125 protein-coding genes and 1 rRNA gene (1 of these 126 running past the window's edge) are annotated in these 188210 nt (G+C 52.7%); 62 read left to right on the forward strand and 64 right to left on the reverse strand.

Features of this window, described 5'->3' with window-relative positions:
• The 16 genes from BLQ88_RS13090 to BLQ88_RS13165 form a co-directional block, all read right to left on the reverse strand.
• A protein-coding gene (locus BLQ88_RS13090; RefSeq protein WP_090150691.1) for a ferritin-like domain-containing protein crosses the window boundary here: on the reverse strand, window positions 1-1052 show its 5' portion. The gene continues 460 nt to the left of window position 1, outside the view; 1052 of the gene's 1512 nt are visible here — the first part of the coding sequence; its start codon is at window positions 1050-1052; its stop codon lies beyond the left edge, outside the window.
• A 224-nt stretch (window positions 1053-1276) separates the two neighbouring features.
• Window positions 1277-3550 (reverse strand): tetratricopeptide repeat-containing sensor histidine kinase, encoded by a 2274-nt coding sequence (locus BLQ88_RS13095; protein ID WP_090150327.1) that lies wholly within the window; start codon window positions 3548-3550, stop codon window positions 1277-1279.
• Window positions 3551-3577: 27 nt separating this feature from the next.
• Entirely contained in the window at window positions 3578-5533 is a 1956-nt protein-coding gene (locus BLQ88_RS13100) for a sigma 54-interacting transcriptional regulator (protein ID WP_090150694.1), read from the reverse strand.
• Window positions 5534-5751: 218 nt separating this feature from the next.
• Entirely contained in the window at window positions 5752-7764 is a 2013-nt protein-coding gene (locus BLQ88_RS13105; RefSeq protein WP_229212685.1) for a tetratricopeptide repeat-containing sensor histidine kinase, read from the reverse strand.
• Between the two features lie 358 nt (window positions 7765-8122).
• Window positions 8123-10393, reverse strand: coding sequence for a TonB-dependent receptor (locus BLQ88_RS13110; protein WP_090150333.1), 2271 nt, complete (start codon window positions 10391-10393; stop codon window positions 8123-8125).
• A gap of 130 nt (window positions 10394-10523) precedes the next feature.
• Window positions 10524-11297 (reverse strand): NIPSNAP family protein, encoded by a 774-nt coding sequence (locus BLQ88_RS13115; RefSeq protein WP_090150335.1) that lies wholly within the window; start codon window positions 11295-11297, stop codon window positions 10524-10526.
• A 215-nt stretch (window positions 11298-11512) separates the two neighbouring features.
• The gene (locus BLQ88_RS13120) at window positions 11513-12649 is read right to left on the reverse strand and encodes a serine hydrolase domain-containing protein (protein WP_090150338.1); all 1137 of its coding nucleotides are present in this window, start codon (window positions 12647-12649) and stop codon (window positions 11513-11515) included.
• A gap of 101 nt (window positions 12650-12750) precedes the next feature.
• Window positions 12751-13935 carry a helix-turn-helix domain-containing protein gene (locus BLQ88_RS13125; RefSeq protein WP_090150341.1) on the reverse strand — a complete coding sequence of 395 codons (1185 nt, stop codon included), beginning with the start codon at window positions 13933-13935 and terminating at the stop codon, window positions 12751-12753.
• Window positions 13936-14031: 96 nt separating this feature from the next.
• Complete coding sequence (locus tag BLQ88_RS13130; RefSeq protein ID WP_090150344.1) at window positions 14032-15489, reverse strand: glycoside hydrolase family 30 protein; 1458 nt, start codon at window positions 15487-15489, stop codon at window positions 14032-14034.
• Window positions 15490-15569: 80 nt separating this feature from the next.
• Window positions 15570-17036 (reverse strand): RagB/SusD family nutrient uptake outer membrane protein, encoded by a 1467-nt coding sequence (locus tag BLQ88_RS13135; protein ID WP_090150347.1) that lies wholly within the window; start codon window positions 17034-17036, stop codon window positions 15570-15572.
• A 12-nt stretch (window positions 17037-17048) separates the two neighbouring features.
• The gene (locus tag BLQ88_RS13140; RefSeq protein WP_229212686.1) at window positions 17049-20015 is read right to left on the reverse strand and encodes a SusC/RagA family TonB-linked outer membrane protein; all 2967 of its coding nucleotides are present in this window, start codon (window positions 20013-20015) and stop codon (window positions 17049-17051) included.
• 320 nt (window positions 20016-20335) lie between these two features.
• Window positions 20336-22294 (reverse strand): 7TMR-DISM family protein, encoded by a 1959-nt coding sequence (locus BLQ88_RS13145; protein WP_090150350.1) that lies wholly within the window; start codon window positions 22292-22294, stop codon window positions 20336-20338.
• A gap of 39 nt (window positions 22295-22333) precedes the next feature.
• The gene (locus tag BLQ88_RS13150; RefSeq protein ID WP_090150353.1) at window positions 22334-22846 is read right to left on the reverse strand and encodes a thioredoxin-like domain-containing protein; all 513 of its coding nucleotides are present in this window, start codon (window positions 22844-22846) and stop codon (window positions 22334-22336) included.
• A gap of 122 nt (window positions 22847-22968) precedes the next feature.
• A complete protein-coding gene (locus BLQ88_RS13155) occupies window positions 22969-26124 on the reverse strand; it encodes a glycoside hydrolase family 92 protein (RefSeq protein ID WP_090150356.1) in 3156 nt (1051 codons plus the stop codon).
• Window positions 26125-26312: 188 nt separating this feature from the next.
• Window positions 26313-27248 (reverse strand): twin-arginine translocase subunit TatC, encoded by a 936-nt coding sequence (gene tatC, locus BLQ88_RS13160; RefSeq protein ID WP_090150359.1) that lies wholly within the window; start codon window positions 27246-27248, stop codon window positions 26313-26315.
• A 258-nt stretch (window positions 27249-27506) separates the two neighbouring features.
• The gene (locus BLQ88_RS13165) at window positions 27507-28187 is read right to left on the reverse strand and encodes a flavin reductase family protein (protein WP_090150362.1); all 681 of its coding nucleotides are present in this window, start codon (window positions 28185-28187) and stop codon (window positions 27507-27509) included.
• Window positions 28188-28578: 391 nt separating this feature from the next.
• On the opposite strand from BLQ88_RS13165, the gene BLQ88_RS13170 reads away from it, so the two are divergent.
• Window positions 28579-28971 carry a T9SS type A sorting domain-containing protein gene (locus BLQ88_RS13170; protein ID WP_090150365.1) on the forward strand — a complete coding sequence of 131 codons (393 nt, stop codon included), beginning with the start codon at window positions 28579-28581 and terminating at the stop codon, window positions 28969-28971.
• A gap of 97 nt (window positions 28972-29068) precedes the next feature.
• Here BLQ88_RS13170 and BLQ88_RS13175 read toward each other — a convergent pair whose 3' ends face one another.
• From BLQ88_RS13175 to BLQ88_RS13195, 5 genes are all read right to left on the reverse strand, one after another.
• Window positions 29069-29515 carry a nuclear transport factor 2 family protein gene (locus tag BLQ88_RS13175; RefSeq protein ID WP_090150368.1) on the reverse strand — a complete coding sequence of 149 codons (447 nt, stop codon included), beginning with the start codon at window positions 29513-29515 and terminating at the stop codon, window positions 29069-29071.
• Window positions 29516-29527: 12 nt separating this feature from the next.
• Entirely contained in the window at window positions 29528-30805 is a 1278-nt protein-coding gene (locus tag BLQ88_RS13180) for an epoxide hydrolase family protein (protein ID WP_090150371.1), read from the reverse strand.
• Between the two features lie 110 nt (window positions 30806-30915).
• Complete coding sequence (locus BLQ88_RS13185) at window positions 30916-32121, reverse strand: multidrug effflux MFS transporter (RefSeq protein WP_090150373.1); 1206 nt, start codon at window positions 32119-32121, stop codon at window positions 30916-30918.
• Between the two features lie 156 nt (window positions 32122-32277).
• Window positions 32278-32886: an isochorismatase family protein gene (locus tag BLQ88_RS13190; RefSeq protein WP_090150376.1), complete on the reverse strand. Its 609-nt coding sequence runs from the start codon at window positions 32884-32886 to the stop codon at window positions 32278-32280.
• A gap of 19 nt (window positions 32887-32905) precedes the next feature.
• On the reverse strand, window positions 32906-33733 hold the full coding sequence (locus tag BLQ88_RS13195) for an alpha/beta hydrolase (RefSeq protein WP_090150379.1): 828 nt from the start codon (window positions 33731-33733) through the stop codon (window positions 32906-32908).
• Window positions 33734-33858: 125 nt separating this feature from the next.
• Here BLQ88_RS13195 and BLQ88_RS13200 point away from each other — a divergent pair, with 125 nt between their 5' ends.
• Window positions 33859-34452 (forward strand): Crp/Fnr family transcriptional regulator, encoded by a 594-nt coding sequence (locus BLQ88_RS13200; RefSeq protein ID WP_090150381.1) that lies wholly within the window; start codon window positions 33859-33861, stop codon window positions 34450-34452.
• A 16-nt stretch (window positions 34453-34468) separates the two neighbouring features.
• Here the strand turns inward: BLQ88_RS13200 and BLQ88_RS13205 are convergent, their stop codons facing one another.
• Window positions 34469-34891, reverse strand: coding sequence for a DoxX family membrane protein (locus tag BLQ88_RS13205; RefSeq protein ID WP_090150383.1), 423 nt, complete (start codon window positions 34889-34891; stop codon window positions 34469-34471).
• A 184-nt stretch (window positions 34892-35075) separates the two neighbouring features.
• Here BLQ88_RS13205 and BLQ88_RS13210 point away from each other — a divergent pair, with 184 nt between their 5' ends.
• From BLQ88_RS13210 to BLQ88_RS13225, 4 genes are all read left to right on the forward strand, one after another.
• Complete coding sequence (locus tag BLQ88_RS13210; protein WP_090150386.1) at window positions 35076-35654, forward strand: RNA polymerase sigma factor; 579 nt, start codon at window positions 35076-35078, stop codon at window positions 35652-35654.
• Between the two features lie 166 nt (window positions 35655-35820).
• Window positions 35821-36885 (forward strand): FecR family protein, encoded by a 1065-nt coding sequence (locus BLQ88_RS13215; RefSeq protein ID WP_090150389.1) that lies wholly within the window; start codon window positions 35821-35823, stop codon window positions 36883-36885.
• A gap of 162 nt (window positions 36886-37047) precedes the next feature.
• Window positions 37048-40533, forward strand: coding sequence for a SusC/RagA family TonB-linked outer membrane protein (locus tag BLQ88_RS13220; protein WP_090150392.1), 3486 nt, complete (start codon window positions 37048-37050; stop codon window positions 40531-40533).
• Between the two features lie 30 nt (window positions 40534-40563).
• Window positions 40564-42159 (forward strand): RagB/SusD family nutrient uptake outer membrane protein, encoded by a 1596-nt coding sequence (locus BLQ88_RS13225; RefSeq protein ID WP_090150395.1) that lies wholly within the window; start codon window positions 40564-40566, stop codon window positions 42157-42159.
• Window positions 42160-42234: 75 nt separating this feature from the next.
• Here BLQ88_RS13225 and BLQ88_RS13230 read toward each other — a convergent pair whose 3' ends face one another.
• Complete coding sequence (locus BLQ88_RS13230) at window positions 42235-42741, reverse strand: DUF1569 domain-containing protein (RefSeq protein WP_090150398.1); 507 nt, start codon at window positions 42739-42741, stop codon at window positions 42235-42237.
• Between the two features lie 130 nt (window positions 42742-42871).
• Between BLQ88_RS13230 and BLQ88_RS13235 the strand changes: the two genes are divergently transcribed.
• The 5 genes from BLQ88_RS13235 (at window position 42872) to BLQ88_RS13255 (ending at window position 49551) form a co-directional block, all read left to right on the forward strand.
• Window positions 42872-43867, forward strand: coding sequence for a GlxA family transcriptional regulator (locus BLQ88_RS13235; RefSeq protein WP_090150402.1), 996 nt, complete (start codon window positions 42872-42874; stop codon window positions 43865-43867).
• A 78-nt stretch (window positions 43868-43945) separates the two neighbouring features.
• Window positions 43946-44845 (forward strand): alpha/beta fold hydrolase, encoded by a 900-nt coding sequence (locus BLQ88_RS13240; protein ID WP_090150406.1) that lies wholly within the window; start codon window positions 43946-43948, stop codon window positions 44843-44845.
• An 85-nt stretch (window positions 44846-44930) separates the two neighbouring features.
• On the forward strand, window positions 44931-45317 hold the full coding sequence (locus BLQ88_RS13245; RefSeq protein ID WP_090150409.1) for a BlaI/MecI/CopY family transcriptional regulator: 387 nt from the start codon (window positions 44931-44933) through the stop codon (window positions 45315-45317).
• Between the two features lie 12 nt (window positions 45318-45329).
• Complete coding sequence (locus BLQ88_RS13250) at window positions 45330-47009, forward strand: M56 family metallopeptidase (protein WP_090150412.1); 1680 nt, start codon at window positions 45330-45332, stop codon at window positions 47007-47009.
• 94 nt (window positions 47010-47103) lie between these two features.
• Window positions 47104-49551 (forward strand): TonB-dependent receptor, encoded by a 2448-nt coding sequence (locus tag BLQ88_RS13255; protein WP_090150414.1) that lies wholly within the window; start codon window positions 47104-47106, stop codon window positions 49549-49551.
• On the opposite strand, the gene BLQ88_RS13260 is transcribed toward BLQ88_RS13255, so the two are convergent.
• Complete coding sequence (locus tag BLQ88_RS13260; protein ID WP_229212687.1) at window positions 49548-50789, reverse strand: M14 family zinc carboxypeptidase; 1242 nt, start codon at window positions 50787-50789, stop codon at window positions 49548-49550. The two genes, BLQ88_RS13255 and BLQ88_RS13260, sit on opposite strands and share 4 nt — an antisense overlap.
• Window positions 50790-51051: 262 nt before the next feature.
• Here BLQ88_RS13260 and BLQ88_RS36435 point away from each other — a divergent pair, with 262 nt between their 5' ends.
• Window positions 51052-51258, forward strand: coding sequence for a hypothetical protein (locus BLQ88_RS36435; RefSeq protein WP_143016841.1), 207 nt, complete (start codon window positions 51052-51054; stop codon window positions 51256-51258).
• Here BLQ88_RS36435 and BLQ88_RS13265 read toward each other — a convergent pair.
• From BLQ88_RS13265 to BLQ88_RS13285, 5 genes are all read right to left on the reverse strand, one after another.
• A complete protein-coding gene (locus tag BLQ88_RS13265; RefSeq protein ID WP_090150417.1) occupies window positions 51255-52694 on the reverse strand; it encodes a RagB/SusD family nutrient uptake outer membrane protein in 1440 nt (479 codons plus the stop codon). The genes BLQ88_RS36435 and BLQ88_RS13265 overlap by 4 nt on opposite strands.
• Window positions 52695-52709: 15 nt before the next feature.
• Window positions 52710-56252 (reverse strand): TonB-dependent receptor, encoded by a 3543-nt coding sequence (locus tag BLQ88_RS13270; protein ID WP_090150420.1) that lies wholly within the window; start codon window positions 56250-56252, stop codon window positions 52710-52712.
• A 365-nt stretch (window positions 56253-56617) separates the two neighbouring features.
• The gene (locus BLQ88_RS13275; RefSeq protein ID WP_090150422.1) at window positions 56618-57787 is read right to left on the reverse strand and encodes a FecR family protein; all 1170 of its coding nucleotides are present in this window, start codon (window positions 57785-57787) and stop codon (window positions 56618-56620) included.
• 69 nt (window positions 57788-57856) lie between these two features.
• The gene (locus tag BLQ88_RS13280) at window positions 57857-58432 is read right to left on the reverse strand and encodes an RNA polymerase sigma factor (RefSeq protein WP_090150425.1); all 576 of its coding nucleotides are present in this window, start codon (window positions 58430-58432) and stop codon (window positions 57857-57859) included.
• 136 nt (window positions 58433-58568) lie between these two features.
• Window positions 58569-59162: an FMN-dependent NADH-azoreductase gene (locus BLQ88_RS13285; protein ID WP_090150700.1), complete on the reverse strand. Its 594-nt coding sequence runs from the start codon at window positions 59160-59162 to the stop codon at window positions 58569-58571.
• A gap of 261 nt (window positions 59163-59423) precedes the next feature.
• Here BLQ88_RS13285 and BLQ88_RS13295 point away from each other — a divergent pair, with 261 nt between their 5' ends.
• The 5 genes from BLQ88_RS13295 to BLQ88_RS13315 all read left to right on the forward strand — a co-directional run bounded on the left by BLQ88_RS13295 (window position 59424) and on the right by BLQ88_RS13315 (window position 66943).
• Window positions 59424-60086, forward strand: coding sequence for a sigma-70 family RNA polymerase sigma factor (locus BLQ88_RS13295; RefSeq protein WP_090150431.1), 663 nt, complete (start codon window positions 59424-59426; stop codon window positions 60084-60086).
• A 43-nt stretch (window positions 60087-60129) separates the two neighbouring features.
• Window positions 60130-61161, forward strand: coding sequence for a FecR family protein (locus BLQ88_RS13300; protein ID WP_090150434.1), 1032 nt, complete (start codon window positions 60130-60132; stop codon window positions 61159-61161).
• An 89-nt stretch (window positions 61162-61250) separates the two neighbouring features.
• Complete coding sequence (locus tag BLQ88_RS13305; protein ID WP_176884985.1) at window positions 61251-64748, forward strand: SusC/RagA family TonB-linked outer membrane protein; 3498 nt, start codon at window positions 61251-61253, stop codon at window positions 64746-64748.
• An 18-nt stretch (window positions 64749-64766) separates the two neighbouring features.
• Window positions 64767-66269, forward strand: a complete 1503-nt coding sequence (locus tag BLQ88_RS13310) for a RagB/SusD family nutrient uptake outer membrane protein (protein WP_090150440.1) — start codon at window positions 64767-64769, stop codon at window positions 66267-66269.
• Between the two features lie 254 nt (window positions 66270-66523).
• Window positions 66524-66943: a hypothetical protein gene (locus BLQ88_RS13315; protein ID WP_090150443.1), complete on the forward strand. Its 420-nt coding sequence runs from the start codon at window positions 66524-66526 to the stop codon at window positions 66941-66943.
• A gap of 20 nt (window positions 66944-66963) precedes the next feature.
• On the opposite strand, the gene BLQ88_RS13320 is transcribed toward BLQ88_RS13315, so the two are convergent.
• A complete protein-coding gene (locus BLQ88_RS13320) occupies window positions 66964-69033 on the reverse strand; it encodes a T9SS type A sorting domain-containing protein (protein ID WP_090150445.1) in 2070 nt (689 codons plus the stop codon).
• On the reverse strand, window positions 69018-69407 hold the full coding sequence (locus BLQ88_RS13325) for a hypothetical protein (protein ID WP_090150448.1): 390 nt from the start codon (window positions 69405-69407) through the stop codon (window positions 69018-69020). The genes BLQ88_RS13320 and BLQ88_RS13325 overlap by 16 nt, the downstream gene beginning before the upstream one ends.
• Window positions 69408-69629: 222 nt before the next feature.
• Here BLQ88_RS13325 and BLQ88_RS13330 point away from each other — a divergent pair, with 222 nt between their 5' ends.
• From BLQ88_RS13330 to BLQ88_RS13355, 6 genes are all read left to right on the forward strand, one after another.
• Window positions 69630-70193, forward strand: coding sequence for an RNA polymerase sigma-70 factor (locus tag BLQ88_RS13330; RefSeq protein WP_090150450.1), 564 nt, complete (start codon window positions 69630-69632; stop codon window positions 70191-70193).
• A gap of 108 nt (window positions 70194-70301) precedes the next feature.
• Window positions 70302-71366, forward strand: coding sequence for a FecR family protein (locus BLQ88_RS13335; protein ID WP_176884986.1), 1065 nt, complete (start codon window positions 70302-70304; stop codon window positions 71364-71366).
• Between the two features lie 303 nt (window positions 71367-71669).
• The gene (locus BLQ88_RS13340) at window positions 71670-75062 is read left to right on the forward strand and encodes a TonB-dependent receptor (RefSeq protein WP_090150456.1); all 3393 of its coding nucleotides are present in this window, start codon (window positions 71670-71672) and stop codon (window positions 75060-75062) included.
• Window positions 75063-75087: 25 nt separating this feature from the next.
• Window positions 75088-76608, forward strand: a complete 1521-nt coding sequence (locus BLQ88_RS13345) for a RagB/SusD family nutrient uptake outer membrane protein (RefSeq protein ID WP_090150459.1) — start codon at window positions 75088-75090, stop codon at window positions 76606-76608.
• The gene (locus BLQ88_RS13350; RefSeq protein WP_090150462.1) at window positions 76608-77327 is read left to right on the forward strand and encodes a 3-keto-disaccharide hydrolase; all 720 of its coding nucleotides are present in this window, start codon (window positions 76608-76610) and stop codon (window positions 77325-77327) included. Before BLQ88_RS13345 ends, BLQ88_RS13350 begins: the two co-directional genes overlap by 1 nt.
• Before the next feature lie 3 nt (window positions 77328-77330).
• Window positions 77331-78677, forward strand: a complete 1347-nt coding sequence (locus BLQ88_RS13355) for a Gfo/Idh/MocA family oxidoreductase (protein ID WP_090150466.1) — start codon at window positions 77331-77333, stop codon at window positions 78675-78677.
• Window positions 78678-78750: 73 nt separating this feature from the next.
• Here the strand turns inward: BLQ88_RS13355 and BLQ88_RS13360 are convergent, their stop codons facing one another.
• A complete protein-coding gene (locus BLQ88_RS13360; protein WP_090150469.1) occupies window positions 78751-80301 on the reverse strand; it encodes a RagB/SusD family nutrient uptake outer membrane protein in 1551 nt (516 codons plus the stop codon).
• Window positions 80302-80322: 21 nt separating this feature from the next.
• Entirely contained in the window at window positions 80323-83361 is a 3039-nt protein-coding gene (locus BLQ88_RS13365; RefSeq protein ID WP_090150471.1) for a SusC/RagA family TonB-linked outer membrane protein, read from the reverse strand.
• 506 nt (window positions 83362-83867) lie between these two features.
• Here BLQ88_RS13365 and BLQ88_RS13370 point away from each other — a divergent pair.
• The 11 genes from BLQ88_RS13370 to BLQ88_RS13420 all read left to right on the forward strand — a co-directional run bounded on the left by BLQ88_RS13370 (window position 83868) and on the right by BLQ88_RS13420 (window position 98041).
• Complete coding sequence (locus BLQ88_RS13370; RefSeq protein WP_143016843.1) at window positions 83868-85322, forward strand: serine hydrolase domain-containing protein; 1455 nt, start codon at window positions 83868-83870, stop codon at window positions 85320-85322.
• Between the two features lie 94 nt (window positions 85323-85416).
• Complete coding sequence (locus BLQ88_RS13375) at window positions 85417-85797, forward strand: BlaI/MecI/CopY family transcriptional regulator (protein ID WP_090150477.1); 381 nt, start codon at window positions 85417-85419, stop codon at window positions 85795-85797.
• Window positions 85787-87259, forward strand: coding sequence for a M56 family metallopeptidase (locus tag BLQ88_RS13380; protein WP_176884987.1), 1473 nt, complete (start codon window positions 85787-85789; stop codon window positions 87257-87259). The genes BLQ88_RS13375 and BLQ88_RS13380 overlap by 11 nt, the downstream gene beginning before the upstream one ends.
• Window positions 87260-87349: 90 nt before the next feature.
• Window positions 87350-90490, forward strand: a complete 3141-nt coding sequence (locus tag BLQ88_RS13385; RefSeq protein WP_090150483.1) for a DUF7133 domain-containing protein — start codon at window positions 87350-87352, stop codon at window positions 90488-90490.
• Between the two features lie 39 nt (window positions 90491-90529).
• Window positions 90530-91780 carry a Tm-1-like ATP-binding domain-containing protein gene (locus BLQ88_RS13390; protein WP_090150486.1) on the forward strand — a complete coding sequence of 417 codons (1251 nt, stop codon included), beginning with the start codon at window positions 90530-90532 and terminating at the stop codon, window positions 91778-91780.
• A gap of 68 nt (window positions 91781-91848) precedes the next feature.
• Window positions 91849-92712 (forward strand): phosphoenolpyruvate hydrolase family protein, encoded by an 864-nt coding sequence (locus BLQ88_RS13395; RefSeq protein WP_090150489.1) that lies wholly within the window; start codon window positions 91849-91851, stop codon window positions 92710-92712.
• Window positions 92713-92846: 134 nt separating this feature from the next.
• Window positions 92847-93101: a helix-turn-helix domain-containing protein gene (locus tag BLQ88_RS13400; RefSeq protein WP_229212688.1), complete on the forward strand. Its 255-nt coding sequence runs from the start codon at window positions 92847-92849 to the stop codon at window positions 93099-93101.
• 83 nt (window positions 93102-93184) lie between these two features.
• The gene (locus BLQ88_RS13405; protein ID WP_176884988.1) at window positions 93185-94069 is read left to right on the forward strand and encodes a HipA domain-containing protein; all 885 of its coding nucleotides are present in this window, start codon (window positions 93185-93187) and stop codon (window positions 94067-94069) included.
• Window positions 94070-94177: 108 nt separating this feature from the next.
• Window positions 94178-94405, forward strand: coding sequence for a hypothetical protein (locus BLQ88_RS13410; RefSeq protein WP_176884989.1), 228 nt, complete (start codon window positions 94178-94180; stop codon window positions 94403-94405).
• A 71-nt stretch (window positions 94406-94476) separates the two neighbouring features.
• Window positions 94477-95892, forward strand: coding sequence for a glycoside hydrolase family 125 protein (locus tag BLQ88_RS13415; RefSeq protein WP_090150494.1), 1416 nt, complete (start codon window positions 94477-94479; stop codon window positions 95890-95892).
• Window positions 95893-96103: 211 nt separating this feature from the next.
• The gene (locus BLQ88_RS13420; RefSeq protein WP_090150498.1) at window positions 96104-98041 is read left to right on the forward strand and encodes a TlpA family protein disulfide reductase; all 1938 of its coding nucleotides are present in this window, start codon (window positions 96104-96106) and stop codon (window positions 98039-98041) included.
• 30 nt (window positions 98042-98071) lie between these two features.
• On the opposite strand, the gene BLQ88_RS13425 is transcribed toward BLQ88_RS13420, so the two are convergent.
• The 3 genes from BLQ88_RS13425 to BLQ88_RS13435 all read right to left on the reverse strand — a co-directional run bounded on the left by BLQ88_RS13425 (window position 98072) and on the right by BLQ88_RS13435 (window position 100794).
• Window positions 98072-99253 carry an epoxide hydrolase family protein gene (locus BLQ88_RS13425; RefSeq protein WP_090150501.1) on the reverse strand — a complete coding sequence of 394 codons (1182 nt, stop codon included), beginning with the start codon at window positions 99251-99253 and terminating at the stop codon, window positions 98072-98074.
• Between the two features lie 86 nt (window positions 99254-99339).
• Window positions 99340-99876 carry a Crp/Fnr family transcriptional regulator gene (locus tag BLQ88_RS13430; RefSeq protein ID WP_090150504.1) on the reverse strand — a complete coding sequence of 179 codons (537 nt, stop codon included), beginning with the start codon at window positions 99874-99876 and terminating at the stop codon, window positions 99340-99342.
• Between the two features lie 87 nt (window positions 99877-99963).
• Window positions 99964-100794 (reverse strand): glycerophosphodiester phosphodiesterase, encoded by an 831-nt coding sequence (locus tag BLQ88_RS13435; protein ID WP_090150507.1) that lies wholly within the window; start codon window positions 100792-100794, stop codon window positions 99964-99966.
• Window positions 100795-101039: 245 nt separating this feature from the next.
• Here BLQ88_RS13435 and BLQ88_RS13440 point away from each other — a divergent pair, with 245 nt between their 5' ends.
• Together BLQ88_RS13440 and BLQ88_RS13445 are read left to right on the forward strand one after the other, a co-directional pair.
• A complete protein-coding gene (locus BLQ88_RS13440; protein ID WP_090150510.1) occupies window positions 101040-102017 on the forward strand; it encodes a phytanoyl-CoA dioxygenase family protein in 978 nt (325 codons plus the stop codon).
• A 10-nt stretch (window positions 102018-102027) separates the two neighbouring features.
• On the forward strand, window positions 102028-102771 hold the full coding sequence (locus BLQ88_RS13445) for a hypothetical protein (RefSeq protein ID WP_090150512.1): 744 nt from the start codon (window positions 102028-102030) through the stop codon (window positions 102769-102771).
• A 101-nt stretch (window positions 102772-102872) separates the two neighbouring features.
• Here BLQ88_RS13445 and BLQ88_RS13450 read toward each other — a convergent pair whose 3' ends face one another.
• Window positions 102873-103685 carry a class I SAM-dependent methyltransferase gene (locus tag BLQ88_RS13450; protein ID WP_229212689.1) on the reverse strand — a complete coding sequence of 271 codons (813 nt, stop codon included), beginning with the start codon at window positions 103683-103685 and terminating at the stop codon, window positions 102873-102875.
• Between the two features lie 164 nt (window positions 103686-103849).
• Window positions 103850-105148, reverse strand: a complete 1299-nt coding sequence (locus tag BLQ88_RS13455; RefSeq protein WP_090150518.1) for a vanadium-dependent haloperoxidase — start codon at window positions 105146-105148, stop codon at window positions 103850-103852.
• 232 nt (window positions 105149-105380) lie between these two features.
• On the opposite strand from BLQ88_RS13455, the gene BLQ88_RS13460 reads away from it, so the two are divergent.
• The gene (locus BLQ88_RS13460; RefSeq protein ID WP_090150521.1) at window positions 105381-105998 is read left to right on the forward strand and encodes a DUF3455 domain-containing protein; all 618 of its coding nucleotides are present in this window, start codon (window positions 105381-105383) and stop codon (window positions 105996-105998) included.
• Window position 105999: 1 nt separating this feature from the next.
• On the opposite strand, the gene BLQ88_RS13465 is transcribed toward BLQ88_RS13460, so the two are convergent.
• Window positions 106000-110019 (reverse strand): hybrid sensor histidine kinase/response regulator transcription factor, encoded by a 4020-nt coding sequence (locus BLQ88_RS13465; RefSeq protein WP_090150706.1) that lies wholly within the window; start codon window positions 110017-110019, stop codon window positions 106000-106002.
• Between the two features lie 303 nt (window positions 110020-110322).
• On the opposite strand from BLQ88_RS13465, the gene BLQ88_RS13470 reads away from it, so the two are divergent.
• Together BLQ88_RS13470 and BLQ88_RS13475 are read left to right on the forward strand one after the other, a co-directional pair.
• Complete coding sequence (locus BLQ88_RS13470; protein WP_090150523.1) at window positions 110323-110661, forward strand: PadR family transcriptional regulator; 339 nt, start codon at window positions 110323-110325, stop codon at window positions 110659-110661.
• Window positions 110658-113270, forward strand: a complete 2613-nt coding sequence (locus BLQ88_RS13475; protein WP_090150526.1) for an ABC transporter permease — start codon at window positions 110658-110660, stop codon at window positions 113268-113270. Before BLQ88_RS13470 ends, BLQ88_RS13475 begins: the two co-directional genes overlap by 4 nt.
• Window positions 113271-113309: 39 nt before the next feature.
• Here BLQ88_RS13475 and BLQ88_RS13480 read toward each other — a convergent pair whose 3' ends face one another.
• Window positions 113310-113873 carry a glycosyl-4,4'-diaponeurosporenoate acyltransferase CrtO family protein gene (locus tag BLQ88_RS13480; RefSeq protein WP_090150530.1) on the reverse strand — a complete coding sequence of 188 codons (564 nt, stop codon included), beginning with the start codon at window positions 113871-113873 and terminating at the stop codon, window positions 113310-113312.
• Window positions 113874-114088: 215 nt separating this feature from the next.
• Here BLQ88_RS13480 and BLQ88_RS13485 point away from each other — a divergent pair, with 215 nt between their 5' ends.
• Together BLQ88_RS13485 and BLQ88_RS13490 are read left to right on the forward strand one after the other, a co-directional pair.
• A complete protein-coding gene (locus BLQ88_RS13485; protein WP_090150532.1) occupies window positions 114089-114640 on the forward strand; it encodes a DUF2975 domain-containing protein in 552 nt (183 codons plus the stop codon).
• A 3-nt stretch (window positions 114641-114643) separates the two neighbouring features.
• Entirely contained in the window at window positions 114644-114856 is a 213-nt protein-coding gene (locus tag BLQ88_RS13490) for a helix-turn-helix domain-containing protein (RefSeq protein ID WP_090150534.1), read from the forward strand.
• A 26-nt stretch (window positions 114857-114882) separates the two neighbouring features.
• Here the strand turns inward: BLQ88_RS13490 and BLQ88_RS13495 are convergent, their stop codons facing one another.
• The 5 genes from BLQ88_RS13495 to BLQ88_RS13520 all read right to left on the reverse strand — a co-directional run bounded on the left by BLQ88_RS13495 (window position 114883) and on the right by BLQ88_RS13520 (window position 124050).
• Window positions 114883-115200, reverse strand: coding sequence for a hypothetical protein (locus tag BLQ88_RS13495; RefSeq protein ID WP_090150538.1), 318 nt, complete (start codon window positions 115198-115200; stop codon window positions 114883-114885).
• Window positions 115197-116156: a zeta toxin family protein gene (locus tag BLQ88_RS13500; protein ID WP_143016844.1), complete on the reverse strand. Its 960-nt coding sequence runs from the start codon at window positions 116154-116156 to the stop codon at window positions 115197-115199. The genes BLQ88_RS13495 and BLQ88_RS13500 overlap by 4 nt, the downstream gene beginning before the upstream one ends.
• Window positions 116157-116444: 288 nt before the next feature.
• Window positions 116445-118127: a RagB/SusD family nutrient uptake outer membrane protein gene (locus tag BLQ88_RS13505; RefSeq protein WP_090150543.1), complete on the reverse strand. Its 1683-nt coding sequence runs from the start codon at window positions 118125-118127 to the stop codon at window positions 116445-116447.
• 24 nt (window positions 118128-118151) lie between these two features.
• On the reverse strand, window positions 118152-121193 hold the full coding sequence (locus tag BLQ88_RS13510; RefSeq protein ID WP_218132910.1) for a SusC/RagA family TonB-linked outer membrane protein: 3042 nt from the start codon (window positions 121191-121193) through the stop codon (window positions 118152-118154).
• 454 nt (window positions 121194-121647) lie between these two features.
• Window positions 121648-124050 carry an ABC transporter permease gene (locus tag BLQ88_RS13520; RefSeq protein WP_090150549.1) on the reverse strand — a complete coding sequence of 801 codons (2403 nt, stop codon included), beginning with the start codon at window positions 124048-124050 and terminating at the stop codon, window positions 121648-121650.
• A 256-nt stretch (window positions 124051-124306) separates the two neighbouring features.
• Here BLQ88_RS13520 and BLQ88_RS13525 point away from each other — a divergent pair, with 256 nt between their 5' ends.
• From BLQ88_RS13525 to BLQ88_RS13535, 3 genes are all read left to right on the forward strand, one after another.
• Window positions 124307-126661: an ABC transporter permease gene (locus tag BLQ88_RS13525; RefSeq protein WP_090150552.1), complete on the forward strand. Its 2355-nt coding sequence runs from the start codon at window positions 124307-124309 to the stop codon at window positions 126659-126661.
• A 97-nt stretch (window positions 126662-126758) separates the two neighbouring features.
• Window positions 126759-126998 (forward strand): PLD nuclease N-terminal domain-containing protein, encoded by a 240-nt coding sequence (locus BLQ88_RS13530; RefSeq protein ID WP_090150555.1) that lies wholly within the window; start codon window positions 126759-126761, stop codon window positions 126996-126998.
• A gap of 110 nt (window positions 126999-127108) precedes the next feature.
• Entirely contained in the window at window positions 127109-127744 is a 636-nt protein-coding gene (locus tag BLQ88_RS13535; RefSeq protein ID WP_090150558.1) for a hypothetical protein, read from the forward strand.
• Between the two features lie 9 nt (window positions 127745-127753).
• Here the strand turns inward: BLQ88_RS13535 and BLQ88_RS13540 are convergent, their stop codons facing one another.
• The 6 genes from BLQ88_RS13540 to BLQ88_RS13565 are packed head-to-tail and all read right to left on the reverse strand — an operon-like array spanning window position 127754 to window position 137200.
• Window positions 127754-129022, reverse strand: a complete 1269-nt coding sequence (locus BLQ88_RS13540; protein WP_090150561.1) for a polysaccharide pyruvyl transferase family protein — start codon at window positions 129020-129022, stop codon at window positions 127754-127756.
• Between the two features lie 32 nt (window positions 129023-129054).
• Entirely contained in the window at window positions 129055-130317 is a 1263-nt protein-coding gene (locus BLQ88_RS13545; protein WP_090150564.1) for a polysaccharide pyruvyl transferase family protein, read from the reverse strand.
• A gap of 50 nt (window positions 130318-130367) precedes the next feature.
• Entirely contained in the window at window positions 130368-132068 is a 1701-nt protein-coding gene (locus BLQ88_RS13550) for a RagB/SusD family nutrient uptake outer membrane protein (RefSeq protein ID WP_090150566.1), read from the reverse strand.
• Between the two features lie 12 nt (window positions 132069-132080).
• Window positions 132081-135401, reverse strand: coding sequence for a SusC/RagA family TonB-linked outer membrane protein (locus BLQ88_RS13555; protein WP_090150569.1), 3321 nt, complete (start codon window positions 135399-135401; stop codon window positions 132081-132083).
• A 60-nt stretch (window positions 135402-135461) separates the two neighbouring features.
• Window positions 135462-136559 (reverse strand): FecR family protein, encoded by a 1098-nt coding sequence (locus BLQ88_RS13560; RefSeq protein ID WP_090150572.1) that lies wholly within the window; start codon window positions 136557-136559, stop codon window positions 135462-135464.
• Between the two features lie 59 nt (window positions 136560-136618).
• Window positions 136619-137200, reverse strand: coding sequence for an RNA polymerase sigma factor (locus tag BLQ88_RS13565; RefSeq protein ID WP_090150577.1), 582 nt, complete (start codon window positions 137198-137200; stop codon window positions 136619-136621).
• Window positions 137201-137323: 123 nt separating this feature from the next.
• On the opposite strand from BLQ88_RS13565, the gene BLQ88_RS13570 reads away from it, so the two are divergent.
• From BLQ88_RS13570 to BLQ88_RS13595, 6 genes are all read left to right on the forward strand, one after another.
• The gene (locus BLQ88_RS13570; protein ID WP_090150580.1) at window positions 137324-137905 is read left to right on the forward strand and encodes an RNA polymerase sigma factor; all 582 of its coding nucleotides are present in this window, start codon (window positions 137324-137326) and stop codon (window positions 137903-137905) included.
• 83 nt (window positions 137906-137988) lie between these two features.
• Window positions 137989-139173, forward strand: coding sequence for a FecR family protein (locus BLQ88_RS13575; RefSeq protein WP_090150583.1), 1185 nt, complete (start codon window positions 137989-137991; stop codon window positions 139171-139173).
• 276 nt (window positions 139174-139449) lie between these two features.
• Entirely contained in the window at window positions 139450-142803 is a 3354-nt protein-coding gene (locus BLQ88_RS13580) for a TonB-dependent receptor (protein ID WP_229212690.1), read from the forward strand.
• Between the two features lie 48 nt (window positions 142804-142851).
• Complete coding sequence (locus BLQ88_RS13585; protein ID WP_090150586.1) at window positions 142852-144330, forward strand: RagB/SusD family nutrient uptake outer membrane protein; 1479 nt, start codon at window positions 142852-142854, stop codon at window positions 144328-144330.
• 21 nt (window positions 144331-144351) lie between these two features.
• Window positions 144352-145734, forward strand: a complete 1383-nt coding sequence (locus tag BLQ88_RS13590; protein ID WP_090150589.1) for an FAD-dependent oxidoreductase — start codon at window positions 144352-144354, stop codon at window positions 145732-145734.
• A 3-nt stretch (window positions 145735-145737) separates the two neighbouring features.
• The gene (locus BLQ88_RS13595) at window positions 145738-146946 is read left to right on the forward strand and encodes a hypothetical protein (RefSeq protein WP_090150592.1); all 1209 of its coding nucleotides are present in this window, start codon (window positions 145738-145740) and stop codon (window positions 146944-146946) included.
• A 57-nt stretch (window positions 146947-147003) separates the two neighbouring features.
• Here BLQ88_RS13595 and BLQ88_RS13600 read toward each other — a convergent pair whose 3' ends face one another.
• Genes BLQ88_RS13600 through BLQ88_RS13610 form a run of 3 tightly spaced genes read right to left on the reverse strand, consistent with a single transcriptional unit; the run spans window position 147004 to window position 149054 of the window.
• Window positions 147004-147414: a nuclear transport factor 2 family protein gene (locus BLQ88_RS13600; RefSeq protein WP_090150595.1), complete on the reverse strand. Its 411-nt coding sequence runs from the start codon at window positions 147412-147414 to the stop codon at window positions 147004-147006.
• A gap of 26 nt (window positions 147415-147440) precedes the next feature.
• Window positions 147441-148427 carry a type I glyceraldehyde-3-phosphate dehydrogenase gene (locus BLQ88_RS13605; RefSeq protein ID WP_090150598.1) on the reverse strand — a complete coding sequence of 329 codons (987 nt, stop codon included), beginning with the start codon at window positions 148425-148427 and terminating at the stop codon, window positions 147441-147443.
• A 54-nt stretch (window positions 148428-148481) separates the two neighbouring features.
• On the reverse strand, window positions 148482-149054 hold the full coding sequence (locus BLQ88_RS13610) for a TetR/AcrR family transcriptional regulator (protein ID WP_090150601.1): 573 nt from the start codon (window positions 149052-149054) through the stop codon (window positions 148482-148484).
• A 270-nt stretch (window positions 149055-149324) separates the two neighbouring features.
• Between BLQ88_RS13610 and BLQ88_RS13615 the strand changes: the two genes are divergently transcribed.
• Entirely contained in the window at window positions 149325-151733 is a 2409-nt protein-coding gene (locus BLQ88_RS13615; protein WP_090150604.1) for an ABC transporter permease, read from the forward strand.
• 2 nt (window positions 151734-151735) lie between these two features.
• On the opposite strand, the gene gdhA is transcribed toward BLQ88_RS13615, so the two are convergent.
• Window positions 151736-153073, reverse strand: a complete 1338-nt coding sequence (gdhA, locus tag BLQ88_RS13620; protein ID WP_218132911.1) for an NADP-specific glutamate dehydrogenase — start codon at window positions 153071-153073, stop codon at window positions 151736-151738.
• 201 nt (window positions 153074-153274) lie between these two features.
• On the opposite strand from gdhA, the gene BLQ88_RS13625 reads away from it, so the two are divergent.
• From BLQ88_RS13625 to BLQ88_RS13650, 6 genes are all read left to right on the forward strand, one after another.
• Entirely contained in the window at window positions 153275-154531 is a 1257-nt protein-coding gene (locus BLQ88_RS13625; protein WP_090150613.1) for an MFS transporter, read from the forward strand.
• 101 nt (window positions 154532-154632) lie between these two features.
• Window positions 154633-156132 carry an L-fucose/L-arabinose isomerase family protein gene (locus BLQ88_RS13630; RefSeq protein WP_090150616.1) on the forward strand — a complete coding sequence of 500 codons (1500 nt, stop codon included), beginning with the start codon at window positions 154633-154635 and terminating at the stop codon, window positions 156130-156132.
• Window positions 156133-156240: 108 nt separating this feature from the next.
• The gene (locus BLQ88_RS13635) at window positions 156241-159432 is read left to right on the forward strand and encodes a SusC/RagA family TonB-linked outer membrane protein (RefSeq protein ID WP_090150618.1); all 3192 of its coding nucleotides are present in this window, start codon (window positions 156241-156243) and stop codon (window positions 159430-159432) included.
• Window positions 159433-159443: 11 nt separating this feature from the next.
• Window positions 159444-160877: a RagB/SusD family nutrient uptake outer membrane protein gene (locus BLQ88_RS13640; RefSeq protein ID WP_090150630.1), complete on the forward strand. Its 1434-nt coding sequence runs from the start codon at window positions 159444-159446 to the stop codon at window positions 160875-160877.
• A 12-nt stretch (window positions 160878-160889) separates the two neighbouring features.
• Window positions 160890-163412: a hypothetical protein gene (locus BLQ88_RS13645; RefSeq protein ID WP_090150631.1), complete on the forward strand. Its 2523-nt coding sequence runs from the start codon at window positions 160890-160892 to the stop codon at window positions 163410-163412.
• A 118-nt stretch (window positions 163413-163530) separates the two neighbouring features.
• The gene (locus tag BLQ88_RS13650; protein WP_090150637.1) at window positions 163531-164235 is read left to right on the forward strand and encodes an SGNH/GDSL hydrolase family protein; all 705 of its coding nucleotides are present in this window, start codon (window positions 163531-163533) and stop codon (window positions 164233-164235) included.
• A gap of 6 nt (window positions 164236-164241) precedes the next feature.
• Here BLQ88_RS13650 and BLQ88_RS13655 read toward each other — a convergent pair whose 3' ends face one another.
• From BLQ88_RS13655 to BLQ88_RS13685, 6 genes are all read right to left on the reverse strand, one after another.
• Window positions 164242-164988, reverse strand: coding sequence for a GntR family transcriptional regulator (locus tag BLQ88_RS13655; RefSeq protein WP_090150638.1), 747 nt, complete (start codon window positions 164986-164988; stop codon window positions 164242-164244).
• A gap of 81 nt (window positions 164989-165069) precedes the next feature.
• Window positions 165070-167418 carry a protein kinase domain-containing protein gene (locus BLQ88_RS13660; protein WP_090150639.1) on the reverse strand — a complete coding sequence of 783 codons (2349 nt, stop codon included), beginning with the start codon at window positions 167416-167418 and terminating at the stop codon, window positions 165070-165072.
• Window positions 167419-167439: 21 nt separating this feature from the next.
• Complete coding sequence (locus BLQ88_RS13665; protein ID WP_090150642.1) at window positions 167440-168597, reverse strand: hypothetical protein; 1158 nt, start codon at window positions 168595-168597, stop codon at window positions 167440-167442.
• 12 nt (window positions 168598-168609) lie between these two features.
• Entirely contained in the window at window positions 168610-169041 is a 432-nt protein-coding gene (locus BLQ88_RS36440; protein ID WP_143016845.1) for a hypothetical protein, read from the reverse strand.
• Window positions 169042-169485: 444 nt separating this feature from the next.
• Entirely contained in the window at window positions 169486-169773 is a 288-nt protein-coding gene (locus tag BLQ88_RS13680; protein WP_090150651.1) for a hypothetical protein, read from the reverse strand.
• A gap of 160 nt (window positions 169774-169933) precedes the next feature.
• Window positions 169934-173215, reverse strand: a complete 3282-nt coding sequence (locus tag BLQ88_RS13685) for an Ig-like domain-containing protein (RefSeq protein ID WP_176884990.1) — start codon at window positions 173213-173215, stop codon at window positions 169934-169936.
• A gap of 213 nt (window positions 173216-173428) precedes the next feature.
• Here BLQ88_RS13685 and BLQ88_RS13690 point away from each other — a divergent pair, with 213 nt between their 5' ends.
• The 5 genes from BLQ88_RS13690 (at window position 173429) to BLQ88_RS13710 (ending at window position 182673) form a co-directional block, all read left to right on the forward strand.
• On the forward strand, window positions 173429-176236 hold the full coding sequence (locus BLQ88_RS13690) for a hybrid sensor histidine kinase/response regulator transcription factor (protein WP_090150715.1): 2808 nt from the start codon (window positions 173429-173431) through the stop codon (window positions 176234-176236).
• Window positions 176237-176414: 178 nt separating this feature from the next.
• The gene (locus tag BLQ88_RS13695) at window positions 176415-177701 is read left to right on the forward strand and encodes a hypothetical protein (protein ID WP_090150656.1); all 1287 of its coding nucleotides are present in this window, start codon (window positions 176415-176417) and stop codon (window positions 177699-177701) included.
• A 15-nt stretch (window positions 177702-177716) separates the two neighbouring features.
• Window positions 177717-179504: a T9SS type A sorting domain-containing protein gene (locus BLQ88_RS13700; protein ID WP_090150659.1), complete on the forward strand. Its 1788-nt coding sequence runs from the start codon at window positions 177717-177719 to the stop codon at window positions 179502-179504.
• Window positions 179505-179559: 55 nt separating this feature from the next.
• Window positions 179560-180114 (forward strand): hypothetical protein, encoded by a 555-nt coding sequence (locus tag BLQ88_RS13705; protein ID WP_090150662.1) that lies wholly within the window; start codon window positions 179560-179562, stop codon window positions 180112-180114.
• A gap of 210 nt (window positions 180115-180324) precedes the next feature.
• Window positions 180325-182673 (forward strand): GH92 family glycosyl hydrolase, encoded by a 2349-nt coding sequence (locus BLQ88_RS13710; RefSeq protein ID WP_090150665.1) that lies wholly within the window; start codon window positions 180325-180327, stop codon window positions 182671-182673.
• Window positions 182674-182755: 82 nt separating this feature from the next.
• On the opposite strand, the gene BLQ88_RS13715 is transcribed toward BLQ88_RS13710, so the two are convergent.
• From BLQ88_RS13715 to rrf, 3 genes are all read right to left on the reverse strand, one after another.
• The gene (locus BLQ88_RS13715) at window positions 182756-184294 is read right to left on the reverse strand and encodes a RagB/SusD family nutrient uptake outer membrane protein (RefSeq protein WP_090150668.1); all 1539 of its coding nucleotides are present in this window, start codon (window positions 184292-184294) and stop codon (window positions 182756-182758) included.
• 25 nt (window positions 184295-184319) lie between these two features.
• A complete protein-coding gene (locus tag BLQ88_RS13720; RefSeq protein WP_218132912.1) occupies window positions 184320-187430 on the reverse strand; it encodes a SusC/RagA family TonB-linked outer membrane protein in 3111 nt (1036 codons plus the stop codon).
• A 429-nt stretch (window positions 187431-187859) separates the two neighbouring features.
• Window positions 187860-187971, reverse strand: a 5S ribosomal RNA gene (gene rrf / locus BLQ88_RS13725).
• Window positions 187972-188210 lie beyond the last annotated feature (239 nt).

The following is a 188210-nucleotide window of genomic DNA, read 5'->3' on the forward strand; positions in this document are numbered from 1 at the left end:
ATTTCGTCCGCAGGCTCGTTCGAAGCCGTGCCCGCGTCGTCGGGCTGGCCTGTGTACGGGTTGGTAGCTACGTTATAAGCCGGGTCGAAATCGCCGCCTGTTTCTTCGAGAATGGCTTTAAAATCATTGTAAATGAACAGGAAACGCTCGAAATGCGAGGGAGTCTCGGAATCTGTTTCGTCGCCCTCGCCCTGCTCGGCGATTTGTTCGAGTGCATTATAGGCATCGTCGCGCGAGAGCAGCGGTGCTACGAGCACATCGGGGCTTTTCGTGAAGCGGCTGTCCTTCGCGCTACCCCTGTCGCCGCCGGTATAGCCGCGTCCCCATTCGTCGAATTTGGCCTGGTAGGGATAGGTGCCGGGCTGAAATGCGTCGTCAGAGATCACATCCGGGTCCTGGATCAGTTGGAGCAACACCTTGAAAAGCGCGCCCACCGTATGCGGGTCCGAAGCCTGCGCATGCACTGTTTTATTGATTTCTTCCGCAATCGGGTCGCCGCTCACAAGCCATTCCGCTGGCGCTTCGGCATATACGTATTTGGCGAGCGAACGCAGCGTAAACTTTTCCAATGTGAATGGGAACGGATAGAACGGCACATCCCACGGGTAGCTTTCACGGCCGAAGTTCAGCGGCGCGCCAATGATTTTCAACACGTTCTGAACCGAAATAAAGTGCCCCATTTCCTCCTTGGCGATCCCGAGGATGATGTTTTTCCAGTTATGCACCCGCTCGCGGTACTTTTCGTGGATCTGCGGCCCGCCGATGCTGTACGCCGAATAGAGGTATTGCAGCATCAGCCCGTGTTCGATCTCGGCGTCGACGTGCAGCAACATGGTGATGTAATCTTTTCCGGTAAATTGTTTGGGCACTACGAAGGGCATTTCCTCAGGCTCCCCGGCCGCCAGCGCTTCGGCCGACTCGGCAGTGACCCCGCCGTCGAGCGCCGCTACTTCCGCCAGGCCTTTTGCGCGCAGTTCTCTGGGTTTCTGATTCGCCCGGGCCCATTCCAGAACCGGATCGATGAAAGATTTCCTTAATTGTTTTTCGTCCATGGTGATAGTTTTTGTGAAACAGGTAGGCAATACATTTCCAAACCAATGCAAATGCATCGGCCGGTTGAAAAGCAATACGATCAGGAATTTAGTGGGGCACCAAAGAAAACTACTTCGAAGTAATTCTATACAAGAAAAGCAAATAGTATCGTAACCTACCCGTTACGAGCTGTTATTTTTTGAAGAAAGTAAATCAATTGCATTCGCGTTGCAGGCGGCAACTTTTAAACGGTAGTATATTCAATTTTCGGCGGCCGGCCGCTGATCCAGTTCACATTGGGCAAATCAAATACCAACGTGACGGTGGTACCATTACTTCCGTCGATCTGAAGCGTGCCGCTCACCTCGGTCGCGAGCCCGTGCATGAGGCTCATACCGAGCGATTGCACCTGGCTGGCGTCGAAATCGGGCGGAAGGCCAATGCCGTTGTCTTTGATCATGAGCATTACCTGCTTCCCTACCCTGTATTTGAAGGTTACATCGATTTTGCCGTTCCGGCTATCGGGAAAAGCATATTTGATACAATTGGTAATGGCTTCGTTGAGCAGCAAACCCATCGGTATCGCATGCGAAACATCGAGGCAGATCTCGTCTACGTCCGTCACAAAAGCGATGTGGTGCATCGACCCGAAACTGTCGCGCAGATACATGACCAATTCTTTAATGTACACCTGCATATTGACGGTCGTCACATTTTCAGTCAGATACAGTTTCTGGTGAATTAATGACATGGCTTCAATGCGGTGTTTGCTATCCATTACCGCATCGAATTCGCCATTATTAAGATAGGAAGCCTGCGAGTCGATCAGGCTGACGATCATTTGGAGGTTGTTTTTCACCCGGTGGTGCACTTCGCGTATCAGCCATTCTTTTTCTTTTACCAGTTGTTCCAGGTAAGAATTCTTTTGCGCAATGCTATGGCTGTATTTCTTGACGATTTTCCACCTGCTGAAAAGTGAAAATAATAACAGGAACGAAATCAGGAACGCGACGATCGTCACATTGCGCGTGGTATTGCTTCTGTTCAGCAACTCTCCCTGGGTTGCAATGTCCTTTTCAAGCAGCTTGATATTCTCTGATTTCAGCTTTATTTCCGCATCTTTCTTTTCAAGATCGTACCTCGCCGCGAGTACTTTCAATTCATCTTTTGATCTTAGCAAATTCAAAGAATCGCTGTAAGCTTTATAACTGAGGTGATTGAGAAATGCATTTTTGAATTTTCCGGAAACAGAGTCGGTGCGGTAGCTTACATAGTAATAGTTCTTTAATATCGAGAGATCCGAAGTTTTGTCTTTTAATGCGGTGTATTTGTCGAGATAACCCTGAGCCATTTTAGCATTTCCCACGAGCAGGTAATATTCCACGGCATCGCGGTAGAGGTTTGCGTTAAAGGTTATGTTTCCTTCCGGCTCGTAGGCGAGACATTTATTTAAATAGTAATAAGCTTTGGGCGCATTGCGGGACTTTAAAAAGAATACCCGCAAATCTTCCTCGATTTCTTTTTTTACAAACAAAGTCATACTCCCTGAATGCTTTTGCAGTAATTTTTCCAAATAGGATATCTGGGCATTCATTTTGCCGCCCATTTTAATACTGGTATCGATGATATTTCCCAGGATTTCCACGGTGCCATCGTCCCACTGGTTTTTAATGGCGTACGACAATCCTTTTTGCAGAAATTCCAATGCGGTTTCAAATCGTTCCAGGCGGGCGTAGGTAACACCTAGCCGGTTATACGTCGTAGCTGCAACGAGGGAAGTATCATGCCGCTCTTCCAAAACTTTCACGGCCAGGTGCCCATACGTAAGCCCGTTGTTCAAATCGCCCGACACGGTGTAAATGTGCCCGATCAGGTTGTACACCGATTGCAATGCCTCGTATTTCGATGCTCGGTACAGCGTAATCGCTTTCCTGAGGCTGGAAATGGCTTCGGCCGGCTTGCCTTTCAACTGGTAAAGGTCTCCGAGTTCGAGGTGCGCATTGGCTTCGTGGATCTTGTCGCCCGCCGCCGCAAAACGGTTTACGGCAAGCTTTACGATATCGATCCGCTGGTCCATTCCGGGACCGTCCCAATGGTAATAATGGCGCAGTTCCATCAGCGCAGCGCCTTCGCGATCAGGGCTTTTCGCCTTTCTGAATTGCCTGATCGCGGCATTTACTTTCTGAATGGCCACGGCTTTATTGCCCGATTCTTTTTCAATATGGGAGTCTAAAAGGAAAATGTCGCCGCTTACCAGATCCGAATGCAATTTGTAATTCAACTTGGCAACCGAATGACAATAGTAGCGCGCCAAAAGCAAATCTTCCTTCGTTTCGCCAGGCTTCAATAAATAGAAGTAACCTAATTCAATCAGCCATTTGGCCTCTTCAACCTGCGTTTTCGCCTCAGCCAGATTCGTTTTCAGCTCCCGCAAGCGCGCAACCTGATCGTATCCCTCGGCGCGTGCGCTTTGAGACACAATAACCAACGCTATTGCAAGAGCGTATATATATTTCATCAATACTTCAATTTATTCGTAATCAACTTACGAAACCCCGATTTCCCTTTTAATCCCCAATTTCTTCATCTTCGAACCTAATGTGGTGGCAGGAATCGCCAGCACTTTTGCGGCACCGTTTTCCCCGCTGATTCTTCCCTCGCATGCTTTCAATACGGCAATAATATGGTCCCGCTCATTTTCGAAAATGTTTTTAAATGTAGTGTCAGAGGTATTGGGTTCGTCCCGGGGCGTGTTGTTGGTCGGGAGGGATACCTGGTCGATCGTGTTGCCCCTGGCCAGCAGAACGCTCCTTTCGATCACATTTTCCAGCTCGCGGATATTGCCGGGCCAATCGTACTCCATTAGGGCTTTCAATACTTTTTCGGTTACCCCTGTGATAGCCTTGCCGATCTTACGGCTGAAATAGCCGATGAAGTGATTCACCAGCAGCGGGATATCGTCCCGTCGTTCGCGCAGCGATGGCATCAGGATCGGAAAAACATTGAGGCGGTAGTAGAGGTCGAGCCGGAACTTGCCTTCCGCAATGGCCCGTTCGAGGTCGCGGTTGGTGGCGGCGATCACCCGGATGTCGATCCGGATCGTTTCCGTCCCGCCCAGCCTTTCGATTTCGCGCTGTTGCAGCACGCGCAGTAGTTTCATTTGTATCTCGACCGGCATATCGCCGATCTCGTCAAGAAATATGGTGCCGCCGTTCGCTTGTTCAAACCGGCCGATCCGCCTCGTAGTAGCGCCGGTAAATGCCCCTTTTTCGTGACCAAACAGTTCAGATTCGATGAGGCTGATCGGCAATGCGGCGCAATTCACCTTTACAAACGGCTTGGTCCTGCGTGAAGAAAGCGAGTGCACGTTATCGGCCACACGTTCCTTGCCCGTTCCGCTTTCGCCGGTGATCAGCACGGAGGTGTCGGTAGCCGCCACCTGGTTGATCAGGTTGAACACATTCAATAGCAAATGGCTCTGGCCTATCATGCCTTTGAATGTATTTTCTGCGTCGCGGTTACCCGCCACGATCCCGACCGATTGTCCGAGCCGTACCTGCGGAAAGGGTGCGGGCGTTTCGGAGGTCATTTCTTTTACGAGGCGTTCGAGCGGCACCTGGATACGGTCGCACAGTTCGAGGTCGTTCTCGCTGAATGCGTCGGGACGCCTGCTGTATAGTGAAATGAAGAAAAATTTATTGTCTATGGTAATACCCGGATATGGCATGACCAGGTTCGACCGCATTCCGAATTTCGTCGCGATCATTTTCCGTATCGAATTGGCGGCCGCTATTTCCCGGAACCGCTCTCCGTTATAGAATTGCGTTCGAGGATCAATGGGCGTCGCTTTCATCAATGCATCGAACTCCCCTTTTGTGATATTCCAGACCGTCCGCAGCCCTTCCGAATCCATTACCTGGTAATCGTCGAAGCCGGTACGCAAAAAATGCAGGGCATTGAACGGCAAAAAATGCTCCCCGATACACCCTACCGCGGCATAGTCGAAGGAAATCAGTTTTTGTAATGCTTTCACTATCCCCAGTACCCGCCCCGACCATTCATGCTCGTTTTTCATGAGCTGCTTCACCTCCACCTGAAAATCAACCTCTCGTTTCAGCTGGGATTCACTGCTGTTTTCATGCAGGTATTCGGCTATTTCGAGGGAAACCAGCAGGTCCTTTTCGCGGAATGGCTTCACGATAAAACCGCTCGGCCGGGTCGCTTTGGCTTCTTTGAGCACTTCCTCGTTGGAATTTGCGGAAAGATAGAGAAACGGTATGTGCTGCTGGTTCAGAACGCTCGCAAGATCGATCCCGGTCTTTTTCCCGGCCAGGAAGATATCGAGCAGCACGATTCCGGGCCGGTCCTGCTGAATCAGGCTCACGGCTTCCTCATACGTCCTGGCAATGCCGGTTACCTCGTACCCGGCACGTTTCAGCATGATCCTAAGGTGGTTTGCCTCAACGAACAAGTCTTCGACGATCAGTATCTTTCGTTTCATGATGGGGTTATAAGGAAGAGAATCCGGGCTTTTGAAGAAAACAACCATGCAAAACCGTGCCCGTGATAGTAAAAATGCAAATTTTCCCGCGTCCTACTGATTCCAAGCAAATTATCGCATACCTTCATGTACAGGCGCAGGAAAGGCACGGCATTTACTCCCGAAATATCGTCAATCGTTTCGTCAATTGACGATATTTCGTCAAAAACGCAGACGGATCAATCCGGCAATTCCACGAAAAAAGTCGTCCCGGTACCGGTTATCGACTCGAACCAGATTTTCCCGCCGTGTGCCTCCACGATCTGCTTGCAAATAGAGAGCCCGATTCCGAACGATTGCTCGCCCGCGGTGCCTACCCGCCGGGCGTCGTTCGTAGAAAGAAAGATATGTCCTTTGAGGTCGTCGGGTATGCCGATGCCGTGGTCCTGGACGCTCAGCAAGGTCAGGTTTGAATTCTTTTTCAGGTTTACATTAATCGCACTTTCCGTCGGCGAGAATTTCACGGCATTGCTCAGCAAATTGGAAAATACGCGCCAGATCTTCTCCCTGTCCACCGGCACGATGGCCTGCTCGTAATCATAATATATGGTCTGCCGCTTCTCTTTTCCCTTGTAGCTGAGCATATCGATGCACGACTGCACGATTTCCGCCAGATCCTCCTCGCTTTTGCTGATCTTTTTCTTGTCCGGGCCCGACTGCAATATCTGGCCGATGAGCCCGAAAGCCAGCTGCCCCGACTGCTGGATCGCGTTGACGAGCATAGCCTGCTCTTCGTTAGGCGGCTGGTCCCAGAAGAGCACATCCGCGCCGGAGATCATCGCCGCAATGGGGTTCCGCAAATCATGTGCCACAATGCGCAGCATCTTTTCCTTTTCCACTTCCGATTCTTCCAATGCATTGACGGTGTCCTGCAATGCGACATTGCTTTGCGTGATTACCCCGTTCAGTTTTGTTACGGCCCGGAGGTTGACAATCGTTTTGCGCGTATTCCGCCAGATGAGGTACACAATTACCGCCATCGCGAAAGTAAGCAGTACGGAAAATTTCAGGATCAGGTCTTCGCGTTCGTCTTTTTCGGCCGCCAGTTCCATTTCGTGCTCACGCTGAACCTGTTGCAACAAATGCCCGACATTATTTTTGCTTTGCGCATTTCTTTCGAGGTTCGCATTACGCTCCGCTTCGAGGTTGGCCATGAACAATTTGCCAGCCTCCTGGTAATTGCCCTGCCCATAAAAAATGGACGCCTGCATGGTCTGGTACAACCCTTTGGCAACCGCATTGCCTGCCGTGCCGGGCAAGCGCCTCAACGAATCGAGCTGGGCCTGAGCTTTGTCGTACGCATGGGAATCGATGTAAATTTGCGCCAATATCTGCCGTGATTCCCGCTCCACGTCGATCGACCATTCGATGGTCGGGTCGTGTTCGAGGCATTTTTTGATGAGTTTTTCAGCCTGGCGGTTGTCCCCTTTCAATGCATAGGCTTCGGCCTGGTTTCTCAGAATGACGATCCGCGCAAACCGGATGAAGTTTTGTTCTTTGGGAAACCGGGCGGCATTCCGCGTGATAAACTGCTCGGCCTGTTTGAAATAGTCCAACGCCTTTCCCGGCTCGTTGATGAGCATGTACGCGATGCCTATATTTCGCATACTGCCCTGTTTTTCAATAAATTCCAATTGAAAATTCTCCGGTTCCCTGCAATGCGCCAGTTCTTCCAACTCGTGCTTCCAATATTCGATCGCCTGGTAGTAATTTTCTTCCTTGTAAGAAATATTGGCGATCCGGCTGCTGTACCGCGCACATTCGCATATTTCGCCCACCGACGTCAGAAAGGATTTGCCTTTGTAATAGTTACGATAAGCCTGGTAATATTCTTTTTGCTTCAATAAATCATCTCCTTTTAAAAGCAATGCTTTCGAATAATCGATCGGGTTTTCCCTGCGAATGTGCTCCGGGCCGAATAATCCGAGCAGACTGTCGGTATAGGCGAGCGCGGCCCTGGTCATCGTGGAATCGCGGTGACTCAGCACTTTCATGAATTTGAAATAGAGAATGCTGTCGTGAATGTTCTTGCGGCGAAGCGTGCCCATGAACGAGTCCAGTTTGGCGATCGCTTTCCGGCTCCCGGTGGTGCGCGAGCTGCGGTCGAGGCTATCGATCCACGGTTTCAGCCCCACGTTATGGCCGGTTTTTTCGGACTTCCGGCAACTCGTGAAACCGATCGTCAGAAACAAACAAACCAGAATAATCCTACATTGATATGAAGAGACCGGCAGGGCAATTTGGCTATTCATCGCGTTCAAATTGTTTTTCTCTTTTACAATGATACCGGGAGACACAAAATACATATGCTTTTTGTACAATTCGGCCCTATTTCCAGCGAGTTATCAGCCGGATCAGGATCGAAAAGTCTGCAAAAATCTACACAAATAGTCTGGATATATTGTAGAAAAAATTCATTCGCCGAAGCAAATTAGCGAGAGGACTTGCAATGAAAGGGCCGGCAGCTATCCCTTGTCTGGAAAGCCGCCGGCCGCTTTGATTATAAATGCAGTTATGAATTATTTCCCTAAAACCGGAAAGAAAAACTGGCTACGAAGTTCCTGGTAAACTGCGGGTTTCCAACGAATCCCAGTACTTTACATTGGAGATGTTATTCAGTTTCAGCCCCAGCTTCCATTTGTCCTTTTGGTAAAATGCCGTGGCATTGATCACGTGGTAGGCCGGGATCGTGTAAGTATTGCTGGAATTGAGATACGAATCGCCCACATAGTTGCCGCCGAAGCCCAGCCCGATCCCTTTCAAATGCCGGAACGGAAGCCGGTAGCTCACCCAATAGTTCACAATATGCTGCGGCGCCTGCGTTTCGAATTTACCTTCGTACACATCGGCCTTTACGAACCTGTTTTCATTGAAACCATATCCGGTCACGATATTCAGCCCTTCAACTGGATTGGCCGTGAGCTCTACCTCTACGCCTTTGCTCACCTGCTGTCCGTCCTGGAAGCTGTATTGCGCGTCGTCGGTCCGCAAAGCATTGTCGATATTGATATAGTAGTAGCTGATGCTCCCGCCGAGTTTGTTGCCGGGCAATTCCGCTTTCAAACCACCTTCCAATTGATTTGCAAATACCGGTTTCGGTTTAAACAGGCTGCCATTCGGCTGTTCCACCGGCCCCTGGTTGCGGAAACCGTTCATGAAATTCCCGAACAGCGATACCTGGTCTTTCACGACCTGGTACACGATCCCCAGCTTCGGCGAAAGCGATGGCTGTACGAAACCACCCTCATAAGTTTGCTCGAAACGGTCATAGCGCAGGCTCAGCATGGTCGACAGGCGGTCGGTCCAACTGATGGCGTCGGAAACATACACCCCTAATGCATTTCCCCCGTACGCGTCATGCGAAACAGGTGCACCCGGGGTAGCGAGGGCGCTGTTCACCCTGCTCAGGCCCGCTTTTTCAAACGGCTCGTTGATATTTATTTTATCGAGCGGGATGGCCTGGTAAGTCAGCGTTTCGTCATTGTACTCGTAGCTGGCGCCAATGACGATGTTATGATGGAAGCGGCCGGTGTTGAAACTGCCATTGAAATTCTGCTGGATATTGGCATAGGTTCTTTCCCTCGGGCCAAAATGCCGGATACTCGTTACCGCCGTATCGGCGCTGATCCATTCGATATAGGGCTGGTAACTATGGTTCAAAAACTCGTTCACGTGCGATACGCCGGTTGTCGAAGTCCAGTTTTTACTGATCTGGTATTTGGCCTGGCCGAAATATTTGGTAGCCTGCGCATCGCTCATCAAATCGTTTTGAAAGAAGGATTTTTTAAAACCCAGCGGAATATCCTTGGCCGACTTGAACGGTACCTCGTCCGCGAAAAGCAGCGTGTAGGCAAGGCGGGTTGCATTGCTTTTGAAGTACTCGAAATCAAACAGGAAAGAAAGGCGGTCGCTGGCCTGGTAAGAAAGGCTCGGGGCAATCACGAACCGTTTGTTCTTGCCGTATTCGTTGGAGCTGTTTTGCTGATGCTGCACGGCATTGAACCGCAGCAACACCGTTTTTTCCTTGTTCAACGGCGTGTTGATATCGATCGTCGCGCGGCTCAGATCGTAACTGCCCATACTGTATCCCACTTCGCCCCCGAAACCGGCATAGGGCTTCTTGGTAACGAGGTTCATGGCCCCCCCGAAAGTGGATACCTGCGAACCGAAAAGCGTTCCCGACGGGCCTTTGATCATCTCGATGCGTTCCAGGTTGGCGATTTCCGTGCCCGTCCGGTATACCGAAGTAGCCATACCGTTCCGGGCGTAGTCGAAATTGGTAAAACCCCTGAATACCACCGCGAAGCTTCCCGTCACGTACTCTGTCGGGGCCACGCCGGCCGCGGCACGAAATACGTCCTTCACGTCGGTCATCATCTGTTCTTTCATGAGGTCCTTCCCTACCACGTTGTAAACCTGCGGATTTTCGAGGTTTTTCAACGGCATACGGGCCACATAGTCGGTTTCCCGGTTCATGAGGCGGTTATCACCGCGCACGACTACTTCCTGCAACTGGCGGTTATCCTCGGCCAGCGTAAAATCCACCGAAATGGTCTCGCCCGCTGTTACGGTTACAGTATTCTTCTGAGCGACAAGACCGGTAAAAATTGCTGTCAATGTGTAAGTTCCAGCCGGAACTTTATGGATCGTGTATTGCCCCGCTTCATTCACGACGGCACCACGCGCAGTTTTTTCAAGGACAATATTTACAAACTCGGCAGGCTTGCCGTCGGACGTGACCACAGTCCCGCTGATACTACCGGTTTGGGCAAACGCCCGCACTGCAAGAAAGATGAAAAAAAGAATTAAAAGTCTCCGCATTTTCTATTATTTTATTTGGACTTATTATAAATAATAGCAAAGATAGGAAAACTTCGTTCCGAAAACCGCCAGGAACAGCAAAGGGGCACCAAATTCTGCTTGATGCCCCTTTTTCCTGCTTCGATATCCCCTACACTTGCGAGTAGGCTGTCGGCACCAGAAAGGTGTTTACGATTTTGGAAATGGTGTTGGCATACTGGGAGTCGCCTACCAGTTTCTTCCATGCGGGATCGGCTATGAAAGCGCCCCACCCTTTGTCGCGCTCTTCCATGTTGTTGCACGTGAGCAGATAGGTAAGCCGTGGCATTCTGTCGCCGGCTATTACTTCGCCGAAGAACACGGGATTCAGTTTGGCGCGCTGGAAAATGGGGAACTCGCCGTCGTGGAACATTTTGATCTTCCGCCTCAATGCATCCTCGTTGGCGGCTTCATAGGTCCGTAACTCAAATACGCGCGTCGCGCCCGATGGCACGGTCAGTAGCGGCCAGCCTTCGAATGCATTCATCAGCGAAGACGTGAAGCGGTCGAAAAGCGGTTTGTCGGCGGGCAGGCCGTTGTAGGCTGCGCTGTTTTTGAGGTAATCCGCATCCGATTTTAGTTTGGTATTGATTGAAACGTAGCTTTCAAAGGAAGCATAGGGCGTCAGCACGTATATCTTGGCCGGGTCGGAAGCGCGGTATTCCTTGAAAACGCCGACCGTTTTAACGCCGAGCTTATTCAATGCAGGAATAAGCGCCGTTTTGAAATAATCTTCGAGCTGGCCTACGTTGGCTCCGAAACGCATTTCGTATTCGCGCCATTCGTAAACCTCCCGTTGTGCCTGGTATTTTTCATGGCCTAATGCGGTTTCGACGGTGATCGCCGTTGCGGCGAGTGAGGATTGGATAAATTTCCTTCTTTGCATTGGAGTTTATGAGTTTGGAGTTTATGAGTTTAGCGTTTTTTGAGTTTAGAGTTTATGAGTTTAACGTTTTTGAGTTTAGCGTTTTTGAGTTTGGAGTTTAGGGTGATTGGGCGATGCGGTTTGGGATGTCACTAAATATTTGTTTAAGATAACTAATACTCATCTAGGTGCAAAATGGGGATCATTTTGCACTTACGCTTTTGAGATATAATTGCTTAAAACAGCAGGTTAAATGTGCTCTTTGCATTGAGCACGGCCACACTTTCGGGTGACCAGCCGTTCAGCAATATCGAAATGGTGGTTTTGTGCTCGGGTAGGTAAAAAGCTTTGCACACGAAGCCGTAGACGTGCCCGTCGTGGCCGATAGCGGTGCCATGGTCGGTTTCGATCTTCATTAAACCCAGGCCGTATTGTTTGTAGTATTGAAGCTCCTCGGGCAGCGTGGTGGAGTCGATATCCACGTAGGTATGCATACGTGCGAGCGAGGCGGGCGAGAGCACTTTGCCCGTGAGTAATGCTTCCAGAAAAACGGCAATGTCGTGCGAAGTCGCGATCATCCCGCCGTCGAGCGCGCCTTCGCCGCCCACGGCATTGTTGTCGATCCAGGTTACATTCTCCATCGGGCCGCCTGCACCAAAGTAGGCTTGCGTGAGGGAAGCGGGCAAAACCATGCTGGCAGAGGTATTCCGCAAACCGAGCGGCTCGATGGCTTTTTCACGAACCACCTGGTAGGCGCTTTTGCCGGTAACAATGCGGATCAGTTCCGAGAGCAGCAGGTAGTTGGTATTGCAGTAATTGCCCTTTCCGAGCGGGTAATCGGCCGGTTTGTCGTAAACCAATGCGAGGTTTTGCGCAGCGGAATACTTCACAATCTGCTGGCTGAGAATGCCGTCCCTCACCGTTTCGTCGAGGTACTCGCGGATGCCCGAGGTGTGGTTCAGGCATTGTTCGATGGTCGCCTCGCCTGCATTGGCAATGCGGCTGGTGACTTCCGCGGGCAGGTATTTGCTGATCTTGTCGGTAATGTTCAGCTTGCCTTCCTCCTGCAATTTAAGAATGGTTACGGAGGTAAATATCTTCGAAATACTGCCAATGCGCAACGTGTTCTCCGGGCTCATCGCAATGCCTTTTTCGACATCGGAATGCCCGCCGGTACCATGCCAGGCACCTTTGGGCGAAAGCACCGTAATGCTGACGCCCGTGGCGCCGGCTTCCATAAACCGGGCGACGATCCGCTGGTATTTCTCGGCGTCAGGGTGATTTCCCGGAGGCACATGGTCTTCGGTACAGGACAGGCCGGCCATTGCGAGGCCGGCGATCATCATGGCTTGTTTTAGAATGCTGAGTTTCATCTCTGCTGGTTTAAAGTTTCAGCAAAGATGAAATGCCGGGTGCCGCGCATCGCCCCAGCGTGTAGGATGGAACCAGGTTTCAATGTACCGGCGGCGCCATTTCATTCCAGGTTAATGTGCCGCTGCGTCAAAAACTCGCTGGGCGACAGGCCGGTATGCTTTTTAAAGTTACGATTAAAAGAAGTCTTGGAATTGAACCCGCATTCGAGCGCTAAATGGAGCAACGTGTACTTCTGATTTTCCGGAAGTGCGGCAATGCGGATGAATTCGGCGATCCGCAGCGCATTGATGTAGTCGTAAAAACTCTTTTCTTCGATGGTATTGATCACCTGCGACAAATGGTTCGCATTGGTACCGAGCTTTTCCGACAGTTCCGCCAGCGTCAGCTCCGGGTCGGTAAAAAGCCGCTCGCGTTCCATGAGGTTTTCCAGATTTTGATGAATCGCACGGCCAAGTTCCTCGCTCAATCCGGACTTCGCATATTTGCCTGCCGTGGTTGCATTTTGCTCAATCACCTCGTCCGCAACGATCATTTCCCCGCCAGACTCCTGCTTCGCGGGCGCAGGCGCAGGCACGTGAGCCATTGCATGGGGAGCCCTATCCCACTCAAATGCCAGCCGGGGCTGGTCCGTAAAAATCCCCGTTTGGCGGATTCCGAAATAGCCCATAAAGAATACAAACACGACCACCGCGCCGAAAATATAGGCTTCACTATCGAGGAAAATGGTAAGCCAGATCACCGAGATGCCCGCGATCAGGTACCTCAGCCAGGCCAGGTTAATTTTTTCGGTGTTGGAAAATTGATAATCGATGCGTTTGCGGTGCCGCCGCAGCTCGATCCAGGAGGCCAGCGCATAAGTCGTGCCCGAAAGAATGATGGTGATCAGCAAGATGAGCTGCTGGTCTTGAAAACCTTCGCCCTGGTGCTGGTACACCCAAATTTTCCGGTCGGTGGGCAACCGGTAAAACGGCATCACGAACAGGTAAGCCAGCGCAACAGGCAGAAAATGAATGAGGCGCCGCCAGGTCAGCCGGGCCGGACGGGTAAGTTCAATGGTATACAGGTATAGCAGCGGCCCGTAGGCGAGCGGGAGGGGAATTTCAACGCCGAGCAGGAAGGGAAACCGGAGGTACCGGCCGCTTACCACCGAATAATACAATCCGAGGTGAACACCGATCACCAGCAACCATACTGTCAGCACATAATCGGCATTCGTTTTACTGCGCTTGCCGAGCAGCACGGCGGCCAGAAAAAAGGTAATGGTCAGCCCGATCAGGTTCAACATATCAAATGGTGTTCAGACTTTCCAATCTCAGGTTTTCGAAGGTAAATTAGAAATTCCCGCTTGAAAAATCTGAACGACCATTGGAGACTTTTTGCATTACTTCCAAACGAGCGTCGCCACCGCGTTCGGGTCGATGGTGTAGTTGAACTGATTTTCGCCGATGGAAACGGTAAACTTTTTGTTATCCCCTCCCTGGTTCAACACAACCAGTACTTTCGACCCGTCGGGATTCAGAAATGCGACGTGTTCCAGCTGCGAGGAAGCACTCAGCCTGCCGGATTGTACGCGGAATGCGCCCGGCCGCACGAATTTCGACATATGCGCAATCGTGTAATATTCCACGTTTTTGGTAACGCTGCCGTCTGCGGCGATCGTCACCACGCCGCGGCAGTTATCACAGCCTTTGTTTTTCGGGCCGTCGTTCTCGTCCAGCGCAATGTTCCAAAGCAATGCATTCTTCGACCAGTTGTTAACCGTTCCGATGAAGATATTGGACATGTTCCATTTCAGGTTATCGGAGAAATTCGTCGCCCAGCGTCCGCCGGATATTTCTGTGAAATACAGGCCCTTGTCCGGAAAACGGTCGTGTACCTCGCTCATCGCCGACACATTACCGCCATACGCATGAAATGCCGATCCAGCCACGTACTGGCTCGCCTGCGGGTCGTTCAGGATCGAGATCGGGTATCCGGGACGGTCCCAGTTGTGGTCGTACAGCAGGATTTTCGCTTTAACCGCCTTCGACTTGAAAAGCGGGCCGAGGTGCTGCCCGATAAACTTGCCCTGCGCTGCCGAATCCATGCCCATCGAAGGATAAGCCGCTTCGTGCAACGGCTCATTCTGCACCGAAATCGCGTCAATCGAGATTCCTTCTTTTTGGTAAGCATCCAGGTATTTCACAAAATAATTGGCATATGCCCCGTACCATTCGGGTTTGAGGCTTCCGCCGGCCAGTTTTCCGTTCGTTTTCATCCAAGCTGGCGCCGACCAGGGCGTAGCCATGATCTTGATGCCCTGCTGCAAAGCCACCACCGATTTCAGGACCGGTATCAGGTCCGTCTGATCTTTCGCGACGGAGAATTTGCTTAATGCGGCGTCCGTTTGTCCTGCGGGCAGGTCGTTGTAGGTGAAATCTTCCAGCGAAAAGTCGGAAGCGCCCATCGTAACCCGCAGGTAGCTCATCCCGATCCCGTTTTGCGGGTCGAAAAGGTCTTTCAGCAGGTTTTGGCGCTGCGATGCATTGAGTTTTTGATTAATCAAATAAGCGGAAGAACCCGTCATTGCCGCCCCGAAACCTTCCATTTCTTGCAGTTTGGTCGAAAAATCAATGCTGATCAGGTTCGCGGACGGCGAAACAGAACCGGCTTTTACGACGGAGAGCGCATTCTCATTTTTGAACAACTTACTCTGCGAGCCATTGGTAACCCAAACCGCGACTTTGTTTGCCGTAGTGGTGTCGGTGGGCGTCGGCTCGTTTTTCGCGGGCGTTTCGGCCGAGCAGCCGGTTAGTGCAATGGTCAGGCAGGCGACCGTTGCCATCAGGATATCTTTCATGTGTTGAGTTAAAAGAGAAGCCATGCCGGAAGCGGAGCGTGTACACTCCGGGCATTCCGGCATGGCTGTGCATGATTTGCTTAATAACCTTTATTCTGGATCAGGTTGCCATTTTTATCGATTTCTCCCTGGGGAATCGGCCATACCAGCCTGTTTTCGGTCGGTTTGTAGTTCAGGCTGGCGCCGGAACCGTCCTTCACCGCTTCCATGACGGGCACTACCCGGCCTGTCCGCAGCAAATCGTACCAGCGCTGTCCTTCGAATGCGAGTTCCAACCTGCGTTCTTTTTCGATGGCCAGCCGCATCGCCGCCTGATCGGCTGCCGTGGTTGCAGGCAATTTGGCGCGTGTCCGGATCTGGTTTACGAGCGTACGGGCCCCTGCGAGGTCGCCGGTTTCGTTCAATGCTTCCGCTTTCAGCAACAGTACGTCGGCGAGGCGGTACATGATAATGTTCTGCGACGCATCGGTGTTGCGCATTTTATAGGCGAATGGGAATTTCGTCAATGCCCAGTATTTGTCCGACCATTTGCCGGTCACATTGGCCGTATAAATGGTCGAGGCTTTGCGTACAACGTCTTTTTCGTCGTCGTAAGCTTTCAGCAGGTCATTGGAAGGCGTATTGAACTTCTTCCAGTCGGTGCCGTAAAACATGGATGAGCCCCAGTTCCCGCCGGTCGACCAATCTTCGAAATTGAGTTCAAAAATGGCTTCCGCGCTGTTTTCATGCTTGCCGTCCCACAGGTCCTCGAAGTTCGGCATGAGTGTGTAACCCAATGCGATCACCTTGTCGGCGCTCTCCTTCACCTTTGCCCAGTCTTTGCGGGTCGCGTACACCTTTGCCTGCAATGTGTGCACGGCGCCCGGGGTTACGGTCATTTTGTTCGGGCCGGTTTTCGGAACAGCAGGGGCAGCTTCGTCGAGGTCTTTCAAGATCTGCGTGTAAACCTCCTCCGCAGTACTTCTGGCCGGGTAAAGCTGGCCGTATATTTCCTCCACATTCTCGGAAGTAATGGTCGGCAGCTCGTCCACAACCAATGGCACATCCCCGAAAATCCGCACGAGGTCGAAATAGGCACGCGCACGGATGAATTTCGCCTCGCCGACGATCTGCGCCTTCCGCGTAGCCGACAGCGACGCGTCGGGAACCTTCGGCACATTGGCGATGATCGAGTTGGCGCTCGCTACGTGGTTGTACAAATACTGCCAGTCCCTGGCGGAAACGGCATTCGTGGAAAGTATCCTGAACTCGTCCACCTCGAACCAGGCCGCATTATCGGCGCCCGCGTAGGAGTTATCCGCCTGTCCGTCACCGAGAATGAAGTAATCCATCACATAATATTCCGCGGAGCCGTTTTTGAAGATCGCATAGCTACCCGCCAGGGCAGCCTCGGCGCTGGCGGCATCCTTGATGGACGAGCCCGCGGTTCCGGTACCGCTTCCGCCTACGACGGTTTGCGAAACCGGTTGTAAATCCAATTGGTCCTGGCAGGCGGGCAACAATACCGACGCGCCCAGTACCAGTGCTATATAATTGCTCTTTTTCATATAATTCCTGAATTAAAACGAAACATTGATACCTGCTACGAATGCACGTGATACCGGGTAAGTACCGTAGTCGATACCCAGGGTGGCGCCGCTCGATGTAAATGCATTCACCTCAGGATCAAACCCTTTGTATTTGGTAATGGTAAACAGGTTTTGCGCTGTGAGGTAAACAGACGCCCTGCTCAGCTTGATTTTCGAGGCGAGGTCCTTGCTGAGCGCATAGGCGATCGTAGCGCTCTTCATGCGCAGGAACGAAGCATTTTCCACGAACCGAGAGGAAATCAGCGAGTTATTGACATTGCCATCGGTTGCCCGTGGGATATCGGTCACATCTCCGGCCTGTTTCCAGCGCCGCAGCACCTCGGTCGACTGGTTTTTGCTGTCATACATCCCCTCCGTTTCCAATCTCGAAGCATTGAATGCCTTGTTACCCTGCGAACCCTGGAAGAGGAACGACAGGCTGAAACTCTTGTAAGTAAGGTTATTATTCATCCCGTAGGTAAACTTAGGCTGTGCCGAACCCAGGATTGTGCGGTCGGAAGGCGAGAAAGTGCCGTCGCCATTCACATCGCGGTAGATCATATCGCCGGTTTCGGGATTCACGCCGTCGGCAATGTAACCGTAGAAAGTACCCAGCGAAGCGCCTTCCTGCAAAATGATGATCTGGTCGCTCCGGCCTTCCACATCGGCATACCGGTAGATTTTGCTCAACTGCAACTCGGTGATCTTGTTGCGGTTGAATGCGATATTGAAATCAGTCGTCCACTGGAAATCCGCCTTATCGAAATTGACGGTCGACAATACGAATTCAAGTCCCTTGTTTTCCAACTTTCCGGAGTTTCTCGGCATATAGGTGTAGCCGCTCGTATTCGGCAGCGGCACATTGAGCAGCAGGTTGTTGGTCTTTTTCAAATAGGCATCCGCCGTGAAAGTCACGCGGCCCTGCAACATGCTCAAATCGATACCGATGTTGGTTTGCGTGGTAGTCTCCCATTTCAGATCGGGGTTGGGCGCGTACGTGGGCGGCGTCACGGCCGGGCCCGAAGGCGGGGTCGTAGGCGTGCGGCGCGTGTACGAGTTCAAACCGTACGAGGCGTAATTTGCCAGCCCTTCCTGGTTACCATTTTGTCCCCAGCCCCCGCGCAGTTTCAGGTCGTTGATAAACTTCACGTCCTCCATAAACGGCTCGGCGGAAATGCGCCATCCTGCCGACACCGACGGGAAGAAGCCCCATTGGTTACCCTTTGCCAGTTTCGACGAACCATCTGCCCGGAAATTGGCCGTCAGCAGGTATTTGCTGTCAAAATTATACATCAAACGCCCCAGGTACGAGTTCAAAAACCACTCCGATTGCTCGGTATAGGCTTCCGTAATCTCGTTGGCTGCATTCATCGTTTTCACTACGCCGTCGGCAGGGAAGTCGCGGCCTGCCATGTAGGAGTTGTTCCAGTTATTTTTCTGGATAGTCGTTCCTGTCAATGCCGAAAACTCATGCTTGTCCCACTTCTTCTCGTAGTTCGCCGTGTTTTCCCATAGGTAGGTAAACGAGTTGCTGCGGGTAGCATTACCAAGCCCGTGCGTACTACCGTTCGCTCCCCAGCCTTCGGTCGTGCGGTATGGGTCGAGGTAGTAGTCGTTGGTATGGTTCATGAAATCGATCCCGAAGTTGGAACGCAGCACCAGGCCTTTTGCCACGGTCAGATCACCCGCCACATTACCGAAAATGCGGTTGTCTTTCGCCGCCTGGGTAGGCCCGAACATCGCGGCGAGCGGGTTGTCCCAGCCGGCTTTGAGCGGATTGGTGGAGAAAATTGTACCCCGGATCGAATCCTGCGAATAAATGCCCATTGTTGGCGGAGCGCCCAAAGCGCCCAGTACCACCGCGTTCCGGCCCGCATTGTTGTTGTCCTTCACATCGCGGATCTTCGCATTGGCATAACTGACATTGGTAGTCAGTTTGAACCAGCTTTTGATCTGGTTGTCGAGGTTCATCCGGAACGAATACCGCTTATAGCTGGCCGGCTGGATAATGCCCTTGTCCTGGGTAATGGCCCCGGATACGAAATACCGGTTCTTGTCGGTACCGCCTGAGAAGTTGAGTTGGTAATTCTGGTTGTGGCCGGTCGTGAAAACTTCCTTGTTCCAGTCGGTAGTCTGGCTGCCGACGGTCACATTATGCCCCATTTCGTTCATCAGGTCGGCATATTGCTGCGGATTCAGCACATTGATCTTTTTGGCCATATTCGAAATACCGTAATAGGCCGCAAAATTCACCTGCGACTGGTTGGCCTTTCCTCTTTTGGTAGTCACGATAACGACCCCGTTGGAAGCCCTCGCACCGTAAATAGCCGCCGAAGAGGCATCTTTCAACACCTGAATGCTTTCGATATCATTCACGTTCAGGTCGCGCGTGTCCATGGTAGGCACACCGTCGACCACGTACAGCGGCTCGTTACCCGCCTGCACGGAAGTAGCGCCGCGCACACGTATGGATAATGCGCTGCCGGGCTTGCCCGAGGGTTGCGTCACCTGCACACCCGCCGCTTTGCCCTGCAATGCCTGCGCGGCCTGCAAAATTGGCCGCTCTTCGATATCCTTCGTATCTACCGAGGCAATGGAGGTCGTCACGTCACCGCGCTTTTGCGTACCGTAACCGATCACAACCACCTCGTTCAGGGTTTTCAGGTCACCGCCGAGCGTGACGTCGATTTGCGTGCGGTTGCCCACGGCGATTTCCTGCGTTTCGTAACCGATAAATGAAATCACCAGCACGGCGTCACCATTGGGCACGCCGATCGAATAGTTTCCGTCTACATCTGTTACAGTACCTGATTGCGTCCCCTTCACCAGAATGCTCGCACCGGGCAAGGTCTGGTTTTGCTGATCCCTGATCACACCTTTCACGACAATATCCTGCGCATTCGCCAGGCTAGCTACCGCGAAAATCATGGCAATGAACATCGTAATTCTCTTTCCCATAGAGTGTTAATGAATTATTGGTAATTAATCGGATAAATTGTTGGATATTTCCATGGGAACAAAGGTAGGTATACTTTGAATAAATCAATAGCGAAAAATTTACGTAAATATCTGTAAAATAGATACTTACATTAATTTTGATACGGTTCAGCACCGGAGTAAAAAAGGAGTAATTACGCTGATTTACAAGCCATCGCGAGGATTTTAGGCAACGGGCCGATCGCAGGACTGATACGCCTGCAAACCGCCGTTTAGTCAGCGAAAAAAGTAAGAATTTTACTCAAAAATGAAAGAAATACCGTGAATTCGCCATGTACGCGTCAGACGGCTTCGAGCGAATGTTCCAGCACCAGCAGGCTCCACCCCTCTCCCGATTTCGAGGCGGCGATTTCCTTGCGCCGGTCGTGCATTACCTTCTTGATGCGGCTTGCGTAAGCCCAGCAGGTACTTTGCCGGATAGAAAGGATTTCCGACAGCTTGTGGGAAGAGATTTTTCCTTTGGTAGTGTAAATCAAAAAGACCATATAGAATGCCTTGTTGATCGGAATGCGCGTGTTCTGGAAAATGGTATGCGCGATCACCGACTCGTCGTAATCGCATTTGGCGCACCGGCGGCTGTATGGGGAATGCCCGTGGAAGGAATGGTCGTGGCCGCATTTGCGGCATTCGTAATGTTCGCGGGCGCTATCGTTACCCCATTTCATACCGGCCAGGAACCGGAAACAGCTGTCGTTATCCGGGTAAATTTTGCTGAACTCCTCAAAATCCACCTCCGTCGACATCACCCTTGCCTGCGTCACCTTCACGACATTCGTATGCAGGGCTTCGTTATCTTTTTCAAGCAGCAGGTTCATTTGCAGGATTTCTTCCTTTTGCTTTTGGAGAAGCTCGTTCACCTGCGTCAGTTCCTGGTTTTGGATCTCAATAATGGCCGATTTTTCCAGCACCTCCCGCGTCCGCTCTTCCACCTCCGCTTCCAGCCGCACGTTCAGCGAATCCTTCAACTTTTCGTTAAGCCGCATCTGGTGGATGATCTGCCGCTGCGCATTATCCTTTTTCTTTTTCAGAATGCGCACCTTGTCGCCGATCGCGAACGACAGGAATATCATTTCAATCACAAAACAGATACTCAGACTGTAATAGGTGATCACGCCGAAATTGAGCCCCTCGACGTGCAGCATGAGCAACAGTTTATGAATGAAACCGAGCGAAAGAAACGCATACCCCAAAACAAAGAACCGAGCCGGATGGTAACCTTGCCGGTAAATGTAAATCCCCGTGTAAAAAGCCACCGCCAGCGGCACCAGCTCTACGAATTTATAACTGAACCAGTTGGTATCCACCACAAAACAGATCCCGAAGAAGATCGTACGCAGCGCCATCACCCAGATAATGAACCGGTCGAGCACGGGCGCCTTCTTGTGCGTGTAAAGCAGCGTGCGCGTGAACTGCAATGCAAAAATACTGATGCCGTACAGCGCAATACCGTAAGCGTACTGGTTCCATTCGGGTGCATTGGGCCAGAGGTACTGGTAGGCAATGCCGTCCACGCACATTTCGAAAAGCCCCACGCAGAGGTTGTACAATACATAATACAAATACTGCACTTGCCGCACGGCGAGGTACATCATCAGGTTATAGAAGCTGAAAACCAGCACCATACCGTAAAATATCCCGAAAATAAAGTACTCGTCGAGCGCGTAGGCGATAAACCGGTTCACCGACCGCAACACGATAATGGCATCGGCAGTCTGGTGGGATTTCACACGGAAATAGTACGTCCCTTCGAACGCCGCATCGTTCGCGATATTGATTTCGAAGTTTTTGTGCGCGTATTCCCTGTTTTCGAAAGGCAGGTCGTCCCCCATCTTTCGTTCGGTATACCCGCTTTTTCCGTCGGGCAGGTAGGCGGTAATGTTGTCGATGGTCTGGTCAAAAAATTCCAGTATCCAGTTTTTGCTGCTCTCGGGATAGTGCTTAATCCTGATCCTGAACCAGTAAGTCGATTTGAGATTGTAATTCTGCGGCGTATTCGTGGTGCTTTTGATAAACCGCCCGCTCAATGCAGGCGACCGCACGTCCTCAAAAGTGTACACACCGGCGGTATCTTCCAGGAATTGAATTTCTTCTCCCGTGAAAATATGCTGGTCCTGCTCGTCCGCCACCGTCACGGCACGCTGGGCCAATGCGGGAACCAACGCGCCCATGACAAGCAAAGCCGCGACAATGGCCCGTCTGATGTAATCCGCGAAATGATGGGTATCTGGAAAATGGACCATGCGTTTATCCTGCTAAGGGTGCCGGCCATTAACCGGAAATCACCTGGGGCTTATTTTTTTCAATGCTTCCAAAACGAGTTGTTCGTCTCCCAGGTAGAACGCCGCTTTGCGGTAAGCTATTTTATTCTGCGGATTTACGACCAAAACAACCGGCAAATAGTCAATCGCTGCCGCTTTTTTAAATTCCTCGTTGGGGTCCAGGTAGTTAACGAAACCCCACTGATGTTCTTTAAGTGTACTTTGGGCGTTGCGCACGTCCTGCGTGGAGTCAAAATTAATCATTATTACCTTCGTCCGGGTACTCTGGGCGATTTTGTCCTTCATAGCCGAGATGGCATCCAGGCAAAGCAGCGAATTTTTTACGTCCGATTTCCACGTCAGGATAAGCAGGCTAGAATCCGGGTGGGTAATGGCGGTCGTGTTGATATTTTTCCCATTCATGTCGGAAATTTCAACAGAAGGAAATTCAGCCTCGGCTTCCTGTGCGAATGCCGACGGCAGCAGGCCAATGCCCATAATGAATGAAAACAGGGCGATGCGGTACGATCTCATAGTGGATGTGGTTTGGTACATTAAAAAGAAGCCGAAGTGACCTGATTGGTGCTACTTCGGCTTCCAGGAAAAATGTGCCAATGCACAAACGCAAGCTCTATTCAAGTCGGCCCCGGGGCGAATTATTCGCTGGCGGGAAGCGCCGTAGTACCCCAGTTCGTATTTGGTTCCGGCCCCATTTCCAGTACGAGCGAGCCGCCTTTCAGCAGGTCGGATGCATTGAACCAGAAATTTTGCAGCGGCTGGCCGTTGAGCGTCGCTTGCTGGATGTATACATTCTTGCGGGAGGTATTTTTTGCCTCGATCGTAAATGTCTTTCCTCTTCCAAACTGCTGTCCCAGGTCGATCACCGCCTTTTCAAACATCGGGCTACCGATTTCGTAGATCGGGTCGACGCGCGTACCGCCGTCGGTCTGGAACAATCCGAGCGACGCCATTACAAACCAGGCGCTCATTTGCCCCTGGTCTTCGTCGCCCAGGTAGGCATTCGAAACCTCGTGGCCATAGTACCGGTCGACCACCGAGCGGCTCCATTTCTGGGTCAGCCAGGGCTTTTTGACCCAGTTGAACAGGAACGCGAAATGCATCGATTGCTGATTGCCCTGCACCACCGGATAATCCCAATACTGGTCGTTGGGCCCGTTATAGCGCCATTTTACGCTTTCATTAAAACCCCAGTCCAGCCTTTTGACAAACTCCCCTTCCCCGATCTTCTTCGCGAGGCCCGGCACATCCTGCGGCACGAAAAAGGTCAGCTGCCAGGCATTTCCCTCTACATAATGGTGGTTCGCACCGGACTTGAACGGGTCGAAATCGGCGAGCCAGTTGCCGGTTCCATCTTTCATACGGGCAAATCCGGTTTTCGGGTCGATCACATTCTGCCACCAGGTAGCCCGGTCGCCGAACATCTTGTAATCGTCCTGCTTATCCAATGCTTTGGCGAATTGGGCAACGGAGTAATCATCGAAGCTGTATTCCAATGTATTCGAAAACCGGCCCTGGTCGTAAGGCACGTATTTGTGTTGCAGATAGGTAACCAAATCTTCATTACCCGCCCGACCGCCACCGACCGTGTCGGCAGGGACAGTCTGCATTTTGCGGACAGCCTCGTAAGCCTTTTTGACGTCAAAATCGCGGATGCCCATCTGGTAGGCGCCCACAATGAGGGGCACTTCATGCTCGGCCACCATCACCGGAATGTACTCCATTCCCGCCGGGCCCTTCGCCAGCCAGCCGCCGCGGTCGTACATCGCAAGCTGCGATTTCACCCAGCGGTTCGACCATTCCGGCGTGACGAGGTTCCAGAACTGGTTGAGGTTCCAGAATGTATTCCAGAATGCGTCGCAGCCCAGCGCCACATCGTCCTTGTTCTGAAATTTATTGACATGCTCATACGCGTCGCGCCAGCTGCCATCCACATCGCTGAACATATTCCTGCTCAGCGAGCGGTACATATTGGTGTAAAACCGTTCCTTTTCGCGCTTGTCGTTGCTGGAAATCGCCACGCGGCCCAGCAACTCGTTCCAGACCTGCTCCTGGTTGCCCCTCACTTTTTCGAAATCCCAGCCGAACGGGTCGGAAATCTCGGTTTTGAGGTTCAGCGAAGCATTCTCCACGCTCACATACGAGATACCCGAGCGCACCTGCACAGATTTGTTGGTTTTTGTATCGAATTCAAGGAACAGCCCCGCATTACGGGCGCTGTCGGCGGCGAGGTTGGTTTGCTGCTTCACGACGTCGTTCAGCCAGACGCCGTAATTTTTAATCGGCTGATCAAATTCAATCACGAAATGTACCGTGTACTGCTGATCGATCCCGCCGGACCAGACATTCCGTGAAAGCTGCTCGCTGAACCCCTCGATCCGCTTGTCGCTGACCTTGTCGATTTTTACTTTTTTAATCTTGTAGCCGTATTCGGTCGGAATTTGCAGGTCGACCATGACCCGGCCGGTTTCGCTCTTTTGCCAGGTGTATTTCTGGAATGAAGCACGTGTGGTCGCCGTCAGTTCGGCGGTAATGTCGTTGTCGGTCAGGTTTACTTTGTAATAACCCAATGGCGCCTGCTCGGTACTTTTGTCGAACCGTGAACGGTAACCGCTATCGGGATCGGCCTGATCGCCGATTCTGGTTTCCAGCGGTCCGGCGGTAGGGAAAATGCCGAGGCCGGTCATCGTCCATTCGTGAATGTGGCTGAACGTCCCGATCGACTCGAAAGTGGGGTCGTAACCAGCCTGCCAGCCGCCATTCTGATTGTCCGGGCTCAGCTTCACCATGCTGAAAGGCATCCAGGGCCCCGGCGCGATCATCCACCGAGAATGCCCCGCACCCAACATCGTATTCACATATCCGGCTGGCGTTTTAAGCTTTTGCTTACTCCGCCCGACTTTCCCGGATTTGTATAATTGTTTATTTACAAAAACTTCAAATTTCCCCGATTCCGGCTGCTCGACCGCTGGCATAGGCGCTTCGAGCATATAGCGGTCCTGCTCTATTTTTTGGGACAAAATCGTTTCCCCGTCGAGCTTCACTTCCACCAATGGCTCACCTTGGAGCTGGGTCACATCAACCAACAGCGGCTGGATCAATTTTCCATCGGCATTCAACTCGTAATCGGCCGGTTTCACATCCCGCAGCAACGCATCGCCCGGAGCGGCGAGTTTGGCGCGTTTGGGGCCTTCCAGTTTCACCTGGTCGAAAGCAAGCCAGCCGCCCTGCAATGTAGTCATCACGATTTCATTGACACCCGTTTTGATCAGATCGGCCGGAATGTCGATCGCCACCAGCTGTTCTTTCGGATTAGGCACAAACTTGCCGGGATCTTTAAAGCTGGAACCTTTTGCCAATTTAAACTCCCAGGATTTGCCATTCACCAACACTTTGAAAAGCGGCGCGCGCAGGGAATCCGTGTCGAGAATATCTACCACAAGCTTCCATTTGCCCGACGACGGTTTCTTTTTAATGTCAAATAAAACAGTCAGGAAATGCGACCTGATGCCGGAAGTCCCGCCCGTTCCGCCCCAGCCATTCACCGGCCCGGGCAGCACATAAGGCCAGTCTTTCCGGCTCTCCGAACGCCCCACCAGGAAGAAATTATCTTCATACCCAAAATCCTTTTCCAAAAACCGCTTGTATTCGCCCGGCGCAAGCGCCATGCCCGACGGAGCATTATCAGCCTCCCCGATCTGCCAGATCGTCCGCTCCTTCGCGCAAACCTGCCCGCCGAAAAATGTGGACAATAGCAGAACGACAAACGGAATTGTGATTGAGCGGGTTTTCATGGGTCTGATACTGAACGGGTTTTCGAAAATGAATATGTTTATACAAAGTATTGCACAGCAACGCGATTCGAAGACACTATAAATCAGCCTATTTAACAAAACTGGTGTTACAACTAATCGCATCGCAAGTATAGCGCATATACTTTGTATATACAAAGTTCAGGGACGATTCCGTATGAAGCATCATTTCACGCACGCAATGCCGCGTAGCGATAGCGTCCCGCGACGACTCTGAAAAATCCGTATTTGGCAAGCAAGAAGAGAAGGCCGAGAAGCTGATCGATGCCGGTTTCCCTCAACCTCGTGCGCTCGACGTAAGCCGAAACATAAATGCTGATTTCGTACAGCCCGACTAATGGCAATGCAACCAATAACTGGCTATAAATTTCCGGCGAAGGAGTAATGACCCCGGCAATAACCAGAATTATAATCCACGCGTGCCGTCTATACGTACGCATGAACGCGGGCGTGAGAATGCCAACTTTTGAAAGCACAAAAACAACGATCGGCAATTGGAATATCAGCGCACATCCCATGGAAAGCGTCGCCAAAACAGATAGGTAAGAATTAACATCAAATTGGTTTCTCAAACCGGGCGCTACTTCGAAATTGGCCAAAAAATTGATCGACAGCGGCGTAACGATATAATAACCGAAAAGCAAACCCGAAAAGAAAAGCGTCGATACAAAGAACACAGCGCCTCTTGCAGCCCGTCTTTCCGCCGCGCGAAGACCCGGTTTCACAAAGCGCCACAGTTCCCAGAATGAATAGGGAAATGCGAAACAAAGGCCTATGATAACCGACGAGGTCATTGCCAAAGACAATTGATCAGAAATCCCCAGCACTTGAAGTTCGAAATCGAGTTTACTGACGCATAAATCGGTATAGCCGGTAAAATCCGCTAATCTGCACATCATTCGGTACGTCCAGAAATCCGGGGATTTCGGCGCAAGCACGATCTCCTCAAAAATAAAACCCCTGTAAGTAAAAGCAACAGCGGTGAATACGCCAATGGACAGCACCGACCTGATAATATGCCATCTGAGTTCTTCCAGATGCTCTAAAAAACTCATTTCTCTACCCTCAGCGGTAGATTCTTCTTCGAAATGTTGGTCCAATGGCATAACAGTGCTGGTTTACATTATTTATTTCAATAGTAAGGCAGGCACAGCGCTATTTTAATTACCATCGTTATCAATTCATCAGCACCTAATTGAAAAAAGCGGCCCGCCATTGATCAAATATCGCTTGCAGGACTCGCATTTATAATGCATTTTGTCAAAAAATCACTAACGCATGGAAACGAAAAAGCGCTCCAAATTCTGGATCAGGCTGGCGACATTCTCGCTGGATATTATCAGTTTGATACGGCTTGCTTTTCTTTAATTCAAATCAAGGTGCGAAATGCCGGCTGATTCCGTATCACGGGTCCGGTAAAGCCTTTCCGGGACTGATGCCAGTTTTGAAGGATGCAGTTGCCCGCCAAGCCCGTAAAACTGCTGAAAACTCATAATAAGCGGCCGCCATTTCTCTGGGTCCACATGATCGGGATTTTCGCGGGAAACGATGGAATCGTCGAGATGAACGCGGAGAATTTTTAATTCCAATGTAACACTTCTGATATTTTCAATGCCCGTTTCCGCTGCGAACGGATGTATCGCGACGAATGCCGCTTCCAGTTGAACAGGGCATTCCAGAACCCTGGGCGCACTGACAATCGTTGATTCCAACGGCGTCAACCCTGCCCTACCGAATTTATCGGCTTCATAAGTGTAACCTTTCAACTTTTTCCCGGCAGGTACGGGATTACTACCGGTAAGCAGCGCCAGCCGGTCAACCGCTTCGACCTGCTCCACCGACGGCAGATTCAGTACGCACTCGCGTGTACGCAGGATGTTTTCAGTGGTTTTGGAATGCGCCGCTATCCCGATCATGCAGCGATACCCAAGCCAAAACGCCGACGAAATAGGCGCCAGATTAAAAGTATCATCAACATTAGTTGTGCCTACCAATACAACAGGCGTACCGAAATACAAAATAGAAGGATTACTGATTTGATGCATTTTCTTACGTTGTTTTTTGCATCAAAACAATCGAATGTTATTGCTCAATGAAACCCGTTTCTTGCGAAATAGACGGCCCTACGAATTGTAAACCATTGGGGCTTGAAAGACGAAAATTCCGTGCTGATTTTGTAACCAAAACGCCTCCTGCTCAATGAAACCCTCGCGCGGCTCGATGAATGGGCTGTTTTAATCTATGAGCGCCAACATTTACACACAACTGTCTCATTTAATGTGACTTATGATCAAATATACGCCATCCGTCGTTGTTTATTGCCTCTCCGTCGATTGCATTTTGCCGGGCCGGGAAAGGCGGCTAACATTGTATCGGAAGTCGGCAACAATGCGGCTCCGCAAATCATAAACAATCACATTTAAATTATAAGCAACCATGAAAACGCTCATCGCATCAGTGCTTTTAACATGTTCCCTTGCCCTTTCCACAAATGGGTTTGCCAAATCAGAAACAGGGATTTCAAATGTTGTCGGAGACGAAATCGCAACCCGGTTTTGGGTAGTATCGACAGAAAACGGGAAGATCAACGTCAATGTGCTTAAAGGAGAAAAAGCAGTTTCGCTCAATGTAGTCGATCAAACCGGGCGCACACTTGCGTCCAAAAGCATTAAAAAGTCCGACAGCGCCACCCGGACAACGTTTGACCTGAGCCAGCTTCCCGACGGCGCCTACAAAGTCGTCCTGATCGACGGTAAACATAAGGAAATCAAAACCATCGAATTGAATACCGAAACTGCCGAAGCCCACCGAATTGTGTCATTAGGATAATGCATTCTCAATTCATTTAAAGAATTAAGTGTAAAACAAACAGGGACAAGCCTCACTAGAAAGGCCTGTCCCTGTTTGCTTTTACACACCCCAAATATCACAAAACATCACTGATCATTTTATTCACCAGCAGCCATTTGCCGTCGATTTTATGAAATGAAAGGTATTCGTGATACAGGAAGTCATACATTTTTACCCTAACCTCGGCGACGGCAATGGAGTTCGTGACGCGGATGTCCAGCACTTCACCTTTGAATGGCTTGCCCGATTCTTTCGGGCTTTGGCGATGGCCTACGCCGTCGAGATATTCGGTGATCGTCTTTGCGTAGGGCTGCCCTTTTACATCACCCCAAAGCAATGTTCCCGGGTGATATATTTTGCGAAGCTGCTCCACATCGCCATTATAAATGCCATTGAAATAGTCGTTCTCTAATGTTTGTGCAATGATCAATGAATCCTGTTTTAGCGTTTCCATCGTGCTTTGCTTTTGGGCCTCGCTGCTGAAATGCAACAACAGCAAGGCGATGAATATGAAATATTTCATTTGATAAATACCCTATTTCGTACGAAGCGGCTTAAATGCGGCGCGCAGTTCGTTGGTAAAAGTTTCGGGCTGTTCCCACGCCGCGAAGTGCCCGCCTTTTTCCAACTTATTGAAATAGATCAGCCTGGGATAAGCGCGCTCTGCCCAGCTACGCGGCACAGCATAAATTTCATCGGGAAATGCACTTACAGCCACGGGGATTTTTAAACCTCTGGGGTCGAAGAAGCCCCCTGTGGCGCCCTGAGAGGCTTCCCAATACAGCCGGGCCGATGAAATGCCGGTGCGGGTAAGCCAGTAAAGGGTGATATTGTCCAGAATATCGTCGCGCGTGAGGCCTTCCGCTTTCCCGTCGAACACCCGCGCTATGAGCTTGTAGCTGCGGTCGTCGTGGTCGAGCATCCATGCGGCGAGGCCTACGGGCGAGTCGTCGATGGCGTACAACGTCTGCGGCCGCAGGCTCATTTCACTGGCATAGCCGAGTCCCTTTTTGTAGAAGAAATCCAGTTGTTCGTAGGCGTTCCGCTCATCGGCCGGGAGCCCGGCGGGCATGGTGCCGGCTGCCAATGCTTTGGAGATTTCGGCTGGTACCGTGGCGGCCATATTTGTGTGGATACCGAGCAACCCCGGAGGCGCGATCAGCGCCATGTTTTCCGAAATCGCATTCCCCCAGTCGCCGCCCTGCGCCACGTATTCCTTGTAGCCCAGCCTGCTCATGAGCGTGATCCACGCCTTCGCCACGCGTACGGGGTTCCAGCCCAGCTCGTCGGGCTTACCGGAGAAGCCGTGGCCCGGAATGGAGGGGATTACCACGTCGAAAGCATCCTCTGCCTTGCCGCCGTATTTCACAGGGTCGGTCAGTGGGCCGATGATTTTGAGCTGCTCTATCACGGAACCCGGCCAGCCGTGCGTGATGATCACCGGTAATGCATTGGGATATTTCGAGCGGACGTAGATGAAGTGAATATCCACGCCGTCGATGGTGGTAATGAACTGCGGTAAGGCATTCAGCCTCGATTCAACGCCCCGCCAATTGTATTCAGTGGCCCAGTACCCGGCGAGGGCTTTCATGGTAGCGAGTTGCACGCCCTGGGTTTCGTCGTGCACGAGCTCCTTGTCGGGCCAGCGGTGTGCGGTTATCCGGCGTTTGAGGTCGGTCAGTTCTGCGTTGGGGATATGGATATGGTATGGACGGATAGATGTATCCTGATTCACAGCGGTTTGGGCGGTTACCGGCGCTGCTGTCGCCAGCCCGGTGGCCAGCAAACTTGCGGCAATTATGTGCTTTTTCATGTTCTTTCGTGTCTAAATTCTGACACAAAGGAATAGCTAAACAACCGCTTCATTACGTGACTTACATCACAATTACAGGCCTGTCAAAAACATCTGAAATCCACTGACTGTCAGTCTTGTAATTGCAAAATCCTGCGCCCGGACGCAAAGATCGCGAAAGACAAAACCGCGCAGCCGGCCATAATGCAGGCGACCGTCGTGACGGACTTATCGGGTAGCATACTAAAAAATGCCGACGCCCCCGCCCCGATCAGCATTTGAATGGCGCCCATCAGCGCCGAAGCGTTACCGGCATTTTTGCCCATCGGCTCCATGGCCAGGCTGGTGGTATTGGGGAAAATGAAGCCCAGGCAGGCCAGTAATGCAAAAATAAACACAATCGTGACCGCCAGCGAGCTGAGGCCCAGCAGCGCCACCCCCACGAAGACAATGCCGATCACCGATTGCGCACCCGCCGCCCATACAGCGAGACAATCCACTTCAAACTTCTTCAAAAGCAGGTTGTTCACCTGGCTCGCCGCGACGATCGCCATCGACAAGCTGCCGACGATCCAGCCCAGTTGCTGCTGCGCAATGTGAAATTGATCGAGAAATATCGTGGTAGCGCTCGTAATGTACCCGAACAGCCCCACCGAGCAAAGTGAACCGGCAAGGGTGAAAAACAGAAACTGCCTGTTTTTGAGAATATTCAAAAAACTCATTAAAACAGATTTCGGATTGAGGGAAACCTGCCGATTGGGCTGATGGCTCTCGGGCAGGAGCCAGTATACCCCGGCCAATACCGCGACGGCCATCCCGATCATGACGATAAAAGTAGCCCGCCAGCCCCAATAGCCGGTGATCATACCGCCGGCCGTGGGCGCTATCAGGGGCGAAACGGAGGTTACGAGCATGAGCATCGACAGCACACGGGCATTCTCTTCCGTAGGGAAAAGGTCGCGGATGATGGCGCGGGAGGCAACCATACCCACGCACCCTCCTATCGCCTGGAACAGCCTGGCGGCGATCAGCGACGACACGGACGTGGCAAATGCACAGGCCGCAGCCGCCAAAATGTAGATGATAACACCGGCAATGAGCGGCTTCTTCCTCCCAAACCGTTCCAGCAACGGCCCATAAGCAAGCTGCCCCACCGACACACCGACGAAATAAAACGAAAGCGACAATGCCACATCCGACACGTGGGTGTGCAGGTCCCGCGCGATGTCGGGGAATGCAGGCAAATACATATCGATCGAAAGCGGCGCAAGTGCCGTAAGCATTCCGAGCACGAGGATGACGACGGCGGTGTTGACCGGTCGGGCAGGTTGCATCATGGGAAGTATTTTACCTGGATTTATATAGCCGGTGCTGCGGGAAAATCGAACGGAATTTTGGTCAGCGCATACACATAGTTGGTGAACGTACGCAAGGTCACGAGCTTACCTGCTCGCGGGCAGGTACTGAAACTGTTTTCATTATATATCGAATATTTATTGGTGGTACTCCGAAAGGAAAGTCGGCATTCCCCAGCTGGGGCTCAATGCGCCATACACCGGACCGGCCTCGGGAAGTGAATTATCTCCCAGCATTTCCATCAGCACGGCGGTGAAACTCACGGGGATCGCACCTGCCTGTACGAGCCGCGCCAATGCCCAACGCTCGATATCGACGCTCTGGCTACCCGAAATGTCCATTACGGCATACACCTGATATCCCTCCTCGCGCAGCGAAAGCGCCGGGAACATCGCGCACACTTCGAGCGTGATGCCGCCGAGGATAATGTGCGTCTTGCCGGAGTCCTCGATCATTTTCCGGATCCGGGCGTCCAGCCAAACGTCGATAATCGTCCGGTCTATGTGCTCCACATCCGGCAGGGCTTCGGCGAGATCTTTGGTAATAGGGCCGAAACCGCCAAGGCTTTGCATGGTAAGGATCGTGGGCACGTTCAGTACTTTCAATGCATTGGCAAACGCGACCACATTGTTTTTGATCGTCAGCGGGTCGATGGTCTTGCAGTTCATCAGCAAGCCCGGCTGGTGGTCGATCAGGATGACGAGTGAATTTTCGGCGGTCAGCCTCGATGGTTTAGTGTTCATCATTAATTGGTTGGTAAATGGATTACAATGTGTGCTTATGCGCAAACGCCGCGAAATCGGCCAGCGCTTTTTGCGAAGACTTGGAGTGAATGTCCATAAAAGGCCAGACGTGCTGCTCGTCCTCGAACAGGATCAGCTCCGCCTCCACTCCTGCCGCCAGTAACCGCCGGTGCAGGTGAATGCTGTCGTCTTCCAATACTTCGGCGGTGCCACATAGGATCAGCGTCGGCGGCAGGCCACGCAGGTCCGCATTCACGGGCGACACCAGGCCGTCCGCCCGACCCGCATTCCCGGCATATAAACCAGCCGCCCATTGCAGGTACTCGCGGGTCAGGAGGGTATCGGCCAATTTGTTTCTGGTGTAGCTGTCGTTCTTGCATTCAAGGTCTGCCCAGGGCGAAATCACCATGCTGTAATGCGGCATCGGGCCGCCGGCTGCTTTCAGGCCCAGCTGCGTAGCGATGGTCAGGTTACCGCCCGCGCTGTCGCCCACCATGCCGAACGTGATACCGGGGTTGTCCGTAAAAAAGTGGGTAATCACGGCAATGCAATCATTTAACCCCGCCGGAAAAGGATGCTCCGGCGCCAGCCGGTAATCGATCATCAGTATACTGCGGTTCAGTGCCGATGCAATATGGCTCACCAGCGCGGTGTGCGATTTGAAAGAACCATAAATGAATGCCCCGCCGTGAATGTATGCCACCACCTCGTACACGGGTGCGCCCTCGGGCCTTACCCACATGCAAGGGACATCGGCGATTGAAATGCTTTCGTACCGGACATTTTCAGCGGGCGGATATTGGTTTCCGAGCATTTCAAAGCCAGCCCGACCTGCAAGTATCGTTTCCATAGTTTCGTTGATTGCAGGCAAAATTGAGCGGCGGGCATCTGAAAAAAAATTAAGTTATCTTAGTTTTTTAAACCGTCACGTCGGCTGAACTTTGTCCATTTGCACCCTAACAAAGCCTGAATGCTATGACAGCGCCATTTGCCGGAATACTGGCGAACCTGAGAAGATATACGTCGCTTACGCCGAAAGAAGAAGAGGATTTTTGTACGCTACTGACAGTGAGGAAAATCCGGCGGAGAGAATTCCTGCTCCGGGAAGGCCATATTTGCGATTGTGAGTATTATGTCAATTCGGGCTGTTTGAGGACCTATCATCTCGATCCGAAAGGCATCGAACATAACCTGTACTTCGCCATCGAAGACTGGTGGACGTCCGATCTGTACAGCCGCACCACCCGCGAGCCGACGCGTTGCAATATCGTCGCGCTGGAAGATTCGGAAGTGGTGCAAATCACCCAGGACGACCTGGAAGCATTTACATTGCGCGCGCCGGCCATTGAGCGTTTTTTCAGGATATCTTACCAGCAATCGCTCATTAACCAGCATATGCGGAACCTGCGGATGCTGTACATGAACGGCCAGGAGCGCTACATTCATTTCCGCACCAACTTCCCCGAGCTCGCCAACCGCATTCCGCAGAAGCATGTCGCTACGTTCCTGGGCCTAACACCGGAGTTTTTCAATACGATCCACGCGAAGGTTTTGCGCATGCCGGAGTGATGCGAGCAACTTCCGGCTAACCCTGCCGGGCGGGAAAGCCATTCAATCCCGCCAGCATGAACGCGCCTGCGCTGCCTACCCACACGGAATAGTCGAAGGGAGCTTTGATGCCCAGCGCAAAAGTCATCGACAATGCGAATGTCGCCAGCAGTAATGCCGTGAACAGGCCCGTCCACCTCAATTGGAATCCTGCCAAAAGTAATAATCCGAGCACAATCTCCGCCGCGGTAGCCACATATCCACTTGCTTTACTCAATATCTCAGGCAGGAAAAACGTCAGTTTCCGGGTATACGCTTCGAAATTCTCCCAGTTGCCCCAGGCCGAAACCTGATCGGGCCACATTCCGAACCGGTCGGCGACGGCTGATAGCAATGCGACAGCCAAAGCAATGCGAAGAAACAGTTGATGAAAATAAAGCGGTGTGGTGTTGTTAGCCATTGTAATGAAGTTTTTTGGCGTAAAGGAAATGCCTGGCGGTGTCAATTTTCTTAAACTGGTTTAAGAAATGCACGATTTTCTTCTGGCTATTTTATCACACATGATAGGATTAACATAAAATGTAAATATCAAACTAAAAAATATAACTTTGACAAAAACGTAAACTTGACACCTCTACACTGAAATGCCCGATCGCCAACAGGTTTCCGACCAGCAGCTGCTGGAAGCTTTATGCGCCGGGCATGAATGGGCTTTCACGGCCGTTTACGACCAGTATTGGTACCCGATGTATAAGGCCGCATTCCACAAATTAGGGCAAAGGCACATTGCGGAGGAGATCGTGCAGGACATTTTTACACGCCTCTGGAACGAGCGCGCAAACCTGCGTACGACGACGCTGAATTATTACCTTTTTTCGGCGGTACGTTTCGAAGTCATCGACCACATCCGCAAAGCTGGGCCGCGAAGCCGCTACCTGGCCTGGTACCAGGCATTTGCAAGCCAGCACGAGCATTACACCGAAGACGAAATTGCATATAACGAGCTGCTGCGCAACATCGACGAAAGCCTGAAACCATTTCCCGAAAAAACCCGTGAGATATTTAAACTCAGCCGGGTAGAGAGCTGGACGGTGGCGCAGATCGCCGAATTCATGCATTTGTCTGACAAGACGGTCGAGTACCATCTCGGTAAAGCTTCCAAGGCCGTCCGCGAGTATTTGAATGAAACCTTACTGCTCCTGCTCCTCAGTATTTTCTCCTGATCTCCATTTAAATTCTGTTGCATTTTTAGAAGAAGTTTAGGGCTAAACTTTCTGTTTTATATAAACTTTCCACTTTATTTTAAAAACATTCAGGGACAATCCGCCGATCATACGGTTTAGTGATTGAACCAGACATCCGGTAGTCTGGACAGCCACCCCTGAACTTATGAGTTACGACGAAATCGAGAACCTGCTTTTGAAATACCACGAGGGCAAATGCACGCCCGCGGAAAGAGAGCGCATTCATGAATGGTACGACCAGGTCGAAAGCGGCGTGCCGCAAACGGAACTTTCGGAGGCCGAAAAATCGGTACTGAAAGCCCGGATGTGGAACGCTATTCAACAGGAAAGAAAAGGCCCTGAAAATGCGAGGGTGTTTTTTCCGCGCCTGTCTCCGGTTGTCTGGCGGATGTTCGCCTCGGTGGCGGCGGTACTCGTCGTGTCGCTGGCGCTGTTCTATTTCTTTTCCCAAAAAACGGTCTCGGGCAAATCGGCGAGCAGACCATTGCTACTCGAAGCCGGTCGCGAAAGCCTCGTTTCCAGGACGAACAACACTGCGCAGCCCATGCGCGTCCAACTGAGCGACAGCAGCGAAGTCACCCTCGCACCCGGCGCCGGACTCACCTACCCCAGCCGGTTTTCAGCCGGAAAAAGAGAAGTTCAGCTCCAAGGCGATGCGTTTTTTAACATTACCAAGGACAGCCACCGACCGTTTTTCGTGTACAGCGGCAAACTCGTGACGCGCGTGCTGGGGACGAGCTTCTGGGTAAAGGAAGGCGGTGAAGATCGTCAGATGCAGGTGGAAGTAGTTTGCGGGAAGGTTTCGGTATTCGAAAACGAAAACATCGACACCCCCGAAAATACCGCCGAAACGCGCCACCAGTTCAACAAAGGGGTGATCCTGACGCCCAACCAGCGCGTGACCTATTTCGAGGAAAGCGGGCATTTGATGACCAGCCTCGTCGACAAGCCGGTATTGCTCACCGCCCACACCGAAATACCGGCCGCGGTCTACAAGAATATGGTTTTGCCCGACATTTTTCAGCGCCTGGAAGATGCGTACGGGGTTGATATCGTGGTTTCGGGCGAAGCGGTGAACGAATGCACATTCACCGGCGACCTCACCAATATGTCGCTTTTCGAACAGTTGGACCTGATTTGCCAGTCGAACGATGGTTTTTACCAGGTTCAGGGGACGCGTATACTCGTCTCGACGGCCGGTTGCAAGTAATTTTTGTTTAACCTAAATACCAATCTATGCCATAAACCTGTCCAGCGTAAAAGAAGAAACCGGCAGAGCGCTACCCTGCCGGCCAAGTACATTCCCACTGCCGGAAATCCGCCAAGATGCGGCAGCAGGGTATTCATTAGTTATAAAAAACCTTTCTAAACTATGAAAAAAAACCGATACCGAAAAAACCGGGCATCGCTTTGCTTGCTCATGAGACTTTCTTTGGCCCAGCTTATCTTTTCAATCGTTTTTTCCAGCCTCACCTATGCGGCGCACGTCAGCAAGGCGCAGGAGGTGCTGGAACGGAACGTGACGCTCCACGCCGACAAGGTGGAACTGGCGACAGTGCTCGACCAGTTGGAGCAGAAAGCGAACGTAAAATTTGTGTACAGCAACAAAGCGATCCGCGCCGAGCGCCAGGTGGCGATCCATGTTGTGAACCAGAAACTCGCGGCTGCATTGCAGGCATTGCTGGCGCCGCTGCAAATATCCTACCAGGTAACACCATCGGGCCGTATCCTACTGAAAGCCAACAAGGAACTGCAAACGAAAAGCGCCGGGCAGCTATCCATTCAAATGCACGATATGCTCGCGCAGGTGCTGAAAGGCAAGGTAAACGACGAGAACGGCGACGGCCTCCCGGGTGTGAGTGTACGCCTGAAAGGCACCCAGCTGGGCACGCTTACGGACGCTTCGGGCAACTATGAACTCGAAGTGAACAATGTGGAAGCCGTGCTGGTATTCAGCTTTGTGGGTTATAAATCGCAGGAAATCGCCGTGGGCGACCGCGCGGTGATCAACGTAGCAATGGCCCCTGATTTTAAATCGTTGAACGAGGTAGTCGTGATCGGCTATGGCAGCTCGCGGAAGCAGGATGTGGTGGGCTCGGTGGACATTGTTTCCTCGAAAGACGCCGGTGCTACCACCGCTACCAACCCGTCGCAGCTGCTGATCGGTAAATCGGCGGGTGTGCAGGTGCTGCAATCGAACGGCACGCCGGGCTCCGACGCCCAGATCCTCATCCGCGGTACCGGCTCATTCACCGGCGTAGATCCGCTTTACGTGATCGACGGTATCCAGGGCAGCAAAACGATGTTCAATACGCTCGCGACGCAGGATATCGAGAACATTACCATTCTGAAAGACGCCTCTTCCACAGCCATTTACGGCTCGGCGGCGGCTAACGGCGTGGTCATTATCACTACCAAAAGAGGGAAATCGGGCGCGCCGCGCATTAATTTCAATACCCAATGGGGCGTTGCCAAAGCCTGGAAAACGCTGGACCTGCTCAATGCATCGCAGTACATCGACCTGCTGAAAGATTTCGCGGCCACCACCAATTCCGCATTGCCCGCGAAGTTCAACACGCCGGAAGTGACCACGGACCGCACCGACTGGCAGAACGAGATTTTCAGGTCCGGACTCGTTTCGCAGAACGACCTGAACATCAGCGGCGGAGGCGAGAAAGTAGCTTATAACTTTTCATTAGGTTATATCAAACAGCAGGCCATTGTGAAGAACTTCTCCAACAGCAGGCTGAATGCGCGGTTTGCATTGGACGAAACCCTCGGCCGCTTTCATTTGGGACAAAGCCTGAACATCCGCTATACCAAGGACGACGGCCAGGCCGCGAGCATTTCCGACGCGGTGTATTATGCGCCTTACAAGCCCATTTATGACGCGACCATCCCGGGCGGTTATTCCAATACCACCAACGTCGACGATTTCAGCAATGGTAACAACCCGCTGGCGGCCATTAACCTTAACCATCCTGTAAATACCGGCTTTGTGTTCTTCCCGCAGGTTTTCGCGGAGGTGGATATCATTTCGGGGTTGCGGTTCCGTACCCAGCTTTCGGCCGAGATCGGCGGCGGCAAAAACCGGAGCTACCAGTACGGCTACACGGCGGGTAACAACCTCACCAACCCGCAGCAGGCGACGCTGGGTTTCAGCAACTACTCGTTTTACACGATCGAAAACTACTTTTCCTATAATAAGGTATTTGGAAAACACAGCGTTTCGGCAACGCTCGGCAACAGCTACCTCGATCCCGGAAATTCGTCGGGCCTGAATGCGACCGGTACCAAAATCCCGAACGACGCCATTCAGAACATCAGCGTGGCGCAGTCGCAGGCCGTTACCGGCTCGAATTATGGTTATGCGCGCTCATCGGTGATTTCCTATTTCGCACGTTTGGGCTATACTTTTGATAATAAATACATTCTTACTGGAAGTTTCCGCCGCGACGGCGCTTCGAACTTCGGTGCCAACAACCGTTTCGGGAACTTCTACGGACTCGGTGTAGCCTGGCGCTTTGTGGATGAGGATTTTATCAAAAACAACCTGAATTTCCTCAGCGACGGAAAGGTACGTTTCGGACTGGGCAGAACGGGTAATAACACCATCCCGACCACGGGCGTGACGTCGGTGCTCACGTACAGCGGCAACCCGAACGGTAACCTCGTGTATTCGCTGGGTACCAATGAAGGATTCAGCCCCGGCACGACCATTAATACATTGTCTAACCCGAATATCCGCTGGGAATCGACCGACCAGACCGATATCGGCCTCGACCTTGGCTTCCTGAGCAACCGGCTGACCCTTACCGTGGACTGGTATAACCGCAAAAGCTCCGGCTTGCTCGTGCGCGTGCCGGTTTCCGGAAGTACAGGTGCGTCGGACAGCGGCGGGCAGCCTAGCAAATATGCCAATGCGGCCAGTGCGCAAAACAAGGGCGTGGAGTTCTCGGTAGGCTACCGCGACCAGGCCCGGGGAGGTTTTCAATACAATGTAAGCGCCAACCTGGCTTACAACAAGAACACCGTCAATTCCCTCGGAAGCGAGTTTGCGGCTCCTATTCAGGCCGGGACATTCAGTAACCTGCCTACATTCACTTACACGGCTGCGGGTTCGGCCATTGGGTCGTTCTTCGGTTATGAGGTATCCCATGTAGCGAAAGACCAGGCGGAAATCGATGCATTGAATGCGAAAGCGGCCGAGCAGGCGGGCGATGCCACTACCAAGTACCAGGCAGGATTGCTCCCGGGTGATTTTATTTTCAAAGACCTCGACGGCGATGGCAAGGTTACTTCCACCGACCAGAAGATCCTCGGCAACCCGATCCCGAAAATCGTGTACGGTTTCAATGCAGGGGCCAGCTACAAAGGATTCGACCTGAACGTGGTGGTTTCGGGTGTTACGGGTTTGAAAATCTTGAATGCATTTAAATTCGTGACCGAGAATGAATCGACGGGGCACAATGCTTCTACCGAGATCCTCAAAAGATGGCGCAAACCCGGCGATGTGGCCGAGCTCCCGCGTGCGGGCCAGAGCGCAACCGGCGACGGTAACCTGCGCCCTTCCGACTGGTGGCTGGAAAACGGCGCCTACCTGCGCGTGCGCAACCTCACATTGGGCTACACCATTCCGCAGGGCGTGATCGAAGGTATTGGCAGCGGCAAGGTATTCAAAAGCATCCGCCTGTACGCGGCTGCGCAAAACCTTCTGACATTCACCAAATACAAAGGCTACGACCCCGAAGTAAGCACCCAGAACGGCGGAAGCTACATTTTCTCGCGCGGTATCGACGACCGCCTGCAGTTGCCGCAGCCTAGAACATTGCTTTGCGGCTTGCAGCTTGGGTTTTAATGGTTAGCAAAAAACTTACTTGAAGTGAACATGAAAAAGATCATATATTTTCTCTCAGGACTCATTGCGGTTTTCCAGCTGGCCGGGTGTGACGAATCCAAACTGGAACTGGAAAGCCAGAGCGCGTACGATTACCAAACCTACTTCACCTCATCCGAAGGGCTGAACCAGGCGGTGATCGCTACGTATGCCACACTGCTGCACAACGGCCTGTGGTCGCGCGAGTACTATTTCATTTTCGACCTGCTCGGTTATGAGGCCAAGAAGACGACCAACCTGCAAGGCGATATGGCCCAGCTCGCCGACTACTCTTTCGGTACCAGCCAGGCGCAGATCGGCCAGCTTTGGAACAGCCTTTACCGGTTGATCCTCCGGTCGAATGTGGTGATCGACCGGGCGAGTGTATGGAAACCGGCATCGGCCGCCGACCAGCAGGCCGCGAAGCAGTACATTGCGGAAGCGCGGTTTTTGCGGTCGTACGCCTATTTCAACATCGTGAACCTGTGGGGCAAGGCACCGCTCATCACCGCTTACGACAGCACCGTAGCCAACAACTACCCTTCCCGCGCTTCGGCGGAGGCGATCTGGTCGACGATCGAGAGCGATTTGACAATGGCTGCCGCCGATCTGCCGCTAACCTACGACGCGGCTACCGGGCTCGGCAGGGCCACCCGGGGCGCGGCGGTAGCATTGCTGGGCAAGTCCTATTTGTACCAAAAGAAATGGGCACAGGCTGAAACGACACTCAAACAGCTGACGGCAGCACCTTTTACCTACACGCTCGACCCGTCGTATGAGAACCTGTTCAGCTCTACCAACCAGAGCAGCCCGGAGAACATTTTCCAGGTCATGAATGCCAAATGGACCGACTGGGGAATCGGTAACCAGTACTATGTTTTCGGCGGGCAGGAAACCTGGGGCGGCAAGGCCACCCACTCCGACCGCGCGCAGGAATACGGTTTCAAGGACTGGTTTAACGTTTACATTTCTACCACGACCGTCAAATCATTCCAGTATCCAAACCCGGCCAACGGCGCCAACTACACCGATCCGCGTGCGAAGTTTACATTCTACGGCAGCAAGGAGAGCGGCGGCGATACCCAGTATTGCCAGAAATGCGCCGGCGGCCCGATCGACTTCCCATTCAAAGCCGACGATCCGCAGGGTTATTATGTCTGGAAAAAATACCAGTACTACAATGAAGTCGCTTCCTACGGCGGCCCGGCGAGCTCTATCAACGGGCAGGTGATCCGCTTTGCCGACGTGCTCCTGATGCTCGCCGAAGCGCATATCCAGCAAGGCAAAACCGGTGCCGACCCGCTGGCGCTGATCAACCAGGTGCGTAAACGCTCGGGCGCTGTCGCGTACACGACGCTGGGCGCGCAAGCCGACGCCATGAAAATCATCATGCGCGAACGCCAGGTTGAACTTTGCGGCGAGCAAAGCCGGTATTTCGACCTGATCCGCTGGGGTACTGCCAAGCAGACGATCAATGCGCAGCGCGCGGCCGAGCCGGGTGATGGCAAGCAGCCTTTCGAGGACAAAAACGTCCTTTTCCCGATCCCGGATGTTGAGAAAAACTATAATCCGAATGTGGCGAAAGACATTGCGAACGCCTGGAATTAAGCTGGTATAAAAACGAAAAGCCACAGTGTCGCTCGCCGGCACTGTGGCTTTTCGTTTTTAGCAAAATAGCATTCATCACCGGGACACCAGCCGGGAATCCTGCTGCTTATCTGCGTCGGCAAGCGGATCGATGGCCCCGAACTGCCGCAAATGGTGGTCGGAATGCTTGTAGGCGAATATCCCGATTTCTTCCCGCGTCATTTTGCCGAAAAAGTCGTGAATGAAATCCGGGTTGTAGAAATCCTTATAAGCCCGGATGCGGCTGATCCAGATTTGCTTTTGCAATTCCAGGTCGCCCTCCTGCTCTTTTACAATGAATGCCGTGCCGGAGGGAATGTTCTTTTTAATGGGACGGTCGTCTTTTACAAAGCTTTTCAGGGCCATTTTGCCAAAAATCCAGCCAATCAATTCCTGTTTGTACTTCGGCTTGTGTTCGCCCAGCACCCATTCGTCCCAGATCGTGCAATGCTTTGTCATTTGGTACACATTCATTTTGCCCCATTGCGCCGCATTGCTTTTTTCGAGTGACTGTATCCTTCTGATCAACTCTTCTCTTGTGGCTGCTTCAAAGATCGTTTTCATAGTTTGTTTTTGCTTTTGGTTGATAATGTAAAATTACCGGGGCCCCAAAAGTTGATCGGCGTGGTAAAATGCCATTCAAAGGTGTATTTTGTGCCATCTTTATCATAGCTTTGAATAAACCCATCGAACCATGCGTACCCGACATATTTCCGTAATCGTATATGAGGATGTGCTGCTGACGGCCCTGTCGAGCACCGTAGCATTATTGACCGGCGCCCGGGAAGCGGTGATCAGAAGCGGCCGACCGGCCCCATTCGAGATCGACCTCGTGAGCGTAAACCGCAACGATGTACAGCTGCGGTTTCCCGTTCAATTCCACTGCGCCAAGACGCTGGGTGAAGATTTCGAGACGGATATCGTGGTGGTACCGCCCGTAAACACGGATGATACGGAGATCGATAACCTGTTATTGAAATACAACAAGGTGATCAGCTGGATAGCCGAAAAGTACCAGCGCAAGGCACAGATTATCAGCCTTTGCACAGGCGCCTATTTCGTAGCCGAATGCGGTTTGCTCAACGGGATGCCGGCTACCTCGCATTGGGGCGCCATCGACGACATGCGGAAAAGATATCCGCTCGTCAATTTCCGGCCGGAGCAGGTCGTCACCCAGTCGGAGGCGATCATTACCGGCGGCGGAGGATTTTCCGCATTGAGCGCGGTATTGTATTTTATCGAAAAAACCTGCGGGAAAGAAGTGGCCATTACGCTGAGCAAATACTATGCGCTCGACTACGGAAGGAAATCGCAGAGCATTTTTACGATCTTTTCGGGCCATCGCGGCCATAACGACGACGACATTCACCAGGCGCAGACCTTCATAGAAAACGAGTTCAAAGCCGACATTTCGGTAGACCAGATCGCCGGGCGCGTCAATATGAGCAAGCGCAATTTCATCCGCCGTTTCAAAAGCGCCACCTCCCTGAACCCGATCGAGTACATACAGCGGATCAAGATCGAAGCCGCCAAGAAATCCCTCGAAGCAGGCGAATCGAACATCGCCTATGTTACCTATGATGTGGGATACAATGATTTGAAAACCTTCCGCACGATATTCAAGCGCATTACCGGCCTGACGCCCATCGAATACCGCAACCGGTACAATACGGAGACGCTGGCGCGGTGAGACTCGCATTCAGGCTGGTACCGTCAGGCTGGATATGAAATTTATTTATATATTTGAGTCTGAACGTCCTAAACCGCTATGAAAGCTGCATTTGCCGTATTCCTGCTCATACTCGTCGGCGAAGTCCATGCTCAGGAAAGTTTCGTGACCGTGGATGGTCATCGGTTTCATTATTACAGCAAAGGGTTGAAAAAAAGGAAACCCGGCGAGCCGGTACTCGTCTTCGAGAACGGCATGGGAATGGGCCTCGGCAACTGGAATTCGGTGATCGGCGAGCTGGCGCAAACGGCGCCGGTGTTCAGCTACGACCGGGCCGGCGTGGAGAAATCGGAGAAAATTTACCGCATGCCGACCGTACGCGAGGTGGCCGACAACCTCAAATCCATTCTGAAAACACTGAATATCGCTCCTCCGTATGTCCTGGTGGGACATTCCATGGGCGGACTCTACATCCGGGGATATGCGGGCCATTATCCCGACGACGTCTCGGGGCTGGTGTTCCTCGACCCTGCGGATTTTACAGAAACCAAAGAAAACTGGAACGATATCTTCCGGCAACTCCAAGTGCCCGAAAAGCGGATCGACGAAATGTTGTACGAACGGCTTTACACGCCCGCGAATGCCGACTCGGCCAATTACGGCCCGTGGAGTGAACTGCAAGTTCTTCGCGCATTGCGAAAAACCGATTTTGCCGAAGTGGCGAGCCTGCCGGTACCGAATGTGCCCATTTGCTTTATCGTCGGAGGGAAATTCGAAGTACCGCCCGACCGCCGGAGCAAAGATTACGACCACGCCCGTTTCTTTGAAATCAAGACGAACTTCAACATCGAACGCTGGAAAAAATTCATCGATTCGTCAAGCAAGGGAGGTACGCTGCTATTCTTGTCCAAAAGCGGCCATTACGTGCACCACGATGACCCGAAAGCGGTAATTGCCGCTATCAAAATGATGATGGAAAGTTTAGGAAAGACGCGCTAGCATTTGTATTTGAAAATTAACAAGCCTACTACTTGCATCGTACGATTTAAATCGTACCTTTGCTATGTACTTAATTTTCATAGCCATGAGTTCCGAAAAGACCGAACCCACCAAGGCCGAGCTCGATATCCTTGCGATCCTTTGGAAACACGGACCGTCGACCGTCCGTGCCGTCCACGACCAGCTGAATAACTTCAAGGAGGTGAACTACACCACTACCCTCAAACAAATGCAGCTGATGGCCGAAAAGGGCATGCTCACGCGTGACGAAACCAGTATGAAGCACATTTACGCGGCCGTCGAAGAAGAGCAGAAAACGAAAGGCCTCCTGCTCGACCGTTTTGTAGACCATTTGTACGGCGGTTCGGCCAGTAACCTGGTTATGCAATTGCTGGATAACAAAAAAGCTTCCAAAGCCGAGCTTGACGAGATCAGGGCGGTGTTGGACCAATTGGAAAAAGGAAATTCCTAAATCACATCAGCCATGAAAAATCTTCTCATTTCCGAAAACACCTACGCGCTCATCCGGCAGACCGGCCTGGCGCTCGCCCATTCGCTCTGGATCGGTGCCGTTGCGGCGCTGCTGGCAGCCGCTGTGATCATGCTTACCCGCCGCAGCCGCCCGGAACTCCGCTATAACCTGCTTACCGGCCTGCTTTTACTGTTCATTGTTGCGACCGGCATTGCCTTTGTCCAATCGGGACCGGAAGTTCGTGCGGGAGCGCCGGTGGGCGTGATTTTAGCAGAAAACATTGTAAATCAGCCCAATGCATTACTAACTAGCAGCCAGCTAGCGGCACATCAACAAAGCGCTATTGCCATCGCTACCGACTTTTTGACCCAAAACATATACTGGATCACCCTGGCGTGGCTGGTAATTGTGATGGTGAAAATCAGCGGCCTTGCGCTCGGGCTTTATCATTTGTACCAGCTCAAAACACAGCAACTTTACAGCATCGGCAGCCATTGGGAGCAGCGCGTGGCCGAATTTGCCAAAACAATGGGCATATCGCAGCCGGTGAAGGTGTTCCAGTCCGGTCTCGTAAAAGTACCGACGGTGCTCGGGCATTTCAAACCAGTCATACTCGTCCCGCTGGGCGTGATCACGTCCATTCCGGCGGATCAGATCGAAATGGTGCTGCTGCATGAACTCGCGCACATCCGCCGCTTCGACTTTGTCGTCAATTTCCTGCAACGGCTTACCGAACTGCTCTTCTTTTTCAACCCCGGCATTCTCTGGATTTCCAAACTCATCCGCGAAGAGCGTGAAAACTGCTGCGACGACATGGCCCTGAGGCATTCCGGCAACCAGACCGTCTACATCCGCGCCCTGCTCTCGTTCCGGGAATACCAGCTCAATGAAAACGTATATCAACTAGCGTTCTCCGGCAAAGGCGGCCTCGTTCAACGTGCCAAACGCATTGCCTCCCGCACCAACCCCACCCTCGGCGCTGCCGAAAAGACGGTACTACTCATAACAATGCTTGCATTCTTCACATTCTCCATCGTATTCGCACAGTCTGGCGGGCGGCAGACCGACGGGCCGCACACTGCCAGCCCTCAAAGGAAGAATGCGAAGCAAAGTAGCAACGCAAAAACGTCTGCCTCCACGCCGGCCAAGCGTAGCAACGCACAGTCTCTTCCAAACAAAGCGAACGAAAATGATACTAAATATTTTGACAATCAACACATTAACAATCTAAATACAGACAACAAACGACGCGCTGAATATTCGCCGCAAAGGGTTAATTACTATAATCCGGCTTCGTCAGACACTTTACAGCCCTTGCACAAACCGCTGACGCCACGCTACCAATCGCTGGCGCCGATATACGTCGATTCTTCCCGTCGGGCACGGCTGGAACCGGTGGCGCACCGGGCATATGCGTCAACCTACCAATTGCAGCCGCTGCAAACCTACCAGCAGGAATACCGGCCGAGCGATATCCGCATAGAACGCCAGGCGATCAACGAGAAGATCATGGACGCGATCGAGAAGCAGGGCGTGGCGATTTCGAGGAACGAAATTGATTTCAGGATTACCAATAAAGAGCTGATCCTCAATGGCAAGAAACAGCCGGAGGGAGTTCACAAGGCCGTGCTCGACGCCGTACTCACAAGCCCCGACGACGTTATCGATTTTACGTACGGCAGCCACCAGTAATTTCCATTCAATACATTCATTTTCAAAACTTACTTCCGGTAAGGCGGGCGAACTATGCCCGTTGGCCTTGAAAAACTAATCTTATCACGACATCATGAAAAACATCGACCGGGTGAGAGCCACCCTGTGGCTTGCCGTTGCCCTGCTGGCGGCATTGGGGAATGCTTTTGCCCAAATCAAAGGAAAAGTGACAGCGCAAGACCACAAGCCGCTGGAAGGGGCGGCGGTTTCGGTACTCGCCGCCGCGGATTCGAGTGTGGTTAATACTGTGCTGACGGGGCGGGATGGAACATTTACGGTTTTGGGCCTGCAAAATGGGAGCTATTTAGCGTCCGTAGCAATGCTGGGCTTTCAAAATTTCACCGGCAGCAAGTTCGAACTGACCGACAGCAAACCGATTATCGACCTCGGAACCATTACCTTAAAGACTGGCGACATCAAGCTCAACGAAGTGAAAGTGACCGGGCAGAAGAATTTCGTGGAATACCAGATCGACCGGACGGTGATAAATGTGGACGCGCTCATTTCGAATGCAGGCGCCAATGTGCTGGAAGTACTGGAAAAGTCGCCCGGCGTGATGGTCGATCAGAGCGGGAGCATCAGCCTCAAAGGCCAGCCGGGCGTGCTGGTACTGATCGACAACCGCCCTACTTACCTTTCCGCCGCCGCATTGGCAGCATATCTGCGCTCATTACCAGCCAATTCGGTGGAAAAGATCGAGCTCATCACAAATCCTCCCGCGCGTTACGACGCGGCCGGGAGCGCGGGGGTTATCAATATCAAAATCCGTAAAAACAAGGTCCACGGCCTCAATGGCAGCATTACGCTCAGTCCGGCGCGGTCGCGGTACTGGCGGCACAATGAGAACGCCAACCTCAATTTCCGCCGCGACCGCTTCAATTTCTTCACCAATGCCAGCTTCAACAGCACCGACCAGTGGCGGCGGCTCGACATCCAGCGAAGGTACTACGGCGAAAGCGGTGCATTACTGTCGTCATTTGACCAAACCACCTTTTTTTACCCAAAAAGCAGGACGACCAACCTGAAAACCGGATTCGATTTTTACGCCAATGAAAAGACTACCTGGGGCTTCGTATATACAGGCGCGTTCACACACACACGTGAGCACAGGCCCGTGAGCAGCGCCGTGCGGAATGCCGCCGGTGCGATCGATTCGCTCATCCGGGCAGACAACAGCGAGCAAAACCGCTTCCGGCAGCATGGTATCAACCTGAATTTCAGCCATCAATACGACAGCACCGGCCGCTTACTCACATTCGACCTGGATTACATTACCTACCGCATCCGCGCCCGACAGACATTCATCAACGATTTCCTTGACGGCGGCGAGCATTTCAAAAGGCAGGAAAAAATCACGACCGATCTCCCCTCTTCCATCGATATTTATTCGGCCAAAACCGATTACGAGCATCCGCTGCGGAAGGGCAAATTTGGCGCCGGGTTCAAAACAAGCCTCGTCCGCACCGATAATGCGGCCAACTATTTCCTCCACCAGGGCGAAACCGTTTCCGTCGATTACGATAAAACGAATCGGTTCCGCTATTCCGAGAACATCAATGCGGTGTATGTGAATTTCAACCGCGAGTTTCAGAAATTCTCGCTGCAAACCGGCCTCCGTGCCGAAAACACGAACAGTTACGGCCATCAGCTCGGCAATGCCGTGAAGCCCGATTCATCGTTCTCCCGGCATTACACCAGCCTTGTCCCGACCGTGTTCCTCAGCTACAAGCTCGATACAAACCAAACGCGCCTGAATTTCTCCTATGGTCGCCGGATCGGCCGCCCCTATTACCAGGACCTGAACCCGTTCGTTTTTCTGCTGGATAAATTCTCCTATTTCGCCGGTAACCCTTACCTGAAACCGGAACTCGGCAACCGGTTTCAGCTTTCGCTCAACTACAAAAGCCGGTTCAATTTGTCGCTCCTCTATAACTACACCCGCAATATGCAGGGCGAGGTCATCGAGCAGGCCGGAAACATTTTCATCAGCCGGACGGGCAATATCAGCAGGCTCGTCTGGGGCGGCATTACCCTCACCGCCCAGCTCAAAGCCGGCAACTGGTGGACCTGCAACTTTTACGCCGAACTCATCCGCAACAACTTCCGCGGCATGCCCGGCAACCCCGACGGCACCACCGGCTCCACTTACGGCTACATCAGCCCGAACAACCAGTTCCTGTTCAAAAACGGGTGGAGCGCCGAGCTGAGCGGCTTTTACATTACACGAAGCCAGGGCGCGCAGTTCGACAAGGACGGTCTGTTCCTCGTGAATACGGCCGTCCAGAAAAAGGTCCTGAAAGACAAGGGTATCATAAAACTCTCGCTGCGGGACGTTTTCAGCTCGCTGGAACCGAATGGCCGCATTCTCAATATTCCCAATGCCAAAGCGAGCTACTACAACGACGCCGACACGCGCGTGCTCGTGGCGTCGTTTACTTACAGCTTTTCGAAAGGCACGTCCGGCAAGCGAAAACGCAATGTAGGCGGCTCGGGCAGCGAAGAGCAGCGGGTCAAGAATTAATTTCCTTTGAAATAATTGTAAAACACCTCGCCCAGGTTTTGACCCAATGAAACCCAGTCTTCGGCCAGCGGCGCTTTGTTCAGCCCGGCGATCCATTCATAATTCAGCTCGTACACGGCGGCGTGGATGCCGAAGCGTTCCATAAAGCCCTCTCCCAGCGTGCCGGGATTGCGGAAACTGGGTTTGGTGGAGCCGGCGGTGAACCAGGTATGCTTGCGCAGCAGCATTTCGAGCTTCTCCATATTCGAGAGGTAGGCGCTGATATCGCCGTCGGGGCGGCTGATGTGCAGGTAGCCGCCGGCGTCGTTGTGGATGTCCAGGGCCAGGTCGGGCCGTTTGTTGGCCTTCACCATGCGGTGCAGCCATTGTTCGAGGTAATAGTTTTCCGGGGCGATGAGCGAGTCGGCGGGGACGTCCCATTTGCGGTTGAGGTCATAGCCGTTGGCATTGAAGCGCGTCTTGCCGCGTGCCACACCGTCCTTGTTGGCCATGGGCAGGATGTACACGCAATAGGTTTTGAGATAGCGTTTCGCGTCGTCGTCGTTGCTGAGCAGTTTTTGCACAAGCCCTTCGACCGTCCAGTTCCCGCCCGCCTCGAATGCATGCGCGCGGGCACGCAGGAAGAGCCGTTTCGGGGCATTCTCGTTGCCGATCCGCACGATTTCGAGCGAGCGGCCTTCCGACGTTTTGCCAATGGTAGTCACGCTGGCGAGCTTGTGCTGTTTGATCCGCGCCAGCATTTTGTTGAGGTCGCTGATGCGGTACGGCTCCACGCTGGCAATGTAGGCCTGCGGCGCTTCCATTTTGAATTTGATAAAAACCCGCCGGCCAGGCAACGGTACCACCGAACGGCTTTCCCACTTTTTGTTATCAAAAGAAACCACATACCGCGACTTCTCCGACAAATCACTCGCCAGCCGGCCATTCCAGATGTTGTCAAAATTTTCCAGGATCACCGTCACCTCGGTACCCACCGCCGCCTCCACCCTGAAATGGTAATGGTTCACCGCCCGGTTCGGCGAAAACCGCTCATGGTCATACACCATCTGACCAATCACCCGCCCCGCCGAATCAATGTGCCAGTTCATCGGCGACGCATTTTCGAAAGCGGTGTTGATGAAGATTTTCGAGGCCGCCAGCGTATCGGCCTTCACGTGTATATGCGAGCCCCCGAATGCGCCCAACACCTGGTTGGCCAAATGTGACAGCACGAAAATGAAAAATGCAACTTGCTTCATGGTAATGATTGAATGATTGAATGATTGAATGATTGAATGATTGAATGACCCGCGGTGGAACGGGGAATGAGTCGTCGTGGAACGGGGAATGTTGAATGTGTGACCGGGTCGCCGGAGCGATGATGGAATTTTGGCGTCCGCAACTAAGTAGCCAATCGCGTAGCGATGTAATATTGGTAGCAACCAGTCGATTACGCGCATCGAAAATCCCGTCAGGGATGTAACAGCGAACTATCAGCGATACCGAACGCCCGGTTGTTGCATGCCCAGGGGCATTTTCGATGCCGCCTTTGATATAATCTGCTACCAATATTACATGCCTGACGGCATTTTAGTCTTAAAATGGATTTTTTCCCAGCAATTCATCATTCTCGTTATTGATCGACTTGCTGATCGCTCCGGCGGCCCGATCAATCATCGCTCCGGCGACCCGGTCACTCATCGCTCCGGCGACCCGGTCACCCATTAAAAACTATACCCCGGATTCTGCTTGATCCCGCTCGGATTGATATCGATCTGCGTTTGCGGGATGGGGAAAACGGCATTGAAATCCTGCACGACCGGCGCTTTGAAATGCGCATTCATCACCGCCACCTCGCGGCCCGTGCGCACGAGGTCGAACCAACGGTGCCCTTCGAAGGCGAGTTCGACCTGCCGCTCGTGCTCGATGGCCAATGCGAATGCCGCTTTGGACAGGCCTGCGGGCAGTACCGCCAGCTTTGCACGCTTTCTTACAGCGTTGATCGCCTCGTAGGCCGCAGCCGTGGGGCCGTCCGTCGCATTCACAGCCTCCGCATACATGAGCAGCACATCGGCGAAGCGCATTACCGGCCAGTTGTTGTCGGCGTCGCCATCGGTGAAAGGCGTATCCTGAAATTTGAGCGTGTAGGGATCGGCCACGTATTTCCCCGTCACATTGTCGGTATAACCCAATGATAGTGAAACATTTTTACGATAATCACCTGTTTCGTAGGCAGCAATAAGGTCAGTGGTAGGTAAATGCCGCCCGCCTGCAAAGCCGATTTTAATCACCGAGCTACCCGAGTTGCGCGGCGCGAAGTTATTGTAAAAACTGCTGCCGGTACCCGTTCCGCCTTTTTTGAATTGTACTTCAAAAAGCGATTCTTCATTGTTCGCATTGGCAACGGGCCAGAGCGCGGCGTAGTCGTCGAGCAGCTTGTAGGTGCCGGCGTCGATCACTTCCTTCAATTTGTCTTTGGCTTTGGCAAAATTACCGGTGGTAAGGTACACCTTGCCGAGCAATGCCTTGGCCGCGCCGCGGGTAGCCCTTCCGATGTCGTTGCCGGCATACGAAACGGGCAGCTTCTGCTCGGCGTCCGTCAGGTCGGCGATGATCTGCGCGTACACTTCCGATTCCGGTATGCGGGGCTGGCTGTACCCTTCGTCCACGGTTTTGGTTTCAGAGAGTACTACCGGCACGTCGCCGAATGTCCGCACGAGGTTGAAATACTGCAATGCACGCAGGAAACGGGCCTCGCCGATAAACCGCTGCCGCAATGCATCGTCCATTTGCGCACCGCCGATATGGTCGAGCACGGTGTTGGCGGCGAGGATGCCGCGGTAAGTATCGACCCACATCAGGCGGATGATCTCGTTCGTGGAAGCCATTTTGAACTGGTCCAGCTCGGCGTCGGGCAGGTTGCCGCCGCCCTCCCAGTTCATGGTGTTGTCCGAGCGTACTTCGGCCACATTATAGTAGGCGTACCCGTATTCGCCCGGATTGGCCAGCATTCCGTAGGCCGCTGTGACGGCCGCCTGCATATCGGATGCGTTTTTGTAAAAATTATTCACGTTGGTGGCGTCGATCGGTGCGAGTTCCAGGAAACCCGAGCAGCCCGACGCGAGCACGCAAAGGGAGCCGAAAATGATGGTTTTGAGTTTCATAAGTTCAGGTCGGGTTTAGAATGTCAGGTTCAATGCGAGGGTGAATGTGCGGGCCAGCGGGTAGCCGTTGAAATCGACGCCCGGCGTGAGCGAGCTGCTGCCGTTCAGGCTTTGCTCGGGGTTATAGCCGCGGTAGGGCGTAAATGTGAGCGCATTCTGCACCGAAAGTGTCACCGCCGCATTTTGCAAATACACCGATTTCGAAACGCTTTCAGGCAGGTTGTACCGCAGATTGATATTCCTGATCCTGAAAAACGATGCATTCTCGACCAGCAGGCTCGATACATAACTCACGTTCCCACCGGTAGGCGCTACGTTCGCACGCGGCGTGCGCCCATCACCCGGCTGCGAGGGCGATCGCCAGCGACCGAGCACGTCTTTCCGGCTGTAACTGCCGTTCACGAGCCCGATATTGCGGCGGGAGCCGTTCAGAAGCTGAATGCCTTGCACGCCGTCGCCCAAAATGCTGAGGCTGAAACGCCCGTATGAGAAATTATTGGTAATGCCGTAAAAGAAATCGGGGCTGTTGTCGCCGATGATGGTGACGTCGCTCGGGGTAATGGCGCCGTCGCCGTCGATATCCCGGAATTTGAGATCACCCGGACGCGAGCCGGTGGCCCCACCTACCCGCGGGCTGTTGTCGACCTCCTCCTGCGACTGGTACACGCCGACGGCATCATACCCCCAGAAACTGCCGATCGGCGAGCCTATTTTAGTAATATGCGTATTCGGACTGAATGAAGGGCTTTTCGAGATGATCGGATTACCGGAAGGGCCGAGTTTGACTACCTTATTTTTGTTAAAGGAAATATTAAAAGCCGTCGACCATTTGAATGCGCCCGTCAGGTTTTTGGAATTAATACTAAACTCCCAGCCGCGGTTATTGAGCTTCCCGATGTTTTGAAGGGCTGTTTCATAGCCGGTAGAAGCCGGTACAGGCACATTGAGCAGCAGGTCGGTGGTGTTTTTGTTATAAAAATCAATGGTGAAACTGAGTCGGTTGCGGAGCAATGCAAAATCGACGCCGATGTCGAACTGGTGCATCATTTCCCAACCCAGCTGCTCGTTGCTGATCGAGCTCGGGTAAAGCCCGTACGCGAGCGCGCCGGTGCCCGCGCCAAAACTGTAACGGCGGTTGGATAGCAGCCCAATGTGGTTGTAGTTACCGATCGTGTTGTTACCGGCCAGGCCATAACTCGCCCGCAGTTTCAGGTCCGTCACCACATTTTGCGACTTCATGAAATTCTCTTCCGAAAGGTACCAGCCCACGGAAGCCGACGGGAACGTGCCCCATTTGTTACGCGCCCCGAAACGTGACGAGCCATCGCGCCGCATCGTCGCCGAAAACAGGTACTTACCTGAATACGTGTAATTTACCCGGGCCAGCAGTGACAGCAGCGACCATTCCGAAGCATAGGTACCGCCGCCCGTCACCTGGCCGGCGTTCAATGTCGGCACGAGGTCTGTCGGGAAGTTGGTCGCATTCAATGCAGTGGATTCACCGTGTGCTTTTTGGGCGGTAAAGCCGGCCAACAGGTCCAGTTCATGTTTGGTATTGAATGTTTTTTTGTAGCTCAAAATATTCTCGTTCAGCCAGTTGAGCTCACGGCCGGTGGTAGCTATGGCCCTCGCTTGCACGGGCGCAGGAACGCCGTTCCAGCCGAGGTCGGAAGGATAGTAGGCGTTCTCGCGGGCATCGGAATAGTCTAGTCCGAATGAGGTGCGGAATTTCAGACCGTCGAGCAGTTTTATTTCGGCATACACATTACCCAATGTCCTGAAAGTGGTGCGCTTATCCTTGATTTTGTTCGCAATGGCCACCGGGTTGTCGATCACGCCGATGTTGTACGGCGAAGGCCCGAGCAAGGTCGTATAAGAGCCGTCGGCATTGTAAACGGGCACGGTGGGCGGCAGCGACAATGCAGAACCGAGGATACCGCCGGTAAAAACCTGGTCCTCCACAGGCAGAATACGGCTCGTCGCAAACGACGGCGACAGGTTCATGCCCACACTTACGTTTTTCGAAATATGATGGTCGAGGTTCACCCGCGCCGAATAGCGGTCGAAACCGGTTTTCATCACAATACCGTCCTGTTTGAAATAGGCCCCCGACAAGAAAAAAGTCGTCTTGTCATTACCCCCCGAAACCGATAGCTGATGATTCTGAATGGCTGCCGTGCGGAAAACCTCGTCCTGCCAGTCGGTACCTTTGCCGAGCGACTGCGGGTTCATGAACATCTCGGGGATTTGCAACGCCGCGGGCCGCACATCGTTCGGGTCACCCGCATTACCGCCCTTATCCACCCACGCATTGTTGCGGGCCTCGGTGTTATATTCAGCATACTCCCGTGCATTCAGCATATCTATTTTATTGGCCACCTGCTGAAAACCATAGTAAGTATCCAGCTGCACGACCGATTTGCCCGACTTCCCGTGCTTAGTCGTCACGAGCACTACCCCATTGCTACCCCGCGAACCATAAATGGCGGCCGCCGACGCGTCTTTGAGTATTTCAATGGATTCGATATCGTTGGGGTTAATGGACGAAAGCGGGTTGAAATTGCTGTTAAAATCGCTTGAAACCGGGAAGCCGTCGATCACATACAAGGGTTCGTTGCCCGCGCCTATGGAGCCCGTCCCGCGTACGCGCACGGAAACGCCCCCGCCCGGCGCGCCTTTCGTCTGCGCCACGTTCACGCCTGCGATCTGTCCGCCCAAGGCCTGGTCGAGGCTCGTGAGCGGCTGGCTTGACACGTTTTTCATCGGTAACGACGCCACCGAGCCGGTAATGCTGCTCTGCTTCTGCGTGCCGTAGCCCACTACCACCACGTCGTTCAGCGCCTTCGTATCGACGGCCATTGCAAAGTTCAGTTCCGCATTGTTACCTACAACGATCTCCTGATTTTTATACCCCACAAAACTCGCCACGATCACCAGCCCGCCCGGCCCGGCCAGCGATTCGGGAATGCTCAACCGGAATTCGCCGTTGGCGTCGGTAGCGGTGCCGGTCTGCGAATTTTTCACGATAATGCTCACGCCGGGGAACGGGTTGCCATTTTCGTCGGTCACGCGGCCCCGTACAATGCGGTCGGCGCTGACAGGCAGCGGCTCGATGCTCCGTTGGTTGAGCCGGATCACCGGCTGCGTTTCGGGAATGCGACCGGGTACCACTACCTCGGGCGAGGGCGCTTTCACGATCTTTTTCAGGACAATGTTTTGTTGGAAAATTTTGTAAGAAAGCGGCATATCCTTGAAAACAGCCTGTAAAAGCGCATCGATCGAGCCATTTTTCACCTTTACCGACACTTTTTTCGACGCCGGCAGATCGAGCTCATCGTACAGGAACAGATAGCCCGTCTGCCGCTCGATGTTCCGCAACGCGGTTTGCAGCGGCACGTTTTTGGCCTGAAAGGAAATCTTTTGACTAAACCCGTCCGCGGTGACGTGGGAAAGGGTTACGATGAGCAAAAGCATGATCCTGGTCATAATCATCAGAGTTTGGGCGACAATATGCGCCCTGCCGCCCGCCGGAAAGCGGGGCAGAAGGTTAATTTTCATAACTTTGTTAAAGTTTAGGAATGCAGAAAAGTTTTTTCAGAGAAGCTCGGTTGCGCCTGAACTACGGGGAAAATGTTAGCGCATTTTCCCTTTTGTTTTTTAGGCGGAATGGTGTCAGGGCGGAATGGAAGAGTTCATGAGTTTAGGGTTTATGAGTCGAGAGTTTATGAGTTTAGAGTTTATGAGTTTAGGGTTTATGAGTTTACGAGTTGAGGGTTTATGAGTCGAGTGTTGAGAGTTTATGAGTTGAAAAAGACTTTGGACTTTAAATTCTGAACTTTAAACTCATGAACTCCCAAACTCTAAACTTTGAACTCTAAACTCATGAACTTCCAAACTCCTAAACTCTAATCACTATACGCAAACTACGGTTCGACCACGATAGTACCGCTGCCCAGGCTGCAATTAACCCCGGCGTAGCGCAGCATTCCCACGATCTGCGAAAGGTTCACATTGCGCGACACCATGCCTGTAAACCGCCGCACCGGCACTTCGCCGCGGTAACTCACCTCCACGTCGTACCAGCGAGAAAGCTGCCGCATGACATCTTTCACGCCTGCATTTTTAAAGTAAAACATGCCCTCCTTCCACGCCACCGCCTCGTCGACCGGCTTGAAGGCCGTCTCGATCTGTCCGCCGGGCAGTAATGCGGCCTGCTGCCCGGGACGTAACAGGGCACGCTCTCCCTTGTTACTGATCGATACCGACCCTTCCACCAGTGTCGTTTTCGAAACGCGCTCATCGGCGTAGGCCATTACATTGAAACTCGTGCCCAGTACCTGTACCTCGGAGCCATTGAAACGGACGGTGAATGGCCTTGTTTTGTCTTTGGTCACTTCAAAATACGCTTCACCCGTAATCTCGACCCGGCGTTCCGAGGCTGGAAACACAGACGGGAAACGGATGGATGAGGATGCATTGAGCCACACCTTGCTGCCATCGGGCAGCTGCACCCTGTACTGGCCGCCCCTCGGCGTAGAAACCTTGTTGAAACCGGCAGTTGCCGCCTTGGTCGAACGGCTGTTGTAAACCACCAGGCCATCTTCCTGTTTGGAGATCTCGGTATTCCCCTGCCGCGCCACGAGGCCGCTTCCTACGCGGTCCAGCTCGATGCCCTTTCCGTCGGCCAGCGTAAGCAATGCTTTGTTCCCGCCGGGCGGAACATCCTGGTTTTTAATGGTTTCCGAAACAACCTGTTTTTCAAATGTGCCCTTCCTTATCACCCATAATCCGGCCACGACGGCGAGCACGGCCGCCACCGCCGCGTACCTTACCCAAATACCCGCGTGCCAATGCCTGCGCTGCCTGCCCGACGCGAGAATGGAGCCCAGCATATCCCCGCTGCGCGACGCGTCGAATAACGGCTTCGGATCGGTCGGTTGAAGCCAATTACGCTTCATCGCGCTTTCGACCGCCTCGTCATGCTGCCCCGAGCGGATATGGCGCATCAGTTCCTCCTCCTCGGCGGGCGTGGCCTGGCCTTGATAGTAGCGGTCGAAAAGCTGTTGCAGCCTTTGTGAGTCCTCCTGGTTCATGGATTAAATACTGTTTCAACCCAAGGACAATCGCGCCATTCGAAAAGGGGCTATCGGGCGGGAAAAATTTTAAAAGAAAATTTTCAGGACGAGAATCGGGCTCATTTTCACACTTTTCCCGATGTAGGAAATAATCGACGCCGTGGCGATTTGCAGGTATTTTTTCACCGTTTCCTTCGATAAACCCATTTGCAATGCGATTTCATTGTACGACAGTCGCTGGTGCCGGCTGAGCAGGTACACCTGCCGCTGCTGGAAAGGAAGCTGGTCGATGGCCTCGTCGATCAATGCGTAACGGTAGTCGTCCGGCTGCTCGGGCTCGCCTTCCGAGGCGGCATCCAGATCGGTGAATTTCAGTTTTTCGGCGGCGATCTTTTTCAATGCATTCAATGCCGCATTTTTGGATATTACGAAAAGATAAACGGGGAAATTTTCAACTTCCCGAAGCAGCTCGCGGTTACGCCATATTTTCAGGAAAACGTCGTGAACCAGCTCCTCCGCAACCGTTTCCGAGCGCGTAATGCGATAAATATGCTGTCCCAGCCGCTGGTGGTAATGGTCGAACACCCTGGTAAATGCCCGCTCGTCACCCGCGGCCACCAGCCTCAGGAGCTCTCTTTCATCGTTCAATGCGGACCGGTACATGGGTAAATATGCTCGGGATATATTGGTGTACCACTTAAAGCGATTGGGCTGGTGAATCTACCAACCCAACGACACCGTGCGGCACCGATCTCAATGGTTACCGACTGTTTTTCGGGCGGCCTAGTAGGGAATCCGTTTAAAGATCCCGCAGAATCTCTTGATAATCGACATCGGCAATGCCCATGGCCGTACCTTCAATGCGGTAAGTCGTCACATCCGTAATGCCGGTATACGCACCGAAAACCGCTTTGATGTAAGACTCGATAAACTCATATCCCTCCGGCCAGAATGCCATTTTCCCACCCGAAGCGATGGCCAGGTATACTTTTTTGTTTTTGAAACAGCCCGATTTCGTGCCATCCTCATTGAATTTGTAAGTCAGCCCAACCCGCACCAGCTGGTCGAGCCAGGCTTTCAAATGGGCCGAAACACCCAGGTTATGCATGGGCGTGCTAATGACGATGACATCCGCCTGATCAATTTCACTGAAAATCGCATCGGCATAAGCAAGCAAATGCCTCGCCTCCTCCCCTACGCTATCCGGCTGTTTGTAGAACTCCCCGATAAGCACCTCGTCCAGCAACGGCGGAGGCGATTGAACCAAATCCCGCTCCACCACGACGCCAACCTCCTTCCGGTCCGTTAATTTCTGAATGATCGCCATGCTGAGCCCCCGGCTGAACGACAGCCCGCCCCGCGCACTTGATGTGATGTGTAATGCCTTTTTCATGTTTGTGGTTATTGTTTCGGGCATGACGATTGGCGTTTTGAAATGGGGACAGGCGGGCCTGACGACTCGCCGGCAACTGAGATTATCAAATTATTACCAAACCCCTCTCAATCCACGCCAGAACGCTGCCAGCCGCGTAAAAGGCCCGGCGGGGCCTTGCTTCTCCAAAAAATTCGACCCGAATCAGCGTAGTTTGCCGGGGTGTAAACGTCTTATGGCAAATTGTGCAATGGTGATGGCTTGTTTTTTCCCTATTTGGTAATGATACCCGATCAAAGTTTTCAACCGGGCGACAAGATTTTTTTGAAGGAGCGAACGCGGGAACATGCGGAACAGCCGCCGGCGGATTCGGAACTGTTTATCCGGAAAGCGTTCGAAGAAGACCCCGATGCGGGCGTGATCCTGTTGTTCAGGAATTATTATCTCAAACTGTGCAGCCACGCCGCCCGGTTCGTGTCGTCCAGGGAAATTGCCGAGGATATTGTTTCAGATATCTTCCTGGAATTTCAGGTGAAAAACCTGCACAAGACCGTCAATACCTCATTCAGAGCATATTTATACACATCGGTTCGTAACCGGGCGTTCGATTACCTGCGCAGCGAGCTGTTGCGGGGCGACCCGCTGGATGAGCAATCCGGCGAGATTCCCGCTTCGGTTGCATTCGATCCCGAATCGATCACGCAGTATGAAGAACTATACCATGATGTCGAGCATGCGGTGCAATCGTTGCCCTTGAAACGCCGGCAGGTTTATCTCAAACATCGTTTTGAAGGCAAAAAGTACGTGGAGATCGCCGAGGAACTGGGTATACCGGTCCGGTCGGTGGAGACGCTGAGCTACCAGGCGACGCAGGAAGTGAGGCGGCTGTTGCGGAACAAATGGCTTTTCCTGTGGCTGCTTTTATGTTTCCAACGACTTTTTTAAACTAATACATGGCAAGGCTGACACCGTTTAATGACCGGGCTTGATGAAACTGCAAGTAACAAGCGACTTACTCTTTAACTATTTTGCCGGGCAAACCACCCCGCTGCAAAATGAGCTGATCGAAGATTGGGCAAAAACGTCTGAAAACCGGGAGCTTTTCTTTGTGTACCTCGATGAATGGGAAGCCAGATGCCCCCAATATATCGCCGACCTGGATACCGCGCTGGAACGGCACCGTGCGGGTTTGGAGCAACGGCTTCACGCGGGCACGTGCGACGACCAAACGCTGACAGCCGAAACTGAAATATTCGAAAACGAGCACAAAAACCTTATTTTTCACAAACGCTGGCTGGCGGCGGCCGTCGCGCTGATCGTCCTCGGGACCAGCGTGATCTTTGCCAAAGACTGGCTATTTTACCAAAAACACAGTACTGCATTCGGTGAAATCAGGACGGTGGCGCTTGCCGACGGCAGCCAGGTAACGCTCAATGCGCATTCGTCGCTGCTGGTACCGCGGTTCGGTTTCGACCGGTTCAGCCGTGAGGTGGTACTGAAAGGCGAGGCCGAATTTTCCGTCACGCACGCGCCCGACGACCGGGATTTCACTGTGAAAACAGCCAGCGGTTTCGATGTAGTGGTGCTTGGCACCGAGTTTGTGGTCAGCACGCGCGAGTCTGCCTCGAAAGTGGTGTTGACGAAGGGTAAGGTCCGGCTTTTGTACGGTGAGCTGCAACACCGCAAAGCGCTTACGCTCAAACCGGGCGAATTGGTCACGTTCGATGAGCAAGGCAATGCAAATCTCCGCCAAACGCAACAGCCTGAGGATTATTCGGCGTGGAAAAAGCACCGGTTTATTTTTGACCAGACACCCCTGGCCGACCTTGCACCGCTTTTCAGGGACCATTTCGGCGTCGAGCTCCGCATTGCCGATTCTACCGTTGCGCGGATGACTATCACGGGCACATTCACGGCCCGCACGGACGATATGCTGCTGGAATTTCTCAAAGAAGCCGCCCGCCTTCGGGTACACCGGGAGGGTAAAACGGTCACGCTTTTGCGCCCGGCTGCATTGTAATATTAAGTTTAGTTAACATTCGCGTAGTGAAGGGGATGCCAACCGTCTCCCGGAAAAGCAAAGAACTCTTGTCACTTTATTTTCCAACTATGCGATTACTGCGATTTCTACCAGTTCCACTCCTGTTAAACGTTTGGCTGGGACTGCTCAATCCCGGCGTTGCCCAGGTACTGGCCTCGGCCCAGCTCCGGATCGAGCGGACTCCCCTGAAAAAACAACCTGCCACCAGGGCATTGAAAGATGTGCTGCGCGAATTGCAGGCCCACTACAATGTCGACATCGTCTTTTTTGACCACAGTGTCAACGGCCTCACGGTCCGTACCGACAAAGTCGATTTCAAAGCACCTCTTGAAAAAAACATCGCCAATGTATTGAAGCCGCTGGGCCTGATCTACAAACGGACCGATGGCGGCGGGTACATGGTCCTCGAAAAGGCTCCCGAGGAAAAGACAAAGATCAACACGTCGGCAGACCAGGCATTTTTTGGCGCTTTTAATCAGAAAAACCTTCTCTACGCATCCACGATGGCATTACCGCCTGTGAGAAAGGTGGTAATCGACCGGACTATCAGCGGGCAGGTCACCGGTGACGACGGTGGGGCATTGCCGGGCGTGAGCATTGTGGTAAAGGGTACGACGCATGGTACCACCGCGGACGAGAACGGGCATTACCAACTGGCGATTGCCGAAGATGCTCCGACGCTGGTTTTCAGCTTCGTAGGTTATGCCAGCCGCGAGGTAGCGGTGGGCGCCCAATCGGTCATCGATATCCGCCTTTCCGTCGATAATAAAGCGCTCGATGAGGTGGTGGTAATCGGATACGGCGACAGCAAACGCGAAGACCTTACGGGCTCGGTATCTTCGATCAATGTCGAAAAGGACCTTAAAAATACCCCGGCGACGCGTGTAGACCAGATGTTGCAGGGGCGTATGGCCGGTGTTTACATTAAATCCACCAGTGGCGCGCCCGGCAGCCCTACTACGATCCGCGTCAGAGGCTCCCGGTCGATCAGCGCTACCAACGAGCCTATCTACGTGATCGACGGCATTGTAGACCCCAGCGGCACGAACCTGAACTCCATCAATCCGGCCGACATCGAAAGTATCGACGTACTCAAAGATGCTTCCACAACGGCTATTTACGGCTCCCGCGCCGCTAACGGTGTGGTACTCGTAACCACCAAAAAAGGAAAAGCCGGCCGGAACGATTTCCGCTTTTCGACCAGCCACGGCGTTTCGCAGTTGCCCCGCAAGCTGGATCTCATGCATTCACGCGAGTTTGCCGAGTTTATCAACGAAGCGCGTATCGACGCGAAAATGCCGATCGTGTACCCTAATGTCGATTCGATCGTAAACCTGCGCGGCGAAAGGGGCACCGACTGGATGGACGCCGTTACCAGGACTGCGCCCTTCTCGACTTACGATTTATCTGCATCCGGCGGCGCCAGCGGCGATCACGGTTATACCTATTTTTTATCGGGTAATGTGCTGGATCAGAAAGGTATTATCAAGAACACGGGCTTCCAGCGTTACCAGGGCCGGTTGAATTTTACCAAAAACCTTTCGTCCAAAGTCGATCTGGGCATTAACCTCAATATCAGTCGTGAAAAACGGGAGATTACGAGCACGGCGCTCGGGATGAACAGCAGCTGGTCGTCGTCGTACCTCTACCTGCCGCCCACCATGGCGATCTACAAACCCGACGGTTCCTACGAAACATTCAACCCGATATGGTACTCCGGCGGGCAGATCGATAACCCGGTAGCGGTAATAGACAAAGTGACGAACAACCAGGTCGCCAACAATGTGATCGGGAATTTCTACCTCCAATATGAACCGATTCAGGGCCTGAAACTGAAATCCACGCTGGGCATTAACTTCATCAACCAGCGCGGTGATACTTACAGCCCGTCGGATATGCCTACGAAAATTCTGAACAATGCCATGTACGGATCGGCCTCGTCGGATATTTACAACACCACCAGCGTCATCAACGAAAACACGGCGAGCTATGCGAAGAGCATCGGCAAGCACCACATGGATTTCCTGATCGGGAGCAGCTACCAGACCCGGAAGGTCGACCGCCTTTTTGCTTCCGGCAAGCAACTCACCAACGACATTACCCAATACAACAACCTCGGCCTGACCGAACAGGCTTACCGGGACATTGCGTCCAACCTGGATGAGAATACGATCGTTTCTTTCCTCGGCCGTATCAATTACGATTACCAGAAACGGTATTACTTCACGCTCACGGGCCGTCGCGACGGTGCTTCCAACTTTGCGGCAGGTAAAAAATGGGGCTTTTTTCCGTCGGGTGCCGTTAAGTGGAGAGTTTCCGAAGAGTCATTTTACCAGTCCTCGCCCATCAAACATTTGATTTCGGACCTGTCACTCCGCGTCAGCTATGGTATTTCAGGGAACCAGGGCATTTCCAACTATCAATCGCTCGCTTCGCTGAGCGCTAACAGCAACTCCTACATTTTCGGCGGTACGCAGGCGCTGGGCTACACGCAGGGTAACCTCATGAACGATAAACTGACCTGGGAAACTACCGGGCAGCTCGATGCCGGTCTGGATTTCGAATTTCTTGGCGGCAGGTTCAATCTCTCGGCCGACTATTACCGCATGCTGAGCAAAAACCTGTTGCTTACCGTGCAGATCCCCTCGCAAACGGGCTATTCTTCGAGGTTGGTCAATTTAGGCGAGTCGTTGAATGAAGGCTTCGACCTGTCGATCAGTGGGGATGTGATCCGCCGCAATGATTTCACCTGGAACGCGGTCGTGAATGTTTCGACCAACCGCCAGGAAGTGACCGATATTGGTCCGCTTACGAAAGTAGCATTGGATGCGGGCTTCGGCTATGGCGTGATCACAAGCTATCTCGAAAAAGGCATTCCAATCGGGGCCAATTACGGCGTAGAATATGCCGGTACCTGGAAAAGCCAGGCTGAAATCGATGCGGAACTGAAAAAAGCCGTCGGCGACCGGACGTACGTGTCTGCCGCAAGCTTCTACAAACCCGGCGGGCCGCGCTACTTCGACTATAACCACGATGGGGTACTCAACACGGTCGACTACCATTACCTCGCACCTGCCAACCCGAAGGTATATGGCGGTTTCGGAAGCACATTGAGCTACAAGCGGTTATCGCTCGATTTCTTTTTCCAGTTCAGTGCGGGGCATAAGATGTACAACGGGCAGGAGTTTTTCATGGGTACCGGCACGAACCTCACCAACCAGTTCCGGTACATGGTCAACCGCTGGTCGGAAAGTAACCCTACTTCGGATATCCCGGCTGTGAACTCGCGCGACAATATCGCTACCAGCCGCTTTCTGCACGACGCTTCCATGCTCCGCCTGAAATCGGCGCAGGTAAGCTATAACCTCGGCGGCTTGTTCTTCAAAAAAGCTATCAAGGACATGCGGGTTTACGTAAGCGGCTCCAACCTGTTTTTGCTGACCAAATACAACGGTTTTGACCCCGAAGTAAACACCGGCGGCGGCAGCTCGACGATCATCGCGGCCGACAACGGCAGTTACCCCAATGCCCGCGTCATGACAGTCGGTTTAAATGTTTCTTTTTAAAATATTCCAATCACTCCAATGAAAATCAAGATATCAGCCGGAAAAACAGCTGCATTACTGCTCGTGCTGACCGGCAGCATTTTTTTGCAGGGATGCGATGACACTTTGAATGAAGATCCCAAGACGTTTATCGCCCCGGATAATTTCTTTGCCAATGCCGACCAATGTACGCAGGCTGTCAATGGCGTCTACACGTCGCTGTACAGTGTTTACGGCGCCACGGCATTTTGGTCCATGACCGAGCTCGGCACCGATCTTTCGTTCAGCATGGACGCCAACAACCTCGTAACCAATGACTTTACATTCAACTCGGGCAACACCGGCACGGGCAGCATGTGGAGCACATTGTACGGCGCCATCAAGAATGGCAATATGGTCATCGCCCGCGTATCCAAAGCGCCGATCGACGAAAAAGTAAAAGCCCGGCTCGTAAGCGAAACCAAATTCCTGCGGGCACTGTGGTATTTTGTATTGACCAATACCTACGGCGATGTACCGCTCTGGACCGACGAACTGGACGTGGATGCCGTGGGTCAGCTTCCCCGCACGCCCCTCGCAGAGGTACGCGCGCAAATCATCAAGGACCTCAGCGAAGCCGCCGAAGCATTACCCGCGACCGTCAGCGCCAGCGACGCAGGCCGCGTGACCCAGGGAGCGGCATTAACGCTCCTGGCGAAAGTGTATTTGTACAACCAGGACTGGGCCAATGCGCAGAAAACCGCCATGCGCGTCGTGGAAAGCGGCAAATATTCCCTGCTCCCGAGCTACGCCGACGTTTTCGACATCTGGAACCGCTACAAAAACAATGCGGAATCGATTTTCGCCGTACAGTACCTTCGCAATGCGGCCACTTCCAACAACGTGCGGGTACACCAGATGGTCAACTACTACATGCCTACGCGTGACGCGGGGCTGAGCACGTACGCGGGTGTGGATTTTGGCAAATATGTCATCGACGGCTGGCACGTGTATGTGCCTACCTCCAAATTCGTGGAAATGTTCGAGCCAAACGACCTGCGCAAGGACGTCGTGCTAGGCTATGGCTACAACGGGCAGAAATTCACCACCTGGCCGAAGGAAAACCACCCCTGGTACGGCCCAAAATTCTGGGACCTCGAAGCCAATGCACAAGCCAGCGGCAAAAACCTGTACGTACTCCGCTACTCCGACGTGCTGCTAATGCTCGCCGAGGCCCACAATGAGCAGGGCAATGCCGCCGAAAGCGCAAAATGGCTGAACCAGGTCAGAAAGCGCGCCGGATTAAAAGACTTAGCCACCGGACTTTCCAAAGAAAACCTCCGCGAAGCCCTCATGAAAGAACGCGCCATCGAGTTCGTAGGAGAATACCAGCGCCGGCCCGACCTGGTAAGATGGGGAAAACTGGTAGAAGCCGTCAAATCCGTCGCCAGTGACAACCCTACCGGTGCCGCAAACGTGAAGCCATTTCACAACTACTACCCTATTTCGGTGGATGAGATCATCAAGAATCCAAACCTGGTGCAGACGGAGGGGTATCAGTAGGCAAGAAGTATTCCAATTCTTGTACGAAGGTGAATTGTTTTGAAATCTTAAAGCTCCTGTGAGATACTCGCAGGAGCTTTTTGTGTCAATGCGGCGGATTAGTACGCCTCAGGAACATTGAAATTGTACCGAACAATAAAGGAGTGCGGTTGTAATAGAAAAAAATACATATCTACCGGGCAAATAGCCTTCGTCCATAACCCGGACGCTCACATGCTGGTTTGCACATTTCCTCTTATTTTTGCGTTTGGTTTATGAACAACAGCTACCTCAAACGACATGAGCAAAATATCGATTCGGCCGACCTGTTGATTAATAAGCACGGGCACTATGCGAGTAGCGAAATAACAATGGTTCAGCCCCAATCGAGTAGCCTGGTAATGAAGCTCGTTCGTGAGATATCATCGAGACACAAAGAGATGTCCTTTGCCTATGAGTTTAATAAGATTTCAAATCAGCATGTGGTAGATGTAATGCCGAAGGACAAGTTTACTTCGGACGAATATCTGTTAGACGAGGCAATGGTTACCAAGGCATTCATTGAAGCGTTTCCAGACGAAACAATCCTTTTTGTATGCGACGATCAGCACATTACAGTTGCAAAGCCAACATTTGTGGCAGGTCCGGCAATGGAGTCCTTGTCCTATGAATATCACAAAAAGCTGTCGGCATAACACCGACAGCTTTCTTATCCCTATTCCTTCACGATTTTTAAAACCTGCCCGCGCTTCGGATCGCCGATTTTCAGAAGGTAGGTGCCGGCAGGATATTCATGCATATCCACCTCTGTTTCAGTCCCCGAAATGACTTTTGTGCGAAGGAGTGTTCCGTTGGCATGATACAATGTCAGCTCTCGTCTTGAAGCGGTTTTAAACCGTAGGACTATACGGCCGCCGGTTGGGTTCGGGCCGAATGCCAGGAGTTCTTTGTTATGGCCTCGCTCTTCGGTTCCGAGGATGACTTCCACCTGGATTGTTGAGGGTTCGCTGATGGTGCCGGCACCGCAGCCGTTGGTGACGGACAACAATTTGAAGTAGGCCGACGGCTCCTTGCTGGTAATGAGCAGCGTGTCGGGGCTTGTGGCGGCGTACCGGTTGACGGCCCCGAGGTCGTTGCCATAGCTGTATCGCCAGGGGCCTGTTCCCGTAAGCAGTACGACCGCTTTTGCATTGCCCTGGTCGTCGGATGTCGCGCTGGTGCTGGCGAAAGCGGCTCCCGACCGCGTGCCGAATGTCGCTACCGAAGAAATGCCCGGCTTGGTTATCTGCCGGATCGGATAGGTGGTGCTTTGTGCATTGCGGAGGTACGAAAGTGTAAACACATTCCCCGCTTCAAACTTCCCGCTGAAACCTATTTCCACCTCTACGCTGTCGCTCATACAATAGGTTTTTTTAGTGATCAGCCGCGCAAACACGTTGGGCGTAGTACCCGAGGGGTTCGTTACCTTAATGGGAAACGAGGGCGGATTGGAATTGGAAAAACAGGCATTCGACAGCTTTGCCACCTTGAATACCGTGTCGCGTTTTACAAACTGCTCAAACCACACGTTACGTTGGTCATATACCTCCTTCGAACCATTGGCCAGTTCGACCGTGTAGGGCGTGCCGCCGCGAAGATCGAAGTCGAGCCGGGCCGCCGAAGGGAACGGTACGCCTGGCTGAGGGCCGGTGAGCACCATCGTCGGCGGGCTCTGTATTTTAAAAGGTATCATCGGCGAGGAAAGCGCCGGATTGGCAGACACCAGGCGAAGGGCCGAGATTTGATCGTAGTTGAGGTCGGGATCCTGGCTCGTATTTTTCGGTATAAAAAACTCCACCGAATCACCAACGACCTTGGCCGGGAACAATGCGATTTCTTTTGGCGAATAGTTGCTAGCCTGCACCGAATAGGTAGTTTGACTGGTGACTCCGGCGGCCTTAAAACCCAAACGAACCGTTTTCCCTTCGCACACGATTTGCGGATCGCCTGTGCGGGAAGGGTCTGCGAGCAACAGGCTGGGTCTCACGGTAATGGTCAATGTCGAATTCGGCGGGTCCTGTGTCACCCCGCAGCCCGATTCGTAGGTTTTTACCTGGTAAGTCGTCGTCTTTTCGGGCCGCACCTGCAACCACGACTCCGTTACCTCGCCGGAAGTGAATGTAATTTTAAACGGCCACCATCCCGTCGGGTTGGCAGAAACGTCCGTGGTCTCTCCCAGATCGATAACCGGTTTCTGGGTGGTCAGCTTGAATGTTGATTTTTCATTAATATAAAATCTCAGCGCCTTATTGATCGAAACCGCAGCAGGGTTTTCGGCTACAATGCCAAGATAGATGCTCCCTCCGTAGAAATTATCGGGAACCCGGGCAGTGAGTTGATTCTTACCGGTCAGCGTTGCAGGTACATCCCGGTAAAAAAACGTCCCAAAATTTACATTGTCGCCGACAAACCGGATTCTGAATTTAGTGTTTGCATTGAACTCGCCACCGGCTGTACGGAAAAGTACTTTGACTTCACCTCCGGCGCAGGGAAACGACGGACTGATCGACACCGGCATGAAATCGACCGGGTTTACTTTGATATTTACCTGCCCCTCCACGGCCATTGGCCCGCACGCATTATTCGCCGATTTGATGGAATAGGTACCTGCCTTCGTTTTCGGAAGGCTGAACATTGTCGCGTAGGGTGCCGTCCAGTCGGTGGCGTATTGCAGATTGACAGTGTCGCCGCTGCTCAATACCACTTTTCCCGATGTGGACGGCGTGGCAATCAGCGAGAATGCCATGGGATCGGTCGAATTGATCGTATCGGCAGCATATCCCCACCTTCAACTTCCGACTGCGGGCTTGATTTAAGGACCTTAATGCCAAAGCTCTCCGAATTGGCAAGCGAAGGTTCTTTCAAAACCGTCACCAGCTTGTCGCCCCTGAATTCGGCGGGATATTCCCATCGCTGGCCGGGGGGATACGAGGTGCGGTAAGCCACCACGGTGAATTTGTTGCCCGCGGGAAACGTGCCGTTCACATTCACATCGATGCTGAGTTCGGTGCCCAGGCAATAATTGTCCGCATTGACCCTGATAATGCTCAGGCCGGGACTTTGGGCAAATGCGGCAAATGAGAAAAAACTGAAAAACAGGAATGGTAAAAATCGTAACATAGAGTCGGGGTTATTAGTCACAACCGTAGTCCCCAAAACGGGAACGGACTGCTCATGCAATTTTCTCATTTATCCCAACTAGTACAACGAAAGGTACCAACGGTTACTTTTAATTACCGGTTTGCCCGTTTAAGTATGAACTTTCACAAACATGCTTATTAATCGCAGGCGTCCGGAGAGCCGCCCGCTCAGAAACCGAAAACACTTTTGCCAGATTACCCCATGCAACCGCCATTTCCGGACGATCCGCAACTCCTAGACCGCCTCGGAAGTGACGATCCGCAAGCATTTGAAGGTATTTACCGCCGTTACTGGAAGCGGCTATACGATTTTGCCAATGTCAAAACGCGCGATGCGGACACGGCCGAAGAGATAGTTCAGGAGCTTTTCGTAACGATCTGGGAGAAAAGGCATTCGCTGCAAGTCAGCAACTTGCAGAGCTACCTGTTCACATCGGTGCGCAACCGCATTATCGATCACTACAAGGACAAGGCATTCGCTGCACTCGACTCCGTGGACCCGCTCAGCGAGCCCGATTACCCGCTTTTCCTCGACGAGCTGGAACAGGCCATGCAACAGGCCGTGGGACAGCTACCCGAAAAAACCCGCAAGATATTCGTTCTCAGCCGGTTCGAAGGCAATACCGTCCGGCAGATCGCTTCACTGCTCGGAATGCCGGAGCGGACGGTCGAGTACCACATCACCCAGGCATTGCGAACGCTCAAAACTTTGCTCAAAGAGTTTATCGTGCTCGTGCTGATGCTTCTGACCGCTGGTAAATTTTAAAGAATTTACAGCCAAATCCATTCATTTAATATAAATATTCAAATAAATTCTTTTCCATTTTGCGGTATGCACCGCTTTTTCAGTCTTCTTTCCAAATCATTCACTCCTATGAACAAACGTCATTTTCATCAGTTACTAACCCGCTACCGATCGGGCGAATGCACCGAGCGGGAGGAGCGGCTGGTAGATCAGTGGTTTGCATTGATTGACGGTGACGCAGCCGAAATGGCCGACCTCCAATCCGAAGAAACGGAAGCAAGATTATGGCAGGCTATACAGTCCCGGACTGGACAGCCCCGGACCGTGCATTCGCGGACAGAACAGGAAACAATCACGACGACGCATTCAAAGCAAAAACCATTGCATTTCCTGCTCCAATGGCGGTCCGCCGCCGCTGCGGCAGTACTGGTGCTCGCGCTCTGGGGTGGATACCAGTGGAGCCGGCGCAATGCAGGCGACGCGGATGACCAGCTCTCCGAAGCGGCGTCGGACAACCTCATTTCCAAAACCAACACGACCAATGCGCCGATGTGGGTATTGCTGCCCGACGGCTCGCGTGTGAGCCTGCAACCGCAGGGAGGGGTTAAATATGCAGCTGATTTTCAGAACAATAAGCGCGAAATTTACCTGAAAGGAAAAGCATTTTTCGAGGTGGTGCGGGACGAGCGGAAGCCGTTTCTCGTGTACACGGGCGAGATCACCACCAAGGTGCTGGGAACCAGTTTCTGGGTGAACAGGCCCGCGGCCGGCAAAGGTGTGGAAGTGTCGGTGGTGACAGGTAAAGTATCTGTTTTTCAAAAAGATAAAGAAAAAGAGGCAGCTTCCGGCGACCTGGCCATGGGCGTGATCCTGAGCCGTAACCAAAGCGTGAAATACCTGCCCGACAGCAAAAATTTCGCCGCAATGCTCGTGAAGCGCCCGATCGTGGATGATCATTATAAAAATGCATTCGTTTTCGATGATACCCGGCTAAGCAACGTCGCGCAAACGCTCGAAAAGGCTTATGGCATCGACATCGTGCTGACGAACGACCGGTTGAAAAACTGCCTGTTTACGGCCGATATCAACAAGCAACCGATGTTTACACAGCTGGCGCTGATCGCTGCTTCGGTGAATGCGACGTATACCATTAAAGGCACTAAAATATACCTGAACGGCAAAGGTTGCCCTTGAAAACTGCTATTACTGAAACCGAACCTGTATTCCTGAACCCCTTACAAACGCTTGATTCCTAAACCCTTAATGCTTTCAAAACCAAACTACCCCGCCTATGCATTGAACCGTACCCTTTAAAAAATAAAAAGAGCCGAACGTGTTGAGACCACCTTCGACTCCGATGCCCTCTCTGAACCAGGCCGGTCCTCATCTGCGAAGATGAACGGGAGGGGTTTTGCCAAAACTTTTACGAAAACCTTAACAAAACAGCCAAAATTAATGAAAAAACCGATACTTCTTCATCCTCTGCTGCGACATATTATGAGGATAACCCTACTTCAATCCCTGCTGATCGGCCTGGCCATCACGGTCGGTTTTGCGCGCGAGGTACGCACGCAGGACCTGCTCGACCATTCCATTTCGATCAAGGCCGACAACCAGGAACTCCGCAAGGTACTCGACCGTATCGAGGACCTCGCGAGCGTCAAGTTCGTTTACAGTTCCAACACGATCCAGGCCGAAAGGAAGGTGAGCATTGCGGCCACCGACCGCAAACTTTCCGAGGTGCTGAACCTGGTACTGCGCCCGCACAACATTTCTTACCGGCTCGTAGGCGGGCAAATCCTGCTGCAATCGGGAAACGCGCCGGGGCTGGACGCGGCCCGAAAAGCGGAAGTGTCGGTAACGGGGCGGGTTACCGATGAGAAAGGCGCCGGCCTGCCGGGCGTAAGCGTAATCGAGAAAGGCACGCAGCGCGGTACTGTGACCGACATCGAGGGTAAGTTTTCCATCGAGGCAGCCGGGGCGGAATCGGTGCTGGTTTTGTCGTTCGTCGGGTACGTATCCCAGGAAATCACCGTCGGTAACCAGAGTGTGATCGACGTGTCGATGAAGGTGGACAGCAAGGCATTGAACGAAGTGGTCGTGATTGGTTATGGTGCATTGAAAAAGGGCGACTTGACCGGTGCCGTGGCCACCATTTCCGCTGATAAACTGAAAAGCAAAGCCTCTGTTTCCTACGGCGAGGCATTGGTAGGGCAAATGGCCGGTGTGCAGGTGCAGCAAACCAACGGCGCACCGGGCGGAGAAGGTCTGAGCATCCGCATCCGGGGTACCGGCTCCATTTCGGCCAGCAGCTCACCGCTTTACGTGGTCGACGGCTACCCGATCGACAGCAGCGCATTCTCGCTCGTGAACAGCTCCGACATCGAGAGCATCCAGGTGCTTAAAGATGCCTCATCCACGGCCATTTATGGTTCAAGAGGTGCCAATGGCGTGGTAATTATCACGACTAAAAAAGGTACTGCCGGTGCGCCTACCGTTTCGTTCAATACTTTCTTCGGCATGCAGCAGGTATCGCGGAAGATCGATATGATGAATACCCGCGAGTACATCGAGTTTTTCAAAGACGGCCATAACCAGGCCTGGCTCGACCGCACGCCCATGCCCGGCGACCCCGCGCATACGATCCACGATAGCAATGAAATGCGATCCAAATACACCAATTCTAACTTTTACATTATCCCCGAAGCATTCAACGACCCTTCCAAATTCCCGGATATCAACTGGCAGGACGAGATTTTCCGTAATGCATCCACCCAAAAGCACGAGCTTTCAGTGAATGGCGGTTCCGAAAAGGTACGCTATGCCGTTTCAGGAAGTTATACCAACCAGCAGGGGATATTGATCAATACCGATTTCAAACGCTACAACATCCGCGCCAATATCACGACGAATGTGACCAAAAAACTGGAACTCGGCGTGGCGATCAGCTCTTATTATTCCGAAAACAACGACCTCGCCAATGGCAAGGACAGTCCCCTCGCCTACGCATTGTACCTTCCGCCTATTTACCCGCTGCGCAATGCGGACGGCACCTACGGCTCGCAGGTGCGTAACCCGGAAATCTGGGCGGGTGACGTGGCCAACCCGGTGAGCATTGCCGAAAATGTGACGAATTTCACCAAAAAGAATGCCGTAATAGGCTCGGTTTATGCAGAGTATGAAATCATTCCGGGACTGAAATACCGCGTCAGCCTGAATGCCAACCTGGAAAACCGACGTTTGAAATACTATCAACCTTCGTTTGTAGATACCGACGGCTCCCGCGCGCCGCGCATTGCGAATGCCCGCAGCGAAACCTGGCTGGGTGGCAACTGGCTCAACGAGCACACATTGACCTGGTCCAAAACGCTGGCCGAAAAACATAATTTCAACCTCCTGGCAGGTTACACCGCCCAGAAATCGTTTGGCGAGTACAACCAGCTCCGCGCGCAGAACTTCCCGAACGACGCCGTGCGCACACTCAGCGCCGGGCAGATCGTAGGCGGTACCAGCACCGAATACCGCAACTCGCTCATCTCCTACCTGAGCCGCCTTACCTATTCGTATGACGACAAATACCTGTTCTCGGCCAGTATCCGTCGCGATGGTTCGTCGCGTTTCGGCTCGGAAAACAAATGGGGTACATTCCCTTCCGCGTCGGTGGGCTGGCGTGTGAGCAACGAGGCATTCATGCAGAATGTGAGCCAGATTTCGGACCTCAAAATCCGCGGAAGCTGGGGGTTGGTGGGTAACAACAAGATCGGCAACTACGACGCCATCGCGCGCACCGGGGTTAATTATTATCCACTGAACAACACACTCGTGAATGCGGTGAACCCTTTGAACTATCCTAACCCACTGTTGGGCTGGGAGAAAACCATGCAATGGAACCTCGGCCTGGAACTCGGCCTTTTCCGCGACCGTGTACGCCTGGAAGCTGATTTTTATAATAGTAAGTCGGTCGATTTGCTCCTCGACGTGCCCGTACCGACCATCAGCGGCTATGCTACCCAGCTCCAAAACATCGGAAAAGTACAGAACAAAGGGATGGAATACCTCGTCCGTACGCGCAACACGGTGGGCGCATTCAAATGGTCGACCGATGCCAACATTTCGTTTAACAGGAACAAAGTCCTCGCGCTCGGCCCGGATGCCCGCCCGATCTACGCGGGCGCAGCCAATGCGAACAACACCTTCATTACTACCGTGGGCCAGCCCATCGCGACCTATTTCGGCTACCAGTATGATGGTGTTTTCAAAAACCAGGCCGAACTCGACGCCGCACCGCACCTCGTGAACGACCGCCCCGGCGATCCGCGCTACATTGACGTGAACAAGGATGGCCAGATCACCGCCGCCGACAAGACATTCCTCGGCAGCAACCAGCCCAAGTTTATTTATGGTTTTGGAAATGATTTTTCCTACAAACGCTTCGACCTCAATGTGCAGCTGACGGGCTCGCAAGGCGCTAAACTGTTCAGCTTTTTTAACCGGATGATCGGCATTTACCACGGCGACCGCAATGGCCGCGCGAAACTGAAAGACCGCTGGCGCTCGGAAGAAGAACCCGGCTCGGGCGAGGTACTGCGCGCTAACCGCGATCCGAAAGGTTTACAGAAAGAGCCGTCGAGCTACTGGGTGGAGAATGGTTCGTTTCTCCGTATACGCAATGTGTCGCTGGGCTACAATTTCGATAGTGAAATGCTGCAACGGATTAAAGTTCGCTCGCTCCGCGTGTACGTGACGGGCCAAAACCTGTACACTTTCACGAAATATCCCGGCTTCGACCCCGAAACCAGCAGCGAAGGCAACGGCCTGTCGCGCGGGGGCGACTACCTGGGCTACCCGGCCGCGCGGACCGTCATTGCGGGGCTTAACATTACATTCTGATCATTTTCCGGTAAAATTCATTTTTATGAAAAGATATATTTTAGCAGCCTTTCTGATCGCTTCGTCGTTGTCGTGCAAGGAAAGTTTTATCGACCTGCAACCTATTTCCGATATGAATGCGGGTAACTTTTACAAAACCGAGCAGGATATGAACCAGGCCGTGATGTCGCCCTACTCCTCCCTGCGCGATTTGTACAACCAGCTTTACATTTACACCGGCGAAATCCGCTCCGACAATACCACCTTCTCGTGGGTACCGGGCAGCTCGAAGGATATGACGTCCATCGACAACTTCGGCGACGTGCTCCTTTCCGACAACCAGAACATCCTCAACCTGTGGAACCGCAGCTACGTCACCATCCTGCGCAGCAATATTGTGCTGGACAAGATCGACGCCGTCACTTTCCGCGACGAGAAGCTTAAAAACCAGTACAAAGCCGAAGCGCGTTTCCTGCGTGCATTGGTCTATTTCTGGCTGGCGCGCATTTACGGCGATGTGCCCAAAGTGGATAAGCAGATTTCCGTCCAGGAAGCTTACACCATGGGCCGCACGCCTGTCGAGGAGATTTACAATTTGATTGTAGAAGACCTAAAATTCGCGGAAGCTAACCTGCCTGCTACTTATGCCGCCGCCGACCGCGGCCGCGTTACCATGGGTGGTGCGAAGGGCATACTGGCCAAAGTGTACATGTTTATGGCTGGTTACCCGCTCAAAAAAGGTGCTTCACATTACGCATTGGCCGAAGCCAAAGCGCTCGAAGTGATCAATGACCCGCAGTATACGCTTTTGAGCGATTACAAAGCGGTGTTTGACGTTAAAAATGAAAACAATGCCGAATCGCTTTTTGAAGTACAATACAAAAAGGGCGGCCCCGCACCTATTGTGACAGGCAGCCCGTGGAGCAACGATTTTGCGCCGCGGTTTTCGAACAAGGAGGTGATTCCGGTGGGTGACAAATCGGGTTTCAATGCGCCTACACCGTCTATTTCGGCGGCTTATGAGAAAGGCGATCCGCGTAAAGCGATTTCGATGGCCGACGGCTACGTATCCGACCCGGGCGGGCAGCAGATCAATGAGAAGTATGTGAGAAAGTATTACGACGTTTCATTCTCCGTCGCGCCCGACAACGATAATAACTGGCCGGAATTACGCCTGGCCGACATTTACCTGCTCTATTCCGAAGCGCTCGTGCGCCAGGGCAAGCAGCAATCCACGGCTCTCCTCTATCTGAACAAAATCCGTCAGCGCGCCCGCAACAGCGCAGGTGCCGCCGCAGGTGCATTGCCCGATTACCCGGCATTCACCTCCGACACCGATTTCCTGCTGGCAATTGAAAAGGAACGCCGCATCGAGCTCGCATTCGAAAATCACCGCTGGTTCGACCTCGTGCGTACCGAGCGCGCGAAAGCCGTGATGAGCCAGGAGCAGAAAGAGCAGAATGGTTTCAATCCGGCTACGTGGAGCGACAATATGCTGCTCTTCCCGATCCCTTTGCAGGTGATCCAGTCCAATCCCGAAAAAATTAAACAAAACCCTGGTTACTAATGTCAATGCACTCCAAAATGCTACGCGTGCTGGCGGGCGGAATGCTGGCCTGGATGCTCGTCCCGGCCGCATTTGCCCAAAAGGACAACACGCTCACTCCGAAAGAAAAGAAAGAAGGCTGGGTACTACTCTTCGACGGCACTTCCACCAAAGGCTGGGCAACCGCCGCAGGCAAACCCGTACCTGCCGGTTGGGAAGTTAAAAATGGCACATTGTCCACCAAGAAGAACGGCAAAGGCGGTGATATCGTGAGCGACGGCGAGTTCGCCGACTTCGACCTCAAAGCCGATTTCAACATTGCGCCGGAAGGAAACAGCGGCCTCAAATATTTTTTTACCAAATACCAGCAAGGCGGTAACCTGGGCTTCGAATATCAGATCCTGGACGACAAACTGGCTGAGGACAACAAGAAGGCCAACCACCTTACCGGCTCTTTCTATGACGTCATGCAGCCCGACGAGTCCAAAAAGAAAGTGAATGCACCCGGCCAGTGGAACACGCTTCGCGTTGTGGCCAAAGGCAAAAACGTGCAGCATTACCTCAACGGCGTGATAATCCTTGAATTTACCCGCAGCGGAAAGGTATATACCGACGCCGTGGCACTTAGTAAATTCAATAAGGCCGTGCCCGCATTCGGATCAGTGGAAAAGGGTCATATCCTTTTGCAGGAGCACGGGGCCGAGGTTTCATTCAAAAACATTAAAATCAAAGCATTATAAGTCATGGCTAACAGACGTGAATTTCTAAAAACAACCGCCGCGGGCTCGCTGGGCCTTGCCATTGGCGGTACGGCTATGGGTTTCAGTGCGAAAAGCTATAACCGCATTATCGGCGCCAACGACCTCATCCGCGTAGCAACCATCGGCGTCAACAGCCGGGGCAGAAGCATGAGCGGCACATTCGCCGGACAGAAGAACACCGAGGTAGGCATCGTGTGCGACGTGGACGAGCGTGCGATCCCGAAAGCGATCCAGGCGGTAATGGATGCCAAACAAAAATTGACCCCCAAATCGGAAAAAGACCTCCGTAAGGTGCTCGAAGATAAATCCATAGACGCTATATATACCGCAACACCCGACCACTGGCACGCCCCGCTGACGATCATGGGCTGCCAGGCGGGCAAGCACGTGTACGTGGAAAAACCGTTGAGCCACAATCCGCGCGAGGGCGAGCTCGCGATCGAGGCTGCACGCAAGTACAAGCGCGTGGTGCAGATGGGCGCCCAGCGCAGGTCCGCGCCCGTGCTCACGGAAGGCATCAAGCAGCTGCACCAGGGCATTATCGGCCGCGTGTATCTGGCTAAAACCTGGTATACCAATAAAAGAAAGGCCACTTACCTGAAACCCGGCACGGTGCCTTCATGGCTTGACTACGAGCTGTGGCAGGGCCCGGCGCCGCGTATGCCGTACAAAGAAGGGCTGATCCATTACGATTGGCACTGGTTCTGGCACTGGGGGACCGGGGAAGCACTCAACAACGGCACGCATGAGGTGGATGTGGCGCGCTGGGGGTTGGGAGTAGACTTCCCCACCCGTGTCAGCTCGATAGGCGGACGCTACGAGTTCAAAGACGACTGGGAAACACCGGACACGCAGGTGATCGCGATGGATTACCCGGGCCGCGTTTCACTGATCTGGGAATCGAGAAGCTCCAATGGCCGCAAAATTGAAGGCCAGGACCGCGGGATTATTTTTTACGGCGAAAACGGCAGCCTCGACACCGGCGGCGACAGCTACAAAGTGTACGACCTCGACGGCAAGCTCATCAAAGAAGTGAATTCCCCAACCGAAGAAGGCGGAATGCAGGGCCGCAACCTCGCCAGCCCGAGCCTCGGCATGGATAACCTCCACGTAGCCGACTTCCTCGACGCGATCCGCAACAACCGCAAACCGAACTGCGACGTGGAGCTGGGCTTCAAGAGCGTGGTAGCGATGCAGCTCGGCAATATCGCCTGGCGCGTAGGCCGCGACCTGAAAATCGACCCCAAAAACGGGCACATTATCGGGGATAAGGAAGCGGAAAAACTCTGGTCGCGCGAGTACGCCAAAGGTTGGGACCCTGTGGTGTAGTTCATTAATTAAAAAACAAAGTCCCGTAAATGCTTGATTTACGGGACTTTATTTATTTACACCAAACTAACTGTTAGTAACCTATATTCTGTTTCAGGTTGTTGTTAACCGCAATTTGCTGGCTTGGGATCGCGTACACGAGTGTTTTCGGGTCCGGATCAGCCGGTTTGATCTGGCCGGCAAGCAGGAACTTGCCGAAGCGGATCAGGTCCTGTCTTCTCCAACCTTCCCAATACAGCTCCCTTCCGCGTTCATCCAGCAGAACGTCCAGCGTAAGGGCCGTCAGGTCGGCAGCGCCGCGGTTCTTGCGGATCGAGTTAACGGTGGCCAATGCCTCAGCCGCTGTACCTGGTGTGCCGCCGCGCAGAATGGCCTCCGCTTTCATGAGCAGCACATCCGAATACCGGTACACAACCCAGTCGTTGTTACGCTGGCCTTTGGAAGCATAGTCGAACGGATATTTGATCACACGAATTCCCGCAGTTTCCAAAGTAGCACCGCTCGTGCGAATGGTTATTTCCCTTGAAAATACGAGCGGCTGGGTTGCCGGGTTACGCGCATTCAGCGGTTTGTTGGTCACCCAGCTGGTTTGCTGTCCTTCCAGGAAACCTACGTTCTGGATCTTGTAGTTTTTGGTACGGTTGGAAGTCGTATCGGCCGGATAGTTGTAATAAATACCCTTTCTTTCATCCCCTGCCGCGAACTTGTCGTAGAAGTTAGAAAGCGTCGCCCATCCGTTCCATCCGCCGGGGGTCATGTTGTAATGCGAAACAGTCCAGTAGGCCCTGTCCACTCCTCCGCCACGTACACCCTCTTCATTATAAAGCGTGAAGATGTTTTCGGTCGATTTCACATTGTTGTCCGGGGCAAAATTATCGAAGTACTTACCCGGCGCGGAGACGGTATAACCCTTGATCTCATTGGCCAGCGCCACCACTTTGGCCATATCCGCCGCATCGAACTTGGGATTTTCGCGGCTCGTGAAAGTACCCTTGTTCAGGTAAACTTTCATCAGCAATACCCTTGCCGCATTCTGGTTAGCCACGTACGCCTGCGGTGATGTTGCAGGAAGATCCTTCATGATCGTGTTCATTTCCGAGATGATGAAATCCATCGCTTCCTGTGCGCTGAGCGTTTTGGGAAGCTCGCGGAAATCTTCGAGGCTCTCGCGGTAAGGTACCACGCCCCACAAATCCACCACATCGAACATCGCCAATGCGCGGATAAAACGTGCCTCGGCCGCCTGCTGGGCAGAAGGCGCATAACGCAATACGTTGGATGCCTGGTAAATGGCCGTCAGCAACCCGCCGAATGTGTTACTCATATAGGAGTTATCCGCATTCCAGGTGTGCAGGTGAATGGCCCGGTGGGTACCATTATCATCCCAGTCACCACCACGCGTAGGCGCTACGGCCGCATCCGTGGAAAGCTCCTGCAAGCACCAGCGGTTATCCTGTTGGTAAGGGCCGTTCAACGAAGAATAAGCGCTGATCAACAGCTCGGCCGGGTTGATATTTCCCGTGGTGCCTTTTTCCAACGCGCTACCCAGCTTTTCGTCCAGGTCGGTGCAGGAAAACAGCATGGCGCAGCTCAGTATGGCCGCATAATATGATTTGATTTTCATAGTTTCTTTGTTTTTGATGAATTACAACGAGAAGTTTACGCCCAGCAGGAATGTACGCGCCGATGGATACGGGATGTACTCGATACCCAGGGACGGAATACCGCCATTGGAACCGTCGGTGTTCACTTCCGGGTCGAAGCCTTTGTAGCCGGTGAGCACGAAAAGGTTCTGGCCTGTCAATGAAATGTTCAGGTTCTTGAAGGCCTTACCGATGTTACCCACGCGGTAGCTCAGCGTCACGTTAGACATTTTCATGTAATCCCCTTTTTCAAGGTAACGGGTAGAAGGTGCCGCCGAGTTGGATGTAGCCTCCTTGATATCCTTGTTGAAGAAATCCTTCGCGATGTTTTTGGTAGACAAGTTATTGATACCCAATACAGTGGCAAAAGTATTGTTGAACAGGTAATGGCCGAATGCACCATTCATGTTCACCACCGCCGAGAACTTCTTGTAGGTCACGTCGGTCGAGAAGCCCAACAAGTATTTGGGGTTCGGGCTGTGTACGTAAAACTTGTTTTGTGCAGGGTCCACCGAAGTGCTCGCCTGGCCGTCCGCGCCTTCGTACATGCTCGTGCCGGTAGTCGGGTCGAGGCCGGCCCATTTGGCAAGGTACCAAACGTTGAGCGGCTGACCGCTGACCATTCTTTGTCCCAAAACGCCTGAGAAGCCTTGTCCTCTCAATGCAGCCGTTTCATAGAAGCCTGGCAGGCCGGAAACGCTGTTTTTCAGATAAGTAGCATTGGCCGAGATGTTCCAGGTCCAGTCTTTGGTTTCCAGCACGGTACCGGTCAAAGCCAATTCCACCCCTTTGTTTATCACTTCGCCGTCCAGGTTCACCCAGATTTTTCCGCTCGGTGCAGGTTGCGCGAGTGTTCTTTCGAACAGACCATCCGTAGTTTTTTTACTGAACACGTCGATCGAACCGACGATGCGCGACTGGAACAAGCCGAAATCGATACCTCCGTTGAATGTTTCGGAAGTCTCCCATTTCAAGTCGGGGTTACCGAAGTTGGCCTGGCTGATACTCTGTGTACCAAACACATATCTGTCGCGCGACGCACCCGAATCGAACTCCCGGTTACCGGTTTTACCCCAGCCCAGACGTACTTTAAGGTTGTTCACCGTGCCGTTGCCTTTCAGGAACGGTTCGTTTGAAACGTTCCATGCCAATGCTACCGCAGGGAAGTTGGCATACTTGTTGTTTTCACCGAATTTGGTAGAACCATCGCGGCGTACTGTACCGGTAAACAGGTACTTATCCATGTAGTTCAAACCCACACGCACGAATACGGATTGCAACTGGTTCGTAGGCGATTTGAACGAGTTGATGCCCCGGTTGCTGGCTACCGAATAGCTCAGGTAATCGTAGAAATCAAGGCCTACATCGGTAAATCCGCTACCGCTCAGGGAGTTCCAGCTGTTGGCATAATCCAGGAACTCGTAACCCGCTACTGCATTCAGGTTCAGGTCTTTGCTGATATCCTTGTTATAGCTCAGCGTCTGGGTCAGCTGCTGGTTCGTCTCAGAGTTGTTGCCGATGAATGCGAAACCGTTTTTGATCTGCGCCGGGTCGATCATGCCCCGGATATACCGCCCTTTCCGCGTACCTGTCTGGCGGGTAATGCTATACACCAGCTTGTATTCCAGGTCGTCGGTGATTTTGTACGACGGCGCAATACTCGCCACGGTCGTGTTCACCACGGCAACGTCCTTGTAAGCTTTCAACGACGCCAGCGGGTTGATCGTCGACGGGCTTACGTAGGTAAGCGAATCCCCATTCACACGCAGCGGACGGGTCGGGTTCCACGTCAATGCCTGCGAAATCACGTTTCCTTCGAAACCTACACCCACATCGATCGGCGCCAGGTTTTCGTTGGTTTGCGTGAACAATACATTGAAATCCAGCCCCAGTCTTTTGCTTTCCAGGAATTTGAAGCTGCTGTTGATGCTGGCCGTATACTTTTTGAGGCGCGAAGTTTCGATGATCCCTTTCTGGTCCATATAACCTGCCGAAACGCGGTATTTGCCATTGTCGGTACCGCCTGTGATGGCCATCGAGTAGTTCTGCACCGGCGCAACGCGGGTGATTTCATCGAATGCATTCACATTGCTGCCGAAATCAGCTCCTTTTACATCGTTTGGCGCGTAATACTGAACCGCCTCACGGAATTCGTCGGCGCTGAGCACTTCCGGCTTTCTCAAAAGGCTCGATACGCCCGTTGATGCATTGATGCTAACCGATGGCGCACCGGAAGCACCTCTTTTGGTGGTAATGATAACCACCCCGTTGGCACCGCGCGAACCGTAAATGGCCGTTGCCGAAGCGTCTTTGAGGATATCCATGCTGGCAATGTCGTTCGGGTTCAGGTACGCGAGCGGGTTACCGCCATCCGATCCGAAACCGCCGCTACCACCCGGACGTGCCGAGCTACCCGAAAGCGGGATACCGTCCAACACGAAAAGCGGGTTGTTACCGGCACGGATCGAGGAATTACCCCGGATACGCACTGTGGTAGCACCACCCGGCTGGCCGGTGTTGTTGATCACCATCACCCCCGGCGTACGGCCCTGGATGAGCTGGTCCGGCGCGGTGATCACCCCTTTGTTGAAATCTTTGGGTTGCAGCGAAACGACCGAGCCTGTCACGTCTTTTTTCTTGACAGAGCCATAACCGATCACCACGACCTCTTCCAAAGCCTTCACGTCATCGTCCATCACCACGTTGATAGTCGATTCGCTGCCTACCACCACTTCCTTGGGAGCAAAACCGATGAAGCTGAAAGCCAGTGTAGATGCCGGCGGTGCCGACAGCGTGTAGCCGCCTTCCATGTCGGTGGAAGTGCCTTTGCTGGTTCCTTTGACAGTAATGGAAACACCAGGCAGTGCATTGCCTTTGTTGTCCGTAACTTTTCCTTTAATGGATATATCCTGTGCGTAGACGTTGCTCAGGAGTAAAGTACAAATCATGATTAACGCGCTCAGCCCTCTCTTGCCGAGAGACACGGGGCGATGCGCGTTCTTTTCGCCGGGGCGAAAAAGTCGCAGAGATAGGTTCATCATAAAATTAGTTAGCGTTTGAATTAAATAAAGAGTCGAGCCATTCGAATGGCAGTCAGGGAGAAGCATACATAGGTTTCTAGTTTTGGTTTTAGTTAGGCATTGGGCAATAAATACCGTGTCACGCTACGGCCAGCGCGTGGTTTTTTACACGATAAGGAGGTCAGATATGCAAAATGGGATTGTATGATTTAAGCACACCGCCACTTTGTCTGTTTCGGGGGAGAAAGTAAAGTTATGTCGATATATATAGCATTATTTAAATAACCAATAAAATTTAAGCGCTTAACAGATGGTAAATTAATATAAATGGCTCCGATAATGCAATAACAAGTGTTCAAAAACGGACGTTTTCCCCCACATTTTTATACCGACTCGATTTTATCAGAATATTGTACAAAATTGACATTGGAGAAGTGCAAAAAGCGGTGACAAATTTCGGCTCGCAACAGGTTTTATTTCTTCCCTTAATTCGTTACATTTCGCATTGTCACCGATCGTATCAGCCTTTGAAAACACTTTACAAATACGGCAAGCTCATTTGGATATTGCTATTTACCGCCGCCTGCTCCGGCACCGACGAGGACCTGACCGGCATTTGGCACACCGAATTCGAAATGGTGCCCGGGTTTAAAAGTGCCCTGGACATGCAACTGAAACAGGATATCCTATCCCGGAAATGGAGTGGCCGCTTCGAAATGCCGGAGATGATGGGCGCAGGTGAATTTCCGGCCGTGCAGGTGAAAGGCCCGAAAATCGATCTGAACCTCGGCGCAGGCGCATCGTTCAAAGGGGAGATTTCCAAGGACAATAATGCGATTAAAGGCATTCTGACCGTTCCTGGCGAAATGCCTGAAAATCTCACCCTAAAAAGGGTTGCGCGCTGGTCGGCGCAGGTACCGGCCCGGCGCGACAAAGACGGGCTGCCGGTAACAACCTGGAAGTACCAGCCCCCGCAAGCAACCGGCGATGGCTGGCAAGTGGGGCCGATGCCCCGGTCGGTGATCGGTTCGAAACCATTGAATGAGTTGTTTGGAAGAATTTTGGAAGGGAAATACCATGGTCTCGACGCATTCCTGGTGGCGCAGCATGGCAAGCTGATACTCGAAGAATATTTTTACCTGGGCGGCCGCGACCGGCTGCATAGCATTCAATCGGTTACGAAAAGTGTCAACTCGCTGCTGATAGGCACCGCACGCGACCAGGGATTGATCGGAAATCTCGACGAGCCATTGAGAAACTATTTCCCGAAGTATGCCGATTCCATCCGCACGAACGCCACACTACGCCATGCGCTGACCATGTCGGCCGCCCTCGACTGGAAAGAGGATATCCCCTACTCCAACCCGGAAAACGACGCCGTACGCATGAACCAGAGCAGCGACCTTTATAAATATGTATTGACTAAAAATCCTGACCCGGTGGACAAACCCGGCGGCAGGTTTGAATATAACAGCGGCCTGTCCATGCTTTTGGGCGGCGTGGTACTGCAAGCCACCGGAAAACCGGCCAACGACTACGCCCGGGAAACCCTTTTCAAAAACCTCGGCATAAACGATTTTGCCTGGACGACCATGGGCGGCAAGGTCCATACCGGCGGCGGATTATTTCTCAGGCCACGCGATTTACTGAAAATCGGCCAAATGGTGCTCGACAGTGGAAAATGGAACGGCCGGCAGGTGGTTTCGGAAAGCTGGATCAGTGAGAGCACAGCGTTTATACTGCCTACGACCCAGGGTAGCAAAGACTTTGGCTATGGCTACCAATGGTGGCGTGCCGTTTCCCGCAGGGGCGCCAACGCGCTGCCGCTAATATTTGCGTCCGGCTACGGCGGCCAGATGCTCTACATCGTTCCCGACCTCGACCTGGTGATACTGACATTCCATCACAACCCTACCGATAACGACGGCTCGCACAGCATTACTTGGAGAGAAGTCAGCAACATCATCTTGCCCGAATTTTAGTATAACTCATTGAAATACCTATATTAACTGAAAAATAAGTTTTAAAACTGAAAAATTAGTTGCAAAACTGATAAACCCGTTATATGTTTACGTCATGGAAACTTTGACGAAAACAGAAGAGAAAATCATGCAGGTCATGTGGGACCTGAAAAGCGGGTTTGTGAAGGATGTCATCGACAGGCTGGGTGAACCGGCCGTGCCTTACAATACGGTATCGTCGCTGATCCGCATTCTCGAAAAGAAAGGCTTCATCGGGCACAAGGCCTACGGCAAAACGCACGAATATTTTCCGCTGATTTCGAAGCTCTCCTACCGCAGCTTCACATTCAGGAACTTCGTCGCCAATTATTTTGATGGGGCGTCGGGAAACGTGCTTTCCTATATGCTGGAAGAACAGGACCTTTCGCAGGAAGAAATCGAAAAGGCTGTTGCTGAGATTAATAAGACTAAACCGGGAGGTGAAGATGCTCAGTAACCCCGCCTTTTTCTCGTGGCTGCTCGCGGCTTCGTTGTCGCTCGCGATCTTGTGGGCTGCATTTGTCTGCTTTTTCCGCAACTGGACGTTTTTCGCGCTGAACCGCTGGATCCTCGTCGCGGGTACCTGCGTCTGCATGGCGCTCCCGCTGGTATCCCCGCACGTAACGCAGGGACTCGTGGCTCCGGATAATCTGGCTACAAACCTTCGGTTTAGTATTTCTTCGCTTCCGATATCGTCGGCTCCGGCAGGTGGTTCCGTCGCAAATGAGGCGCATGCAACGCAATCCTACGAATGGTTGTGGACATTTTTGGCGGTCATGTACTGGGCTGGCTTTGCCGCAGTACTCGCCCGGTCATTCAAAGCATTGTGGCAGTTGAAAACGATCCGATCGCAATCGCGCTTGCTAAGTAGTAATTCCATTGCGGATGTCTGGGTACAATCTCTTCTCCCGACGTTTTCATTCGGCAAAAATATCTTTCTGAACGTACATACATTATCGTTAGCACCAGAGCAATTCGCGAGTGTGCAGCGGCATGAGGAAGGGCATGCGTTGCAAAAACATAGCGTCGATAATGTGTTTTTCGAAGTTGTTTCCGCCATTTTCTGGTTCAACCCGCTGGTGAGGAAGCTCTCGCGGCACCTGCGCGATGTGCACGAGTTTCTGGCGGACCGGTGGGCTACCGGTCCTCACGCACAAACCGCAGATTATCAGGAGCTTTTAGTAGCATTGGCAAGTAAAACGCCGTGCAATCGTGTGAGTCACCCGTTTTCGGATTCTCAATTTTTTCGTCGGATAGTCATGTTAAACAAACCAAAAACCAAACCTATGGAACGCTTAAAGCTGTTTTTGCTTGCCCCGGCCTGTGCTGCCGCCCTGTTTGTTTCGGCCTGCGTCGATACGGACAAAAAGGCCCCCGCAAATCCCCAGAGCATCGGGCCCGCGTCCGGCCCGGTCATTTCTAAAATCTCCTGGACTGGCAACAAGGTACATTCCGATGAGGAACTGAGTGCGTTGCTAACGTTGAAGCCGGGCGACAAATACGATCGCCGCGCATTTGAAAGCAGCCTGTACCGGGAACCGCTGGAAAAGTCGGTGACGAGCCTTTACATGGACAACGGCTATCTCTTCTTCCACACGGATATTCAGGAAAAAGTGGTGGATGGAAAGATTGAGCTGACCGTAAATGTTTCGGAGGACGAGCAGGTTTGGGTCAACAAGGTCACTTTAAAAGCTAAAAACGGCGAAAAGTCGCTGACCGATCAGGTGAAACCGTTCGTGGAAGTAAAAGAAGGCCAGCTTTTCAACCGGTCGCTGCTCATTTCATCCCAGGAAAAAATGGCAAAGAGCGGCCTGGTCAATCCAGATAGTGTGAATATCAACCCTTATCCCCGGCCGGTTGAATTCGCTGGCGCGAAACGGTACGTGGACATCGAATTTGTCGTCCAAAAGCCCTTGTAATAGTCTCTTTTTTTATCAAATATTTCCTATTCGGTTTTTTTGTCATATTTTAAAAGCTGGTCTGTTTAAACCTAAACCAATCAGCAGGATATGACGCGTGAAAGCCTACAATCCGGACTTCTGTTCCTTGCGCTTTTTTGCGCCGCCGGAAGTACCCTAGCCCAACGAAAGGACAAAACACAGTCTACCCGGACGGGGGTGTACACGCCCGAGCAGGAACTGGCAGGTTTCAAAGTAGCGCCGGGATTTGTGATAGAACTCGTCGCCAGCGAGCGCGACAGCATTATTAATCCCGTAGACCTGACTTTCGACGACGCGGGCCGGCTTTGGACCCAAACGGCCCGAATGTACCCCCTCGACCCGATTGCCGACATTCAATGGGAAGAATTGCTCCGGCTGATGGACGACCAGAATGCGCAGAAGAACCATCCCAATTTCAAACGCATTCTGGAACTGTACCAGGGCAAGCGGAAGGGCACCGACAAAATCATCGTGCTCTCCGACCTGTACGGCAAAACGCCGGTTAAATCATCGGTGTGGGCCGACGGCCTTACCATTCCGATGAGCATATTGCCCTACAAAAACGGCGTGTTCGTCGCGCAGGGCTCGGAAATGTTTTTCCTGGACGATGCCAATCACGACAGCAAGGCCGACAACCGCCTGCCGCTGCTGACCGGTTTCGGTTTCACGGACACGCACACGATGGCGCATACGCTCGTGCGGGCACCGGGCGGCTGGGTCCATTTCAGCCACGGCGGACTCAACAAGGGTGAGGTAACGTCGCTCACTGGCAATGGCAAAGCCAAAATCGATTTCAGCAAAATCGGGCGGTTTTCGTTCGACGGTAAAAAGGTGGAAGTGGTGAGCTCCGGGCTAAACAATATCTGGGGTTTCCAGCTTCGGCATAATGGGCAATGGTACGGTTCGGAGGCCAACGACCTCGGCTATTCGGTGGTACAGCTGGAACCCGGCGTGGGCTTCCCCGGCATCGGTAACGACCGGATACGGCCCTACCAGCCCTTTATGCCGCCATTGCACGAGTTCCGGGTGGGCGGCACGGGTATTTCCGGCACCGCATTCGCCGACGACGCTTCCGGCTCGTTTCCCGACGAGTACAAGGATGTCGCATTCCTCGCCAACCCGATTACCAGTTCGATCAATGCCGTGAAAATGGTACGGAACGAGGATGGTACCGTTACTTCCAGCCACCTGCCCGACCTGCTTACTTCGGAGGACGACTGGTTCCGCCCCGTAAACATGGAGTTCGGGCCGGACGGCTGCCTTTACATTGCGGATTGGTACAATAAAATCGTGTCGCACAACGAGTTGCCCACTACCCACCCCGACCGCGACAAAACGCACGGACGTATCTGGCGTATCCGCCACGTAAGTCAGAAACCGAGGACAGTACCTGATTTTTACGAAGTCAAAACGGACGATCTGCCCCGTTACCTCACATCGCCATCGCTTTGGGAGAAGCGTGCCGCCTGGCACCAGATATCCGACCGGCCGGCCACAGAAACTTCCCGGCTCGTGCCGCAGCTCATTGCCATTGCCTCGAAGGAATCCAACGACCCCGTCTCGCGCATTCATGCATTATGGGCGCTGGAAGGCATCCGGCACTACGACGCCGCATTGCTGTCGGAGTTGTTAAAAGCCAATTCGTCGGATGTGCGCAGGGAAGCCATTCGCTCGCTGAACAGTTTTGGATTGAGCGCTGCCGACATTGCGGCGGCCACGGAAAAGCTGATCGACGATGCTAACCCGGCGGTACGCTCGCAGGTGATCCGCACGCTGGATGAAGCGGGTGCGGGCGATCCCAGGTCCGTGGCGATCCTGGTGAAAGCGGCCCGGCCCGAGTTGCCTGGTAATCAAATGGGCGGCAGTTACGAGCGGCGGTTTGAGCGTTATCTGGTCAGAAAAGCATTGGAACGGTCGCCGGGAACATTGCTGCAATATGTGAATGCACCGGCAGCACAGGAAGCCCCCGCCGTAAATATGCTTTGGGCGGTGCAGGCATTGCCGGCAGCCGAAAGGGATAAGGCATTCCTGCAATTCTGGCCAAAAGCGAAATTGTCGGCACTGGACGAATCGACGTTCGTGAGTATGGCCGCAATGCTGCCGAACCCGGACATTTACCAGGCTATGAAGCAAATGCTGAACGATCCGGCGCAGGCCAGGACTTATCTCGGCTTTGCCGTGCAAAACCAGTCGCAGGTGCAATCGTCCGCATTGTCTGAACTCCTGGCGGTGCCGGTAAACACTTTGCTGCAAAGCACCGAAACGGCCGACCGCAACCTTGCATTGGACGTAGCAGGCCGTTACCGCATCGCGGGTGCCAGGGATGCCGCCGCCGCGCTGGTAACCGATCATACTCCGGATGCTACATTGAAATTAGCCCTCAAAGTATTGGAAACTGTCCCCTCGAAAAGCGAGCCGTTGTTTTTGAAAATGGTCACCAATGAAAATCTCAGCTTTGACATCCGCGCGGCGGCCCTGGGAAGCCTCGTGAAAGCCAATCCGGCCAAAGCCCGGCAGGCCGCTACGCAATGGCTTTCGGCATTGAACGAGCAGGAGAAGAATGATTTGGCCGATGTACTTTCAGCCTCCGTGCAAGGCTCCGGGCTTCTTTTGACAATGTATGATAAAAAACTGCTTCCACTCTCCGCATTTGATCTTTCGGCTGCCGAGCGCATTGCCGGTGCTACCAAAAACGACGCCCGCAGCACGGCAATCGTGAATGGCGTCAAAAAGCGCGAGGAGACCAAACGGAAGGAGTTCAAAGGGAAACTGACCAAATATATGACTATCGCCGAGAAGCATGGCGGAAATGCGGAAGCAGGAAAAGTACTTTTTCAAACATGCCTGGCCTGCCATCAGGTGGGCAGCCAGGGACAAAGCATCGCCCCGGCGCTGGACGGCTCGGCCAACCGGGAGAACGAGTCGTTGCTCACAGCCATTCTGAATCCCGACGCGGCGATTGAATCCGGCTATGCGGTTTACAGGGTGACCAGGAAAGACGGCTCCCAAATGGAAGGTTACCTGGTCAACAAGGACAACCAGGGTACGACGCTCGCATTCATGGGTGGCGGGAAGAGCTTTATCGAAGCGGGCGCGATCAAAAGCCAGGGGTTCCTCGGCGGGCGGTCGTTCATGGTCAAAGGGCTCATCGATAATTACAGCGATCAGCAGGTGGCGGATTTGCTGTCTTACATCCGTACATTGAAGTAATATGCCCGATATAGCCGATGTTTAACTATTATTGCATTTATGTCATTTTCCAATAAAAGTATTCTAGTACTCGGTTGTTTCGATACCAAAGGCGACGTGTTTGCATACCTCCGCACATGCATTCTCGCCCGTGGCGAAAGCGTAATCACCGTTAACACAGGCATTTTCGGCACTACCGATGCATTCCCGGTCGATTTTGAAGCCGAGCTCGTCGCGCAGGAGGCGGGTGGCGACATTGCCAACCTCCGTCGCGACCGCGACCGTGGCAGGGCTATCGACGTAATGGGCAAAGGCGCATCACGGCTGGTAGGCAGGCTGTATTCCGAGGGAAAGATCAAGGCGGTGATCGGGACCGGCGGCGGTGGCGGCACCTACATTGCGCTATCGGCTATGCAGCAAATCCCCTTCGGCGTGCCCAAGCTATGCCTTACCACATTGGCAACCAAAGACCTTTCACGACAGATCGGCGATAAGGACATTATGCTCATTCCGTCGGTAGTAGACGTGGCCGGTACCAACCATATTCTCAAACGCCTCGTGGAACAAGCCGCGGCCGCGATATGCGCTATGGCCAATGTGCAAACTGCCGCAGAAAGTACTTCGCGCAGCATTGCCATCAGCATGTTCGGGAATACTACCCGCTGCGTAGACAAATGCACCGAGCTCCTTCAAAAGGAAGGATACGAAGTCCTTTCTTTTCACGCCACCGGTGTAGGAGGCAAAACCATGGAGTCGCTCATCCGCGAAGGCTTTTTCGACGCCGTACTCGACATTACCACCACGGAGCTCGCCGACGATCTCTGCGGCGGCATTTGCAATGCAGGCCCGGAGAGGCTGACGGCGGCGGCCGATATGGGCATACCGCAGGTAGTGGTGCCGGGCTGTATGGATATGGTCAACTTTGCACACCTGGATACCGTACCCGCCCAATTTGCCCACCGTCACCTGTACAGCTGGGCGCCCGATGTGACCCTCATGCGTACAGACGCCCGCGAGAATGCGATCCTGGGCGAAACGCTCGCACGCAAGGTCAGCCGCTCGGCGGTGCCTGCGTCCATTCTACTGCCATTGAAAGGCGTATCACAAGTGGATTCGGAAGGCGGCATTTTCTACGACCCCGCTGCGGACGAAGCGCTGTTTGACGCCATACGGAAACATACCTCCGCCAATGTGGAGGTGATCGATGCAGACCTGCATATCAATGACCCGGCATTCGCGCAGCTGCTCGTAACGACGCTGCTCGGCGTGATGCAAAAAGCAGGCAATGCCGCCGCAACCGAAAAAAGCTAAGTGTATTGCATTACTTCAAAAGACTATTCAGTTTTACATTTTTTTAAAACAATACAACACCAAACATTATGCCTAATCCATGGACAGGGAAAGGAAATCCCTATACCAAACAGGAAGTGAGAGACCGTCTTAAAAGCACCCTGGACCAGGGAAAAGCCATTATCGCGGCGGGCGCCGGTACGGGTATCAGTGCCAAATTCATTGAAAAAGGCGGTGCAGACCTTATTATTATATACAATTCCGGCCGTTTCCGGATGTCGGGACATGGCTCTACCGCCGGCCTGATGGCTTATGGCGATGCCAATGCGGTGGCGATGGAGATCGGCGAGTTCGAAGTGTTGCCGGTGGTGGAAGAGATACCGGTAATATGCGGCGTGCACGGCTCGGACCCGCGCCGTCGGATGTGGCACCATTTGCTGAAAGTCAAAGAAATGGGCTTTTCGGGCGTCAATAACTTCCCTACCCACAGCATTGTGGACGGGCATTTCAGGCAAGTACTGGAAGAAACCGGAATGGGTTTTGCGAAAGAAGTGGAGATGATCCGGCTAGCAACCATGATGGACCTCTTCTCGATCGTGTACGTGGCAACGCCTGAGGAAGCTCGCCAAATGGCGGAAGTAGGCGCCGACGCCATCATCGCACACGTAGGCACAACCGTAGGCGGCTCCGTAGGCGTGGTCGACGCGACATGCTCCATGGACGAGGCCATTGCCCGGACCCAGGAAATCGGCGACGCCGCGCGAAATGTCAACAAGGACGTATTCGTACTCGCCCACGGCGGCCCCGTCAACACCCCCGACGACGTTCGCGAAGTACTATCCAAAAGCGACATCCACGGCTTCGTAGGCGCATCGTCCCTCGAACGCATGGGCGTAGAACAGTCGCTGACTGATCTGACCAGGGATTTTAAGAGTATTGTTTTGAACAGATAATTTAGTTTAAATCGGAATTATAATACCGATTTATATTTAAATACTGTTAGAATAGCTGTCCAATCTCATTTAGCCCAAAATCGGTATTATAATTCCGATTTTGGGCTATCTTTTTCAAGAAAAGCTTTATCTTAGTGGAAATCAGTAACAAAATACCGATGAACAGAGATGAGCTAGGGAGCTTTATAGCTTTGCGTCGCCAGGATTTGGGTCTCAGGCAAGAAGATGTCGCTGAAATGGCAGGGCTGACGGCCAAAACGCTTTACACAATCGAACGCGGCAAGGGCAATCCGTCATTGCATTCACTGGAAAAACTGCTGGATGTTCTCGGGCTGAGCATTAACCTCACTATAAAAATGACAGGCAATGAGAGGGCGGGTTTACAATAATGGAGTGCTACCGGAATGCGAACCAGGAATTCTGCCCGAAATGCACGAAACGGCTTTTTGATGGGACAAAAATACCTGCCACCTTGGCTTTTGCCGCCCCAAAGGCTGACAATCTTTACGATTTCCAGAAACACACTACACACCTCTCAATCTCGGGCGTTCAGCTTAAATATTCACTGCGACGCGAGGGTAGTCAATTGGTGCTAAGTGAAAATATGGGCGAATACATTATCAAACCTATTCCGCCGTCCGCGCAACTGGTTGCCATAGAGGATGCTCCGGAAAACGAGCATCTCACCATGCAGATTGCCGAACAGATCTTTAAAATCCGCACCGCAGCGAACGGACTGGTATATTTCAGCGACGGCCAGCCAGCCTACATCACAAGACGATTCGATTTAAAAGCCGACGGGACCAAGTACCAACAGGAAGATTTCGCACAGCTTTTGAACAGGACGAGCGCATCGCACGGCCAAAACTATAAATATGACGCTACCTACGAAGAAATCGGAGTACTGATTAGAAAACATGTGGCAGCGGCGACACCGGCGCTCGAAGCGCTTTTCAGATTGGTAACTTTCAATTATGTGGTCGGCAACGGTGATGCCCATCTCAAAAACTTTTCTCTCATGCAACTTGAAACGGGCGAGTACCGCCCGACCCCGGCTTACGATCTGGTATGCACCAAACTGCACACACCTTATGAAAGCGACATTGCCTTGGAACTCTACGACGGATGCCTGGATGCGGAATTCTATGGCGCATACGGCTACTACGGCAGGCTGGATTTCATGGAATTTGCGAATCGACTCGGGATCGTACCAAAAAGGGCCTCAGCGATATTCGATGGATATATCAAACAGCAAGAACAAGTTACCGACCTGATTCAGAGATCCCTCTTATCTCAGGAAAGTAAGCGCAAATACATTGCCATCGTAAACGACAGACTCAATCGCATCCGATCCTGATTATTTCCAATCCGTTTACACATCGGGCAACAAATAGTTTTCTCCCAAAAACAAGCCTGAAAAGCAATCGCAGGTTAGCTTTGCGCTTCCACAAAAAACCGAAGCATAATGGCTACCATTATCGATCTTTCCAAGACGATTTCATATAATAAAAGTGACCCGTGGTTTATGCGCATCAAGGTGAAGCATAAGCCGCACAGTAAGAGCACGTTCCTGATACGGTTCCTGCTCGGGTTGCCGGGGAAGTTGTTTCCGTCCCGGTTTGAGGGCTGGGCGGACGACAAAATTGTCGGCCAGGGCGTGAAAGTAATGGGTATCGACCAATGGGGAGGATAAATTATGAAATCCTCCCTATTTTAGCGTCCCGCATGTTTTAATACTCATTTACATCAAGACCGACCAGTTCGATGAACCGAAACTTATTTTTGAAGAATGCCGCCCTGCTGGGCACCGGAATGATGATCGGCAAAATGCCGGCCTTCGCCAAACCCGATTTCCCAACCGTGCGCGTGCCTGCCGACAAGCGGCATTTCACCAGCGCGGCGGTGGAAGGGGCCATCAAGGAATTCCAGTCGAAAGTGAAAGACCAGGAACTTGGCTGGCTTTTCGGGAATTGTTTTCCCAACACCCTCGATACCACCGTTACCCACAAAACGGAAGGCGGCCGCCCCGACACCTATGTGATCACGGGTGATATCGACGCCATGTGGCTGCGCGACAGTACGGCCCAGGTGTGGCCTTACCTGCATTTTATCAAACAGGACCAGCCGTTGCAACAGCTCGTCGCCGGGGTGATCAACCGCCAGACTGCCTGCATCCTGCGTGATCCTTATGCGAATGCATTTTACGACGACCCTGCCAAAGTGGGTGAATGGAAGGACGACGATACCGATATGAAACCCGGCCTGCACGAGCGCAAATGGGAGATCGATTCGCTCTGCTATCCGATCCGCCTCGCGCACAAATACTGGCAGCTTACCGGCGATACGTCGCCATTCGATGCCAGCTGGCAAAAAGCCATTGCACTGACACTCAAAACTTTTAAAGAACAACAGCGCAAGGAAGGCAATGGCCCTTACCGTTTCCAGCGCAAAACCGCCTGGGCCACCGACGGCGTACCGATGAACGGCTACGGCTACCCGGTGAAACCCGTGGGCCTCATTTGCTCCGCATTCCGCCCTAGCGACGATGCCACGATTTACTCATTCCTGGTCCCTTCCAATTTCTTCGCAGTAACGAGCCTGCGGCAGGCCGCCACCATGCTAGGCAAGCTGAATGGCGAAAAAACGCTCATTTCGGAGCTAACGGCGTTGGCCAGCGAAGTAGAGCAGGCATTGAAACAGCACGCGGTTGTGACGCACCCGCAATACGGGAAGGTGTACGCATACGAGGTGAATGGCTTCGGCAGCTATAACCTCATGGACGACGCCAACGTACCGAGTCTGCTGGGAATGCCCTACCTGGACGCCATGCCCATTTCCGACCCTATTTACCAGAATACCCGCAAACTGATCCTCTCGCTAAACAACCCGTTCTTCTTCAAAGGCAAAGCGGCGGAGGGCATCGGCGGCCCGCATATCGGACTGGATATGATCTGGCCCATCGGCATTACTATCCGCGGGATGACCAGCAATAATGACAAGGAGATCCGCGAATGCATTCAGATGCTGAAAAAGAACCACGGCAGCACCGGCTTCATGCACGAATCTTTCCACAAAGACGATCCGACCAAATTCACACGCTCGTGGTTTGCGTGGGCTAACACTCTGTTCGGCGAGTTCCTGTGGGAGACTTATAAATCCAAGCCGCAGCTGCTTGCTTGATAAGCCCGTTTTGTCGCCTCCGGGATCGCTATTGCCGCTCTGGTAATGCGCGATGCCGGAGGCGAAAAATGCTTCCGCATGAGACAATCGTTGGCTAATCAAAAGGACACGTAAAAATATTTCGACGACCAGAAAATTTTTGATACGAAACCATCGTAGTACAAGAGAAGTCCGGGAAGTTTATTCAGCATAATATCTTTCGTCTTCTTGTATGAAAAATTTATACAGAACACCGTTGCGGAGGTATGCCTTTGCAATGTGTGCCACGCTGCTTAGCTGTTTAAATGCATTTGGCCAAGGCGTTTCACCTTCGGTAAATTTTTCTAAAAATCCCGCGCCGGGCGATACATTGAAAGTCGCCATTCAATTTCCCGATCCAGCCCAATTACCTCTTGGGCTTTATTGCATTGCCTACATCAACGATACATCGGATTATCCCATCGCGAAGGAGATCGTTCTGAATACGACTGCCAATGGCGCCGAGGCGTCCGTTCCAACGTATAATAGCACCCGTAGCGTCTTGTGCGTGCTTCTGGACTCAACCGGCAAGCTTTATAATAACGAGGGAAAAGGCTACTGGACTCCGATGTGGAAAGCGGGCGAAGCGGTGGAAGGCGCGCTGGCCAGTATTGCCGAAATGTACGCGGGCGCATGGTCGCCTGAAAATAGCTACCACCTGGGAAGCGAGCCAAAACTCGCCCACGATCTTTACAACAGGGAATTTGCGGCATATCCCGGCTTGAAACGAAAGTTTTTCAGGCATTACCTCGGTACATTCGATCTGAACGACGCGGCGCAGCGAAAAGCATTCAGGGAAGAGCTGGATGTGTACGCCGGATTGCCCGACTTGGACGAATGGGAGCTTTCGCTGGCCGTAAACAAATACTACGCCGCGCTGGGTGAAACGGAACTGGCCGCCAGATATAAGGCAGAAGCCGCGCGCCGCTACCCGAAAGGGTCGCTGGCGTTACAAAACGGGTCTTTGCCACTTTTGAAGGCCATCTACCTGGCCAGTTCGTTTGATGAACGGATGCGCATTTTTCAGGATTACAAGGAACGGTTCACCAAAGAATACCCGGACGAATTTACGGAACGCGTGCTGACGAACAGAAAGAGCCAGATGCTCGGGAAAATTTTGCAAACGTATCCCGGTAATGATATTCCGGAATTCTGGTTGGCGGAGGTCAACACGATGAATGAGGAGTTCAGCAGGTATGCTTACAAAAATGCGGGCCGGATGCTGCTGGAAGAGGGCACGAACTTCGCGTTGGCCGAAAAATTCGCCAAAGAGGCTGCGGACAGGCAAAAGCGCTTTCTGAACGCGCCGCGCGTCCCCATCGAAAGGTCCTTCAAGACCGACAGGCGGACGCTCGAAGTCCGTAAGACCATTTACGGAGAGTACCTGGCGCTCTACGGTAGGGCATTAATGCTCCAAAAGAAGTACCGGGAGGCGCTACCCATTTTAGAAGAGGCTTCGGTACGCTGGTGCAAACGCGGCAATGCGGAGATCAATCAGCATTACATCGAATCGCTGATCCACTCCGACATGCAGCAACGGGCTATCAGTGAAATGGATACGGTGATCGCAATGGGTAAATCCACCGAAAGGATTCAAGAATGGCATAAGCAGTTATCCAAAGACAAGAAAAAGTTTGCGACCCTGAAAGCCAGTTCCCTCGCGGATATTCAAGCCAGGTATAAGGACCGTTTGATCAACGAGAAAGTCCCCGAGGCCTTTCTTACGGACCTTACCGGCAATAAGATAAACCTCGACGATTTTCAGGGAAAAACCATTGTACTCGATTGCTGGGCATCCTGGTGCGCACCGTGCATTGCGGGATTTCCGGCTGTGAAAAAGCTCATTACAGAAACCCCCGCCGATTCCAATATCGTGTACCTGTTTATCAATATGCTCGACAAAAGGGGGAAAGACCGCGTAAATGACCTTTTCGAGCAACCGTTCCGCCCCTACCTGCTGTTTGATGATTCCAACCAGGGCGCCACGGCTTTGAATGTCTCCTCCCTACCTACAAAGATCATCATCGACCGGAATTTCCGCATCCGGTTCAAGGAGGCCGGCATTACCGGCGGCACCCAGGAACAGGCCGACCAGTTGCTGGCGATCATCGGGCTGATCAACCGGGAGTAAAGTACCGGGGTGGCCTGGCTGTGCTGAACATTACTGGTTATCTCGTAACCCCGAGAAAAATTGCCTGAGATCCTCCACCAGCAAGTCCGGCACTTCCATTGCCGGAAAATGGCATCCGCTTTCATAAAAAGCCCACTTGTCGGGCTCGCCCATGAACGAGGTTAGTTTCTTCAACAGGCTCTCGTCTTCTTTTTTACCAAAACAGGCCATTGCGGACGGTACTTTTGGCGGGGTCCACTGGCTGGCCTCCTGCGAACCGTCGCCGCCCCAGTCGAATGCCATACTCATGTTTTCGGACAGGATGGCGGCACTCGACGCGCCGAGCTGATTGAACCAGTAGAGCGATACATTCGTCAGCATTTGGTCCATACCAAGTGCGTCTTCGGGTAGCGCTTTGGAAGCATCCGTCCATTCCTTGTATTTTTCAACCATCCACGCAAGCTGTGCCACAGGGCTGTCGGACAATGCGGCTCCGATGGTGGCCGGTCGCGTAGCCTGTATTTCCAGGTAGGCCGTACCGTCCTTTTTGTACTGCCTCATTCGTTCCAGCCCTGCTTTTTCTTCGTCCGTAAAAAAGGAATCGTCGGAAGGGAACATGCCCAATCCGGCCACTGCGAAAAAGTCGGAATTGATGTGCGTACCGATCAGGTTATACGCAGCCGTGCCGGACATAATGCCCGCGATACCCGCGCCCATGTCGCCCCCGTGTACGGCGTACCTTTCGTAGCCCAGCCGGCCCATGAGCGTGGCGAAGGTCGAAGCGATTTTGAACATATTATAACCTTTTTCAATCACCGGTACCGAGAAGCCGAAGCCCGGAATGGACGGAATAACCAGGTCGAATGCAAGCTGGCCGAGCTCCTGCGGGGTGGTCAGCGGCCCGATGACTTGTGTAAAATCCGCGAACGATCCCGGCCAACCGTGGATCAGCATTAACGGAACCGCATTCGGCGCCGGCGATTTGACGTGTACATAATGGATATTTTGCCCTTCAATTTCCGTGATGAAATGCGGGTATTGGTTCAATGCCGCCTCCTGTTTTTTCCAGTCGAATTCGTTCAGCCAGTAGTCGGCGGTCTTCTTTAAATAATCCACCGGAACACCCTTTTCCCAGCCATGCTGCGAAGCCGGAGCGGCCCAGCGGGCGAGCGTAAGTTTTTGTTTGAGGTAATCGATTTCGCTGTCGGGGATCTGAATTTTGAATGGTTGCATGACTTTCGAATTTTGAATGTGAGAATGATTACATGACAAAATTCGCCACCACGCATCCGGCAGGCGATAACAATTGTTAATAAACGCTACCGCCGGTTCCTGATCCGGCTCAGCGATACGGAAGTGATGCCCAGGAACGAGGCAATGTAATGCTGGGGCACTCTTTGCAGGATTTCCGGCCGCTGTTCGAGCAACTCGCGGTACCTTTCCTCGGGGCTGTTTTTGATCCTGGAAAGAAACAGTTTTTCAACGAAAAGCAGCCGTTGGAGCGTTTGCTCTTCCATCGCCTCCCGGATCAGCGGCGACGCTTCGATGATTTCGAACCAGGCTTTTTTGGTAAGCGTATGCAGCACGGCAGGTTCCAGTGTCTCGATCGAATAGAGGCTGGGCAGGTCGTAACGGAAACTTTCCGCCGAAGAAACGCCCTCGCCTTCGAGAAAAAACTGAAAGGTAATGTCCTTGCCGTCCTTGTTGAAGGATAGCCTCAGACATCCCTTTTCAATAAAATAAACCTTTTTGGCTACCTCCCCTTCCCTGAGCAGCACGGTCTTCGCCGGAATTTCCTCCCGTGTGAACAAATGGCCGAATTTCCCCCATTCGGCCTGTAACTGTTGGTTTGCCATGCCTATCCTGTTTGAGGCCAGGCGGCAAGTAATGAAAATATGCTATCGTATACAACCAAACGGAAGGTCAGGCATTTTATCGGCCCGTCATTTCACCAGCCACCGGTCGAACTCCGAGTCGATCTGGTAGTAAACGACGCCCCATTTTTTCAGGTTTTCGATATCACGTTTCGCACCGTCCATGAAAGGAATGTCGCGGTAATGGTATTTATTAATGGAAGGAACTACCATAACATGATTGGCCTGCGCCCATTTTACGTCTTCCTCTTTGATTTCATTTCCATGGGTAAATAGGAAATAGCGATCCGCAACGAATTGATTTTGAGTTTTCAATTGTTTAAGTGCATTGATCGAATACCCGGTTTTGGATTTCCCATTAAAATAATTGCGTATTTCGTTCGATCCGATTACGAATGCATTTTCCAGCAGGTTGTATTTCCTTAAAAGGTCTTCAATTTTTTTGAAATTAACCGGATCATCGCCGGCGATTTTCGTATCCAGCATTACTTGCAGGCGGCCTTTGCAATATTTAAGCGCGTCTTCCAATAGTACAGGGCTGCTTCCGTCCCGGTCGCTTTTTAAGCCGCGGATTTCCTCCCAGGTAAGTTCTCTGGCCGCCTTGTTCACATTATAATAGGCCTTTAAAGTAGGATCGTGCAGGATGATCAGCTGGCCGTCTTTGGTCAACCGGATATCTATTTCCGCCATGTAATAGCCGCGCTTGTAAGCCGCTTTCAACCCGGCCAGGCTGTTTTCGGTGTGGGTACTATCGATCACTCCGCCCCTGTGACCGATCAGCCGGGGTTTGTCCTTCGCAAATGCAGGACTATTTCCCGCGAACAAAATAATAGCCGAAAAGCACATGAGCCTGAAAATCAAGCCCGAAAGATTTACTTTATTAATTGGTAATGTTAACATCTTGTTACTTTAACTTAAATATAAATTCCAGATAAAGGTACTTGGATGAAAGGCGCAGGAAGTGCCGTGGTATATTATGATTTTGTTATAATTCCGGCACATTCCCAACCCCATTTTGCGATTTATTGGCATTCATGCCATAAACACCGGGTTCCAACCGTTTATTTGTTAATTGAGTCACCTTTTCAGCTGGCGGGAAATTCCTAATCCGGAAATAATCAATAAAATCAGTTCAAAATAAACTTATGGTCACCGCAAATCTTCCGTGGATCGAATCACCTTTTTTTGAAGAAATTCTTAAAACCAAAAAATTAACCGATCAGCAACTGGCCTATGTGCTTGATTACCAAAAAAATGGTTTCGTAGTAATTCCCGGCCTGTTGCCTCAGTCGCTCGTTGACCAAACCCGGCAGGATGCCGAGCAAAAGGCATTCAACCCCGATTACCCGATCAAAACTTTCCGGGACGACCGCCGCATTCAGGACTTCTGGACCGAATCCGAGGCGTCGAGGCAGCTCGCTTGTTACCCTGCATTGCTGGAAATCCTCGAAATATTTTACGGGCGCGAAGCTGTCCCGTTTCAAACATTGAATTTCAGGTACGGCTCGCAGCAACGGGCGCATTCCGATACGATCCATTTCAGTTCTTTACCCGCCAAATTCATGTGCGGGGTTTGGGTGGCGCTGGAAGACATTACCGAAGAAAACGGGCCCGTGTTTTACTATCCCGGCTCTCAAAAACTGCCCGAATATGACTTCTCGCACATCCGTCCTGACGCAAAAACAACGTCTTACGAAGATTATGTGCATTACGAAGATTTCATCGAAAAAATCGTAGAAGCCCAACAGTTTGAAAAGAAGAAGTTTTTTGCCAAAAAAGGCGACCTGCTAATCTGGTCTTCCAATATCATCCACGGAGGCTCGCCGGTGACCCGCGAAGGCGCAACGCGGTGGTCGCAGGTGACGCATTACTTTTTCAAAGATTGCTACTATTACACGCCCATGCTTTCCAACATGGTTACCAAGCAATTGTACCTGCGCGGCGAGCTCGTGAATATGAAAACAGGCGAGAAAGTCGATCAGACGTACAACGGCAGCCACCTCAAAGCCCTGCGGTCCGACAAGCACATTTATACGCTTTTGACCAAAAAACTCAGGCTGGGCTCCGTGGCGGTGCGCCTTTTGAAAGGAAAGGCTTATCTGCGCGAAAATTCGACCCGTTAATTCGCTGGTTATGAGATTCAAATCTACCGCATTGCTTTTGGCACAATCGAAATGGCGCTGGTATTTTACCGGGGCCATGCTTCTTTTTCTCACCGCTTGTGAGGACCCGGAAGAAAATCCCGGCAAGGTTGAATATTTCCCGGTGACGACAGGCGCTTACCGGGTTTATGCGGTAGAGGAAGCCATTTATTCCAGCGGCGTGAAGGAACCCAAGTCGGGCAAATGGTTTGAAAAAGAGGAAGTAATGAGCATCAAAAAGGATTCGAACGGCGTTTCGGAATGCATCATTGCGTACTCCGTCCGGGCGAAATCAACGGATTACTGGCAGAAAACGAAGGAATACAAGGCTTTTATTTACCCGGAAAAAGTAGTGGTGAACCGCGATAATGAGGCAATAACGTCTCTCGTGTTTCCATACAGCCCCACGGTCCAATGGGATGGCTATCAGCATTTTTCGTTAGACGACGACGATCCGCGCTGGGGATTTCAGTTTCATTATGAAGACCTCGACAAACCGTTGCAGGTCGATTCCCTGCATTTTCCCGCAACATTGAAAGTTACAGAGCGCATCGATACAACCGGCCCCGTACTCTACCGCTTCGGGTACAAAACTTATGCAAAAGGTATAGGATTGGTGCTGGACGTGCGGACCGACTACGATTATCTTCAGAACAATGGCGACCTGGTAGGCTACCGGATCATCGACAAGGGCGTCCGCCGGGTCCGCAAAATCATCGAGTACGGAGACAGGTAGCTTAATTAATCCGCTCCGGCACTCACTACCAACCGAAAAGGCCTGTACGACAGATTGCGAATGCAAAATGCGTACAGGCCTTTGGCTTTCAAGCTATTATTTTAGCGACGAACCGTTACTTTCAGGAACGTGGCGGGAATCGACGTCGCATTCTCGTCGGTGCTTTGGTTCTGGCTTTCGAACAACGCCTCCAACTCACGGTGCAGGTCGGCTTCCTTGCCATTTTTCGCGGCTGCTTCAAATGCATTCATCGTCGGTCCGTAGTATTTTCTGAACGTATCGAGGAATACCGCCGGCGAAAAAGGCGCCTGGAATGTGAAGGTCTCTCTTTCAAACGAGATGTTTTCCTTCGACGCACCTGCCGCTACGAAGCGTTCGGTCACATTACTTTCCACGCCCCAGAGCATCGGGCTTACAAAACCTTCCGGCGGTGCCGGTGTGTACGCGGAGCTCACCCGGAGGATTTGCGCAACCAGCGTCGGGTCGCCGGGAATCCAGTTACCCATCACGATCTTGCCGCCTGGACGCGTCACACGGAACATTTCCTTTGCCACATCGAAAGGCTGGGGCGCGAACATCGCACCGAAAATACTTACTACCAGGTCGAAAGACTCGTTGGCAATGTCATTCAAATCGATGGCGTCGCCTTCACGGAATGTTATGTTGGTGAGACCCTCCGCCTTCACCCGTGCATTGCCTGCCTCCACGAGGTTTCTCGCGATATCAACACCCTGCACATTTGCGCCGAGCCTTGCGGCAGGGAGCGCCGTGGTACCATCGCCGCAGCCGAGGTCGAGCACGTCCATACCTTGTTTGATACCTAATTTTGCTACTAATGCAGTGCCGCTTTCGCGCATTGTTTCTGCCAGACGGGTGAAATCCCCTTTTTCCCAAAGTGCTTTGTTTGCATTCATTTTATTTTTCATTTAAAAGTTAATAGATACGGATTTAAATTTTCGCTAAGCCACTCCCTGATAATACATTACAGAAAGAAAGAGCGCGAGAAGCAAGGTTACTAATTCAATTGTTTTCATGGCTAAATTTAAACTTATACCGGCATAGGCCGGACATTGATTTACTATTCGAATTTCAATGCGCTGATCACGTTCTGTCCCACGATTTTGCCCTGCAACAAACTCACTTCGCAGGTCTTGCGGTAATGGATCCCGGCGTATACCCTTGAAACCGCTGCCTCGGCCGCCGCTTCTTCGAATGAATTGAACTGTCGCGGCTCGAAAGCGGGGAGATTGTAGGGTCTGTCGGTGTAATGGTAGTTTTCACCGAGCATATCCGTCAACACTTCCGCAGCAGCAGCCGACATCACCGAGTGGCCCGAAGGATATTCCGGGTGGGGCGGTGTAGGAATCACCGTGTTCCAATCGGGATGGTTCATGACGGTGCGTATGTAGGTCACCGGCCGCACGCCCTGGTACACGTATTTCCCTTTGCAAAGGCTGATGGCCCCTTCGGACATCGCTATTCCCAGTTGCGTGAATGCTTTCGCCGCAACGGCCAGGCCCGGTTTCTCCATCGCCAGCACCTGGCTCAGCACATTGTGCCACGAATTATCCGGCCAATAGGTCGCGATGGTACGCTGCTCCTGCGTGAGGGATTGCGAAATGTTGTACAACTCCTCCACCTGCTTGTAATACGCCGACGCCTTATCTTCCGAGTAAGCGATCGGTGCGCCTTGTTCTGCTCCTGCATCGCTGTTCGCGACAATGGTGCGCACTTTGCCCCAGTTGGAAAGAATGGCTGCCCCGAATGCGGGCGGCGTCGGTTTCCAGTAGGCTGCTCCCACGAGCGGTGTATAAGGTGTCGCGTTGTCGTAACCGTCGGTTTTGGACCATTCAAAAACTGCGGCTGCGATTTTCTTTCCGAAATCGACGGAATTCGCGAGCACATCCGGCTGCTGGCTTTGCTGGTACTTCGCCAGGTTGGCGGCTTCCAGCGAATCGATGCGGGCCAGCGTGGCGGCTGAAATGCCGGGATGTATCACCCGGTTGATCGCAGCGAGCGCGGCATTGGCGCTGGCCGGGAAATAATAGTTCAGCGATTGCGACGGCTTGGGCAATGCCGGCAGGCCGTTGAGCTGCGGCGCAATGGACCGCGTACCCGGCAAACCGGGCTGCAAAGATTCCCACAATGCCACACCACTGTAAGCCCACCTGCGGGCATGCACCGGCGGCGATGCGGGCATTACCTGTGCGATTTTCAACTGCATGGTAAGCCACGATGTGACTACTTCCGGAGAGCTGGCCGGCTCGGCCGGAACTTGCGGGCCGTCGTGATCCGTACACGAGACCGTGAGTAAGGTACAACCAAGCAATCCGATTGCCGATTGTCTGACGCGTTTGAATAATGTTAAATTTTTCATGTGATAATAGATTATTGAGGCTGCAAAATTGGGGGCTTTCGAGGGGTCAAAACTTGTAATGACGAAACATATGCAGGTAATTATGCGCCACCTGAATGCCCCTGGGCGCACCGCCGCGCATAACTACCTGGATTTGCATCCTGATTACAATCCGGGCCGGCCGCCTCCATTTATTTTTGCAGCCGGTTAAATCGACCACACTTATCCAAATCATTTACATTATCAAAAAGCTATGAAAAACAGAAACTTTCTCCGCCAATTCGGCCGCGCGCTGATGCCCGTTATCCTGCTCGGCTTCTTCAACGCCTGCACCGATCACGACGATCCCCAACCCGTTACGACACCCGCGGACCACATACGGGCAAGCGAAAACCTGACGATGCCGGAAGCATTTGCATTGCCTCCCGACCCGAAAGGTTACGAACGCGTGGCCACCTATTTTGCCACGGGCGTGCAGAAATACAAAGCGCAAGTGAAGGCGGGCGCAACGCCGACCCAATATGAATGGGTGTTTGTGGCACCGGAAGCAGATCTTTACGATGTTACCAATGCCAAGATAGGCACCCATTTCGCCGGCCCGACGTGGAAAGTGACAGCCACCGGCCACACGATCATGGGACAGGCATTCAGCCCCGCCAAAACGTTTTCGAAAGATCCCGGCGCCATCGACTGGCTGTTACTGAGCAGCAAAGCCGGGCAGGAACCCACCGGCATATTCCAGGGTGTAGGTTACATTTTCAGGATTGCCACCACCGGCGGAAGAATGCCGGCCGTGGCCCCTAGCGATTTGTCGGCCACTGCGGATGTGCCTTATACGGCCATTTACCGTTTTGTGAAGCGCATTCCCTGATTTACACTTCCTTTGGGGAAACCCTCGCGGAATATTCCGTGGGGGTTGCCCCAAATTCTTTTTTGAAGCTTTTGCTGAAATACGATTGATCATTGAATCCCACCGCATAGCCAATCTGCGTGATCGTATCAGCCTTCTGACGGATCATTTCCGCCGCTTTTTGCAAGCGCAGGTCGCGGATAAAGTCGTTCGGGGCCAGGCCGGTGAGCGCTTTCAGCTTCCGCAGCAGTTGCGTACGGCTCAGGCTCATTTCCTCCGCCATTTTTTCTACCGAGAAAAGCACATCTTCCATATTCGCCTCGACGATCTCTTTGGCTTTCATTAAAAACTTGTCGTCCAGCGACATTTCTTCCGCCGACGTCACCTGTACGCGAATGCGCTCACGGTAGCGCCCGGCGAGCTTCTTGCGCAAGTCGATCAGGTTCGCAACCCGGACGGTGAGTTCTTCCACTGAAAAAGGTTTGGTGAGGTAATCGTCCGCGCCGGTTCTCAGCCCGTCGATCCGCGACTCCTGGCCGCTTTTCGCCGTTAGCAAAATCACCGGGATATGGCTCGTGCGTTCATCGGATTTAATGCTGGCCGTCAGCTCGATACCGTCCATTTTAGGCATCATCAAATCACTGATGATCAGGCTCGGCAACACTTTTCGTGCGCACGCGAGCGCTTCCGCACCGTCGGGTGCCTTGTATATGATGTAGTCGTGTTCGAGGAGCGACGCCATGTATTCCCGCAACTCTGCATTATCCTCCACGATCAATACAGTTTCTGTTGGCGCGGCGCCGCTGCTTTTGCGTTCGCGGGCTTTGCGCACATTTTCTTTCGGCTCTTCGGGTGACGGCAATACCGGTTGTGTCGCGGGCATTACATATGCACCCGTTTCGACAATCTGCCCCGCACTGAACGCTTCCTTACCGACCGGCACGCGCACTGAGAACACCGAACCCTTTCCTGCTTCGCTTTGGAGCGAGATATTCCCGTTATGCAGCTTCACGAGTTCCTTCGCGAATGCCAGCCCGAGGCCCGTGCCGCCATCCTGGTTCTCGACCGTCTGCCGGGCCTGGTAAAATGATTCGAACACCTGTTTCTGCTCCTCGGGGGCAATGCCTCGCCCGGTATCCGACACGGCAATGCGGAGGACCGGCTTACCCGCCTGCGCTTCCAAACCGGCCGCAAACTGTACCGAACCACCGGCCGGCGTGAATTTGAATGCATTGGAAAGCAGGTTGATGATCACTTTTTCCAGCTTGTCGGGATCGAACCAGTAAATGCCCTCGGGCACATCGACTATTTTTTCAAAGGCAATCTCCTTATGCTGCGCCAGCGAGTCGAACGAGAAGGAGAGTACGCTCAGAAACTGGCGCAATTCGCCCTTTTGTACTTGCAGTTCCATTTTCCCCGCTTCCAGCTTCGACAGGTTGAGCAGCTGATTCACCAGTTCCAAAAGCCGGTTAGCATATCGTTTCATAATCAACAGCTTATCCTGCTCGGCGGGCGGCTTTTTGCTCAGTTCTTCTTCCAGTGGTGCGAGAATGAGCGTGAGCGGCGTGCGGAATTCGTGTGATATGTTGGCAAAAAAACGCGACTTCATGCGGTCCATTTCTTTCAGTTCTTCGGTTTGCAGCATGATTTTCTCCGTGCGCTCGCGTACCGTATTTTCCAGAGCCAGGTTTTCCATTTGCAGTTTTCGCTCGCGCCGGCGCACGAGCATTACCGCCATTCCGCCCAGCAGCAATGCATATATCGCAAATGCCCACCAGGTACGGTACCAGGGCGGGAGAATGGTAAATGTCAGCCTGTCCTCGCCTCCCGCATGCCCATATACGTCCCGTCCGCGTACGCGGAACACGTAATTTCCCTCCGGCAGGTTGGTAAAGTCCACGAACGATTCACCCGACCACGCCGACCATTCGTCATGAAAGCCTTCCAGGAAGTATTGGAACTGGTTTTTGCTGGAAAGGTCGTAGCTCGGCAATGCAAACTGGAACCGCAGCCGGTGCCCGTAATCCATTTCCGGCGACCCGCCCCGGAAACCGACCAGCGAATCCTGATCGAGCGAAATCCGGCGGATAAGCGTTTTGAATGGCCTGCCTGCACCGGTTTTCAGGTTTCGGTCAAAAAGGGCGATCCATTTGTTCGACCCGAAAAGCATGAACCCGTCCCCGTTATCGTGGACTTTGGAAATAAGCGCGTCCGAGAGCCTTCCCGAAACGGGTAGCTTCCGCAAACGGTTGTTTCCATATTCAAAAACATGGCTTTGGTAATTGTGGTACAAGGTAAACCACATCGTTCCGTCCCGGCCGGCGACGATTTCGTTGATCCATCCGCCTTTATACGGCGCTACTCCGGCAGTGAGCAGCGAATCTATTTCAAACCGCCGCGTTGCAGGGTTGAACCGGTGCATTGCCTCGTCCGTAGACGCATAAACGGCACCTCCTACCCTTTCGAGCCAGCGGATCTTGTTCGACGAGAGCCCATTTTCGGGTCCGTGATGCAGCAGTTTGAATGTGTCGCGTAGCGTGTGAGCCGGTCCCGGCGTTTGCCAGGCCATTTCGTAGATACCGTTTCTGCGGCTATTGAGAAAAATAGTACCATCGGCGGCGCGTGCGAAGCTTTCCGAATAAAAACCCAGATCCTCGCGCCGACTTCCCTGCACCCATTTTCCATCCGAAAAAAGCAGCTCGGTAAGCCCGTTGCCTTCCAGACCTACCAAAAGTTGTGAAGGCATTTGCGCGGGCCGCGATTCCTCCACGCGCACCACATTCTCCTTGGCGATCTGCGCTTTGCCCCCAAGCTGATCCAGCCTGAAAACGCCGTCGTAGTTCGATACAATCAATTCATTACCATACACCTGGCAATGCATGGTAAGGTTATCTACGCCTTCGATTTTCTTAAAATACGGTTTCGGCAAACCCTCGGATGGAAGGTTATTCAGTTCAAAAAGTCCTTTGCTGTTCGTCGTAAAAAGCTTGTTGTTAAACACCTCGATATCCATCGGATTTTCATCCAGGCCATGATTTTCGTTTAGTATCCGGAGCGGGGAATTGATTTCCAGCCGACTGATCCCATTATCGGTTGCGAGCCACAAATCCTTTTCAGCATCTTCGAAAACCGAATACACCGCATCGCTCGAAAGCCCCTCGCCACGGCGGATATTGTTACGGATTGTGCCGTCGTGGCCCATGAAATAAAGCCCCGAACCGGTGGTAGCGAGGGCGTAGCTCCCATTGCTCAACCGGATGCCGTGGTATACCGCGTCGCTGATACGCACCCGCTGGCCGTTTTTCAGGAACGGTTGCAGTTTTGAACCGTCGTAAATGAAAAAGTCTTTGCTGAGGCCCACCGCCAGCAACTTTTCACCCTCATAAGGCAGCAGCCCGGTAAGGCCCATTCCCTTGAATGCCTCCCCTCCTTCGATGAGTTTCAGGCCGTCTTTCTCTTTTTTCAGCAATCCTTTCTCGCTGGCGCTCACGTACAATGTGCCGTTAATAAGCCAGGCAAACCCAAGCGCACCGATATCACTCTTCCAGACCTTAAACCGGCCATTTACCAGTTCGAGAATGTGCAGGTCGCAAACGAAGTAAACCGAGCCGTTGGCGGCGAATGTGAACCAGACATTCCCGAAGTTCCGGTCGGCGTGGCTGAGTTTATTTTTCAGGGAATGAAAAACCATCCGGTTTTTAGCATTCGCCGCCAGATAACCCACTTCGCCCGATCCGCCCACGTAAATGCGGCCTTTGGTATCTTTCGCCATCGACCGTACGGGGTTACCCTGGGTGGTAGGTATGAGTTGCCATGCTACGCCGTCGTATTCGAGTACGCCGGAATTGTTGGCGGCGTAAATAATGCCGTTTTCCCCCTGTACAAGCGCCCAGTTCTGAAAAGCAGCTTTGTATTCGTTGGTAGAATAATTGGTAATAAAAGGAAGGCTATGCTGCCAGATCCGGGCCAGCGGAGACTCAGGCTTTTGCGCTGCCGCATGCAGGCCCATCGCCAGAGCAAAAAGCAGAAGCAGTTTTTTCATGTGACTGATTACCCGGCTATTCCCCCCAACCTGCGGGTTCAGGTTCGGTGCGGTGCCCAGCGTACTGATTTTTAAATGATTAAAAAGGTTGAAACTACTGCATTTTGCAAACGGCTGCAACGGATTAGCTAACGGTCAACGGCGGAACTTAGTTAACGGGTGCATAAGCGAACGAATGCTGTTCATTATCGGACATTATAATTGATCAATTCAAAATAAGCATATTGAATATCAACGCATTAATCACTTCAAAAAAAAGCTGGCAGACTATTTGATCAGCAAATATTGGAATAATAAAAAATTATGAACCGGACTTACTTAGGAGAGTTTGAAGAAATAGTACTGCTCAGCGTCGCGGTCATGCACGGGCAGGCATATGGCGTAATGCTCATGCACGAGATCATCGAGCAAACGGGCCGTGCCGTCAAACTGAACCAGGTGCATTCGGCTTTGCAGCGGTTGGAGGAGAAAGGAATGGTCAAATCCGAGGTCGGCGGTGCTACTGCCGAACGCGGTGGTCGCCGGAAACGCCTTTACACCATTACCGCCTATGGCGAGCGTACATTGCAGCAGATACAGGAGATAAGGGAAAGTTTTTGGTCGAAACTCGCCAACGCTTTCAAGCCGGCGATTGGTTTATGAGCACTCCGAACCAGTACCCGGCAAATCCGCCCCGCCTGGCCGACCGGCTGCTCCAATGGCTCCTGGCGCCGCATTTGCTGGAAACCATCCTGGGTGACCTGCATGAGGACTACGCGTATAATGTGAAGCGTACAGGCGAACGGAGAGCCAAATGGCTGTACTGGCAGCAGGCGCTGAGTTTTGTGAAACCACGGTATATCAAACGAAGTAAGTCAATCTATCCATCCACTCCATTCATCGTCCCTGGTATGATACGCAACTATTTCAAAATCGCTTTCAGGAACCTGCTCCGCCATAAGCTGTACAGTTTTATTAATGTCGGCGGCCTCGGGCTCAGTTTGTTCTGCACTTTGCTGATCGGCTTTTGGGTCCGCGACGAGCTCAGTTATGACAAATTCCACCGCGATCCGGAAAGGATTTACCGCGTGGTGAAGGACTTTGTGACCACCGACGGCAGCCGTACGCCGGATGCGACGACGCCTTCTGCACTCGCGGCCGCATTACGGAAGGATCTCCCGGAAATCGAAGCCGTCACGAGGATTTTCCCCAACTGGAACCAGCAATTCCTGATCCGCCAGCCGGACGCGCAGTTTTACGAAGAAGGCGTATACCGTGTAGACAGCAGCTTTTTCGACGTATTTACATTTCCCTTCGTGATCGGGAACAAACAATCCGCATTCCAGTCGGCCAAGTCGGTGGTGCTGACGGAGACGATGGCGCGGAAGTATTTCGGCGCCGAAAACCCAGTCGGGAAACGGCTGAACCTGCGCATCGACGGCGGGGACTACACGATAACCGGTGTGCTGAAAGACGTTCCGGGCAACTCCCATTTCCATTTCGATTTCCTCATTCCGCTGCGCCGGATAGATATGAACCCCGATACCGACTGGGGCTCGCATACTTTTTACACTTACGCGAAGCTGAAACCCAACGCCAATGCGGCAGGGCTTTCGGATAAACTCAGCCAACTGGTGCGGAAATACCAGCCGAAAGACTTGAATATCTTCTACGTCCAGGCATTGACCGACATTCACCTCCATTCCAAACTCAAATGGGAGCTCGGCCAGAACAGCGACGTTTCTTACGTACGGATCCTTTCATTTATCGGTTTGTTTATCCTGGTTATCGCGGGGATCAATTACGTGAACCTCGCCACCGCGCGTTCCTCGCAGCGCGCACGGGAGGTGGGCGTACGCAAGGTGGCGGGGGCATTCAGGCGGTCTTTGATTGTACAATTTTTGGGCGAATCAATGGTAGTATCGGTTCTGGCGGGCATGCTGGCGATCGGACTGGCTGCCATTTTGCTACCCTATTTTAATAATCTGGTCGGAAAAGACTTCGTAGTCTGGGATGTTCCCGGAATGCAAAATTGCCTGGCGGCCCTGGCGGTCGCGACGATCATCGGGATGTTGGCGGGCGTGTATCCGGCCCTGTTTTTATCGTCTTTTGAGCCTGCGCTGGTATTAAAAAGCCTCAAAATACCGGGTGCCCGTTTCTCATGGTTGCGTCAGGGGCTGGTAACGTTCCAGTTCTGGGCGTCGGTACTTTTGATGGTAGGCGCCATTGTGGTAACGAGGCAAATCCATTTCCTGAAAACAACACCCCTGGGATTCGACAAAGAGCAGATCATCGCATTACCCAACATCGCCGGCCTGAAAAACCTGGATGCGCTCCGGGGCGAACTGCTGGGCTTGAAGCAGGTGGTGAAGGTAGGTGCGTCGTCGGGTGTGTTCGGGGAATCCAATGCAACGAACGGGATGGTCAAAAAAGGTTCCGATCGGGCGGTGATCGTCAACTATATGTTCGTCGACAACGATTTTCTGGAAACGCTGGATGTACGCGTCAAGCAAGGGCGCTTGTTTTCAGCCAGTTTCCCCTCCGATTCGAATGCTTCGATGATGATTAATGAAACCGCGGCCCGGCAGCTCGACCTGCACCAGCCATTAGGCGCCGTCATCGACACCGACCAGATGGGCGATTACCGCACGGTGGTGGGTGTGGTCAAAGATTTTCACTTCACGTCCCTTCACAATTCCATCAAACCTTTTGCATTCGTAGTCGGCCAGCGCAACCTGAGCAACCTTTTTATCAAGGTAAAAGGGAACGATATGAAGGAAGCACTCGCGCAGATCGAACAAAAATGGCAGGCACTTGTCCCGCAACGCCCGTTTACCTATTTCTTCCTGGATGAAAATTTTGCCGCCCTGCACCGTTCCGACGAGCTCTTTCAGCAGGTCGTTTCCGGGCTGACGATCATGGCGCTTTGCATTGCCGGGCTGGGATTGTTTGCATTGGCCAGTTTCACCACCGAGCGGCGGACCAAGGAAATCGGGGTACGAAAGGTGCTGGGTGCTTCCGCCAGCGGTATAGTATTGTTGCTATTGGGCGAATTCCTGAAACTGATATTGGTCGCCGTTATCATCGCTTGCCCGTTCGCCTGGTACCTGATGAACGACTGGCTTCAAAACTTTGCCTATAAAATCGACATGGAACTATGGATGTTCGCGCTTGCCGCATTGGTTACTGCGCTGATCGCCATATTGACGGTGAGTTTCCAAAGTATCAAAGCCGCCTGGACGAACCCCGTGAAGAGCCTGCGGTCTGAATAATAGGCCAACCTTGTGTCGTCAATGCGAAAAACGGCGTAACTACGAAACAGCATTGCTGCTAACCGCGGCTTTCTCAAATCTTTCGATCATCCGCCTGAACCTCGGGCGGATGTATCGTTGCAATAATACCGGGTAGATATTCAGAAAGAGATTGGTAAATATCAGCCAAAGCGCGTCCCTGATCGAGTATGCGATTAAAACGTAGGTGGTCAATACCAAAACGATGGCTCCTACCACGAGATGCCCCATTTCCGTAACGCGCGTCGCACGCTCGTACGCCCGAATATCATGAAGACTTTTCCGGACGGGCGTCTGCTTTTGCCGCAGTTTCTCCCACCCACTTTTGACCAGGACAGCCTGGTACCACTCCACCCCAAGCATCCGGTAGAATTTCCCATCCTTTTCGAAAGGCAAAGTATCGAAGTAGGACGAGTTCAGCGACGGTTTGAACTGCGCATCGACGATCGCGAACCAGAACATCAGCGCAAAGTTGAACGCAATGCTAAATGATGCGGACGTAATATCGAGGTAAAGAATCATCAGGCCCATAGTCACCGGTGCAAGGCAGACTATCAGCAATATTTTGATCCATTTCAGCAGCATAAGGGACGATCTGTTTCAGGTATTTCGGGCTGAGGCGCAGCGCAGGCCAAAGCTAGCAATAATCGCAGTATTAACCGGGGGACACAACAGCTTTTCGATCCGGATGCACAGGAATGGTTACAAAAGCAATTTTCATATTTTGTTTATCAACTCATATTTATTGTTTATCAATAAAAACAAATTAACTTTACTCGTCACTTAACCGCTCACGAGATATGCTCATTGAAATCTCTACCAAACAAATCCTTCGGATAGTGCTTTTGTTTTCATGGATCATCTTCGTCGGGCTTTCCATCCAGGCCGGTGCATTCCTAACCAATGCGGTGTTTGTCATTGTCAAGCCCGCCGTGGTGGACCTGCTCTGGCAGGAAGTTGACCTCTCGGACCTGCGCAGGCACGACCCGCAGTATTTCTTCGTGATCGTCCTCATTTCAGGCATCGTGTCGCTTTGCAAGGCAGGCATGTTTTACCTGATCATCCATTTCCTGCTCACTAAAAGCGTAAATATGGCCCAGCCGTTCAGCCGGGTAACGAGGGGTTTTGTATTGGGGCTGTGTTATCTGACATTCCTGATCGGCCTGTTTTCCTCGATGGGCGCCCGGTACGCGGCGCGGTACGTGGCCCAGGGCATCAAAATGCCCGACATCGAACAACTGAACCTCGGCGGGGCCGATGTCTGGATTTTTATGGCGATCATACTCTTTGTGATAGCCCAGATTTTCCGCAGGGGCATCGAAATCCAGGCCGAAAACGACCTAACCATTTAATCCATGGCAATTATCGTAAATCTGGATGTGATGATGGCCAAACGAAAAATATCGCTGAACGAACTCTCCGAGCGCGTCGACATTACCCTTTCCAACCTTTCGATCCTGAAAACCGGCAAAGCCAAAGCCATCCGCTTCACGACCCTCGAAGCCATCTGCAAAGCACTCGATTGTCAGCCGGGGGATATATTGGAGTATCGGGGGGATTTGGAGTGAGATAGTAGGCGGTAATGGAATCCGGCCTATTCGGCGTTGGCAAACCTGGAAAGGGACCACTCGATTAAATCGCTCTCGTCCTTTTGAGACTCGATAATATGATCGATAAAGCGGGAGTAATTGTCAACCGATTTTACGGAATCATCCATCTGTTTTCCTTTGATAGCAACTTTTCTCACAGGTAACTTGTGCGTGAGCGGAGAGCTCATTTTCAGGTCATCAACAACGTACACCCCGATTCCCGGATCAACTGACCTGCGAACAGCCAGTCGGCCTGCTGTACCGGCATCAATAGGTTTTAATGCCATTGTGGGTTTCGTCTCTGCTCCTTTATTCTTGCTCATGGCAATAAATGTGTTATATCAATAAATTTGTAGTCCGCTGCCGGGGATCTGACGTCCGGCCTTTCGATGTAATCAAGACACTGATAGCCCCCGTTCACAGCAATCAATGCACCTAAACTATCAAACGCATCAGCAAATTTGCTCCGTAAGTAATAGTAACAATAAGACGGGTCATTTCCAAATTCATCTAGAATCAAGCTGGTTGGCACGTACCTGCCAGTTTGATAGAAGCGTTTCAACGCCCTGATGGTCGCCTCGCCTTTTCCAATTGAGATCAACACCAGATGGACTCTTTGATAACCCGCTGCCCGCAACAACCGTAACGTTGCCAGTACCTGTTTAGGCGCATTTCCGATGCGGGGAGAAACTATATTGTAACGGTTCTGAAAGCAAATTGCCGACAAATCCTGAAAATCAGTGCCCGGAAAGCCCCAAATGATCCTGCTGGACTCTTTGTTAACGATACTTGCGCCACAATAGTTTGCCCTCCGAAACTCCGGCAACTTGCGCTTAGCATAGTCGGAATCAAGCACAACGGCGCCAAAATCCTCAGAAAGTTTATTGGATAATGTCGACTTTCCGGCCGCCGGTAATCCGATAATAAGAAAAGCTTCGCCGGAACTAACGACTCCGGTATGCGGCAATGCACCACCGACGCCCAGCTGCATTTCTTCGTCGTCTGCGGGCTTGGGATAGGTAACCAACTCATGCACGATTTGATTGCGTAATGCGACCCGTTGCTTTTCCGTCTTGAATTTTCGCGCCCTAAGCCTATCGCTATCAAGGGTTTGTTCGTAATCTTCATATCGGGCAATGCCCCGCTCGGCTGCAAGGATGCGGCGCACGATTTCAGGCCCGATATCAGTTTGGTAATCGGGCAAATTCAATGCGTTCGTAAGCAGGCGTTCAACCAGATAGGAAGTATTAAGCGGTCTTCTAAATAATCCCATGAGCATTGCGTGGAGGAGTTCGAAAGGACGATTTGGAGCGTAATCCAAATTGCATTGATGGCGAAAATGTAAAAGAACGGGCACAAAAGCTTAACCATTGTTTTATAGGGGATCGTGGATTATTTATCGGAACACGCCTCCTTTCATCGCGTGCCTCAGCAGTCAGAAAAATGTATGGCCGGATAGGAATGAATGTGCTCCCTTCCCGGCAAAAAACCAATGCCCAACCGCGATCCAATCCGCAGTCGGGCATTGCATTCTTCATCAAAACGAAATCCGGAAACTCAAAAAGCCTTAGTTATACCCCGGATTCTGTTTGAACTCTTCCTTATTAGTAATCGCGTCCAGCTGCACTTGCGGGATTGGGCGGAGCATGTGCGTTTCTTTGATGTTGGCTTTCGCGTCCATGTTGTGTTTCTGCACGTAGCTGACCAGTTTTCCCGTGCGTTTCAGGTCGTACCAGCGGAAGAGTTCGCCGGCGAGTTCGCGGGCGCGCTCGTCGAGGATGAAATCGATGCTCAGGTCTTTGGCGGCTATCTCCATGGCTGCTTCCTTGCCCGGGAATGCGCGTTTTTTACGCAGGTCGTTCAGGAATTGCAATGCTTCGGTCGGGTTGGTCTTCATCAGCGCTTCGGCGGCGATGAGGTACATTTCCGCGATGCGGATCACAAAGCCGTCGCGCGAGCTCCATTCCTGGTTGGCCGTGAGGCGCGTCGGGTCCATGAATTTGCTCATTTGAATGAATTGCGACCGCAGCAGCAGCGTGCCGTCTTCCTTGTACATCGTGTTACGGTCGAAAATTTTGTAGCGGCCGGCAGCCCGCGCGGTCTGCGCAGGCGTGGCCGACGTTTTCAGGAACAACATCGACGTGTCGCCGAGGGCCATTTGCGGATAGCCATTCACGGTGCCGGGTTTCAGGTTCGCCATATTGGCCTTCCATACGGTCTGGAAAGTGCCGTCGTAACGCTGGTCGACCTTTTCATTGAACAAATCCAGCAAATGCAAAGTGGGCACATAGCGCTGGTAAGGACGGCCGTAAGCTACGGAACGCTCCATGCCCGGTTGCTTGTCGTACACCATAATGTAATGCAAATGGCTGTTATTACCCTTTCCGGCGGCCGGGTCGTAATCGCCGTTCATGGTGTCGTCGTTGGTGTAATTGACATAATATACCACTTCCGAATTCGTGCCACCCTCGGCATTCTTCATGTCCCAGAGCGATTTGAAGTCCGAAAACAGTGCATACCGGCCGGACGCAATCAGTTCCTTCGCCAGCGTAGCCGCTTGTGCGTACATCTCCGCATTGTTCGTCGTGCTCGCGCGGGTGAGCGACATTCTCGCTTTGAATGCCTTCGCCACATCCTGCGTAATGCGTCCATTGGTGGATTTCCCGGATGCGAGATTGGCAATAGCAACGTCGAGATCCGAGAAAATTACTTTGTAAAAATCCTCCACGCCCGATCGCTTGGCGGTGGTTACCGCGCCGGCGGTCGGTTCGGTGGAAAGTACCACGTCGCCCCAGGTTTCGGTGATCAGCCAAAGATAATGCGCCCTCAAAAACCGCACTTCCCCTTCATACTGCTTGTTCAACGCCTCACTGATCACCGGCGAAGGAAACAGCTTCAAGGCCGTGTTGCAGGTGTTGAGCGCTTTGTACAAATGTGCCCAATAATCCTTCAAATTCGTTTGTGCACCATTCAAATCGACGGTGTAATCCGATATCTGGTTGGCCTTGTTATCGCCGCCGCGCAGGAAAAGGTCTGTCCCCGTTTCGGCAAATGCGCTGGGAAACTCTTTGCCATACCACAACCGCGTGCCCGAATACGAAGCATTTACGGCGGCGGTTATGCCGAGTTCGGTTTTAAGGAACGGGTCTTCGGCCAACCCGCTTTTATTGGTTTCGGAGAGATAGTCCTCGCAGGAGGTCAGCCCAGCCAGCGAAATAGCCATCATCAGGGCCGTTATTTTGATTTTCATTGGAATGTCTGTTTTAATATCTGATCAAAAATCAATGTTTACACCAAAAATCATCTGCTTCACGAGCGGGAACGACAAGTCGCCGCCGCGCTCCGGATCGTAATCCTTGATCTTGCTGAAAGTGAAGTAGTTTTGCAGCGTCCCGTACACCCGCACACGACCGACTCCGATCTTTTTGGTCAATGCGGTAGGAATATTATAACCCAATGAAACGTCCCTGATTTTCACAAATGAGGCTTTCACATAACCCAGCGTCGATTGGTACAGGTAATTGGTCGTCGAATAAGAGCTGTTTGGCCTTGGGAATGCATTGGTCGGGTTTTCCGGCGTCCAGTAATCTACGTTGGACGAGTTTTCCAAAGCACTCGGCTTGTAAGCCCCGGCATTGTATTCGTAATTGATAAAATGCCCGATCCGCCCGTAGACGAACACGCTCAGATCGAAGTTTTTGTATTCGAAATGGTTATTAACCCCGAAAGAGAACTTCGGTACTTCTGAGAAAGTAGTCCGATCGCCCGGATCGACGACGCCATTGCCGTTCATATCCGCCACCTTCACATCGCCGGGCTTGTTTTTGCCAAAATTCGTCGCGGCGTCTTCTTCGCCTAACTGCCAGATACCGATCTTCTTGTAATCGAAAAATACTTTCGTCGGCTCGCCTACAAACCAGCGATTGGCTTCGTTACGCGTGACGCCGTTGTTCAATGCGAGGATTTTTTCACGATTCAAAGTAAATGTCCAGTCGGTCGACCAGTTGAATGCCTTGCCGCTGATATTCTGGGAAGTGATCGCCAGCTCTACGCCCTTGTTTTCGACCTGGCCGATGTTTTCGAGGATCTCGGCATAACCGGTGTGCGTCGGCAGCAAGCTCGGCAGGAGCAAATCCTTCGTTCTGGAACGGTAAAGATCGATGGTACCCGAGATCTTGTTTCCCAAAAACCCGAAATCGATCCCCGCATTCCAGGTTCCGGTGGTTTCCCAGGTCAGCTTGGGGTTGGGGATAATGCTGGGCCAGTAACCGAATGCGGCGGTAGTACCGAAAGCGTAGGCCGACAGCCCCAAACCGCCTTTCGTAGCATAAGGATCAATGGCCGAGTTGCCCGATTTACCCCAACTGACGCGCAATTTCAGGTCGTTCAGCACCTTGCTATCCTGCAAGAAAGGCTCCTCGATCAACCGCCACGCACCGGAAACCGACGGAAAATACCCCCATTTGTTACCCGCCGCCAGCACCGAAGAACCATCCGCGCGAAGCGAAGCCTGGAACACGTATTTGTTGCTCAGCTTGTAGTTGACACGTCCGAAAAACGAGGCGATTTTCGTTTCCCGCAGCCGGCTGCCGATGGCCCTGGAAATGGTGTTGGAATTCAGGTCATGGTAGGAAGTGATGGGCGACGCCTGGTTATTCCCGGAAGCCGTATATTCTTCCAAACGCGTCCCCAGCGAACTCGTACCCAACAGCCCCTGGATCTGATGATTGCCAATGCTTTTGTTGTAATTCAAGGTATTCTCCCAGGTGTAATTGAAATAATTGTTCATCTCCACACCCGAAGTGGAATTGCGGCCGGCATTCGCGATGGTATTGTAGCCTTTGTAATACCCGCGACGGAAGTCCCTGAAATCCAAACCGATAGTCGATTTCAAAAAGAGCTCCTTGGTAAGTTTTACGTCGATATAGGCGGAAGAAAACAGGCGTTTGTCGACGATATTGTTTTCAAAAACGCCCGGTTGCTCGTCGGCCAGCGGCGTAAACTGTGCGCTGTAACCCGGAGCCGGGTTCAGGATCAGCGACCCGTCGTCGTTGAATGCCTTCGCGATCGGCAGGATCTTGTTGGCCATATTCAGCGGATTATCCCGCTTGTCCTGGTTTTTGTAGGAATAAATGGCGCTCAGCCCCACGCGGAAACGGTCGTTCAACCGGTGATCGACGCCGATCTTGCCGTTCAGCCTGCGGTAGACGTCATTTAGCAACAGGCCCTTGTCCTTCTGGTAACCAAAAGACGTTGAAAACTGCGTCTTTTCGTTCCCGCCGGTAAGGTTGATTTCGTAGTTCTGCATCAGCCCCGTGTGGAAAATGTAGCTCTGCCAGTCCTCAAATTGCTTATCCTTAATGTATTGCAACTCGGTAACCTGGAAAATATCTTCGTCTTTCCGGTAAACGTCGCCGTTGGTGGTCCGGTACGCCTCGCGTTTCTGCTGCGCATACTCCTCGCCGTTCATCATGCGGGGATACAATGCCTTTTTGTTAATCGAAACATAAGAGTTGAACGACAACGTCGACTTGCCCGCCGAGCCTTTTTTGGTGGTGATGATGATCACCCCGTTCGCGCCGCGGGTTCCGTAAATGGCCGTCGAAGCGACATCTTTCAACACTTCGATCGATGCAATGTCGGTCGGGTTAATATCGATAAAGGAGCCGTAAGGAATCCCGTCCACGAGCACAAGCGGCTTATTATCAGCCTTTAACGACCGGTTTCCGCGTAAAACAATGTTAATATCCGCACCCGGCTGCCCGGAGCTTTGGGTAATATCGATCCCCGAAACTTTTCCTTGCAAAGACCGCAGCGCATTGGTGGTAGGAATAGCCGTGATGTCCTTCGCTTTCACCGAGGTAATCGCGCCGGTAACATCGCTTTTCTTCATCGTTCCGTAACCCACTACCACCACTTCCTCCAATGCTTTGGTATCCGGCAAAAGCTTCACATCGATTACCGAACGGTTGCTCACCTCGATTTCCTGGCTCACATAACCCACATATGAAAAGACGAGCGTCGCATTACCCGCCGGGATCGACAGTTTGTACTGGCCATTGATATCCGTCGTGGCCCCGGTGGTCGTTCCTTTCAGCAAAATGCTCACACCCGGCAGGTCCTCACCATTTTCACCCGTCACTTTTCCGGAAATATCGATCACTGCATCCGGCCTGCCCTTTGCATTCAAAGAGGCAACCGCATTTCCCGGGGGAGCGATGAAGCTTCCGGCATAAACGTTCTGATTACCAATCGGTAGGGTTCCATACATGAGCAGCAGCCCGAGGGCCGATGCACTTTGTAGTTTTCTAAACATACATCATCACGGTTTATATTGTTCTATTTATTAATGCGAAAATCCAAGCCCGACTTGGGCGTTTCCATGCTGCGGAGAGATGGAGCTTTACGGGAAAAACTGAGATTATTTAAAGACGGGCGAAATAGGAAAAATCAAAGAATTAGTTTGATTGAATTATCCGCGTTCCGTTGCACTAGTAAACGGAAGGTTAGTTATGGGGAAGAGATCGGCAAGATTTTAGCGATATTTTTTTACGCAAACGATGTCGGGAACGTAGCCAGAATTGACTCGATCCATTTTTTTGTTGGATTTTTTGATTGGCTTTAATGTACTTTTAATGCAGAAGCGGTAGGATTTAAACCAGCAGAGAACTGGATTAATCTAATACGAAAGGAATGAAAAAGCCGCTCACCCTTCTCGGAAAATGGGTGAGCGGCACAGATCGTGACAGTATGAAATTGTCCGAAAGTCGCTATTCGGTGCGCAGCGATTTCACAGGGTTCATCAGCGCGGCTTTCACTCCCTGGAAACTCATGGTTAGCAGCGCGACCACTACCGTCGCCAAAAAAGCCAGTATAAAAATGACGGGACTGAGCGAAATTTTGTACTCGAAATTGGCCAGCCAACTGTCCATCGCCCACCACGCCAAGGGTGCCGAAAACACAAATGCAATGGCGATCAGCTGGGCAAATTCCTTGCTAAAAAGCCATAGTATGCTGCCCACACTGGCGCCAAGCACCTTGCGGACGCCCACTTCCTTCGTGCGCTGCACTACCATGAATAGCACGAGCCCATACAAGCCCATACAGCCGATCAGCAATGCAATCGCGGTAAAGAAATTGATCAGCCGGCCCATGGTCTGCTCCTGCTGATAGGCAGCCTGTATCTGGTCATCCACAAATTCCGGATCGAAAAAACTATCGGCATACACCTGGTTATATGCTTTCTCCAACTGTTTCAGCACACGGCCGTAGTCGGCAGTCCGCACCTGAATGTTAGCCGAGTAAAAGCCGTTCGCCCAGGTACTCATGAAGAGCGGGTTGATACTCTGCCTGAGATCCAGCTGGTTATAGTCCTTTAACACACCCACGATTTCCAGGGGCATTCCCGCCTTGTACATCACCTTACCCAGCACATCCGCGGGTTCGCGAAACCCGAGCCGGTGCATGAATGTCTCATTGATGAGCGCCTCTCGTAGCGTGTCGGAAGGTTGCAAATTCCGCCCTGCTACTATTTTCAAACCATAAAGGCCTACGTAATCGGCATCGACCCAAGCCTGTTGCGGGTCATAGGGCTCCTCCTCGGTGCGGTTATCGAAGCGGATGGTAGTTTGGCTGGTCCAGCCCGATTGCGGAGGTCCGCTCATCGAATAGCTGAACTTGTCCACGCCGGGTATGGCGGAAGCCAGGTTTCGGAATGTCCGCATTTTACCGCGGTCCTGGCTGGGCAGGTTGGGCAGGCCCACGGTCAGGATGGCATCTTTCCGGAAGCCTAAATCTTTCGTCTTGACATAGTCGAGCTGGTTCACAACCACGAGCAGCCCTATTATCAGCATTTGGGATATCGCAAACTGCGTCACGACGAGGCCGCGCCTGAGCGAAAAACCGCCTGTATCCTGCCTGGTAAGACGTCCTGCCAATGCTACAACCGGGCGGAAACCCGCCACGATCAATGCCGGGTATAAACCAGCCAGCAATATGACCAGCGCCAGCAGCAGCCCCAGCCAGCCTACTACCGATGGCGAAAAGTAAAATGTAAACCGGAACGCCCCGTGAAGATAAGTATGCACCAGCATCTGCCCATACCGGAATATGAGGATCGCCACGGCCGAAGCCGCCATCACGATGAGCGTCGTTTCGCCCATAAACTGCCAGAACAGCTGCGTACGGGTGCTGCCCAATACCTTCCTTACCCCTACCTCGCGGGCACGGGTAAGCGCCTGCGCGGTGGCGAGGTTTACGAAATTAATGCTCGCCGTTCCGATCAGCAGCAGGCCGATCAGCACCAGCGACAGTAACAAACCCTGGCTGACGCCCCCATACTCGGGTGACAAGTGCATGGTGCTGAATGGAATCGCCGGGTAAGAGGTTTCCTTGATTTTGCCGGGATTATATTTCTTCACGAACGATTGCATCTCCCGGTTCCAATCCGCCGCGGTGAAGCGGTCGTTGAACAGTACGTAACAATGCGTACCGCCGTTGGTGTTGTCGAAAGGTTCGCTTTCCGGGCGGGAATTCAGCTGCTCTTTCAGCGATCCCCAGGAAGCCATTACCGAGTAGGCGAGGTCAGTATCCTCGCGGTAGTCGGCAAACACCCCTACTACGCGGGCGGGAATGCGGGCATTGAGCCGCACCGTCCGGCCAACTACATTATCGATGGTACCGAAGCATTTGCGGGCCATTTCTTCGCTCATCACCACTGTTCCCGGCTGGCCGAGGCCGTCGGGGCCGCCGGCGAGCCAGGTATAATCAAAAATGTCGAAATAGGCCGGTTCCACGAAAGCGCCCTCGTGGCTTTTATCCTTTATCTTTTTGTCGGGCTGGTTGGGAACGAGAACCGATATCAGCGGCGAATACCATTCGTCGAGCATGGCCACGTGTTCCAGTTCCGGGTGATCGTTGCGGACGGCCTGGCCCAGCGGGTACGGGATACCCTGGATCTTGAATTCGTCCGTACCCGATGCAAACCGGGACGTGATTTGATATATCCGGTCGTAATTCCGATGATAGCGGTCGGTCTGGTAGTGAAAGCGGACGAGTGCGAAAATCAGCAATGCACAGCCGATACCGAGCGCCAGGCCGGTTATGTTGATGAATGCGTAAGCCTGGTTCTTGCGCAGGTTACGCCAGGCTATCTTGAAATAGTTTTGCAGCATAGTAGTCTGTCGTCAGTGCGTATTTCACGCGGGTAAGCTTCTGGTGCGGTAAAGATTCAATTATTATACCATTTACTTCAAAACCGCGCTCCAAGTCGCTGAGCGCCTGTTTGCGTAAGTCCGCTGTACGATTCCGAACGTTTCCTGTCCGGTATTGTCACCTGTGAGTTTCAAAATGACACCGGTATTAGCATTGAAACGCCACACAATGCTCCTGATTCAGGTAATGCAAAATAACTGCTAAACCTTTCAAGCCATGATTTTCAATTACTTCAAAATTGCATTGCGCAACCTGCGGGCGGGCGGCTGGTACTCGGCACTCAATATCGGCGGACTGGCTATTGTGCTTTCCGTCAGCATTCTGCTGTTCTGGTGGGTGAAAGACGAGCTGAGCTTCGACCGCTTCCATCCCCATGCCGACCGTACCTACCTCGTCCATTCGCATTTCGGCAAGGGCGACGACGAGAATACCTTTACCTCCACACCTACGCCCGTGGCGCTGGCCGCCAGAAGCATTCCTGAGATCGAGGCGGCAACCCGTACCGGACCGTTTCCCGGCGTGACTTTTCGGGTAGGTTCGAAGACTTTTACCGAAAAACAGCACATCGCATTTGCGGACACCAATTTCCTGGCCGTTTTCGCCGGCTTTAAGGTGATCGAGGGTGATCCCAAAAAGCCATTTCCCGCGCCGAATGCTGCATTGATCAGCGAAAAACTAGCCGAAAAGTTCTTCGGCACAACGGATGTGATCGGCAGGACGATCCGGAACATCGAGACGAAAACCGATCTCACGATCAGCGCCGTGCTGGCGAATGCACCGGACAATGCTTCGCTGCAAAATGATTTATACATTAGTATGCATGTCCGTAAAACCATCGACCAGAAGCTGGGCGGTCACCAGTTAATGGATGAAGATTGGGATGATTTCGGCATTGAAACCTACATCAGGTTAAAAGAAACCGCGAATGCGAAAACCATCGACCGGAAACTCACCGCCTCACATGCCGTAGCGGTAGCCCAGAAGATCCAGTCCGACTATCTGCTGCAACCGCTCACTCAGGCGCATCTTCACCCATTGGAAGGAGACGATTCCGCTGCCAGGCAAGTCAATATGCTCGGTATCGTAGCCGTACTGCTGCTGAGTATCGGCTGCATTAATTATGTAAACCTCACCACCGCGCGGGCCACACGTCGTTACAAGGAAATCGGTGTGCGCAAAGTCGTCGGGGCCGGGGCCGGACAGCTTGCGAGCCAATTACTGGTGGAATCGGTGCTTACCTTATCGCTTTCGCTCATTCTGGCGGTAGCTTTTTTGCAGGCATTGCTACCGCATTATGCCAGTTTCACGGGCAAATCGGGCCATTTTTCACTTCTCGACCCTTCCGCATGGCAGGTATTGGCGGGCACATTGGGCTTTTGCTTTCTGATGGCGGGCATTTACCCTGCCCTGATGGTCTCGCGCTTCAACCCTATTCAGGCATTGCGTGCGCGCTCGGGTCATGCGGGCGCGGCGCGGCTGCGCAAGTCGCTCGTGGTGGTGCAGTTTGCGCTGGCGGTGGCGCTCATAGCAGGTACTTTTGTGATCGGCAGCCAGCTCCGTTTCATCCGCGAGCGCGACGCCGGGTTCGAGCGCAAGCATACCTATACATTCGACGGCCGCCATTTGACGCAGCAATTCAAGCAGGCACTGGCAGGCCAGGCCAGCATTACCGGCATCAGTACTTCCACCGACACGCCCGTAAATGTGCAAACCGGCTCGGCTTCCTTCGATTGGGACGGCAAGCCGGCAGACCGAACGCTGGTAATGGCGCAAATGAGTGTGGACAAGGATTTCATTCCGAATTTCCGCATCAAACTCGTCGCCGGCAGGAATTTCCACGGCAATAAATCCGACCAGCGGCATTTCATCCTCAACGAAACGGCCATCCGGCAAACGGGCATCAAAGACCCGATCGGCAAGCGTTTCAAGGCCGACGGCGGTGAAGGGATCATTATCGGCGTCGTGAAGGACTTCAATATGATGTCGGTCCGGGAGGAAATGTGGCCGTTGGTAATGTACAGCAATCCCGAATCGCACAATATGGTAAACGTACACACCACAGCGGCACTTGCGCCGGCTGCATTGGCGGCCACCGAAAAGCGCTGGAAAGCATACCTTCCCGATTATCCTTTTTCCTACACGTTCATCGACACCGCTTACGACCAGCTCTACCGGACCGAGCAGCTCACCGGCCAGCTTTTCAACTTCTTTGCCGCCGTGGCCATTATCATTTCGTGCCTCGGATTATTTGGCCTCGCGTCATTCGTTACCGAGCAGCGCACCAAGGAAATAGGCATTCGCAAAGTACTTGGCGCTACGATCACGAACATTACGGTGCTGTTATCCAGGGATTTTGTAAAATTAATACTCATTGCAATCCTTATCGCCTCGCCCGTTTCCTGGTTTCTGATGGATCAATGGTTAAATGATTTCGCTTACCGCGTCGAAATCAACGGCTGGCTCTTCGCATTCGCAGGTTTGCTTGCATTGGTGACAGCGCTTTTAACGGTCAGTTTTCAAAGTATTAAAGTAGCCTCCGTTAATCCGACGAAAACCATGAAAGCGGAATAAATGGTAGCAGTATCATTTATTCATATCAGGGATTAAAATAAATATTCAGTACTAAAATATATTTATATCTTTATACGGTTACTTAAACAAATCGTATATGTCAAACCTGATCGCATCTATCTTCGGTTTGGGAAACCAGGAGCTGTTCCTGATCTCCCTGTCCATGTTATTTTTTGGTTTTGTAATATGGTCAATTCGCGATCTTTTAATCAATAAATACCTGAGTACCGAGGCCAAATTGATCTGGATTCTGGTGATTTTATTCTTCCCCGCGCTTGGCACGCTATTCTATCTCTATTATGGAAGATCGGACAAGCATTTGTCCGATAATCAGTAATTTGTGAGACAGAATCTTTACTGCCTGATATCCCTTGACGTTTCAAAAATAGATTTATATATTTAAGCGGTTACTTAAATAAATCTCAGGGACATTCAGCCAGGAAGAGCATGAAACAATATTTTATTTTCGGTGCATTGCTGCTACTCGGAATATCGGGTTGCAAAAAGGACGACGGGCCTTCCGTTGACCCGCAGATCGAGGAAGCGCGCAAACTTGCGGCGCTGCAAGACCAGTTTCACGGGAAGTACAGACTGATCAGCGCGGTGGCCGACCAGAACGTGGACATTAACATGGACGGCTTCGCTTCGAACAATTTATTGACGGAAATTCCGGAGCTGCAACTGGAAAACCATCCCAATATCGTGGAATTGCGTATTTACGGCCCTAACCATATTATCGCCAATGCAGGATTTCTGCTCAGCCAGGGCTGGCCCGAGCAGTATATCTGGAATAACAATAAAGAATGGGATGGCGGCCCCGACTTCGAATACAAGGACGGCTTGTCAGTCAGCTATGCCAATCAGGGTACTGTCCGTCAATTCACATTTACGGAAGACCTGAAAGAAATTACCGTTCAGCGCAACACCAACGAAAATCCTTTTCGCTGGGTCGCGCCGGAATCTGTGAAAATCAACAATGCCGGATTACTGCATTTCGTGAACAAGCGCTATTTGTATACCAAAGAAGGTGTTAAGCAGGTAACAATCCAGTCTGTTTACCAGCGCTTTACGAAAGAAACCTAGCCGCAGCACTCATATCTTTTCACCCATGATCCTGAATGTGGCGTCATAACGCTCCCTGACGTTTCCCATGGCCGTCTGAACCTTTTTCAATGCGGTATTATAATGGGCATTTACGTCCATCAGGCGTTCGGTGATTTGTTTCGCGTCGGTCTGTTCGATTTCAAAAGTCCATGCTGCCAGCCCGAGGTCATAGTACATTTGTCCTTTGATCGTGTCCTCGGGCTGGCGCAGGTAAAAGCACGGTGTGCCGTTGGCAGCGGCGATGATCGGCGAATGGCATTCGAAACTCAGCACGGCCTGGGCCCTTTTGTAAAGCGACGCCGCCTCGTCGGGCAACCAGTAACCGTGCTTCACGATATGGGGCTTCACATCGCCCGGTAATGGGTTGATAAGCAGCTCATCCATCACGTCCAGCTGATAGGTCATTTCCGGGCACACCACCACTTTTCCCTTCGTTTTTCTCACCCAGGTCACCATTGCTTCGCGTAGCTTGGCATGGTCGGTTTCCTTCCATTTATCGTTCAGTTCGTCCACTTCGCGTATCCGCTCTGCGCTCCACCCGGCATTATTGGGCCGGATCTTGTAGTAGGGCGTCCGGCGCAACCGGGGGATAACGCAGATAAATTGCCGGTCGGTAAGCTTGTTGTCGCTGATAAACTTTGCGGCGGCCGCGTCGTCGCGGATATCCATGGCAAACGTCGCGTCGGGCGCAAATGCAATGTGTTTCCCTTCGAGCCCTGCCTCTTTCAGCTTCCCGATCGACGCCGTTTCGCGTGTAAAAATGAAGGAAGCATTCTGTATGATCCGTTTCAGGTCGGGTGAAATATCCTGAATGGTCACTCCAAAAATCCCGAATGGCTTCTGGGTTTGCTTCTGCCAGCTATCCAGGTAATCGGCCGCCACCACCGACGGCCCCGAGCCGTGGAGAAAGAAATCGGCGTCCGAGAATGCTTTTTTCACCTCGTCCGACTGCGGCTCTCCGGCCTTATTCACCTGTCCATGAATGATTTGCAAATCGGGATAATGCTTTTTGAGCATTCCTTCGGCAAAATCGCTTTTGCTTTTTTTCCAGAGGATCAGTTTCGCATTGGGCAGGCGTCTTTTCAGCAATGCAATGAGGCCCGGCGTGTGAGCGATATCGCCGATATTGACATCCTGCCAGCCCGAAACGAACAGGATAGTCGGGTCGGCCTTGGCCTGCGCCATTGTACCAAACATCATTACACCCGCCATGGCGGCTGCATTTTTTATAAAGTCCCTTCTGTTTTTAAAATCCATAATTGACAATTCATTTAAATTATTATTTCCACTTAACTCACATATCGCCGCATCAATGCCATGGTTTCTTGCTGGCGCTTGTGCACGAATGCGAGCGCCTTGTCGACCTTTTGCGCGGTCGCTTTTTTATTATTGAGCATATCCAGCACGGTGGGCACGAGCCGGTCGATATCTTCGGGATGGTCGAGGTCGAAAAGCCACTCGCCGAGCCCGATATCCTTCCACATAATGCCTTTGCTGGTTTGCTCCTCGAAACGGCACACGATCGCCGGAATGCGGTTTCCTATGCACATAATGGGTGAATGCATTTCAATGCCGAACAGCCCGGCCGAGCGCAGGTAGGTGCTGATCGCCTCGTCGGTAAGCCAGTATTCCGTCCGAAGCACGGTTTTTTGCTTCACATCTTCCGGCAACGGGTCAAAGAGCATTTCCTTCCCGATCCGCATCTGGGTTTCGTTTTCGGGCACGATCAGGATTTTGTAGGGCGTCTGCCGGGCCACGGCGGTGATAGCCGCGCGGATGGGCGCATTGTCGTGCTCCTTCATTTCCTCGTTACGGGCGTGTTTGCCGGCATTAGGCTGCTGATTTTTGCGGGGCAGCTCCCACCAGGGCGTGAAGCGCAGCTGCGGGATCACGCACACGAACTGGCCGTGTTGCAGGTTATGCTTTTTCAAGAACGCGTCGGCTTTTGCGTCGTCCTTCAAATCCACCGCGAATGCGCCGTCCGGGCAGAACTCCATAATGGGCGATTTTACGCCTTTGTCCCGGGCAAAATCCAGCGATGCCGAATCGCGGAACAAGGCAAACTGCGCCTCGGTCATGATGGTAATGTCTTCCGGCCTGAACTTCCAGCGATCGGCGGGCAGGCCGTACACGCCGGGGAAAGTAATGCCGTAAATGCCGTAGGGCTTGCCGGTTTGCTGCTTCCATAATGCAAGGTCTTTTCCCCTCACCAAAGAAGGCCCCGAGCCGTGCAGCATCAATGCGCATTCGGCGAATGCTTTTTGGACGTCGGTTTCGGAAGTAATGATTTTGAGTTTGGGAAAACGGCAGGCCAGCATCCGGTCTACGCCCTTGCCGATGTCCACCGGCCACAGACGGACTTCCACGTCCGGATAATACTGCTCCAACAGCGTGATAACGCCCGGCGTGTGCCCGATATCGCCGATATTCTCCACCTGCCACGACGACCGGAGCAAAATACTGCGCTGTGCCGGTTGTCCCAGCGCGTCCAGCCCCGCCGCAAGGCCCGATATCAATGCGCCGTATTTAAGAAATGATCTTCTGGATTGCATATTTTGAATGGTTAATGATCGATTGCATTCCTTGCGCCTGCCATGCAACCTCACGGGTAACCGGGATTCTGCTCGAATTTGGCGCCTGTGTTGGCGTCGATCACCTTCTGCGGAATGGGCCAGTAGCGGTTGAAGTCGCGGATGGTGCCGCCCGACGACGGCCCGTTCGGTACGGAGGGTACTGAGTTGTATTTGCGCACCCTGTCCACGAGCCTGCCCATACGTATGAGCGTACGCAGGCGCGGCTCTTCCACGATGAGCTCGCGGGAACGTTCGTCGAGAATGAAATCTTCGGTTACGTCGGCAGCGGTAACAGGCTTCGCCTTGGCGCGGGCCCGCACGACGTTCAGGTCCGCCGCCGCCATGGCATTGTCCCCTTGTCTGAAATAGGCCTCGGCACGCAGCAGGTAGGTCTCGGCGACACGCATCCGGCTGAAATCCTTCACCGAATTGCCGCTCAGGTTGTTGTTACCCATGGGCGTCCCTTCGATTTTCCGGATGTAGGGGTAGTACTGGCGCAAAGTATCGAGCACGAACTTGGTCACCGTGCCGTCGGCTTTGGTAGTGTACAGCTGGCCGTCCGCTCCTTTTTTTGCGAGAATGGGTTTGCCGAAATACTCCTTGTCCGCCGCATTGTTGTAATAATAGGTCCTTCGGATATTATGGACTGAATTACGGATATCGTTCGCGTCGCGCTTCCAGATGTCGTACTTGATGTAGTTGGTAGGCGAATTGACGCCAATGCCGCGCCCGAGGCTGTCGGAAGGCAGGTTGGCAGTCCCGTTCGGCGACTGGATCTTGTCGTACTCCGGCCCCCAGTAACGAATGCTGATATTGGCCAGCGTGGGCGTGGAGTAGCCGCCGGGCGTAAAATTCTCGAACTGCCAGGCCCACATTACCTCCTTGTTACCCGACGATTTGCTGATCTGCCCGTCGGCGAAAATGTCGGAAAACACATCACCCGGCCGCGCGCTTGCCTTGCCGAACCGCTGCGTCATGAGCTGATAATCCCCGGCCTCCTTGCTGATCACCTTCGTGGCGGCCGCAATGGATTTATCGTACCAGGAATCGTCTTTCTTTTCCATACCCAATGAAATATACACCTCGCTCAGCAAGTGAAAAGCCGCCGCGCGGGGAATTCTCCCGTCGGGCACATCCATATCCAATAGTGCAGCAGCGGCTTCCAGGTCCTGTGCGACGAATTCCAGCACTTCCACCCGCGAATTGCGCACGAAATCGAACTTCGGCTCCACGATCCGCTCTTTCACGATAGGCACTCCCCCGTACACATTCGCGAGGAAATTGTAGGTGTATGCCCTGAAAAACAATGCCTGCCCTTTAATATTGGCGCGGGCGGCATCCGCTATTTTCAATGCGGGGTCGTCGATATTGTCCAGGATAAGGTTCGCCCGCACGATCATTTGCTTGAATGCCCAGTCCCAGTAAATGGCCGTAGCTTCGAGGTTGGAGTTCAGCAGGCTGTAATCCTTATTGCCGCGCGAGTCGTTGCGGCCCCATTGGCTCTGGTCGGTGCCCACGGTCATGTATTCGAAATTGTTGGAGGCGATGCTATGCTCCTGCCGGGCGCCTTCGTACAGCGATACCACCGCGGCATCGTAGCCAGCCTCGTTCACGAGCAGGTTTTCGGGACTGAACCGGTCGAGGGGCACTTCGTCCAGGTACGACTCCTCACAGGCGGTGGTCAGCCCGAGCGCGCATAATGTGAGTAAAAAAGTAATGGTTCTTTTCATGATCGGTAAGATTTAGAAGGAAATGTTGAGCCCGGCGATGAAAGTTTTCAGCAATGGGCCATTGTCGCCCGGCTGTCTGCTGCCGCCGCCGAATTCGGGGTCCCAGCCTTTCCAGCTCGTCGCGGTCGCGAGGTTTTTCCCACTCACATATACTTGCAGCGAGCTTATTTTCACAGGCTTCAACAGTTTTTCAGGAATGTTGTAGGACAATGAAACATCTTGCAGACGGGCAAAGCTGCGGCTTTCGTAGAAACCATAGCCCAGCGGATTGCGGTAGTTGATCCTCGGCCGCGTGTCGATCGGGTTCGTCGGCGTCCAATAGGGCAAGTTCAGGAAATTGGCCTGGTCGTAAAAATTCGTCCCCGGGTTCAGCATATCCATTCTGCTGTATCCTCCCTGACGGATATTGAACGCGACAGACAAGCTCAGTCCCTTGTAGCTCCACACATTGGTAATGCCCAGATTGAACTTCGGCTGCGCATTGCTGATTACCGTGCGGTCCTGCGGGGTGATCTTTCCGTCGGGCACGCCGTCCGGACCACTGATGTCCTTGAAGCGGATATCGCCCGGCTTCGCGCCCGGAATCAGGCTCAGATCGTCGCCCTCCTGGAAAATACCGTCGAAAACGTAATCGTAGTTACTCAAAAGCGGGTGTCCGATAAACCAGCCGCTGGCAATGTCGTCGTCCTCGCGGCCGTCGTTGTTCACGTCGCGGCCGGTCAGTTTCACAATTTTATTCCGGTTAAATGAAAATGCAATGCTGGTATTCCAGGCAAATCCGCCGCGCTGGATATTGGTACTTTTCAGGTCGATCTCCAAACCGCGGTTTCTGGTCTGGCCTACGTTCCGCAGAAACTCTTCAAATCCGTTGGTATTGGGAATGGCCTGTTCCAAAAGCAGGTCGTACGTCCGCGTCCAGTAGTAGTTGACCGACGCGCTGATGCGGCTGTTGAATGCCTGCACATCCGCCCCGATGTTGGTGCTTTCGGAAGTTTCCCAACCCAGATTCGGATTGGCGAGGCTGCTGGGGCTTAGCCCTACCGAGGTAGAACCGCCATCCCCGAACACATAATTCTTTTGTTCCACCTGGCTCAGTGAGGAATATTCATCCACGCCGCGGTTGCCGTTCCGGCCCCAGGATGCCCTTATTTTCAGGAAGTTAATCTCTTTCAAATCCCGCATAAATGCTTCCTCGGTCATATTCCAGCTCAAAGCAGCCGCCGGGAACACGCCGAACTTGTTGCCTGCCCCGAAGGCCGAAAACCCGTCCCGGCGCACGCTCACAGTAGCCAGGTACTTGCCTGCGATGGAATACCCCAGCCGCGCCATACTCGAAAGCTGGCGGTTTTTGACGGCCCCCGCATCGATATTGAACCCCTCCCCGATTTCCAATGCATTGTAACCCAATGCATCATTGAAAATATTCTGACTGGAAAGCGACGAAAACTCGGTTTTCTGCTCATAGGCGCCATAAAGCAAAGTCACGTCGAGGCTCTGGCGGGATGTGATCTGCTGTTTGTAGCTGATGATGTTTTCAACCGTGATATTCTGCTTTTCGCCGTGCCGCTTCGAACCCGAGCCGAGCCGGTTCAGGGGTTCGTACGACGGGTTGAATTTGAATTCTTTGGAATCGGTGCGGGTGTAGGCGGCGTTGAGCTTGTAGGAAAGGCCTTTCCAGATGTGTACATCGGCAAAACCGTTGGCGAACAATGCATTGGTGACCGATTTCCGCTCGTTCAGCACATTGCCGAGCAGCGGGTTGGCGACCAGCCCGATATCCTGCGGCAGCGGACGGGGCGATTTTCCGTCGGCCAGAAACAAGCTGGCATAGGGGCTCAGGTAGGTCGTCGCCACCAGGTCCGCACGCACGCCCGAATCGTCGCGCGAGGTGAAGCCGGAATTGACGCCCAGTTTCAGCCAGTCGGTCGCATCCACCGACAGATTGAGCCTGCTGGAAATCCGGCTGAAATTATCGCCCTTCACCGGTGATTTCGCTTTGAGGTAGCCGCCAGAAAAGAAGTAGCTCGTGCGATCGGTTTTGCCCGACACGCTCAGTTCGTAGTTCGACATCGGCGCCGATTGTTTGATTTCCTCGAATGGCTTGATCGACCGCCCCGCTGCAATATTTTCCAGCTCCACCGGCTGGAATGGTACTGCCCCGCCATCGGCGATTTCGGCGTCTTTCCGCGCGGCCAGGTATTGCTCCGCATTCAGGAGTTTAGGTAAAAAGGCGTAATCCGAAGCCCCGAGATAGGTATTGAATGAAAATACCGGCTTACCCGACTTGCCGCGCTTCGTAGTAACCTCGATCACGCCGTTCGCTGCCAGCGAGCCGTAAATGGCTGTCGAACTCGCATCTTTCAGTATGTCGATGGATTCAATATCGCTGGGATTGATGTCGGACAGGCTTCCACCGGCGTAGATAATACCATCCAGAACTATGAGCGGGTCGGTGCTTGCCGAAATGGAGTTGGTACCACGGATCTTGATCCCGCCCGCCTGGCCCGGACGGCCATTGTCGGTCACCTGCACGCCTGCCGTGGTTCCCCTCAGCATCTGCGACGCGTTGGTATTGGGTTGAAGCCTCGTTTGCTCCACATTCACGCTCGCGACGGCGCCGGTGAGGTCACGTTTTTTAACAGTACCATACCCCACCACCACCACTTCCTCCAATGCTTTGGTATCGGGTTTCAATACCACATCCAGCTGCGTCCGCGCGCCGATTTCCACCTCCTGCGGCAGGTAGCCCACGAAGGAAAACACGAGAAAACGGGCTTGCTCCGGCATTTCGAGCGCGAATTTCCCGTCCACATCCGTTACGGTACCCGATTGCGTCCCCTTCACCACCACACTCACACCCGGCAGCCCGGCACCGGCCTCGTCGGTTACCGTGCCTTCCACCCGGCGGTCCCGTGTACGTACGGGAGCGGGTATGGGGCTGAGCGCGGGTGCAATGCCGCCCGACTTCTGCTCCGGCTCTGCCCGTGAAAGGATAATCTGCCTTCCTGCCACCACGTAGCGCACATGAACGGGTTTGAGGATCAGGTCGAGCACCTCGCCAAGGCTGCGGTTGTCCGCATTTAACGTAACCTGCTGCTGCACCGGCACGACCTGCGGGCTGTACGAGAACTTGATCTCCGCCTGTTTTTCGATCAGGTGCAGCACCGATTTCAAGCTTTTTTCTTGAACGGTTATGGATATACTTCGATTGAGCAGCTCCTGCCCTGCTGCACTTCGTGCCCAGGAAAGATGGATAAATCCAAGCACGAGCAGCATCGGGGCCACGGTAGTCCTCATGCATTTGAATGCATAATGTGCGGCAAGTTTTTTCATAGGAAATAGTTTAGCTTTCCCGCCGGGTGGCGGGGGTTTGAAATAAACTGGAATCACCGGTTACCGGCAATCGCCGCCATGAATGACTACCTGGCCGTCGAGCTTCTGGTAATCCGCATTGATGGTCGTGCAAATGACCCGGAGTTTCTCTTCAAAAGTTTCGGTTTTAAGCGAAGCGCTGAGCTCACAATTTTTCAACTGCTCTTTGTTGTAAAGAACGGAAATGCCGTACGCCTCCTCCATGTCGCGGATCACCTGGCCTACCGGCACCGCATCGTATTCGAACGAGGGCTTCCGGGCGGCCGTACCCACCACTCTCGGCTCCGGGACGATCGACTTGCTGAATTCTTCGGATTGGCGCGAGAAAACCGCCTGCTGATTAGGAAGCAACAACAACCCACTGGCCGACTGCGGCTTACCACTATCCACAATACCCTGATCCTTCGAAACCGACACCTGCCCGGACGACACATTCACCAGCACCTTAGCCTCCGCGTCGAACGCCCGCACTGTAAACTGCGTGCCCAGAACGCGGGTTACCACCTCGTTGGCATACACCAGAAACGGCCGCCGAACGTCGCGGCTGACTTTAAAATCCGCCTCGCCGGAAAGGTACACTTCCCGTGAAGCAGCATCGAACGACGGTTTAAAACTGATCCTGCTCCCCGGCGCGAGCTTCACCACGGAGCTATCCGAAAGGACGATTGTCTCCACGGCATTGGTTTGATTCACGCGCTCGGTAAATGCATTACGCACGTCGGCCATGCGGGTGGTGTAGTAGCTTTGCGACCCTTGCCTGCCCAGCCACCAGTAGGCCAACAACCCGCTCAAAAGAACTACTACCGCAGCCGCGGCCCATCGCGGGTAACCAATGCGGCGCACCGGTGCCGCTTGCCGCTGGTTGGTTCCCCTGATCCTCGCCAGCAGGCCTTCGATCGCTTCTTCGGAAATGACCTTCCCGGCGTACTGGTGCAATCCCTGCCGGATGGATTCGAGCAGGTACACGGCCCTGTTCCATTCCGCCAGGTTAGGCGGGTTGCTTGCAAGCCACGCGTCCCACAGCAGCGCCGTTTCCGGAGTCGGCTCCAACTGATGGCTGACGAATTCGTCCGAGAGTAAAAAATCGGCGGCGGAACAGGTATCCAGTGAATGGTCCAAGGTACAATGCTGTTTGCTGGTTCATACATAGATGACAGAACCCTTAAATAGTACTCAGTTTAACCCAAAAAAATATTAAAAAAGTGAATAACCGGCAGAATGATCCAGCCGCGAAGCTTCTCCACAGCCCGGGAAACGAGGTTTTTGGCGGATTGGGTATTCATTTGCAAAATATCGCCGATCTGGCTGTAATTCAGGTTTTCGATAAACCGCAACTTGATCGCCTCCTGCTGGCGTTGGGGTAATTTGGAGATGAGGGTCGTCAATTTTTCTTGTCGGGAGGTCGCCATATCCAGCTCTTCGAGGATTTCGAAATCTTCCGGGTCAAAAATTTCAAGATCGATTTCCGACAACGGCGTAAATGGCCGCTCCTTCCTTTCGAGCAGGTGAACGATGCGGGTTTTCAGCGCTTTGAGCAGGTAATATTTTACGTGCACCGGCACCGAAAGGCGCTCGCGTTTGATCCACATTTCCGTGAAAACGTCGTGAATGCAGTCCATCACAAATGCGTCGGAGGCGGCTACCAGGCTCGATCCGTAACGGTACATATCCTTGATATAGAGCCGGTAAAGCTTCGTGTAGGCTTCTTCGTCGCCATCCTGAAACGCCTTCCAGAGCGCTTGTTCGGTTAATTCAGGCAATGCGGGTGGTAGGGTTAGTTGAAAAACGTCTGCATTAAGAGACGGCACGTCCGGCTATTTACTCTGACCTGTAACCGCGCCTGCCATGTAATTATTTTATTATATATTTGTCTTTTTACGATTATGGAGAATTATCACGGATATACCGACTCGGCTTTGCTGGCGCTTATCGCGGACGACGACGAGCTGGCATTTGCGGAGGTGTATCGCCGTTACAAGGGCGTTCTTTTCCTGCACGCCCGCCGCATTCTCGGGAATGACGAGGAAGCAAAGGATGTTTTGCAGGAGCTTTTTACAGCGCTCTGGACCCGGCGCAAATCCATCGATCTTAAAACCAGCCTTCCCGCCTACCTGTACGCGGCCGTCCGCAACCGGGTCTTTGACGTTATTGCCCATCGGAAGGTGGAGGAAAAATACATCGCTTCGCTGGCGACCTTCATCGAAAAGGGCGAATATGTTACCGACCAGCAGTTGCTCGAACAGGAACTGAGCGAGCTGATCGAAAAGGAAATTGCGGCGCTGCCACCTAAAATGCGGGAAGTTTTTGAGCTAAGCCGCAAAGAGGACCTTTCCTACAAAGAAATCGCCGATCAGCTTCATATTTCAGACAAAACCGTTAAAAAACAGGTCAATAACGCCCTTCACATCCTGCGCGAGAAGCTCGATATGGTCTTCACTTCGATCGCCTGTTTCCTCTTTTTATAATTTTTTTCAACTTTTTTGATATTCTTCTACTACCAACGACCGGGTTAACCGTCACTACACCATAACCAGCAAAATCTGCGGACATGGAACTGTCGAAAGCCAGGGAGTTAATTCAAAAATACAAAGACGGCACGTTGACGCCAGCCGAAAAAGCCATCCTGGAAAGCTGGTATCTCGATCTCGCGAAAGCGGAACGCACGCCCATCGACGCCGAAACCCTGGAATCGCATTTGGACGAAGTCTGGAATGCATTACCCCTGAATAACAAGGCAGAAATAGAGCGGGGAAAAGTGCTATCGCTCTTCTGGCGTTTCGTGGCTGCGGCATCCGTAATCCTCATCCTGGGCGTGGGAACCTACTTTTTCTACACCGGGAAAAATACCGCCCCGATAGCGGAAGTCGTGCACCCGACGGATGTAGCCCCCGGTGAAAGCAAAGCCGTGCTGACCCTGGCCGACGGAGCGGAAATAGTCCTGGATAGCATTGTAAATGGCCAGCTGGCCAGGGAAGGGAACACCAGCATTGTGAAAACAAACCCCGGCGAGATCGTCTACACACCTTCCGGCGAAAAAACCGGCGGGGATAATACATTGATTTACAACACCATTACCACCCCAAAAGCGGGGCAATTCCAGGTAAGGTTGCCCGACGGGACGAAGGTATGGCTCAATGCGCAGTCGTCTGTCCGCTTCCCTACCGCCTTCACCGGACCCGAACGCGTGGTGGAAATTATGGGCGAAGTATATTTCGAGGTAGCCAAAATGACGGCAGGCCAGCGCAAGGTTCCATTTAAAGTACTCGCAGGCAAGCAGTTGGTGGAAGTATTGGGTACGCGTTTCAATATTAACAGTTACCAGGACGAGGGTAAGATCAAAACCACGCTACTCGAAGGAAGCATTAAGGTGCGCGAGTCGGGTAATGCGAACGGCGGTGTTTTGCTACGGCCCGGACAGCAATCGGAACTCGCGGCCGCCGGTAAGGACCGTGCCGGCAGCAAACAGGGCTTTGACGTGAAGACCGTCAATGCAGGTGCCGTAGTAGCCTGGAAGGATGGTTTCTTCCGTTTCGATAACGTGGGATTACCCGAGCTCATGCGGCAGCTGGCGCGCTGGTACGACATGGACGTCGTGTACCGCGCCCCCGCGGGCGACCATGAGTTTGTAGGCCAGATCGAAAGAAGCGCTCCATTATCCAAAGTTTTGAAAATACTGGAAATGGGCGATGTGCATTTCCGCGTGGAAGGCAAGACTATCGTCGTCACAGAATAACATCCATTCAACCCATTAATCACTTTAAACCCTGCTCTTATGCACATTGAATGAATCCGAAACCACGGGATTTCATAAACAAAAAGCCGTTTCAGATGCGACCTGAAACGGCTGGTGGCCGGAATCCCAAACCTCCCTGCGCTCAGAGCGCCTGGCGGGTTGCAACTGTTGTCTAAAACATTCTCAATTCCAAACCTGGTCAAAAATATGCAAATTTTTGTACATGGGAAAACTGCGTGTATCCATATACGTTATTTCCGTAAAATATTATTGGTGATGAAATTGACGGCCTTGATACTTATGATGGTATGCCTTCATGTATCAGCATCCAGCTTTTCGCAGAAAATCAGCATGGCGGTCCGGAACAAACCGCTCGCGGCTGTTTTCGCCGATATCCAGCAGCAAACGGGTTACCAGTTCTTCTATGACAACAAGATCGTCAAGAAGGGCAACAAGGTGACTGTCGATATCCGTTCCGGGTCCATTGTGGACGTAATGGACGCCGTGATGAAGGGGCAGCCGCTCACTTACAGCATTATCGATAAAACGGTCGTCATCAAACGGAAAACGGAAACGGGACGGGACCCGAGGTTGGAAAGCAATGCTGAAAAGGTGGAAATGAAGGCAGGTATCAACATGAGCCAGGGCAACCTGCCGGATAACAGGCTGGAAGCCCTCATGCTCCGCGGCCCCGGCGAGTACCGGAAGGCCGACCTGAGCATAACCGGCAAGGTAACCGACGAAAAAGGCGAAGGCCTGCCGGGCGTGAGCGTGATCCTCAAAGGTACCCAGCGCGGCACCACTTCGGATGTCGACGGTTCGTTCAGGATCGACGTGCCCGACAACGGCTCCGTGCTCATTTTCAGCTTTGTAGGATATGTATCCAAAGAAGTGATCGCAGCCTCGCAATCGGTAATGGAGGTGAGCCTTCAGATCGATAACAGAAGCCTGGAAGAAATCGTGGTCGTGGGCTACGGCACTGTCAAGAAGAGCGACCTGACGGGCTCGCTGTCGCAGGTCAAAGCGAAGGAACTGACCGCATACCCGGCCACAAATGTATTGCAGGCACTTTCGGGGCGCGCCGCGGGCGTGCAGGTGTTGCAAAATAACGGCTCGCCAGGGGGCGGCATCAGCGTGCGCATCCGGGGCGCGAACTCCGTGATCGGCGGCAATGAGCCGCTGTATGTAGTGGATGGTTTTCCGATCAACGGCAGTAACCCTACGATCCTGAACAATGCGGATATCGAAAGTATGGAGATACTGAAAGACGCTTCGGCTACCGCCATTTACGGCTCCCGCGGCGCCAACGGCGTGGTGCTGATCACGACCAAACAGGGGAAGGCCGGCAAGACCCGCGTCGATTTCGAGACGAGTTACAGCATTCAGAAGCTGCGCAAAAAGCTCGATATGATGAATGCGACCGAGTATGCCACGTTCTACAACGAACAGGCGGCGAACGATAAGCTGAACCCCTATTTCACGCAGGCGGAGATCGACGCGATGGGCGAAGGCTACGACTGGCAGGACCTGATATTCAGGCAGGCGGCCATGAAGTCGACCTCGCTGAATGTGAGCGGGGGCAACGAGAAGACCAGTTTTTCGCTGTCGGGAAGCGCATTCAGCCAGGACGGGATCGTGAAGGGCAGCGATTACAACCGCTATTCCATCCGCACGAATATCAGCCATACGATCAGCAGGAAGTTCAGCGTGAACTTTTCCGGAACGCTGAGCCGGCTCATTACCGCCCGCAAGGACAGCGAAGGCGGCGGCCGCGGGACGTCGATGATCTCCTCGGCTATTGGCGCCCCTCCTTCACTGACGCCCTACAACGAGGACGGAAGCTACCGGATACTCGCCACCGCATATCCCTTCGTAGCGACGGACCTGATCAATCCGATCAACTTCATCAATGAACAGCGTAACCGTACAAAAGCCAACGTGGCCCTGCTGAATGCAGCCCTGATTTTCAAGCCCATCGAGGACATTACAATTAAAATCGCCGGTGGAATGGAGAGCCGCGACGACCGCGCGGATAGCTACACGACAACGAAATTCGTCCGGTCGAGCGGGTCGGCGTCGGTCAGTACCGGCCAGTTTACGAGTTTCCTCAGCGAAAACACCGTCAGCTACAACAAGACCATCGCCGATAAGCACAGTATCTCGGCCGTTGCCGGGTTTACCTATCAGGACTTCACATCGACATCCCTTTCCGCTGGCGGGGTGGGCTTCCTCAGCAATGCGACCGAAACCTACGACCTTGGGTCTGCTGCCACGCCCGGCATCCCCTCTTCCGGGTATTCCAAATCCGTACTCCTCTCCTACCTGGCGAGATTGAACTACGCATTCGACAGCAAGTACCTGGCTACCGTCAGTTTCCGGCGCGACGGTTCCTCCAAGTACAGCGAGGGCGATAAATGGGGCTATTTCCCATCGGCGGCGCTCGCGTGGCGTATTTCCAATGAAGCCTTTTTGAAAAACAGCACGGTTATCTCCGATCTTAAAGCCCGCGCAAGCTGGGGACTTACCGGCAGCCAGGCTATCAATGCCTATGCCACGCTCAACCAGCTCAATGCAGATAAGACCACATTCGGCGACGCACTTTACAGTACTTATACGCCCGGGACGAAACTGCCGGGCAACCTGAAATGGGAGACTACCGAGCAAAAAGATTTCGGGATAGACCTCGGTTTGTTCAAAAACAGGCTTATCCTGACAGCCGATTATTATATCAAAAACACCCGCGACCTGCTCAACACCGTGACGCTCCCTTCTTCCCTGGGATACACGACGACGACCCGCAATGTGGGTGAGGTGCAGAACAAAGGCTTCGAACTGGGACTGGACGGCCGCATTCTGACAGGCGAATTCAAGTGGGACATGAATGCGAATATCTCCCTGAACCGCAATAAGGTGGTAAAACTCAATGACGGACAGGATATTCTCACCGGGAGCGTCAACGTGGTGGTGATCAACGACGTTACCAGCATTCTGCGCGAAGGAAGGCCTATCGGGCAGTTCTGGGGCTATATGGAGGATGGTTACGACGAGAAAGGGAAGATCAAATACCAGGATACCGACGGTGACGGCAGCATTACCATCAGGGACAAAACCTATATCGGCAACCCCAATCCGAATTTTATTTACGGGATCAATTCAAACATGTCCTACAAGAATTTCGAGCTGACATTCTTCATCCAGGGCGTGAGCGGCAACGATTTGTTCAATGCAAGCGGCATGAGCAGCACCATCGACTACGGCTTTGGCCTGAATATGCCCAAAGATGTTTACAATAACCACTGGACACCTTCCAATACCCATGCAAAATACCCGCTGATCAGCAACAATGTGAATGCGAGAATGTCCAACCGCTATATCGAAGACGGCTCCTACCTGCGCCTGAAAAACATTCAGCTGGCGTACAATTTCCCGCTGCAAAAATGGGGTGCAAAGTGGATCAGCAGCGCACAGCTCTACGCAAGCGCGCAAAACATGCTGACGCTCACCCAATACTCGTGGTGGGACCCGGAAGTAAACTCGCGCGGCGGCGGCAACTCCATTCAGCAGGGCCTCGACTTTTACAGCTACCCTATCGCCAAATCAGTCACATTCGGTTTGCGGGTCGGTTTTTAATGCCCTGCCGGATTCATTTCACCCGCTTTCATCCAGACATTATCAACTATGAAAAGTTTAGCAAAAACATATCATAACCTATTGGCCCGGACCAGTTTCTGCGCCCTGGCGATCCTATCGGGCTGCCTGCTCGTTTCTTGCGAGGATGTGCTGAAAGAGGAGCCGCGTTCCGTAGCCGTTGAAACATTTTTCAACACCGCCGCAGAAGTCGAAACGGCTGTGAACGGGATTTTCAGCCCACTGCGCAACAGCAACTATGCCGTGTACGAAACCACGCTCGAATGCCAGTCGGACTTTACCAACGGCCGCGGCAGCTGGGCACCGTTGCACGGGTTCCAAGGCCTCGACGATGCGAACATTACCCGTGTGGGTGGCCTTTGGACTGCATTTTACCTCAGCATCCGCAATGCGAACCTGGTGATCGGGAATGCGCCGCTGGGTAAATCGATCAGCGCCGCCGACGTCAGCCGCTACGTGGCCGAGGCCAGGTTCATGCGGGCATTCAATTATTTCCAGCTCGTGCGGAATTGGAGCGGCGTGCCGCTGCGTACGGAGGCCAACATGAGCGAAACGGACCTGAAAAAGAGTACCGCCGAAGAAATTTACAGCCTGATCGTGGCCGACCTGCTCGCGGCGGAGGCGGATTTACCGGATAACCCGGCCGTAGCGGGCAGGCCCACGCGCTGGGCCGCGAAAACGATGCTGGCCGATGTTTACCTGACGCTCGGCAAATTCGCGGAAGCGCGGGACAAAGCCGGAGAAGTGATGCAGTCAGGCAAATTTTCGCTGGTACCGATCGCTACCAAGGCCGATTTTCAATTGAAAGTCTGGGGACCGGAGCTGGTATCTACCTCGGAAGAAATTTTTTACCTGAAATACACCCGGCAGCTCGGCCAGGGCAACTATATGCTTTGGGTGAGCAACCACCCCGACACCAAGCTGTTCAACTTCGGTGGCGCGTACGTGCTGTACCTGGACAATGCCAGCAGCTACTACACAACCTGGGACGCGGGAGATCTGCGCAAGACGCTTTGGGATAAAATCAATTTCGGGCTCGGCGCGAATACGCTCGTGAGCTCCAAATTCACCGATCAGCAGGCTGTAAGCCAGTCCGGCGCGGGCAACGACGATCCTGTGTATGGTTACCCGGATGTACTCCTGCTTTATGCAGAAGCCTCTTCACGCGCAGACAAAGGTCCCACCGCCGCAGGCATGGAGGCGCTCAACGCCGTGCGCAGGAGAGCATATGGCAAGCCGGCTGCAGAAGCCTCGTCGATCGACCTGAAACTGGCCGATTTCAATGCCGATACATTCCTGGACAGGGTGCTGACCGAACGAAGCTATGAATTTCAGCTGGGCGGAAAACGCTGGCTCGACCTGAAAAGAACCGGAAAGGCAGCCGAAGCGGTGCTCGCCGCGACCGGCAAGACAATCGCCCAGAAACATTACCTTTGGCCGATACCGGTTTCCGAAATGAACTACAACAAAGGCCTCGACCCGACAAAAGATCAAAATCCCGGTTATTGAGCATTAAAAAGATATCTGCTAATGGAAAAACTGAAAAGACGGTCCGCATTGACGGGCCTTGGAGCACTTTCTTTCGGAATGCTCACGCCTTCCCTCTCCAAGGGCGACGTGCTGGCGAAACCTTACACTGTGAAGCAGCAAACGATCACCACCGACATACTGGTGGTAGGCGGCGGTACGGCGGGCGTTGTGGCCGCCATTCAGGCCGGAAGGGCAGGTCGGAAAGTGATATTGGTTGAAAACGGAAGTCAGCTGGGCGGTACCACCACCACAGGCGGCGTGGCCTTTCCCGGCATCTTTTTTGCCTGGGGTAAACAGGTAATCAGCGGGATCGGCTGGGAAATGGTGCAGGAAGCCGTCGCGATGAACGACGACACCCTGCCCGACTTCTCCATACCTCACGGAAGGCAGCACCCCAAGCACCAGGTGCGGCTGAACGGCCAGCTTTACGCCCTGCTGATCGAGGAGAAATGCGTCGAAGCTGGCGTGAAGATCCGGTTCTATGAAACGCCGGTCAGCGCTTCGTTCGACAAAGGCAACTGGACGGTAGATACCATCGGAAAAGGCACCAGCACCCGCATTATCTGCAATCAACTCATCGATTGCACCGGTAATGCGTATGTCGCTTCCATTGCGGGTTTCAATGTCTTGCGCGAAGCCGTAATCCAGCCGGGGACGTTGCAGTTTCAGCTCGGCGGCTACGATTTCCAGTCGCTCGACCTGAAAATGATCCAGGCACGTTACCAGGAAGAGATCGCGAAAGGCAACCTGATCAAATCTGATTTTCGTAATAACATCGCTGGCCTGCTCCGGAGCGGCGGCGACAATATCCAGCACGTACTCGGGGCCGATTCGACGACCTCCGAAACGCACACCGTAGCAAACCTGAAAGGACGCAGCTCGCTTTTGCAAACATTACGGTTCCTGCGGACATTGCCCGGCTGTGAGAAGATCAGGCTCGTGGATATGCAAAATGAAACTGCGGTGCGGGAAACCTACCGCATCGATGGGCATTACCAGATCACCAAAACCGATTACGTAACCGGCAAAGTCTTCGACGACGCGGTTTCCTATTCTTACTATCCGATAGACGTCCATGATGAAAACGGCGTCGTGCCCGACCACCTCAAAGAAGGCGTAGTCCCGACGGTGCCCCTGCGTGCATTAATCCCCAAAAACAGCCGCAATTTCCTCGTGGCCGGCAGGTGCGTCAGCAGTGACCGGCTGGCCAACTCGGCCCTCCGCGTGCAGGCGTCGTGCATGGGCATGGGCCAGGCGGCCGGCGCGGCAGCGGTACTCGCCAATATGCAGAACAAATCGCCGCTGGAAGTGGGCTTGGAGGACTTGCGGAAGCTGATCGAATCGCATGGTGGCATTGTGCCCGGCACGGGTCAAAAAGGCTGATCGATGAGCATAGCCGATATGAGCATTAGTTTTCAAAAAAGCATCTGGTGCTTTCTGGCAATCTGGGCGATCGTGCATGGTTCTTTACCGTGCCTCGCCCAGATCCGCTATTTCCAACCCGCCAGCGTGCAGGGCGTCCAGGGAGCTGTTGTACCCATTCCTTCGGCTGTACAGGATTCCATCGTTACCGACACGGTCTTTCAGGTTCTGTCAAAGGAGGGTTATCCGATCCGTTACTATAAAAAAATCAGGACCAGCGTGTGTTTCGACAACAAATGCAGGCTTCTGAAATGCACGCTTTACTGGAATATTACCGGCCGGTACCTGGGCTTCGAGCTGGAAAAACGGGAATATCTGAGCAAAGCCCGGCATAAGCCATTCAAACGAAAGGAATATGTCCGCCTGCACGCAATACTTTCCGACCCGTTTTCGCGGCTCTCCGTATTGTCGTACGGAGAGTTAGCGCCCCGGGTGGAGCCCCGGGTGGAGCCCTGGGTGGAGCCCCGGGTATCGAATGGGAAGGACGAAGTCGACGCGGTAACCTCAGCCACCGCCGCAAACATTCTCGACGACGTAGTACCAGGCGCCGCGTACACGACCTACAAAATGTGGCATGTAGTGTACGGACCCTCGCAGGAAGAGGTACGCGATCTAACGATCCGGTCACTTTCCTCCGATTTGATCCTAAAAATCCTCGACAGCCCCGACCCGGGCGATAAGACCTGGGCATTAAGTCACATCCGGGGGCATGTCAGGCCGACGCCGCAACTTCGCGAGCGGGTATTTTCCTATATCAATAATAATCAATACAATCTCGCGGAACGCGCCATCAATGCATTGGACGGCCAGGATCTCGATTCCGACACCATCCAGGTGCTGCTGACCGGGAAGCTTGCGCAGGGTAGCTACGCGATCAGGAAGCTGATCCTTGGAAAACTGGCCCAGGCATCTCATTTGAACCGCCAGGCTATTGCGGATTTAAAGCCAATTTTAAGGGGCACTAATCCGGAGCTGACCAACAATGTGCTCGATTTGTTCACCTCTCACCGTATTACCGACGACGATGTGAGCCAGGAAGTGGCCGCGCTGCTGACCAATCAGAACAACTTTGTGGCAAGAAACGCCTACAAGTACCTGATGGCGTTGCCTGTAAAAAACCAATATGTTGCCGGGCAGCTGGAATCCTACCAAAAGGCCCACCAGCAAAACTAAAAGTCGCCCGGCGAATGCAATTCAACATTCACCAGGCGACTTTTTTCAAATTTCAACTTACAACCTCCGCTCGGCTTCGCTGATCGGCAGGTCGTTGATGCTCGCGTACCTGCGTTGCATCAGGCCATGTTCGTCGAACTCCCAGTTTTCGTTTCCGTAGGCACGGTACCACTGGCCGGCGGCATCATGGTATTCGTATTCGAACCGGACGGCAATGCGGTTGTCCGTGAATGCCCAAAGCTCTTTTTTGAGTTTGTAATCCAGTTCCTTCTGCCATTTGCCGGTCAGGAACCGCACCACTTCCTCGCGGCCATTGACAAATTCCGAGCGGTTGCGCCATTCGGTGTCCTTCGTATACGCGAGCGATACGCGCGCGGGGTCCTGGCTATTCCAGGCATCTTCGGCCAGCTGCACTTTTTGAAGTGCAGTTTCCAATGTGAATGGGGGAAACGGGGGTTTTTGCTCCATGGTATGCGGTGTTAATGGTGTTTGAATTAACCCAGTTCTTCTATCTGACGGATCATCTGGTTGGTGAAGCCCCACTCGTTGTCGTACCAGGCCATGACCTTCACCAGGTCGCCATCCACGACGCGCGTCATTTCCAGGTCGACTACCGCGGCATAGGGGCTCTGTTTGATATCCGTCGAAACCAGCGGCTCGTCCGTCACCGCTACCACCTTCTCATACCTTGCGGTTGCAGCCTCCTCGATGAGGATCGCGTTGATTTCCTCCGCGCTGGTGGGCCTTTCGGCGATGAATGTAATATCGGAAATAGAGCCTACCGGCACAGGTACCCGCACGGCCACGCCGTCGAATTTGCCTGCGTACTGCGGTAATGCCTTGGTGGTAGCAATGGCCGCACCGGTGGCTGCCGGTGCCAGGTTAATGCCTGCTGCCCGGCCCATCCGCGGTTCTTTTTTCGAAGGTGCGTCTACGAGTGCCTGTGAGGCAGTGTACGCGTGAGTGGTATTCAAAATGGCTTTTTTGACGCCGATCCTGCGACCGAGTATTTCGATAATCGGGCTGATATTGTTGGTGGTACAGCTTGCGCAAGAGAAAATCGACGTCTTTCCCTCTTCTGTATTGACGCCGTGTACGATGGTCGGGGTATCTTTGGTGGGGCCTGAAATGACCACAAAACGCGCACCGGCTTTGATGTGCCTTTCGGCATCGGCATAGTTGGTAAACACGCCGGTACTTTCGATCACGACGTCCACATTCAGTTCCTTCCACGGCAGGTCGTCGATGGACTTCGTGGTGGTATACCGGATGGCCTTCCCGTCGATCAGAATGTGATCGCCTTCGACACTTATATTGTGGTCGTATTTACCGTAAACGCTATCGTATTTCAGCAGGTACACCGCATTTTCGATGCTCATCATATCGTTGACCCCTACCACTTCAAGGCCTTCCGTTGCGGTGATCACTTTCAGGGCCGCGCGGCCAATCCTTCCGAATCCATTAATCGCTATCCTTTTCATTGGTTATTTACATTAAGTTAACACAGAATACTCTGTCTATTTTAAAACAAAACATTAAACTTTTTTCAACAGCATTTCGGCCATTTTCCGCGCCTTTTTCACCGGCCAGGTATCCCGGTAGATTTTCGATTCCACGATGGCGCCTTCGTACAACAGGTAAATCGAATCACCGACGAAATCGGCATCCACGTCGGCATTGCCTTCCAATGCTTTTTCCACAAAGCCCTTCATATACTGCCGGAGCTTCCCTTTATGTTCGATAATTTCCTTGAACATCAGCGGGCTGTTGTTGCCTACTTCCGAAAGGATATTAATGAACTTACAACCCAGATAATCATCCTTTTGCAATGCATACTCCAAAAAATCAAAGCAGGCACTAAGCTTTTGCGCAGGCGCTTTTTTAGCTCCCGTCCATTGCTCAATCCCCGAAAACCACTCTTCCCTACCCTCTTTCAGGTAAATAATACCGAGCTCATCCTTCGACCCGAAATGCTGGTAAAGGCTCGCTTTGGCCACATTCGCCTCCGCAAGGATCTGGTTGATCCCCGTGTTGTTATACCCCTGGCTGTGAAACAACCTCGTTGCGGTTTCCAGAATCCGCTCCCTCGGTCCGAATTTCTTTGTCATAATGCAAAGATATATCAGTTCCCAATTATAGACAAGTTTGTCTATATTTTTTTTCCTTAAATTTTACTTTCCACACACTGCTTTTGCTCCAACTTTCCGCACTGCTCTGATACAGTTACGATTATGTCAAAGTTTCATCTGGCGCTTTGGTTGCATTAAATTGCTGCCACCAGTGTCTTTGGTACCAAAAGCACCGCAGCTAATGCAATCATCCCCCACACACACGCAACAAATAGCCTTTTTCGCATTCACTTAACCGGCTGGCATCGCATGATTCGCAATTATTTCAAGATAGCCTGGCGCAACCTTGCCGGGAACAAAACTTACTCCATCGTGAACATCGGCGGACTGGCGCTCGGGATGACGGTGGCCATGCTCATCGGCCTCTGGATTTATGATGAGTTCTCCTACAACAAGTCCCACCAAAACTACCCGCGCATTGTGCGGGTGCTGCAACAGCAAACCCTGGACGGAGAAATCAATACCGGCGCCAATGTGCCTGCACCATTATTCACGGAGCTCCAAAGCAGCCTCGGCGCCGATTTTGAACGTGTAGTGATCACCTCCTGGCTCCAAAGACACACGCTCACCTACGCAGGAACCGGTTTCACCAGGCCCGGCAACTTCATGTCTGCCGGAGCCGCGGAAATGCTTTCCCTCAAAATGATCCGCGGAAGCGCTGCCGGACTGAAAGACCCGGCTACGGTCCTGCTGTCTGAATCGACCGCGAAGGCTATTTTCAAGGATGCCGATCCGGTGGACAAGATGATAAAGATCAATAAGAAGCTCGATGTCAAAGTAGCGGGAGTTTATGTAGATATCCCCTACAATTCCGAGTTTCGCGAACTGGCGTTCATCGCACCGTTCGAGCTGTTTGTTTCTTCGACGGATTGGGTAAAAGACGCCGTGACCAATGCCGAATGGCAGAACAGCTCTTTCCAAATCCTCGCCCAGCTTTCGGAAAACGCGGATTTAAATACATTATCACACAAAATCAGGGACATTAAAGCGAGAAAAGCCGATGCTGACGAGTTGAAGTTCAATCCCCGGATCCTGCTGCATCCGATGAGCCGCTGGCACCTGCATTCCGAATGGGAGAATGGCCGCAATGTTGGAGGGCGCATGGACTTTGTATGGCTTTTTGGAACGATCGGTCTGTTTGTACTCATACTGGCGTGTATCAATTTCATGAACCTGAGCACCGCGCGGTCGGCGCAGCGTGCGCGGGAGGTGGGTATCCGGAAGGCGATCGGCTCATTACAGCGGCAGCTCGTCGGCCAGTTTCTGAGCGAATCGTTCGTGGTGGTCATGTTTGCCTTCCTGCTTTCGCTGGCACTGACGCGCCTGGCCTTGCCTACCTTCAATGAGATTGCCGACAAGCAAATGCACATTCCGTGGAACGATCCGGCCTTTCTGGCGAGTATTGCCTTGTTTGCACTCCTGACGGCATTGATCGCCGGGAGCTATCCGGCATTCTACCTGTCTTCTTTCGAGCCGGTCAAAGCGCTCAAAGGGAGATTTGGCCATTCGGGGCGACGTGCGGCGCTGCCGCGAAAGGTGCTGGTAGTGGTTCAATTTACGGTGTCGGTGGTGTTGATGATCGGGACGGTTATCGTTTACAAGCAAATCCTGCACGCGAAGGACCGGCCGATCGGCTATACCAGGCAAGGGCTGCTGACCGTCCTGGTAAATAGCCCGGACATGCACACACACATCGATGCCGCTCTCGACGATCTGGTCAAAACCGGGACGGTAACGGCGCTGGCGGAGTCGCAAGCCCCTCCTACCGAGGTATTTTCAGCCAATACCGGTTTCGACTGGAAAGGCAAAGATCCCGGCCTGCATTCGGAATTTGCAACCGTCGGCATTTCGCATAGTTTTGGAAAAACGGTCGGCTGGGAGTTTCTTGCCGGGCGCGATTTTATGCGAGCTATGTCGACGGACTCTTCGGGGATTGTAATCAATGAGGCCGCAGTGAAGTTCATGGGATTGGGCAAACGCAGCCTCGACGACGCCATTGGCGAAACCGTGACCTGGGACGGACGGCGTTTCAAAATCATCGGCGTGATCAGGGATATGCTCATGGAGTCGCCCTACGACCCGGTCAAAAAGTCGATATTCTTCATTCACCCGAGAGCGGGCAGGTTTATCACGGCGAGGCTCAACCCGGAAACCAATGCAAGCGTTGCATTGAAAGCCGTGGAGGCCGTATTCAAAAAATACAGCCCGGATTCACCGTTCAACTACCAGTTTGCGGATCAGGAATTTGCATTGAAGTTTGCCGCGGAGGAGCGGGTCGGCGTGCTGGCGGCCCTATTTACGGTGCTGGCCATCATTATCTGCTGCCTCGGGCTATTCGGAATGGCGTCGTTTATGGTGCAGCAGCGTACCAAAGAAATAGGCATCCGAAAAGTACTTGGCGCGTCACTCACAAGCTTGTGGCAGCTACTGTCCGTCGACTTCGTGGTCCCCGTGGCTATCTCGTGCCTGCTGGCAACGCCTATTGCATGGTATCTCATGGACCGATGGCTGGAAAAATATGCCTATCACACCGAAGTTTCATGGCTGATTTTCCTTACCGCGGCAATGGGTATGCTAACGGTCACAATCCTGACCGTTAGCTATAAAACCATTCGCGCCGCATTGCTCGACCCTGTGAAGAGCCTGCGGGCGGACTGAAATTACACCAGCCCTTGCGCCAGCATCGCGTCTGCTACCCTGACGAAGCCGCCGATGTTGGCGCCCTGCATATAACTCATGCGTCCATCGCCCGTATGCCCGTAACGGAGGCATGTAGCATGGATATTGAACATGATTTCCTGCAATTTTTTATCCACTTCCTCGCGCGTCCACGACAACCGCAGCGAGTTCTGTGACATTTCAAGGCCTGAAACCGCCACCCCACCGGCATTCGCCGCCTTTCCGGGCGCATACAACACATCGTTGCTTTCAAATACCTCGATCGCTTCCGGCGTACACGGCATATTGGCCCCCTCGGCTACACAGAAACAACCGTTTTTGACCAGCAGACGGGCATCGTCACCATCCAGTTCGTTCTGGGTTGCATTGGGTAATGCAATGTCACAGGGAACTTCCCAAGGTTTTTTCCCGGGAATAAACTCGCATCCGAACTTATCCGCATAGGAGCTGATGCGCCCGCGTGCTTCGTTTTTCAAATGCATGATGTAGGCAAATTTTTCAGCATCGATCCCCTTCTCGTCGTAGATATAACCCGATGAGTCAGAAAGTGTTACCACCTTCGCGCCCAGCTCGATGCACTTTTCCAGCGTGTATTGCGCCACATTACCCGAGCCGGAAACTACCACGCGTTTGCCCTTGATGCTGTCGTGCCGCTGGGCGAGCATTTGCTCTACAAAATACACCACGCCGTAGCCCGTCGCCTCCGGGCGGATAAGGCTGCCGCCGTAGCTTGCGCCCTTACCTGTGAGCACGCCGGTAAATTCATTTTTGAGCCGCTTGTATTGGCCAAACAGGAAGCCGATTTCCCGCGCCCCTACCCCGATGTCGCCCGCGGGTACGTCGTTGTCGGAACTAATGTGGCGGAAAAGCTCGGTCATGAAGCTTTGGCAAAACGCCATTACTTCCCTGTCCGAACGACCTTTCGGGTCAAAATCAGCGCCGCCTTTACCGCCTCCCATGGGAAGCTGGGTGAGGCTGTTTTTAAAAATTTGCTCGAATGCAAGGAATTTCAGCGTACTGAGGTTCACAGACGGGTGAAAACGGAGGCCGCCCTTGTACGGACCGATGGCGCTGTTCATCTGAACGCGGTAACCCCGGTTGATCTCCACTTCGCCCCGGTCGTTCATCCAGGGAACCCTGAAAATGATGATGCGCTCGGGCTCCGCGATCCGTTCGAGAATCTTGGCGTTCTGATAATGCGGCTTATCCTGAACAAAGGGAATGATGGTTTCGGCAACCTCGTGGACTGCCTGGTGGAATTCGTTTTCGCCCGGATTCCGATCGATGATCCGGGCCATGAAGGATTGTACTGATGTCACTTTTAACGTGGTTATTATTCCGGAATATATAATGGTCGTTTTCGTACGACCTGCTAATATACCACCCGATCCCCATTCAAGTGTGTCTTTGCGGTGATTAGTTGCAGGAAACAACATTTGAAAATAAACCTGGGAAAATCTTGCTTTTGGTATTTTGCCGATTTATTTTTGGTAAAAATTAAGTTAGTGCGTTAAGTTATCATGAAGAAAAACTACACCCGCTGGTTCGTCGTTTTCCTGGTTTTCATTGCTACCGGGCTCAGTTTCCTGGACCGCCAGGTGCTGTCCATTGCGGTGATCAAAATCCAGCAGGAATTTGGCTTTACGGATGTGGAATATGGCTGGGTGAATACCAGTTTTCTGCTGAGCTACGCGCTGATGTTCACCGTTGGCGGCCGCCTAATCGACAAAATCGGTGCGAAAAACGGCCTCGGCATTGCGGTTGGGCTATGGTCGGTGGCCAATGCATTGCACGGCTTGATGACCAGCCTTCCCCAGCTGCTTGCATTCCGTTTCTTCCTCGGAATGGGCGAAGGCGCCTGCTTTCCCGGCGCGGCCAAGGCGGTGTATGAATGGTTTGATCAAAAGGAACGGGCACTTGCCAACGGCATAGCTATCGGCGGCGCTGCGATCGGTGCGGTCGTTGCACCTCCGCTAACGATATGGATATCAAACGCTTACGGCTGGCGTTCCGGATTTGTGGTACCTGGCCTGATCGGCATTCTATGGGTGATCGTCTGGTTCGCAACGCCCTGGCGCAAACGGGCGGCCGTATCTGATGCCCCGGCCCAAACCCCCGGCATACCGCTGGCGATCATCCTCCGGCAACGTACCACCTGGGTATTCATATTCATGCGCTTCATGCTCGATCCGGTGATGTATTTCATGATGTTCTGGATCCCGAAATACCTCAGCGAAGTGCGCCACGTACCTTTCGAAGAAATCGGGAACCTGTTTTGGGTACCATTCCTCGCACTGGGCGTTTCCAACATTCTCGGCGGCTATTTCTCTGATAATCTGATCAAAAAGAACATTAGTACCGACCGCGCGCGGAAAATCGTCATGGGCTGTGCGGCCGCATTGACGCTGGCGGTGCCGCTCACCGAATTCACCTCGTCGGTACCCATTGCGGTGGGACTGATGGCGCTTTATATGTTCGCGCACGGTTGCTGGATTACCAATTACATTACCGCCATTTCCGACGTCTTCGGCTCCCGCGCCACTTCCACGGTGGTCGGACTTTCGGGCACGGCGGGCGCATTATCGAGCCTTATCCTGAACCCGATGATCGGGAAGATCATCGGCGAATACACCTACAAACCCCTCTGGATCGCCTGCGGGCTGCTTTACCCCATCGCCTTCGTGGTTTTCATTGTATTGATACCCAGGCTAATGCCCCTATTCGGCGAGCGAGAGGAGGCCTTGGCGACAGTTGCCGCCAACGATATCGACATTTAATTTTTATCATACCAAAACAGGGAAAAACTGTTGCCAAAAAAACTTAGTGCGTTAACTATTAAACTATAAAGAAACCATAAGAATTAACATTTAACCAACTCATGGGAAATACATTACAAAGTGAAAATCATCAGGCAGAGGAAGCGATCATCCGGAAACGCGAGCCTACCAGGCCCAGGATCGGCGTTTTTGGAGTGGGTTATTTCAAATATTGGAGCCAGTTCGACGGCCTGCTTGACGATATGCTGCGCAAACAGGCAGTTTTCATTGAAAAAATCCGCGCCGGCTCGCACGTCGAACTGGTTGATTTCGGGCTGGTCGATACGGTGCAGAAGGCGTATGAACTCGTACCGAAACTCCATGCGGCCAACCTCGACCTGGTTTTCTGCGATATGCTTACCTACGCTACGTCCAACACATTCGGAACGATTATCCGGAACCTGAATGTGCCGATCGTGCTCGTAGCATTGCAGCCCGACCAGGCGATGGATTACACGCGCGCCTCGACTTACATGCAGCTCTACAACGACGATATTTGCTCCCTGCCCGAGTTTGCAGGCGTGGCGGCGCGTATGGGCAAGCAGGTTCCGGACATGGTCATCGGCACCTTGCACGGCGACGCGCAGGCCGACGCCGAGATCGAAGAATATTGCCGCATTGCTGCCGTACTGCACGATGTACGCACTTCGCGGATCGGCCACATCGGCCACCCGATCGAGGCGATGCTCGATATGCATTCCGATTCGACGATGTTCACGGCGCATTTCGGCGCGCATATTGTTCAGTGCGAGGCGCATGAGATTGTGACGCATTACCAGCAGGCCGATCGCGCCGACATCGAGCACATGAAGGAACGCATTCTCGACTTCTTCGACACACCGGACCCCGTTTCCGACCCAATTTCCGAAAAACTCCGCGACAGCGACCTCGAAACCGCTGCGCGCGTGACCGTCGCGCTCGAAAAGTTCGTGGAAGCGAAACAGCTCGACGGCCTCGCCTACTACTACGAAGGCCCCGATGGCAGCGAAACCCGCACCGTAATGTCGAACCTCATTGTCGGCAATTCGCTCCTTACCGGCGCGGGTTTCCCGATGTGCGGCGAGTCGGACCTGAAAACGTGTTTCGCGATGCTGATCATGGAACGTTTAGGCATCGGCGGTAGCTTCGCCGAATTCCACCCGGTCGATTTCAAGGAAGGTTTTGTGCTCGTGGGGCACGACGGGCCGCATAATGTGGCCATTGCGGAAGGGAAACCGGTTTTGCGCAGCCTCACCAAATACCACGGCAAGCCCGGTTTCGGTGCAGGTGTGGAGTTTAAAATTAAAGAAGGGCCGATTACCATGTTGAGTATCAACTCTACTTACGATGGAAGGTTCAAATTTGTGATCGCCGAAGGTCAGTCGGTCGAAGGGCCCATTCCGCCCACCGGCAACACCAATACCCGCGGTTTTTTCAAACCCGACGTCCGCACTTTCCTTCAACGATGGATGAAGGAAGGCCCTACGCACCACTTTGCACTGGGTGTAGGCCACCACGCGAGCGCTATTGTCAAAATAGCCCGATACCTCAACCTGGAAGCCGTCGTCATCCGCGAAGATTGACGGGGACATTTACCGATTCGTTTACGCACGCAGCCGCTTCGGCTGATTCAGAGCCTTTTTGTCTTTTTCAAACCCTTTTTCGAGTTCAATCTTAAAAAATTGAAGACTATGATTCGTATTCTATTCCCCGGACGCTGGCTGTGGATCGGCTGTCTGCTTTGCTGCCTCGCCCTCCGCGGCGCGCCTTCATTCGCCCAATCCGACGGTCGGAACACCATTACCGGCAAGATTACCGGCGACGCCGACAAGGCCCCGCTGATCGGCGCTACCATTACCGAGAAAGGCACCAACAATGGAACGGTCGCGGATGTGGATGGTAATTTCAAACTGTCGGTTGCACCCGGAGCCAGCATTGTCGTGAGCTTTATCGGCTATGTTCCGCAGGAAATACAAGTTGGCAGCCGCGCGGTAATCGACGTGGCGCTCATCGCCGACCAGCATCAATTGCAGGATGTGGTGGTGGTTGGCTACGGTACGCAACGCAAAAAAGACCTTACCGGCTCCATTGCCAAGATTTCCGGTGACCAACTCATCCAGCCTTCCGCCGGCAGTTTCGACCAGATGCTCCAAGGCAAGGCGCCGGGCGTGCAGATCACCCAAACCACCGGCGCACCGGGCGGTAATGTGAACGTGCTGATCCGCGGCGTGAGCTCCATTACCGGCGGTAATCAGCCGCTGTACGTGGTCGACGGCTTCGCGATCGGCTCGGGCGGCGGCGGTTCTGACATGCGTAATTACGGCGGAAACAACTTTTCCTCCGCAGGCATGGCGGCTAACACTACCAACCGTGTGAACCCGCTGGCGTCCATTAACCCGTCGGACATTGAATCCATCGAAATCCTGAAAGACGCTTCGGCCACGGCCATTTACGGTTCGCGCGGGGCAAACGGGGTGGTGATTATTACTACCAAAAGGGGCGCTTACGGCAAGTCGCAGATCAGTGTGGACGCTTCCTATGGGTTCCAGGAAGTGGCGCACAAGCTGGAAATGATGAATGCGAAGCAATACGCCGACTACGTGGTCGACGGCCGCGACAATGCGTGGGTGTATGCGGGCGGAAAAGCCGCGGACCCCAATGAAGTACGGTCGGTGAACACGCGGGTGCGGCCCGATTTCAGGAACCCCGAATCGCTTACGACCGATACCGACTGGCAGGATGTGCTCTTCCGCACGGCACCGGTGAGGAATTTGCAGTTATCGTCCACAGGCGGCACCGAAAAGGCCCGGTACTTCATTTCCGGTGGTTATTTTTCGCAGGAAGGTGTGATTATCAATTCCGACTACACCCGTTTCAACCTGCGCGTAAACCTCGACGCGCAGATCACCAAACGCATTAAAATCGGGACTTCTACATTCGGATCATATGGTTACGGCCGGTTTGTGAATACCGAATCGCATTACGGGGCCGGCGGATTGCTGGCGAATGCATTGGCCGCCTCTCCTACCATTCCGGTTTACGATGCGAACGGAGGTTATTATTTCAACCAGAACGATGTGAACGACGGCCTGGGCTTCCTCGCCAATGTGCTGGCCGTGGCCGACGGCTCCGGCGACCGACGTAAAGTGATGGACATTGTTACCAATAATTTTATCGAGGTAAATATCAATGATCATCTCACCTTTAAAAGCTCGATCGGGGTGAGTTTCAATACCAATAACATCCGTTTATGGCGCTCTTCCGCAGTTCCGAACTTCGGCACATTGAACTACCCCGCCACCGCCGGTACATCGCGGGCCGAAAACCTGAACTGGCTGAACGAAAACACATTGACCTATGCCAGGGTTTTTAATAACAAACATTTTGTCAACGGACTGATCGGCTTCACCGCCCAGAAAAACAGCCGCGACCTGGTGTCGACAGGCGCCTCCGATTTCCCGACCGAATATGTACCGTTCATTACGGCGGGTATCGTCAACGCCGGTTCGCAGAGCATTAACGAATGGTCGCTGCTATCGATGATGGCACGGGTAACCTACTCTTATGCAGGCAAATACATGCTTACCGCTACGGTACGGCGCGATGGCAGTTCAAGATTTGGGGCAAACAACCGCTGGGGCGCATTCCCATCGTTCTCGGTTGGCTACAACATTGCGGAGGAAGAGTTTATGAAAAACCAGAATGTGGTCAGCAACCTGAAACTGAGGGCCAGCTATGGCATTTCCGGGAACAACCAGATCGGCGATTACACCAGCATTGGTTTGCTTTCGACCACAAGGTATGTCAAAAACCGTGCGCTCAATCCGGGGCTCATTCCCAGCACATTATCCAACGATAACCTGACCTGGGAAAAATCAAAACAGACCAATATCGGCCTCGACCTGAGCTTGTTCAAAGACCGCATTACCCTCACCGCCGACGCCTACCGCGACCGTAAGACCGACCTGCTGCTTGCCGTGCAACTGCCCGCGGCATCGGGTTTCAACAGTTCCACCCAGAACATCGGCGATATCGAGAACAAAGGCTTCGAACTCGGCCTGCAAACCGTGAACATTCGCCACAAAAGCTTTGAATGGAGTACCAATCTCACATTCAGCCATAACGAAAACAAGGTCCTGAAACTCGCTACCGAAGGCGGCCGGATCGCCAATTCGGCCTACCAGATTACCCAGGTAGGCTCCCCGATTTCGAGTTTTTACCTGATCAACAAACTGGGCGTGTTCATGAACAGCCAGGAGCTGGACGGCGCCGCATTGCAGCACCCTGCCACGCAGGCCGGCGACCTGAAATTCGAGGATGTGAACAAGGACGGCGTCATCAACCAGAGCGACCGCAAGATCGTGGGCTCGCCCTGGCCGGATTACACCTGGGGTATGGACAACAATTTCTCCCTCGGTAACCTGAGCCTCAACGTCTCGCTCGTGGGCTCGCACGGCGCGTACACGTACCTGGACGCGGGAGCTTCATTGCTCGGGGATAATGGCGTGCAAAACAACCTCGTACTGACCGACCGCAGATGGCGCTCCGAAGCCGATCCCGGTGACGGCATCATGCCCCGCTCGATCCGGAGCAACCATGCGCTGGGTTTCGGCACGTCGTCGCATTACCTGTTCGACAATTCGTTTACCCGCATTAAAAACATCCGGCTGGCATATAACCTGCCGAAAAGCCTGACACGGCGCCTGGGTGTGACCCATTTGAATGTGTATGCCAATGTCGCCAACGTGTACACTTTCACGGATTACGTAGGCTACGACCCCGAGTCGAGCATTACCGGCGACAACGTGGTGAATGCGGGCATCGATTACCTCAACTACCCGCTGCCGCGCACTTATACAATCGGTGTCAAACTCACTCTCTAAAAGCATTACCCATGAAAAAGTACCTTTTATACAGCCTCATCGCGGTCGCCGCCAGTTCCTGCTCCGATTTCCTGAGTTTGCAGCCGGAGTACCAGATCAGTGAAAATTCGTTTTACAAAAGTCCCAAAGACTTTGAAACCGCATTGGTGGGAAGTTACGCCGGCCTGCAAGCCTTGCACAACACTGCGCTGATCGACCTGGGCGACCTCACGACGGACAATACCGACATTAAATCCACCTCTCCGCTGGTGGCCGAAGCTGAATGCGACGAAGTGAACCTGACCGCCTCCAACGATTTTCTCAATTCGGTATGGAGCAATAGTTTCGCGACCATCGCACGGTCCAACAACATCCTCTCGCGCCTCGACGCGGTGACCATGACCGACGCGCAGAAGAACCAGTACAAGGGCGAAGCATTGTTTTTGAGGGCCTATGCCTACTTCTACCTCGTTCGCCTGTTCGGCAATGTGCCTGTGGTGGATGTGGCATTCAGAAGTCCGGACGAGATCATGAATTTCGACATGACGCGCCGGCCGGTAGCGGAGGTTTACAATGTGATCACCCAGGATTTGATCCAGGCGGCCACGTTGCTGAACGGCATCGCCGGTTTGAGCAAATCCCAGGCTTCCGTGGGCGCCGCCAAAACGCTTTTGGGTAAAGTGTATCTCACTAACAAACAGTTTGACCTGGCGAAAACAGTTTTGAAAGAGGTGATCGACCAGAAAACCTATTCATTAAACCCCGACTACAAAAAGCTGTTCACCAATGGCAATGACGAGTTGCAGGAGTCGATTTTCGAGGTCAAATATTTGTCGGGCAATGTGGGCGAAGGCAATTCATTTTCGACGATTTTCATGCCTTCCCGGTTCGACGTGGGCATGTTCCCCGGCAATATGCAGGGCGCAGGCAGGGTGTTGCCGACCCGCAAGATGGCCGATTCCTATGAGAAAGGGGATTTGAGAAGAACCGCATCGATCGGCGATTCGGTGAAACTGATTTCCGGCAAGTATGAAAAGGACTTGTTTGGACTGAAATTCGTGGATTTCACCACCGGCATTGTGGGTGACGGAGGTATTAATTTCACCTCGTTGCGCTACGCCGATGTGCTATTAATGTACGCGGAGGCACTCAATGAAACGAGTAGCACCGCCGACGCGCATACTTACCTGAATACCGTGCGGAGCCGCGCCGGGTTGCCGGCGAAAACGGGCCTGGACAAGGCCGCATTCACACTGGCATTGGAAAACGAGCGGAAATTCGAGTTTTTCCTCGAAGGCCAGCGCTGGTTCGACCTCGTGCGGACGGGACGTTTCCAAGTCGTGATGAATCAGTATTTCAAAGACAACGGGCTGAATTTCAGTGTCGCCGACCACGAGGTACTGATGCCGATCCCCTTGCGCGAAATCGACATTAACCCGAACCTGGGGCAGAATCCGGGCTATTAAACATTGATACCGATGATTTTAACAAAGCATGTACGGGTGTGGCTAGCATTGCTCCTGGCGCCATTCGCTGTAATGGCGCAGCCGCAACCTTCGACGCTCAAAGGCGTGCCTTTCCACAACATTACCCTGGAAGTTTCGCTGAAACCTTTCCGGCAGAACGACAAGGCTTACATCCGCGAAACCGCCCGCGAAATGTTCACGCAATGGCATTCGATGCTGCGGCACGCCGACACCGTGTCGGTAATGCTATGGACCGGTGACGGCTCCGAAATCCTCGAATACAAGGGCGATCCGGGCCAGCGGCTCGAATGGGCGCGCTACATCGGCAACCCCAATACCGAGCACGCCGTGGGCTCGGGGCCGAAAGAATTGTCGATCCACGAGCGGGCTTACCTGTACCTCGAAAGCCCGCCGGAATTTACCTATGACGACCTGAAATTCATTGTGGCTACTTTGAAGGAGGAAGGCCGGAAGGTGACGGGCAAGCCTATCCGCATTGGCGAGACTTTCGATCCGGGGCCGGAATTTGCCAAATCCGACTTCAAATACAAACGTCACCGCGAGATCCTCGGCGGCAGCGCCATGGGCCATAACACGATGGTGAGCTGCTATTCGATACTCAAAGCAGACTCGGAGCCTTACGCGGGTTTCCCGAACGGTATCCCGGAAGGGACGCCGTTCGGCACGTTCCTGGGCAGGCAGGTAAGGCGGCTGACCGACGATATGGGCTTCGATTTCATCTGGCTGAGCAACGGGTTCGGGTTTGGTGTGGAAGGATGGTCTTCAACCGGCGCTATCTTCGACGGCAAAGGGTTTGACCAGGAAAAACTGGCGGCTACGCATTCCAAAATCGCCGATTTCTGGAAGTATTTCCGCGCCGAATGTCCCGATATTCAGGTGCAGACGCGCGGTACCAATCTTTCCACCGGCGCCGACCTGGCCCGCGATGGTGTTGATTTGAAATCCATTTACAAGGACAAAAACATTTTGCCCCCACCTAACTCGCCTTGGGCGGCGCTGGACGGCGATTTCGGGCTGGAAATGGTGGGTTATATGTCGAGAATGGCCGAGTTGCCCGACGAGCGCTACCTTTTCCGCTACTACACCCACGACCCGTGGTGGATCAACAGCCCGTGGCTCGACCGCTATGGCCGCGAGCCGCACGACATTTACCTGCCGCTGGCCGTATCGCGGATCAATGCCAAAGGCGAGGTAAAACTGCCGAGCCACCTCAACTTCCTCAGCATCGACGATTCCTTCGGCAACATGCCTACCCAGGTGCCCGACGAGGTGACGCCGCACATCCTCAAAGCCCGCTACGACGCGCCTACCGCGCCGGGCCCGCTCGTGTGGGTGTACCCGTTCGACGAGTATTACGACTGGGCATTCCGTTTCAAAGATCGCCTGCCGGAAATCTATTACGGCGACTGGCTCATCCGCCAGGCATTGAATAACGGCTTGCCGGTTAACACGGTCATTTCCACAGGTTCATTCCAAAAAGTAATAGGTCAAAATCCGGCCCGCTTCAAAGAATCGGTGCTGCTAACCATCGTACCGGAAGCTGGTTCTGCATTGGAAAAAGCATTGATCACATTTGTCGAGAATGGCGGAAAGCTGATGGTTTACGGACCGGCCGGGCATGCCGGAAAGGCATTTCTCGATCTCCTCAACCTGCAAAATGTAACGCCGCTCGAAGGCGAGTTCAAGATTAGCAGCGTGTATGCAGGGGATGAAATGAAGAGTTCCTATCCCAACAAAATCGTCCACAGCGCATTGTTCTCCGGCGGCGGCGTGGCTACGCGCGTGCAAAACGCGAAGGAGCCTTTTACCAAAATCCTCTCCCAAATGAACCAGGGCAGCGAAAAGCGTGATGTGGCGTGGGTGCGCGAGCAAAAAGACTGGAATGGCGGCAAAGTCGTGTACATCCGCGGTACCAATTCCAGCAAGTTCACCGGCGGCAAATTGCTCACACCGGACGATCCGTCGCAACTCTTCACCGGCCCGCTTTTGCTCCGTTATGCATTGCAGGAATTCGGTATCGACCTGGGCATTGCGAAAGAAAATCCATCCATTAAAAACCCCGTACTAACCGTGTCGCGGAGCCACAATGCCTTCATTTTCTCGGGCTACAATCCGAACACGACCATCCGTAACAAGTTCCGCTTCCCGCAAGGCGCGCCTTTGCTGAACGGCCTCGACACCCAGCTCGAAAAAGGCCGCTCGGTATACAGCCTGCCCACGGCCTGGAACCGCGAATCGCGGGTGTTTGTGGAGCAAAATGAAGGCATGGTGTCATTGAAAGAGCTGCATTCCGGCGAAATGGGCATTACCAAACGCTACCGCATCAGCGGCCTGCAAAATGCTACGGTGCGCATTTATCCGCACGAAGACATTAGCCCGGAGCAGTTTAATGCTTATCTCAATGCAAACTACCCGTGGCGCCAGGGCCGCATCGCATTTAAGGCCGGCGACGAGCGGTTTGGGAAGCATTTTGTAGTGGAGGGGGTTACGGGGGATTTGGTGGTGGCGTGGTAGGCGGTATGCGCTGCGCGCTGACCATGGACCGCCGACCGCCGACCGATGACCGCCGACCGAAATATTTGTGACAACGCCTGACAACACCTGACCATCCTTGACAAATTCTGAATTGATTATGCTGAAACATCTTCCCGTTGTCCTTTTCCTGACCTTGCTGGCCGCTACCGGTGGGGTTGCGCAGGTTGCCGACACTACCTATTTGTCGGATTTGAAGCGTGAGTTACGTACGCAGTGGCCGAAGAACCGCCGGATCAATATCGTGTTTCACGGGCATTCGGTGCCGGCGGGGTTTTGGGATAACCATGAGGTTCATACATTGGAATCTTATCCGAACCTGTTTCTGAAAACTTTGAAAGCACACTACCCGTATGCGGTTGTGAATGTGATCGTTACGGCGATCGGGGGAGAAAATTCTTTAAATGGTGCGAAACGCTTTGAAACCGAGGTACTGCCGCACCAGCCCGATGTAATTTTTATCGATTATGCATTGAACGACCGTTTTTCCCCATTGGACAAAACGCGTGAGGCACTGGAAAAAATGATCCGGACAGCGCAGGCGAAAAATATCAAGGTAATCCTCGTAACACCCTCGCCCGACCAGCGGATCGGCATCTCCGATCCATCGAACCCGCTGGACCCCTATGCCGCACAAATCCGCGAACTGGCTAAACAGTACCGCACCGGCCTGGCCGACCCTTACATTGATTTTCAGAAAGTGGTAAAAGAAGGGAAACTGAAAGAAGTTATGTCTTCGATCAACCATCCCAATGAAAAAGGGCATATGATGATCGTCGAAAGGCTGGCGTCCTATTTCTATTGATACCGGCTAGTCGTGGTAATCGGGATTGGCACTGATGGCGAATTTGTATTTGTCGCCGCGGTAGAAAGATCTTTCGATTTCCACGACTTCGCCGTCTGTCCCTATCACAGCACTATCGAGTATAAACATCGGTGTAGGTGCTGTGAGGTCAAAATTATCCAGCTCCGAGCCCGGCTGCACGATCTGCGTACTCAACGTCTGCTTCACTTCCTCGATCCGGAGGTGGTAAGTATTTTCGTAAACTTTAAAATAGGAGATTTCCGTAGGCATCCGGTTGATCTTCGGGCAGAGCGTGAGTGAAATGTACTTGATCTCGTCCTTGATGATCTCGTCGTCGGCGTATCGCAACTGGTGGATTTTCAGCACCGGGCCATCCATAATGAAATGCTTCCCCCCTATTTCCGACGAAATGCCGTCGTCGAGCACCGTTTTTTCCAGTACCACATTATGCGGCTCGAAGCCCTCGGCAATGAGGCTTTCATGGAACCCGCGCCGGGTCGCGTTGATGGACCCGAGCGTGCGGATCAGGTGATGGCCTACCGTCCGGTTCAACACAAACGTCCCCTTTCCCTTAATGCGCCGTGCCCAGCCCTGGTTCTCGATTTCGAGCAGGCTTTTCCGGGCGGTGGTGTTGCTTACCTTATAGTTTTTAATCAGATCGTTCTCGGAAGGGATCTTGTCGCCCGGCTGTAATTCGCCGGACTTGATCCTTTCAACGATTTCGTCACTAATGCTAAGAAACTTGGGTTTCATCGGGCCGCGTAATGGATAAATACAACTCCCAAAGTAACTCAAACTTGTGAATATATCCGCAATGCATCCAACACCAATCCTTTACTCAAAAAGCGGCATCCGGGCGAACTCCGGGCGGTCCAGTTCTTCGAAGAGAACCGCCGCGCCGATATTTCCCTTGTACAGGCTGTGGTTCCGCATTTGCCCGGAATAAACATGCGGCAGCATTTGTTTCGCGATGCGCTTCGCTTCGGTCAGGTAAAAGTCGTTTTTCGAGGCATTGTAAACGCTCAAAAGCGCGTAGCATTCGCCCGACCTGCCGCAACACAGGCTGCCGTTCATACCGGGTTGAGCCGCATTCAAAAAGTATGCGGCCGTTTTTTGGGCCAGTTCGAGGTAGCACTCATCGGAGGTAAAATGGAACAATGCTGTCCATAAAAACGTGTACCCGGCCGATCCGTGACACCAGCCTGTCCATGAAACCGGTTCGGTATTGGAGATTTCCCAGCGCATTACCCCATTTTCTTCAATGCCGAGCGCGACAAGCTGTTCAACCCTGTCAAAGAAACGTGCGGGTAAATGCTGTCCGGAAGCCTTACACCATTTTAATGTTGCATATAAAATTCCCGCCCAGCCGTGCGCAATTCCCCGGTAGTTGATCGGGTTCATTTCGCCAATTGCAGCGTAGGAATCCATGATCGACCAGATTTCTTCCATGATGCCTTTGCCAAATGCTGTCAAATCCTTTGGAAGAAATTTGTCATGCGACGGCATATTTTCCAAAAGCAGCGAACTCCCGATCAGCGCCGCCGACTTACCCAGCGTAAGGTCCAGGTTATCGCACGATTGCGAGGCATGCATTAAAAAATTGCGGACCGCATTGTAATAGCCGGCATAGTTCCCGCCCGCCTGGCTTACCAGCGCCTGCACGAGGTCTACGCCGCTCGGGGTGTGGTAGATCGAGGAAAGCCCGACAATGGACGGGCTCAGATCCATATCTTTGGAATAAAACCCGCTTTCAGGATCGTGCACATAACCCGCCGCGCGATCGCTCCATACGTCCGCAAGGGCGAGGGTTTCGGCATTTGCACTCACCAATGCTTTCCGCAGAAACAGATAGGCAATGCCTGCCGCCCCGAAATTAACCGAGCTTTTCGGTGCCATTTGCAGTCCGCTGTTCAGAAGCTCTCCCGTCAATCCATAGTCGTTCAGAATCGAATCCTGGAAGGTCTGTACCGACACTTTCTTGTCCTCGGCAGACCGGTTCGGGAAACTTTCCTGAACTTTCATCATGGCTGAATAGAAATCCTCAATGTGCGCGTAACGGTCTTCCTTGCGCTTCGCAAGTGCTTTGAAGATCGCTTTTTCAATGTGTGCGTCAATAATAATGTCCAGGTTTCTGAACGGAACGGGCGTTTCTTCGACAATTTGGGTAAACAGGACTTTCCGGTCATAGGAAAAATTGAGATACTGCCTGCCTGTGAAAAGCTGGTAAAGCAATGCACCCAAAGCATACTGCTCGCCGGCAAACGAGGAAGCCGGCGCAGGCGAGGCGTCGAGCACCGACTGCGCGTATTCCGGTTCAAAGAAAAAGCTCAGGCCGCCGCGCGGGGGACTCTGATCCTTTGAAATGATCCGGGAAAGCCCGAAATCGATGATCTTCAATTCTCCCGATTCCGCCACGATGATATTGGCCGGATGCACATCCGAATGGATCACACCCTGATTCTGCAAATGGCGGTAAGCGTTGAGAATGCGGCCCGAAATACCGAGCAATGCAAGCACATTGGACTGATCGTGCAGGTTATGATACTGCTCGGCTGCCTGCAAACACGATTCGCCATCGACCCACTCCATGATCAGGTAATGGTCTTCCCCGTGTTCGCCATGTTCAATCAGCGATGGGTTGACGGCGCCGTCGAGCGCATTGAGTATTTCTATTTCGTTGTAAAAATTCGCGAGCAGTTGCGGCGCCTTCTGGTTTGTTTTCAGCAATTTGAGGGCATATTGCTGCCCATTTTTCCTGATTTTGTAAATTTCCGTATCGGCCACGCCATCCAGTTTCGCCACGATTTCGTAATCTTTGAACCGCTCGCCGGGGCTAAAAAATCGTCTGCTTTTTCCATAGGCTTCATCATAGGATACCAAAAAACCTTCGCTCCGGAGCCTCACCAGAAACGTATACGAGCCTTCCAATATCGACTGTGCGTCCAGGTTATTGAGTAATGCATAAGTAAGCACGCCTTCGGGCAGGGATTTGGGTTTTCTAAATCCCTGCAAAAGCGACGCGGATGAGGCATCGATGATTTTGCTGGTATTTCTGGCGTGGGTGTAGGTGATGATGAAGTCGTCTGCCTCGTACTCGAATTTGGCGAGCGCCTGTTCGGGCAATTGTTTTACCGGCAGCACCTGCACATCTTCCGGCAATATGTATAGTTGATTGGAAGCCATAAGTTTAAGAGTTAGAGTTTGCTAAGCAGCCGTCCAGGTGGTGGTATCAACTCCTTCCAGCATCATTTTTTTCAAAACAAAATCAATACGCTCCTCCTGCCCCAGCTTTTCCGTTTTGGACAAAGCAATGGATGCGGCCAGCTTTTCGGTCACTGTGGCGCGCCAGCTTCCGCCTTCGATATTTTTCAGGATTTCGTCCGTAGCCCTGTCCATTCCCCAGGACAGCATTCCCGATTCGTCCAGCGGAGCGGTGAACGGAACGCCCTGTGCATTGTACGTTTTTAGAACCAGAGCGAGCCGCTCGGCGGTGGTCAGCAGATCATCGAACGCCGTGAAGTATGCCACAAACTTGTCGGGCCGGAGCAAACCTTCCCGGTTCATGCCGACTTTGAAACTGAAAGCGCCGGACGCGGCAAGCACGCGCACCGTTTTGTCAAATACATCCGACAATTCGTCCAAAACCGGGCTGATGTACATCTTGTAGGTTGCGCTCAACCGCGTATCGTGATGCCCGTTCTGCTTCCGGCTCCACGAAATCCAGCTGAATTTAGGATCCGGCTCGTGCTTTTTCCAGGTTTTAAGCAATTCACGGCTTAGCGGGTCATTTTTACCAATGTTCAAAAAATCTTCTACTTCCTCCACTGTTCTGAGTGCATTGGAATGCGCCAAAAGGAGCGGTACCGTATTATATGCGTAAAGCTTGTCAGCGAGCGAGAGCGTGTCGGCCTCATTCAACCGAACCGCATAACGGACAGCACTATACGACATTCCAAGTAAAGGATGCCGGCGGTCTGCGGTCCGCTCATCCGAGTCATACAGGAAAGTCTGCGCGGCGGGTCCGGAGTAAAAATGCTCCGCAACCTTGATCTCGAAAATCCCTTCCAGCACCAATCGGGCCATTGTCAGGTTCGTTTCATCATCATACTCACGCTTGAAGTAATGCGGCAGTTCCCCCTCGTTTTGCAAAACGTAGAACAGGAGCGCCACTTCCTTGTAGGCAAGCCTGGTACTGCTCCCGGCATCCTGATTCCTGCGCCGGAATATTCCGAAAAACTCAGGATCGTTGCTTAGATCAGCAAGCGCATGGAGCGCTTGCTGATCTAAATTCCCCTGCTCAACCAGTTCGAACGCCGTGTTTGACCGGAACGTTGCGTGCAAAAGAAATTTGACTTTGATCATCAGATTCCCGATTTATCTGTTTCCCCGTTGAGAACGGACCTCTTCAATGGCCTCCTGCAATTTCTTTTCGAGCATATCCAGTTCATTCGGAGCTTCCTGGATCTTCACGTCTACATACTTTTGAAGTTCGGCCAGACTGTTTCTGAATTCATTCAGTTCCGCCACTTCCAATTGATCCACGACCTGCTGATAGGGCGTGCCGGTTTTCCAGAGCGTGAAGTCCGTCTCGATGAATGAAGGCAAATGGCTGCACGCGATGATACTGCAACCGCCGCAGGTAAAGGCCGGACAAATCGTGGGCCAATGGCAGAAGATCGAATGGCCGGGACAGTTGATCAATGTCGGATACGGGCAAACGGATGGGCTGATGATCCGGCAAACGGTAAGCTTGCTGGGATCGAAATTGACTGTGACGGCAAGGTCCTTGAATTTGAAAGTTTTCATCTCTTCTATTTTTATGATGGCTAAATGGTCATGCTCCCGCCTTTTTTATCCGGAAAAGATCAGGCAAAACGGTTTTAAATTCTTTCTGACTACCCCATATCCCACCTCCTTTCGTAAAATGGTTTTGTGACAAACAGGCAGCACGGAGCACGTATATACGCCCCCGAACTGCGTGTATTATTAAATTTGTTATATATTAACCCGACGAAATTATATTAAGAGGCCGCCTTTTTTGAGCGTCAGATTACCCGATTTGAAAATCACGTAGTTTGGTGCGGTCAGGTAAAATCACCTTTCGGGAAATGGGTAGTTTACAAACACGGGAGTGCGTATAAACGGCACTCCCGTGTGGGGTTGGTATGCATAATATAAATGTGTTACATCGCGTGCTTCGTACACAATGTATGCATGCGATTTTGAAGTGTGGTAGTGATAATCGGGGTCTTATTGCTTTGTGGTAATTACGGCAAGTCCCGATTTAGCCCGGTCGCCATATTGCATTGCAATGGCGCTGTTTCCGGAATGAATAGTCATCTTATGGTCTTTTTTCCGGATAGCCATAAGTTCTTCTCGGTTATTCAACACCACTCCATCGGCTATATACAATAGCTTCAATGAATTTGTTTTCGCTGCCTTTTTGCTTACCAGGTTTTCACTTGGGGTAATAATATTGTCTTTGGCGCAGCTCATCATAACCGCCAGCGCGGCAATAGCAATTTTGGGACCTTTCATAGCGATAAAATTGATTAGGAATGTAACCTATTTTACACCAACGATTGCTTCCATTCCCTGGTATTGGAAAATGATGGTTGTTGCGGAATTTAATATTCGCATATCATAAGAAACGCCGGGTTCTTACACCCGGCGCTTCTTGTGATAGAATTCAGGATAGCTATTTTACCAGAATCCGTTTTGAATAAGACGTTCCGTCAAGGTAACTGACCACTACGAGATAAATGCCTGACTCTAATTTGCGCATATCTACCATTGCCTTTGCTGCCGGTTCGATCGAACCTCTTTTCCGGCCGCTTTGGTCCACGATGGTCAATGCGCTTACATCTTTCCAGGCAGGAAGGTCGACAGTCAATATGTCCGAAACCGGGTTCGGTGACATCGTGATCTGCTCTCCACCCTTCATCCGAACGGAACGTAACTGGCTGTACGTGTAAGATTTATCAGTGTCGACCATTTTAAGGCGAAACAGGTTTTGTCCGGCCAAAGGATATTCGTCCCGGAATGTGTAGTGCCGTACTGTCGATGACAGACCTGCTGCCGGTATTTCGTTCAATGTTTGCCAATGAGTGCCATCGCCGCTTCGCTGGATCTCAAAATAATCGCTGTTACTTTCTTCAGATGTTGCCCACGAAAGCATAACCCCCTTTTCCTCTGCTTTGGCATTGAAGCTGATCAGGGTCACAGGCAGAGGAGGCTCCCAGCTAAGCTTATAGGTGGCTGCTGGGCTCATTAATTCCTGTTGGTCAACTACTTGATAGCTAAAACTAAGCTCTGTACTGCCGATGCCGGTGAATTGAACGGCCAATAATGACGGATCATAGCTTGGAATAATAAACGGACTTGAAAGAATGGGTAGGCTATTATAAAGCAATGTGTTTCCGTTGAACCCTCCGATGTCGGTAACAATGAATGTAAAACCTGCACCCATATTGCCGTCCTGAAGGTCTGTGCCGCTCATGGGTACCGGGCGTCCGTTCTGCCCGTCCAAAGCGATAATAGCACCCACAGTCGGCGTCGGAATCGCTATATCCTGTGCCTGGGCTAGCGGTGGAGAAAAATATTGAATCGTAACAGTGGCCTGATCCGACAGTCCCGTTGCATTTTCAGTGAGTGTATAGGTTATCGGCGTAGGATCGTTGGTGACGCCGAACTCAGGTACGAAGGTCAGAATAAAAATACCATCGAAAGTCCATGTACCTTCACCGGGTACGATCAGCGCCAATTGGTTGCCGGGGGTAGCAACGTCGATATCCACCGTAGCCATGAGTGGCAAAGCAGGACCTATGGACAACTGGTCATTGTTAAGGATTAACATCGAAACGGGACTTCCCGGTAAATTCAGGTTGGAAAAATCATCAGTTGCCACCGGCTTGGTCGCATAAGTAACCGTTACCATCGCAGGCGCCGACACCGTATTGGCAATGTCCGTCAATGTGTAGCTGATGGGCGTCGGAGCAGTGGCGAATCCGGCTTCCGGGGTGAAGGTGAGTATACCCGTGGCGGGATTGTAGGACCATGCACCCTGGCCGGAAACGGTGAGGCCGGATTGGGTTCCCGGCATGACAGGATCGATATCCACTGTAACGTCTCCTGGCGTCGGAACGGCCCCGTTCGACAACATGTCATTGTTAAGGATCGAAATTAACGCAGGCGTTCCTGCAACATTTGCCGAAACATCGTTGTTTGCCGTCAGCATTTTCTGATAAGTGACTGTTACCGTAGCCTGATCCGACAGACCGGAAGGCAACTCCGTCAGCGTATAGATTAGTGGCGTGGGATCACGGGTGAAGCCAAGCTCAGGAGTGAACGTAAGGAAGGGCAAAAGAGGGTCAAACCCCCATATGCCTTCACCCAGAACGACCAACGTCGGTTGCGTGCCGGGAAAGGAAGCGTCGAGGTCGACTGAGATAAAAGGGGGCAAAGCCGGGCCTCCGCTAGCCGTGAGATCGTTGGCCAGGATTGGCACCAATACTGTGCCGCCTGGCGCATTGTTGATGGAAATATCATCGTTCGCCTTCGGCCCCACCTGCTCTTCAACCGTCACCGTGGCCGGATTCGATACGCTATTTGCACCCATAGCAAATGTGTAGGTGATCGGGCTGGGGAAAGTGCTGAAACCGGGCAATGGACTGAAAGTGAGTATACCTGTGACGGCATCGTAAGTCCAGCTACCTTCGGCCGGAACGATTAAGAGCGATTGAGCTCCCGGTGTAACGGCATCGATATCGACCGTAACAATGCCCGGAAACGGCGTGGTACCGTTCACCAACAGGTCATTGTTCAGGATCGCAATTGTGACAGAAGCGCCGGGCGTGCTACTGCCGGCAATATCATTGTTTGCAATCGGATTATTCAGGTAGTCGATCGTCACTGTCGCCTCGTCTGACTGGCTCGTAAAGAGATCGGTCAACGTGTAAACGATCGGAGTCGGATCCCCAATGAAGCCAAACTCGGGGCTGAATATGAGCTGGCCCAAAGGCGTATAATTCCAGATACCCTCGCCAGGAACCAGGAGAAGCTGCTGGGCTCCGGGCAGAACAGGATCGAAATCGACATTAACTGATAGTGGTACAACCGGAAGTCCATTGGTCCCAAGGTCATTGTCCAGGATCAGGATCGTCACCGGGATTCCCACAATATTATTATTGGAAGCATCGTCGTTTGCTACCGGCTTAGACGCAAAGTTAGCCGTCACAATGGCTGGGGCCGACACCCTGTTTTCCACGTCCGTAATGGTGTAGGTTATAGACGAGGGGGCGCCTTCAAAACCGGGCAATGGCCCAAAAGAAAGTATACCCGTGAGGGGATCATAGGTCCAGGCACCTTCACCTGCAACGGGCAGTACCATTGAAATCCCGGGCTGGACAGGATCAATATCGACTATGACATTCGCCGGTGCAGGAGCAGCCCCGCCAACCAGAATGTCATTGCTCAGAATGGCGAATGTTACCGGGCTTCCGGGTGTAAAGCTGGCAATGTCGTTGGTTGCCACCGGCGTATTGCGGTAACGCACGGTCACTGTTGCCTGGTCGGAGAGGGTTGTCAGGTTCTCCGTAAGCGTATAAGTGATCGCTGTCGGATCACCCGTAAAGCCGGGTGCGGGCACGAACGTGAGCAGTCCCGCGATGGGCTCGTAGATCCAGGTCCCTTCACCAATTACGGACAGGAAGGATTGGTTCCCCGGTAGCAAAGCATCTATATCAACCGTCACCATCGGCGGAAAAACCTGGCCGATAGAGCTGAAATCATTGGCCAGGATCTGCACGAGTACCGCATTTCCACTCGTATTATTTTCTGAAATGTCATCGTTCGCCACCGGCTCGCCCACGACGCGTGCGTTCGCTGATAAGGAGGATGTTAAGGAACGAGAGAAGGCACTGTGTGCATTCAGGGAAAGGCCCGTACAAAGGGTCAGTGTAAGCAGTAGAAATTTCTTCATAAAAGACTGTTCAGGAGTTGAATACGTGCTAAGTAACATATCAAAAGTAATCGCACAAAGGCGACGCGATTGTAACTATTTCGCACTATTTGCTGTCGAAAATTCACTACGCACCAGAATACCAGTCAGATGCCTTGAACGATATTGCTCCAAAACATCGTAATTTACACTACCAAAACCCCTACCCCTAAACAGCCGAGAACCCTCATATCGATGGACTTACGATTTGGAATATTGCTTTGCCTGTTTTTGCATGTGCAATGCGCTTTGCTATCGGCGCAGCCCGGCGGCGTTCAGGGCAAAGTACGCAAGCAGCTCGACCGCGCCGGGGAGCTTACTTCCTCTCAGCCGGAGCAGGCCCTGGCCATTGCGCTCGCGGCCTTGAAGGGGGCCCAGACAAATCACCTCACGTTTTCGGAAGGGAAGGCTTACCAGCTGCTGGCCCGCATTTACGCGGAGCGGAGCGAATACACCAAAGCGCTCGAAGCCAGTAAATCGGGCATTGCCATTTTCGATCGGCTGGGAGAAGCCAAGGAAACTTGCAGAATGTATATCGGAATGGGTATTATCAACCGCTATCTTCAACTTTACCCTGCCGCTATCGAATCCAATTTACAGGCGGAAAGTATCGCCAAAAAGCATTCGTTGACCTTTCAACTGGCGGCCATTTACGGAAACCTGGGCAACATTTACTTCGATCAGCTCGATTACAACCACGCGTTGGAGTATCATCAGAAATCCCTTCAGATTCACAAAAGCATGGGCGACGAACAGGGAATGGGCAATACGTTTCATAACCTTGGCATGATTTACCGCATGCAAAAACAATACGACAAAGCCCTGGATTACTATAACCGGTCACTAGCGATCGATAGCAAAAAGAATAACCTGGGCAATATGGCCATTTCATACAGTGACCTCGCCCGGCTTTACATTGCCAGGAATGATTTCCGGGAAGCATTGGTATATGCACAAAAATCACTGGATATTGCCCGAAAAATTGATGCAAAAGCGCTTGAACAAACGGCGCTGTCGCTGCTGCCGCTCATACATGCGGCATTGGGAAACCAGGCGGCTGCGCTCGTGCATCACCAGAAATACCTCAGCCTTTCCGACAGCCTGCATTCGGCGGACCTTTCGAAGCAAATCGCGGACATGCAGGCACGTTACCAAACCGAGCAAAAAAACCGCGAGCTTCGCATACAGCGCCTTCGCCTGCAAGCCCAGCAAGCTTCGCTTAGCCAGCAACGTACACTTATCGCCGTGCTCATTGCCTTCGTGCTATTGTGCGCGCTGATCGGCTACCTGCTTTTCAACCGCTATAAGCTTCGGCAGCGCAACTTGAAGCTTTCGCTGGAAAACGAGCAATACCAACTTTCGCAGACACTTCAACTCCGGAAAGAAGAGAATGAACTGCTGCTCACCGAAACGGCCAATATCAAGCAAATGGACCGGGTCAAGTCCCAGTTTTTTGCCAATATCTCCCACGAATTCCGTACGCCGCTGCAACTAATCCTGGCCCCGCTTCAAAAGCAGGGAAACATCAGCCGGGAGGAAGCGCACATGATGGAGCGCAATGCAAACCGGTTGCTTCGGTTGGTTAATCAGCTCCTCGACCTCGCGAAGGCAGAAATGGGCATGCTCACGCTCCATTACCAATGGGATAACCTCATCGGTTTCCTTCGCCAGACCGCCCTTTACTTCGAGCCGATGGCCAATGCCAAAAAGCTGCTTTACCAGGTTGATTTGCCGGCCAGCGAGCCGTTAGTCGCGTACGATGCGGACAAACTTGAAAAAATCGTCTACAACCTATTGTCGAATGCCATCAAGTTCACCCCGTCCGGGGGTAAAGTTACACTTCGGGCCGAGCTGGATCATTCAACCGGCCTCCGCATTATCGTAAGCGACTCGGGCGTCGGGATGCCCGAACCACTGCAAAACAGGATATTCGACCGGTTTTACCAGATCGACTCCTCCCAGACGCGGGCTTTTGAAGGCAGCGGGCTCGGCCTGGCGCTCACCAAGGAACTCGTAGACCTACACGACGGCTCGATCCGCGTAACCAGCCTGCCCGAGTCAGGCAGCACATTCGAGGTTTGGCTGCCTTTGAAAGCGGATGCAACATCGCTTCCCAATGAGTTGCACCGGATGGTATCGACCATCGGCAGCGGCGAGCCGGCCGATTCCCCTGCTACGACTACCGACCTTCTGACGAAACAGGAACAGGTCGAGCTGGCGCAGGAAGACAAGCCCACGCTTTTGCTGGTAGAAGACCACCCCGAGTTAAATCAGTACCTCCGGCACGAGCTTTCCGACCGGTTCCAGGTTTTACATGCCATGCAGGGCGACGAAGGGCTCCTCGTAGCGCGCAGCCTGATCCCAGACCTCATTATCTCCGACATTATGATGCCGGTAATGGACGGGTTTTCGCTCACCCGCCATCTTAAAGAGGACGATCTCACAAGCCATATCCCGGTTATCCTGCTCACAGCCAAAGACGATCTCGATTCACGGATGGAGGGTTTTGAATTGGGGGCCGAACAGTACCTCGGAAAGCCGTTTGTACTCGACGAACTGGTAGCACGTATCAACAGCCTCCTCACCCAGCGGAATCTTTTACGCAAAAAATACAGCCGGGAAGTGGTACTGCAACCCACGGGCACGCCCGTACGCGACCGCGAGGCCGAGTTCCTCGAAAAAACGATCCGCATCATCGATGAGCACATCGCCGAGGAATCCTTTAACGTGGAAATGCTGCAACAGGAAATGGGTATGAGCCGGATGCAGCTGCACAGAAAGTTGAAAGCCCTCACCGATCAGTCGGCGTCCGATTTCATCCGCTACATTCGCTTGCAACGTGCCGCCGACCTGTTGCGGCAATCCGGCAGCCCTGTCGCAGAGGTCGCCTACCAGTCGGGTTTCAATCATCTCTCCTATTTTTCCAAATGCTTCAAAGAACAGTTTGGGGTGCTACCTTCCGAATTCGCAAAGCAAAAGAACAGCAATAGCGCAGAAGTCTGATTTATAATGTATTGATTTTTAATTAATTAACTCAAATATTAGCCAGTGTTACATCAGTGCTAATATCTGGGAAATCTGTGTTAAACGGTTCGCAGGAGTCGGTATTAGTTTTGCTGCCACAAGGTATTCGCCGAATCACCTCTAAGCAGTAGGCATCCTCACCATTCCATTTTAGCACATGAAATCAGTAAGCGTGGCAGCGTTCATTATCCTGCTCTCTCTCGTTAATCCAAATCAACTCCTTGCTCAATGGCTTACAGTCGGAGGCAACCAGTACGTATTACCCACCGTCAAAGTCGGGATCGGTACACCTAATCCGCAGCGCAGTCTGGACGTACTTAATACCGTGGACACCTACATAAGGGTCGGCTCGCTGGGAGGAAACCAAATGTCTGCCCAGACGGCCGGCATAGAACTCCGCAGAAGCTTGTTCAATGGTACGTCCACCACCTGGTCTATCAACAATGAATCGGTGTTCCGGATCCGGAATAATGGCAAGACATTATTCGCGATGGACCCCGAAGGTATCCGGTTGGGTCATGCTGTCAACGATCCTATCCAGGTGACGATCAACGGACAGAATGTTACGCAAAACGGAAGCTCCCTGGATGGCGGCGCCCTGACATTGACCTCCATGGTAGGGAGCAACACGCATTCCTTGTACATGGACGGCAACCAGATGGAAAGCTCCGACCCGCTCTACCTCAACAACACTTCGGATAAAGATATCCTGCTTGCTAACGGCGGAGGGCGCGTGAAAGTAGGGACAACCGACAACGAGGCGCGGCTGAGCATTGCCTCCGAAAATGATATGCAGCTCAAACTCATCAACCCGGGCAGTGGCGGTGCCTCCTGGCGCATTGGTGTAGCCAACTCGGGATGGTCGGCGGGATCCGGGAAGCTGGTATTTTCCAAAACCGCCAGCTCTTCCGATGCTACGATGGTCATTACCCCGGCCGGAAATGTAGGTATCGGTCTTACAACACCGTCTAAAATGCTGCACGTCAATGGTACCACGTCCACCAAAGTACTGGAAATCACCGGCGGCGCCGACCTGGCCGAGCATTTCGATATCGACGGCGGCGAAGCGCTGCTTCCTGGCACCGTAGTCAGCATTGATCCTACAAAACCAGGGCAACTGCGGGAAGCGGGGGAAGCTTACGACAAAACCGTCGCCGGCATTATCAGCGGGGCCGGTGAGGTACAGCCGGGAATGCTCATGGGCCAGGCAGGTACGATCGCCAGTGGAAAATACCCGGTGGCGCTGACGGGCAGGGTCTATTGCCGGGTCGACGCGTCATTAGGGGCCATTTGTCCGGGAGACCTTCTTACTACCTCCACGACAGCCGGTCACGCGATGAAGGCAGCCGATGGCAAGCTGGCACAGGGCGCTATTATCGGCAAAGCCATGACGGGGCTGGAAACGGGCCGCGGGCTGGTGCTGGTGTTGGTGAGTCTTCAATAATAGTGTGTAAAAATTATGAAACTGATCAATACGCTATTCATTGCCCTGGCCTGCTCGTTCGGCGGGCCGGCAATGGCACAGACCATCGTTCCACAGTCGTTCCGCTATGAGGCAGATACGATTGGCGACAACCAGCCACGGTTCCTCACGCAGGTGAGTTGGTCTAACACGTCTTTTCTACGGCTGTATTTCAAAGGTACCCAGTTGGGCGGAAGCAGTTTCCTTGTGCTGGAAGGCACTGACGGCGCCCGGCAGGAATTGCGCAGCGGGGACCTGGACAACTGGCGGTACAGCTCGGCTTATTTCAATGGACAATCGGTAAATGTTTCGCTCGTGGCGGCACCCGGTGACCGGAATACCGTCAGCATTAGCTCGATAAAGGTGGGTAATGGGTCGGCTCGCATAGCGGGGCAGGTGGTTCAATCAACAAAAACTTCTTCCGGACAGGCTCCATTTTCCGCGGCGCGGTCGGCTAGTTCCTACCCGTATGCAAGCGCGGTGGGCAGGTTTACAAACGGAAGCGAATCGCATGGCACTGGTTGGATTGCACCGAATGGGGCTATTGTGACCTCGTCGATCATTCACACCAATTACATCTTAAACCAATCCTACGATGTCATCGAGTTCAATGTACCGCCGTCGAACGGCACAACTGTAAACCATCCTTCTCCCGAGGACCAGTATCCGGTATCGACTGCCAATAACGTGCAAGAATCGACCATAGTACCCTACAAGTACCTGGAACAACTGACGAGCATCTATGCTGGCTATGCGATAATCCCGCCATTAGCTAACAGCACCGGTTTGAAGCCCGGCGAGCGGCAGCAGGAATATTTCCGCATTGCGCGCAATCCCACCTCGTCGATGATCGAATCAATGGGCGGCGTTCAGGTCGATGTGCTTCACTACGGGGTTATGCCCGGCTCGGTAGGCAGCGGCCAGTACAAGACACTTCACGTATCGGAAACGTCTTTGATGAAACAAAACGACTACCTGTCAATCTGGGTTGGCGACGAACGCGACGACTACGTACTCCACCATGAGATCGGCGTCGTCAATCCGGGTAGTACAGGCTACGGAAGCGATGGCGGAGCGCCCGTTACCTACCGGGGATCGAATGCGGCCATTGGCGTGCATGTGAACGATGGTATCGATGATATGGCGCCTGTGGCAATGGGTTTCCGGGAAAATGACTTCCGCAACCAGCTCGCGCGGTTCTATGCTTCGAATTCCGTGTACGTAGACCGAAACGGTTTGCAAAACCCCGCTACCGGTGCCATAGACAAGCCCTACCTGACCCTGCAACAGGCAGCCCAGTACGCGCCTGCCGGATCGCAGGTATACATTGCCCGTAATACGTATCTGGGGCCGGTCACCATCGACCGCGCGATGACGCTGAGGGCGCCCGTAGGCGAGGTAATCATCGGTTCGTCGAATGCGTCGGGTCGGGAGGCGGTCGATGAAACCATTGCAAACGAAGTGGCGATGGCCGAAGCGATGGAAACTTTTCAGCGACCGGAAAAGCACGAAACAGCCGAAAAGCTCACGGCCTACCCCAACCCGTTCAAAGACCAGACCGAAATAGCGTACCAGCTTCCTGAAAACACGTCGGTATCGGTCGGTATTTACACTAATGCCGGAGCACGCGTCGCGGGCTTTTCAACTAAAAATGCGGCACCCGGGCAGCAAAAGCACTTCTGGAACGGCACCGATTACCAGGGAAAACCACTTCCCGCGGGGCTGTACCTGGTAACGATCACTTACGGAAATCAAACTTTTACAACAAAAGTATTGAAGCAGTGACATTTAGTGGCCGGCAACCGGCGCATTTGTATTTAAAATCATTAATATATTCAAAATGAAAAAGATACTTAAAAACATATTGACAGCGATCACCCTGGGAATCGCATTCACAAGTAGCAGCCTTGGCAACGCTGAACTCCCGACAGACCCAAAAGACAAGGTAAAAGTGGCAGTAGTGGAATTCACGCCCGCACCGGACATTACGGTCATGACCTATGAAGCCAAGCGGCAGTTGCAAGCCAGTATCGCTTTTGAACTTCACAAAACCCAAAAGTTTCATGTGGTGGATGTAAGGCACACCCGGGATGCCTCGCAGGCCAATCTGGCGGTGATTAATGGCGAGTCTACGGCCGCTGCGGTAAAGGTTGGCAAGCAGCTCGGTGTCAGCTATGTGCTTACGGGAACGGTGGTTGAATACAACACGCAAGGCTCCGCTACACTCGCCACACGGCTGGTGGAAGTGTCGACTGGGAAAGTCACCCACAGCACCTCTACCTCGCAGGAGGCAATTTCAAAAGTTACCGTCGGAGGAGCCGAAGAAATGGCAGCCAAGGTGCTCAAACCGCTGATCAAGAAGCTGACAGCCTCACTTGCTGGATTGGCATTATGATGAAAGAGCCTCATTGAGTCTCAGCGACAGCAGCGTATTTGAAATGCATTGCAACTATTGACGGTTTTCCGAGTGTGCTGGCAATAGCCTGAATGCAAGTATTTTTGCAAATATGTTCATATGTTTGTACATATAAAGAATCAAAGCCCGGAGAACGTACTCCGGGCTTCTTTTGACTCTTCCTAACCGTACAACTTAACCTATTTGAAAATGCTAATCAGGAAAACAGCCGCTCTCATTGGCATAATGCTCGCGACACTTGGCGTTAAGGGGCAGGATGTGTTGAAATATGTAAATCCCAATATCGGTACGGCGCATAGCAGATGGTTTTTCTTCACGCCCGCCGCGGTACCGGGCGGAATGGCCAAGCTGGCGCCGTCGACCAATGGGCATTATGGCAATGCGAGCGGTTGGGAAGCTGTGGGGTACGACGTCAGGCAAAATTCAATTGAAGGGTTTGTACACTTTCATGAATGGCAGGTCGGCGGTGTCGCATTTATGCCCGCGACCGGTCCGCTTAAATTGCAGCCCGGCGAACTGGACAAGCCCGGAAGCGGCTATCGTTCCGCGTTTTCGCGTCAGAATGAAGTCGCGCAGCCCGGCTATTACAAAGTGCTGCTCGATGATTATCAGATCACCGCAGAGCTGACAGCTACTAAAAGAGTCGGTTTTCATCGGTATACATTTCCCAAAACAGACCAGGCGCATATCATTTTGGACCTGGGACAAAAGCAGGGGGAAAGCGGCGACGTCGTCGACAGCGGGATTCGTATGCTCGACGACACGCACTTTGAAGGCCACGTCACTACGTATCCAAAATACGTAGCCCAGTTTGATCCGGAAGGTAAAATTACCATGTACATCTACGGACAGCTTAGCCGGAAACCGGAGTCGGTCAATGCATTTGTCGCTGGCGACATTCAGGCGGGCAGCTCCAACGCAACCGGGAAAGGTGCCGGCCTCGCATTGAATTACAGTACTTCCGCCGGAGAGATTTTAGAGGTCAAAGTGGGGCTGAGCTATACTTCGACGGCAAATGCGAAGGCTAACCTTGCGGCAGAAGCACAGCAACTTACATTTGACCAGGCCCACGCATTGGCCAGCCAAACCTGGCAGCAAGAGTTAGGCAAAATCTACGTGGAAGGCCCGAATGATAACGACAAAGTGAAGTTCTATACCGGACTGTTTCATGCATTGCTCGGCAGGGGCATCGCCAGCGACGCTAACGGCGCATATCCCCGGCATGGGGGCCTGGCCGGCGAGCTCTCCGGGCATGAGAAGAAGTACGGTTTTATGAACACGGATGCCATTTGGGGCGCGTTCTGGAATATCACACAGCTGTGGGCGCTGTCGTATCCGGATTGGTACCAACGCTTTGTGAATACCCATTTGAGGATTTACAAGGACCGGGGCTGGTTCAGCGACGGGATTGCGAACAGTGAATTTGTTTCCGGTGTCGGTACCAACTTTATCGGCCTCGCAATAGCTGCCGCTTATCAGTCTGGCTTACGCGATTATGATGTAAAACTTGCCTACGAGGCGGTCCGCAAGAACGAACTGGGCTGGCAAAACCGCCCGAAAGGTTCGGGAAAACTGGATACCGGCAAGTTTTTAAAATTGGGCTATGTACCACACGTCGAGGACGGAGGCAAGTTTATATCCGACTCCACGGGTTCCAGTTTTTCGGCCTCGCATACGCTGGAATACAGTTTCAGCACCTTCGCCGCCGCGCAAATGGCCAGAGCATTAGGTAACCAGCCCGATTACAAAATGTTTCTGGATTACTCGAACGGCTGGCAGAAATTGTTCAATCCGGCGAATAAGCTCATCCAGCCCAAAACATCCACCGGCGATTTCATCAAAAATTTCGATCCCTACCAGCCATGGCGGGGATTTCAGGAAGGCAATGCCACGCAGTACACCTATTATGTACCCCACAATCCCGCCAAGCTCATTGGCCTGATCGGCGACGGACAATTCAGCGAAAAACTCGACAACATTTTTAAGGACGCTGAAACAAAAGCATTTGGCGGCGGAAAAACGATCGATGCATTTGCGGGTGTCAATGCGGTTTACAACCACGGAAATCAGCCGAGTTTACACATCAGCTGGCTGTTCAACTTTTCAAGGCAGCCTTGGTTAACCCAAAAGTGGACCCGGATGATCTGTTCTCAATTTTACGGAACGGAGCCTATTCACGGATACGGATATGGCCAGGACGAGGACCAGGGGCAACTCGGTTCCTGGTATGTTTTGGCAAGTATCGGATTATTTGATGTAAAAGGATTTACCGATCTCCGCCCGATTATTGAATTCGGCAGCCCGATGTTTGATAAGGTCAGCATTGTTCTTGGCAACCAAAAGAAATTGGTTATCGAGACCAAAAACAATTCACAGGAGAATATGTACGTCCAAAGCCTCACTTTCAATAGTAAAGAGGTGAAAAACTGCTGGTTATACCGTGATGAATTAATGAAAGGCGGTAAACTGGTATTCAAAATGGGACCTGAGCCAAACAAGAACTGGGGAACATCCGTGCCGCCTCCCTCGGCGCAATGATAATCTGAATACAAGCGAACGAAAACAAAAAGGCCGCCTCAAATTCAATTGGGGCGGCCTCATTGCATTACCCTTGTACTTGTCAGTAACCCGGATTCTGGTTCATTACACCTGGGCTAAGTTCGACCTCGGTTTGAGGAATCGGGAAAAGTAACCTTTCCGTCGTCACCTGGTAAGCATCGGGCGTGAGGTAATCCACTTCCTTTTTCAATGCTTCTCCGAATGCATTCATCACCTGTACCGCGCTGCCGCTTCGCACCAGATCGTGCCAGCGGTGGTTCTCAAATGCAAGCTCCACGCGGCGCTCGTGCAGGATAGCTTCCCGGAGCGCTGCCTGGCTTGTTGCGGTAATGTCGGGCAGGCCGGCGCGCGTGCGTACGGCATTCAGGCTCGCGAGCGGCGATTTACCCTGCTCATTTTGCACTTCCGCAAGGAGCAGCAATGCGTCGGCGTAGCGGTAGATCGGGAAATTGTCATTAGACCCGGTCACCGCCACCAGCGGCGCATGCACATACTTTTTAATGTAGGGAACCCCGATTTTTCCCTCAGCCGGGGTATAACCGACTACACTTTTAATGGCCGAATAAGTGAACAGATCGCTGGAATTATACGTCCCCTCCGCGATGCCGATCGAGGTTTCCAGGCGCTTATCGTTCTTTTCATAGGCCTTAATCAGGTCGGTGGTGGGCGTATTCCAGCCGCCGGTCGACGAATTATTGATGGCAATGCCGGTTGCCAATGACGTGGAAGTGCTTCTGGGCAGGAAATGGAATGTCAGCGGATTGGGCGTGGTTCCGGTAATGGTCCCTTCCAGGAACTGAATGTCGAAGATCGATTCCTTGCCGTTTTTATTGGCGGGCAGAAACGCGTCGGCATATTCGGCGTGAAGTGCATACCCCATTCCGGCCAATGTCGAAAGCAAGGTTTCCGCCTCGGCCCATTTCTTTTGCGTTGCATAAACATCGGCCAGCAGCATCGTTGCCGAGCCTTTGGTAGCCTCTCCGCTTTGGGGAAACTTCGCCGGTGCGCCGAGTTTGGCCACGGCGTCCTTCGCGTCGGAAACGATCTGATCGTAAACCTGCTCTGCGGACGAGCGCGGCAGGAATGCGTCGTCGGCCCGGGTAACTTCTTTCAGGAACAGCGGAACGCCGCCATAAAGCCGCACCAGTTTGAAATAGTACCAGGCCCTCAGAAACTTGGCCTGCCCGTCGATATTGTTTTTGACACTTTCGGACAATGTCGAGCCTGAAAGGCGCTCGATGACGATGTTAGTCCGCGAAATGCCGGTGTAGCAATGCTGCCAGACCGCGTTGGTGTATGCATTGCTCGAATTGTCCTTGAAATCGGAGATGTTTTCGCGATGGATGTAGGCGGTACCGCGGTTGCTGGGGTAAGCCTGGTAAATGGTGTTGTCCGACCGCATTTCCGAGGTAAAGTAATCATTCACCAGCACATCGCGCAGGGGCGCATAAGCCGCAATCACGGCCTGCCTGAACTGCGCTTCGGTTTTGTAGAAAGAATCGCTGGTGTAGGAATCTTCGGGTACCAGATCAATAAAACTGTCGTTGCAGGCGGTGAGCGTCAATGCAGCAACCGCCAGCAGGGAATATATTCTTTTCATTGTTTCAGACTGAATCGGTTACGGATTATTTAAAAGTCGCGGAGATACCGAGCGAAAACGTGCGTGGTACCGGGTAGGCATTCTCGTCCACGCCTATCCCGAGGGTCGGATCGAGCCCTGCGAAGTTGATCTCCGGGTTCATACCGGTGTATTTGGTTAGCACAAATGCCTGTTGTACGGATGCATAGACACGCATATTGTTGAGCATAAAACCATCTTTCAACTTGAAGCGGTAACCCAGGGAAATGTTCTTTGCGGTGAGGTAGGAACCATCTTCTACCCATTGCGAATTCACCTGACGTCCCATGGCGGTCGTACCGGTCTTGGTACGTGGATACACACCCGAGCCCGGGTTCTCGGGCGAGCGCCAGCGGTCGGCCGCGGCCGCGAGCATCACACGCGAGCCGTCCATATTGGTCTGATACGCCCATTTGGCGGCATTCAGGATTTCGTTCCCTACCGAAAAGGCCATATGGATATTCAGATCGAAGTTTTTGTAGCTCAGCGAGTTGGTGATACCGCCGGTAAATGTCGGTGTAGGATCGCCGATAAATGTGCGGTCGTTCACGTCGTCGATGACGCCGTCGGGCTTTCCGTCCGGGCCGCTGATATCGCGTACTTTAATGGTGCCCACATCGGAAGCGCTTCCGTATTTGGCAGAGTTGGCAAGGTCCGCCTCGTCTTTGTAAAGTCCTTCGAAAATAAAGCCGTAGAATTCACCCAGGCGGTGCCCCTCCTGCTGGCGGAAATAATCGGAACTCACGGTATTGTTACGACGGATGAATCCCGGCGACACCAGGCGCTTGATCAGGTTGCGGTCGAAGGAGAGATTCAGGCTGGTGTTCCATTTCAATGGTCCGGTGAGATTGGTGGTATTGATCGTCACCTCGTGTCCCCATAATTTCAATTCCCCTACATTGTAAAGGATCGTCGAGAAGCCGGAAGCTTTCGGAATAGGGCGCTGCTGGATCAGCCCGTCGGAAATTTTGTGATAATAATCGTAAGTAATACTGATGCGGTTTTTCAGGAAAGACATTTCCAAGCCAACGTCAAACTGCTTGTTACGTTCCCAGGCCAGTTCCGAATTGGAGAGCCTGTCGATAGTCTGCCCGGAAACGGAATTGCCATTCAATGCATAGTAGTAATTGCCGATCGTCGCCTGCGCAACATAATTACCGAAAGCATTATTGCCCGTAACCCCATAGCTCGCGCGGAGTTTCAGGAAATCCAGGAACTTTACATTTTGCATAAACGCTTCGTCGCTCACGACCCACCCCGCCGAGATGGACGGGAATGTACCATACTTCTGGTTTGCACCAAATTTGGACGAGCCATCCCTGCGGACCGCAGCCTGCAACATGTACCTGCCCTTGTAGTTATAGTTGAGCCGCCCGATTGTCGACAGCAGCGAATAAGCACCGTAAGTGCTGTTACCGGCCGAGATCGTCGTCGCCGCGGTCAGGTACGGAATGTCGTCGGTGGTGTAATTGAGGCCGGTAATGGAGTTGTTTAGCCCGCTGAACTTCTGGGCCGAATAACCGGCGAGTACTTCCAGGTGATGGTCGGTGCGGAAGCTTTTGTTCCAAACCAGGTTACCTTCGGCAGTGTAGGAGCCATTGTCCACCGAGCTGCTGGTGCCGGTTGTTTGCCCCTGCGTGCCGGTAATCAGCCCCGGCTGAAAGTATTGACGCGTTTCGGCGCCTTTGTCCACAGCCACATTGCCCCGGAAGCTCAGGTCTTTGATGAACTCGTAGTTCAGGTAAGCATTAGCTAGGATTCGGGTAGTTTTGTAATCGTCGCGGGTGAGCATAAACTGCGCGAGCGGGTTCACATAAGCTACCATCCCGGGCGAGTAAGTATCGCGCTCGAAGGTACCGTCCGCTTTGTAGGGAGAGATCAGCGGACTTGCTTCGAACACCCTTTCGTACCAGCCGCCCACACCGTCGGTGGAAGTGCGGTTATTATGATCCAGCCGGTAGCTGGGTGCGAGGTTGAAACCGATTTTCAGCTTGTCGTTGGCCAGTGAAAGGTCCTGGTTAATGCGCAGGCTGATCAGTTTGCTGCTCGTATTGACCAGCACGCCCTGCTGTTCCTGGTAACCCAGCACGACCGTGGAAGAAGACCGCTCCCGTGCGGATTGAATGGTAAGGTCGTAGTTCTGGATGGGCGCAGTGCGCGTGAGGAGTTTGAACCAGTTCGTTCCGGCACCGTACTGCTCGGGATTGGCATAAGCCGGGTCCACGGGGTTTTTGACAGGGTCAAGTTTCTCGTATTTCACCCGGTCTTCCCATCTTTCCTTCATAAACTGGGCAAAACCCCGGGCATCCATCATTTCGGGAACACGGGTTCCAGGGATTTTCTGAATACCGTAGTTTGCATTGAACTCTATTTTCGAATCACCAGCCTTCGCGTGCCGGGTAGTAATGAGGATCACGCCATTCGCCGCGCGCGAACCGTACAATGCAGTGGCGGAAGCATCTTTCAGCACACTGAAACTTTCGATTTCGGACGGGTTGATATTGTTGATACTGCCTGTAACAGGGATTCCGTCGACGACGATGAGTGGTTGGTTGCTGGCGTAAAACGACGCCGCGCCCCTGATCCGGAATTCCACGCCACGGCCGGGCTGGCCGCTGCTCTGGGCGATCTGCACGCCTGCCACCTTGCCTTGCAGCTGTTGGGCAAACTGCGGTACCGGCATATCCTGCAAAGTCGTCGCATCTACTTGGGCAATGGCGCCTGTGACCTCGCGCTGCCGTTGCTTTCCATAGCTGACCGTCACGGCGTCCAGCTCATTGTTACCCGACAATTTAAAATGCACGACCGTTTCCTTACCTGGAACGACGCGGATTTTACCCTGCTCGGATTTGGAATAGCCCACATAAGAGGCCGAAATGTTGTAGGTACCCTCGGCCAGGTTCAACACATAATTGCCCTGCGCGTCGGAGAAAGTACCGGATGTGGTGCCGGATACCGACACGGAAGCACTGGGCAGCGGTCCGGTATCGTCGGAAATGGTGCCTCTGACAACGCCGGTGTTGCCCTGCGCCCAGCCAGGAAGCGATGGCAGCAGCAACAGCATACCCGCGATAGACAACATTATCCGGCGGGTGTAAAGAAGTAGATACTTATTCATGGGAAGATTTAAAAGGTTGTTTTCACCAAGGGCACAAAACTAGCATTCACATTTTAAGCGAATGTTAATTATTTGTAAATGAAATAAAATATATTAAACTATTTTAAATTTAAAAAGCTTCATATTCCGGCTATATACTCGAAATCAGTTTTCAAAATGTTTCATTTTGTTTCAATTTAAGAATAGGTGGGATTGGACGAATGGCGTCTATGACCGTGCTGTACGATAAGCTTCGGCCGGAAAGAGTAGTTGTTTTCTGAAATAGAAAAGATATCCAGGGAGAAGGGGACTGTGGGCGATGTCCACGGCCTGTAAAAGCAAAAAGACCAGCCGTTTGGACTGGTCTTATAAAATCATGTTCAAGAGAGCAAACACAGCGCCCCAAACGCAAAAAAGCATCCCTTTTGAGGATGCTTTTTGTTTTAATAATTGTGGCGACTACCTACTTTACCAGGTTTGAACCAAGTATCATCGGCGGAACTGGGCTTAACTTCTCTGTTCGGGATGGGAAGAGGTGAACACCAGACCAATAGTCACCAACAAGTTCGTCGTTGGGTTTTGTTCGCTATGGAAAGGAGGTGAAGCGAATCGTCGCACCGTCCAGACCAATAGTCACCAACAAGATCTTTGAGTTTTAGGAGGAAGGGGAGGAAGGAGTATGGAGGAAGGGCATTCCCTTTCGTCCTTTTTTCCATTGTCCCTTTTGTCCTTTTCATGTCATATTGGAAGTAGAAGAGATGAAGATAAAGATTAAATGTGCAAGCTGTTGGGTAATTAGTA

The sequence above is a fragment of the Dyadobacter soli genome (genome assembly GCF_900101885.1).
Classification (GTDB): domain Bacteria; phylum Bacteroidota; class Bacteroidia; order Cytophagales; family Spirosomataceae; genus Dyadobacter; species Dyadobacter soli.

Excerpts from the sequence above, each read along its gene's own strand:
- BLQ88_RS13095 (WP_090150327.1), bottom strand. The coding sequence starts at position 3,550 with ATGAAATATATATACGCTCTTGCAATAGCGTTGGTTATTGTGTCTCAA.
- BLQ88_RS13100 (WP_090150694.1), bottom strand. The coding sequence starts at position 5,533 with ATGAAACGAAAGATACTGATCGTCGAAGACTTGTTCGTTGAGGCAAAC.
- BLQ88_RS13110 (WP_090150333.1), bottom strand. The coding sequence starts at position 10,393 with ATGCGGAGACTTTTAATTCTTTTTTTCATCTTTCTTGCAGTGCGGGCG.
- BLQ88_RS13115 (WP_090150335.1), bottom strand. The coding sequence starts at position 11,297 with ATGCAAAGAAGGAAATTTATCCAATCCTCACTCGCCGCAACGGCGATC.
- BLQ88_RS13120 (WP_090150338.1), bottom strand. The coding sequence starts at position 12,649 with ATGAAACTCAGCATTCTAAAACAAGCCATGATGATCGCCGGCCTCGCA.
- BLQ88_RS13125 (WP_090150341.1), bottom strand. The coding sequence starts at position 13,935 with ATGTTGAACCTGATCGGGCTGACCATTACCTTTTTTCTGGCCGCCGTG.
- BLQ88_RS13130 (WP_090150344.1), bottom strand. The coding sequence starts at position 15,489 with ATGAAAGATATCCTGATGGCAACGGTCGCCTGCCTGACCATTGCACTA.
- BLQ88_RS13135 (WP_090150347.1), bottom strand. The coding sequence starts at position 17,036 with ATGAAAAAGAGCAATTATATAGCACTGGTACTGGGCGCGTCGGTATTG.
- BLQ88_RS13140 (WP_229212686.1), bottom strand. The coding sequence starts at position 20,015 with ATGGGAAAGAGAATTACGATGTTCATTGCCATGATTTTCGCGGTAGCT.
- BLQ88_RS13145 (WP_090150350.1), bottom strand. The coding sequence starts at position 22,294 with ATGGTCCATTTTCCAGATACCCATCATTTCGCGGATTACATCAGACGG.
- BLQ88_RS13150 (WP_090150353.1), bottom strand. The coding sequence starts at position 22,846 with ATGAGATCGTACCGCATCGCCCTGTTTTCATTCATTATGGGCATTGGC.
- BLQ88_RS13155 (WP_090150356.1), bottom strand. The coding sequence starts at position 26,124 with ATGAAAACCCGCTCAATCACAATTCCGTTTGTCGTTCTGCTATTGTCC.
- tatC (WP_090150359.1), bottom strand. The coding sequence starts at position 27,248 with ATGCCATTGGACCAACATTTCGAAGAAGAATCTACCGCTGAGGGTAGA.
- BLQ88_RS13165 (WP_090150362.1), bottom strand. The coding sequence starts at position 28,187 with ATGCATCAAATCAGTAATCCTTCTATTTTGTATTTCGGTACGCCTGTT.
- BLQ88_RS13170 (WP_090150365.1), top strand. The coding sequence starts at position 28,579 with ATGAAAACGCTCATCGCATCAGTGCTTTTAACATGTTCCCTTGCCCTT.
- BLQ88_RS13175 (WP_090150368.1), bottom strand. The coding sequence starts at position 29,515 with ATGAAATATTTCATATTCATCGCCTTGCTGTTGTTGCATTTCAGCAGC.
- BLQ88_RS13180 (WP_090150371.1), bottom strand. The coding sequence starts at position 30,805 with ATGAAAAAGCACATAATTGCCGCAAGTTTGCTGGCCACCGGGCTGGCG.
- BLQ88_RS13185 (WP_090150373.1), bottom strand. The coding sequence starts at position 32,121 with ATGATGCAACCTGCCCGACCGGTCAACACCGCCGTCGTCATCCTCGTG.
- BLQ88_RS13190 (WP_090150376.1), bottom strand. The coding sequence starts at position 32,886 with ATGATGAACACTAAACCATCGAGGCTGACCGCCGAAAATTCACTCGTC.
- BLQ88_RS13195 (WP_090150379.1), bottom strand. The coding sequence starts at position 33,733 with ATGGAAACGATACTTGCAGGTCGGGCTGGCTTTGAAATGCTCGGAAAC.
- BLQ88_RS13200 (WP_090150381.1), top strand. The coding sequence starts at position 33,859 with ATGACAGCGCCATTTGCCGGAATACTGGCGAACCTGAGAAGATATACG.
- BLQ88_RS13205 (WP_090150383.1), bottom strand. The coding sequence starts at position 34,891 with ATGGCTAACAACACCACACCGCTTTATTTTCATCAACTGTTTCTTCGC.
- BLQ88_RS13210 (WP_090150386.1), top strand. The coding sequence starts at position 35,076 with ATGCCCGATCGCCAACAGGTTTCCGACCAGCAGCTGCTGGAAGCTTTA.
- BLQ88_RS13215 (WP_090150389.1), top strand. The coding sequence starts at position 35,821 with ATGAGTTACGACGAAATCGAGAACCTGCTTTTGAAATACCACGAGGGC.
- BLQ88_RS13220 (WP_090150392.1), top strand. The coding sequence starts at position 37,048 with ATGAAAAAAAACCGATACCGAAAAAACCGGGCATCGCTTTGCTTGCTC.
- BLQ88_RS13225 (WP_090150395.1), top strand. The coding sequence starts at position 40,564 with ATGAAAAAGATCATATATTTTCTCTCAGGACTCATTGCGGTTTTCCAG.
- BLQ88_RS13230 (WP_090150398.1), bottom strand. The coding sequence starts at position 42,741 with ATGAAAACGATCTTTGAAGCAGCCACAAGAGAAGAGTTGATCAGAAGG.
- BLQ88_RS13235 (WP_090150402.1), top strand. The coding sequence starts at position 42,872 with ATGCGTACCCGACATATTTCCGTAATCGTATATGAGGATGTGCTGCTG.
- BLQ88_RS13240 (WP_090150406.1), top strand. The coding sequence starts at position 43,946 with ATGAAAGCTGCATTTGCCGTATTCCTGCTCATACTCGTCGGCGAAGTC.
- BLQ88_RS13245 (WP_090150409.1), top strand. The coding sequence starts at position 44,931 with ATGAGTTCCGAAAAGACCGAACCCACCAAGGCCGAGCTCGATATCCTT.
- BLQ88_RS13250 (WP_090150412.1), top strand. The coding sequence starts at position 45,330 with ATGAAAAATCTTCTCATTTCCGAAAACACCTACGCGCTCATCCGGCAG.
- BLQ88_RS13255 (WP_090150414.1), top strand. The coding sequence starts at position 47,104 with ATGAAAAACATCGACCGGGTGAGAGCCACCCTGTGGCTTGCCGTTGCC.
- BLQ88_RS13260 (WP_229212687.1), bottom strand. The coding sequence starts at position 50,789 with ATGAAGCAAGTTGCATTTTTCATTTTCGTGCTGTCACATTTGGCCAAC.
- BLQ88_RS36435 (WP_143016841.1), top strand. The coding sequence starts at position 51,052 with ATGCCCAGGGGCATTTTCGATGCCGCCTTTGATATAATCTGCTACCAA.
- BLQ88_RS13265 (WP_090150417.1), bottom strand. The coding sequence starts at position 52,694 with ATGAAACTCAAAACCATCATTTTCGGCTCCCTTTGCGTGCTCGCGTCG.
- BLQ88_RS13270 (WP_090150420.1), bottom strand. The coding sequence starts at position 56,252 with ATGAAAATTAACCTTCTGCCCCGCTTTCCGGCGGGCGGCAGGGCGCAT.
- BLQ88_RS13275 (WP_090150422.1), bottom strand. The coding sequence starts at position 57,787 with ATGAACCAGGAGGACTCACAAAGGCTGCAACAGCTTTTCGACCGCTAC.
- BLQ88_RS13280 (WP_090150425.1), bottom strand. The coding sequence starts at position 58,432 with ATGTACCGGTCCGCATTGAACGATGAAAGAGAGCTCCTGAGGCTGGTG.
- BLQ88_RS13285 (WP_090150700.1), bottom strand. The coding sequence starts at position 59,162 with ATGAAAAAGGCATTACACATCACATCAAGTGCGCGGGGCGGGCTGTCG.
- BLQ88_RS13295 (WP_090150431.1), top strand. The coding sequence starts at position 59,424 with ATGATACCCGATCAAAGTTTTCAACCGGGCGACAAGATTTTTTTGAAG.
- BLQ88_RS13300 (WP_090150434.1), top strand. The coding sequence starts at position 60,130 with ATGAAACTGCAAGTAACAAGCGACTTACTCTTTAACTATTTTGCCGGG.
- BLQ88_RS13305 (WP_176884985.1), top strand. The coding sequence starts at position 61,251 with ATGCGATTACTGCGATTTCTACCAGTTCCACTCCTGTTAAACGTTTGG.
- BLQ88_RS13310 (WP_090150440.1), top strand. The coding sequence starts at position 64,767 with ATGAAAATCAAGATATCAGCCGGAAAAACAGCTGCATTACTGCTCGTG.
- BLQ88_RS13315 (WP_090150443.1), top strand. The coding sequence starts at position 66,524 with ATGAACAACAGCTACCTCAAACGACATGAGCAAAATATCGATTCGGCC.
- BLQ88_RS13320 (WP_090150445.1), bottom strand. The coding sequence starts at position 69,033 with ATGGCATTCTCGCTGATTGCCACGCCGTCCACATCGGGAAAAGTGGTA.
- BLQ88_RS13325 (WP_090150448.1), bottom strand. The coding sequence starts at position 69,407 with ATGTTACGATTTTTACCATTCCTGTTTTTCAGTTTTTTCTCATTTGCC.
- BLQ88_RS13330 (WP_090150450.1), top strand. The coding sequence starts at position 69,630 with ATGCAACCGCCATTTCCGGACGATCCGCAACTCCTAGACCGCCTCGGA.
- BLQ88_RS13335 (WP_176884986.1), top strand. The coding sequence starts at position 70,302 with ATGAACAAACGTCATTTTCATCAGTTACTAACCCGCTACCGATCGGGC.
- BLQ88_RS13340 (WP_090150456.1), top strand. The coding sequence starts at position 71,670 with ATGAGGATAACCCTACTTCAATCCCTGCTGATCGGCCTGGCCATCACG.
- BLQ88_RS13345 (WP_090150459.1), top strand. The coding sequence starts at position 75,088 with ATGAAAAGATATATTTTAGCAGCCTTTCTGATCGCTTCGTCGTTGTCG.
- BLQ88_RS13350 (WP_090150462.1), top strand. The coding sequence starts at position 76,608 with ATGTCAATGCACTCCAAAATGCTACGCGTGCTGGCGGGCGGAATGCTG.
- BLQ88_RS13355 (WP_090150466.1), top strand. The coding sequence starts at position 77,331 with ATGGCTAACAGACGTGAATTTCTAAAAACAACCGCCGCGGGCTCGCTG.
- BLQ88_RS13360 (WP_090150469.1), bottom strand. The coding sequence starts at position 80,301 with ATGAAAATCAAATCATATTATGCGGCCATACTGAGCTGCGCCATGCTG.
- BLQ88_RS13365 (WP_090150471.1), bottom strand. The coding sequence starts at position 83,361 with ATGATGAACCTATCTCTGCGACTTTTTCGCCCCGGCGAAAAGAACGCG.
- BLQ88_RS13375 (WP_090150477.1), top strand. The coding sequence starts at position 85,417 with ATGGAAACTTTGACGAAAACAGAAGAGAAAATCATGCAGGTCATGTGG.
- BLQ88_RS13380 (WP_176884987.1), top strand. The coding sequence starts at position 85,787 with ATGCTCAGTAACCCCGCCTTTTTCTCGTGGCTGCTCGCGGCTTCGTTG.
- BLQ88_RS13385 (WP_090150483.1), top strand. The coding sequence starts at position 87,350 with ATGACGCGTGAAAGCCTACAATCCGGACTTCTGTTCCTTGCGCTTTTT.
- BLQ88_RS13390 (WP_090150486.1), top strand. The coding sequence starts at position 90,530 with ATGTCATTTTCCAATAAAAGTATTCTAGTACTCGGTTGTTTCGATACC.
- BLQ88_RS13395 (WP_090150489.1), top strand. The coding sequence starts at position 91,849 with ATGCCTAATCCATGGACAGGGAAAGGAAATCCCTATACCAAACAGGAA.
- BLQ88_RS13410 (WP_176884989.1), top strand. The coding sequence starts at position 94,178 with ATGGCTACCATTATCGATCTTTCCAAGACGATTTCATATAATAAAAGT.
- BLQ88_RS13415 (WP_090150494.1), top strand. The coding sequence starts at position 94,477 with ATGAACCGAAACTTATTTTTGAAGAATGCCGCCCTGCTGGGCACCGGA.
- BLQ88_RS13420 (WP_090150498.1), top strand. The coding sequence starts at position 96,104 with ATGAAAAATTTATACAGAACACCGTTGCGGAGGTATGCCTTTGCAATG.
- BLQ88_RS13425 (WP_090150501.1), bottom strand. The coding sequence starts at position 99,253 with ATGCAACCATTCAAAATTCAGATCCCCGACAGCGAAATCGATTACCTC.
- BLQ88_RS13430 (WP_090150504.1), bottom strand. The coding sequence starts at position 99,876 with ATGGCAAACCAACAGTTACAGGCCGAATGGGGGAAATTCGGCCATTTG.
- BLQ88_RS13435 (WP_090150507.1), bottom strand. The coding sequence starts at position 100,794 with ATGTTAACATTACCAATTAATAAAGTAAATCTTTCGGGCTTGATTTTC.
- BLQ88_RS13440 (WP_090150510.1), top strand. The coding sequence starts at position 101,040 with ATGGTCACCGCAAATCTTCCGTGGATCGAATCACCTTTTTTTGAAGAA.
- BLQ88_RS13445 (WP_090150512.1), top strand. The coding sequence starts at position 102,028 with ATGAGATTCAAATCTACCGCATTGCTTTTGGCACAATCGAAATGGCGC.
- BLQ88_RS13450 (WP_229212689.1), bottom strand. The coding sequence starts at position 103,685 with ATGAATGCAAACAAAGCACTTTGGGAAAAAGGGGATTTCACCCGTCTG.
- BLQ88_RS13455 (WP_090150518.1), bottom strand. The coding sequence starts at position 105,148 with ATGAAAAATTTAACATTATTCAAACGCGTCAGACAATCGGCAATCGGA.
- BLQ88_RS13460 (WP_090150521.1), top strand. The coding sequence starts at position 105,381 with ATGAAAAACAGAAACTTTCTCCGCCAATTCGGCCGCGCGCTGATGCCC.
- BLQ88_RS13465 (WP_090150706.1), bottom strand. The coding sequence starts at position 110,019 with ATGAAAAAACTGCTTCTGCTTTTTGCTCTGGCGATGGGCCTGCATGCG.
- BLQ88_RS13470 (WP_090150523.1), top strand. The coding sequence starts at position 110,323 with ATGAACCGGACTTACTTAGGAGAGTTTGAAGAAATAGTACTGCTCAGC.
- BLQ88_RS13475 (WP_090150526.1), top strand. The coding sequence starts at position 110,658 with ATGAGCACTCCGAACCAGTACCCGGCAAATCCGCCCCGCCTGGCCGAC.
- BLQ88_RS13480 (WP_090150530.1), bottom strand. The coding sequence starts at position 113,873 with ATGCTGCTGAAATGGATCAAAATATTGCTGATAGTCTGCCTTGCACCG.
- BLQ88_RS13485 (WP_090150532.1), top strand. The coding sequence starts at position 114,089 with ATGCTCATTGAAATCTCTACCAAACAAATCCTTCGGATAGTGCTTTTG.
- BLQ88_RS13490 (WP_090150534.1), top strand. The coding sequence starts at position 114,644 with ATGGCAATTATCGTAAATCTGGATGTGATGATGGCCAAACGAAAAATA.
- BLQ88_RS13495 (WP_090150538.1), bottom strand. The coding sequence starts at position 115,200 with ATGAGCAAGAATAAAGGAGCAGAGACGAAACCCACAATGGCATTAAAA.
- BLQ88_RS13500 (WP_143016844.1), bottom strand. The coding sequence starts at position 116,156 with ATGCTCATGGGATTATTTAGAAGACCGCTTAATACTTCCTATCTGGTT.
- BLQ88_RS13505 (WP_090150543.1), bottom strand. The coding sequence starts at position 118,127 with ATGAAAATCAAAATAACGGCCCTGATGATGGCTATTTCGCTGGCTGGG.
- BLQ88_RS13510 (WP_218132910.1), bottom strand. The coding sequence starts at position 121,193 with ATGTTTAGAAAACTACAAAGTGCATCGGCCCTCGGGCTGCTGCTCATG.
- BLQ88_RS13520 (WP_090150549.1), bottom strand. The coding sequence starts at position 124,050 with ATGCTGCAAAACTATTTCAAGATAGCCTGGCGTAACCTGCGCAAGAAC.
- BLQ88_RS13525 (WP_090150552.1), top strand. The coding sequence starts at position 124,307 with ATGATTTTCAATTACTTCAAAATTGCATTGCGCAACCTGCGGGCGGGC.
- BLQ88_RS13530 (WP_090150555.1), top strand. The coding sequence starts at position 126,759 with ATGTCAAACCTGATCGCATCTATCTTCGGTTTGGGAAACCAGGAGCTG.
- BLQ88_RS13535 (WP_090150558.1), top strand. The coding sequence starts at position 127,109 with ATGAAACAATATTTTATTTTCGGTGCATTGCTGCTACTCGGAATATCG.
- BLQ88_RS13540 (WP_090150561.1), bottom strand. The coding sequence starts at position 129,022 with ATGGATTTTAAAAACAGAAGGGACTTTATAAAAAATGCAGCCGCCATG.
- BLQ88_RS13545 (WP_090150564.1), bottom strand. The coding sequence starts at position 130,317 with ATGCAATCCAGAAGATCATTTCTTAAATACGGCGCATTGATATCGGGC.
- BLQ88_RS13550 (WP_090150566.1), bottom strand. The coding sequence starts at position 132,068 with ATGAAAAGAACCATTACTTTTTTACTCACATTATGCGCGCTCGGGCTG.
- BLQ88_RS13555 (WP_090150569.1), bottom strand. The coding sequence starts at position 135,401 with ATGAAAAAACTTGCCGCACATTATGCATTCAAATGCATGAGGACTACC.
- BLQ88_RS13570 (WP_090150580.1), top strand. The coding sequence starts at position 137,324 with ATGGAGAATTATCACGGATATACCGACTCGGCTTTGCTGGCGCTTATC.
- BLQ88_RS13575 (WP_090150583.1), top strand. The coding sequence starts at position 137,989 with ATGGAACTGTCGAAAGCCAGGGAGTTAATTCAAAAATACAAAGACGGC.
- BLQ88_RS13580 (WP_229212690.1), top strand. The coding sequence starts at position 139,450 with ATGAAATTGACGGCCTTGATACTTATGATGGTATGCCTTCATGTATCA.
- BLQ88_RS13585 (WP_090150586.1), top strand. The coding sequence starts at position 142,852 with ATGAAAAGTTTAGCAAAAACATATCATAACCTATTGGCCCGGACCAGT.
- BLQ88_RS13590 (WP_090150589.1), top strand. The coding sequence starts at position 144,352 with ATGGAAAAACTGAAAAGACGGTCCGCATTGACGGGCCTTGGAGCACTT.
- BLQ88_RS13595 (WP_090150592.1), top strand. The coding sequence starts at position 145,738 with ATGAGCATAGCCGATATGAGCATTAGTTTTCAAAAAAGCATCTGGTGC.
- BLQ88_RS13600 (WP_090150595.1), bottom strand. The coding sequence starts at position 147,414 with ATGGAGCAAAAACCCCCGTTTCCCCCATTCACATTGGAAACTGCACTT.
- BLQ88_RS13605 (WP_090150598.1), bottom strand. The coding sequence starts at position 148,427 with ATGAAAAGGATAGCGATTAATGGATTCGGAAGGATTGGCCGCGCGGCC.
- BLQ88_RS13610 (WP_090150601.1), bottom strand. The coding sequence starts at position 149,054 with ATGACAAAGAAATTCGGACCGAGGGAGCGGATTCTGGAAACCGCAACG.
- BLQ88_RS13615 (WP_090150604.1), top strand. The coding sequence starts at position 149,325 with ATGATTCGCAATTATTTCAAGATAGCCTGGCGCAACCTTGCCGGGAAC.
- BLQ88_RS13625 (WP_090150613.1), top strand. The coding sequence starts at position 153,275 with ATGAAGAAAAACTACACCCGCTGGTTCGTCGTTTTCCTGGTTTTCATT.
- BLQ88_RS13630 (WP_090150616.1), top strand. The coding sequence starts at position 154,633 with ATGGGAAATACATTACAAAGTGAAAATCATCAGGCAGAGGAAGCGATC.
- BLQ88_RS13635 (WP_090150618.1), top strand. The coding sequence starts at position 156,241 with ATGATTCGTATTCTATTCCCCGGACGCTGGCTGTGGATCGGCTGTCTG.
- BLQ88_RS13640 (WP_090150630.1), top strand. The coding sequence starts at position 159,444 with ATGAAAAAGTACCTTTTATACAGCCTCATCGCGGTCGCCGCCAGTTCC.
- BLQ88_RS13645 (WP_090150631.1), top strand. The coding sequence starts at position 160,890 with ATGATTTTAACAAAGCATGTACGGGTGTGGCTAGCATTGCTCCTGGCG.
- BLQ88_RS13650 (WP_090150637.1), top strand. The coding sequence starts at position 163,531 with ATGCTGAAACATCTTCCCGTTGTCCTTTTCCTGACCTTGCTGGCCGCT.
- BLQ88_RS13655 (WP_090150638.1), bottom strand. The coding sequence starts at position 164,988 with ATGAAACCCAAGTTTCTTAGCATTAGTGACGAAATCGTTGAAAGGATC.
- BLQ88_RS13660 (WP_090150639.1), bottom strand. The coding sequence starts at position 167,418 with ATGGCTTCCAATCAACTATACATATTGCCGGAAGATGTGCAGGTGCTG.
- BLQ88_RS13665 (WP_090150642.1), bottom strand. The coding sequence starts at position 168,597 with ATGATCAAAGTCAAATTTCTTTTGCACGCAACGTTCCGGTCAAACACG.
- BLQ88_RS36440 (WP_143016845.1), bottom strand. The coding sequence starts at position 169,041 with ATGAAAACTTTCAAATTCAAGGACCTTGCCGTCACAGTCAATTTCGAT.
- BLQ88_RS13680 (WP_090150651.1), bottom strand. The coding sequence starts at position 169,773 with ATGAAAGGTCCCAAAATTGCTATTGCCGCGCTGGCGGTTATGATGAGC.
- BLQ88_RS13685 (WP_176884990.1), bottom strand. The coding sequence starts at position 173,215 with ATGAAGAAATTTCTACTGCTTACACTGACCCTTTGTACGGGCCTTTCC.
- BLQ88_RS13690 (WP_090150715.1), top strand. The coding sequence starts at position 173,429 with ATGGACTTACGATTTGGAATATTGCTTTGCCTGTTTTTGCATGTGCAA.
- BLQ88_RS13695 (WP_090150656.1), top strand. The coding sequence starts at position 176,415 with ATGAAATCAGTAAGCGTGGCAGCGTTCATTATCCTGCTCTCTCTCGTT.
- BLQ88_RS13700 (WP_090150659.1), top strand. The coding sequence starts at position 177,717 with ATGAAACTGATCAATACGCTATTCATTGCCCTGGCCTGCTCGTTCGGC.
- BLQ88_RS13705 (WP_090150662.1), top strand. The coding sequence starts at position 179,560 with ATGAAAAAGATACTTAAAAACATATTGACAGCGATCACCCTGGGAATC.
- BLQ88_RS13710 (WP_090150665.1), top strand. The coding sequence starts at position 180,325 with ATGCTAATCAGGAAAACAGCCGCTCTCATTGGCATAATGCTCGCGACA.
- BLQ88_RS13715 (WP_090150668.1), bottom strand. The coding sequence starts at position 184,294 with ATGAAAAGAATATATTCCCTGCTGGCGGTTGCTGCATTGACGCTCACC.
- BLQ88_RS13720 (WP_218132912.1), bottom strand. The coding sequence starts at position 187,430 with ATGAATAAGTATCTACTTCTTTACACCCGCCGGATAATGTTGTCTATC.